Origin of the sequence: Streptomyces tuirus, from assembly GCF_014701095.1 — a bacterium.
Classification (GTDB): domain Bacteria; phylum Actinomycetota; class Actinomycetes; order Streptomycetales; family Streptomycetaceae; genus Streptomyces; species Streptomyces tuirus.
The window spans coordinates 4677684-4903956 of record NZ_AP023439.1; the positions used below are offsets into that span (position 1 = coordinate 4677684).

Here is a 226273-nt window from a genome sequence, read left to right on the forward strand (position 1 = left end):
GACGCCAAGAGATCGATCAAACGTCCGGGGCAGGGACCCCGCCCCACCGCCAGCTGTCATACGGAGAACGCCATGACCCGCACTCCCGTGAACGTCACCGTCACCGGCGCGGCCGGCCAGATCGGTTACGCCCTGCTCTTCCGCATCGCCTCCGGTCAGCTGCTCGGCGCGGACGTGCCGGTGAAGCTGCGCCTGCTGGAGATCACGCCGGCCCTGAAGGCGGCCGAGGGCACGGCCATGGAGCTGGACGACTGCGCGTTCCCCCTCCTTCAGGGCATCGACATCACCGACGACCCGAACGTCGCCTTCGACGGCACCAACGTCGGTCTGCTCGTCGGCGCCCGCCCCCGCACCAAGGGCATGGAGCGCGGCGACCTGCTGGAGGCCAACGGCGGCATCTTCAAGCCGCAGGGCAAGGCCATCAACGACCACGCCGCGGACGACGTCAAGATCCTGGTCGTCGGCAACCCGGCCAACACCAACGCCCTCATCGCCCAGGCCGCCGCCCCGGACGTCCCGGCCGAGCGCTTCACCGCGATGACCCGCCTGGACCACAACCGCGCGCTGACCCAGCTCGCGAAGAAGACGGGCTCGACGGTCGCCGACATCAAGCGCCTGACCATCTGGGGCAACCACTCCGCCACCCAGTACCCCGACATCTTCCACGCCACCATCGCCGGCAAGAACGCCGCCGAGGTCGTGAACGACGAGAAGTGGCTGGCCGACGACTTCATCCCGACCGTCGCCAAGCGCGGCGCCGCCATCATCGAGGCCCGTGGCGCCTCGTCGGCCGCGTCCGCCGCCAACGCCGCCATCGACCACGTCTACAGCTGGGTCAACGGCACCACCGACGGCGACTGGGTCTCCATGGGCATCCCGTCCGACGGTTCGTACGGCGTGCCGGAGGGGCTCATCTCCTCCTTCCCTGTCACCACCAAGGACGGCTCGTACGAGATCGTCCAGGGCCTGGAGATCAACGACTTCTCCCGCGCCCGGATCGACGCCTCCGTCAAGGAGCTCGAGGAGGAGCGCGAGGCGGTCCGCGCCCTCGGCCTCATCTGATCGGAACCCCTCGGGGTTCCGCGAAGGCCCCGCACCGGTTCTCCGGTGCGGGGCCTTCGCGCGTTCCGTGCGCGGCCACCTTCCGCACCGCCGCCCCTTTCATTCCCTTTTGTCCGCATCTCCCGTGACACAGCGCACTTTCGGCCACGGGTGCGCATGCAATTCCGGGAGTCGGGCAGGCGACCTCGGTCTCTTAGTGACACGTATGTGACACAGGGGCGCTGATCAGGAACGGAAGGCGAAGAGCGATCATGGCGGAAAGTACCGAACTTCAGGCGCGTGAAACCATCCATGCGGGAGGAGAATGGCGAGCGGCCATCTCCGGGGCCACCCGCGAGATCCTCGACCCGGCGGACGCCCTGCCCTTCGCCGTGGTCGCGGAAGGCGAGGAGAAGGACACCGATCTGGCGATCGCCGCCGCCCGGCGTGCCTTCGACGAGGGGCCGTGGCCGCACACACCCGTCGCCGAGCGGGCCGCGCTGCTGCGCCGCGTCGCCGACCTCCTCGTGCGGGACCGCGAGAAGCTCGGCCGGCTGGAGGCCCAGGACGCGGGCAAGACCGTCGAGGAGGGCCGCGTCGACATCGACTGTGTCGCCGACGCCTTCCGCTACTTCGCCGACCTGGTCGCCGCCGAGGCCCCCGGCCGGGTCGTGGACGCGGGCTCGCCGGACATCCACAGCGTCGTCGTGCACGAGCCCATCGGCGTCTGCGCGATGATCACGCCCTGGAACTACCCGCTGCTCCAGGCCAGCTGGAAGATCGCCCCCGCCCTCGCCGCCGGCAACACCTTCGTCATCAAGCCGAGCGAGATCACGCCGATGACGACGATCGCGGTCATCGAGCTGCTCGTCGAGGCCGGACTCCCCGCGGGTGTCGCCAACATCGTCACGGGCCCCGGGCATTCGGTCGGCGCGCGCCTGTCCGAGCACCCCGATGTCGACCTGGTCTCCTTCACCGGCGGCCTGATCAGCGGCACCAAGGTCGCCGAGGCCGCCGCCCCGACCGTGAAGAAGGTCGCCCTCGAACTCGGCGGCAAGAACCCCAACGTCGTCTTCGCCGACGCCTGCGCCACCGAGGAGGGCTTCGACACCGCCGTCGACCAGGCCCTCAACGCCGCCTTCATCCACAGCGGCCAGGTCTGCTCGGCCGGCGCCCGCCTCATCGTCGAGGAGTCGGTCCGGGACCGCTTCGTCACCGAACTCGCCCGCCGCGCCGAGAAGATCCGCCTGGGCCGCGGCACCGAGGACGGCGTCGAGTGCGGCCCGCTCGTCTCCGAGCAGCAGCGCGCCAAGGTCGAGATGTACGTCGAGTCCGCCCTCAAGGAGGGCGCGGTACTGCGCTCCGGCGGCAAGCGCCCCGAGCCGTCCGCGCAGCGTCCGGAGAACGGCTACTTCTACGAGCCGACCGTCCTCGACCACTGCCACCGCGAGATGCGCGTCGTACGGGAGGAGGTCTTCGGGCCGGTCGTCACCGTGGAGACCTTCCGGACCGAGGACGAGGCCGTCGCGCTCGCCAACGACACCGAGTACGGACTCGCGGGCGGTGTCTGGACCGCCGACGCGGGCCGCGCCCGCCGCGTGGCCGGCCGGCTGCGCCACGGCACGATCTGGATCAACGACTTCCACCCCTACCTGCCGCAGGCGGAGTGGGGCGGTTTCGGCAAGAGCGGAGTGGGGCGCGAACTCGGCCCCGCCGGCCTCGCCGAATACCGGGAGACCAAGCACGTCTACCAGAACCTCGCCCCGAAGCCGGTGCGCTGGTTCGCGGGCTGACCCCCGCCCCCCCGCCAGGCTCCCGCCCCGGACGGCCCACGGTTCCCCGGGGGGCCCGCCCGCGCCGGGCCCCCGGTTCCCCGCCGGGTCCCGTCTCCCGCCGGGCCCACGGTTCGCCGCCGGGCCCCGCGGGGCAGCCGCCCCCCGACCCGGGCTGACCGCCGACCCCCGACCCGGGCTGACCCCCACATCCCGGGCTGACGTCCCCGTCCCTCGAGCCCGTTCACTTCATCCCCACTGGAGCAAGTACGCCATGTCCCAGACCAGCCACGAGTACGACTACGTCGTGATAGGCGGCGGAACCGCAGGTTCCGTGATCGCCTCCCGCCTGACCGAGAACCCGGACGTCACCGTCGCCGTCATCGAGGGCGGCCCCAGTGACGTCGGCCGTGACGACGTGCTGACCCTGCGCCGCTGGATGGGCCTGCTCGGCGGCGAGCTCGACTACGACTACCCCACCACCGAACAGCCACGAGGAAACTCGCACATCCGGCACAGCCGGGCGCGCGTCCTGGGCGGCTGTTCCTCGCACAACACCCTGATCGCCTTCAAGCCGCTGCCGGCGGACTGGGACGAGTGGGAGGCCGCGGGCGCCAAGGGCTGGGGCGCGGTGCAGATGGAGGCGTACTTCGCGCGGCTCAACAACAACATCGTCCCGGTCGACGAGAAGGACCGGAACGCCATCGCCCGCGACTTCGTCGACGCGGCCCAGGAGGCCCTGGGCGTGCCGCGCGTGGAGGGCTTCAACAAGAAGCCGTTCACCGAGGGCGTCGGCTTCTTCGACCTCGCCTACCACCCCGAGAACAACAAGCGCTCCTCGGCGTCGGTGGCGTATCTGCACCCGGTGATGGACGAGCGGCCCAACCTGACGATCCTGCTGGAGACCTGGGCGTACAAGCTCCAGCTGGACGGTAACCGCGCCGAGGGCGTGCACGTGCGCACCAAGGACGGCGAGGAGATCCTCGTCAAGGCACGCAACGAGGTGCTGCTCTGCGCCGGTGCCGTCGACTCGCCGCGGCTGCTGATGCACTCCGGCATCGGCCCCAGGGCCGACCTGGAGAAGCTCGGCATCCCCGTCACGCACGACCTGCCGGGCGTCGGCGAGAACCTGCTCGACCACCCCGAGTCGGTCATCGTCTGGGAGACCAACGGCCCCATCCCGGAGAACTCCGCGATGGACTCCGACGCGGGCCTGTTCGTGCGCCGCGACCCCGAACGGCCGCACCCCGACCTGATGTTCCACTTCTACCAGATCCCGTTCACGGACAACCCGGAGCGACTGGGCTACCGGCGGCCGGAGTTCGGCGTCTCGATGACCCCGAACATCCCCAAGCCGAAGAGCCGCGGCCGGCTCTACCTGACCAGCGCCGACCCCGAGGTCAAGCCCGCCCTGGACTTCCGCTACTTCACCGACGAGGACGACTACGACGGCAAGACCCTCGTCGACGGCATCAAGATCGCCCGCGAGATAGCCAAAACCGAGCCGCTGGCCGGCTGGCTCAAGCGCGAGGTGGCCCCCGGCCCGGACGTCACCGGTGACGAGGAGCTCGGCGAGTACGCCCGCAAGGTCGCGCACACCGTCTACCACCCCGCCGGCACCTGCAGGATGGGCGCCGCCGACGACCAGCAGGCCGTCGTCGACCCCGAGCTGCGCATCCGCGGCCTGGAGGGCATCCGCATCGCGGACGCCTCCGTGTTCCCCACCATGACCACCGTCAACCCGATGATCGGAGTCCTCATGGTCGGGGAGAAGGCCGCCGAGCTGATCGGTGGTGGTGCGAAGTGACCGCGACCCTCGAACCCCCCACGGAGCAGACCATGGACACCACGCCCGTCTTCTCGGTGGAGGGCCTGTGGAAGGTGTTCGGCCCCAAGGCCGACCGCGTTCCCGGCGACCCCGAGCTCACCGCCCTCGACCCCGCCGAGCTGCGCTCCCGCACCGGCTGCACGGCCGCCGTCCGCGACGTCACCTTCGACGTGCGCAAGGGCGAGGTCTTCGTCGTCATGGGCCTGTCCGGCTCCGGCAAGTCCACGCTGGTGCGCTGTCTGACCCGGCTCATCGAGCCCACGGCCGGCACCATCGCCATCGACGGCGAGGACGTCCGCGCCATGGACCGCTCCCGGCTGCGCGAACTGCGCCGCCACCGCGCCGCGATGGTCTTCCAGCACTTCGGCCTGCTGCCGCACCGCACCGTCCTCGACAACGTCGCCTACGGCCTGGAGATCCAGGGCATGGGCAAGGCCGAGCGGCGCGAGCGGGCCGCCGAGGTCGTCGCCAAGGTCGGCCTCGAAGGCATGGAGCACCGCCGCCCGAGCCAGCTCTCCGGCGGCCAGCGGCAGCGCGTCGGCCTCGCCCGCGCACTCGCCGTCGACCCCGAAGTCCTCCTCTTCGACGAGCCGTTCAGCGCGCTCGACCCCCTCATCCGGCGCGAGATGCAGGAGGAGGTGGTCCGGCTCCACCACGAGGAGGGCCGCACGATGGTCTTCATCACCCACGACCTCCAGGAAGCCCTCAAGCTGGGCGACCGCATCGCCCTGATGCGCGACGGCCGGGTCGTCCAGCTCGGCACGCCCGAGGAGATCGTGGGCGCGCCCGCCGACGACTACGTCCGCGAGTTCGTCCGCGACGTCCCGCGAGAGCAGGTCATGACCGTCCGTACGGCCATGCGCCGCCCGTCGGCCGGCCAGGACGGCAGCGGACCGGCCGTGCGGCCCGACGCGACGGTGTCCGAGGCGATCGAGGCGGTCGCCCGCGCCGGCGCTCCGGCCCGGGTCGTGGACAAGGGCCGGTGCGTGGGCGTGGTCGACTCGGACACGCTCCTCGGCGTCGTCGCCGGCACGGAGCAGCCCGCTCCGCCCGGGACGGAGCAGCCCAAGGAGGCGGTCTGATGGCGAGCATCACCGCGAACCCGCCCCGCGTCGGCCTGCCCGGTCTCCTCAGGCACCGGGTGGTTCACAAGCTGCTGCTGCTCGCCCTGGCCGCCGCGATCCTCGTGCCGCTGGCCAACGCTCGCTGGGCGAGCGGCACCTGGCCGAGCGCGCTGACGCTCGACTTCTCCGAGCCGCTCGCCAAGGCCAGCGACTGGATCATCGACAACCGCGACAGCCACCCGCTGTTCCTGTACTTCTTCGGCCACGTCAGCAATGTCGTCGTCATCGCCGTACGGGCCGTCTACCTCGGCCTCCTGGCCGTCGGCTGGGCCGGCGTCACGGCCCTGGGCACTCTGGTCGCCTGGCGCGTCGCGGGCATCCGGCTCGCGCTCGGCACCGGCGTCGCGTTCCTGGCCTGCGGGCTGCTCGGCATGTGGGTGCCGACCATGCAGACGCTCGCCCTGATGGTCGTCGCGGTCCTCGCGTCGGCCGTGGTGGGCGTGCTGCTCGGGCTCGCCGCCGGGCTGTCCGACCGGATGGACCGCGTGCTGCGGCCGGTCCTGGACACCATGCAGGTGCTGCCCGCCTTCGCCTACCTCCTGCCGGTCGTGCTGGTCTTCGGCATCGGCGTCCCGGCGGCCGTCCTGGCCACCGTCGTCTACGCCGCCCCGCCCATGGCCCGCCTCACCTCGCTCGGGCTCCGCGGCGCCGACAAGGAGGTGCTGGAGGCCGTCGAGTCGCTCGGCTCCACGGCACGCCAGCGCCTGCTGACGGCCCGGATCCCGCTGGCCCGCAAGGAACTCCTCCTCGGGCTCAACCAGACGATCATGATGGCGCTGTCCATGGCCGTCATCGCCGCCGTCATCGGCGCGGGCGGTCTCGGTGACCGCGTCTACCAGGCCCTGGCCTCCGTGGATGTCGGTGCCGCCCTCGCCGCCGGTATCCCGATCGTGCTGCTGGCCGTCGTCCTCGACCGCGTCACCGGCGCGGCGGGGGAGAAGCTCGGCGCCGAACCCGAGCCGCACAGCGGCCGCGGCTGGCTCTTCGCCCTCGCCGGTGTCGTCGCCGTGGCGGTCGCCGGGCGGCTCGCGGGCCGCCTCGACTGGCCGGACGCCTGGGTCGTCGGCATCGCCGAGCCCGTCAACCGCGCCGTCGACTGGATGACCGCGCACCTGTACTCGGGCGTCCCCGTCGTCGGCGGCACCGCCGACTGGGCCGGCCACTTCACCACCTGGGTCCTCGACCCGATGCGCGACGGCCTCCAGGCGCTGCCCTGGTGGGCGGTCCTGCTGATCGTCGCCGCACTGGCCTGGGTCATCGGCACCTGGCGCACCGCGCTCACCGCCGTCCTTGCCATGGCCGCGATCGGCGTCCTCGGCGTCTGGAAGCCGTCTCTGGACACCCTCTCCCAGGTCCTGGCGGCCGTCGCCGTCACCCTGGTCGTCGGCTTCGCCGTGGGGATCGCCGCGGCCCGCAGCGACCGCCTGGAGCGGGCGCTGCGCCCGGTCCTCGACGTGTTCCAGACGATGCCGCAGTTCGTGTACCTGATCCCGGTCGTCGCCCTGTTCGGGGTCGGCCGCGCCCCGGCCGTCGCCGCCGCGATCGTCTACGCGCTGCCGGCCGTCGTCCGCATCACCACCCAGGGCCTGCGCCAGGTCGACCCGGCCGCGCTGGAGGCCTCCGGCTCGCTCGGCGCGACCAGCTGGCAGCAGCTGAAGCAGGTGCAGCTCCCGCTGGCCCGCCCGGCGCTGCTGCTCGCCGTCAACCAGGGCCTCGTCCTGGTCCTCGCCGTCGTCGTCATCGGCGGCCTGGTCGGCGGTGGCGCCCTCGGCTACGACGTCGTCTTCGGCCTCGCCCAGGGCGACCTGGCGACCGGTCTGGTGGCCGGCGGCGCGATCGTCTGCCTCGGCCTGATGCTCGACCGGGTGACCCAGCCCACCGAACGCCGCGCGAAGAAGGGAGCCTGACATGCGCGTCCGTACCACTGCCGCGGTCGCCGCGGTGAGCTCCCTGGCGCTGCTCACCGGCTGCGGCGCCGCCGACATGACCAAGCAGGCCTCGCCGTTCGCCAACGCCCAGGGCGCCAAGACGGTGACCCTGTCCGTGCAGTCCTGGGTGGGCGCCCAGTCCAACGTGGCCGTCGCCCAGTACCTCCTGGAGCACGAACTGGGCTACCGCGTCGACACCGTCCAGGTCGACGAGGTACCCGCCTGGGACGCCCTCAGCCAGGGCCGCGTCGACGCGCTCCTGGAGGACTGGGGCCACCCCGAGCAGGAACAGCGCTACGTCAAGGACAAGAAGACGATCGCGCCCGGCGGCGAACTCGGCGTCACCGGCCACATCGGCTGGTTCGTCCCGACGTACTTCGCCAAGAAGCACCCGGACATCACGAACTGGAAGAACCTCGACAAGTACGCCGACCGGTTCCGCACCCCGGAGAGCGGCAGCAAGGGCCAGCTGATGGACGGTTCGCCGTCCTACGTCACCAACGACAAGGCGCTGGTGAAGAACCTGAAGCTGGACTACCAGGTGGTGTTCGCCGGGTCCGAGGCGGCGCAGATCACGCAGATGAGGCAGTTCGCCAAGGAGAAGAAGCCCTTCCTCACCTACTGGTACTCCCCGCAATGGCTCTTCAAGAAGGTCCCGATGACCGAGGTGAAGCTGCCGCCGTACAAGGAGGGCTGCGACGCCGACCCGGAGAAGGTCGCCTGCGCCTATCCGCACACCCCGCTGCAGAAGTACCTCAACGCGGACTTCGCGAAGAAGGGCGGCAAGGCGGCGGCCTTCCTGAAGAAGTTCAAGTGGACGACCGAGGACCAGAACGAGGTCTCCCTGATGATCGCCGACAAGAAGATGACGCCGGAGGACGCGGCGAAGAAGTGGGTGGACAGCCACGAGTCCACGTGGAAGAAGTGGCTGTCCTGACGTCCGCTACGCCAGCCGGTCGGCGATCTCCCGCAGGGCCCGGGCGGCCCGTCGCTGGAGACCCGGCCCGAAGGTGATCCGGGTGGCCCCGAGCGCGCCGAGTTCGGCGGGCGAGGGGCCACCGTCGGCCGGGGCCCCCACGTTGACCGGCCCCTGGATCCCGGCCCGCAGCAGCGGCAGGATCCGCGGCGGGGCCCCGATCGGGTAGACGCAGTCGGCCCCGGCGGCGACGTACAGCGCGGCCCGCTCGATCGCCGGGCCGGGGTCGTCGGTCCCGCAGGCGAAGGTGTCGATGCGGGCGTTGACGAACAGCCGGTCACCGGCCGCCTCGCGTACCTCGGCCAGCCAGGCGGCGTGCGCGCGGGGGTCCTTCAGCACCCCGTCCGCGGAGTCCTCCAGGTTGCAGCCGACCGCACCCACCTCCAGCAGCCGCTCCACGAGGTCCTTGGGCGCGAGCCCGTAGCCGCCCTCCACGTCCGCCGACACGGGCACATCGACCGCCCGGACGATCCGGGCGACCGCCGCGAACATCTCGTCGGCCGGGACCTGACCGTCCTCGTAGCCGAGCGAGGCGGCGACCCCGGCGCTGGGCGTGGCGAGCGCCGGGAACCCGGCCTCGGCGAACACCCGCGCACTGGCCGCGTCCCACGGCCCGGGCAGCACGAGCGGATCACCGGGCACCCGGCCCCGGTGCAGCGCCCGGAACACATCGGCCTTGGTCATGGCGTGTAACCCCCTGGCGGAATCCGGTGACTCACCATCACCCGGTTCCAGTTGTTGATGGCGACGGCCAGCCCGATCAGATGGGCCAGCCGCGTCTCGTCGAAGTGCCGGGCGGCGCGCTCGTACACCGCGTCCGGCACGAACCCGGCCGTGAGGACCGTGACCGCCTCCGTCAGCGCCAGCGCGGCCCGCTCCCGCTCGTCGAAGACGCCCTCCGCCTCCTCCCACGCGGCCAGCAGATCGAGCTGCCGCTCACTCACCCCGTACGCGCGGGCGAGCGCGAGATGCATGTCCAGGCAGAACGCGCAGTGGTTGAGCTGCGAGGCGCGGACGACGACGAGTTCGGCGAGGGCCGGGTCGCCGAGCCCCTTCTTCGCGGCGGCGCTGACGGCCGACATGGCCCGCGCGACCGCCGGGTCCAGCAGCCGGGTCCGGGCCGTCACTTGTACTGGCCGGGCGCGTAGTGCCCCGGCGCCATCCGGCAGGTCACCCCGAACCGGTTCCAGGCGTTGATCACCGTGATCGCGGCGATGACCTGCGCCAGTTCGGCCTCCTCGAAGTGCTTCGCGGCGTTGTCGTAGACCTCGTCCGGCACGAACCCTCCACCAGAGCCGAAAGCCTGGGAGGTGCCCCCAGTCAGGACCGTCACCGCCTCCGTCAGCTCCAGCGCGGCGATCTCCTTCGCGGTGTAGAAGTGCCGTGACTCGTCCCAGGCGCCGAGCTGCACGATCCGCTCGACGCTCTCACCCGCCGCGAGAGCGTCCTTGGTGTGCATGTCGAGGCAGAACGCGCAGTGGTTGATCTGGGAGGCGCGGATCTTCACCAGCTCGTACAGCGTGGGGTCGAGGCCCTTACGGGCGGCGGTCTCCAGCCGGACCATCGCCTTGTAGACCTCGGGCGCGTGCTCGGCCCACTCCAGGCGGGCGGGCCGCTCGGGGGCGTACTCCACGGTGGTCGCGGTCTCGGTGTGCGTCGTCATGCCCTCGACCCTAGGAAGGAAGCAGCCCAGGGGTATGGTCCATTTCCATGGCGGAACCGTGGGCCACTTTGGGCATCGACCTGCTGGTGGAGCCGACCGGGCCGGGACTGCGCCGGGGCCTGACCGACGCCCTGCGCGAAACCGTGCGCTCCGGCCGGCTGGCCCCCGGCACCCGGCTGCCCTCCTCCCGCGCGCTCGCCGCCGACCTGGGCATCGCCCGCAACACCGTCGCCGACGCCTACGCCGACCTCGTCGCCGAGGGCTGGCTCACGGCCCGGCAGGGCTCGGGCACCCGGGTCACAGAGCGGCGGGTCGTCCCGCCGTCCGGCACGGCACCCCACCCCCGCGCCCTCACCCGCCCGGCCTACGATCTGCGCCCGGGCAGCCCCGACCTCGCGTCCTTCCCGCGCGCGGAGTGGCTCAAGGCGGCCCGTCGCGCCCTCACGGCCGCCCCGGATCAGGCCCTGGACTACGGCGACCCCCGTGGCCGCCCCGAGCTGCGGGCCGCGCTCGCCGGGTACCTCTCCCGGGCCCGGGGCGTACGCGCCGACCCCGAACGGATCGTGGTGTGCGCCGGGTTCGCGCACGGCCTGAAGCTGCTCGGCACGGTCCTGCGGGCGCGCGGCGCACAGACGGTCGCCGTCGAGTCGTACGGTCTCGACGCGCACGGGAGGATCCTGGCCGGGTCCGGACTGCGCACCACCGTGCTGCCCTTCGACCGACTCGGCACCGACCCGGGCGGGTTGGCGGCCGCCGAGGCCGTTCTCCTCACCCCCGCCCACCAGTTCCCCATGGGCGTGCCCCTGCACCGGGACCGCCGTACGGCCGTCGTGGACTGGGCCCGGCGCACCGGCGGACTGGTGCTGGAGGACGACTACGACGGTGAGTTCCGCTACGACCGGCAGCCCGTCGGCGCGCTCCAGGGCCTGGACCCCGACCGGGTGGTCTACCTGGGCACCGCCAGCAAGTCCCTCGCGCCCGGACTGCGGCTGGCCTGGATGGTGCTGCCGCCGGGCCTCGCCGAGGAGACCGCGGCCGCCAAGGGCGGCGTCGACACGTGCGGGGTGCTGGACCAGCTGACCCTGGCCGAGTTCCTCACCTCCGGCGCCTACGACCGGCACGTCCGGGCCACCCGGCTGCGCTACCGGCGCCGCCGGGACGCCCTGGTCGCCGCCGTGGCGGCCCGCGCCCCGCAAGCCCGTGTCACCGGCATCGCGGCCGGCCTGCACGTCCTGCTGCGCCTGCCGCCCGGCACCGAGCAGTCGGTCGTCCAGGCGGCGCACTGGCGGGGCCTCGCACTCCACGGACTCGCCCGCTACACCCACCCCGCCGCGCCGGCCGAGCCCGTCGACGCCCTGGTCGTCGGCTACGGCACACCCCCGGACCACGCCTGGTCCGGAGCGCTGGACGCGCTGTGCGCGGTCCTGCCCGGATAATCGCGCGGTTACCGGAAATGCGCCGGGTCGAATACCGGAGATGCGCCGGGTGGAATCCGACCCGGCGTTGCCTTGACCCCGCTCTCCCCCGCCTTTCCCGCCATGCTGCCGCTCACCGCGGCGCGACGGCGTCCTCCTCCGCCGCCACCGGCGCCTCCCCGAACCGCGACAGCGCCAGCGCCCCCGCCACCGCCACCGCGAACCCGACGATCGCCAGCCACCCCAGCCCCGGCCGCGTGCGGTCCCCGAGCCAGACCACCCCGATCAGCGCGGGCGCGACCGTCTCCCCGAGCACCAGCCCGGCCGTGGCCGTGGTCACCGACCCGCGCTGCAGGGCCGACGTCAGCAGCAGGAACGCCGCCCCGCCGCCGAGCAGCAGCGCGTACGTCGCCGGATTGGGGAACAGCTCACCGGGCGAGAACCCGTCGATGAGCCGCACCGACACCTCCACCACCCCGAACCCCAGCCCCGCCCCGAGTCCCAGCGCCAGCGCCCGCCCCCGCTCCGGCAGCCGCCCGCCGAACGCCCCGAGCAACAGCACCCCGGCCGCCGCCCCGAGCATCGCCCACGGCAGCCAGCCCGGCCCGGACTCGTCACCCTCCGCCCCCGACGCCAGCCCCAGCAGCGCGAGCCCGGCACACACCACCGCCACCGCGCCCCACTCGACGCGGCTCAGCCGCACCTCGAGCAGCCGCGCCGCCACCACGGCCGTCACCGCCAGGCTCGCGGCCAGCGCGGCCCCCACGGCGTAGATCGGCACCGACCGCAGCGCGAGGATCTGCAGCACGAAACCGAGCCCGTCCAGCGCGAGGCCGGCCAGATACCGCCACTGCCGCAGCGCCCGCCACAGCAGCGCCACGTCCCCGCCCGGCCCGGTCGCCGCCGCCGAGCGCGCGGCGATCGCCTGCAACACCGTCGCCGTACCGAAACAGACCGCTGCACCAAGGGCGCACACCATTCCAAAGATCACAAATCGACAGTAGGGGAGCGGCCGTGGACGGGGGGCCATGCACGCCCGTCCACACCGATCTCTAGGCTGACCGTCTGGCAGTGCACGACGGGGCGACATGGGGGAGACACGCACATGGCCGAAACACGGCGAAAACTGCGCTCGAGCACGGTGGTGCTGGGCGGCATGGGCGTCCTCGCGGCGGCCCTGTCCGCCTGCGGCTCCGACCCGGACCGCCGCTGCGTGGACCGGGACAGCTACGACTACATCAACGGCTACAAGATCGTCGCCGACAAGAACTGCTCGTCCGGCACGTCCTCCGCCGGCAAGGGCCGCAAGAAGACCGGTAAGACCAGGGTCGCGGACGCCGACTGGTACTACGATGCCGACGTCAGCGGCGGCTACGCCGAGGACGGCACCTTCAGCCGCAGCGAGGCCGTCGACCGGGGCGGCTTCGGCTGCTCCGGCTCCGGCGGCGGCTGAGAGCGGACCCAGCCATGGAACGCCGGACCGCCGAGCCCCGCCCCGGATGGCAGCAGACCGTCGAGGAACAGGGCCTGATCTACCCCCTGACCCGCTACCCCGACGACTCCCTGCGCCCCTACTGGGACGAGAGCGCGCACTACGTCTTCTCCCTGGAGGAGATCGAGGCCCTCGAAGAGGTGGTCGAGGACCTCCACCGCATGTGCCTGGCGGCGGCCGGCCACATCGTCGCCGAGGACCGCTTCGCCGACCTGGGCATCACCGACCCCCGCGTCGCCCACGCGGTCGCCGAGGCCTGGCACCGCCGCGCCGAACTGCCCTCCGTCTACGGCCGCTTCGACCTCCGCTACGACGGCACCGGCCCGGCCAAGCTCCTGGAGTACAACGCCGACACCCCCACCTCCCTGGTCGAGGCCGCGTCCCCCCAGTGGTTCTGGATGGAGGACCGCTTCCCCGGCGCCGACCAGTGGAACTCTCTCCACGAACGCCTCATCGACGCCTGGAAGAAGCAGGCAGCCCTCCTTCCGCCGGGCAGCCCCCTCTACTTCGCGTACTCCTCGGCGGACGAACTCGGCGAGGACATGATGACGGTGGCCTACCTCAAGGAGACCGCCGAACAGGCCGGCCTGGCCACCGACTGGATCGCCATGGAGGAGATCGGCTGGGACCGCCTCTCCGGCCGCTTCGTCGACAACCGCCTCCGCTTCATCCGCAGCATCTTCAAGCTCTACCCCTGGGAATGGCTCACCACCGACCGCTTCGCCGACCACGTCCTGGCCACCCTCGACAACGGCGGCGGCACGGGCTCCACCCTGTGGATAGAACCGGCCTGGAAGATGCTCCTCAGCAACAAGGCGCTGCTCGCCATCCTCTGGGAGCTGTATCCGGACCACCCGAACCTCCTCCCCGCGTATCTGGACGGCCCTCGCGACCTGTCCACCACGGGCTGGGTGGCCAAGCCCCTCCTCGGCCGCGAGGGCGCGGGCGTCACGATCCACGAGCCGGGATCCGCCCCCGTCCTCCGCGACGAGCCGTGCTGCTACCAGCAGCTCGCCCCCCTCCCTGACTTCGACGGCAACCGGGTGGTCCTGGGCGCCTGGGTGGTGGAGAACGAGTCGGCGGGCCTGGGCATCCGCGAGTCGTCGGGCCTGATAACGGACGAGTACGCGAGATTCCTGCCCCACGTGATCCTTTGAGCGGGGTGGAGGGCTGACGCCTTCAGGGGCGCGGGGAACTGCGCGATCAACCACAACGCACCCGCACCCGGCAACGAAGAGCAACCCGGTAGGCTGACCGAGGGCCGTGACTGGCGCGCTGGGATGGGATGAACCATCGGGGAGCGGCCCGAGCAGACAGAGCCGTGCGCCTGGGCCGTACCGTGAACGCTGAACGCAACGTCCGGAGGTCCACACATGTCAGCCGAGCCCCTGTCCCCCGAATCCACCGCCTACCGCGCCGCCCTCGACGTGATCCGCGCCGTCGAACCCCGCGTGGCGGACGCCATCGGCCAGGAGGTCGCCGACCAGCGCGAGATGCTCAAGCTGATCGCCTCCGAGAACTACGCCTCCCCGGCCACGCTCCTGACCATGGGCAACTGGTTCAGCGACAAGTACGCCGAGGGCACCATCGGCCGCCGCTTCTACGCCGGCTGCCGCAACGTCGACACCGTCGAGTCCCTCGCCGCCGAGCACGCCAAGGAGCTGTTCGGGGCCCGCCACGCCTACGTCCAGCCGCACTCCGGCATCGACGCCAACCTCGTCGCCTTCTGGTCGGTCCTCGCCCAGCGCGTCGAGGTCCCCGCCCTGGAGAAGGCCGGCGCCCGCCAGGTCAACGACCTCTCCGAGGCCGACTGGGCCGAACTGCGCCGCGCCTTCGGCAACCAGCGCATGCTCGGCATGTCCCTGGACGCCGGCGGCCACCTCACCCACGGCTTCCGCCCGAACATCTCCGGCAAGATGTTCGACCAGCGCTCCTACGGCACGGACCCGGCCACGGGCCTCATCGACTACGAGGCGCTGCGCACCTCCGCCCGCGACTTCAAGCCGCTGATCATCGTCGCGGGCTACTCCGCCTACCCCCGTCTGGTGAACTTCCGGATCATGCGCGAGATCGCCGACGAGGTCGGCGCGACGCTCATGGTCGACATGGCGCACTTCGCCGGCCTGGTCGCGGGCAAGGTCCTCACCGGCGACTTCGACCCGGTCCCGCACGCCCAGATCGTCACGACCACCACCCACAAGTCGCTGCGCGGCCCCCGCGGCGGCATGGTCCTGTGCGACGACTCCCTCAAGGACCAGGTCGACCGCGGCTGCCCGATGGTCCTCGGCGGCCCGCTCCCGCACGTCATGGCCGCCAAGGCCGTGGCCCTCGCCGAGGCCCGCCAGGAGTCCTTCCGCGACTACGCCCAGCGCATCGTCGACAACTCCCGCGCGCTGGCCGAGGGCCTGATGCGCCGGGGCGCGACCCTGGTCACGGGCGGCACGGACAACCACCTCAACCTGATCGACGTCGCCTCCTCCTACGGCCTCACCGGCCGCCAGGCCGAGGCCGCCCTGCTCGACTCGGGCATCGTCACCAACCGCAACGCCATCCCCGCCGACCCTAACGGCGCCTGGTACACCTCCGGCATCCGCATCGGCACCCCCGCCCTGACCACCCGTGGCCTGGGCACCGCCGAGATGGACGAGGTCGCCGGCCTCATCGACCGCGTCCTCACCACCACGGAGCCGGGCACGACCAAGTCGGGCGCCCCCTCCAAGGCGTCCCACGTCCTCGACGCGAAGGTGGCGGACGAGATCTCCCAGCGCGCCACCGACCTCGTGGCCGGCTTCCCGCTCTACCCGGAGATCGACCTGGGCTGACGCCCGCGTCTGTCACTCGTCCAGGTCGACCAGCACCTGACGCGGCTCCTCCCGCGGCGGTCCGGCTTCCCGCCGGGCCGCCGCGCGGCGTACCAGCACCGTGCCGCCCGCCCCGGCGGCGAGCCCCCAGCGCCCCGCCGTCACCGCCCACCGGACGTCACCCGCCCCCGACGCCGCCCCGCCCCTGTTACACCCCCGGGGCCGAACGGGGCCCGTCTGTTTCCGGCCGGTTCCGGATCGGCCCCCGGGACCTGAGAGAATGGTGAGCATGGCCTCTGACCGACCTCGCGTGCTCTCCGGGATCCAGCCCACCGCCGGCTCGTTCCACCTCGGCAACTACCTCGGCGCCGTCCGCCAGTGGGTGGCCCTGCAGGAGACTCACGACGCGTTCTACATGGTCGTCGACCTGCACGCGATCACCGTCCCGCAAGACCCGGCGGACCTGCGCGCGAACACGCGCCTGGCCGCGGCCCAGCTCCTCGCGGCGGGTCTCGACCCGGACCGCTGCACGCTCTTCGTGCAGAGCCACGTCCCCGAGCACACCCAGCTCGCCTGGATCATGAACTGCCTCACCGGCTTCGGCGAGGCCGGCCGGATGACCCAGTTCAAGGACAAGTCCGCCAAGCAGGGCGCCGAGCGCGCCTCGGTCGGCCTGTTCACGTACCCGATCCTCCAGGTCGCGGACATCCTGCTCTACCAGGCCAACGAGGTACCGGTCGGCGAGGACCAGCGCCAGCACATCGAGCTCACCCGTGACCTCGCCGCGCGCTTCAACGGCCGCTTCGGCGAGACCTTCACCCTCCCCAAGCCGTACATCCTCAAGGAGACGGCGAAGATCTACGACCTCCAGGACCCGTCGATCAAGATGAGCAAGTCGGCCTCCACGCCGAAGGGCCTGATCAACCTCCTCGACGAGCCCAAGGCCACGGCCAAGAAGGTCAAGAGCGCCGTCACCGACACCGACACGGTGATCCGCTACGACGCCGAGAACAAGCCGGGCGTCAGCAACCTCCTGACGATCTACTCGACCCTCACCGGCGAGAGCATCGGCGAGCTGGAGGAGAAGTACACCGGCAAGATGTACGGCGCGCTCAAGACGGACCTCGCCGAGGTCATGGTCGACTTCGTGACGCCGTTCCGGGAGCGCACCCAGCAGTACCTGGACGACCCCGAGACGCTCGACTCGGTCCTCGCCAAGGGCGCCGAGAAGGCCCGCGCGGTCGCCGCGGAGACCCTCGCGCAGGCCTACGACAAGGTCGGCTTCCTGCCCGCCAAGCACTGAACGCCACCCCCGCGCACAGCCGTACCACCGAACAGCGCTGTACATCACTCCGGTTGCGCCTGCCCGTAACCCGGTCGTGGCCGTACAGTCGATAACCGGGTGGTCGTATCAGCGGCCACACTGACATGACAGGAGACGACGTGGGGACCGTAACGATCGGTGTCTCGATCGCGGTCCCGGAGCCTCACGGCAGCGAGCTCCAGCAGCTGCGCGCGGGCTTCGGCGACGCCGCTGCTCACGGCATCCCCACGCACGTCACCCTGCTGCCGCCGACCGAGGTCGACGAGGCTTCCGTGCCGGCCGTCGAGGCGCATCTGGCCGAGGTCGCCGCGGCCGGCCGCGCGTTCCCCATGCGGCTGTCCGGCACCGGCACCTTCCGGCCCGTGTCGCCGGTGGTGTTCGTCCGGGTCGTCGAGGGCGCGGAGGCCTGCACGCTGCTCCAGCAGCAGGTCCGAGACCCCGCCGGACCGGCCCCCCGCGAACTGCAGTTCCCCTACCACCCGCACGTCACGGTGGCGCACGGCATCGACGAGGCGGCCATGGACCGCGCCTTCGAGGAACTCGCCGGCTACGAGGCCGAGTGGCCCTGCACCGGCTTCGCCCTCTACGAGCAGGGCGCCGACGGCGTCTGGCGCAAGCTCCGCGAGTTCCCCTTCGGCGGCTCGGTGGTGCCCCCGCAGGCCGGGCGGATGGAGCGCGGCTCCGTCCCCATCCGCTGACCCGCTCGCCGGGTCAGACCGGCAGCCGCCGGAACACCGCGCGCGGCAGGTGCCGCAGCGCCGCCATCACCACGCGCAGCGTCCCCGGCACCCACACCGTCTCCGTGCGGCGCCGCAGCCCCAGCTCCACGGCCGTCGCGACCGCTTCGGGCGTGGTCGCGAGCGGCGCCTCGGGCAGACCGGCGGTCATCCGCGTCCGGACGAAGCCGGGGCGGACGATCATGACGTGCACGCCCGTGCCGTGCAGCGCGTCGCCCAGGCCCTGCGCGAAGGCGTCGAGACCGGCCTTGCTGGAGCCGTAGATGAAGTTCGCGCGGCGGGCCCGCTCGCCCGCGACGGAGGACATCACGACCAGCGAGCCGTGCCCCTGGGACTGGAGCGAGCGGGCGCACACCAGCCCTGCCGAAACCGCGCCGGTGTAGTTGGTCTGTGCGACCCGCACCGCCGCCTCCGGCTCCCGCTCGTCGCGGGCCTGGTCGCCGAGCAGCCCGAAGGCGAGCAGCACCATGTCGACGTCGCCCTCGGCGAAGACCTTGCCGAGCACGGCCTCGTGGGAGGCCGGGTCGAGTGCGTCGAAGGCGACGGTGTGCACGTCGGCCCCGAGCCCGCGCAGCTGCCCGGCGGCCTCCTCCAGCGCGGGGGAGGGGCGGCCCGCCAGCCAGACGGTGCGGGTGCGGCGGGCGATCAGCCGGCGGGCGGTCGCCAGCGCGATCTCGGACGTACCGCCGAGGACGAGCAGGGACTGGGGGAGGCCGAAGGCGTCCTTCATGACAGCAGCTCCTAGGGGTTGCTCAGAGACTGAGGCGGCGGGCCAGGTCGGACACGAACACCCCGCGCGGGTCCAGTCGGGCGCGCAGTTCGCGGAAGTCGTCGAGGCGCGGGTACATGGCCGCGAGCAGCTCCGGGCGCAGCCGGGCGTCCTTGGCGAGGTAGACGCGTCCGCCCGCGGCGGCGATCTCCTCGTCGAGTTCGTCGAGGAACGCGCCGAGGCCGGGCAGGCCCGCCGGGATGTCCAGCGCCAGCGTCCAGCCCGGCACGGGGAAGGACAGCCACCCCGGGTCGGACTCCCCGAAGCGCTTGAGGACGGCCAGGAAGGACGGGCAGCGGCGTTCGGAGATGCGGCGCACGATGCGGCGCAGGGCGTCCTCGCGGCCGTAGCCGACGACGAACTGGTACTGCACGAAGCCGCCGCGGCCGTAGACGCGGTTCCAGTGCGGCACGCCGTCCAGGGGGTGGAAGAACGGGGAGATCCGCTGGAGCCGGCCCGTCCGGGCACGGGGGGCCTTGCGGTACCAGAGCTCGTTGAACAGGCCCACGGTCGTCCGGCTGAGCAGGCCCTCGGGGAGGATCTCGGGGGTGGCCGGCAGGCGCGGGGTGCGGAAGGCCAGCGGGTCCCGGCGCAGGCGTGCGGGGAGCGCGTCCAGCGGGGCGTGGTCGCCGCGGGTGAGGACGGCGCGGCCGGTGGCGGCCCCGCGGGCCAGCAGGTCGATCCAGGCGACCGAGTAGCGGTAGCGGTGGTCGGTGGCGGCGAGCCGGGCCATCAGGTCGTCGAGGTCCGTCGCCCGCTCGGTGTCGACCGACATCAGCGAGGTCTCGACCGGCTGGAGCCGGATCGTGGCGGTGAGGATCACACCGGTGAGGCCCATGCCGCCGGCGGTCGCGTCGAAGAGCGGCGTGCCGGGGATCACCGTGCGGATCTCCCCGTCGGCGGTAAGGAGTTCGAGGGCGAGGACGTGCCGCGCGAAGGAGCCCGAGACGTGGTGGTTCTTGCCGTGGATGTCGGCGCCGATCGCCCCGCCGACGGTCACGTAGCGCGTGCCCGGCGTGACCGGCACGAACCAGCCGAGCGGCAGCAGCACCTCCATCAGCCGGTGCAGGGAGACGCCCGCGTCGCACAGCACGGTCCCGCCGTCGGCGTCGATCGCGTGCACCCGGTCCAGGGCCGTCATGTCGAGCACGGACCCGCCCGCGTTCTGCGCCGCGTCCCCGTACGCCCGCCCCAGGCCCCGGGGGATCCCGCCGCGGGCTCCGCAGTCCCGGACGGCTGCCGCGGCCTCCTCGTACGACCGGGGGCGGATCAGCCGGGCGGCGGTGGGGGCGGTGCGGCCCCAGCCCGTGACAGTGGTGTGGTCCAGGCCCATGACGTCCGGGTCGGAATCGGTGTCGGCAGACATGTCCGTGACCGTATCGCCCTGGTCTGGCCGATCAGTTCGGGAACATGGCATCCCTCCCCGAAATGGGTGATTAATGGGATGTCGCTCAATATTGCCGGAGTTCAGGCCTGATGGGCGTGAACAGTGAGTCCACATGGACGACCTCGACGACCTGCACGACATGGACCACCGGATCGTTTCGGCGCTCAGGGAGTGCGGCACCGACCCGCGCGTGGCCGGCGCCGCGCGTGCCCTGTCCTGGGCGGGGGAGCACGCGGCCCTGTGGCTGGCGGCGGGGCTCGCCGGAGCCGCCGTCGACGGCGGACGGCGCGGCGCCTGGCTGCGCGGCACCGCGCTGACCGCGGGGGCGCACCTGGTCAGCATGGGGGTGAAGCGGGTCGTGCGCCGGCCACGCCCGGCGCACGTCGTACCCCTGGTGCGCACCGCCGGCCGGCACTCCTTCCCCAGCTCCCACGCCACCTCCGCCGCGGCCGCCGCCGTCGCCTTCGGCGCCCTGGGCGCCCACGCGGTCCCGCCGCTCGCCGGCCTGGTGTGCGTCTCACGCCTGGTCGCCGGCGTCCACTTCCCCACGGACATCGCCGCCGGCGCGGCCCTCGGCGCCCTCACGGCCCGGCTCGGCGCCCGCTGGATGCGGGGAGGCGTCCACCATGACTGAGACGGCCGTCCTGCGGCAGCGCACCCACGAGGAGCGGCCCGCCCCACCCCGCAAGGGGGGTCTCCCGGCCGGTCTCCTCAGGACCGCGCGCCCCAAGCAGTGGGTCAAGAACGTCCTCGTCGTCGCCGCCCCGGCCGCCGCCGGCGAGCTGTTCTCCCGGCACGCCCTCGTCCAACTCGCCCTGGTCTTCGTCCTCTTCACCGCCTGCGCCGCCGCCGTCTACCTCGTCAACGACGCCCGCGACGCCGACGCCGACCGCGCCCACCCCGTCAAACGGCACCGCCCCGTCGCCGCCGGACAGGTCCCCGTACCCGTCGCCTACGCCGCCGGCGGCTGCCTCGGCGTCCTCGCGCCCGCCGCCGCGGCCTGGCTGTGCGGGCCCGCCGTCGCCGCCCTGCTGACCGCCTACCTCGCCATGCAACTGGCCTACTGCATCAGCCTCAAGCACGTCCTCGTCGTCGACCTCGCGGTCGTCACCACCGGCTTCCTGATGCGGGCCATGATCGGCGGACTCGCCCTCGGCATCCCGCTGTCCCGCTGGTTCCTGATCACCACCGGCTTCGGCGCGCTGTTCATGGTGTCGGCCAAGCGCTACTCGGAAGCCGTCCAGATGGCCGGAAAGGCGGGCGCCACACGGGCGTTGCTCACCGAGTACACCACCGGCTACCTTCGCTTCGTCTGGCAGCTCGCGGCCGGTGTCGCCGTCCTCGGCTACTGCCTGTGGGCCATGGAGGAGGGCGGCGTCCCGCACACCAGCGTGCTGCCCTGGCGCCAACTGTCCATGGTGGCCTTCATCCTGGCGATCCTCCGATACGCCGTCTTCGCCGACCGCGGCACGGCCGGCGAACCCGAGGACGTCGTCCTGCGCGACCGCGCCCTCGCGCTCATCGGCGTGGCCTGGATGACGATGTACGGCCTGGCCGTGGCGAATTGGTGACCACGCGCGCCTGGCGCGGCCTGCGGCCGGTCCCGCGGGCGGCGCCGGCCCGTTCGCGCCCCGGCGTCCCGTGCCGCCGGGAACTGATCGGCTTCGCCACCGCCGGGCTGCTCGCCTACGCCGTCGACCTGGCCCTGTTCACCGTCCTGCGCGGCCCCGCCGGACTCGACCCGCTCACCGCCAAGTCCCTGTCGTTCCTGGCCGCCTGCACGGTCGCCTACGCGGGCAACGCCCTCGGCCCCTACCGGACCACGCGCGCACGGGGCCTGCGCCCCTACGCCGCGTTCTTCGCGGTGAACCTCGCCGGGGCCGCCGTACAACTGCTCTGCCTGGCGTTCAGCCACTACGGCCTCGGCCTCACCTCGCAGCGCGCGGACACCGTCTCCGGGGCGGTCATCGGTATGGCGCTGGCCACAGTCCTTCGGTTCTGGGGTACCCGTACATGGGTGTTCCGGGCGGAGGGCAGAGTCGGATCATGGACTGGCTGAAAAAGCTCCCGGTGATCGGGCCGTGGTCGGAGCGGCTGATGATCACCCACGCGTGGCGGTCGTACGAGCGGCTCGACCGCGTGAAGTGGCCCCGGCTGGCCGCCGCGATGACCTTCCGGAGCTTCGTCGCGCTGTTCCCGCTGCTGACGGTGTCCGCCACCATCGCCGCCGCCACGCTCAGCACGGAGCAGGAGCACAAGCTGCAGGACAAGCTCGCCGAGCAGGTCCCCGGCATCTCCGACCAGCTGGACATCGCCGGCCTGGTGGACAACGCCGGCACGATCGGCCTCATCGCGGGCGGGCTGCTGCTCTTCACCGGCATCAGCTGGGCCGGCTCGATGCGCGAGTGCCTGCGCGCCGTGTGGGAGCTGCCCGACGAGGAGGAGAACCCGCTCCTGCGCTACGCCAAGGACGCCGGCGTCCTGGTCGGCCTCGGCGGCGCGCTCCTCGTCACCATCGCCGCCTCCGCCGTCGCCTCCGCGATGATCGGCTGGGTCACCCGGCAGCTCGGCATCGACGAGGGCGGCTGGGGCGGGGTCCTGCTGCACATGGCCGCGTTCCTGATCGCCGTCCTCGCGAACTTCCTGCTCCTGCTCTACGTCCTCACCCTGCTGCCCGGCGTCGAGCCGACGCGCCACCGCCTGTTCGTCGCGGCGCTGACCGGCGCGATCGGCTTCGAACTGCTGAAGCTGCTGCTCAGCGGCTATCTGCAGGGCGTGGCCGCGAAGAGCATGTACGGCGCGTTCGGGGTGCCCGTCGCGCTGCTGCTGTGGATCAACTTCACCTCGAAGCTGGTGCTGTTCTGCGCCGCCTGGACGGCGACGCAGAGCAAGGAGGACGAGGTTCCGGAGATCAGGGACGAGTGCGGCGGCGCACGAGATCCGGCAGCGGCCAACGGCGGTTGACCAGGAACGCCCCGCCCGCCAGCAGCACCAGCACCCCGCCCGTGATGCCGAGTGCGGTCCCGATGCCGCTGGAGCTGCCCGTGGCCGGGGCGCCGGCCACCGGCTTCGAACCGGTCCCGGCCGTGCCGCCGCCGCCGTCCCCGGAGCCGCCCGCCTCACCGGAGGGGTTCGCACCGGGCTTCGCCTGGGCCGCGCCCTTGGGCGGCACCAGCTCGCCCACCGGCCGCACCTTCCCGGCCGCCTTGAAGCCCCAGTCGAACAGCCGGGCCGTCTCCTTGTAGACCTCGTTGTGCTCGGACTTCCCCGGGTTCATCACCGTCACCAGCAGCACCTTGCCGCCGCGCTCGGCGACGCCGGTGAAGGTGGCGCCCGCGTTGGTGGTGTTGCCGTTCTTGACGCCCGCGATGCCCTCGTAGACGGGCACGTCCGCGTCACCGGCCAGCAGCCGGTTGGTGTTCTGGATCTCGAAGGACTCGCGGACCTTCTTGCCCTTCTTGCCCTTCCTGGTCTGCCCGGGGAACTTGGCGCGGACCGTCGAGGCGTACTCGCGGAAGTCCTTCTTCTGCATTCCGGAGCGGGCGAACAGCGTCAGGTCGTACGCGGAGGAGACCTGCCCCTCGGCGTCGTAGCCGTCCGGGCTGACGACGTGCGTGTCGAGGGCCTGGAGCTCCTCGGCGTGCTCGTTCATCTCCTTGACGGTGCTCTCGACGCCCCCGTTCATGGCGGACAGCACGTGCACGGCGTCGTTCCCGGAGCGCAGGAAGACGCCCAGCCACAGGTCGTGGACCGTGTACGTCTCCTCCTCCTTTATTCCGACCATGCTGGAGCCCGTGCCGATGCCGGCCAGGTCCGCGGGCACGACCTTGTGCTCGGTGTCGCTCGGGAACTTCGGCAGCAGCGTGTCCGCGAACAGCATCTTCAGCGTGCTCGCGGGGGCGAGGCGCCAGTGCGCGTTGTGCGCGGCCAGCACGTCGCCGGACTCGGCGTCGGCGACGATCCAGGAGCGGGCGCTCACGTCCTTCGGCAGCACCGGTACGCCGCTCGCCAGGTTCACCTGCGTCCCCGGCCTGCCGAGCCGGGCACCGCCCACGCTCGACATCGACGCCGGGGGAGTGGCCGAGGGGCTCGCGCTCGCCGAGGGGCTGCCCGAGGGCTTCGGGGCGGCCAGGGCGGCGGGCGCGGCCAGGGCGAGGGACGACAGGACGGCGGAGGTGACCAGCAGGGATCGCCTGGCGGTCTTCTTCGGAGCGGGCACGGTCGGAAACGTACATGCCGTACGGGGCGAAGTCCCGCCTCCGGCCCCACCCCGTGAACGGAACCGGACACGCTCTGGCGATACTGGACTCATGCCGTGCTCGTCCGGGGGACAACCTCCGGACCCCCGGCCGCCCCCGGGAGCCCGGCGTTGTGATGAAAGGTCTGATTTTGTGAAGCTCAGCCGCCCCGTCTCCTGGTTCCTGCTCGCCTTCGGGGTGTGGAGCTGGGTCATCTGGATCACTTTCGTCAAAAACCTCGTCAAGGACAGCAGCGGGCTCGCCTTCGACGACGGTGATCCCACGGCCTACTTCTGGGTGCACCTGCTGCTCGCGGTCGTTTCCTTCGTATTGGGGACGGTCGTAGGGGCCATCGGGTTGCGTGGTCTGCGCGCACTGCGCCGGACGTCATAGCGGCGATCGGGAGAAACGGCACCGTGGTCATCGTCTTCGTACTCGTCGCCGTACTGGTTCTGGCCGTCGTCGTGACGGCCAACTGGTACGTGTGGCGCCGCCTGTTCCGCGACACGACCCGCGGCCCGGGCCTCGTCCGCCGCGCGGGCGCGGTCCTGATCGCCGGCGGCTGGGTCCTGGCGGTCGCGGCCCTGGTCGCCGAGCGCTCCGGCGCGCCCTTCTGGCTCCAGCAGGTCCTCGCCTGGCCGGGCTTCCTGTGGCTGGCCCTGTCGATATACCTGCTGCTGGCGGTGGTGGCCGGCGAGATCGTCCGGCCCCTCCTGCGCCGCTTCCTGGAACACCGCGCGAGACGAACGGACGAGGCCACGCGCCCCGCCCCGGCGGATTCCGCGGGCACGCCGCCCACGACACCCGGCTCCCCTGAGCCGGCCCCCCAGGGCAACGGCCCCGGTGCGACCACCCCCGCGTCCGCCTCGCGTGCGGCCGGCGGCGGAACGACCACTGCCATAGCGACGCCGCCAGCCGCGTCGCAGCCCGACTGTGCGGCGGGGGCGTCGGCAGTCGCGTCGCAGCCCGGCCGGGCTGCGGGGGCACCCACGGCCGAGACCGCGGCGCCGCAGGCCAACGGCAACGGCGTGGCCCCCGCGCCCGCCCCCGACACCGCCCCCGCGCCCGAGACCGCGACCGTCCCCGCGACCGGCGATGCCGATGGAGCCCCCGCCCCCGTCGCCCCCGCCGGTCCCACCCGTCGTCTCTTCGTCTCCCGGGTCGTCGCGGGGGCCGCCGCGGCGGCCGCTGTGGGGACCGTGGGGTACGGGACGTACGGCGTGCTGCGTGGGCCGAAGGTCAAGCGGGTCACCGTGCCGCTGGCCAAGCTGCCGCGCGCCGCGCACGGGTACCGGATCGCCGTGGTCAGCGACGTGCACCTCGGCCCGGTCCTGGGACGCGGCTTCGCGCAGAAGGTCGTCGACACGATCAACGCGACCCAGCCCGACCTGATCGCGGTCGTCGGCGACCTGGTCGACGGCAGCGTGAAGGACCTCGGCCCCGCGGCCGCCCCGCTCGCCCGGCTGAGGGCCCGTCACGGCTCCTACTTCGTCACCGGCAACCACGAGTACTTCTCCGGCGCCGAGCAGTGGGTCGAGGAGGTCCGCCGCCTGGGCATCACCCCCCTGGAGAACGCCCGCAGGGAGATGCCGTACTTCGACCTGGCCGGGGTCAACGACGTCGCGGGCGAGAACGAGGGCCAGGGCCCCGACTTCGCGAAGGCGCTCGGCGACCGCGACACCGCACGCGCGTGCGTCCTGCTCGCCCACCAGCCGGTCCAGATCCACGACGCCGTCGAGCACGGCGTCGACCTCCAGCTCTCCGGCCACACCCACGGCGGCCAGCTCTGGCCGGGCAACCTCATCGCCTCCGGCGCCAACCCCACCCTCGCGGGCCTGGACCGCTACGGCGACACCCAGCTCTACGTCTCGCGCGGCGCCGGCGCCTGGGGCCCGCCCACCCGCGTGGGCGCACCCTCGGACATCACCGTCATCGAGCTGGCGTCGAGGCAGGCCTGACGGGCGGGCGGCCTCCGAGGACGTCGGCGGCCGGCAGTACCCAGTCGGAGGGCACGAGTGTGTTCCGTCTGTGGAGCCTCACCCACCTCCGACGACTCAGGAGTCGGAGCGCCGCCGGGCCGCCGGGTCGGGGATGGCGTTGGTCATCCCCGGCAGGAACTCCGTGAACAGCTCGTGCACCTCGCGCACGAGCGGCCGCAGCACCCGGAAGCGGGCCAGGGCGACGCCCCGCGCGGTGAGCCGGGCGCCGCGCTCGGCCAGCCGGTAGCTGCGCTCGCGCCCTTCGGTACGGTCGAAGATCCAGTACAGGACCAGCCCCATCTGGGACAGCCACATCAACTCGGGAAGGATGTCCCGCAGTTCCTCGGGCACCTTGGTCTTCGTGGCCCCGGCGAGCACCTCCCGGTGGACGCTGATGGCCTCCTCGCGCGCGTGCTCCGACTCCGGCGAGAAGGGGCTGAGCGGGCTGTCCGGGTCGGCGGCGTTCTTGAAGAACTGCACCGCGAACTCGTGGTAGGGCGCGGCGATGTCCAGCCAGGCCCGCAGCACGCCCGCGAGCCGGGTCTCCAGGTCGTGCTCCCGGTCCAGGATCTCCCGGACCGCCACCTGGTGCTCGGCGGCGATCCGGTCGTAGAAGCCCTGGATCAGGTGCTCCTTGCCCGCGAAGTAGTAGTACGCGTTGCCGACGGAGACCCCTGCCTCCTTGGCGATGGCCCGCATCGTCGTCTTGTCGTAGCCGCGCTCCTGGAACAGCCGCATGGCCGTCTCCAGGATCAGGGCGCGGGTCTGCTCGGACTTGGTGGGGGTGGCGCCGTCGTCGGGGCCGTCGTTCTTCGCGGGCACGGAAAGAGAGCCTAACGTCAGCACGGGTGCGGCTACCGAGGGGCGCAGGTGCCGTCGGCGCAGCCGGGCGCGGTGTGGCTCCAGCCGGTGACGGGGTCGTACGACCAGCCGTCCGCGCGCCGGTACACCTGGCCGCCCCATTGCGCGCCGCCGTGCTGCCCCCGGTGCGCCCGCGCCCCGCGCCACTGGGCGGCGGCGAGCACCGCGCCCTTGGCCAGCAGGGCGCCGGAGGGGGTGCTCAGCCGGTGGGCGAGCGCCCGGTGTCGGCGCAGTGCCCACAGGGTGACCACCCAGGCGGCCGGGCCCCGGTAGACCTGCCCGGCGTCGCCGACGACGGTGATCTCGTCGAGGGTGGCGCCGTGGTCGAGTCCGGGAAAGCGCCGCCGGGCCTCCTCGGAGGCGGCCGGGACCGGCTCCAGCGGCACCAGCTGGGGCTGCCGCAGGAGCCAGTCGCGCAGGAACGCGCACAGGGAGCACTCGGCGTCGTACAGGACGGTGAGCCGGCGGACCGGTGCGGGTGCGTTCATACCGGCCGCGTTCGTGCCGTTGGCGTTCGTACCGGCCGCGTTCATACCGGTCGGGCTCGTGCCGATGGCGTTCATACCAGTCGCGTTCGTGCCGGTGGCGTTCACGTCGGCCTCCTCCGCTCAGGCCTGCGCCTGCGGGGCCACCCAGCCCTGCGGCGGCACCGGGGGCACCTGCTCCCGTTCCATGGCGCCCCGGCGCCGGATCCGGTTGAGCACGTAGACGTTGGCCAGGTGCATCACGCCGAGCACCAGCAGCACCACGCCGAGCTTGGTCGACAGGCCCTCGAAGATGCCGCGGGCGTCGGTGATGGTCTCGTCGTCGCTCAGGTACAGCGCGACGAACCCGAGGTTGACGAGGTAGAAGCCGACCACCAGGAGGTGGTTGACGGCGTCGGCGAGCTTCTCGTTGCCGTGCAGCACGTCGGCGAGGAAGACCCTGCCGTTCCGGCTGAGCGTGCGGGCCACCCAGATGGTCAGACCGATGCTGACCAGCAGGTAGATGACGTAGGCGATGACCGTGCGGTCCATGGCTCCAGCCCTTCTTGAACACGTTCAAAACGCTGTCGGGGATGACTGTAGACCTACTTTTGAACATGTTCAACACAAGGCGCCGAGGGGATTGTCAGTGGTGCCTCGTACTGTCGTCGGCATGGGAATCGTGACGTTCGTCGACGAGACGACGGCGGGGGAGCGGCGCACGGCCTGGGGGCTGGAGATCGCCGAAGAGCGGCTGACCGTAAGGGAACTGATCCGGCGCCGGGTGTTCCAGGAGGTCGCCGAGTACAACGCCCGCACGCCGGAGGTCTTCCAGGGCCTCGTGCGGCCGGAGGACGCCGAGCGCGTGCTGAACGGCTACCAGGTGCGCACACCCCGCCGGATCGACCCCGAGGCGCAGACGGTCCTCGCGGAGAAGGCCTTCGCGGGGAACGGCTTCCTGGTGCTGGTGGGGGACCGTCAGGTCACCGACCCGGACGAGGAGATCGAGCTGACGCTCGGCACCGAGGTCACCTTCCTGAAGCTCGTCCCCCTGGTCGGTGGCTGATGAACTCCTTCCGCACACCCCGGTCGCACACGGACCGGCTGCGCAACCGCATCGCCGACGGCGACATCGACCGGGTCGCCGACGAGGCGCTGCGCGTCATGGACTCCAGCCGCGGGGCCTGGGGCGCAGGCTGGGAGCGGGCGCTGGACCAGCTGAGGGCCCTGTCGGCCGAGCACCGCCGCCAGCTGCTGCACGCCCTGGCCGACCGCTTCCACCAGGCCGGTGACGACACGGAGGCCCGCTGCCGCCATCTCGCCCTGTGCACCCTGGTCGCCGAGGGCCTCGACGGCGCGGAGCGCCTCACCGACGACCCGCTGGCCGCCGAGCGCCGCAAGGCCCTGGATGACCTCGCCCGCCGGCAGTCCTTCTGGTACGCGGCCCGCTTCGAGGTCCTGGGCCGCGCCGAACTGGCCGCGGGCCGCCCCCTTCCGGCGCCCGTCGTGGCCGTGGTCCGCCGTGCCGCCCTCGACGCCCACCGCTCGGACGAACTCGTCGCGCTGACCCGGCAGCTCACCGATCCCGTCCTCAACGTCGGCGAGGCATGGGCCGAACAGGCCCTGAGCGACGCCACGACCCCCGACTGGCAGGCCCTGCTGGCCCACGCCCTCACCGCCACCGCCTCGAAGCCCACGGCCAAGTGGGACAAGCAGGCCCGCGCCCTGCTGGACACCCTCGGCACCGACCGCGTCCGCGACACGGTCCTGTCCTGGCTCGCCCTCGTCGGCCGCCCCCGCACCCTCCCCCTGGAGCGCCGGGCGTGGGAGCCGGACATCAACAACGCCTACGACCCGTACAACGCGACGGCCCTGCGCGGCCTGGCCTGGCTCCTCTCCCTCCTGCCGCCCCACGCCGGCACGGCCCGGGCCCTGGGCGCCCTGGTCGAGACGTCACTGAAGAAGGTCGCGGGCACCGGCCCTCGCAACCCGAAGGTCGCCAACGCCGCTGTGATCGCGCTGGCCCGCGTCGACTCCGAGGCGGCCCTGGCCGAACTCGCCCGGCTGGCCACCCGCGTGACGTACAAGAACACGGCCAAGCTCCTCGACACGGCCCTGGAGGCCCGGGCCACCGCCCTCGGCCTCAGCCGCGAGGAGATCGAGGAACTGGCCGTCCCGGCCTACGGCCTGACGGACATCGGCCACGCCGAACACCGCCTGGGCGAGGCGACTGCACTCCTCGAAGTCCGCGGCTCGCGAACCGTGCTGAGCTGGCGCAACGCCGCCGGCAAGCCGGTCAAGGCCGTGCCGGTGGCCGTGAAGCGCGACCACCCGGACGAACTGAAGGACCTCAAGACGGCGGTCAAGGACATCGACAAGATGCTCTCGGCGCAGAGCGAGCGCCTGGACCGGCAGTTCCTGGCCCGCCGCACCTGGCCCTACGCCACCTGGCGCGAGCGCTACCTCGACCACCCGCTCGTCGGCACCCTGGCCCGACGCCTGCTGTGGACGATCGACGGCAGGACGGCCGGCTACGCCGACGGCGCACTGCGCACCCTCGCCGACGAACCGCTGTCGGAGGGCACTCAGGTCGAACTCTGGCACCCGGCCGGCCGCGAACCCGCCGAGATCGTCGCCTGGCGCGACTGGCTGGAACGGCACGGCATCACCCAGCCGTTCAAACAGGCCCACCGCGAGATCTACCTGCTCACGGACGCCGAGCGCGCCACCGGCACCTACTCCAACCGCTTCGCGGCCCACATCCTGCGCCAGCACCAGTTCCACTCCCTGGCCGCGATCCGCGGCTGGCACAACAAGCTGCGCCTGCGCGTCGACGACTCCGTCCCGCCCGCCACCCGCGAGCTGCCGCAGTGGGGCCTGCGCGCGGAGTACTGGATCGAGGGCGACGGCGAGGAGTACGGCGTCGACACCACCGAGTCCGGCAGCTATCTGCGCCTGCGCACCGACCAGGTCCGCTTCTACCCGATCGACGCCCCGCAGAACTCGGCGCACTGCTCCGGCGGCGCATACGCCATGTGGCTCGGCCCCGGCCAGGCCCCCGTCGCCCCGGTCCCCCTCGCGGACATCCCGCCCCTGGTCCTCTCCGAAGTCCTGCGCGACGTCGACCTGTTCGTCGGGGTGGCCAGCGTCGGCAACGACCCGACCTGGCAGGACGGCGGCCCCGACGGCCGCTTCCGCGAGTACTGGACGTCGTACGGCTTCGGTGAACTGAACGCGAGCGCCGAGACCCGCCGCACCCTGCTCGCCCGCCTGATACCCCGCCTGGCCATCGCCGACCGCTGCACCCTGGAGGGCCGCTTCCTCCACGTCCGCGGCGACCGCCACACCTACAAGATCCACCTGGGCTCGGGCAACATCCTCATGACCCCGAACGACCAGTACCTCTGCATCGTCCCCAAGTCCACCCCGGCGACCCCCGGGACGGGCTACCTCCCCTACGAGGGCGACCGCCTGCTCGCGGTCATCCTGAGCAAGGCGATGATGCTGGCAGCGGACACGAAGATCACGGACCCTTCGATCCTGAGCCAGTTGTGAGACTCACTCGCTCGTCCTCGCCTGGCCGGCCTTGAGGATCTCGGCCACGTCGAGGGTCACCTTCGCGCCGATGGAGTCGGGGAGGGTGACGAGCTCGCCGGGGGCGTGGGGGCGGTGCTTCTCGTAGCCGCTTCCCACCGGGTCGGTCAGGACGTGGAGGCGTTGGTGCTTGCGGTCCACGATGACGTAGACAGGGACCTTCGCCTCGGCGTAGGCGGCGACCTTGGTCTTGAGGTCGTTCTTCCAGTTTGTGGAGGTGACCTCCAGCACCAGGCGGAAGCAGACCGGTTCGTAGGCGTTGTTCTCGACGTGGTGGTCCTCGAAATCGGCGTCCACGACCGCAAGGTCGGGGATGGCGTAGTCCTCCGGCTCCATGGGCAGCCAAAGACCGACGCCCTGAAGGAGTTCGGTTTCTCCTCCATCCAGGTCGGCTGCCATGAAGGGACGCATGAGCTTGGTCAGCGCGCGAGCATGGGCGCCGTCAGGGGACGGGGTCACGAGGAGATGGCCTCCGATGATCTCGACGCGGTAGCCCGGATGGCGCTCCATGATCTCGTCGGCGATGGTCGTCAGGGTGACCGGCTCTTCGTCGTGGAAGGGCTGCTCGACGGAAGCTGCGGACATCAGGTGCCTCCTGGGAACTGGTGTCGAGAGCATCATCGTAGGTCGGACACCCCCCGCGCGTCCGGTCCCGGACTCGTTCACCCGATGGTGAGGCATATGCCAGAGGACCCCGTCTCCAGCGGAAACAGGGCCCTCAGGCGCAAGCGGTCGAGCTCAGAAGCGGCGCGTGATCAGCGCACGCTTCACCTCTGCGATCGCCTTCGTGACCTCGATGCCGCGCGGGCACGCGTCCGTGCAGTTGAAGGTCGTGCGGCAGCGCCACACGCCGTCGCGGTCGTTGAGGATCTCCAGGCGCTGCTCACCGGCCTCGTCACGCGAGTCGAAGATGAAGCGGTGCGCGTTGACGATGGCCGCCGGGCCGAAGTACTGGCCGTCGTTCCAGAAGACCGGGCACGACGTGGTGCAGGCCGCGCAGAGGATGCACTTCGTCGTGTCGTCGAAGCGCTCGCGGTCCTCGGCGGACTGCAGCCGCTCACGCGTGGGCTCGTTCGTGTCCTTCGTGATGAGGAAGGGCATGACGTCCCGGTACGCCTGGAAGAACGGCTCCATGTCGACCACGAGGTCCTTCAGGACCGTGAGGCCCTTTATGGCCTCGACCGTGATCGGCTTCTCGGGGCTGATGTCCTTGATCAGCGTCTTGCAGGCGAGACGGTTCTTGCCGTTGATCCGCATGGCGTCGGAGCCGCAGATGCCGTGCGCGCAGGAGCGGCGGAACGTCAGCGTGCCGTCGAGCTCCCACTTGATCTTGTGGAGGGCGTCGAGGACACGCTCCTTGGGGTCGATCTCCACCTGGAAGTCTTCCCACACCGCATCGGCCGCGACCTCGGGGTTGAAACGGCGGATGCGGAAGGTGACCGTGATGTAGGGGGAGTCGGCGAAACCGGGCTCGGGCTTGCCGGCCGCGTCTTCCTTGTCCAGAACAGGGGTAGCCATCAGTACTTACGCTCCATCGGCTGGTAGCGGGTCTGGACGACCGGCTTGTAGTCGAGACGGACGGTTTCGGAGCCGTCGGCGCCGACCTCGCGGTACGCCATGGTGTGCCGCATGAAGTTGACGTCGTCGCGGTTCGGGTAGTCCTCGCGGTAGTGACCGCCGCGGGACTCCTTGCGGGCGAGCGCGGAGACCGCCATGACCTCGGCGAGGTCGAGCAGGTTGCCCAGCTCGACGGCCTCCAGCAGGTCCGTGTTGAACCGCTTGCCCTTGTCCTGGATCGAGACGTTCTTGTAGCGCTCGCGCAGCTCCGCGATCTTCTCGACCGCCGTCTTGATCGTCTGCTCGGTGCGGAACACCATGACGTTGGCGTCCATGGTCTCCTGCAGCTCGCGCCGCAGCTCCGCCACCCGCTCGGTGCCGGTGGCGTCACGCAGCCGCTCCACCTGCTCGACCACGAGCTCCGCCGGGTTCTCCGGCAGCTCGACGAAGTCCGCCTTCTGCGCGTACTCGGCGGCGGCGATGCCCGCGCGCTTGCCGAAGACGTTGATGTCCAGCAGCGAGTTCGTGCCGAGGCGGTTGGCGCCGTGCACGGAGACGCAGGCGACCTCGCCGGCCGCGTACAGGCCCGGGACGACGGTGGTGTTGTCCGCCAGGACCTCACCCTCGACGTTGGTCGGGATGCCGCCCATGGCGTAGTGCGCGGTGGGCTGGATCGGGATCGGGTCCGTGTAGGGCTCGATACCGAGGTAGGTGCGCGCGAACTCCGTGATGTCCGGGAGCTTGGCGTCCAGCTGCTCCGGCGGGAGGTGCGTGAGGTCGAGGTAGACGTGGTCGCCCTCGGGACCGCAGCCGCGGCCCTCACGGATCTCCGTGTAGATGGAGCGGGAGACGACGTCACGGGACGCGAGGTCCTTCATGACCGGCGCGTACTTCTCCATGAAGCGCTCGCCGTCCTTGTTGCGGAGGATGCCGCCCTCACCGCGGGCGCCCTCCGTCAGCAGGATGCCCATGCGCCAGATGCCGGTCGGGTGGAACTGGAAGAACTCCATGTCCTCCAGCGGCAGCCCGCGGCGGTAGACGGCCGCCTGGCCGTCACCGGTCAGCGTGTGCGCGTTCGACGTCACCTTGAAGAACTTGCCGCAGCCGCCGGACGCGTAGACCACGGACTTCGCCTGGAAGACGTGGATCTCGCCGGTGGCGAGCTCGTACGCCACCACACCGGCCGACTTCTTGACGCCGTCGACCTCGGTGATCAGCTGGTCCAGGACGTAGAACTCGTTGTAGAACTCCACGCCCTCCTTGACGCAGTTCTGGTACAGCGTCTGGAGGATCATGTGGCCGGTGCGGTCGGCCGCGTAGCAGGAGCGGCGGACCGGGGCCTCGCCGTGGTTGCGGCTGTGTCCGCCGAAGCGGCGCTGGTCGATCGTGCCGTTCGGCGTGCGGTTGAACGGCAGGCCCATCTTCTCCAGGTCGAGGACCGAGTCGATGGCCTCCTTCGCCAGGATCTCGGCGGCGTCCTGGTCGACCAGGTAGTCACCGCCCTTGACCGTGTCGAAGGTGTGCCACTCCCAGTTGTCCTCCTCCACGTTGGCGAGCGCGGCGGCCATGCCGCCCTGCGCGGCGCCCGTGTGGGAGCGGGTGGGGTACAGCTTGGTCAGCACGGCGGTGCGGCTGCGCTTCGTGGACTCGATGGCCGCGCGCATGCCCGCGCCACCGGCGCCGACGATGACGGTGTCGTACTTGTGGATCTTCATGATTCTCGCAACCCCGTGCCTAGCGGATGTTCGGGTCGAAGGTGAAGATCACCAGCGTGCCCAGCAGGATGGTGAACACCGTGGCGGTGTAGAGCAGGCCCTTCAGCCACAGCCGGGTGTTCGCGCGCTCCGCGTAGTCGTTGATGACCGTGCGCAGGCCGTTGGCGCCGTGCAGCATGGCGAGCCACAGCATCAGCAGGTCCCAGACCTGCCAGAACGGGGACGCCCAGCGGCCCGCCACGAAGGCGAAGCCGATCTTGGAGACGCCGCCGTCCAGCACGAGCTGGATCAGCAGGTGGCCGAGGACCAGGACGACCAGCACGACGCCGGACAGGCGCATGAAGAGCCAGGCGGCGAGCTCGAAGTTGCCCCGGGTGGTCTTCGGGGTCTTCTTGGTGCGCCGGCGCGGGGCCTCGATGAAGGGCGCCGGGTTGTCGACGGTGTAGACGGCGCCGCCCTCGACGGGGCCGACGCCGGCGGTCTTGTCAGTCGTGGACATGTGCGTCAGCTCCCGAAGAGTTCACGAGCGGCGTGACCGAGGACGGGGTAGATGGCCCCGAGCATCAGCACGACCCACAGGGCGACGACGGTCCAGAGCATCTGCTTCTGGTAGCGGGGGCCCTTGGTCCAGAAGTCGACAGCGATGACGCGCAGGCCGTTGAGCGCGTGGAAGAGGATGGCGGCGACGAGGCCGTACTCCAGCAGCGCGACGATCGGCGTCTTGTACGTGGCCACGACCTTGTCGTAGGCCTCAGGGGACACACGGACGAGGGCGGTGTCCAGCACGTGAACGAACAGGAAGAAGAAGATGAGGACGCCGGTGACTCGATGAGCCACCCAGGACCACATTCCTTCCCGGCCGCGGTACAGCGTTCCAGCCGGCACGGAAGTTTCCTCCGGGAGCGGGGATTGGGGCCGCGCCGGCTTGGTGTGTCGGTCGGGCCCGGCCGGGTACGGTCCACCGGCCCCCAGCATCGTAGCGATGCGTCGCGGCCGGGCTGCGCCGGGGTCTGGCTGTGTGATCAAACTGGCATGCGTACGGGCTACCCGAGCGGCTTCTGAGGGGCCCTGTCCTGTTATCGGCCGGGTGCGGGCTCGCTGTGGTCGAGCGCGCAGTTCCCCGCGCCCCTCAGGGCGCCCACCAGCCGTTCCTTTGCGAGGCGCCGCAGCTCATCGGCCACTACCGCCCGCTCCTCCTCCGGATCGTTCGTCAATCGTGACCGGATGGCCTCCAGGAGGCGGTCCAGCGTCTCGGAGGGGGACACCCCGTTCAGGCAGATGACGAACACGTGTCCGAAGCGGGCCTCGTAGGCGGCGTGGGCCGCGCTGAGGGCGGTGTGGGCCGCGGCGTAGGTGTCGGGCGGGAGGGCGGGCAGCGGCTCGGCCGCCAGTGCTTCGGTGAGGTCGGACCAGCCGAGGTCGTAGGCCGCCTCGTCCGCCGCGGCCAGCAGGGCGTCCAGGTCCGGATAGGGGCGGTGGGCCGCGACACGCCCGGCCCAGCGGTGGCTGCGGAGGCAGGAGAGGAGGGCCTGCTCCAGGTCCTCCTCGGAGGCTGTGTTGAAGTGCTCCACCGGTATGGCCAGCCGGCCGGGGAGGTCTGGGAGACGGTGCGCAGGCAGCGTGTGTCCTCGTGGGCGTCACGTGTGTCGGCAGGGCGTGGTGTGAGAGATGTGACGTCACGCTATCGAGTGCGACCACGGCGTGTCCGAAGGATGCCTGAATTTCACCCGGGAGGGAGAGTTTCCGAACGCGTGGTGGACGCGCGCCGGGCGCCTGCGGGTTTTAGGTTGGCCGTGTGAGTCAGCACAGGCGCCGGACTCCGGCGAAGCAGGACAAACAGCGGCAGGTGCTGGTCGTGGCCATGGCTGTGGCCCTGGTCGTGGTCGCGGCCGGGGTGAGTCTCGGGCTCTGGGCGACCTCGGGCGGCGACGGCGGGTCCACCGGCTCTCAGGCCGGATCCTCGCAGGGGGCCAGCGCGGCGGCGCCGCCGGACGGGGCGCCGGAGGCGGCTCCCACCCCCAGCCCGACCCGCTCCTACCCCCTGTCCGAGACGCCCCGCACCATCCCCGCCGTGCGGGACCACGAGCCGGCGCGCGGGCCGGGCTGGAAGCCCGAGAAGGGCAACCGGGTGGTCGTGGACGACCCGGCGCTGGCCGACGAGGGACGGCTGGTCGCCGGCGAGCTGGGGATGGCGTACGCGGGCGAGAAGGGCGACAAGAAGGCCGGGGACCTGCGGCTGGCGCTGAACGACGACAAGGGCGCGAACCCGGAGTCGTACACGATGACCGTGCGCGACGGGCGGGTGGAGATCGACGGGCCCACCGACGCGGGGGTCTTCTACGGCACCCGCACGCTCAAGCAGGAGACCCACGACGGCGGCACCGCGCCCGAGGGCGTCGTGAAGGACGCACCGGCCAAGCCGCAGCGCGGGCTCATGCTGGACATCGCCCGCAAGTACTTCACGGCCGACTGGATCGAGGACCGGGTCCGGGAGCTCGGCGACCTGAAGTACAACCAGCTGGGGCTGCACTTCTCCGACGACCAGGGGTTCCGGATCGAGTCCGACACGCAGCCGGCGATCGTGTCCGAGCCGCATCTGACCAAGGCGCAGGTGCGGAAGATCATCGACCTCGCGGAGAGCCGGCACATCACCGTCGTGCCCGAGATCGACTCGCCCGGGCACCTGGGCGCGGTCCTGCGCGCCCACCCCGACCTCCAGCTGCGCACCGCGCAGGGGTCGGCGGTGCAGGGCGCCATCGACATCTCCAAGCCCGAGAGCGCCGAGATCGTCGACGGGCTGCTGAACGAGTACGCGGACCTCTTCCCCGGCAAGCCCTGGCACCTCGGGGCCGACGAGTACCAGGCGCTGGTCCGCTCCGACCCGGAGGCGTCCTTCCCGCAGCTGGCCGCGGCCGCGCAGGAGAAGTACGGCTCCGGCGCCACGGTCGCCGACCTCACCACCGGCTGGCTCAACGACCGGGCCGCCACCGTCCGCAAGCACGAGCGCGTCCCGCGCGCGTGGAACGACGGCTTCTTCCGCGGCGGATCCGTCCAGGCCGACAAGGACATCCAGGTCGCCTACTGGACCGGCAAGGAGATCGGCGCCAGGCCGCCCCTGGAGTACCTCCAGGCCGGCCGCAAGGTGATCAACTACAACGACGAGTTCCTGTACTACGTGCTCGGCGAGCCGCAGACCTTCGTCTACCCGACGGGCCAGCGGATCTACGAGCAGTGGACGCCGCGGGTGCTGCGCGGCACGGCGGCGGTGCCGGCGAGCTTCGACGACCAGATCCTCGGCGGGAACTTCGCCGTCTGGTGCGACCTGGCGAACTCCCAGACGCAAGGCCAGGTCGCGGCCGGGATCCGGATGCCGCTGCGGGCGACGGTCCAGAAGCTGTGGGACCCGGGCGAGCCCGAGCTGACCTGGTCGCAGTTCCGGGCGCTGGCGGACAGGCTCGGCTGACCGACACGAATTGGCGCATACGGCTGCGAACTCCCGCACGGCTGTGGTGGTCTTCTGGCGAAGGGCACCGAATATGCCGGGGGGAACCGGGACATGGGCTACTGGGGTTACTTCGTCGTGGGCCGGGGGGAACGGCCGCTGTCGGAGCTGGAGGCGCTGGCGGGGGCCGGGGACGGCCTGACGCGGCGCGCCTCGGCGCCGGGCGGGTGGCAGGTGTGGGAGTACCCGAGCAGTGACGGCGACATCGGGAACATGAACGCCCTCGCCCGGGAGACCGGGGCGCCCGCGCTCTTCGGGTACGTCATGAACAGCGAGTGCGTGGTGCTGGAGGCCGCGGCCCCGGAGAGCGGGGCGTGGACGACCTGCCTCGCGCGCTCGGCCATGGCCGGGTACGTGGGGGCTGGCCGGGAGGGCCTCACGCTGGAGGACTACTTCCTGGAACCCGGCGACGCCGCCGAGCGTGCCGTGCGCTGGGCCGCCGAGGCCGGGTGCGAGGTGAACGCCGACGCCCTCGTGGACGTACTGACGTCAGACCCTGATCCCCTGGCCGAAAACCTCTTGTTCCGTTTCCTCGACAGACTGGGTGTGGTGCCCCTGTGACACTCCGGGGCCGTTGCACGCAGTAAGGGGAAGTGCGGGTTCCGTAAGGGGTGAAGGCCGTCAGCGGCCTGATAGGGCCCCGGAGAGGCCCGCGGAGGGAGGCGTGGATGAGCCTGGTGGAGTTGATCGCACAGGCCGACGAACGCGGGCTGGCCGCGAGCGGGCTGGCTTGTTTGGATCGGTGCGTGCCCCTGCTGGGCGGTGAGGACGAGATCCTGCGGCCGGTGTGGGCCAGCCTCAGCGACGGTGCGGAGGCCGGTGAGTGGGGTGAGCGGCTGGAGCAGGCGCGCGGCAAGCTGGACGCGGCCGGCGCCGGGGACGAGGCGGCCGCGCTCGCCCACCGGATGCTCGAGGCCGCTCCCGCCGAGCGGTCCGCCGCGGACGTGCGGGTCTGGGCCGACGCCTGCTCCGTCGCCTCCCTCCAGATCCACCGGCTCCTGGACACCGCCGAGGACGAGGCCTCCTGCGTCGACTCCCGCCGCGAGGGAAGCACCGACGGCATGTCCCCCCTCGTCGCCGCCGAACTGCGCCGCCAGATCACCGTCCTGGAGGTCCTCGCCGGACACGGCCCGGCCGGGCTGCGCCGGGCGCTGGAGGTGTCGGTCGAGGGGCGCCGGGTGCTGCGCGCCGTGGTGTCCCGCCGGAGTCGGCATCAGAGCTGAGGGAACGCGCTCCAGATGCCCCGACAGGTCTAAACCCCCTTCCTGGAAGAGTCCTGTGACTGTCCCTTGGGCGCGGTGGGGCGGTCCTGCGCTGCTTCGGGGAAGCCGCCGATTCCGGGTGACGAAACGCTTCGCCGCAGCGCTTTCCGGGATGTGACGACTCAAGCGGAGACCAGGCCATCGGCGGCTGCGAAGCCGCTGCGATGGGCGGCGGACACAGTGGCGACGATGCGCGAGGGAGCCCGGCTGCACCTCGACTACTCGCCGCAGAGCCTGTGGAGCGTCGACCGGATGATCGAGGGGATACGGCGGGAGGGAGCGCCCGACGCCGCCGTCCGGGAGACCCTGCGGGGCTTCGGCGCCTACGCGGGCGAGGTGATGGCGCGTCAGTCCGGCGCCGAGTGGTGGGCGACCGGCGGCGACCACTGGATCCGCACCCCCGACGGGCGCCTGTGGGACCCCCTCGAGGAGGCCCGCCGCTGCTACGCCGGCCACGGATCGCTGCGGCTGCTGTGCCGGGACGCGGTGGGCACCGGGCCCCGGCCGTAGCGTCAGCGCCCGAGCACGCCCTCGGCGACGTCCTCGGTCTCGTCCTCCTCCGGGAGCCCTGGCGGCTCGGCGGCCGGCTCGGTCTGCTTGCCGGCGTTCGCGGCCAGGGTGCGGATCTCGGGCAGATCGTCGTAGAGGTGCTGCCCGGGGCACTCGGTCGGGTAGCCGTCGCGGTGGCCGGAGATGCGGTGGAACGTCACCTTCTGGCCCAGCTTGTACTTGCCGTTGTCGGCCCCGGAGGTCAGCACGCTCGTCCCGGTCGGGTCGAGGCCGTAGAGGCCGAGCTTCCACGCGGCGACCTTCGCGACCGACGCGCGCACCGCGGCGTTCGTGGCCGCCGCGGAGTAGTCGCCGAGCACCGAGACGCTGCTGGTGGCGGTGTTGAACCCGTAGGTGTGCGCGCCGAGGACGGGCTTGTCGACGCCGCCCGCACGGCCCTCGAAGACGGTGCCGCACTTGTCGACGAGGAAGTGGTAGCCGATGTCGTTCCAGCCGTTGCTCTGCACGTGGTAGAGGAACACGCCGCGCACGATCGACGCCGACTGGGAGCAGGTGTAGTCGTTGGTGCCCGCCGTGTGGTGGACGAACACCGCCTTGGTGTCGCCGGTGTAGGTGGGCGGGTCCTTCACCAGGGACTCGTCCGCGCCCCAGGCGGAGCGCGAGGTCATGGCGGGACGCTCGGCCGCCTGCGGACCGGCGGCCGGCGGGACGACGCCCGGGTCGACGACCGCGGTGTGCGGGGAGTCCGGCCCGGCCTCGGGGTCGACCAGTTCGACGCGCAGCCCCTCCGGCAGGTGCGAGCCCGCGACGCGCACCTGGACGCCGTCCGAGGGCCCGGTCCACAACGGCTGGGTGCTGCCGCGCACCCCGGACCGGTCGCGGTCGGGGCCGGTCTCGGGCGTACGGCTGTCGCCGTCCAGGAGGCGCCATGTGCTCCACGCGCCGCTCTCCCGGGAGCGGGTGCGCACCTGGACGGTGCCGTCCAGGGCCGCGTCCGGGTCGTCCCAGGTGACGCCGATCAGGCTGAACGGCTCGGTGGTGCGCGGTGCGAGAGACCGGTCGTGGGGGTCTCCGTCCGGCACCCGGAGGGTGTGCACACCGTCCGAGGAGGTGGCACGGGCGGGCTGGGCCAGTCCGAGTGCGCCGAGGGCCAGGGCGGTGGCGACGGCGGTGCGCAGGAGGCGGGGTGTCATACGGCGCTCGCCTTTCGTGGGCGGTGGCATCGCGAGCAGAGGTCCCCGGTACGGCACTTGGCCGAAACCTCCGCGGGGCCGGGCTCCCGAGGACGGCGGGCGGGGTTGACCCGAACGGTCGCGGACGCCCGGTGCCTGACGTGCTGTGACACTTCCGCGCGGACCGGCGCTGATGAGCGTGGGAGGGCGCGCACTCGGCACGGACGAGGACGGTACTTGGGTCAGGGAACGGAACCCCGGCGCGGGCAGGCGTACGACGGGGAACTGGGCGCGGCCGTCGCGCGGGCCCAGCAGGGTGACGAGGCGGCCTTCGCGGACGCCTACCGTCTCGTGCAGCCCGGGCTGCTCGGCTACCTGCGCGGTCTGGTCGGCGATGACGCGGAGGACGTGGCGTCCGACGCCTGGCTGGAGATCGCCCGGGACCTCGGGCGGTTCCGGGGCGACGGGGCCGGCTTCCGCGGCTGGACGGCGACCATCGCCCGGCACCGGGCGCTGGACCACCTGCGCCGGCAGCGGGTACGGCCCCGGTCGTCCGCGCTGGAGCAGGACGTCCTGGAACTGCCGGGACCGCAGAGCACGCACGACCAGGCGCTGGAGGCCATCTCCACCGAGCACGCCCTGGAGCTGGTCCGGGGGCTGCCGCGCGACCAGGCCGAGGCCGTGCTGCTGCGTGTCGTGGTCGGCCTCGACGGCCCGGCCGCGGCGCGGGTTCTGGGCAAACGGCCGGGCGCGGTGCGCACGGCCGCCTACCGGGGCCTGAAACGCCTCGCCGCGCAGCTGGGCGCGGAGAGTGTGACGGATGAGGGTCCCCGGACGCTGGGTGAGTCGACATAGCGGAACCGGCGGTTTCGCGTGCGGCCCGGTCGGGCCCTGCGGAGCCGGTGCCGTGAACAGGGCGGACCGGCGGGACGTACTGGGGCCCGGTGGGGCCGGCCGGCGCCGCCGGGCGGACGGATCGATCGGATCGAGCAGAGACGGAAACGGACATGGGTGAACGGCAGAGCGACGGCGGGCTGTCCGGCCGTGGTTCCCGGCACGCCCTCCTCGACGCCGACGTCGAAGCTCTGATCGTCGCCTGCCTCATCCGGGACGGCGTCGACGCCGAGGCCGAACAGCGGGCCGTGGCCGCCTTCCGGGCCGCCCGGGACGCCGGAGCCCTGCGCACCCGCGGGCTGCGCGCTCGCCGGCTGCGCGCCGGCACCCGCCGCCGGGACGACTGGCGGGCCCGGCAACGGCGGCACCTGGGCCGGTCATTGAAGGCGACGCTCTCCGTGCTGCTCGCCAGTCTCACGCTGGGCGGTGTCGCCGTGGCCGCGATCGGCGTGGCGGGATCGCCGGAGCACGGCACCAAGGACGCCCCCGAGCGGGGACCCGCCCCTAGCAGCGCCCCGCGTGACCCCTCGGAGCAGCCGTCCCGCGACGGCCACAGCCCCATCCCCGGCACCGGCCCCTCCCCGGACCGGCCGGCCACCGCCCAGGACACCGAGGCCCACTGCCGCGCCTACGAGCGGGTCGGCCGCCGCGGCAAGGCCATGGAGGCGACGTCCTGGCAGCGCCTGGTGGCCGCCGCGGGCGGTGAGAGGAAGGTCACGGCGTACTGCGCCGAACAGCTGGACGCGCCGAAGAGCGGGAGCGGTGGCTCCGGGAACGGCGGTGGCTCCGGGAACAGCGGTTCCGCCAGGAACGACGGTGCACCGGCCGCGAAGAACCCGGCGGGCAACGGCTCCGGCAACCGCGGGGACGACAGCTCCGACAAGAGCGGGAGCAAGCGCTCCCAGCCCAACGGCCGTCACCGGTAAGGAAATCCGCGAGCACCGGCCGTCACGGCCTGCCCGTCGCGCGGGCCCGAACGGCCCCGCCTTGGCAACGGCCGAGGCCGCCACCCCCCACAGGAGAGGCCCCGGCCGTCGCGCGGCACGGGCCGCGCGGCGGCCCGTACTACCTACAGCGTCCAGGGTGCGTTTTCTGTCACACCCCGCTGCGTCACGGCTTGGTTGCATCCCGGACGGACATGGACGGGGCATGGTTTCAGGTCGTAACGTGCCATTCGCGCCAACGCGAAGGCGGTACGACCACCGCGACCACCTGCGGTCTTGATACCGCGACCACCTGCGGTCCTGATACCGCGACAATCAATTGAGGAACCACGACGGCGAGAACCCGGTCCGCGAGAGCGGCGCCGGTTCAGGCGCAGAAGGGCGCGCGGTGCTGGGGGACGACGCGGAGCTGACCGCCGCGGTGCGCGCGGCACAGGACGGAGACGACAACGCGTTCCGGACTGTGTACCGCACCGTGCATCCGCGGCTGCTCGGGTACGTACGGACGCTGGTCGGCGACCCCGACGCCGAGGATGTGACGTCGGAGGCGTGGCTTCAGATAGCCCGCGATCTGGAGCGGTTCACCGGCGACGCCGACCGGTTCCGCGGCTGGGCCGCCCGGATCGCCCGCAACCGCGCGCTGGACCACATACGCATGCGCGGTCGCCGGCCGGCGATCGGCGGTGACGAGACCGAGCTGACCGGTCGTGCCGCCGAGTCGGACACCGCCGGCGAGGCCATCGAGGCGCTCGCCACCGACGGCGCGTTCTCCCTGATCTCCCGGCTGCCGCAGGACCAGGCCGAAGCGGTCGTGCTGCGCGTGGTGGTGGGGCTCGACGCGAAGTCCGCCGCCGAGACACTCGGCAAGCGCCCGGGCGCGGTCCGCACGGCTGCGCACCGGGGTCTGAAGCGGCTCGCCGAACTGCTCGGCGACGACCCGCAGGCCGATCCGGAATCGGCCGGGGTGCTCGACGCCCTGCCGCCCCAGCGAGAACGGCGTGGCGGTGCCGTGACGTCCGCAGGTGTGACGCATAGCGTTGCGCGGACGCAGAAGGATGTGTGATGGCCGACGAGCAGTACAGGTGGCTGGACCGCGAAACAGCGGAGCGTTTGCTGAGCGGAGAGCCACCCGGAGCTGTCGAAGGCGCCGGCCGGGACCAGGCCGAACAGCTCGCCAGGACCCTCGGCGCACTGTCCGCCACACCCCCGCTGACCAGCGATGAACTCCACGGCGAGGCCGCCGCGATGGCCGCCTTCCGCAAGGCCCGCGCGGAACGCGCCGACACGGCCGGGGCGTTCGCGGCCACCGGCGGCAGCGACGCGGCAGGCGTCCCCGACGCGGGGCTGGTCCGGATCGGAACGCCCCGCGACAGCGGCACCCGCACCGCCCGGCCGCCCCGCTGGGCCCGTCCCGCGCGCCTCGCCCTGGCCGCCGTGCTGGCCGTCGGCATGGTCGGCGGGGCGGCTCTCGCGGCCGGAACCGGAGCCCTGAGGGCACCGTTCGGCGGTGACGAGCCCCACCCCGGCGCCTCCGTCTCGGCCTCCGTCACCCATCCCGAACGCCCGCTGGTGTCGCCGTCGCCGAGCGACGCCGCGCAGGGCGGCTCCACCCCGGACGACACCCCGGGAGGCTCGTCGAAGGGCGGGGCCGGCGCCCGGGACGACGAGCGGGACGACGCGGCCCCCAAGCCGGACGGCCGGAAGGACGGCTCCGGCGAGGGCCGCGGGGAGGTCACCGCCGCCTGCCGCGACCTCCGCGACGGCAAGCGGCTGGATCCCGACCGCAGGCGCGCCCTGCGGGACGCGGCGAACGGCCACCGGGTGTGGAAGTACTGCAAGGGCGTGCTGACCTCGGCCGCCCCCGGCTCCGGTGGGCGCGGGAGCGACGACCACGCGGACAAGGGCCGGAAGCAGGGCAAGGACACCGGCCGGGACCGCAAACAGGACCGCAAGCAGGACCGCAAGCAGGACGAGGCCGGGCGGAAGGCAGACCGCAAGGCCGACCGCAAGGCCGACAAGCGCGCCGAGAAGAAGGGCGACGACGATGACGACGCGGACCGCGGCGGCGTCCGGACCTCTCTCGCACCGCTGCGACCTGCGGTTTCGCACTCCCTGAAAATCTTCTGGCCGACGGTGTGACGTTTTCGGCCGCCCCGGCGCAGTAATGAGTGAGCCGACTGGTCATCGGCCGTCGCACAGAGCCGGGGTTCCCCCCGTACCTACGGCTCGTGCACCTGAGCGCGGGCGGGACACGTTCCCCCGGTCCCGCCCGCGCCCCAACTTCCTCTCCTCGCCGTCACCAGGACACGACGACCTTGTCGCCGTTGCGGACCTGCGCGTAGAGCTCCGCGATCGCCGGCTCGTCCCGGACGTTGACGCAGCCGTGCGAGCCGCCCGCGTAGCCCCGGGCGGCGAAGTCCGCCGAGAAGTGCACGGCCTGGCCGCCGCTGAAGAACATCGCGTAGGGCATGGGCGAGTCGTAGAGCGTCGAGACGTGGTCGCGGGACTTCCAGTAGACGGAGAAGACGCCCTCCCGGGTCGGCGTGCCCCGCGAGCCGAAGCGGACCGCCATCGTCGACAGGGTCCGGCCGTCGATCATCCAGCGCAGCGTCCTGCTGGTCTTGTCGATGCACAGCACCCGGCCGGTCCGGCAGCGCGCGTCCGGCGGGTCGGCCTGCTGGCCGCCCATCAGATAGAGGTCCCACCGGCCCGGCTCGCGCGTCATACGCACCAGCCGCTGCCAGGTGACGGCGTCGGTCTTCCCGGTGCGCGGCAGCCCGCGCTTGCCCTGGAAGCCGCTGACCGCGCGCTCCGTCTGTTCGCCGTACGTCCCGGTCGGCCCCTCGAAGAGCCAGGCGACCTGCCGCAGCCGGGCCTGGAGCTCCCGGACGTCCCGGCCGGTGTCACCGCGGGACCACAGCACACGGGGCGGGGCGGGTGCGGCACCCGGCTTGTCGTCGTCCGGTGCGGGCGCGGCGCTCGGCGCGCCGCCGCCGGCGGGCGTGCGGTCCGGGGCCGGGGTGTCGCCGGGCAGCTCGATGTGCACCGGCGAGCGGCGTTTCCCCTCGCGGTCGGGGGTCTGCACCGTGCAGCCGGTCAGCGCGGCCAGCACGGCGAGTCCCGCTACGAACGCTCTTCCCATGCCCGTGGTACGCACACGGCCCCCCGCTCGTCTCACCGGTGTGCCCGGATGTCACCTGAGATGTTCCCCGGACGTGACCGCTCGCGAACCAGGGGGCATGGTGGTGAGCGAGGTCACTGCTCTGCGGGAGGCACACCACCATGGCGCGTGAGTCGGAGTCCGGACTGCCCATCGAGCCGGTCTACGGGCCGCAGGCCCTCGAGGGCTGGGATCCGGCGGAGAAGCTGGGGGAGCCGGGGGCGTACCCGTACACCCGTGGCGTGTACCCGTCGATGTACACGGGCCGCCCCTGGACGATGCGCCAGTACGCGGGTTTCGGCACGGCGACGGAGTCCAACGCCCGCTACCGGCAGCTGATCGCCCATGGCACGACGGGCCTGTCGGTCGCCTTCGACCTGCCCACCCAGATGGGCCACGACTCGGATGCGCCGATCGCGCACGGCGAGGTCGGCAAGGTGGGCGTGGCGATCGACTCGATCGACGACATGCGGGTGCTGTTCGACGGGATCCCGCTGGAGAAGGTCTCGACGTCGATGACGATCAACGCCCCGGCCGCCCTGTTGCTGCTGCTGTACCAGCTGGTCGCCGAGGAGCAGGGGGTCGCTGCGGACCGGCTGACCGGCACGATCCAGAACGACGTGCTGAAGGAGTACATCGCCCGGGGCACCTACATCTTCCCGCCCAAGCCGTCGCTGCGGCTGATCGCGGACATCTTCCAGTACTGCCGGGCGGAGATGCCGAGGTGGAACACCATCTCCATCTCCGGCTACCACATGGCCGAGGCGGGGGCCTCGCCCGCGCAGGAGATCGCCTTCACCCTGGCCGACGGCATCGAGTACGTGCGCACCGCCGTCGCCGCGGGCATGGACGTCGACGATTTCGCGCCCCGTCTGTCGTTCTTCTTCGTGGCCCGCACCACCCTGCTGGAAGAGGTCGCCAAGTTCCGTGCCGCGCGGCGGATCTGGGCGCGGGTGATGCGCGAGGAGTTCGGCGCGCGCGACCCCAGGTCGCTGATGCTGCGCTTCCACACCCAGACCGCCGGGGTGCAGCTGACCGCCCAGCAGCCCGAGGTGAACCTGGTCCGGGTCGCCGTCCAGGGCCTGGCCGCGGTGCTGGGCGGCACACAGTCGCTGCACACCAACTCCTTCGACGAGGCCATCGCGCTGCCCACCGACAAGTCCGCCCGTCTCGCCCTGCGCACCCAGCAGGTCCTCGCCCACGAGACCGACGTGACCGCCACCGTCGACCCGTTCGCCGGGTCCTACGCCATCGAGAAGCTGACCGACGACGTCGAAGCGGCGGCCGTGGAGCTGATGGACAGGGTCGAGGAGATGGGCGGCGCGGTCGAGGCCATCGAACGCGGCTTCCAGAAGGACGAGATCGAGCGCAACGCCTACCGCATCGCCCAGGAGACCGACTCCGGCGAGCGGGTCGTGGTCGGGGTCAACCGCTTCCGGCTCGACGAGGAAGAGCCCTACGAGCCCCTGCGTGTGGACCCCGCCATCGAAGCCCGCCAGGCCGAACGCCTGGCCACCCTCCGGGCCGAACGCGACCAGCCGGCCGTCGACACGGCCCTCGCCGCGCTGGGGAAGGCCGCCCAGGGTGACGACAACGTCCTCTCCCCCATGAAGGAAGCGCTCCGGGCCAGGGCCACCGTCGGTGAGGTCTGCAACGCGCTGCGCGAGGTGTGGGGGCCGCACGTCCCGTCCGACGCCTTCTGAGCGACGGCCGGGGTGGGGATGTCGGACCTGCGTGCGACACTCAGTCCCATGTTCGGTGTCATCGATCTGCCCACCTATCTGGCGGGCCTCGTCCTGATCATTCTGCTGCCCGGCCCCAACTCGCTGTACGTGCTGTCCGTGGCGGCCCGCCGCGGTGTGCGCGCCGGGTACACCGCGTCCGCCGGAGTCTGGTGCGGGGACGCGGTGTTGATGACGCTGTCCGCGGCCGGGGTCGCCTCGCTGCTCCAGGCGAACGCCGTGCTGTTCGCCGTCGTCAAGTACGCGGGGGCCGGATATCTGACCTGGCTGGCCATCGGCATGCTGCGGGCCGCGTGGGGCATGTGGCGCACCCGCGGGGAGCGGACCGCCGGGGGTGAGGCGCCCGCGCCCGCCGAGGAGCGGCCCTTCCGCCGTGCCTTCGTCGTCAGCCTGTTCAACCCCAAGGCGATCCTCTTCTTCGTCGCCTTCTTCGTGCAGTTCGTGGATCCGCACTACGCATATCCGGCCCTGTCCTTCGTCGTGCTCGGCGCCCTCGCCCAGTTCGCCAGCGTGCTCTACCTCAGCGCGCTGATATTCGGCGGCACCAGGCTGGCCGCGGCCTTCCGCCGCCGCCGGCGGCTGTCGGCCGGGGCGACCTCGGCGGCGGGCGCGCTGTTCCTGGGGTTCGCGGTGAAGCTGTCGCTGGCGAGTTCTTAGCCGGCGGCGCCGGTCCCGGCCGAAGCGGGCCAGGTCGTGCCGGCCGCGGAAGGCTCAGGGCCGTTTCGCGCGGGCCCGTCGTACGGCCCGGGTGACCACGGGCGGCAGCAGGTCTTTGGCGAGCCGCCGGGCCCGGGACGGGGCGGGACGGGCCGGGCGCGCCGCCCGCGTCTCGGTGACCGTGGGGGCGGCCGCCGGTGCGGGCGCCGGCTCCTCGTAGTGCCGTGAGGGCGGGAAGGCCGGCGGCTTCATGCCCCGGGAGCGGGTCCGGATCAGCCGGTGTCCGGCCGCCTCCTGCACGCTCAGCCCGACGTCCGAGCGCTGCCCCAGCATCTCCAGCAGTTCCTCCTGGAGCGGCTCGGGGTCGCCCCAGGTGGCGTACATCTTCTGCGTGCTGAGGCAGACCGGGCGCAGACCGCGGTTGAGGACGGCCTCCCAGGCGGCGACCGAGACACCCGGGGTGTGCTCGGAGCGGAAGTCGTCGAGGACCACGACCCCCTCGGGCAGCAGGATGTCGTGGGCCGCGCCGATGTCGCCGTACACGTGCTCGTACAGGTGCGAGGCGTCGATGTGGATGAAGCGGCAGCTGTCCGGGGCCACCTTCTCGTCCACCAGGGAGCTGGGGCCGGTGATCACCGTCGGCAGGGTGTCGTGGAAGGAGAGGTAGTTCCGCTCGAAGGCCTGCTGGGTGAGCGAGGCGTACGACTTCGACGACTCCGCCTTGTTGGCCTCGTCCGGGGCGTCGCCCTCGAAGAGGTCGCAGACGGTGAACCGTTCGCCGTCCTGGAGGTGGTGACCGAGGAGGATCGCGCTCTTGCCCATGTAGACGCCGAGTTCGAGCAGGTCACCCCTTATGCCGGCCTTCTGCTGCTGCTCGAGGAACCAGGTGAACAGCATCTGGTCCAGCGGCGGGAACCAGCCGGGGACGTCGGCGAGTTCGCCGGGGTGCTTGTCGGTTGCCTGTGCGTTGGTCATGAGACGAGCCTTCTCTCTGAGCCTTGCCCGAACCGACGGCCGGTTGAACGTCCCGTGAACAGGGTCAGCGGGTCTTCGCCAGCGCCGTCCGCAGCCGGGGCGTCAGCGACTTCTCCACATATTTGTGCAGCAACCACGCCAGCAGGAGCATTGACGCCACCGTGAGCGCGAACGTCACCCCCGAGGGCAGCCCCACAGAGCGGTGCAGGGCATGGATCACCACCCAGCCGAGATGCTCGTGGACCAGGTAGAACGGGTACGTCAGCGCGCCCGCGACGGTCAGCCACCGCCAGTTCACCCGGCCCAGCAGACCCAGCGCGATCGCGGCGACCGCCACGAAACCGAACGTGACGACGGCGATGATCCCGAACGAGGAGCGGTAGGAGAAGGCCTCCGGGTCCGGGGCGTGCCACAGCCCCCGCACCGCGTAGTGCTGGCCGATCAGCCAGCTGACGGCCACGATGCCCCACCCGTGGACGTCCCGCCGGTCGCGGTGCACGAGGTAGAGGCCGACACCGCCGATGAAGAAGGGCGCGTACTCGGGCATCAGGACGATGTCGAGCAGCGGCATGTTCGCGTTCTCCGCGATCACCGCGGCCAGCATCCAGCCCGCGCAGAACATGATCACCCGGCGGCGGTTCGCCCCGGGCAGCACGACGCACAGGGCGAACAGGGCGTAGAAGCGGACCTCCGCCCACAGGGTCCAGCACACCCCGAGCACCCGGTCGACGCCCAGGGGCATCTGGAGCATCGTCAGGTTCACCAGGGCGTCGCTCGGCGACACGGCCTGGTAGGCGACCACCGGCAGCGCGAAGACGGCGGTCACCAGCAGGACGGCCGCCCAGTAGGCGGGCAGCAGCCGGGACGCGCGGGAGGCGAAGAACGACGTCAGAGGACGGCCCCAGCCGCTCATGCAGATCACGAAACCGCTGATCACGAAGAAGACCTGGACGCCGAGGCAGCCGTAGGCGAACAGCGGGTGCAGGGTGGGGAACTGCTCCTGAGGTGAGGTGCCCCAGGCCTGGGAGACCTCACCGCCGCGTCCGCCGTAGTGGTACAGCGCCACCATCAGCGCGGCCACCAGCCGCAGTCCGTCGAGGGCGCGCAGCCGCCCGCCGGAGTCCTTCGCGCGCCGTGGGACGGTCGTGGCCCCCGGTGGTTCGACCAGCACGGCGACGCCGGGCCGGGGCTTGCGGGTGCTGACGACCGTCTCGGTCACGCTGGAAACCTCTGTGTGGCTCGTATGTCCCTTGCCTGACCCGCCTGTGGGCGGGCGCCTGTCACCCTAGGACGGCAGTTGACGGAAATGCGTTCGACGGCGACAGGCTTCGCCTGGCTGTCCCCATGGGTTCATCTGGATGTCGCCGGGGGCGGCGGACGGGCCGGACCGGCTCAGCGGCGGACCGCCTTGCGCAGGGCCCGGGCCCGCCTGACCACCCGGCGTGCCGTGGAGTTGCGCGGCAGGAACGCCAGCCGCTGCGGAATGCCCCCGGGCAGTCCGAGCGCGGTGAGGCGGCGCTTCTTGAAGTAGCGCCGGGTGCGCTGGCCGAGGTGCCGGGCGAGGAACCGCTCGGCCTGCGGGCGCAGCTCCGGGTAGATCTGCGGCTGCATGGTGAACCCGAGGGCCGTGAGGAGGCCGGACAGCAGCTCGGCCGGCAGGACGTCGCCGTCCGTTGCGCTCTCCAGGCCGGGCAGCAGCGCGTCCGCCAGCGTGGCCGGGACCCGGTTGCTGTTCTGGTACGGCGTCAGCCGCTCCAGCAGCAGCTCGGTGCCGATGCGGGCGACCGGCAGGTCGTAGAACGCCGACGCGGTGAACAGGGCGGTCGAGAAGCAGCCGACGACCAGGGCGGGCCGGGCGCGGTCGAACAGCACCTCGGCGAGCACGGGCGTGTCCAGCACGGTGAGGTCCACGCCGAGCTTGTCGGCCTCGGTCTCCAGGGCGCGGCTGTAGCGGGCCGGTGCGGTCGGGTGGGGCTTGAAGACGACCGTGCGGTGGCCGCGGGCGACGGCGCCCCGCATCATCCGCACGTGCAGGTCCTCCTCCTCCTCGGGGGAGAGGATGTTCAGCGCGGAGAGGTACTGGCCGAGCAGCAGCGCCGAGTCGCCGGGCACGTCCGGCAGGTCGGGCACGGTCTCGGTGACCTCGCCGAGCACCTTCAGAAACGCGGGCGTCGGCACCAGGTGCGCCGGCACGCCGAACTCGGTGAGCAGCATCGGCGTGAGCCCCGGCACCAGATCGAGGTGCAGCAGCCGCCGCACGCGCGTGCCGACCAGCGGGTCGAGCTTGTTGCGGGTGGGGCCGTAGCTCATCAGCCCGTCGGCGTACACGTCGACGGGGGCGTCGGTGAACAGCTGGGCCACCGTCAGCGCGGGCGCCACCTGGATGGACTCCAGCACCAGGCTCACCCGGTCGTCGCCGAGGTTCCACAGCATCCGCAGATAGCGCTCGAAGAGCGGGACGTCGTCGGCGCGCGGCGTCCACGCCCCGGGGTGGAAGGGGCGGATCGCCTCGTTCCAGGACAGCACCTCGTCGAAGTGCTCGCGCAGCGGCGCGAAACCCGGCATCTCGTCGAGGGCCGGGGTGGTCTCCGGCGTCGCGGAGTTGTTGAACACCAGCAGGATCCGGCGGTCCGGCTCGTCGAAGAGGCCGGAGTCGATCGCGGCGGCCAGGGTGGCGACGCCGTAGAGCGTCGAGGCGCAGAAGATCTGAGTGGTCCCGGGCATCAGGCGGCCGCTCCCGTCGTGGTGACCCGGCGCCGCAGCCGCCGCAGCTTGGACGATCGGTCCATGTCCATGGCCTCCAGTGCGTCACCGAGCGCGTCCTGCGGCATGCGCTTGATGGCCGCCGCGCTCATCGACCGCAGCTGCCTGGCCACGGCCGGTTCGAACCTGTCTTCGTTGGAGAGGTGGTGGGCGATGATCGCGCAGTAGGTCCGCACCGCCTTCGGCAGCAGCCGGTCGGCGTCGCGGTCCGCGGCCGTCTCCTCGATCACCTGGTCGAAGGCCCGGATGAAGTCGAGCTGGCGGACGTCGCCGATCTGCGTCAGGGACGAGGCCACCCCGCGCCGGTAGAACACGCCCAGCAGGCTCACCACGGCGAACGACTCCGCCTCGCGGTGCAGCTTCCAGATCCACGGCCGGTCCTCGGCCGTGCGCAGCCCGTCGGTGAAGTGCAGCAGGCCCCGGTCGACCAGGCGGCGGTGGTAGGCGCCGGCCCAGGCGTAGGCGTAGTCCACCGAGGTCGAGCGGTGGGCGGGCAGGATCGCCTCGCGCGGGCTGAACACCTCCCAGCGCCGGCCGATCGGCACCCTGCTCACGGAACGGGCCCGGGCGGTGGCCTGCACATGGTCGGTGCGTACGAAGTCGCACCCCAGGTCGTCCATCGCGGACACCAGTTCGGCGAAGTAGCCGGGGGCCAGCCAGTCGTCGCCGTCCAGGAACGTCAGGTACTCGCCCTGCGCCGCGTCCAGGCCGGTGTTGCGGGCGGTGGCGAGCCCACCGTTCTTCTCGTGGCGGATGTACCGCACCTGGGCGACATCCGAAAGGTCCTCGGCCGCTCGTTCGAGAATGGCCGGGGTTTCGTCCTTCGAATGGTCGTCGACCAGGATGAACTCGAAATCGCGGTCGGTGTTCAAGCGAAGGCTTCTGAGGGTGTCCGGGGCATATTGCTGCACGTTGTAGAACGGCACGATCACGGAAAGCTTAGGCACCCGCAAAACGTTAGGAGGCCGCCCGGCAGCGGAACTTTCCGATGGAGGTACACCGGGTGAACTCAATGTGTCAGAACGGTGCACCACGTGTACTTCCGGCCCTCCAGCAGGCCAGTTCGGCTCTCGGTGGGCTGTTGTTAACTTTTCGTTGAGTCGCGGTTCCGCCATACCTCGGATTTGCTTCCTAGCGTCTTCGACGTGCCAGCAAGTACACCGAAGCGCCCGCGAATCGCGGTCCTCGCGGACAGCGACACCCGATGGAAATGGGGTGCGCTGACAGCGGACCGGATCGCCCCGGGACCGTCCATGGAAGCCGCACCGCGCGAGGGCGCGCAAATCGGCCCCCTCCTCGACGGATTCCTGCTGCGCGGCCGGGCCACGCCCACCCCGCGCCAGCTTCAGGAAGTGGGCGTGCGCGCCGACTCGCTGCGGGAGGTCACCGCCGCCGAGTTCCTGCGCGCCATGGCCGAGGAGACCTACGACGTCCTCGTCCTGTCCCTCGTCGGCGGCGCCGTGCAGGCGATGCTGCACGGTCTGGCACGCGTCTGGGAGCACCGCACCTCGCGGCCCGTCGTCGTCACCGGCTACGTCGGTGTCGTCTACGAGAAGCTCGCCGACGGCCTGCTGCTGCGGCACGGCGCGGACCTGGTCCTCGCCAACTCCCGCCAGGACGCGGACCGCTTCCGGGCCGTCTACGAAGGGGTCGGCGCCGACGCCTCCGCGGTGACCGAGGTGGCCCTGCCGTTCCTCGGCGGAGCGCCGTACGAAGGTGAACACGACCCGTCTGCGAAGCAAGGGCGCAGGCCCTACACGGTGGTGTTCGCCGCCCAGCCCTCCGTCCCGGACAGCCGCAAGGACCGTACGTACCTGCTGAACCGGCTCGTGCGGCACGCCCGCCGGCACCCCGAGCGCGAGGTGCTGCTGAAGCTGCGCTCCAAGCCCGGCGAACACACCACCCACATCGAGGAGCTGCCCTACCAGAAGCTGGTGCAGCGCCTCGATCCGCCCGCCAACTTCCGCCTGGTCTACGGCAACATGGGCGAGGTCCTGGACCGGACCGACCTGCTCGTCACGGTCAGCTCCACGGCCGCCCTGGAGTCGCTGCACCGCCGGATCCCGACCGTCGTGCTGAGCGACCTCGGCATCCGCGAGTCCCTCGGCAACCACCACTTCGTGGGCTCCGGCTGCCTCGCCTCCTGGGACCAGCTCGACGCCGGGCACCGGCCCACACCCGACGAGGAGTGGGTCTCCCGGCAGGGCGTCGCGGCGGACGGCAGCTACGACTCCGCCTTCGACGCGGCGCGTAAGCGCATCGCCGAGCTGCTCGGCCGGCCCGGCGGCCTGCCCCCGCTGACCCCGTACTACACCCCCGTCACCGCGCCCGGCTATCTGCCCGGGATCCTCGCCCGCCACCACCTCGGCCCGGACGGCACCCCGCTGCCCGGCGCCCCCGCTGCCGACAAGGAGCCCGGACCGGTCCGGCAGATCGTGCGCCGGGCGGCGCGCGGCGCCTACCGGCACGGCGTCCAGCGCGTGGCGCCCGTCATCCGGCGGATGGGCGAGCTGTGAGCCGCCCCGAGCCCCCTGCCCAAGGAGTAGACATCATGTCCCGACCGGAAGCGGGCCAAGGCGCCTCGATGCGCCGCGTGCTCGCGGTGATCCCCGCCCGCGGCGGCTCCAAGGGCGTCCCCGCGAAGAACCTCCTCCCCGTCGGCGGCGTCCCGCTGGTGGCACGCGCGGTCCGTGAGTGCCGGGCCGCCCGGCTGGTGACCGACGTCGTGGTCTCCACCGACGACCAGGCCATAGCGGCCGCCGCCCGTGAGGCCGGCGCCGAGGTCGTCCTGCGGCCCGCCGCCATCGCCGGCGACACCGCCACCTCCGAGGCCGCCGTCCTGCACGCCGTCGACGCGCACGAGGCCCTGCACGGCGCGGTCGTGGACGTGGTCCTGCTCGTGCAGTGCACCAGCCCGTTCATCGTCCGCGAGGACATCGACGGGGTCGCCGGCGCGATCGTCGAGAACGGCGCCGACACGGCGGTGACGGTGGCCCCCTTCCACGGGTTCATCTGGCGCGACGCCGAGTCCGCCGAGGACGTCGTCGCGGCAGGCTCCGTCGCGGAGCACGCCGCGTCCGGCGGCGGCCACGGCGTCAACCACGACAAGTCCTTCCGGCCCCGCCGCCAGGACCGCCCGCAGGACCTGCTGGAGACCGGCGCGGCCTACGCCATGGAGGCCTCCGGCTTCCGCAAGCACCAGCACCGCTTCTTCGGCCGCACCGAGCTGGTCCGCACCGACCCCGCGCGCGTGCTGGAGATCGACGACCCGCACGACCTCGCCCGCGCCCGGGCCCTCGCGCCGCTGTTCGACGCGGCCCGGCCCGGCGCGCTCCCGACCGCCGACGACATCGACGCGGTCGTCCTCGACTTCGACGGCACCCAGACCGACGACCGGGTGCTCGTCGACTCCGACGGACGGGAGTTCGTCTCCGTGCACCGCGGGGACGGACTCGGCATCGCGGCCCTCCGCAGGAGCGGCCTGAAGATGCTGATCCTGTCCACGGAACAGAACCCTGTGGTCGCCGCCCGGGCCCGGAAGCTCAAGCTCCCGGTGCTGCACGGCATCGACCGCAAGGACCTCGCGCTGAAGCAGTGGTGCGAGGAGCAGGGCATCGCGCCGGAGCGCGTGCTCTACGTCGGCAACGACGTCAATGACCTCCCGTGCTTCGCCCTCGTCGGCTGGCCCGTGGCGGTCGCGAGCGCCCACGACGTCGTGCGCGGCGCCGCACGCGCGGTCACCACCGTCCCCGGCGGCGACGGCGCGATCCGAGAGATCGCCAGCTGGATCCTCGGCCCCTCTCTCGATTCCCTCACCAAGTAAGGACATCTCTGCCATGAGCACCAACTCCCGTATCCGCCGCTTCGGTTCGCGCGAGGTCGGCCCGGGCCGTCCGGTCTACGTCTGCGGTGAGATCGGCATCAACCACAACGGCGAGCTCGAGAACGCCTTCAAGCTGATCGACGCCGCCGCCGAGGCCGGCTGCGACGCCGTCAAGTTCCAGAAGCGCACCCCGGAGATCTGCACCCCGCGCGACCAGTGGGACATCGAGCGCGACACCCCCTGGGGCCGGATGACCTACATCGACTACCGCCACCGCGTGGAGTTCGGCGAGGACGAGTACCGCGCCATCGACGACTACTGCACGTCGAAGAACATCGACTGGTTCGCCTCCCCGTGGGACACCGAGGCCGTCGCCTTCCTGGAGAAGTTCGACGTCCCCGCCCACAAGGTGGCCTCCGCCTCCCTCACGGACGACGAGCTGCTGCGCGCCCTGCGCTCCACCGGCCGCGCCGTGATCCTCTCCACCGGCATGTCGACGCCGAAGCAGATCCGCCACGCGGTCGAGGTCCTCGGCTCCGACAACATCCTGATGTGCCACGCCACGTCGACCTACCCGGCCAAGGCCGAGGAGCTCAACCTGCGCGTCATCCACACCCTCCAGCAGGAGTTCCCGAACGTCCCGATCGGCTACTCCGGCCACGAGACCGGCCTGCAGACCACCCTCGCCGCGGTCGCGCTCGGCGCCACCTTCGTCGAGCGCCACATCACCCTCGACCGCGCCATGTGGGGCTCGGACCAGGCCGCGTCCGTGGAGCCGCAGGGCCTGACGCGCCTCGTCCGCGACATCCGCACCATCGAGGCCTCCCTCGGTGACGGCGTCAAGAAGGTCTACGAGTCCGAGCTCGGCCCGATGAAGAAGCTGCGCCGCGTCAGCGGTGTGGTCGCCGAGGCGGAGATCGCCGACGCGGCGGGCGAGCCGGTAGGCGTCTGATCCCCCACCCCCACAACCCCCCTCACCTCGGGACGGTCGTACGTCGATGAGCCCCCGCGCCGGGAACGCCGGCCCCCACACTCTCGCCTTCGTCGAGAGCCCGGTACAGCTGCTGAACGTGCTGGAGTGGGCGCACGCGCACGCGCCCGGCGTGGGGCTCACCCTCGTGGTGCTGTCACCCCGCGACCCGATGACGCGCGGCCAGCTGCGGCGGATGTCCGACCTGGCCCGCGACGAGGGGCACCAGGTGCGCTGGGAGGAAGCGCGCGGCGGGCCGCTGGCGCCCTTCCGGACCATCGGCGGCCTGTCCGGCCTGCTCCACAAGGCACGCCGGGTCGTGCTGGGGGACCCCTTCTCCCGCTACGTCCAGCTGCTGCTGACCATCACCCACGCCCGTGACCTGGTCGTCGTCGACGACGGCACGGCGACGATGGAGTTCGTCGGGCAGCTGGCCCGGGGCGAACGCCTGGTGCGCTGGCACCGCAAGGGCGGCCGCCCCGGCCCGCGGGACGTGATCTTCGCGCCGGTGTCGGCGTCGGCGCGCCGCCGGCTGACCCCCGGCGAGCGCCGCCAGATCGAGATCTTCTCCTCCATGCCGATGGAGGAGACCCCGGCGGGCGTGACCGTGCGCGCCCACACCTTCGCCTGGACCCGGACGCGCTTCGGCCCGCCCCGCATCACCAAGGGCGCGGACATGGTGGGCACGTCCCTGGTGGAGACCGGGGTCGTGGACGACGGCCGCTATCTGGAGGCCGTCCACGCCCTGGCCGCGGCCCACGGCGCCACCCGCTACTTCGCCCACCGCCGCGAGAGCACGGACAAGCTCCGCCGCCTCGCGGCCGCGACGGGCCTGGAGATCGTCCGCCCCGAACTCCCCCTCGAACTGATCGCCCGCCGCGGCCCCATCGGCCGCACGGTCCTCAGCTTCCCGTCCACGGTCGTCCACACCCTCCCGCTCGCCCTGTCCGGCACGGAGGTCCGCGTCGCCGTCTGCGACATCGACCCCGCCTGGCTCACCGAGGACGCCTCCCCGCGGGCCCAGGGCTTCCTGGCCGGGGTCACGGGCACGGCCCGGGACGTCCAGAGGCTCTCCCCGACGGCTCCGGCGACCGCCCCGGACCCGGTGAACCCGAGGAGCCCGACCGACCCGGCGCCCTTCACCGCCACGCCGCCTTCCGCGGGCCTGGTCGGCCCGGCGGCGTCGTGACGCGCCCCGCTCACACCTCCCGCGGCACCGGCCCGGGCCTGCGTGCCAGCAGGAACGCGCGCGGCAGTCTCTCCCCGGGGCCGGGCTCGCGCAGGACGCGGGCGTGGAGCTCCAGGCCGGCCTCCGCGAGATGCGCGGCGACCGTGTCCGGGGTGCGCCAGTAGTAGTCGAGCGCGATCTCCCGCCCGTAGCGCTCGGTCAGGCGCTGGTGCCCGTCCTCGTCCCCGGACTGGAAGCCGAGCAGCACGGGCGCCCCCGGCAGCAGGGCACGGCGGAACTCGGCGAAGGCGGCCGGCAGATGATCGTCCGGCACATGGATGATCGAGTAGAGCGCGACGATGCCGCCGAGCGTCTCGTCCGGCAGGTCCAGCTCGGTCATGGAACCGACGTGGAAGCGCAGGCCCGGGTGCGCCCGGCGGGCCAGGGCCACCATGCGGGGCGACGCGTCGACCCCGAACACCGGCAGCCCGGCCTCGTGCAGCCGGGCCGTCACGTACCCGGGCCCGCTGCCGACGTCCGCGACTGGCGGATTTCCCGGCAGCCCGGGCTCCCGGACCAGCTCCACGAAGGCCGTCAGCAGCGCCCGCTCCAGCGGTCTGCCGGCCAGGCTGTCGGGGTGCTCGGCGGTGTAGGCCTCGGCGATGGCGTCGTACGAGGCCTGCGTGGACTGGAGGAACTCGGGAGCGCGCACGGGGCGCAGACTAGCGGGGCGCCCGTCCGGCAGATGAACACGCCCGTGTTCGCCGCGCAGGGCGTGGTATCCGTGGAGAGGATGGATGGATACCGAAGTCGTGACGCGCATGTGGGTGACGTCACACTCCGGGGGGTGGGTGGGCCTGCCCGGCCCAAAAGGCTGGCCAGTTTACCCATCTCACTTGATAGCTATGCGTCCGGCGGTCATATTTTCTTCCCCTTTCGGGTTGAAGTTTTGTTGATCCAGGGTCGGTCGACCGCCTCGGCGCCCTACCCTTCAGAGGGTGAAGCCACTGATGTCACTGGAGTCCGAGGTCGACCTTCCCGGAGGAGCCGTACTTCCCGGTGCGCTGCCCGACGCTCTGCGGGCGGAGCTCATCGCGTTCCGGCGCGACATGCACATGCACCCGGAGCTCGGCAACCAGGAGTTCCGCACCACCGCCGCGATCAAGGAGCGGCTGAAGCGGGCCGGCCTCAAGCCGCGCGTCCTCGCCGTGGGGACCGGACTCGTCTGTGACATCGGCGTCGAGGGCGACCAGTGGGACGGAGGCCCCAGCATGCTCGCCCTGCGGGCCGACATCGACGGCCTGCCCATCCCGGACACCAAGACGGACTGCCCCTACCGCTCCACCGTGCCCGACCGCGCGCACGCCTGCGGTCACGACGTGCACACCACCGTCGTCCTCGGCGCCGGGCTGGTCCTCGCCGAGCTGCACCGGCGGGGCGCGCTGCCCCGCCCGGTCCGGCTGATCTTCCAGCCCGCCGAGGAGGTGCTGCCCGGCGGCGCCGCCGACGTCATCAAGTGCGGGGCGCTGGAAGGCGTGGGCGCGATCATCGCCGTGCACTGCGACCCCCGGGTGGACGCGGGCAAGATCGGTCTGCGCGAGGGCCCCATCACCTCCGCCTGCGACCGGCTGGAGATCGGCCTCGATGGCCCCGGCGGCCACACCGCCCGCCCCCACCTCACGACCGACCTGGTCACCGCCGCCGCCCGCGTCGTCACCGACGTCCCCGCGCTGGTCGGCCGGCGCTTCGACAGCCGCAGCGGACTGGCCATCACCTGGGGCCGCGTCGAGTCGGGCCACGCCCCGAACGTGATCCCCCAGCACGCCGAGCTCTCCGGCACCGTGCGCTGCCTCGACCTGGAGGCGTGGCGGCAGGCTCCCGACGTCGTCGTCGCGGCCATCGACGAGATCGCCAACCTCTACCGCGCCAAGTCGGAGATCAACTACGTGCGCGGCGTCCCGCCCGTGGTCAACGAGCCCGGCGTCACCGAACTGCTCCGCGAGGCCATGATCGCCCGCCGCGGCGTCGACTCCGTCGAGGGCACCGAGCAGAGCCTCGGCGGCGAGGACTTCTCCTGGTACCTCGAACACGTCCCCGGCGCCATGGCCCGCCTCGGCGTCCGCACCCCCGGCGAACGCCAGATCCGCGACCTCCACCAGGGCGACTTCGACGTCGACGAATCGGCCATCACGGTAGGAGTGGAACTCTTCACAGCAGCAGCCCTGGTAAACGGCCTCCGCTAGCCACCAGAGCCCCTCCTCGGGGGGCGGGTCACGCCCTTCAGGGGCGCGGGGAACTGCGCGACAAGCCACGACGGCGCCGCACGTGCACTTGGGGGCGCGGGGAACTGCGCGAACAGCCACGACGGCGCCGCACGTGCACTTCGGGGGGCGCGGGGAACTGCGCGAACGACCACGACGGCGCCGCACGGATCTCAGGGGCGCGGGGAACGGCGCGATCAGCCACGACGGCGCCGCACGTGCACTTGGGGGCGCGGGGAACTGCGCGAACGACCACGACGGCGCCGCACCAGGCAGACAACCCACGCCCCGCCCCACCCCACGTACCCCACCCGGCCCAACACCCACCCCCCACCAACGCCTCCGGTTGCGCGCACCGCACCCCCACGGCAGCCTGGTGCGCGTCACGAGGTAGGCACACGCCGTGTCCCCGACTACACCTTTCGACCCCGTTCGATCCCGTGGTTCACAAGGGCGTAACCGGCCATCGGCACGAATGGATAACGGCCCCGCGGCGAACCGTTCCCAGGAGTGTCTACGCGCGTTAATGTGCGCCGAACCGAGCACCCATCGCGGGGCTTTGGAGAATGGGGAACTTCAGATGCGTCGGATTTCAAAACTGACCCGTGTCGCGGTGGGGGTCGCGTCGCTCGGGCTCATCGCCACGGCCTGCGGCGGCACCAGCAGTGACAGCGGCGACAGCGGCAGCAACGACAAGGGCCTCGCCATCGCGTACGACGTCGGCGGCAAGGGCGACCAGTCCTTCAACGACGCCGCCTACGCCGGCCTGACGAAGGCCAGGGACGAGTTCGGCTACAAGACGGCCGACATCGAGCCCACCGAGGGCGAGACGGACGCCGACAAGGAGCAGCGCCTGGCGTCGCTGGCCAAGCAGGGCTACAACCCGGTCATCGGTGTCGGCTTCGCCTACGGTCCGGCGATGAAGGCCGTTGCCGCCAAGTACCCGAAGACCACCTTCGGCATCGTGGACTCGGTCGTCGAGGGCAAGAACGTCGCCTCCCTCGTCTTCGCCGAGGAGCAGGCGTCGTACCTCGCCGGTGTCGCCGCCGCCAAGGCCACCAAGACCGACGTCGTCGGCTTCGTCGGCGGTGTCGACGTCCCGCTGATCCACAAGTTCGAGGCCGGCTACAAGCAGGGCGTGCAGGACACCGACTCCAAGGTGAAGGTCCTGTCGCAGTACCTGACGCAGACGGCCGAGGAGGGCGGCTTCTCCAGCCCCGACAAGGGCAAGGCCGCCGCCGAGGGCCAGATCGAGAAGAAGGCCGACGTGCTCTACGCGGCCGCCGGTCTGTCCGGCCAGGGTGTCATCGAGGCCGCGGCCAAGGCGAAGGTCTGGGCCATCGGCGTCGACTCCGACCAGTACAAGCAGGCCGCCCTGGCCCCGTACAAGAACTACATCCTGACCTCCGCGCTCAAGGACGTCGGCGGAGCGGTCTACGCACTGGCCAAGTCGGTCAACGACGACAAGCCGCTGACCGGCGTCCAGACGTTCGACCTGAAGGTCAACGGCGTGGGCCTGTCGGAGTCCAACCCGGAGTTCGCGAAGATCGCGGGTCTCCAGGACGCCGTGAACAAGGCCAAGCAGGAGATCATCGACGGCAAGATCAAGGTCAACACCGAGTGATCCGACCGGTCTGACCAGCCGAAGCGGGCGGGCACCCCCTGGGTGCCCGCCCGCTTCGCGCGTTCGGACGGATCCCCCCACCCCCTCCGGAACGGATCCCCCAACCTCCTCCGGACCGGATCACCCAGCGCCACCCCCCGTTTGCGGTCGGCAACCCCCCGGCCAAGACCCGGTGATGGCTTGGCCACGGGCGCATAACAAGGTGGACAGAAGGGGTTTTCAGGCAGGTCTACGCGCGTTAATCTGCGGCGAAGCCAGCGCTGAAGCTGAACCGTCCCGGCGCTGTGCACCTCGGTTGTACGACAGGAGCACCCACACATGCGCCGGATTTCCCGGATCACGGTCGCAGGCGCAGCGACCGCCTCTCTGGCCCTCGCGCTCTCCGCCTGCGGCGGCACCTCCACCTCCGCCGGGTCCTCGGACTCGAAGGGCGACAAGGGCCTCGCCATCGCCTACGACGTCGGCGGCAAGGGCGACCAGTCCTTCAACGACGCCGCGTACGCGGGCCTGGAGCAGGCGAAGAAGGAGTTCGGGTACCAGACGGCCGACGTGGAGCCCACCGAGGGCGAGACGGACGCCGACAAGGAGCAGCGCCTGGTCTCCCTGGCCAAGCAGGGGCACAACCCGGTCATCGGTGTCGGTTACGCGTACGCCGCGGCCGTCAAGGGTGCCGCGGAGAAGTTCCCGGACACCACCTTCGGCATCGTCGACGACGCCACGATCAACACCAAGAACGTGGCCGACCTGGTCTTCAACGAGGAGCAGGCCTCCTACCTGGCCGGTGTCGCCGCCGCCAAGACCTCCAAGTCGAAGGTCGTCGGCTTCGTCGGCGGTGTGGACATCCCGCTGATCCACAAGTTCCAGGCGGGCTTCGCGCAGGGTGTCAAGGACACCGACCCGAAGGTCAAGGTGCTCTCGCAGTACCTCACCCAGACGGCCGAGGAGGGCGGCTTCGCCAGCCCCGACAAGGGCAAGACGGCCGCCGAGGGTCAGATCGAGAAGAAGGCCGACGTGGTCTACGCGGCCGCCGGCCTGTCCGGTCAGGGTGTCATCGAGGCCGCGGCCACCCAGAAGGTGTGGGCCATCGGTGTCGACTCCGACCAGTACCAGCAGGAAGCCCTCGCCAAGTACAAGGACTCCATCCTGACCTCGGCGATGAAGGACGTCGCCAAGGCGGTGTACAACCTGGCGAAGTCGGTCGAGGACGGCAAGCCCGAGACCGGTATCGTTCGTGGCGATCTGAAGACCGGCGAGGTGAGCCTGTCGAACTCCAACCCGAAGTTCGCGGACGACGCCGAGCTCCAGGCAGCCATCAAGACGGCCAAGGAGAAGATCATCAGCGGCGAGATCAAGGTCAAGAGCAGCTGACGAGCGACTGCCTCGAAGCAGGCGGTAACCCCCGGGGTTGCCTCCGCTCGACGGGGTACGGGGAGCCGCTCCTCGTGCCCCGTTGCCGCGGGGCGTCGGCCCCTTTGTATGCCGTAGGGGCGCTACGCGCGTAGACGGCCCCCGTCCCCAGGAGAGTGCGCCATCAACGCGTCCAGCAGCCCTCCGGCCGGAGCGGCGGTCAACGAATCGGTGACCGCCGTCGAGCTCGCCGGGATCACCAAGCGTTTCCCCGGTGTCGTGGCCAACCATGACATCCACCTCAGCGTCCGCAAGGGCACCGTGCACGCCCTCGTCGGCGAGAACGGCGCCGGCAAGTCCACGCTGATGAAGATCCTCTACGGCATGCAGAAGCCGGACGAGGGCACCATCGCCGTGGGCGGCGAGCAGGTCGCCTTCTCGTCGCCGGCCGACGCCATCGTCCGCGGCATCGGCATGGTCCACCAGCACTTCATGCTCGCCGACAACCTCACGGTCCTCGAGAACGTGGTCCTCGGCAGCGAGAAGCTCTACGGCATCGGCGCCAGGGCCCGCCGCAAGATCAAGGAGCTCTCCGAGCGCTACGGCCTCGGCGTCAAGCCCGACCTCCTCGTCGAGGAGCTCGGCGTCGCCGCCCGCCAGCGCGTGGAGATCCTCAAGGTCCTCTACCGCGGCGCCACCACCCTCATCCTCGACGAGCCGACCGCCGTGCTCGTGCCGCAGGAGGTGGACGCGCTCTTCGCCAACCTGCGCGAACTGCGCGCCGAGGGCCTGTCGGTCATCTTCATCTCGCACAAGCTCGGCGAGGTGCTCTCCGTCGCCGACGAGATCACCGTCATCCGCCGCGGCACCACCGTCGGCACGGCCGTCCCCGCCGAGACGACGCCCCGTCAGCTCGCCGAGATGATGGTCGGCAGCGAGCTGCCCACGCCCGAGACGGCCGAGTCCACGGTCACCGACCGCCCGGTCATCACCGTCGACCGGGTGCGCCTGGCGGCCCCCGGCGGCAAGGCACTCCTCGACGACATCAGCTTCACCATCCACGCCGGCGAGGTCCTCGGCATCGCCGGCGTCGAGGGCAACGGCCAGACCGAACTGGTCGACGCGCTCATCGGCCTGCGGTCCGCCGACAGCGGCACCATCCGGCTCGCCGACGAGGAGATCACCGCCTGGCCCACCCGCCGGCGCCGCGAGCAGGGCATCGGCTACATCCCCGAGGACCGGCACCGCCACGGCCTCCTCCTGGAGGCACCCCTCTGGGAGAACCGCATCCTCGGCCACGTCACCGAGAAGCCCTTCGCCAAGGGCGTCTGGCTGGACCCGAAGGCGGCCCAGGAGGACACCCGCCGGATCGTCACGGAGTACGACGTCCGGACCCCCGGCATCGACGTCACCGCCGCGTCCCTGTCCGGCGGCAACCAGCAGAAGCTGATCGTCGGCCGCGAGATGAGCCACAAGCCCCGCTTCCTCATCGCCGCGCACCCGACCCGGGGTGTGGACGTCGGCGCCCAGGCCGCCATCTGGGACCACATCCGCGAGGCGCGCCGCGAAGGCCTCGCCGTGCTGCTGATCTCCGCCGACCTGGACGAGCTGATCGGCCTGTCCGACACGCTGCGCGTGATCTACAACGGCAAGCTGGTCGCGGACGCCGACCCGGCCACCATCACCCCCGAGGAGCTCGGCTCGGCCATGACCGGTGCCGCCACCGGGCACCTCGCGCACGACGACACCCCCGAGATCTCGAAGGCCGACGCCCCCGAGTCTCCGGAAGACGAGGCCCGCTGATGAAGAAGTTCGACAAGGAGCGCGTGCTCCTCGCGGTGGCCGGACCGGTCATCGCGCTGGCCGTGGCCTTCGTCCTGAGCGCGATCGTGCTGCTCGCCTCGGGCAAGAGCCCCATCGAGCCGTTCGTCCTGATGTTCGAGCAGCTGGGCTTCTCCGACATCCAGGTCCTGATCATCAACCAGGCCTCGATGTACTACATCGCGGCCCTCGCGGTGGCCATCGGCTTCCGGATGAACCTGTTCAACATCGGTGTCGACGGCCAGTACCAGCTCGGCGCCATGATGGCCGCCGTCGTCGGCGCCCACGTGAACCTGCCGGCCGCCCTCCAGGTCCCGCTGCTGCTCCTGACCGCCGTCCTCACCGGCGCCTTCTGGGCCGGCATCGCCGGTGTCCTCAAGGTCACCCGCGGCGTCAGCGAGGTCGTCGCCACGATCATGCTCAACGCGATCGCGACCTCCGTGATCGCCTACCTGTGGCTGCCGGACGTCTTCGGCGTGAAGGTCGGCAACAACAACACCACCGGCGAGATGTACGAGTCCGGCTGGATCCCCGGGATCAGCCTGGGCGACGCCGGTGAGATCTACGGCCTGGTGCTGCTCGCCGTCCTGCTCGGCATCGGCTACTGGATCGTCCTCAACCGCACCCGCTTCGGCTTCGACCTGCGCGCCTCCGGCGCCTCGCAGAGCGCCGCCGCGGCCAGCGGCGTCGACCCCAAGCGCATGGTGCTCAGCGCCATGCTGATCTCCGGCGGCATCGCGGGCCTCGCCGGCCTGCCGATCCTGCTCGGCGACACCCACACCTACAGCCTGAACTTCCCCACCGGCATCGGCTTCCTCGGCATCGGCATCGCCCTGCTCGGCCGCAACAGCCCCGTCGGCATCGCCTTCGCCGCCCTGCTGTGGGCCTGGCTCGACAAGGCCTCGCCCGAGCTGGACTTCCACGGCTACGACAAGGAGATCGCGGTCATCATGCAGGGCCTGATCGTCCTCTCGGTCGTCGTCTCCTACGAGGCCGTCCGCGAATGGGGTCTGCGCCGCCAGCAGCGTCGCGTCGGCGCCGAACTCGCCGCCGGACACGTCCTCGGCGCTCAGAACACGAAGGAGGTGGCTGGCCGATGACCACCGCGACCGACGTCAACCAGCCCACGCTGCAGCCCGCGGCGCCGACCGGCCGCCGCCTGTCGTGGCCCGTCCTGCTGCTCGTCATCGCCGGAGGCCTGGCGCTCACCTCGATCGTCCGCCTCATCACCGGCGCCGACGGCATCACCAACGTCAGCCAGATGTCCACCGCGCTCCAGCTCGCCGTGCCGATCGGCCTCGCCGGTCTCGGCGGCCTGTGGGCCGAGCGCGCGGGCGTGGTCAACATCGGCCTCGAGGGCATGATGATCCTCGGCACCTGGTTCGGCGCCTGGGCCGGCTTCCAGTGGGGCCCCTGGACCGGTGTCCTGGTCGGCATCCTCGGCGGTGCGATCGGCGGTCTGCTGCACGCCTTCGTGACCGTCACCTTCAACGTCAACCACATCGTCTCCGGTGTGGCCATCAACATCCTCGCCCTCGGCGCCACCCGCTACCTCGCGCCCCTCGCCTTCGAGGGCCACACCGGCGGCTCCGCCAAGCAGTCCCCGGCGGTCGACTCCCTCGGCCACTTCACCGTGCCGGGACTGTCCGACGCCCTGCGCGACCTGAACAACCAGGGCTGGTTCTTCGTCTCCGACATCGCGGGCCTGCTCGGCGGCCTCGTCACCAATGTGTCCTGGCTGACCCTGATCGCCATCGCGCTGGTCCCCGGAACCTGGTGGATCCTGTGGCGCACCGCGTTCGGCCTGCGCCTGCGCTCCTGCGGCGAGAACCCGGTCGCCGCCGAGTCCCTCGGCGTCAACGTCTACAAGTACAAGTACATCGCCGTCGTCATCTCCGGCGGACTGGCCGGCCTCGGCGGTGTCTTCCTGTCCATCGTGGCCAACCCCTTCTATCTGGAGGGCCAGGTCAGCGGCCGTGGCTTCATCGGCCTCGCGGCGATGATCTTCGGCAACTGGATGCCGGGCGGCCTCGCCCTCGGCGCGGGCCTGTTCGGCTACACCGACAGCCTCAACCTGCGCGGCGGCTCCGCCAACGTGCACGCCCTGCTGCTGCTCGGCGCCCTGCTGCTGATCATCGGCGCCATCTGGCTGGTCGTCCGCAAGAGGTACACCCCGGCGATCATCACCGCGGTCGTCGCCGCCCTGGTGTTCGCCTGGTACGCCTCCACCGACGAGGTCCCGAACCAGGTCGTCTCCGCCACGCCGTACGTCATCACCCTGGTGGTCCTCGCCATGTCGGCCCAGCGGCTGCGCATGCCCAAGGCGGACGGCCTGCCGTACCGGAAGGGGCAGGGCAAGTGACCGGCACCGGCCCGGCCGTCGACTGGGAGAAGCTGCGCGCGGTGGCCCGGGACGCCATGTCCCGGGCGTACGCCCCCTACTCCGGCTACCCGGTCGGAGTGGCGGCCCTCGTCGACGACGGCCGGATCATCTCCGGCTGCAACGTCGAGAACGCCTCGTACGGCCTCGGCCTGTGCGCCGAGTGCGGCCTGGTGTCCGAGCTGCACAACACCGGCGGCGGCCGGCTGACGCACTTCACCTGCGTCGACCGCGACGGCGACACGCTCGTCCCGTGCGGGCGCTGCCGCCAGCTGCTCCACGAGTTCGGCGGCCCGGAGCTCCTGCTGGAGACCCCCGCGGGGATCCTGCCGCTCTCGGAGATGCTGCCCCAGGCCTTCGGCCCGGAATACCTCAGCAAGTAACCACCGTGCGGCCCCTCTGAGTTGCTCACGCGACCGGCTCAGGGGGGCCGTACGGCTTCTGGAACCCTCGGAAGGAAGCCAAGCCATGGCCATGGACGCCATCTCCGTCATCCGCACCAAGCGGGACCGCGGTGAGCTCAGCGACGCGCAGATCGACTGGGTCATCGACGCGTACACCCGCGGGGAGGTCGCCGACGAGCAGATGTCCGCCCTCGCCATGGCGATCCTGCTGAACGGCATGAACCGCCGCGAGATCGCCCGCTGGACGGCCGCGATGATCGCCTCCGGCGAGCGCATGGACTTCTCGTCCCTGTCCCGCCCGACCGCCGACAAGCACTCCACGGGCGGCGTCGGCGACAAGATCACACTGCCGCTGGCCCCCCTGGTCGCCGCCTGCGGCGCGGCCGTCCCGCAGCTGTCCGGCCGCGGCCTCGGCCACACCGGTGGCACCCTCGACAAGCTGGAGTCCATCCCCGGCTGGCGCGCGCTGCTGTCCAACGAGGAGATGCTGAACGTCCTCGACACCACCGGCGCGGTCATCTGCGCGGCGGGCGACGGCCTGGCCCCCGCCGACAAGAAGCTCTACGCCCTGCGGGACGTCACCGGCACCGTCGAGGCGATCCCGCTGATCGCCTCCTCGATCATGTCCAAGAAGATCGCCGAGGGCACCGGCTCGCTGGTCCTGGACGTGAAGGTCGGCACCGGCGCCTTCATGAAGACCATCGAGGACGCCCGAGAGCTGGCCTCCACGATGGTCGGCCTCGGCACGGACCACGGCGTGAAGACGGTCGCGCTGCTGACGGACATGTCCACCCCGCTGGGTCTGACGGCCGGCAACGCCCTGGAGGTCCGCGAGTCGGTCGAGGTCCTGGCGGGCGGCGGCCCGGCGGACGTGGTCGAGCTGACGGTGGCCCTGGCCCGCGAAATGCTGGACGCCGCGGGCATCAAGGACGCCGACCCGGCGAAGGCCCTGGCCGACGGCTCGGCGATGGACGTCTGGCGGCGCATGATCGCGGCCCAGGGCGGCGACCCGGACGCGACGCTTCCGGTGGCCCGTGAGCAGCACGTGATCAAGGCCCCGGCCTCGGGTGTGCTGACCCGTCTCGACGCCTACGACATCGGCGTCGCGGCCTGGCGCCTCGGCGCGGGCCGTGCCCGCAAGGAGGACCCGGTGCAGGCGGGCGCCGGCGTCGAGATGCACGCCAAGCCGGGCGACACGGTGACGGAGGGCCAGCCCCTCCTGACCCTCCACACCGACACCCCCGAGCGCTTCGAGTACGCCCTCCAGTCGATCGAGGGCTCCTACGACGTCGCGGCGCCCGGGACGGACTTCGCGGCGTCCCCGGTCGTGCTGGAACGTATCGCCTGACCAGGCGGTTTCCCTTTCGGGTGAACGGGACCGGTGGACCCCCGCCGGTCCCGTTCGGCATGCTGGGATCGGTGACGCACCGAAGGAGACCGCCATGAGCGCACTCACCGTGAGCCAGGACCCCGACCAGAACTGGGACGACCTCGTCCGGTTCTGGGAAGAGATGGAATGGCCCGAGGGCAGCAAGGTGGAGATCATCGAGGGGATCATCACCGTGTCACCTGCTCCCGCTTACCGCCACAACGTGATCGCGGCCCGCATCCAGCGTCGCCTCTACTCCGTGATCCCCGAGGACTGGGAAATCTTCCAGACACTGGCGCTCGCCGTGCCGTCACGTCTCGGCATGCTCATCCCGGATCTCGTGGTGGCCCCCGTATGGGAGGACGCTGACACGGACACCCACATCCCGGCCGCTCTCGCCGAACTCGTCGTCGAGGTCACGTCCAAGTCCAACGCTCGCCACGACCGCGTCAGCAAGCCTGCTGCCTACGCCACTGCCGGTATTCCGCTCTACCTCCTCGTAGACCGCTGGGCCGCCGACGGCCCCACCGTGACGCTCTACGGCGAGCCCAAGGGCGATGTTTACCGCCCTCTGAGCACCGCGAAGTTCGGCGAGCCGATCAAGCTGCCGGCTCCTTTCGACCTTGTCATCGACACCGGCGAGTTCCCGGAGAACTGAGTCACCCCAGCACCGCAGCCACGACCACCAGCACCGGCACCGCCAGCACCGTCGACAGCAGGATCGCCTCCCTCGCCAGTACCTCGCCCACCCGGTAGCTGCTCGCGTACGTGAAGAGGTTCTGCGCCGCCGGCAGCGCGGACGTCACCACCACGTCGAGCAGCAAGGCGCCGCGCAGGCCGAAGACGCCCGCCGCCAGGGCCCAGGCGACCAGCGGCTGGAACACTGACTTCAGGGCCACGGCGAGGAGCACCGGGGCCCGTTCCGCACCGCGCAGCGGGAGCGTGCTGCCGCGCAGGGAGATGCCGAAGGCCAGCAGGACCGCCGGGACCGACATGTTCCCGATCAGGGTCAGGGGGTCCAGCAGAGGGCCCGGCACCGTGAGGCCCGACGCCGAGACCGCCACCCCGGCCAGCGAGCCCAGGGCTATCGGATTGCGCAACGGCGTCAGCAGCCGCTGCCACAGGGGCCGCTTCTCCCCGCCGCTCGCCAGGTCCAGGACCGTCAGCGCCACCGGTGTGACACCGACCAGCTGGAACAGCAGCACCGGCGCGACCAGGGACGCGTCGCCCAGCACGTACACGGCGATCGGAATGCCCAGGTTCCCGGAGTTGACGTAGCTGGAGCACAGCGCGCCGATCGTCGTCCGGCCCACTCCCCACCCTCGCGCCGCACCCACCGCCACGAAGACACCCGCCGCCGCTGCCGTGCTCATCGCCGTGACCAGCAGCCGGTCGGAGAAGATCACCGACAGGTCGGCCTGCGCGAGGGTCGTGAACAGCAGCGCCGGGGACGCCACATGGAAGGCGAGCCTGGTGAGGACCTCGCGGCCGCCGTCGCCCAGATACCCCCGGCGGCCGATCAGATAGCCGACCCCGATGACGACCGCGATGACCGCGAACCCGCTCAGCACCCCCTGCACGGCGCCTCCTCACCGGCGAAGCGGGCATCGGGCAGCGCGGCAGGGGGAGATGGTTGGGGCATACAGTCAACCCTCCGGGGAAGGCACTGCCCAGGTCAATGTGATCCTCGCGGCGGCACCCGGCCGGCACCGCGCGCGCCGGGACCGACGGCCGCGATGAGTTACGGCCGCCCGCCCGGTCTACCGGTCGTGGACGCCATGACACCGCCCGTGCTCGTACTGCCCGGCCCCGTCACCCGGGACGAGGTGAGAGGGCTCAGCGACGAGGTGCGGGCACTGCTGCACGGCAGCGGTGCCCGGGTCGTGGTGTGCGACGTCGGGGGTCTGGGGCCCCCGGGCCTGGCCGCCGTCGACCTCCTGGCGAGGCTCCAGCTGGCCGCCCGCCGGGCCGGGGGACGGATACGGCTGCGCGACCCCGACCCGGCCCTACGCGCCCTGCTCGACCTGGTCGGTCTCCGCTTCGAGGTGGAGGGGGAGGCCGAAGAGCGGGAACCACCGCTGTGTGTCGAGGAAGCAGTGGAACCCGGTGATGCGGCCGTCTGAGATCTCCAGCACCTGGACCGCCCACGGTGTGAAGCCGCCCTTGTCCGGGTCCGGCTTGTACTGGGCGAACCCCGGCAGGCCGTTGACCTGGACGGGCACCAGCTTCGAGCCCGCGCAGGGCGCGCCGAGGGTGGTCATGAAGCCGGTGATGTCCCGCGTGCCGGTCAGCCAGAGGTCGAACGGCGGCATCGTCATGACCGCGTCCTCGTGCAGCAGGGCCGTCAGGGCCGTCATGTCGTAGCCCTCGAAGGCCGCCACGTAGCGGTCCAGCAGCTTCTGCTGGTCCTCGTCCAGCGGGTCGGAGACGGCCGCTTCGGCGCCCGGCTCCTGCCGCTCGGCCAGGGTGGCGCGGGCCCGCTGGAGGGCGCTGTTCACCGACGCCACCGAGGTGTCCAGCAGCTCGGCGACCTCGCTGGCCTTCCAGGCCAGGACCTCGCGCAGGATCAGCACCGCCCGCTGCTTGGCCGGGAGCTGCTGGAGGGCGGCCATGAAGGCCAGCCGCACGGACTCCTTGGCGACCGCCGCCTCCGCCGGGTCGTGGGTCGTGGGCAGCACACGGGCGTCCGGCATGGGCTCCAGCCAGGTGTTGTCCGGTCGGGGGGAGAGGGCTGCCTGGGCGAGCGGGGTGGACTCGGTCAGGTCCATGGGACGGGCGCGCTTGTTGCCCGCGGTCAGCATGTCCAGGCACACGTTGGTCGCGATCCGGTAGAGCCAGGAGCGCAGGCTGGAGCGGCCCTCGAACTTGTCGTAGCTGCGCCAGGCACGGACCATCGTGTCCTGCACCGCGTCCTCCGCCTCGAAGGAGGAGCCGAGCATCCGGTAGCAGTACCCCGTCAGCTCGGTTCGGTATGCCTCCAGCCTGGTGTCCAGGTCCGTCGGTGTCGCCATGCCGTTCGCCATCTCCACCCACCCCTGTGGAAGTTCTGTTCACGCGCCATTGCGCTCAGCACTTCGGAAGCTACCGCAGCCCACTGACAACGGCCCCCCGAGCGAACAAAAGCGCAGGTAGAAGGGCATGATCCAGAACGGGGAATCCCCCTGCCGGGGCCGGTGGCCGGTGGGTGCGGACGGTATCCGCACCCACAGACCACCGACCCCGGACAGGGGGAGTGGCGCCGAGTCTCAGGCGGCCGTGGCCAGGTGCCGGCGCTGCAGCCGGGCCGCCCGGGTCCCGAAGACGGTGATCGTCACGACCCCCAGGACCGCGAGGAGTCCGACCCCGACCGTCCCGGCCCAGCCGCCCGCGTGGAACGCGATCGCGCCGACCGTGCTGCCCGCGCTGGAGCCGATGTAGTACGCCGACTGGTACAGCGCCGAGGCCTGGGCCCTGCCGTGCGTGGCCGTCTTGCTGACCGCCGAGGAGGCGACCGCGTGGCCCGCGAAGAAGCCCGCCGTGATGAGCACCAGACCCAGCAGCACCAGCGGGAGGGAGCCGGCCAGGGACAGCAGCAGGCCCGCCGCCGTCGTACCGCCGCCCGTGTACAGCGCGCCCCGGCGGCCCAGCCGGCCGACCAGCCGGCCCGCCGTGGACGCCGACACCGTACCGACCAGGTACACCAGGAAGATCGAGCCGATGACGCCCTGCGGCAGCGAGAACGGGGCCTCGGTCAGGCGGTAGCCGATCACCGTGTACACCCCGCCGAACACCGTCATGAACAGCGCGCCGATCGCGTACAGCCGGCACAGCAGCGGGTTGGACAGGTGGTCGCGGACCGTCCGGGCCAGCACCCGCGGCCGCAGCGAACCGGCCCTGAAGTGCTTCGGGGCGGGAAGCAACAGCCGGAAGGCCACCGCACACGCCACCGCGATCACCCCGATGACGCCGACGGCCACGCGCCAGCCCCACTCCTGGGCGACCCAGCCGGTGATGATCCGGCCGCTCATCCCGCCCACGCTGTTGCCCGCGACGAACAGGCCGATCGCGGTGACCAGCGCCTTGGGACTGACCTCCTCCGCGAGGTACGCGGTCGCCGACGCGGGCAGCCCCGCCAGGGCGGCGCCCTGAAGAGCCCGCAGGGCGATCAGCACACCGAGGGACGGGGCGAGGGGCGCCAGCAGCCCGAGCGTGACGGCCACGGCCAGTGACGCGGTCATGACCGCCCGGCGTCCGAAGCGCTCCGACAGGGCGCTCATCGGCAGCACGAACAGCGCCAGCCCGCCCGTCGCGGCGGCCACCGTCCAGCTCGCGTCGCTCGCCGCCACCCCGAACTCGCCGGAGATCAGCGGGAGCAGGGCCTGGGTGGAGTACAGCAGCGCGAAGGTCGCGACGCCCGCGAGGAAGAGGGCGAAGCTCATCCGGCGATAGCCGGGTCCGCCCGGGGAGACGCGGGAGTCGGCAGCGGGGACAGGGACATCGGCGCCCACGACGGTGGACGCCCCGGTACTGGCGGGAGACATGCCTCGAACGTACGAACAGCGCACTCATCCGTCCAATGCATGGAACAGCCATAATCGTTCCCATGGTGCATCAACCGAGTTCACGGGCCCGCCTGTCACCAAGCAGTGACACAGAAGACATGGCGGAGATGTCGAAGGTGCTGGCGCCGCGCCTCGCGTACTTCGCGGGCGTCGCCCGCACCGAGCACGTCACCCGGGCCGCCCAGGAGATGAACGTCCCCCAGTCGACCCTGTCCCGTTCCATGGCCCGCCTGGAGCAGGACCTGGGCGTCGATCTGTTCGCCCGGCACGGCCGCACGGTCTCCCTCACCCCGGCAGGACGCACCTTCCTCGCCTCCGTGGAGCGCGCCCTGGCCGAGATCGAGCGCGCCGCCGAGGAGGTGCGCGCCGACACCGACCCGACCACCGGCAAGGTCGCCTTCGGCTTCCTGCACACCATGGGCGCCGAGACCGTCCCGGGCCTGCTGCACGCCTTCCGCGCCGACCACCCGCGCGTCCGCTTCAGCCTCGTCCAGAACTACGGCGAGGCCATGCTGGAAGGCCTTCGCGCGGGCGAACTCGACCTGTGCCTGACGTCGCCGGTGCCGGACGCCCCCGACCTCGTCGCCCGCCGCCTGGACGAGCAGAAGCTGCGCCTGGTCGTCCCCGCCGACCACTCCCTGGCCGGCCGCCGCCGCATCCGCCTCGCCGAGGCGGCCGACGAAACCTTCGTCACCCTGGAGCCCGGCTACGGCCTGCGCCGCATCACCGACGACCTGTGCAAGGAGGCCGGCTTCAAGCCCCGCATCGCCTTCGAGGGAGAGGAGGCGGAAACGCTGAGGGGTCTGGTGGCCGCGGGCCTCGGCGTGGCCCTCCTGCCCCCACCGGCCGTCCCCCGCCCGGGCGTTGTGGAACTGACGGTCACGGCACCGAGAGCCGTCCGCGAGATCGGCGTGGCCTGGCTGGAAGGCCACCCGGACACACCCCCGGTAGCAGCCTTCAAGAGGTTCCTGCTCTCAAGAAGAGGCAGTCTCTTGCCCACCTGAAAGGGGCGCGGGGAACGGCGCGAGCAACCCACCACGAACCCGCACCCCGAAAACTACGGGCACCTCACATGGCGCTACCGCCTCGAAGGACTGAACCCCGCGGCGAGCGGCATCCGCAACCCCAACGGCGGCGGCGCCGCGAACGCGTCCCGCACAGGCCGCGACACCGCCCGCCCGAACAACGCACCCATCACGAAGTCCTCGGAAAGAGCCAGCACTTCGTCCCGGTACTGATGCAACCCGTGCCCGTCCGCGTGCACTTCGAACCGGCACACGTCCCGGTTCGCCTTCTTCGCCCGCGCCGCCAGCCGGAACGACAGCTCCGGATCCGTCCGCCCGTCGTTCGTGCCGTGCACGATCAGCACCTGGCGCCCGACCAGCTGTTTCACCGGTTCGGGTGGCGCCGCGACGTCCTCCTCCGGCAGCCAAGGGGCGAGCGCCAGGACGGAGTTGACGGCCTCGTGGCCACCCGCCCGCAAGCCCGCCCGGCCGCCCATCCCGACCCCGACGAGGCAGACCGGGACGTCGCCGTAGCGCCGTACGATCTCGTCGGCCGCCCAGGTCGCGTCCTGCGCGAGACTGGCCTCGCTGCCGTTCCATCCCCGGCAGCGGTAGTGCACGACGTGCGCGGCGAGACCCTCGTCCCGGCCCGCGCGGGCCAGCCTGCGCCCGACGCCGCGCATGGAGGCGGTCGCCAGCAGGGGCGAGGGCCTGCGGCCGGATACCTCGTCGCCGCCGGGGAGCAGCAGCACCGCGCCGCTCACCGCCGTCGGCTCCGGACCGAGTGCCCGGCCCAGCCGGGGCCTGCGAACCGGCGTCGCTTGGTGTGCCATGACAGAACAGTGTCAGAAGCGCGGGTGTACACGACCCGTCCTCGGGATCACCGTTACGTATCGACGAAAACGCGAGGCATCCGGGAACGCGCCATCTACGCGCGTAGGAGTTAGAGTGCGGAAATGACGAGCCAGACCATCGCGAACACCCCGACACCGGACCAGATCCGCCGGGCGCCCAAGGTTCTGCTGCACGACCACCTCGACGGCGGTCTGCGCCCCGGCACGATCGTCGAACTCGCCCGCGAGAACGGCTACACCCACCTCCCCGAGACCGACCCCGAGAAGCTCGGCGTCTGGTTCCGCGAGGCCGCCGACTCCGGTTCCCTGGAACGGTACTTGGAGACGTTCTCCCACACCGTCGGCGTCATGCAGACCCGTGACGCCCTGGTCCGGGTCGCCGCCGAGTGCGCCGAGGACCTGGCCGCGGACGGCGTCGTCTACGCCGAGGTGCGCTACGCACCCGAACAGCACCTGGAGGGCGGCCTCGGCCTCGAAGAGGTCGTCGAGGCCGTCAACGAGGGCTTCCGGGAAGGGGAGCGGCGCGCGCGGGAGAACGGGCAGCGCATCCGCGTCGGCGCGCTGCTCACCGCCATGCGGCACGCGGCCCGCGCCCTGGAGATCGCCGAACTCGCCAACCGTTACCGGGATCTGGGCGTCGTCGGCTTCGACATCGCGGGCGCCGAGGCCGGCTACCCGCCCACCCGGCACCTCGACGCCTTCGAGTACCTCAAGCGCGAGAACAACCACTTCACCATCCACGCCGGCGAGGCCTTCGGGCTGCCCTCCATCTGGCAGGCCCTCCAGTGGTGCGGCGCCGACCGGCTCGGGCACGGTGTGCGGATCATCGACGACATCCAGGTCCACGAGGACGGCCGGGTCGAACTCGGGCGGCTCGCGTCCTACGTACGGGACAAGCGCATCCCGCTGGAGCTGTGCCCGAGCTCCAACCTCCAGACCGGAGCGGCCGCCTCGTACGCCGAGCACCCGATCGGGCTGCTGCGCCGTCTGCATTTCCGCGCCACGGTCAATACGGATAATCGTCTTATGTCGCACACCAGCATGAGCCGGGAATTCGAGCACCTCGTCGAGGCATTCGGATACACGCTCGACGACATGCAGTGGTTCTCTGTCAATGCGATGAAATCAGCGTTCATTCCTTTCGATGAACGACTGGCCATGATCAATGACGTCGTCAAGCCCGGATATGCCGAGCTGAAATCCGAATGGCTGTTCCGTCAGACCGCCTCCACCAGCGGTTCTGTCGACTCGGAGGGCTGAATAGGAGATATTCGGCGCACAGTGGCTGCGAGCGGTGTTCACAATCCGTCCGCATTTCGATGTTTGCGGCGGGTGGCACGGGGTGTTTACGGTCGTTGCACCGCTCACCCACCCAGTCATCTTACGAGGACGCATTCCATGAAGCAGTCTGCTGCCAAGTCCCTCGGTGTCGCCGCTCTCGGTGCCGCCTTCGCCGCCGCCGGCGCCGGCGCCGCCAACGCCGCCCCGGCCCTCCCGGACACCGCCCAGACGCTGGAGACCGTCACCGCGGCGCTCCCGGCGGAGCAGCTCTCCCAGACGCTCCCGGGCTCGGGCGAGGCGCTGGGCCAGGGACAGACGGCGGCCGGCGCCGGTCTGGCCGCCGCCCAGCCGGTCGCCGAGCAGATCCTCGCCAACGGCCCCACGGGCCCGGCCGCCAAGCTGCTGGGCGGGCTCCCGGTCCAGGGCCTGCCCACGCACGGCCTGCCGGTGAACGGCGTGCCGGTCGGCTGACCCCGCCGCCGAGGTGAACACATGCCGATGGGGCGCACCCGCACGGGGTGCGCCCCATCGGCGATTCCGCAGAACGCGTCACCAGGCCGTCTGGGTCTTGCCGTCGACCTTGTCCTCCGAGGGGAGCACGATCCACAGTGCGATGTACAGCAGGAACTGCGGGCCGGGCAGCAGGCACGAGATCAGGAAGATCACCCGCATCGTCGTCGCGGAGGTGCCGAAGCGCCGTGCCAGCGCGGCGCACACTCCGCCGATCATGCGGCCGTGGGTGGGGCGGGCGAGGCGGGACATGTGCGACTCCTTCGTGAGCGTGTGTGAGGCCTCCCGTCCGAGTACCCCATCTGCACTCCACGCTACGGAGACGAAGGGGGCAAAGCGTCGCTCCACGGGGCGATCCCGACCCTGGGAATCGTCGGGGTCCGACCCTGAGCCGGCTCCTGAGGGGCCAGGGGCGTGCGGAGCGGGCGGGCGGTGATACGACGGCGCAGCCAGGAGCGGCCCGCCGGCACCAGCGCGAGATGCGCGAGGGCCACGCCCAGGGTGTTCAGGAACAGTGAGTCGACGTCGGCGACCTGACCGGGCACGCCCGTCTGCAACAGCTCGATGCCCCAGGAGAGCAGGGCGCCGGCCGCGACGGTGCGCAGCAGGGACGCCAGCGGCGAGACGACCAGCCTGCCGCCGGCCAACGGCAGCAGCACACCCAGCGGGGCGAGCAGGGCCAGCCCCTCACCGATCCGCCGGGCCGCCTCCGGCCAGCCCAGGGCGACATCGGCCCGGATACCGGCGAACGGCCGCAGATTGGCGGGCATCACCCAGGGCACGTCCAGCGGCCGCAGCGTGAACCAGGCGACGAACGCGAGGTGGGCGACGAGGAGGACACCCCCTGTCACACGGATGCGGAACGCGGCGCTGCCGCCGATGGAGCCTTGACGCTGCACGACCCCCAAGACGCCGCCTCCGGCAGGATCGGTTCCGGGATGGGCCCCGGCAGACCTGTGAGGCATGCGCCACAGCCCGGGCGGATCACTCCCCGGCCGCGTCCCTCGACGGCGGCTCCGTGCTGCCCGGCCGGGCCCGCACCTCGTCGGTGCACTCGTAGCGGCGCGGTGCCTCGGCGCCCGGACCGCCCAGGACCACCGAGCCGTCCCCCTCGGCCGCCGCCGAGTCGGAGAACGTACAGACGACCTGCGCCAGGGCGTACGAGGTGAGGCCGGCCGGTGCCGTGCTCAGTCGCAGCGTGTCGTCCGGGTCGCCGGGGCGCGGACCGCCGACGGTGATGCCGCCGCGCACGTCCGTGCTGTAGCCGGCTTCCTTCTCCGCGGCCGACGTCGGCGTGGCGAGCTGGTCCAGCAGGCCCTGTGCGACCAGGATGCGCCGCTCGGAGTCGGCCGCGCCGTCCGGGACCCGCACGGTCCGGTCGACGGTCACCAGCGACGACCCGCACAGCAGGAACACCTGCACCGGCAGCCCGCGGGCGGCCTGCGTGGAGATGTCCGGCTCGGCGAGCGAGCACTGCACCCGCGAGGGCGCCGGCCCGAAGTTCGTCGGCACCTCCGTGGCCCGGATCCCGCAGCCGGCCAGCAGCACGGCGAGCGCCGGAACGGCCAGCAGCCGGGACACGGCCGCGCGATGTGCGGTCCTCATGCGTCCCCCTTCGTGTCCTCGCTCTGGGGCCGGTCGGTGTCGCTCCCGGGCGTCAGCCCGTCCTCGGCGGGCTGCTCCTCCGCGGGGGACGTGCCACGCGGCAGCCGCAGCGTGAACACCGCACCCGAATCCGGCGAGTTGGCCGCGGTGATCTCACCGCCGTGGATATGGGCGTTCTCCAGCGCGATGGACAGTCCCAGGCCGCTGCCCTCGGAACGCGGCCGGGAGGCGCTGGCCTTGTAGAAGCGGTCGAAGACATGCGGCAGGACGTCCTCCGGGATGCCGGGACCGTGGTCCTGCACCTCGATGACGATCGAATCGTCCGCCTCCCGTACGGACACCCGCACCGGGGAGCCGCCGTGCTTGAGCGCGTTGCCGATGAGGTTGGCCAGGATGACGTCCAGGCGCCGCGGATCCAGCCGGGCGTGCAGGCCGCGCTCGGCGTCCAGCTCGACCGCGTCCAGCCAGGCACGGGCGTCGATGCAGGCGGTGATCTGGTCGGCGAGGTCGACGTCGTCCAGGACGAGCCGGGCGGTACCCGCGTCAAAACGCGTGACCTCCATCAGGTTCTCGACCAGGTCGTTCAGCCGCCGCGTCTCGCTGACCACCAGCCGGACGGCGGGCTCGATCATCGGGTCCATGCTGCCCGTCTCCGCCTCCAGCTCCTCCTCGAGCACCTCCGTCACGGCGGTGATCGCGGTGAGCGGCGTCCGCAGCTCGTGGCTCATGTCCGCCACGAACCGCCGGGACGCCTCGTCGCGGGCGGCCATGTCGGCGACCCGCTTCTCCAGCGCCTCGGCCGCGTTGTTGAACGTCCGCGACAGATCGGCGAGTTCATCGGTCCCGGACACCCGAAGCCGGGTGTCCAGCTTGCCCTCGCCGAGCCGCCGCGCGGCCGCCCCGAGCCGCTGCACCGGCTTCAGCACGGTCGTCGCCGCGGCCTGCGCGAGCAGCGCCGAGCCGATCAGAGCGAGCCCCGTGGCGATGCCCAGCGACCAGGCCAGCGAGTTGAGGTCCTTGGCCTCCGGCTCCAGCGACTTGAGCATGTAGCCGGTCGGGCCGCCGCCGATCACCCGCGTACCGGCCACCAGGTACGGGGTGTCGTGGTCGACTATTCGCTGCCAGTACAGGTGGTACGGGTGCTTGTTGGCCTCGTCGACCTTCTGCGTCCGGTTCACCGCCGTGCGCAGCGACTTCGGCACGTCCTGCAGCGAGAAGCCGCTCAGCCCGCCGGAGCTGCCGTAGACGGTCCGGCCCTCGGCGTCGCGGCCGACCAGCAGCACGCTGAAGCGCTGGTCGCTGCCCGCCATCTGGCCCGCGGTGTGCTGCAGTTCGTCCTGCGTCGGACGCTCCGGCAGCGCGCCCGCCCGGTTCTGCATCTCCTGCTCGAAGTCACGCAGCACGGCGTCCTGGGTGCGGGTGAGCACGGCCTCGCGGTTGAGCCAGTACGCGATTCCCGACGCGGACACGGCGGCCGTCAGGGCCACCAGGCCGAAGACGACCACCAGCCGCAGCCGCAGACTGGTGAAGCGCAGCCGCGACAGAGCTCCCTTGCGCGCCCCGGTCCAGCCGTGGGCCCCCCCTTGGTGCGCCTGGGTCACTGAGGCGCGTCCAGCCGGTAGCCGACACCCCGCACGGTACGGATCAGCGTCGGGGACGACGGCACGTCCTCGACCTTGGCGCGCAGCCGCTGGACACACGCGTCCACGAGCCGCGAGTCGCCCAGGTAGTCGTGCTCCCACACCAGCCGCAGCAACTGCTGCCGGGACAGCGCCTGGCCCGGCCGCCGGCTCAGCTCCAGCAGCAGCCGCAGCTCGGTCGGCGTGAGCTGGAGGTCCTCGCCGTTCTTCGTCACGGTCATCGCCGAGCGGTCGATGACGAGGCTGCCGAAGCTCGCCGCGTCGTTCGACTCCCGCTCGCCGCGCCGCAGCACGGCCCGGATCCGGGCGTCGAGCACCCGGCCCTGGACCGGTTTGACGACGTAGTCGTCGGCGCCGGACTCCAGCCCGACCACCACGTCGATGTCATCGCTGCGCGCGGTCAGCAGGATGATCGGCAACTGGTCCGTGCGCCGGATGCGCCGGCACACCTCGAACCCGTCGATGCCGGGCAGCATCACGTCCAGCACGATCAGATCCGGCCGCTGCTCGCGAAGGAGCTTCAGACCGTCCTCACCGCTGGCAGCGGTCGCCACGCGGTGGCCCTGGCGCGTCAGTGAGAGCTCCAGGGCCGTCCGGATGGCGTCGTCGTCCTCGATCAGCAACAGGGAAGGCACGCGCTCATTCTGGCCCATGGAGGGGTCGGGGTTCGACCGGTGGGGCCCACTCGGTGCGGCCGGTACCGCCGACGCGTGTGCGGGAGCTGTGGCGGACCTGTGGCCGGCCCCTGTGACAGGTCTGTGACAGTCGGCGGACACGGCCATGAAAGTGCCGCGGCAAGCTTTTCGGCACAGGCAGGAAAGCCCGCCCCAACCGGCGGGCCGCACAACGGAAGTCCACGACGGGGGGCGCGAGATGAACACGCTGCACGGCATCAGCACCAGCGCGGTTGTCACGCGTCTGCACGACGTGCACAGGGTTTCCGAGAAGTCCGGTGCGGATGGGGGTACGTCCCTGCTCGAGCGCAGCCGAGAGCTCGGGGGAGGGCGGGGGTGCGCTCGCGGCACTGGGCGTCAGCACACCGCGTTCATGACGGTGGTTGACGCACCCACGGGGGAGATCAACAAGGGGTCCGCGGCGGCAGCCGCCACGGGCACCGTCGGGGGAGCAGCGTACCGGGAGGGCTCGGGGGAGCGCCGTTCGCTGACGGAGACCGTAGACGCCGAAGCGGCGTTTACCGCCTACGTCCAGGAGCGCCGCGCCTCCCTGTACGCGACCGCCTACCACCTCACCGGTGACCGCTTCGAGGCCGAGGACCTGCTGCAGAGCGCGCTGTTCTCGACCTACCGGGCGTGGGACCGGATCAGTGACAAGGCCGCAGTCGGCGGGTACCTCCGCCGCACCATGACCAACCTGCACATCAGCGCCTGGCGGCGCCGCAAGCTCAACGAGTACCCGACCGAGGAACTGCCGGAGACGCCCGGCGACACGGACGCGATGCGCGGCACCGAGCTGCGCGCGGTCCTGTGGCAGGCGCTGGCCCGGCTGCCCGAACTCCAGCGCACCATGCTGGTCCTGCGCTACTACGAGGGCCGCACGGACCCGGAGATCGCGGAGATCCTCGACATCAGTGTCGGCACGGTGAAGTCCAGCATCTGGCGGTCGCTCCGCCGGCTGCGCGAGGACGAGGTCCTCAGCTTCGGCCGTGACGAGGAGGACGCCTTCGGCGAGCTTGTGGCCTGAAGGTCGGGGGGAAGCACCACAAAGGGGGCCCCACGGGGGAACTGCGGGACGCTGGGGGGCGTCCTGGCAGGAGAGTGGGGGACTGCGGGGACGCTGGGGGGTGTCTCCGCAGGAAGAGCGGGGGACTCGGGGGAGGACCACGGGGGAGCACAGGAGCGGGACTGGAGGGCCGGGGGGTCCGTCCAGTCCCGCTTTCCTCTGTGCCCCGGCCGTGCCCCGGCCGGCTAGGCCGCCGTACGCAGGCTCGCGCACCGGCCGGCCGCAGCTGCCGCCAGGCGGCCCATCGCCTCGTCGCGGTCGCAGGCGTACGCGCCCAGCGCCGTCTGGCGGGCGACGATCGTGCGCTCCTGCCGCATCAGGCGCCAGCCGCGGCGCAGCAGGAACGGCACCGACTTGCGGCCCTCCCTCAGATCCCGCAGGAACCGTCGGCGGAAGGTCCTCACCGGGCCGCGACTCAGGCACAGCGCGTCGGCGAGGACACCGAGTTCGCGGCAGCGCGTGACGATCTCCGCGGCGAAGACGCCTTCCGCGATGAACAGCGGGGACCGCCCGATGTCGACCGTCTCCACGCCGGTGCGGGCGCTGAGGGAGATGTCGTAGAGGGGAACGTCCGTACGGCCCGTGCGGCACAGCCTGGCGATCGCGGCGACGGCGGTGTCCGCGTCCCACGAGTCGGGGTGGTCCCAGTCGATGTCGGAGCTCTCCGCCACGAGCGGCAGCGTCGGGTCGCCGGCCTCCTTGTAGAAGTCGTCGAGCCGGAGCACCGGGAGACCGGAGCGGGCCGCGAGGAGGGACTTGCCGGAGCCGGAAGGGCCGCAGAGCAGCACGACTCGCGTCGATATGGGCAGAGGAGAACTCACGGGACACCAGTGTGAGGCATCCACCGGGGGCCGTACGACCCCGCGGGTCGTCTTTGATGCGCGCGTCACACCTCAACTACCCTCGGTCCCGACACGATTACCCAGTGCAGCAGAAGGTGGCAGTCAATGGCCCGACACGACTCTCCCAAGAAGCCGGCCGCCCAGCGTGCCCTGGCCGTCCTCGCGACCGCGGGCGTGGCGCTGGGGGCGGGCACCGCGTCGGCCGCGGCGGACACCGAGTCGCTGCTGGGCGTGGTGAACTCCCGCCCCACCTCCCTCGGCAAGATCGACCCCCAGTCCGGCCTCCAGGCCGCGACCGGCACCCTCGGCTACGTCACCGGCCCGGTCGCCGGCCTCAAGCCCAACCCGCTCGCCGGCACCGGAGTCGACCCGCTCGACAACGGCGTCGGCACCGGCCTCGCCGACTTCAAGCCGATGACGTCCCAAGCACTGACGGGTCCGGTGGCGCAGGCGCAGTCGATCGGGAGCATCCCGGTGGTGGGGCAGGCGGCCGGGCTGCTGTCGCAGCAGTAGGCGCACGCGGAGAAGCCCCGGTCCTCCCGGACGGAGGAGGGCCGGGGCTTCGGCTGTGGGGGGCTAGCTAGTACGAGGAACCCGACGCGCCCAGTGACCCCGTGGGGTGCCAGACCGTCTTCGTCTCCAGGAACGCCGTCATGCGGTCGATGCCGGGGGTCTCCGCGTAATCCACAGGCTGTGGACGGAGAACCCGCTTGAGGTTGTCGGCCGCGGCGATCTCCAGTTCCTTCGCGAGAACCTCGTCGGCCCCCGCCAGGTCGATCGCGTTGACGTCCTGGTGGGCGGCCAGCGGGGCCGCGATCTCGGCCGTACGGCCCGACAGGACGTTGACGACGCCGCCGGGCAGGTCCGAGGTGGCCAGGACCTCGGCCAGGGACAGGGCGGGCAGCGGGGCGTTCTCGCTCGCCACCACGATCGCCGTGTTGCCCGTCGCGATCACCGGGGCGAGCACCGAGACCAGGCCCAGGAACGACGACTCCTGCGGCGCCAGGACGGCGACCACGCCGGTCGGTTCGGGGGAGGACAGGTTGAAGAACGGGCCCGCGACCGGGTTGCCGCCGCCGACCACCTGGGCGATCTTGTCCGTCCACCCCGCGTACCAGACCCAGCGGTCGATCGTGGCGTCCACGACCGCGGCCGCCTTGGACTTCGACAGGCCCTCGGCGTCGGCCACCTCACGGGTGAACTGGTCGCGGCGGCCCTCCAGCATCTCGGCGACACGGTAGAGGACCTGACCGCGGTTGTACGCCGTGGCGCCCGACCAGCCGCCGAACGCCTTGCGCGCCGCCACGACCGCGTCACGGGCGTCCTTGCGGGACGACAGGGGCGCGTTCGCCAGCCACTTGCCCTTCGAGTCGCTCACCTCGTACACCCGGCCGCTCTCGGAACGCGGGAACTTCCCGCCGACGTACAGCTTGTAGGTCTTGAAGACAGACAGACGCTGCTGCTCGGACTTCTCAGACATCGAGGTACGCCTCCAGGCCGTGACGGCCGCCCTCGCGGCCGAAGCCCGACTCCTTGTAACCGCCGAACGGCGACGTCGGGTCGAACTTGTTGAACGTGTTGGACCAGACGACACCCGCGCGGAGCTTGTTCGCGACCGCCAGGATGCGGGAGCCCTTCTCCGTCCAGATACCGGCGGACAGGCCGTACGGCGTGTTGTTGGCCTTCGCGACCGCCTCGTCCGGAGTGCGGAAGGTCAGCACCGACAGCACCGGGCCGAAGATCTCGTCGCGGGCGATCCGGTGCGCCTGGGTGACGTTCGTGAACAGCGTCGGGGCGAACCAGTAGCCGCTCTCCGGCAGCTCGCACGCCGGCGACCAGCGCTCGGCGCCCTCCGCCTCACCCTGCTCGACGAGCGAGGTGATGCGGGTGAGCTGCTCCTCGGAGTTGATCGCGCCGATGTCCGTGTTCTTGTCCAGCGGGTCGCCGAGGCGCAGCGTGGACAGACGGCGCTTCAGGGACTCCAGGAGCTCCTCCTGGATCGACTCCTGCACCAGCAGGCGGCTGCCCGCGCAGCAGACCTGGCCCTGGTTGAAGAAGATGCCGTTGACGATGCCCTCGACGGCCTGGTCGATCGGGGCGTCGTCGAAGACGATGTTCGCGCCCTTGCCGCCCAGTTCCAGCGTGACCTTCTTCTTGGTTCCGGCGACCGTGCGGGCGATCTCCTTGCCGACGGCCGTGGAGCCGGTGAAGGCGACCTTGTTCACGTCGGGGTGGGCGATCAGCGCCGCGCCGGCGTCGCCGTAGCCCGGGAGGATGTTGACGACGCCCTTGGGCAGGCCCGCCTGGCGGCAGATGTCCGCGAAGAACAGCGCCGAGAGGGGGGTGGTCTCGGCCGGCTTCAGGACGACCGTGTTGCCGGTCGCGAGGGCCGGGGCGATCTTCCACGCCAGCATCAGCAGGGGGAAGTTCCAGGGGATGACCTGGCCCGCCACGCCCAGCGGCCTCGGGTTCGCCCCGTAGCCCGCGTGGTCGAGCTTGTCGGCCCAGCCCGCGTAGTAGAAGAAGTGCGCGGCGACCAGGGGCAGGTCGGCGTCGCGCGTCTCCTTGATCGGCTTGCCGTTGTCGAGGGTCTCCAGGACGGCGAGCTCGCGGGAGCGCTCCTGGATGATGCGGGCGATGCGGAAGAGGTACTTCGCGCGCTCCGCGCCCGGGAGCGCCGACCACTTCTCGAAGGCCCGGCGCGCGGCCTTCACCGCGCGGTCGACGTCCTCGGAACCGGCCTGCGCGATCTCGGAGAGGACCTCCTCGGTGGACGGGGAGACGGTCTTGAAGACCTTGCCGTCCGCCGCCTCGACGAACTCGCCGTCGATGAACAGGCCGTACGAGGGCGCGATGTCGGCGATCGCGCGCGACTCGGGGGCCGGGGCGTATTCGAATACCGAAGACACGTTTTCCATGGTCATGGGGTCTCAGTCCACCGTCACGTAGTCGGGGCCGGAGTAGCGGCCGGTGGCCAGCTTCTGGCGCTGCATCAGCAGGTCGTTCAGCAGCGACGAGGCGCCGAAGCGGAACCAGTGGTTGTCCAGCCAGTCCTCGCCCGCGGTCTCGTTGACCAGCACGAGGAACTTGATGGCGTCCTTGGAGGTGCGGATTCCGCCGGCCGGCTTCACACCGACCTGGATGCCGGTCTGGGCGCGGAAGTCGCGGACGGCCTCCAGCATGAGGAGGGTGTTCGCCGGGGTGGCGTTCACCGCGACCTTGCCGGTGGAGGTCTTGATGAAGTCCGCGCCCGCCAGCATCCCGAGCCAGCTCGCGCGGCGGATGTTGTCGTACGTCGAGAGCTCGCCCGTCTCGAAGATGACCTTCAGGCGCGCGGAGGTCCCGCAGGCCTCCTTCACGGCGGTGATCTCGTCGTACACCTTCAAGTATCGACCCGAGAGGAACGCCCCGCGGTCGATGACCATGTCGATCTCGTCGGCACCGGCGGCGACGGCGTCTCGCACGTCGGCCAGCTTGACGTCGAGCGCGGCGCGGCCGGCCGGGAACGCCGTGGCCACCGAGGCGACCTTCACGCCGGAGCCGGCGACGGCCTCCTTGGCCACGGCCACCATGTCGGGGTAGACGCAGACCGCCGCGGTGGCGGGCGTCGTACGGTCCGTCGGGTCGGGCTTGACCGCCTTCGCGCCGAGCGCCCGGACCTTGCCCGGGGTGTCCGCGCCTTCCAGCGTCGTCAGGTCGACCATCGAGATCGCGAGATCGATGGCGTACGCCTTCGCGGTCGTCTTGATCGAACGGGTGCCGAGGGAGGCCGCACGGCCCTCGAGCCCGACCGCGTCGACGCCGGGGAGCCCGTGGAGGAAGCGGCGCAGCGCGCTGTCGGACGAGGCGACGTCCTTGAGGGGGTGAGCTGCGGTGAGTGCAGAACTGGGCATGGTCACCAGACGAGCATATCTACGCGCGTAGCGGCTGTACAGCCCCCGGTTCTCTTCAACGGGGTTCCGAGCGGCTCGAGGGGGTGCCTGGGGGCGGGGGTGGTCTTCGGGGTGGGGCGGAGGGTCGGGGTGGCCTTGGGGAGGGGGCGGAGGGCTGGGTCGGAGGGCTGGGGTGGCCTTGGGGAGAGGGCAGGGGGCTGGGTCGGAGGGGGCGGAGGTACGGGGCGGGGCGGGTCCGGCAGAATCGAGACATGACGAGCCCCGAACCCCAGTCCCCGGCGCCGCAGCCTTCGGAGCCCGAGTCCAAGGACCGGGTCCACCGGTCGGCCCCGGCCATCGCCGGTGGCGTGCTGCTGCTCGCCATCACCGGGTGGCTCGGAATCGACGCGATCGTCTCGGGGGAGGGGCGCACACCGTGGCTGGCGCTCGCCGTACTGCTCCTCGTCGTACCGCTCGTCATCGCCTTCACGCTCCGGCCCGCCGTGTACGCCGGCGACGACCGGTTGCGGATCCGCAACCCCTTCCGCATCGTCGTCGTGCCCTGGGGGCAGGTCGCGTCGCTGCGCTCCGCCTACTCGAACGAGGTCCTCACCGAGTCCGGTGCGAAGTACCAGCTGTGGGCCGTACCCGTGTCGCTGCGCGCCCGCAAGAAGGCCGCGCGGCGGGAGATGCGGGCGACGGCGCAGGCGCGGCGGGAGATGGGGCGGGACGAGGGCCGTGGCAGCGCACTCGGGATGCGGGCCGGTCTGGACGGGGGCCTCGGCGGTGGCCTCGGCAGGGGCTCCGTCTCCGAGGGGCCCGCGCGGGCCGAGACCGACCGGATCATGGACGATCTGCGCGGGCTGCACGAGGCGCGGCACGACGTGGAGTCGGCGCGGGGTGAGGTCACCGTGCGGTGGGCCTACGAGGTGCTGGCGCCGGCGCTGGCGGGGGCGGTGCTGTTGCTGATCCTCGTGGTGATGGGCTGACGGTTCGGCGGCCGGTCGTGCCGGTGTGGGGTGTGGGCTGGGTGCCCTTTCCGGCGTCGGGGCGTCGCCGAAAACCGGTGGAGTGCGTTCGCCGCCCGCGCCTAGGTTCGGGGCATGAGTACCCGTACCTTCCGTGTCACCGTCCGGGGCGTCTTCGACGGGCTGAGCGCCGAGCAGCGGGCCGGGCTGCTGGAGCGGGCCGCCGAGCACGACGTGCTGCGCGCCGCGTTCACGCCCGAGGGGAGCCTGACGTACGACGTGGCCGTGCGGCCCGCCTTCACGTTCCGCTTCCTCGACTCCGGGGAGGCCGAGGAGGACATCCTGTGGGCGACCGAGCGGGCCGAGGAGGCGGCGCGGGCATGGCTGGAGCAGCGCGGGTACGGCTACAAGAACCTCCGCTCCACCGCCGAGGACCTCTCCCAGGCGCCTCTCGGCAAGCGGCAGCGGCGGGAGGCCGCCCGGAAGGGTTTCTGAGTCCTCGGCGGGGTGGCCGGGATCGGCGGGGGAGAGAAGCGAGCGGCGGTGGTGCGGGGGCTCGGCCCTCAGATGCCCGCCGCTGACGACAGGTCGCGCTTGATCGACTCCAGCAGCGCCGTCGCCTTCGCGCGGGCCGCCGGGAGATCCTTGTGCTCCCCGACCGGGATCACGACCTCCAGGTAGCACTTCAGCTTCGGCTCCGTGCCGCTCGGGCGGACGATCACCCGGGCGCCGTCGAGGGTGTAGCGCAGACCGTCCGTGGGCGGGAGGTCGGCCGTGCCCTTGGTGAGATCGTCCGTGCGGGTGATCGGCAGGCCGGCCAGCTCCGTCGGGGGCTGTTCACGCAGGCGCCGCATCGCGGCGGCGATGAGGGAGAGCTCCTCGACCCGGACCGACAGCTGGTCCGTCGCGTGCAGGCCGTGCTCGACCGCCAGGTCGTCCAGCAGGTCGAGGAGGGTGCGGCCCTCCTCCTTGAGCTGGGAGGCCAGTTCCGTGATAAGCAGCGCGGCCGTGATGCCGTCCTTGTCGCGCACGCCCTCGGGGTCCACGCAGTAGCCGAGGGCCTCCTCGTAGCCGTAGCGCAGGCCCTCGACGCGGGCGATCCACTTGAAGCCGGTGAGGGTCTCGACGTGCGGGAGGCCCGCCTTCTCGGCGATGCGGCCGAGGAGGGACGACGAGACGATCGACTCCGCGAAGGTGCCGGTCGCTCCGCGGCGGACCAGGTGGGCGGCGAGCAGGGCGCCGACCTCGTCGCCGCGCAGCATGCGCCAGTCGGTGCCGTCGGTGCCCTCGGGTGCGTCCTGTACGGCGACCGCGCAGCGGTCCGCGTCCGGGTCGTTGGCGATGATCAGGTCCGGGGCGGCTTCGCCGGAGAGCGCGCGTGCCGTAGCGAAGGCCAGGTCCATCGCGCCGGGCTCCTCCGGGTTGGGGAACGCGACGGTCGGGAACTCCGGGTCGGGGTCGGCCTGCTCCGCGACGAGGACGGGTGCCGGGAAGCCGGCGCGGGCGAAGGCGGCGAGGAGTACGTCCTTGCCGACGCCGTGCATCGCCGTGTAGACCGTGCGGGCCGTGCGGGGGGAGCCCTCGGAGAGGACGGCGTCCGTGCGGGCCAGGTAGGCGTCCAGGACGCTGTCGTCGAGGGTGTCCCAGCCCTCGGTGGGGCGCGGGACGGTGGTGAGGGACGGGACGGCGGCGATCTCCGCCGCGATGTCGGCGTCCGCCGGGGGGACGATCTGGGAGCCGTCGCCGAGGTAGACCTTGTAGCCGTTGTCGCGGGGCGGGTTGTGGCTGGCCGTGACCTCCACGCCGGCGACCGCGCCGAGGTGCCTTATCGCGAAGGCGAGCACGGGGGTCGGTAGGGGGCGGGGGAGGACGGCCGCGCGCAGGCCGGCGCCGGTCATGACGGCGGCGGTGTCCTGGGCGAAGTCGTGGGACTTGTGGCGGGCGTCGTAGCCGATGACGACGAGGCCGTCGTCGTGGCCCTGTTTCTTCAGGTACGCGGCGACGCCGGCCGCCGCGCGGATGACGACCGAGCGGTTCATGCGCATGGGGCCGGCGCCGAGTTCGCCGCGGAGGCCGGCGGTGCCGAACTGGAGGGTGCCGCTGAAGCGGGCGGCCAGTTCGGTGTGGTCCCCGGCCTCGATGAGACGGGCGAGTTCGGTGCGGGTGTCCGGGTCGGGGTCCTCGGTGAGCCACGCCTGGGCCTGTGCGATGAGTTCGTCGTGCACGGTGTGGGGTCAGCCTCTCCGGTGTGGTGACGTGCGGTGTGCCTGAGGTGCGGTTTGCCTGCGGCGGGGTGTGCCTGCCGTGCGGTTCGCCTGCGGCGGGGTGGGGTGCGCGTTCTTCGCCTGGCGCCGGGGGTGGGTCGGGGCCGCGCCGGGGGGTGTCCGTCCTCGGAACGGCGCGATGGGGTCGGATACCGACTAACCCCCTGTCGACGCGCCAACCGCTGCGGGCGGACACCCCCCGACACGGCCCCTTGCGTACGACGGCGGGTGCGGGCGCGTCCCCATGGCTGTGCGCCCCTGGGGGCGCGGGGAACTGCGCGACCGGCCACCACGGGCCCGCAGCCGCGAATCGCTCAGAGACGACCCAGGACCTGCGCGAGCAGGGAGCCCATGCGGGTCGCGGAGTCGCGGCCGGCCTGGAGGACCTCCTCGTGGTTCAGGGGCTCGCCCGTCATGCCCGCGGCGAGGTTGGTGACGAGGGAGATGCCCAGGACCTCGGCGCCCGCCTCGCGCGCGGCGATCGCCTCGAGGACCGTCGACATGCCCACCAGGTCCGCACCGATGACCCGGGCCATACGGATCTCGGCCGGGGTCTCGTAGTGCGGGCCGGGGAACTGGGCGTAGACGCCCTCCTCCAGCGTGGCGTCGACCTCCTTGCACAGGGCCCGCAGGCGCGGGGAGTACAGGTCGGTGAGGTCGACGAAGTTCGCGCCGATGATGGGGGAGGTGGCGGTGAGGTTGATGTGGTCGCTGATGAGGACCGGCTGGCCGGGGCGCATGCCCTCGCGCAGGCCGCCGCAGCCGTTGGTGAGGACGACCGTCTTGCAGCCGGCCGAGACGGCGGTGCGGACGCCGTGGGCTACCGCGGCCACCCCCCGGCCCTCGTAGTAGTGCGTACGGCCCAGGAAGACCAGGGCGCGCTTGTTGCCGATCCGGTACGAGCGGATCTTGCCGCCGTGGCCCTCCACCGCCGGGGGCGGGAACCCGGGGAGCTCGGTGACCTGGAACTCGGCCTCGGGGGCGCCCAGCGCGTCCACGGCCGGGGCCCAGCCGGAGCCCATCACGAGGGCGACGTCGTGGGTCTCGGCGCCGGTCAGTTCGCGCAGGCGGGCCGCGGCGGCGTCGGCGGCGGCGTGGGGGTCGCCCTGGATGTCGTCCGGAAGAAGAGATGCGTTCACGCCGATGAGGGTAGCCGCTGTTTGCCTACGCGCGTAGATGGCGGAGCTCACGGGGTGGCGATCGTTGTGTTGTCGTTTCCGACGAGGGAGTGTCGCGCGGGCCGCCCTCAGCAGGGGCGCTTGCGGAGCTCCATCACGTAGTCGTGCGGAGCGCCGGCCGACTCGGCCGCGTCGGCGATCTCGCCCAGGTAGCGGGCGGAGGGCAGGCCGCCCTCGTAGGCGTTCAGGGCGAAGGCCCAGGCGGATTCCTCACCGTCCAGGGTGTGGACCCGTACGCGGGTACGACGGTAGATGTCGAGGCCCACGCCCTCCCAGCGGTCGAGGGACTCCTCGTCCATCGGGGCGATGTCGTAGAGGGAGACGAAGACCTGGGAGAGCGGGTCCTCCACGATGGTCGGCAGAGCGCCCTCCCAGCCCATGTGCTCGCCGCCGAAGGTCAGTCGCCATCCGTTCAGCCAGCCGGTGGCGCGCAGCGGCGAGTGCGGGGCGCGGCGGGACATCAGCCGCGCGTCGAGGTTGCCGGCGTACGCGGCGTAGAGCGACATGGGGGAAGGGTACGGCAGCGGCCCCGGCGTCACTGTCGTAACAACAGGCGCACCGGCGGGGCCCCGGGGCGGTGGCACGCCGGGCGGTGCGGGACAATGGAGTACGTGACTCGGATCGTGATCATCGGTGGCGGACCCGGCGGATACGAAGCGGCCCTGGTGGCCGCTCAACTCGGCGCGGAGGTGACCGTCGTCGACTGCGACGGTCTGGGCGGGGCGTCGGTGCTCACCGACTGCGTGCCGTCGAAGACCCTGATCGCTACGGCCGAGGTGATGACCACCTTCGACTCCTCCTACGAGGAGCTGGGGATCATCGTCGCCGACGACACCCCTCCCATGGAGCAGACCGCCCGGGTCGTGGGTGTCGACCTGGGCAAGGTCAACCGGCGTGTGAAGCGGCTCGCGCTCGCCCAGTCGCACGACATCACCGCCGCCGTGACGCGTGCCGGGGCGCGTGTCATGCGCGGGCGCGGGCGGCTTGAGGGCATGCAGGCGCTCGACGGGTCGCGCAAGGTCGTGGTGCGCACCGCCGACGGGAGCGAGGAGACGCTCACGGCTGACGCCGTGCTCATCGCCACCGGCGGGCACCCCCGTGAGCTGCCCGACGCCCTGCCCGACGGTGAGCGGATCCTGAACTGGACGCAGGTGTACGACCTCGACGAGCTGCCCGAGGAGCTCATCGTGGTCGGATCCGGTGTGACCGGTGCCGAGTTCGCCGGTGCCTACCAGGCGCTCGGGTCGCGGGTGACGCTCGTGTCGTCGCGCGACCGGGTGCTGCCGGGTGAGGACCCGGACGCGGCCGCCGTGCTGGAGGACGTCTTCCGGCGGCGCGGCATGAACGTCATGGGGCGTTCCCGGGCCCAGTCCGCCAAGCGGGTCGGGGACCGGGTCGAGGTCACCCTCGCCGACGGGCGGGTCATCACCGGCTCGCACTGCCTCATGGCCGTCGGTGCCGTGCCCAACAGCGCGGGCATGGGCCTGGAGGACGCCGGCGTCCGGCTGCGCGAGTCCGGCCACATCTGGACCGACAGGGTCTCGCGCACGACCGCTCCGGGCGTGTACGCCGCCGGTGACGTGACCGGCGTGTTCGCCCTGGCCTCCGTGGCCGCCATGCAGGGCCGCATCGCCATGTACCACTTCCTGGGCGACGCCGTGGCCCCGCTGAACCTCAAGACGGTCTCGTCGAACGTCTTCACCGACCCGGAGATCGCCACCGTCGGCTACACCCAGGCCGACGTCGACGGCGGGAAGATCGACGCCCGGGTCGTGAAGCTGCCTCTGCTGCGCAACCCGCGCGCGAAGATGCAGGGCATCCGCGACGGCTTCGTCAAGATCTTCAGCCGGCCGGGCACGGGCATCGTGGTGGGCGGTGTCGTCGTCTCACCGCGCGCCTCGGAACTGATCCACCCCATCTCGATCGCGGTCGACAACAATCTGACAGTCGAACAGATCGCGAACGCGTTCACCGTCTACCCCTCGCTTTCGGGCTCGATCGCCGAGGTGGCACGCCAGTTGCACACCCGCAAGGAGAACGGCGACGGCTGAGGCCGGAACCGACTCCTCCCTGGTCACGGGGAGTGTTCGACCATTCGTACGGCATAGGCGGCGGGACTAAGCCCTATACCACTTCCCGCTGCCCGGTGCGAACATCTTCTGCTATTCAGCGCAAACTGCTGAAAGCAGACGGTCGCTGGCGTTACTGTCAGTTTCGTGTTCGCTGCAGAACGTCGCCAATTGATCCTCGAAATGGTGCGAGCGAACGGGGCCGTGTCGCTCCGTGAGCTCGCCCGCGTCGTCCAGACCTCCGAAGTGACCGTACGGCGGGACGTGCGCGCGCTGGAGGCAGAAGGACTCCTCGACCGCCGGCACGGCGGTGCGGTACTGCCGGGCGGTTTCACGCGGGAGTCCGGCTTTCCGCAGAAGTCTCATCTCGCGACCGCCGAGAAGACCGCCATCGCCGACCTCGCCGCGAACTTCGTGGAAGAGGGGGAGGCGATCGTGGTCGGGGCGGGTACGACGACCCAGGAGCTGGCCCGCCGGCTCGCCCGGGTGCCCGGCCTGACCGTCGTCACCAACTCGCTGCTGGTGGCGCAGGCCCTGGCCCACGCCAACCGGGTCGAGGTCGTGATGACCGGCGGTACGCTGCGCGGTTCCAACTACGCCCTGGTGGGCAGCGGGGCCGAGCAGTCCCTGCACGGGCTGCGGGTGTCCCGGGCGTTCCTGTCCGGGAGCGGGCTGACCGCCGAGCGCGGGCTGTCCACGTCCAACATGCTGTCGGCGTCCGTCGACCGGGCGTTGGTGCAGGCGGCCGCGGAGGTCGTGGTCCTCGCCGACCACACGAAACTCGGCACCGACACCATGTTCCAGACCGTGCCGACGGATCTCATCACGCGCCTCGTCACGGACGAGCCGCCGGCGCATGACGACCGTGCCGCCACGGAGCTCCAGGCGCTTGCCGACCAGGGTGTGCAGATCGCTGTCGCCGGGGGGCAGGGGAGTTCTGCCGGAGCGGGGGCGGGGGGCCCGGGGGGTGATGCCGTCCCGGCACGCCAGCAGCGCCGGGACGTGCCGTTGCCCGGGCCTCGGCGGCAGGTGCCGGGGGCTGGTGGGCAGTTGAGGTCCGCCTCCGCCTCGATGCTGGGAGAGCAGGGGCCCGGGTCCGAGCGGGCGCGGGTGGCTGATCTACGGCGGCGATGACGTCGGTGCTGGCTGAGCCCGTCCGCTTGCTGGCACCCGGCGCTGGTGCTGAGGCCGGGTGGGTCCGCAACCCGGCATAGCGAGGTCCTGCTGCATCTGTGCCGAGGCCAGGTGGGTCCGCAGCCCGGCGTAGCGGGGTGCCGCTCTCCTTGGGACGGGTGCCGCCCCTAGCGGCACGCATGCCCGCAGCGGCGGCGGAACGGGCGTCGACCTCGCCTCCCCGCGGCGCGCGAAGCGAGACGTGCCCCCAGCCCTGGACCTGCGCGGCGCCTGGCGTGCCACGACGCTCCCGCAGCCGCCGGACGACGTAAGGGGTCGTGTCGGGGGGTGTCCGCCCGCAGCGGTTGGCGCGTCAACGGACAGTCAGTCGGTGTGGCACCCCATCGCGCCGTTCCGAGGACGGATACCCCCCGGCGCGGCCCCGACCCAGGACCGAGCCGTGGACGTCCCTCACCCAGTCGGCGCCGCGCCGTACGCGTTCCTCCACGCAGTCGGCGCGGCCCCCAAGCCCGGGGCCGCGCCGAAAGGGTCCGTCCGCCCAGGGGCGGTCAGTCCTTGATCTCGCAGATCGCCGCGCCCGACGTCACCGACGCCCCGATCTCCGCGCTCAGCCCCTTGATCGTGCCCGACCGGTGCGCGTTGAGGGGCTGCTCCATCTTCATGGCCTCCAGGACGACGATCAGATCGCCCTCCTTGACCTCCTGGCCCTCCTCGACGGCCACCTTGACGATGGTGCCCTGCATCGGGGACGCGAGGGTGTCGCCGGAGGCGACGGGCCCCGACTTCTTCGCCGCGCGGCGCTTCGGCTTGGCGCCCGCCGCGAGGCCCGTACGAGCCAGCGACATGCCCAGCGACGACGGCAGGGAGACCTCGAGACGCTTGCCGCCGACCTCGACGACGACCGTCTCGCGGCCCGGCTCCTCGTCCGCGTCCGCGCCGTCCGCCGGCGCGGCGAACGGCTTGATCTCGTTGACGAACTCCGTCTCGATCCAGCGGGTGTGCACTGTGAACGGGTCCGACGAGTCTGTCAGCTCGGGCGCGAACGCCGGGTCCTTCACCACCGCACGGTGGAACGGGATCGCCGTGGCCATGCCCTCGACCTGGAACTCCTCCAGCGCACGGGCGGCCCGCTGCAGGGCCTCCTTGCGCGTGCGGCCGGTGACGATCAGCTTCGCCAGCAGGGAGTCCCACGCCGGGCCGATGACCGAGCCGGACTCGACGCCCGCGTCCAGGCGGACGCCCGGGCCGGACGGCGGGGCGAAGGTGGTGACGGTGCCCGGCGCGGGCAGGAAGTTGCGGCCCGGGTCCTCGCCGTTGATGCGGAACTCGAAGGAGTGGCCGCGCAGCTCCGGGTCGCCGTAGCCGAGCTCCTCGCCGTCGGCGATGCGGAACATCTCCCGCACGAGGTCGATGCCGGCGACCTCCTCGGTGACCGGGTGCTCCACCTGGAGGCGGGTGTTGACCTCCAGGAAGGAGATCGTGCCGTCGAGGCCCACGAGGAACTCGACCGTGCCGGCGCCGACGTAGCCGGCCTCCTTCAGGATCGCCTTGGAGGCGGAGTACAGCTCCGCCACCTGCGCGTCGGACAGGAAGGGGGCCGGGGCCTCCTCCACCAGCTTCTGGTGGCGGCGCTGCAGCGAGCAGTCACGGGTGGAGACGACGACCACGTTGCCGTGCTGGTCGGCCAGGCACTGGGTCTCCACGTGCCGCGGCTTGTCCAGGTAGCGCTCGACGAAGCACTCGCCCCGGCCGAACGCGGCGACGGCCTCACGGACCGCCGAGTCGTACAGCTCCGGCACCTCTTCGAGGGTGCGGGCGACCTTCAGACCGCGACCGCCACCACCGAAGGCGGCCTTGATCGCGATCGGCAGGCCGTGCTCCTCGGCGAAGGCCACGACCTCGTCGGCACCGGACACCGGGTCGGGCGTACCGGCCACCAGCGGGGCACCCGCGCGCTGCGCGATGTGCCGGGCGGCGACCTTGTCACCGAGGTCGCGGATCGCCTGCGGCGGCGGGCCGATCCAGATCAGGCCCGCGTCCAGGACCGCCTGCGCGAACTCGGCGTTCTCGGAGAGGAAGCCGTAGCCCGGGTGGATGGCGTCCGCGCCCGACTCGCGGGCGGCGCCCAGCACCTTCTCGATGTCGAGGTAGCTGGTGCCCGGCGTGTCACCGCCCAGGGCGAACGCCTCATCCGCGGCGCGGACATGCAGAGCGTCCCGATCCGGGTCGGCGTAGACGGCCACGCTCGCGATACCGGCATCCCGGCAGGCCCGGGCCACGCGGACAGCGATTTCGCCACGGTTGGCGATGAGCACCTTGCGCACGATTGAGGCTCCCTCCTTGAAACAAGCCGAGTTTAGGGACAGCCGACACGACACTTCGACCCGTCCCCAGTGGTGAGCTTGCCCACACGGAGCGTGATGCGAGGCCCGCTCGACCGGCGAAATCCCTTGTCGCACCGCGGTACGCAGTACTCCTGCGGGAAACCCTAGCCCTCTCCTGTGGTCAAGGTCTCTGTCATCACGTGCTGCGGGCCACTCGGTTTCTTTGTCGAGTCCCTACGAATGGCCCAATGATTCTTTGCCCGCCGCCGGACCCTTGTCCCCCGGTTTACCGGTTAGTAGCGTTCGCGATGTCTTCAAGGGAAGAGGGTGGGCCCGGTGATACGCAGGCCGGTGGCGTGGGTCGTGGCGGTGGTGCTGTTCGCGGAGGCGTTCGGCATCGCGGCGCTGAACTGGTTCCTGGGGATGGTCGTCGACCGGCAGGACATGTCACTGGCCGGGCTGGACCCGCACATGATGTCGGTGTCCTCGAAGATCGGCGGGATCGTCTTCGGTCTCTACTTCGCCCTGTGCGGCCTGGTCGCCCTGCTGGTGGCGCTGCGGGACCGGCCCGCGGCGGGCTTCGGACGGGTGCTGCTGATCAGCGCGGCCGTCGTGCACGGGCTGCTGGGCGCGTTCACCTGGGGCCTCGTCGGCTGGACCGCGTTCCTGTTCATGGTGCTGGTCCTCGCGCTGATCGTGCTGCTGCTGATGACGTACGACCGTCCGGCCGAGCCCGCCGACGCCGCGCCCGAGGGCGGCAAGGGCGGCGACGGGTCCCCGGTCACTTCTCCACCGGCGCCCACAACTCCGTGATGCCCACGCCCAGTTTGGCGAGGAGCCGGCGCAGGAGCGGCAGGCTGATGCCGATCACGTTGCCGTGGTCGCCGTCGATGCCGTCGATGAACGGGGCCGAGCGGCCGTCCAGGGTGAACGCCCCGGCGACGTAGAGGGGTTCGCCGGAGGCGACGTAGGCGGCGATCTCCTCGTCGGTGGGCTCGCCGAAGTGGACGACCGTCGAGGCGGTGGCGGAGACGTAGCGGCTGGCGAGCGTGTCGTAGACGCAGTGGCCGGTCTGCAGGGTGCCGGCCCGGCCGCGCATCGACTTCCAGCGGGCGGTGGCCTCCTCGGCGTCCGCGGGCTTGCCGAGAGCCCGGCCGTCCAGGTCCAGCACCGAGTCGCAGCCGATCACGAGCGCGCCCTTGGCCTCCGGGCGGGCCGCCACGACGGAGGCCTTCGCCTCGGCCAGGGCGAGCGCCAGCTCGGCGGGTGTGGGGGCGGTGACGGCGTCCTCGTCGACGCCGCTCACGATCACCTCGGGGGTGAGACCGGCCTGACGGAGCAGTCCGAGCCGGGCGGGGGACTGGGAGGCGAGGACGAGTCGCCTGCGGCGCTGAGCAGTCATGCGGTCAGGTTAGTCACCCCGGCGGGGCCGGTTCACCTGACGCCGATCACGATCATCACGAGCACCATGGCCAGGGCCAGGAGAACGCTCAGCCGCCGCAGCATGTCCTGCATGTCACGCAGTTCTTCGGGCGGCTCGTTCTCGGGGTCGGACCACAGCATGCCTTCCATGGTCGGACGGGGGGTGGGCCGGCGCCTGAGTACGCGTACTCAACTTGCCGGGCCCACCCCCACGCATCACCCCGGCCAGTAGGTCCGGCCCCACGCCGCCGGCCCCGGCTGGGGCAGGCGGTGGGCCGCGATGCGGGACGGGTCGGACCAGGAATCGCGGGACGTCGGCGCGCCGGGCGGGGCGGCTGCCGCCGCCACGGCGCGGGCCCTGACCACCGCCAGGGCGGCGGCCAGCTCCTCCGGGGTCGGGTTGCCCCGTACGACCTTGATCGTCATGTGGGCCTCCTGGGCTCGCTGCGGGCTAGAGGGGGATGTTGCCGTGCTTCTTCGGAGGCAGGGATTCCCGCTTCGTACGCAGTTGACGCAGACCCCGTACGACGTGCCGGCGGGTCTGCGACGGCCGGATCACGGCGTCGACGTAACCGCGCTCGGCCGCGACGTAGGGGTTGAGGAGGGCGTCCTCGTACTCCTGGATCAGCCGCGCCCGGACCGCCTCCAGATCCTCGCCGTTGGCCTCGGCCTCCGCGATGGTGCGGCGGTGCAGGATGTTGACCGCGCCCTGGGCGCCCATGACGGCGATCTGGGCGGTGGGCCAGGCCAGGTTGAGGTCGGCGCCCAGGTGCTTGGAGCCCATGACGTCGTAGGCGCCGCCGAAGGCCTTGCGGGTGATGATCGTGATGAGCGGGACGGTCGCCTCGGCGTAGGCGTAGATCAGCTTGGCGCCGCGGCGGATGATGCCGTCGTGCTCCTGGTCGACGCCGGGCAGGAAGCCGGGCACGTCGACGAACGTGATGACGGGGACGTTGAAGGCGTCGCAGGTCCGCACGAAACGGGCGGCCTTCTCGCTGGCCTTGATGTCCAGGCACCCGGCGAACTGCATCGGCTGGTTGGCGACGATGCCGACCGGGTGGCCCTCGACCCGGCCGAAGCCGGTGACGATGTTCGGCGCGTACAGCGGCTGCGTCTCGAAGAACTCGGCGTCGTCCAGGACGTGCTCGATCACCGCGTGCATGTCGTACGGCTGGTTCGCGCTGTCCGGCACGATCACGTCCAGCTCGCGGTCCTCGTCGCTGACCTCGAGGTCGGCCTCCTCCGGGAAGGCCGGCGCCTCGGAGAGGTTGTTGGACGGCAGGTACGACAGCAACTGCTTGATGTACTCGATGGCGTCCTTCTCGTCGCCCGCCATGTGGTGGGCGACTCCGGAGGTCGCGTTGTGGGTCCGGGCGCCGCCCAGCTCCTCGAAGCCGACGTCCTCGCCGGTGACGGTCTTGATGACGTCGGGCCCGGTGATGAACATGTGCGAGGTCTGGTCGACCATGACCGTGAAGTCGGTGATGGCCGGGGAGTAGACCGCGCCGCCCGCGCACGGCCCGACGACCAGGCTGATCTGCGGGATGACACCGGAGGCGTGGGTGTTGCGGCGGAAGATCTCGCCGTAGGCCCCGAGCGACGCCACACCCTCCTGGATGCGGGCGCCACCGGAGTCGTTGATCCCGATGACCGGGCAGCCGGTCTTCAGGGCGAAGTCCATGACCTTGACGATCTTCTGGCCGTAGACCTCTCCGAGGGCCCCGCCGAAGACGGTGAAGTCCTGCGAGAACACGGCGACCGGGCGGCCGTCGACGGTGCCGTACCCGGTGACGACCCCGTCGCCGTACGGGCGGTTCTTGTCGAGGCCGAAGTTGGTGGAGCGGTGCCGGGCGAACTCGTCGAGCTCGACGAAGGAACCCTCGTCGAGCAGGAGCTCGATCCGCTCACGGGCCGTCAGTTTGCCCTTGGCGTGCTGCTTCTCGACAGCACGAGCGGAGCCGGCATGTGTCGCTTCCTCGATGCGTCGCTCCAGATCCGCGAGCTTGCCCGCGGTCGTGTGAATGTCGGGCTGCTGCTGCTCTTCCGGCTCGGACATCGGGATGCGGCTCCCTGCCTGCTCAAAAGGGGGACGGTTACTCATCCGTAGAGTAGTGGGGTGCCTCCACATCGGCAGTGCGGCGTTTGCCACACCTAGGGTGGCTTGCATGACGCCGCGAGATGCATCAGAGCCGAACGGGAGCCGGTGGTCGGATCTGGACCGCCCGCCCCTCAACGTCACCGCCCTGCGCCGGGGTCTGGTACGGCCGGGAGGGCTGTGGTCGGAGGTGGACGTGGTGCAGCGCACCGGCTCCACGAACTCCGATCTGGTGGCCCGGGCGGCCAAGGGCGAGGTGACCGAGGGCGCGGTGCTGGTCGCCGAGGCACAGACGGCGGGCCGCGGCCGGCTCGACCGCCAGTGGACGGCGCCGCCGCGCTCCGGCCTGTTCTTCTCCGTCCTGCTCACGCCGAGCGAGGTGCCGGTGGCGCGGTGGGGCTGGCTGCCGCTGCTCACGGGGGTCGCGGTGGCGACGGGCCTGTCGCGGGCGGCGGGCGTGGACACGGCCCTGAAGTGGCCGAACGATCTGCTGGTCACGGTCGGGGGAGCGGAACGCAAGGCCGGCGGGATCCTGGCCGAGCGGGCCGGCGGCGACGGGGTCGTCATCGGGGTCGGCATCAACGTCTCCCTGAAGGACGACGAGCTGCCCGTGCCGACGGCGGGGTCGCTGGGGCTGGCCGGGGCGGTGAGCACGGACCGGGATCCGCTGCTGCGGGGGGTGCTGCGCTCGCTGGAGGAGTGGTACGGCAAGTGGCGCGAGGCCGGGGGAGACCCGGGGCCGAGCGGGTTGCAGGAGGCGTATGCGGCCGGGTGCGCGACGCTCGGGCGGGTGGTGCGGGCGGAGCTGCCGGGAGACCGGGCGCTCGTGGGGGAAGCGGTGGCTGTGGACGGAGACGGGCGGCTGGTGCTGGCGACGGAGGAGGGGATGCAGGAGCCGGTCGGTGCCGGGGACATCGTGCACCTGAGGCCGGCGTGAGCTGAGCCTTGGGCGTGGGCCAGGTGTTTGCAGCCCGTCCGGCGATTGAGGACGAGGCCGTTCAGGCCGGAGCGGGGGTCTGGGGGCGGCAGCCCCCGGAGGGCCCCGGCACCAACGCCGAGCACCGGGCAAACGCCGGGCACCTCACCCCTCGGCTGAACCTGACGGAGTGAGCTGGCGCACACTGCCGTAGAGTTGAGGCCGGTCGATACATGACCGTGACAGATCGGAAGGGCAACACGCGTGACCGTCGACGACTCGGGTTCCGGCGAGGACGCGCAGGGCGCCGACTCCGGCGAGGATCCGCTCGCCCTGCGCCTCGAAGGGCTCATCCTGGGCGCCGAGCGCCGCTACACCCCGTTTCAGGCGGCCCGCAGCGCCGGTGTCTCCATGGAACTGGCCTCCCGCTTCTGGCGGGCCATGGGCTTCGCCGACATCGGCCAGGCCAAGGCCCTCACGGAGGCCGACGTCCTCGCGCTGCGGCGGCTCGCCGGTCTCGTCGAGGCGGGGCTGCTGAGCGAGGCGATGGCCGTCCAGGTGGCCCGGTCCACGGGGCAGACCACCGCGCGGCTCGCCGAGTGGCAGATCGACTCCTTCCTGGAGGGGCTGACCGAGCCGCCCGAGCCGGGCATGACCCGCACCGAGGTCACGTACCCGATCGTCGAGCTGCTCCTGCCCGAGCTGGAGGAGTTCCTCGTCTACGTCTGGCGCCGGCAGCTCGCCGCCTCGGCCGGGCGGGTCGTGCAGGCGGCCGACGACGAGGAGATGGTCGACCGGCGCCTCGCCGTGGGCTTCGCCGACCTGGTCGGCTTCACGCGCCTGACCCGCCGCATGGAGGAGGAGGAGCTCGGCGAGCTCGTCGAGGCCTTCGAGACGACGGCCGCCGACCTGGTGGCGGCGAACGGCGGGCGGCTGATCAAGACCCTCGGCGACGAGGTGCTCTACGCCGCCGACGACGCGGGCACGGCCGCCGAGATCGCCCTGCGGCTGATCGAGACCATGGCGCACGACGAGACGATGCCGGAGCTGCGCGTCGGCATGGCGTTCGGCACGGTGACCACCCGAATGGGTGATGTGTTCGGTACGACCGTCAACCTGGCCTCCCGGTTGACCTCGATAGCTCCGAAGGACGCGGTCCTCGTCGACACCGCCTTCGCCGAGGAGCTGATCCGCACGCAGGACGCCCCGGCCTCGGAGGCGGAGGCGGCCGAGGAGGCCGCCGCGGCGGAGAAGGAGGGCGAGGAGCCCCCGGCGTACCGCTTCGGGCTGCAGCCGATGTGGCAGCGGCCGGTGCGTGGCCTGGGCGTCGTGGAGCCGTGGCTGCTCACGCGCCGGGACGGGGCGCCGTAGCCGCTCGCCGGTTGCCGGCCGGCTGGTCGGCGACGTTCAGCGGCGGCCGACCGGCGTGTCCACGCACAGGCCTATGACCGGCACGCACAGGCCCGGGTCGTGTGGCTTCTTCGGCTCCTCGGGGCGGGGCGGCGGCGCCGGTGTGGTGCGGCTCGGCGGTGCGGGCGGGGTCGGGGCGGGGCGCGGGGCGTCGCCGCCCCTCGAGGCCGTCGGCGCCGGGGCGGGGGCGTTCGGCGTGTCGGGGATGGTCGTGGACGTCGGACCGGCGGCCGTGGCGGTGGCCGGGGCTGCGGCGGTGGCGGACGGGGACGGCCGCGCGCCCTTGGAGACCGGGGAGGCGGGCAGCGTGCCCAGGGCCGTGGGTGACGAGGGACTCGCGTCGGGAACCGCCGGGAAGGTCGCGGCGGTCTGGGTGGCGTCGTCCGTGGCGGTGGTGACCGGGTCCGGGCGGGGCCCGGCCTCGACGGTGCCGGCGTCGGCGCCCGGGCCGGAGGTCAGGCGCACCAGGCTCAGGGCCCCCGCGGCGAGGACGAGGCCGCCGGCGGCAAGCAGGACCTTGCGGGGGCGGGGCTTGCGGTGGCGGCCCCGGACGCGGGGAGGGAAGGGAGCGGCCTCGGCGGGGGCCGGCCGGTGGGCTGCGGGCGGCTCACACCGGAGGGGTGCCGTGGCGGCCCTGCTGTCCTCTGGCGGCTTCGCCGTCGTGTTCGTCGTCATCACGGTCCTTCCCCGGATCGGTCCCTCCCCGTTGCACTTGCGCCCCCTGTGCGCCGTGGGGGACGCACGCTATGCGCTCCCATGGGCGGTTGGGTCGGAGTTGGGGTGATGTCACTCGAACGGGTGGGCGGGGGGTGGCAAAGGGAACCGGACCCGACGGCCCTTTCGCGGGTGGGGTGCGGCTGCGATGATCGATGCGTCGACCTTGTTAACCCGCGTTAACCGGAGGGTGTCATGAGTGAGGAACGGTTCGGGGAGTTCGTGCTGGTGCGGCGGCATGAGCAGGGGCATGTCGCGGAGCTCGTCCTCGACCGGCCCAAGGCCATGAACGCCGTGTCGACGCAGATGGCGCGGTCCATCGCCGGGGCGTGTACGGCGCTGGGGGAGGACCGGGAGGTGCGGGCGGTCGTGCTGACCTCGACGCATGAGCGGGCGTTCTGTGTCGGGGCCGATCTGAAGGAGCGGAACTCCTTCAGTGACACCGATCTGCTGCGGCAGCGGCCGGTGACGCGGGGGGCGTACACCGGGGTGCTGGAGCTGCCGGTGCCGACGGTGGCGGCGGTGCACGGTTTCGCGCTCGGGGGCGGGTTCGAGCTGGCGCTGGCCTGCGACGTGATCGTGGCGGACCGGACGGCGGTCGTGGGGCTGCCGGAGGTGTCGGTCGGGGTGATCCCCGGGGGCGGGGGCACACAGCTGCTGCCGCGGCGGGTCGGGGCGGCCCGGGCGGCCGAGCTGATCTTCTCCGCGCGGCGGGTGGAGGCCGCGGAGGCGGGCGAGTTGGGGCTGGTCGATCAGCTGGTGGAGGAGGGGCGGGACCGGGAGGAGGCCCTGGCCCTGGCGGGGCGGATCGCCGGGAACTCCCCGGTGGGGCTGCGGGCGGCGAAGCGGGCGCTGCGGCTCGGGCAGGGGCTGGATCTGCGGGCCGGGCTGGAGGTCGAGGACGCGGCGTGGCGGACCACGGCGTTCTCGGGGGACCGGGCGGAGGGCGTCGCGGCCTTCAACGAGCGGCGCAAGCCGCAGTGGCCGGGGGAGTAGAAAGCCGGAGTGGACCCGCTGACAACACCGGAGGGAGCTCGGTGACCTCACCGGAGGGGCTCCACTGAGGTCAACGGAGCGGACCCCCGTGACAACAGTCGTCCCCGTTCGCGTCGTAAACAGGTCAGTCTGGCTGGAAACTCCCTAGCCTGGAGTGATGGGTGAGGACAGACGGCTGGCGGCCGTCGTCGCGTTGGCTCAGGGGATGGCGGCCGCGCACGGGTCGCGTGAGGCGTGGCGTGCCGCGGCCGCCGGGGCGTGCCGGGCGCTGGGTGGGAGTTTCGCCGCGCTGTCGGTCTGGGAGCGGGAGCTCGGGCGGCTGAGGGTCCTGGTGAACGTGGGCGAGCTGGCCGAGGGCGAGGAGGAGTTCCCCGAGGACGAGGCCTACCCGGTGCACCAGTTCGCGGAGATCACCGAGTTCCTGCACGAGCAGTGGGCCGGAGGCGGGGAGCCCGACGCGTGGGTGGAGACCGCCGAGGGGCCCGCCGCCGGCCGGGAGCCCGGGTACTGCCATCAGCGGGTCGCCGCCCTGCGCCGCCGGGGCCGCGGCTGCTGCGTCGTCGCGCCCATCGTGCTGCACGGGCGGGCCTGGGGCGAGCTGTATGTCGCGCGTCCGGCCGGAGAGGCCGTCTTCGGGCGGGGCGACGCCGACTTCGCCACGGTCCTCGCCTCCGTCGTGGCCGCCGGCATCGCCCAGACCGAGCGGCTGGAGGAGGCCCGGCGGCTCGCCTTCACCGACTCCCTCACCGGGCTGGCCAACCGCCGAGCCGTGGACGTGCGCCTGGAGCGGGCGATCGAGCGGCACCGCCGGGACGGCGCCGTGGTGAGTCTCGTCGTCTGCGATCTGAACGGGCTCAAGCGGGTCAACGACACCCATGGGCACGCCGCCGGGGACCGGCTCCTGGAGCGGTTCGGATCGGTGCTGTCGCTGTGCGGGGCCATGCTGCCGGGGGCGCTGGCCGCGCGGCTCGGCGGGGACGAGTTCTGTCTGCTCGCGGTCGGGCCGCCCGCCGACCAGGTCGTGAAGGCGGCAGGCGAACTGTGCCGCAGAGCCGCCGAGTTGGAGCTCGGGGACGGGGTGGCCTGCGGGGTCGCGTCCACCGAGGACCCGATCGGGCCGGTGCGCTCCGCCCGGCGGCTGTTCCGGCTCGCCGACGCCGCCCAGTACCGGGCCAAGGCCGAGCGGGCGGACAGGCCGGTGGTGGCGGGCCGGGCCGGGCCCGACGATCCCGTCGTACGGCTCGCGGACGAGCCGTCCCAGGAGGAGGGCGGGGAGCGCCGGCGGTTCCGCGGCCGGCACGCGCCCTGACCTGGTCCGGGGGCGTGACCGGTGCCCGGCGGTGTGACCGGTGGCCGGTGGTGTGTCACGTATTCGGTAAGGGGTGAACGCCGCCCCCAGTGGTGACATCATCGAATTCACTGCGTACGCTCCTGAATATGGATATGCACACTGTGGTGGTGGGGACGTCCGGGGTGACCGCGTCCGACGTGCTCGCCGTGGCGCGCGGCGGCGCCCGCGTCGAGCTCTCCGAGGAGGCCGTGGCCGCCCTCGCCGCGGCCCGCGAGATCGTGGACGCGCTGGCGGCCAAGCCGGACCCCGTGTACGGCGTGAGCACCGGCTTCGGTGCCCTGGCGACCCGGCACATCAGCCCGGAGCTGCGCGCGCAGCTCCAGCGCAACATCGTCCGCTCGCACGCCGCCGGGATGGGCCCGGCCGTGGAGCGGGAGGTCGTCCGCGCGCTGATGTTCCTGCGGCTGAAGACCGTCTGCTCCGGGCACACCGGCGTCCGGCCCGAGGTCGCGCAGACCATGGCCGACCTCCTCAACGCCGGGATCACCCCCGTCGTGCACGAGTACGGCTCCCTCGGCTGCTCCGGCGACCTCGCGCCGCTGTCCCACTGCGCGCTGGCGCTCATGGGCGAGGGCGACGCCGAGGGCCCCGACGGCGTCGTACGCCCGGCCGCCGAACTCCTCGCCGCGCACGGCATCCAGCCGGTCGAACTGCGCGAGAAGGAGGGCCTCGCCCTCCTCAACGGCACCGACGGCATGCTCGGCATGCTGGTGATGGCCCTGGCCGACCTGGAGACGCTCTACCGGTCCGCCGACGTCACCGCCGCCCTGTCCCTGGAGGGCCTGCTCGGCACCGACAAGGTCCTCGCCCCCGAACTGCACGCCATCCGGCCCCACCCGGGGCAGGCCGCCAGCGCCGCCAACATGCTGGCCGTGCTGAAGGGGTCCGGCCTGACCGGGCACCACCAGGACGACGCCCCGCGCGTCCAGGACGCCTACTCGGTGCGCTGCGCCCCGCAGGTCGCCGGCGCCGGGCGGGACACCATGGCCCACGCCCGGCTGGTCGCCGACCGCGAGCTGGCGGCCGCCGTGGACAACCCCGTCGTGCTGCCCGACGGGCGCGTGGAGTCCAACGGCAACTTCCACGGGGCGCCCGTCGCCTACGTCCTGGACTTCCTCGCCATCGCCGCCGCCGACCTCGGCTCCATCGCGGAGCGGCGCACCGACCGGCTGCTCGACAAGAACCGCAGCCACGGCCTGCCGCCGTTCCTCGCCGACGACGCCGGTGTGGACTCGGGCCTGATGATCGCTCAGTACACGCAGGCCGCTCTGGTGAGCGAGCTGAAGCGGCTCGCCGTACCGGCGTCCGCCGACTCGATCCCGTCCTCCGCGATGCAGGAGGACCACGTCTCGATGGGCTGGTCGGCGGCGCGCAAGCTGCGCACGGCCGTCGACAACCTCACCCGGGTGCTCGCCATCGAGCTCTACGCCGCCACGCGCGCGGTGGAGTTGCGCGAGGGCCTGACCCCGGCGCCCGCGTCGCAGGCGGTCATCGACGCCGCGCGGGAGGCGGGAGTCCAGGGCGCCGGGCCGGACCGGTTCCTCGCGCCCGACCTCGCCGCGGCGGACGCGTTCGTGCGTGACGGGCGGCTGCTGGCCGCGGTCGAGAAGGTCACCGGGCCGCTCCAGTAGGGCCGCAGGGGTCCCGTCGTCCGGCGGGGCCCCGCGTCAACGGCCGTCAGAAACCGAGCCGTTCCCGGCGCACCGAGTACACGACGAACCCGGCGCCCAGCGTGAGGCAGAAGGTCCCGCCGATCACGTACGGCGTGCTGTCGAAGCTGCCGGTGTCGGCGAGGCGGGTGCCGGTGACGGAGGTGTCCGCGGTCGTCGCCGCGATCCGGGCCTGCTCCGTGACCTGCGGCGACGGGCTCGTCGAGACCGCGTCTCTCACCGGGGAGTCCGACGTCGCGTTGGCGGACGGGACGAACCACAGGGCGCCCAGCAGGGACGCCGCGGCGGTGGCGGTCAGCAACGGGCGGCGAGCGGATGACACGGAATATCGATCCCCTTGTGGCGTCGGCGAATTGGCCGTGTGGGGCGATGTTAGTGAAAGTCGCGGGTCACGGGAAAGTCACGGGAGGGCCTGCACGTACGCTCCCGCCATGAGCACTCCAGAGACATCACGGTTTGTACGGCTTCGGGTGGAACTCGTTCTCGAGGTCGACGACGCGGACGCGGTCACCAAGTCCGCGCTGCGCCGGATCGCCGACGAGGCGGAGATGCCGGCGGCGGAGCGAGCCCACGCCGAGGGCGCTGTGACGGAAGACACTGCGGAGGCCCTCGCGTACCTCGTGGATCCGTTCGACCTGGTCAGCCAGGTGCCGGGGGTCGAGCTCCAGCAGGCCTCCTGGAGCAGTGAACGGATTGACTACGACCCCGATTCGCCGGACTGGGACCTCGACGAGGATGATGGCGACGACAGCGACGGCTGAGCTGTCCGGAACTCGTGACCCCGGGCGGCAACCGCCGCCCGGGGTCTTCGCGTCTCAAGCGGCGCACCGACCGCACCCGTAACGACCGGCCCCGTCCGTCACGGACGTGGTGATCCCCACACCTGCGCGACCTGGGGAACCGGATGACCCGGTCGTAGCGTTGAAAGTTCCGGATGAGGACTCACGAGTCCCGGCGAGGGCGCGCGAGTCCCGGTGAGGACTCACGGGTCGCGACGGGGGCACTCACGTTCTCGACGGGGACACTCGGGGTTTTGGGGAAATCGGCAACGATGGAGAAGCGTGTGATGACGGTCAGTAAGCGGCGCAAAGGCCTGACGGTCGCGTCCGCACTGCTCGGCGGAGTGCTGATGCTCTCGGCGTGTTCCGGAGGCGACGACAGCGCCTCCGGCGGCGACGGAGGCGACAGCTCCCAGTCGAAGGTCGACGAGGCCGCGGCGAAGAAGACCTCCGAGGCCCAGATCAAGATCACGCCCGAGGACGGCTCGGACAACGCCTCCATCAACAACTCCGCCGCCGTCACCGTGAGCAAGGGCACGCTCACCGCCGTGAAGATGACGTCGTCGGAGGGCGCGGAGGTCAGCGGCCAGATATCCGCCGACAAGACCAGCTGGAAGCCGACCGCCCAGCTGGAGCGGTCCACCACCTACAGGCTCGCGGCCGAGGCGAAGGACTCCGACGGTCGCGTCGCCCACGAGAACGCCTCGTTCACCACGGTCTCCCCGGCCAACAGCTTCATCGGCAACTTCACGCCGGACGACGGCACCACCGTCGGCGTTGGCATGCCGGTCTCGATCAACTTCGACAAGGCGATCACCAACAAGGCCGCGGTCCAGAAGGGCGTCGAGGTCAGCACGACCAGCGGCCAGGAAGTCGCCTGCCACTGGTTCAACGCCAACCGCATGGACTGCCGGCCCGAGGACTACTGGCAGGAAGGCTCCACCGTCACGCTGAAGCTCGCGCTCGACGGTGTCGAGGGTGCCAAGGGCGTCTTCGGCGTCCAGCAGAAGACGGTCACCTTCAAGATCGGCCGCAACCAGGTCTCCTACGTCGACGCGAAGACCAAGCAGATGAAGATCACGCAGGACGGCAAGACCGTCCGCACGATCCCGATCTCCGCCGGCTCGCCCGAGAACAAGACCTACGAGGGCATCATGGTCATGTCCGAGAAGTTCAAGGAGACGCGCATGAACGGCGCGACCGTGGGCTTCACGGACGACGACGGCAAGGGCGAGTACGACATCAAGGACGTGCCGCACGCCATCCGCCTCTCCAGCTCGGGCACGTTCATCCACGGCAACTACTGGGGCGCGAAGTCCATCTTCGGCAGCGTGAACACCAGCCACGGCTGTGTCGGTCTGCAGGACGCCAAGGGCGCGAACGACCCGAACACCCCGGGCGCGTGGTTCTTCAAGAACTCGATGCTCGGTGACGTGGTGGTCGTCGAGAACACCGGCGACAAGACGGTCGCGCCGGACAACGGCCTCAACGGCTGGAACATGGGCTGGGCCGACTGGAAGGCCGGTTCCGCGGTCTGACGGTCCGCCGGCTCCCTCGACGCAAGGCCGCCGCCCACCCCGGACACACGGGGTGGGCGGCGGCCTTTCGTCCGTTCCCCGCTCTTCTCATCCAGCTCTTATGCGCACCTCAAGTCCTCATCACGGACCGTCCTTAGCTTGCCGCCATGTTCTTCACCTACCTGAGGCGCGAGTTGCGCCGCCGCAGAAGGGCGGCTCTCGTCGTCGCCTCCGGACTCGCGCTCGGTATCGCGCTGGTCATCGTCGTCACGTCCGTGTCCGCCGGCATGGGCAGGGCGCAGGACAAGGTCCTCCAGTCGCTGTACGGGCTGGGCACGGACCTGACCGTCACCAAGGCCGCGGCCCCGGCCGGGAGCAGCTCCGAACGGCCGCGCTTCCGCTTCGACGCCCAGGACGACGACTCGGGCGGTGAGCAGAGCAGCGACCGTGTCATGGTGCAGGGCTTCCAGACCCTGGCGGCATCGACGGTGGGCAAGGTCGGCGCGCAGAGCGGCGTCGCGGACGCGGTGGGCGGGCTGAGCCTCCAGGTCGTCAAGGTCAGCGGGGCGTTCACCCGCGGCCGGTTCGAGCAGGGGGAGAGCGGCGGCGGGCAGGGCGGCGGCCCGGGCGGGGCCCAGCCCTCGCCGCAGGGCCGGGTGGAGGGCGGCGGCGCCGACTTCGACGTCAACTCCTGCTCCGTCTACGGCACCGACGTCACCAAGCCGGCCCTCGGCCCGCTGACCTCCTCGAAGATCACCAGCGGCCGGACGTTCACGACGAGCGAGACGAACGCGAAGGTCGCCGTGGCGGACGCGGCGTACGCCAAGGAGAAGAAGCTCAAGGCGGGCTCCACCGTCACCGTCAAGAGCACCGAGTTCACGGTGGTCGGCATCGCCACGGCCGACAGCGGGGACGCGGCCGCCGACCTCTACGTCCCGCTGAAGCGGGCGCAGACGCTCGCCGGCGCCGAGGACAAGGTCACCACGATCTACGTCAAGCCACCGACTCGCAGCGGATCGACAGCGTCAAGTCGGAGATCGGGAAGAACGTCCCGGGCACGACGGTCACCACCTCCGCCGACCTCGCCGACACCGTCTCCGGCTCGCTGTCCACGGCCTCCTCCCTCGCCGCGAGCGTCGGTAAGTGGCTGTCGATCGTGGTCCTCGTGGCCGCGTTCCTCGTCGCGGGCCTGCTGACGTCCTCGGCGGTCTCCCGCCGGGTGCGCGAGTTCGGCACGCTCAAGGCGCTGGGCTGGAAGTCCGGCCGGGTGACGCGGCAGGTCGTCGGCGAGGCGGTGGTGAACGGCCTGGTGGGCGGTGCGCTGGGGATCGCGCTGGGGCTGGCGGGGGCGTACGCCGTGACGGCCGTGAGTCCCACGCTGCAGGCCCAGTTGGGCGGGGGCGGCGGGGGCGAGGGCTTCCGGGGCGGCATCGGCGGCCCGGGCCGTGCGGCGGCCACGAAGACCCTCGATGTCGCCCTCACCGCACCGGTGAGCCTGACGACGATCGCCCTGGCGGTGGCCCTGGCCGTGACGGGCGGCCTGATCGCGGGAGCCTTCGGCGGCTGGCGGGCTTCCCGGCTGCGCCCGGCGGACGCGCTGCGGCGGGTGGAGTAGGCGCCTCCCTCAGTCCGATGGCACGAGCACGGACCTCAGGGGCGCGGGGCTGTATCGCTACGCGGCTCCGCCGCGTGAGCGCGAACGCCCCCTAGGCACCCGCACTCTCCGGCGGCATCCACCGACCCAGGGGCGCGGGGCTGTATCGATATGCGGCTCCGCCGCGTGAGCGCGAACGCCCCCTAGGCACCCGCACTCTCCGGCGGCATCCACCGGCCCAGGGGCGCGGGGCTGTATCGATATGCGGCTCCGCCGCGAGAGCGCGAACGGCCCCCACGCACCCGCACTCTCCGGCGGCATCCACCGACCCAGGGGCGCGGGGAACTGCGCGAACACCCCCACGCACCCGCACTCGACGAATTACCCCAGGAGCCCACACATGTACGAACTCAGAGCTCTCACCAAGCACTACACCCGTTCCAAAGACACCGTCCAAGCCCTCGACGGCATCGACCTCACCATCCCCGACGGCGACCGCCTGGTCATCCAGGGCCCCACCGGCGGTGGAAAGTCCACGCTGCTCCAGATGCTCGGCGGCCTGGACCGGCCCACTTCCGGCGAGATCGTCCTGGACGGCACCGACCTCGCCGCACTGCCGGAGGCCAGACTGACCCGGGTGAGAAGCGAAAGCATCGGCTTCGTCTTCCAGTCCTTCAACCTCATCCCGACGCTCACCGCGCAGGAAAACGTGGAGACCGCCCTCGTCCCCCTCGGCGTCAAGCCGAAGCAGCGGCGCGAACAGGCCGCCGAAGCACTGAAGTCGGTCGGTCTCGGCGAGCGCCTCGCGCATCTGCCCGGCGAGATGTCCGGCGGTCAGCAGCAACGCGTGGCCATCGCCCGGGCCTTGGTGAAACAACCGAAGGTACTCCTCGCCGACGAACCCACCGGAAATCTGGACGAGTCGATGCGCGACGAGATCATGGACGTACTCGAACGCATGTGGGAGGAGCTCGGCCTCACCTTTGTGATGGTCACCCACGACTCGGCGATAGCGAAGAAGGCGCCGCGTGTGGCGACGATCCGCAAGGGCCGTATCTCTGTCAAGGAGAACGCGCGTGCGTAACCACGCGGCCCTGTAACGGAGTTCCGTCGGCCGTGTAACAGTCGGCCGACGGAATTCTTGCCGTCCTCTCATCTATTGAGCGGCTGATCACCCGTCGGCATACTGCGTATACCGGGGGGTGTACGGGCACGCGTACGAGACCACCCCCGGCCGGGTGAACGGGGAATTCACCCGGTTCTTCTGCAAGGGGGAAACTTGCGCAGACAAGTGAAAAGGGCGTATGCGGCCACAGTCGCCACAGCGGCGGCCGTAGCGCTGGCGGCGGGTATGACCAGCCCGGCGTCGGCCAACGGCGAGCAGGCGGCGGCGTCCGCCAAGCCGGCGTCCCTCACCGCCAAGCACCGCATCACACTCATCACCGGCGACCGCGTCGTGCTGGACGCCAAGGGCCGTGTCATCGGCCTGGAACACGCCAAGGGCCGCGAGAAGGTACCCGTCCAGATCCGCAAGGTCGACGGCCACACCCTCGTCATCCCGGCCGACGCGGCCCGCCTGGTCGCCACCGGCAAGCTCGACCAGCGGCTCTTCGACGTCACCGAGCTCAACAAGTCCGCGACCCGCAAGGCCCAGAAGAAGGGCCTGAAGGTCATCGTCGGCTACCGGGGCAGCGCCGCCGCCACCAAGGCCGACGTCCGCGAGGCCGGCACCCTGAGCCACGCGCTGAAGTCCGTGAACGCGGACGCCGTGCAGACGCCGCAGCAGGACACGCCCGAACTCTGGGACGCGGTCACCAACGGCGAGAAGACCGCCTCCGGTATCGCGCACGTCTGGCTCGACGGCGTCCGCAAGGCCAGCCTCGACAAGTCCGTCCCGCAGATCGGCGCCCCCAAGGCCTGGTCGGCCGGCTTCGACGGCAAGGGCACCAAGATCGCCGTCCTGGACACCGGTGTCGACGCCACCCACGACGACCTCAAGGGTCAGGTGGTCGGCGCCAAGAACTTCACCACCTCGCCCGACGCCTCCGACAAGGTCGGCCACGGCACGCACGTCGCGTCCATCGCGGCCGGCACGGGCAAGAAGTCCGGCGGCACGTACAAGGGCATCGCGCCCGGCGCGAAGATCCTCAACGGCAAGGTCCTCGACGACGGCGGCTTCGGCAGCGACTCCGAGATCCTCGCCGGCATGGAGTGGGCCGCCGCCGAGGGCGCCGACGTCATCAACATGAGCCTGGGCGGCGGCGACACGCCCGCGATCGACCCGCTGGAAGCGGCGGTGAACAAGCTGTCCGACGACAAGGGCGTCCTGTTCGCCATCGCGGCCGGCAACGAGGGCGACTTCGGCGAGCAGACCGTCGGCTCCCCGGGCAGCGCCGCCGCGGCCCTGACCGTCGGCGCGGTCGACGACAAGGACGTGCTGGCGGACTTCTCCAGCCGCGGCCCCGGCATGGACGGCGCCCTCAAGCCCGACGTGACCGCGCCCGGCGTGGACATCACCGCGGCCTCCGCCCCGGGCAACCTGATAGCCCAGGAGGTCGGCGAGAAGCCGGCCGGCTACATGACGATCTCCGGTACGTCGATGGCGACCCCGCACGTCGCGGGCGCGGCGGCGATCCTCAAGCAGCAGCACCCGGACTGGAAGTACGCCGAGCTGAAGGGCGCCCTCACCGGCTCCACCAAGGGCGGCAAGTACACCCCGTTCGAGCAGGGTTCGGGCCGGATCCAGGTCGACAAGGCCATCAAGCAGTCCGTGATCGCCGAGCCGGTCTCCGTGAGCTTCGGGGTGCAGCAGTGGCCGCACACCGACGACAAGCCGGTCACCAAGGAGCTGACGTACCGCAACCTCGGTACGAAGGACGTCACGCTGAAGCTGACGTCGACGGCCACCAACCCCAAGGGCCAGGCCGTCCCGTCCGGCTTCTTCAAGCTCGGCGCCACCTCGGTGACGGTCCCGGCCGGCGGCAAGGCCTCCGTGCCGTTCACCGTCAACACCAAGCTCGGCGGCACGGTCGACGGCGCGTACTCGGCGTACGTGACGGCGACGGGCGGCGGCCAGACCGTCCGCACGGCGGCCGCGGTGCAGCGCGAGGTCGAGTCGTACGACCTGACGCTGAAGTTCCTCGACCGCGACGGCAAGGCGGCGAAGAACTACAGCGCCGACCTGACCGGCATAACCGGCCTGGGCAAGGGCAAGGGGGCCGCGCCGTACGACGAGGACGGCACCGTCACCACCCGTGTCCCCAAGGGCACCTACGTCCTCAACACCAACATCTACGTGGGCGACGACCCCGAGAAGTTCGAGGGCGTCGACTGGCTCGCCCAGCCCAAGCTGAACCTCACCAAGAACACGACGATCACGCTGGACGCCCGCAAGGCCAAGCCGGTGGACATCACCGTCCCGGCCACCGGCGTCACATCGGAGTTCGCCTCGGCCGACTACACGGTGGAGAGCGGTGACAGCAGCTACGGCTTCGGCTGGTGGCTGGACTCCTACGACGGCTTCCGCAGCGCCCACGTCGGCCCGCAGATCACCGACGGTTCGGTGACCCAGCAGTGGGACGGCCACTGGTCCAAGGGCAGCAAGGAGGAGTACAACACCGTCGCCGGCGGCAAGGTCAAGCAGCTCGCCACCGGCTTCACCAAGCACTACAAGGCGAGCGAGCTCGCCACGGTGAAGGCGGGTCTCGGCGCCGCGGCGAGCGGCAAGAAGGGCTCGGTCAACGCGGTGGGCTGGATGCCGTGGAGCTCCAGCGCCTCCTCGATCGGCATGCAGCAGACCCTGCCCGGCACCCGGACGCTCCACCTGTCCGCGCAGGGCGGCGTGAAGTGGCAGCTGGAGTTCGCCCAGTCCGGCGGTGTGGACGCGGACGGCTTCCCGGTCGACGAGGCCGCCTACGCGATGGGCACGCACACATTCGCCGCCGGCAAGAGCTACTCCAAGACCGTCAACACGGCCGTCTTCGGGCCGCGTCTGACCGGCGACTTCGGCGTCATCCGCGAGGGCAACCAGATCTACGGTTCCCTGCCGCTGTTCGCCGACGGCAAGGGCAACGTGGGCTACTCGACGTTCTCCGCGGTCGACACGACCCTGTACCGCAACGGCACCAAGGTCGGCAGCAACAACGACCCGCTGTTCGGTGACAAGCAGTTCAAGGTCCCGTCCGCCGACGCCGAGTACAAGCTGACGACGTCGGTCAAGCGCAGCGTCAAGGTCGCGGCGGCCTCCACCCGTGTCGACGCCAGCTGGACGTTCCGCTCGAAGAAGACCAACAGCATCACGAAGCTGCCCGTCTCCACGGCCCGCTTCGGCGCGACCACCGGCCTGGACAGCAAGGTCCCGGCCGGCAAGACCGTCAAGGTCCCGGTCACCGTCGAGGGCGCGGCCAAGGGCGGCAACCTCAAGTCCCTGTCGGTGTACGTGTCGTACGACTACGGCAAGACCTGGAAGAAGCTCACCGTCAAGGGCGGCAAGGTGAGCGTCAAGAACCCGGCGAAGGGGAAGGCCATCTCCTTCCACGCCAAGATCGCCGACAAGAAGGGCAACAAGTCGACGATCTCGATCTACAACGCGTACTACGGCAAGTAAGCGGTAGCGCGCACGCGTTGACGGCCCGTCGGAAGCCCCCGCTTCCGGCGGGCCCGTCGCATCAGTAGGGTCCTCGCATGACCGCCGCAGTGACCGCCATGATCACCGCCGTCGTGGGTGTCCTCGGCACACTCCTCGCGCCGGTGCTCGGCCGGCGGCTCTCCGCACGGCAGCGCGAGGAGGAGACCCGGGCCGAGGATCAGCGACGCCGGTTCGAGGAGCGCAGGGACGCGTACACGGCCATGAACAGGGCCTCACGCCAGTTCCACACCCTCCTGAAGGACGCCCTGCACCGCCTGCGCGACGGGGTCTACGGCGATGCCGAGCGCGACCAGCTCGAGGAGACCCGGCGCGACTACCGGGACCGGTACGCCGAGGCCCAGATGATCGTTCCCGAGCGGATCCTGGAGGCCTCGCGGTCCGTCAACGAGGTCCTCGCGGGCATCGACGCGGCGGTCAAGCGCCTCGACCGGGGTGTGGCCCGGGAGGGCGATAGCGCGCAGGGCGCCCTGCACGACCTGAAGGAGGCCGAGCCGCGGCTGTCCGCGATGCGGAGGCTGATGCGGGAGGACCTGGGCGTCGCAGACTGAGGCGCGGGTGCCGTTCGCGGGTGCCTCTCACTCCGACGATGCCGGCGCCCTGGTGCCCGAGCGGGTCGCGTCCGCCCCCCAGCTCGCCAGCAGGCGCAGCGCCTCCGCCGACGGGGTGTCCGGCTCCGCGTGGTACGTGATCAGGGACTGCTCGCCGTCGTCCACCAGGCGGAACGTCTCGAAGGACAGGGTCAGATCGCCGGCCAGGGGGTGGCGCAGGCGCTTGACGCCGTAGCTCTTCTCCTTGACGTCGTGGGCGGCCCACAGGCGGCGGAAGTCCTCGCTCTTCACCGACAGCTCGCCCACCAGGGCCGACAGCCGCGGATCGTCCGGGTGGCAGCCCGCGTCCATGCGCAGATAGCCGACGATGTCGGACGCCTTCTGCTCCCACTCCACGAACAGCTCGCGGTACTCGGGCCGCAGGAACACCATCCGTGCCCAGTTCCGCTCCTGGGCCGGCATCTCCGCCCAGTCGCCGAAGAGGGCCGACGCCATCCGGTTCCAGGCCAGGATGTCCGAGCGGCGCCCGACGATGTACGCCGGGACGGACTCGATCGAGTCCAGCAGATGCCGCAGCGCCGGCCGCACCTGCTGGCTGCGCGCCACCGGCTTCTTCTTGTGCTGCTTCGGCTTCGCCAGATGCGACAGATGCGCATGCTCGGCGTCGCTCAGCCGCAGGGCGCGCGCGATCGCGTCCAGCACCTCCGCGGAGACATTGCGGCCGTTGCCCTGCTCAAGGCGCGTGTAGTACGCCACGGACACCCCCGCCAACTGCGACAGCTCCTCGCGGCGCAGCCCGGGCACCCGCCGCCGCCCGAAGTCGGGCAGTCCCACGTCCTCGGGCTTCAGCCGGGCCCGCCGGGTGCGCAGGAACTCACTGAGCTCGGCGCGCCGGTCCAGGCCGCCACCGGCCGTCTGTGCGGGTTCGGGCTGTTCGTCCATGCCGTCCAGTATTCCTGGTCGTACGCACACGAGCCTGACCCCGCCAGTGGTACGCACCGTGTGCGTACGCAAAAGCGTGGTCTGGGTGAGCACGAAGGAATCCGGCACGCTGGTGATCGTGCCCGGTCCGAAGGTCCAGAAGGCAGCCGGGCACGGAACCCCGCTAGGAGAACCCCCGGCATGACCACTGTTGCTGCGTACGCCGCTCCCGCTCCCAAGGCTCCGCTGGAGCGCACCACCATCGAGCGCCGCGAGGTCCGCGAGTTCGACGTCCTGATCGACATCAAGTTCGCCGGCATCTGCCACTCCGACATCCACCAGGCCCAGGAGGGCTGGGGCGAGGCGATCTTCCCGATGGTCCCCGGCCACGAGATAGCCGGTGTCGTCTCCGCCGTCGGCCCCGGCGTCACGAAGTTCGCCGTCGGCGACCGCGTCGGCGTCGGCTGCATGGTCGACTCCTGCCGTGAGTGCGAGAACTGCAAGGCCGGCCGCGAGCAGTACTGCGTGCGGGGCAACGTCCCCACGTACAACGGCATCGGCCACGACGGCGAGCCCACCTACGGCGGCTACTCGCAGAACGTCGTCGTCGACGAGAACTTCGTCGTCCGCATCCCCGACGGCCTCTCCCTCGACGTCGCCGCGCCCCTGCTGTGCGCCGGCATCACCCTCTACTCCCCGCTCCGCCGCTTCGGCGCCGGCCCCGGCAAGAAGGTCGCGATCGTCGGCCTGGGCGGCCTCGGTCACATGGGCGTCAAGATCGCCGACGCCCTCGGCGCCGAGGTGACCGTGCTGTCGCAGTCCCTGCGCAAGCAGGAGGACGGCCTGCGGCTGGGCGCGGACCACTACTACGCCACCAGCGACCCGAAGACCTTCGAGGAGCTCGCCGGCACGTTCGACCTGATCGTGTCCACGGTGTCCGCCCCGCTGGACTTCAACGCCTACCTGTCCCTGCTGAAGACCGAGGGCACCCTGGCCAATGTCGGCGCCCCCGAGGAGCCGATCTCCCTCAACCTCTTCTCGGTGATCGGCGGCGGCAAGACCCTCGCCGGTTCCATGATCGGCGGCATCGCCGAGACCCAGGAGATGCTGGACTTCTGCGCCGAGCACGGCCTCGGCGCCGAGATCGAGCTGATCCGCGGCGACCAGATCAACGAGGCCTACGAGCGGGTCCAGGCCAGCGACGTGCGCTACCGCTTCGTGATCGACACGGCGACGATCTGACCCCGCCCTCCGTGACGCGGCGACCTGACCCCGTACCGTCCGTGACGGCGACGATCTGACCCCGCACCCTCCGTGACACAGCCCTGAGGGCCCCGGCCGCGCGCCGGGGCCCTCAGGGCGTTCGTGATGCACGACGGGGCGCGCGCGGGGTACACCTGGGGGAGTGCACCGGAGGGTCCGCCGCCACGTACGTCAGGGGAGGCCACCATGACCGTGCAGCTCAACCACACCATCGTCGTCACCCACGACAAACGCGCCTCGGCCCGGTTCCTCGCCGACCTCCTGGGGCTCGAGGTGAGCCCGCCCTACGGCCCGTTCCTGCCGGTCGAGATCTCCAACGGCGTGACACTCGACTTCATGGACAGCCCCGGCGCCATCACACCGCAGCACTACGCCTTCCTCGTCTCGGAGGACGAGTTCGACGAGATCTTCGGCCGCATCCAGCAGGCCGGCCTGACCTACTGGGCGGACCCGTTCCACAGCCGCCCCGGCGAGATCAACCACAACGACGGCGGCCGCGGGGCCTACTTCGACGACCCCGACGGACACCGCCTGGAGATCATCACCAGGCCCTACGGCAGCGGCGGCTGAACCCCGCGCACCCCGGCCCGTCACAGCTCACTTGGTCAGCGGGGAGGCCGTCGGCGAGGCCGGGGGCGACGCCGGCGGCGGCTCCTGCCCGCCCTGGTCGAGCCGGAACGGCGGGTACCGGTCCGTCAGCAGCGCGGCGTACGCCGTCACCCGGGCCGACCAGCGGGCGAGGCCGATCAGGAAGTCGAAGAGGTGTCGCGGGTAGCGGGCCGTGAAGAGCAGGATGACGACGGCCACCAGGGAGAGGAACGGCATCAGCCCGCCGCCCCGCCAGTCGTCCCCGCTGCCCCAGCCGCCCACGAACATCGCGACGACGATGTACTGCGGGATCGCCAGCAGCCACCACTTCACCAGGACCAGCCCGCGGGACAGCCGCTCGGGGTAGACGACGTCGAAGTGCGCCGGGTAGTCGGGCACGTCGGCGAGGGTGAACGGCGGATACCTGTCGGTGCCGAGGGCGGTGTGCGCGTAATAGCTGACCCGCCAGTTCCAGCGCAGCACGCCGACGTTGTAGTCGAAGAGGGGTCGCGGGTAGCGGGCGGTGAACAGGATCGCGAAGAAGGCGATCACGGTCACGACGACGAACCCGATCCACAGGAACGCCAGCACGATGTAGTGCGGGATCGCGAGCAGCCACTTCACCAGCCACATCCACCGGGACAGGCGGGGATCGACGGACGCCTCCAGGCGCACGGGCGACGCGGTGACAGGGATCATCTGGCGGCCCTCCTCTCCGCCTGCAGACTCGCAAGCGAGGAGGGGCCCCGCGACCCGGGCGGGGCCGTTCGCGCGGCGGACGCCGCCCGCGCGGCCCCACGGGGGTGCCGCTACGACGGGACGGCGGCTCCGGCGTCCGGCTCGTCGGTCCCCGGTCCGCCGGGCCCCTGCTCACCGGTGCCCGCCTCGCCCGCCGGATCGACGAGCTGCTCACGCACGTAGTTCCAGACCACCGCGATCAGCGCCGCGACGGGCACGGCCAGCAGACTGCCCACGATGCCGGCCAGGCTGCCGCCCAGGGTCACCGCGAGCAGCACCACGGCCGCGTGCAGGCCGAGCCCGCGGCTCTGGATCATGGGCTGGAAGACGTTGCCCTCGAGCTGCTGCACCACGACGATGATGGCCAGCACCATCAGCGCGTCCGTCAGACCGTTGGACACGAGCGCGATGAGCACCGCGACGAAACCGGCGAACAGGGCGCCGATGATCGGCACGAACGCCGAGACGAAGGTCAGCACCGCCAGCGGCAGCACCAGCGGGACACCCAGGACCCACAGGCCCAGGCCGATCAGGACGGCGTCGAGCAGACCGACCGCCGCCTGGGACCGTACGAAGGCACCCAGGGTGGCCCAGCCGCGGTCGAACACGGCCGGCACATCGGTGGCGAGCCGGCCGGGCAGCTGACGGGACAGCCACGGCAGGAACCGCGGGCCGTCCTTGAGGAAGAAGAACATCAGGAAGAGCGCGAGGACGGCCGTGACGACGCCGTTCACCACGGTGCTCACGCCCGTGACCACAGCCCCCACCATGCTGCCGACGCCTTCCTGGGCGCGGGAGACCGCGCTGTCGAAGGCCTTGTTGATCTGCGCGTCCCCGATGTTCAGCGGTGGCCCGGCGGCCCACTCCCGCAGCCGCTGGATGCCTTCCACGACACCGTCCGTCAGCTCCCCGGACTGGGATGCCACGGGGACGGCGATCAGCGCCACCACACCGACGGCGACCAGCAGGAACAGCACGGTCACGACCGACGCGGCCAGCGCCGGCGGCCACCCGCGCCGGCGCAGGAACCGGGCCGCGGGCCAGGTCAGCGTGGTCAGCAGCAGCCCGACCATCAGCGGCCACACCACGGACCACATCCGGCCCAGCAACCACAACGCCACGGCGGACAGGGCGAACACCAGCAGCAACTCGGCGGAAACCCGCGCGGATATCCGCAGCGCGGCACGGGATCTGTCGGAACTCAGGGGCGCAGTCACGCAGGAACCCTACGGGCTGACGGGGCGCCCGCAGCAGCCCCCCGTACCCGGGAACGGACCGTCAGCGGACGGTGTACACACTGAAGATGCGCAGGACCGCTTCGATCTGTGCCCGCGTGCGGTCATCGGGGTTCCCTGTGAGCCGGACGAAGACGACGGACGAGCCCGGGTCTTCCGCGACCAGCAGCGTCAACGGCACCCGGCCGGCCAGCGGGTAGTCGTACCAGCCGCCGGGCTTCTCCGCGTCCGTGCCGGGGAGGGCGGTCTCGATCGCCTGCCAGTCCGAGTCGTCGAAGCCGTAGCCCGAGAACTCCGCGACCGACTCGCACAGCGGCCGCAGGTTCTCCGCGAAGATCCAGCCTCCGCCCAGGACCGCCCCCGAGGGCTCACCCACCGGCCCTGGCCACGCCGATCGGGCAGGACACTCCCGTGCCGCCGATGCCGCAGTAGCCCGCGGGGTTCTTGTCCAGGTACTGCTGGTGGTAGCCCTCCGCCGGGTAGAAGGGACGGCCCTCGGCCGGGACGATCTCCGTGGTGACGGTGCCGTAGCCGGAGGACGTCAGGACCTTCTGGTACGCCTCCCGGGAGGACTTGGCGGTGGCCTCCTGCGCGGGGGTGTGGGTGTAGATCGCCGAGCGGTACTGCGTGCCCACGTCGTTGCCCTGGCGGAAGCCCTGCGTCGGGTCGTGGGACTCCCAGAACGTCTTCAGGAGGCGCTCGTAGGAGATCCGCTCCGGGTCGAAGACCACCCGTACGACCTCGGTGTGGCCGGTCAGGCCTGAGCAGACCTCCTCGTACGTGGGGTTCTCGGTGCGGCCGCCCTGGTAGCCGACGAGGGTCGTCCACACACCGGCCGGGAGCTGCCAGAACTTGCGCTCGGCGCCCCAGAAGCAGCCCAGGCCGAAGTCGGCGGTTTCCAGGCCCTCGGGGTACGGGCCGAGCAGCGGCGTGCCGAGGACGGTGTGGCGGTCGGGGACCGTGAACGCCGGCTCCGGGCGCCCGGGCAGCGCCTGCCCGGCGGTCGGCAGCTGGGGCGTACGGCTGTGCAGGAACATGCGGTCTCCAATCGGGGCGACGCCCTCCTCAACGCGCCGCGACCTCCCGGAATTCCGGCGGGCCCGGGCGGGCCGGGGCGGGGTCCAGGCCCCCGCCCGGGCTCAGTGCGGCAGGCTCGCCGGGCTGCCGCCGTTCGCCTCGTAGCCCGCCACCGCCAGCGCCCGGTACACCGCGAACTCCGCCGCCGGGTCGGCCGACAGGGTCCAGGGCAGGGCGCCCACATGGCCGTCGATGTGTATCAGCTGGTTCATGGCCTCCGACCAGCGCTCACTGCGGACCAGGAAGAAGACCAGCAGGTGCCGCACATGCGCCAGCATCGGGTCGTCGGCGCGGGCCGAGTGCACCGCGTGCAGCGCGCCGTGCATCGCCTTCGTGACGACCTCGCTCTGCCAGAAGCTCGCCACGAGGGTCACCTCGGGGAGGTGCTCGAACACCGCGAAGAGGGGCATCGCCGAGAGGAGGGAGCCCCGGGGCGCACGGGCCGCGGCGGCCTCCGCGAACGCGTACGCCTCCGCCCGGGAGCCGTGCCACTTCTCGCACCAGTAGTGCAGCGCGGCCAGATGCGCCCCCATATGGGCCGGAGCGCGGTCCAGGATCTTCAGCCAGACCTGCTCGAAGTCCTTCTGGGAGTAGCCGAGCCCGCGGGCCACCGACAACTCGACGATGTACGGAATCGGGTCACCGGGGGCGAGCAGCGCCGCCTCGCCGCACGCCGTCCTCGCCTCCTCCATGATGATCCGGAACTCGTCCGTCCCCGGCGTCGCCGTCCGCCACGCCTGCTGCACCAGGAACTCGGCATGCACCGCCGCACCGCCCGCGTCCTTCGGCGCCTCGGCCCGCCACACGCGCAGCCACTGCCCGCCCGGCGCCTCGCTCACCCCGCCGGGCCGCCGCGACAGCTCCAGCGAGGCCGCGCCCGCGAAGGCCTGCACGCGCTGCCAGCGCCGCTCGCCCTCCGTCTCCGTGCCCGCCAGGAGCTGCTGCGCGGCGCGGTGGTCCTGCGTGCGCTGCACCACGTCCAGAACGTCCAGCAGGTCCTGGTCGGGGCCCGGCATGCGGATGTCGAGCTCCTCCTCGCGGACGAAGCCGTAGTTCGCCGGGTCCGCCGCGTCCGGGTGGTCGGGCGAGACCAGCCCTATCGCACCACCGCGCCTGCGCCGCAGGAAGGGGAGCAGCACGAAGCCCAGCATGACCAGCGCGATCAGGACCCACAGAATCTCCATGCAACAAGCGAACCAGACCGCGCCGACAATTGGCCAACCTGCTCCCCGAACCTGTGGAAAACGCTGCCCCGCGCTCTCCCGCGACCTGTGGAAAACCCCGGCCCGCCCCGCCCCCCGGCACGAGCCGCGTCGGCGCACTACCCTCGGTGCTCATGAGCGACAGGCACATCAGTCAGCACTTCGAGACGCTCGCGATCCACGCGGGCAACACCGCCGACCCCCTGACGGGCGCGGTCGTCCCGCCGATCTACCAGGTCTCGACCTACAAGCAGGACGGCGTCGGCGGCCTGCGCGGCGGCTACGAGTACAGCCGCAGCGCCAATCCCACCAGGACCGCGCTGGAGGAGAACCTCGCCGCCCTGGAAGGCGGCCGCCGCGGGCTCGCGTTCGCGTCCGGGCTGGCGGCCGAGGACTGCCTGCTGCGCACGCTGCTCGGCCCCGGGGACCACGTGGTCATCCCGAACGACGCGTACGGCGGCACCTTCCGTCTGTTCGCCAAGGTCGTCGCCCGCTGGGGCGTGGAGTGGTCGGTCGCCGACACGAGCGACCCGGCCTCCGTGCGGGCCGCCCTCACCCCGAAGACCAAGGTCGTCTGGGTGGAGACCCCCTCCAACCCGCTGCTCGGCATCACCGACATCGCCGCGGTCGCCCAGGTCGCCCGGGACGCGGGCGCCCGCCTCGTCGTCGACAACACCTTCGCCACGCCCTACCTGCAGCAGCCGCTGTCGCTGGGCGCGGACGTCGTCGTGCACTCGCTGACCAAGTACATGGGCGGTCACTCCGACGTCGTCGGCGGCGCCCTGGTCACCGCCGACGCCGGCCTCGGCGAGGAACTGGCCTTCCACCAGAACGCGATGGGCGCGGTCGCCGGGCCCTTCGACTCCTGGCTGGTGCTGCGCGGCACCAAGACCCTCTCCGTGCGCATGGACCGGCACAGCGAGAACGCCGTCAAGGTCGCCGACATGCTCACACGGCACGCGCGCGTGACGAGCGTGCTGTACCCGGGCCTGCCGGAGCACCCCGGTCACGAGGTCGCCGCCAAGCAGATGAAGTCGTTCGGCGGCATGATCTCCTTCCGCGTCGCGGGCGGCGAGGAGGCGGCCGTCGAGGTGTGCAACCGGGCGAAGATCTTCACGCTGGGCGAGTCCCTGGGCGGCGTCGAGTCGCTGATCGAGCACCCCGGCCGCATGACGCACGCCTCCGTGGCCGGCTCGGCCCTGGAGGTCCCCGCCGACCTGGTGCGGCTGTCCGTCGGCATCGAGAACGCCGAGGACCTGCTGGAGGACCTGCAGCAGGCGCTCGGCTAGACAGGCTCCCCTCGCGGAGTCACCAGCCGGTGAGGGGTGGAGTCGTGTCGGACGGCGGCTCCACCCAGGGGCGGGCGGTCAGCGCCCACACGGTGAACGCCACGGCCGCCGCGAGCAGCAGCAGCCACATCACGCGGCGGGCCAGCGCCCGGCGCCGCAGCATCCGCCCGCCGCGGCGCACCGCCTCGGTGTGGATCTCGGGCGGCACGGGCCGCGGCGTCTGCTCCAGGAGCCGCCGTACGGCCGCCTCGCGGTCGTTCCCGCTCATGCCGCTCTCCGATCGCCGGACGGGCTCATGAGCGCACTGCCTTCGCGGTCGCCGGATGGGCTCATGAGCGCACTGCCTTCGCGGTCGCCGGACGGGCTCATGAACGCTCGCCTTCGCGGTCGCCGGATGGGCTCATGAGCGCACTGCCTTCGCGGTTGCCGGATGGGCTTATGACCGCACTGCCTTCGCGGTTGCCGGACGGGCTCATGAGCGCACCGCCTTCGCGGTCGCCGGACGGGCTCATGAGCGCACTGCCTTCGCGGCCGTCACCGCAGGCGCCGGGCCCCGCGGCCGGTGCAGCAGGACCGACATCGCCCGGTGGCGGATCGCCCGTACCCGTTCGGGGGACAGGCCCAGCAGGGCCGCCGTCTGCTCCTCGGCGACACCCTCGTAGAGCCTGAGGACCAGGATCAGCCGTTCCTGAGGCGTGAGCGGCGCCAGGGGACTCGCGGGATGCGGCCGGGAGCGGCCGAGCGCGCCGTAGTGGTGCCACGTGCCGCGCGCGAAGCGGGTGACCAGGTACTGGCGGGTGCGGTCGTACGGATCCTCGCCGTGCAGCCGGTCCCAGCTCGCGTAGGTGTGCGCCAGCGACAGCGTCAGCAGGCGCCGCGCGCGCGGGTTGTCGTCGGGGGCCTCGGCGGTCAGCAGCGTGGCGGCGTGCAGCAGCCGCCCGGCCGCGCCCGCGACGAACGCCTCGAACTCCCGGGTGCGACGGGTTGCCCGGGATACATGCCGCTCCAGCACCGCGCCTCCCGCCTGACGGCGACCCTGAGGATGCGGGCACCCGGCCGCGCGCGACGGGGACCCGGTCTCATATCAGGCCAGGTACGGCCCCGAGGTCAAGAGCCGCGCACGGCTCGGGCGGCGCCACGCGCGCGTGGAGTCCGGGCCGTGGCACCGGACGGTGTGCGGTACGGCGTGTCAGGACTCCGGCTGTGCCTCGGGCCCGGGCACGCCCTGCGCCGCCATCCGCGAGGACAGCGCGCTGTTGAAGCGCGTGAGGAGGTCGCAGAACGCCTCGCGCTCGTCCGGCTCCCAGTCGTGGGTCAGCTCGGCCATCAACTGGCGCCGGGAGGAGCGCACTTCCTCCAGCCGGGCCTGCCCGCGCGGGGACAGCTGGAGCACCACCGCGCGCCCGTCCTCGGGGTGGGAGGTGCGCTTGACCAGGCCGGTGTCGACGAGCGGCGCCACCTGCCGGGTGACCGTCGAGGAGTCGATCCCCATGCTCGCGGCGAGCGCCTTGACGCCCATCGGGCCTTCTTTGTCGAGGCGGTTGAGCAGCAGGTACGCGGCGCGGTCCATGGAGTTGCGCACCTGCCCGACTCCACCGAGCCGGGTCTGTTCGGCACGGCGGGCGAACAGCGCCACCTCGTGCTGCAGCGTGTCGAGAAGACCGGTGTCACCGACGGTCGTCATGTCCATCGACATTTCAGGTGTTGTGGGCATGGCCGGGGGCTCACTTCGTGGAGGGCTGGCAGATTGGGGGACAGGGTACGCGGCCGGAAGGCGGGCCGTACCGACGCTGCGCAAAGCGGGTCTCGGAGGTTGGTCACAACGGTTGTTCCCGCCTGTGAACTGCGATGCTGGAGTCATGAGCTACAGCACGGCTGACTCCTTTCGGCCCGTCACCCTCGACGACGTGCGCGGCGCACAGAAGATGCTCTCGGGTGTGGCGCGGGTGACCGCGATGGAGGGCAGCAGGCACCTGTCCCAGACGGCCGGTGCGCCGGTGCACCTCAAATGCGAGAACCTCCAGCGGACGGGCTCGTTCAAGCTGCGCGGCGCCTACGTCCGGATCGCCGGTCTGCTGCCTGAGGAGCGCGCTGCCGGTGTCGTCGCCGCCAGCGCCGGCAATCACGCGCAGGGTGTCGCCCTCGCGTCCGCCCTGCTCGGCGTGCGCTCCACGGTGTTCATGCCCAAGGGTGCCCCGCTGCCGAAGGTGAGCGCCACCCGGGACTACGGGGCCGAGGTGCGGCTGCACGGCCAGGTGGTCGACGAGACGCTGGCCGCCGCACAGGAGTACGCGGCCGAGACGGGCGCGGTGTTCATCCACCCCTTCGACCACCCGGACATCATCGCGGGCCAGGGGACGGTGGGCCTGGAGATCCTGGAGCAGTGCCCTGAGGTGCGCACGATCCTCGTCGGCATCGGCGGGGGAGGCCTGGCCGCCGGGATCGCCGTGGCGGTGAAGTCGCTGCGGCCGGACGTGCGGGTGGTGGGGGTGCAGGCGGCGGGCGCGGCGGCCTACCCGCCCTCGCTGGCGGCGGGCCGGCCGGTGTCGGTCGAGAACCCGGCGACGATGGCCGACGGCATCAAGGTCGGGCGGCCCGGTGACGTGCCGTTCGGGATCATCGGCGAGCTGGTCGACGAGGTGCGCACGGTCAGCGAGGACGAGCTGTCCGCCGCGCTGCTGCTGTGTCTGGAGCGGGCCAAGCTGGTCGTCGAGCCGGCCGGGGCGAGCCCGGTCGCGGCGCTGATGAGTGCGCCCGGCGCCTTCGAGGGGCCGGTCGTGGCGGTGCTGTCCGGCGGCAATGTCGACCCGGTGCTGATGGAGCGGGTGCTGCGGCACGGCATGGCCGCGCAGGGCCGCTACCTCGCGGTCCGGCTGCGGCTGACGGACCGGCCCGGTGCTCTCGCCACTCTTCTGGGTGTGTTGTCAGTGGTCGACGCTAACGTCCTCGATGTGAGCCACGTCCGAACCGACCCGCGGCTCGGGCTCACGGAGGCGGAGGTCGAGCTGCACCTGGAGACGAAGGGCCCGGCGCACTGCGCCGAGGTGGGTCAGGCGCTGCGCGAGGCGGGCTACACGGTCATCGGCTGAGCGCACGGTCCTCGGCCGGCCCGGCACCGAAGCTGTTCAAGATCCTTTCGTCTCACGGAGAGTGACGAGGAAAAACTCGTTGTGAGACGCGATACATCGCGCTATGGTGTGTCGGTGAGAAGCCTTGCCGGACGTCTGTCCGGTCATCCCCGAAGACGTGGAGACTCATATGCCAGGCGCCATCTACGCCGAAGGTCTGGTCAAGACCTTCGGTGACGTAAAGGCCTTGGACGGCGTCGACCTCGACGTGCCCGAGGGCACGGTCCTCGGCCTGCTCGGGCCGAACGGCGCGGGCAAGACCACCACCGTCCGCTGTCTGACCACCCTGCTGCGCCCCGACAGCGGGCGGGCGGTCGTCGCGGGCATCGACGTGATCAAGCAGCCCGACGCGGTCCGCCGCTCCATCGGGCTGTCCGGCCAGTTCGCGGCCGTCGACGAATACCTGACCGGCCGGGAGAACCTCCAGATGGTCGGCCAGCTCTACCAGATGCGGGCCAAGGCGGCGAAGGAGCGCGCGGCCGAGCTGCTGGAGCAGTTCCACCTCGCGGACGCCGCCGACCGCCCCACCAAGACCTACTCGGGCGGCATGCGCCGGCGCCTCGACCTCGCCGCGGCCCTGGTCGTCTCACCGCCCGTGATGTTCATGGACGAGCCGACGACCGGCCTCGACCCCCGCAATCGCCAGCAGCTGTGGGAGGTCATCAAGCAGCTCGTCTCCGGCGGCACCACACTGCTGCTCACCACGCAGTACCTGGAGGAGGCCGACCACCTGGCGCACGACATCGCGGTGGTCGACCACGGCAAGGTCATCGCCCAGGGCACCTCCGACCAGCTCAAGGCCCGCACCGGCGGCGAGCGCGTCGAGGTCGTGGTGCACCAGCGCGAGCACATCCAGCCCGCCGCCGAGGTCCTCGCCGGCTTCGGCAAGGGCGAGACCACGGTCGAGGAGCACATGCGCAAGCTCACCGCTCCCGTCACCGGCGGCGCCAAACTCCTGGCCGAAGTCATCCGTGAACTGGACGCCCGGGGCATCGAGATCGACGACATCGGCCTGCGCAGGCCCACCCTCGACGACGTCTTCCTGTCCCTGACGGGACACGTGGCCGAGATCAAGGACCAGGAGAACGACAAGGAGGCCGCCCAGTGAGCGCCGTCACCGACACCGGTCAGCACTTGAGTGCAGGGAAGGGGTGTCCCGCATGAGCATGGTCGCCGACTCGCTGGTCATCGCCCGCAGGAACCTGATTCGTATGACCAGGATTCCTGAGATGGTCCTTTTTGGTGTCATTCAGCCAGTAATGTTCGTGGTCCTGTTCACGTACGTCTTCGGCGGCTCGATGAGCGTCGGAGGGTCCACCGATCCGGACGTCTACAAGAACTTCCTGATGGCCGGCATCTTCGCCCAGACGGTGACCTTCGCGACCGCGGGATCGGCCGCCGGCATCGCGGACGACATGCAGAAAGGGCTCGTCGACCGCTTCCGCTCCCTACCGATGGCCCGCGGTGCGGTGCTGACGGGTCGGACCGTTGCGGATCTCGTGCAGACCTGCATCACGCTGACTGTCCTGGCGATCGTCGCGCTGATCGTCGGATGGCGCACTGGCTCGGCCGAGCCGACCAATGTAGGCCGAGTCCTGGGAGCCTTCGGGCTGCTCCTCCTCCTCGGCTACGCCTTCACGTGGATCGGGGCGCTGATCGGGCTCGCGGTCCGGACCCCGGAGGCAGCCACTTCAGGTGGGATCATCTGGCTGTTCCCGGTGACGTTCATCTCGAACGCCTTCGTCGACTCCAGCCAGATGACGCCCTGGCTGCGACACATCGCTGAGTGGAACCCGTTCAGCGCGACGGTGCAGGCGTGCCGCGAGCTGTTCGGCAATCCGGGGGTGGTCCAGTCCGACGCCTGGCCCATGCAGCATCCGGTCTGGGCGTCCCTGATCTGGTCCGCTTTGATTGTTGCGATCTTCCGGACTCTTGCCGTGCGGAAGTACCGGGCGGCGGAAGGCTGACCGGTTCCGCCCGCGCGAACGGAGAAGCCCTCACCGAACAGGTGGGGGCCTTCTTCGTGGGGTGCTGACGTCACGCTGGCGGGCCGGTTGTAGTACGCCCATCTCACATCGACGCCGGCCGATAGGGTTTCGGGGCTTCGAGCGTGTACTCCCGCTCAGTGCCGAGGCTCGCGTCCGCCCCACCGCCCGTCCTCCGGCCACCATTTGCGGGTTGTCGAGGAAGTGCTTCGTCAGCAAGTCGAGGGCCGCGGCGTCGGTGAGAGGGCGCGAGGTGAGCAGCGCTCCCGCGTGGGGCGACGACGCGTTCGTGGACACCAGCCACATGACCCCATGGCTGCGCCACATCGCCGAGTGGAACCCCTTGTCTTCCGGACCCTGGCGGTGCGCAAGTATCGCTCGGCGACGGCATGAGAATGCCCCCGGGGCCGCTGCGGCACCGGGGGCAGAGCAGGGATCGGAAAGGGGCGGTCAGCCCTCGTACGGCTCGGCCTTGAGGATCTTCACCAGGGCCTTCTTGCCGTTCGGCAGCTCGTACTCCGCGTCCTCGCCGACCTTGTGGCCGATCACGCCGGTGCCCAGCGGGGACTGCGGCGAGTAGGTCTCGATGTCGGAGCTCGCGTATTCGCGGGACGCGAGCAGGAACGTCAGCGTGTCGTCCTCGTCACCGTCGAAGGCGATCGTGACGACCATGCCGGGCGCCACCGCGCCGTCCGCCGCGGGAGCCTCGCCGACCTTGGCGTTCTCGAGGAGCTGGGTGAGCTGGCGCACACGGAGCTCCTGCTTGCCCTGCTCCTCCTTGGCCGCGTGGTACCCGCCGTTCTCACGCAGGTCGCCCTCTTCGCGCGCCGCGGCGATCTTCGCGGAGATCTCCGCCCGCGCGGGACCAGTAAGGTGCTCAAGCTCAGCCTTGAGCTTGTTGTACGCCTCCTGGGTCAGCCAGGTGACGTTCTCGCTGGTCTGGGTCACAGGTGCTCCTCGTAGGTACTGGGAATACAAAGCATCGCCCTACCCAGAAGAATGTTCCTTCACGGAAGGGCGAAACCACGAGCCTAACAATTCAGGGGCCCAAGGGGGAGGACATAAGCCATCAGATTTACGTCAAGGCAGGTCAGGCGCTACGTATTCCAGGTGATGCCCGGTTGTGGTCAGCCGGTGTGGCAGCCCAGCAGCTCGGCCGTCGTCCCCGGGGAGGTCGTGCGGAGCGTGACGACCTTGTCGATGCGGGTCCCGTCCCCGTCGAAACGGAAGTCGGCCCGGCCCACCTCGGCCCCGTTCTCGGCCTGCGAGCGCACGGTGCAGTAGCCGTCGGTGCCGGCGTCCTTGCGGACCTCCAGATGCACCTGCACGGACTCCTTGCCCGGCTCGAAGCTGATCACCTCGGCGCTGATCTCGTTCTTGGCGACGTAGTGGTAGCCGAACCAGCCGACGAGCCCCAGCAGCGCCACCGCGAGAACGGTGCCCACGACCTTGAGCGTGCGGTCGGCGCGCTCGTCCGAGGAGCGGCCGTATCGGCCCTCGGGCGGTCGCGTGCTCGCGGTGGTCATGATCGTCCTCCTGGCAGGGCCGGGACGAAGGTCCCGGAAGGGGCTCCGGGACCGGGCCCCGGAATTATTCGCCCCCCGATTCGGTCACTATAGAAGCCGCTGATTGCGCCGACGCACACAGGGCGCCGACCTACTGAGGATTGAGTCTTGACTGACCAGTTGCGACTGATGGCCGTTCACGCACACCCCGACGACGAGTCGAGCAAGGGCGCGGCGACCATGGCGAAGTACGTGTCCGAGGGGGTGGACGTGCTGGTCGTGACCTGCACGGGCGGGGAACGCGGCTCCATCCTCAATCCGAAGCTTCAGGGTGACGCGTACATCGAGGAGCACATCCACGAGGTACGCAAGAAGGAGATGGACGAGGCCCGGGAGATCCTGGGCGTCAAGCAGGAGTGGCTCGGCTTCGTCGACTCGGGCCTGCCCGAGGGCGACCCGCTGCCGCCGCTGCCGGAGGGCTGCTTCGCCCTGGAGGACGTGGAGCACGCGGCCGGTGAGCTGGTGCGCAAGATCCGGGCCTTCCGTCCGCAGGTGATCACCACCTACGACGAGAACGGCGGCTACCCGCACCCCGACCACATCATGACCCACAAGATCTCCATGGTGGCGTTCGAGTCGGCCGCGGACACCGAGAAGTACCCGGAGGCGGAGTACGGCCCCGCCTACCAGCCGCAGAAGCTCTACTACAACCAGGGCTTCAACCGCCCGCGCACCGAGGCCCTGCACCAGGCGATGCTCGACCGAGGCCTGGAGTCCCCCTACGGGGACTGGCTCAAGCGCTGGGAGGAGTTCGGCATGAAGCAGCGGACGCTGACCACGCACATCCCCTGCGCCGAGTTCTACGAGATCCGTGACAAGGCGCTGATCGCCCACGCCACGCAGATCGACCCGGACGGCGGCTGGTTCAAGGTGCCCATGGAGATCCAGAAGGAGGTCTGGCCGACGGAGGAGTACGAGCTGGCGAAGGCCCTCGTCGATACCTCCCTCCCCGAGGACGACCTCTTCGCGGGCATCCGCGACAATGCCTGACATGAGCGCAAGCGCAAGCCTGGCAATGACGCACCTCGTCTCCTTCGCCAAGGAGGTCGACGAGGACAAGGTGACCCCCGGCGTCCTCGGCTTCATCGTCTTCGCGGCGATGGCCCTGGCGGTCTGGGCCCTGATGAAGTCCATGAGCCGGCACATGAACCGGGTCGACTTCACCCAGGTCCCGGACCCGAAGGCGGAGCAGCCGGAGGAGTCCCCGGCGGAGCCGGCCCAGACGGACGCGGACGCGGAGCCCTCCGGCCAGGGCACCACCAAGAAGCAGGGCTGACGCCCCCCGGGGGGGTGCCCCTATGACTTTGGTCAAGGGGTGGTCGGGGTTGGTGGTTGGTAGAAGGTGCCGTCGCGGAGCATCGCGAAGAGCACGTCGGCTCGGCGTCGGGCGAGGCAGAGGATGGCCTGGGTGTGGTGCTTTCCCTGGGCGATCTTCTTGTCGTAGTAGGTGCGGGAGGCCGGGTCGGCCAGTGCGGCGAACGCGGAGAGGAAGAAGGCGCGTTTGAGCTGCTTGTTTCCTCTCCGTGAGGGCTGTTCCCCGCGGATGGAGGACCCGGAGGTCCGGGTCGCCGGAGCGAGGCCGGCGTAGGCGGCGAGGTGGGCGGCGGACGGGAACGCGGTGCCGTCACCGACGTCGATGAGGATGCGGGCTCCGGTCCTGATGCCGATGCCGGGCATGGACATCAGGACCTTGGAAAGAGGGTGGGCCTCCAGGAGTTCCTCGATCCGGTGGGCCAGCAGTTTGCGCTGGTCGAGCACGGCCTGGAGCGAGGAGGCGAGGCTGGGGACGATCAGCGCGGCCGCATCCGTGCCCGGGACGACGACGGTCTGTTCGTCCAGCGCGGAGAACACGTCGTCGATCAGCCGTTCGGCCATCCTGGGCGCCTTCGGCCGGATCAGGGTGACGAGCCGTCGGCGTCCGGCCTTGCGGATCTGGGCCGGCGAGCCGAACTGGTCCAGCAGCCTGAGCACGGCCGGGTGCTGCATGCGCGGGCCCAGGACCCGTTCCAGATGCGGGTGGATCTGCGTGAACAGGCCCCGCAGCCGGTTGGACAGGCGAGTCGCTTCGGCGGCGAGGTCGTCGTCGAAGCCGACGAGCATCTGCAGCTCGGCGATCGTCTCGTCGTCGAGGTCGACCGACCGCAGCGTGTGAGGCATTGCCCGGGCGGCGTCGGCGATGATGAACGCGTCCTTCGCGTCGGTCTTTGCCTCGCCGGGGTAGAGGTCGGCGATCCGCCGCATGGTCAGGCCGGGCAGATAGGCGACATGGCAGCCGAGCTCGCGGGCGACGGTCAGCGGCAGGGCGCCGATGGAGGCGACCTGGTCGACGATGACGAGAACGGTGCCGTGCTTGGCCTGCAGTTTGGCGAAGACCTCGCGGAGTTTGGGTTCGCTGTTGGGCAGTCTACGGTCGAAGGTCTTCTTCCCGGCCGGGGTGAGCGCGGTGGCGTGGTGTTCGCCCTTGCCGACGTCCAGGCCGAGGTAGACGTCGATGTCGCCGGTGTCGATCACGTGCGGTGTCCTCCGGTCGTACTCGTCCGGCCCTGCCACGGCACTGATCGCCACATCCACATTACGAAGAGCCTCCCGACCTGCGAAGAAGTCGGTGGTCATGCCCCTAATCAGCGGTCTGTCAGTGCCTCCGGAGCTGGTGACACCACCCCCCAGGCCATGCACTCGACAAGGGGAGGTAGTCATGCCAACTCCGAAGGCCGGTAACCCCGTTGCGGGGCTACGAAGACGGTAATGGGGGGGGCACCACCCGTCGGTGGCCGGCGCCGAGCGCCGCCGGCGGGTGCGTCTGACACTCGTCGGGGTCCGCGCCGGGCCGGCCCCCGGGTCTACGCCGCCGAGCCCTCCGGCCAGGGCACCAAGAAGCAGGGCTGACGCCCCCCAGGGGGGTACCACCCGTCGGTGGCCGGCACCGAGCGCCGCCGGCGGGCGGTCCCCCACCGGCCGGCACCGAGTGCCGCCGGCGGGTGCGTCTCGCACCCGACGGGGTCCCGCGCCGGGCCGGCCCCCGGGTCCATGCGGATACGACCTAGGCCTTCGACTCCACCGCCACCCCCATCACCTCGCGTGCGTGGCGGTTCGGCACCATGCCGAGGCGCCAGGCCTGCCAGCCCGCCTCCAGGGTGACGCCGCGTTCCAGGAGCAGCCGGTACGCGTCGAGGTAGTCGTCCAGTTTCCGGTCGCGCAGGTCGTGGCTCGTGCGGGACAGCTGGGTCAGTTCCTCCTGGGCCACCGCCGTACCCACCTCCATGCCGCCCGGGGCCGCGTAGGGCAGGAGCGTGCAGCGCAGGAAGCGGGCCCAGTCCTCGCCCCGGCGGTCGCCGTAGGAGGCGAACAGCTCGATCGCCGCGTCGCACAGGGTCAGCGCCTGCTGGGTGCGGGCGTTGCCCGCGTCCACGACCGCCAGTTCCAGGCACGTCCAGGCCTCGCCGTGGGCGACGCCGATGCGCTGGAAGTCGGCCCGGGCGTCGACCAGCAGCTGCCGGGCGAAGCCCGAGTTGCGCAGGGAGCCGGTCTGGGCCGCCCGCTGGTCGCGGGTGACGCGGGCCGAGTGGTGGCGGGCGCAGGCCAGGCCGTAGACGTCCCGCATCCGGGAGAACATCGTGCGGGCGCGCTCCAGCTCGCGGACGGCCTGATCGAGATCGCCCGTCTCCTCCAGGGCCTGGCCCAGGTAGTACAGCGTCCACGCCTCACCGCGCGCGTCCTCGTTGTCGCGGTGCCGGGCGGCCGCTCCGCGCAGCTCCTCCACCGCCGGGGAAGCGTCCCCCGCGACCAGCAGCGCCCGGGCCAGCTGTGTCAGGGCCCAGGCCTCGCCCCGGGCGTCACGGGTGCGCCCGTACAGCTCCAGGGCCGCCCGCAGCTCCGCCTCGGCGCGCGGGACATCGCCCATGCGCAGGCCCAGCTGGCCGAGCTGGAAGTGCGCCCACGCCTGGCCGTGCACCGACTCGCCCGCCCGGTGCAGCACCAGCGACTCGGTCAGCAGGTCCAGCGCCTCCGTGACCCGGGCCCGGTCCCGTTCCACCGCCGCCAGGGCGTGCATGGTCCACGCCCGGTCCGTCGCCAGCTCGGGCGAGGACTGCAGGGCGAGGGCCTCGCGGAGCTTCGCCGATGCCTCCGTGAGATTGCCCTGGTGGTGCAGGGTGATGCCGAGGGAGCACAGCGCGCGGGCGGCACCCGCGTCGTGGTGGGCCTCGCGGTAGAGGTCGACGACCGAGGCGAGGGTCGTGCGGGCCTTGTCCAGCTCGCCCAGCTGCCGTGCCGCGATGCCGGTGCGCCACTGCACCGAGCGGACCAGCAGCCCCTCGTCCACCGCCTGCGCCAGCTCGCTGATCTCGCCCAGGCGGTAGAGGTCGCCGCGCAGCAGGCAGTAGTCGCACAGCGCGCCCAGCAGATTCAGCACCGCCGCCTGGTCCACGCCCTCGGCATGCCGCAGCGCCGCCGTGATGAAGCTCGACTCGTCGTCCAGCCAGCGCAGCGCCTCGTCCAGGGAGGTGAAGCCGTACGGGCTGAAGCGGTTGGTGCGGGTCGACATGTTGCCGTCGACCATCCGCAGCACCGAGTCGGCCAGCTCGGCGTAGTTCACGATCAGCCGCTCCTGCGCCGCCGTTCGCTCGGCCGGATCCTCCTCGTCGAGGAGGCGGGCCTGGGCGAAGGAACGGACCAGGTCGTGCAGCCGGTAGCGGTCGCCCCGGACGTGGTCGATCAGACCGGCCCGGGTCAGGACCTCCAGATGGCGCTTGGCCTCCGCCTCGTCCGTGGCCAGCAGCGCGGCGGCCGCCGCGGCCCCGAGCGAGGCCCGTCCGGCCAGGGCCAGCCGGCGCAGCAGCCGCCGTACGGTCTCCGGCTGGTCGGTGTAGCGCAGCCACAGGGCGCGCTCCACCGGCTCGACCGGGCCGTAGGCCTCGAGGTCGGTGGCCAGGGCGCGGGGCGAGCGGGGGCCGAGGCACGAGCCGGCGATGCGCAGTGCCAGCGGCAGCCCGCCGCACAGCTCCCGGACCCGGTCCGCGGACTCCGCGTCGTACGGCCCGGAACGATCCTGCGCCGCCGCGCCCAGCAGCTCCTCCGCGCCCGCGGCGTCCAGGGGTGCGACCGCCAGCTGGTGCACCCGCGCGGGCAGGCCCTCCAGCTCCAGCGGGCCCCGCGCGGTCACCAGCACCAGGCTGTCGGACCGCTCCGGGACCAGGGCGCGGATCTGCTCGGGGTCCGAGGCGTCGTCGAGGACGACCGTGACCGGCAGGCCCGTCAGATGCTGGTGGTACAACTCGCTCAGCCGCTTGACCTGCTGGTCGGGGGAGGAGCGCTCACGGAACAGCAGCTGCTCGCGGGGTGCGCCGAGCCGGTTCAGCAGATGCAGCAGGGCGTCGCGGGTCGGCAGCGGGGACTCGCCCGGTCCGTCGGCGCGCAGGTCGACGACGCAGGCACCGCGGAAGTAGTCCTTCAGATCGTGCGTGGCGTGCACCGCGAGCGTCGTACGGCCGCTGCCGGGCGTGCCGTGCAGCACGACCACGGTCGGCTGCGTGTCCGTGCTCGCCCGGGCCGACTGCACCCACTGCCGGATCTGCGCCAGCTCGTGCCGCCGACCGGCGAACGGCTCCGCCGGCCCGGGGAGCTGTGCGAAGGACTGCTCCAGCACGTTGCGCCCGCGCGCCGCCGCGCTCTTGTCCGCGCCCCGCAGCCGTGGTGCCGTCTTCTTCGGCCCGGTCGAGGCGGCGAGCACTCGCTGCTGGTCCAGGAACGGCCGGATGCCCCGCACCTCCAGCGCCGTCAGCCACTGGAGCCGCAACTGTTCGGGCCCGCCGGGCTGGCTGACGGCCCCGGCGCGACGGCTCGCGGCCGGCACATGCGACCCGACCACCTTCACCACCGTCGCCGCCGCCCCTACGACACCGACCGTCACACCCGCCCCGAGGGCGGTCCCGGTCCCCGTGCCCAGCGCCATGTCGGCGACCACGGCCGCGACCGCCGCCACGCCGGCCACCAGCAGCGGTGTCCCGGCACCCTCCCGGGCGTAACGCTGCCCGAAGGTCAGCTGCCCGGCCGCCGCCTCGTCCAGGGCGCGCGTGTAGGCCTCGTACTCCTCGCGCGCGCTCTGCGCCATCGTGTCGAGCCCTCCGCGCGCCCGCGCGAGCAGCACGTTCCCGTCGCTGCGCCCGCCCGAGCGGCGCACCTCCTCCTCGACGGCCCGCGCCAACAGCCGCTCGGCCTCCACCCGATGACTGTCCCGCATGTCAGGTCCCCCTCCGGCGGCAACTCCTGTGTCTACGAGTGTCCTTGGTGGGAGGCATGAGCGCGAGGGGGCGACGATCAACGGATGCCGTCCGGTGGCCTACGAGCGGCCCGCGCGAGCGAGGGGCGCGTTCCGCGGCGCGGTGGCCGCTGTGAGGCAGGGCAGCTGTCTCTGGTGCCAGTGGACTCGTACAAGGCGCCCTGAGTGTCGTTCACGTGCCTGTCGGGGCCTGGTGCTACCGCTCCGTACGACGCAGGAACTGCCAGCCCAGTACGGCCAGGGCGAGCGTCTGCCCGAGAGAGGCGAGCACGAGGAGCGGCTGAACGACGGGAGAGCACCAGAAGGCGGCCGTGCAGACCATGGGCAGCACCAGGTACGTGAACAGGTCCACCGCAGTCTGCAGCCGCTTGCGCACGGTGCGGCCCGAAACGCTGCGGTGGTAGACCTCCCAGCCGAACACTGCGCCGTCGGCGGAGGTGAGTTGCGCCAGGCGCGGTCCTAGCTGGTCGCGGACGTAGCAGCCGATCGCCGAGATCTTCTCGTCGTTGACCAGGTAGGTCCAGCCCAGGATCAGGCAGATCGCAGGGACGGAGAGCAACAGCCGGGACTGTCCGGTCTGGGCGGTGATCGCCACGACCGCAGTGGCTGCGGCGAGCGTGAAGTAGAGCAGATTGTCGCGAAACCCTATACGGGTCTTCTGTTCTTCCTTGAGCCGGTCGTACTCGGCCAGAAGGATCTTGCCCTCGGTGACATCATCCGTGCGGGTCACAGGCACTCCTGTGGTCGAGTCAAGGATCAGACGGCGATCTGGAAGGGCGCCAGACTGTCGGGGCCGTGCCGTTCGAGCCAGCTCTTTCCGTCCGCCGCTATCCCTTCCAGGAGGCGGAAGGTGTGGGTGGAGCCGGCCGCGCTGAGGTTGATCTCGGCGATTTCCTGGGAATCCTCGGTGGGTGCCAGTTGATGGGCGTCGGCGTCCTTGACGCGGATCTTCCTTGCCGGTCCGTTGGTGAGGACCAGCTCCAGGTCGTAGCCGATGTCGGCGGTCTCCGTCACCTGCACGGAGGTCAGTGAGTCGAACCGGTAGTTGCTCCGCTGCTCGTTCCTGCGCGTCGCGTCGGAAAAGTTGAACTCGGCGCTGATCTCGCGGATACCGTCCTGAGTGAACAGGAACAGGCGGAATACGTAGTGCGAGTACCGCCATGGGCCGCCTCGGACCCGGCCCCGCTTGTACGAAGGAGCCGGGGCTACCAGGATGGTGTGGGTGATCAGGTCGCGCCAGGTGAGCCGGTGGTGCCGGAGTGCCTCATCGATGAACGTCGACTTATCGCAAGCGAGCCAGGTCTCCATCTCCAGTTCGCTGGGGCGCGTGGCGTCCAGAAACGACTGCCAGCGCTGGTAGGCGATCTGTCGTGCGGTCAGATTCTCCGTGTACTGCTGAGCCTCCCGGTCCAGCCGGTGCTCTTCACGCCGTACCTCCAGCCATCGGTAGGCGGTCGCGTGCCCGGACCAGGCCGCACCGAGCACGGCCAAAAACGCCCACAGAGCTTGTGGTTGGGCGCCCCCGGAGGCCGCCGTGCCGAACACGGACAGAGCCGCCGCACCGAGAACCGCGAGGGCCGCAATGGTCAGAGCCTTCGTCCTGCCCGGGGTCCGGTCCTGGCTGTGCTGATCGGACAAGGTGCCGTTGTTGTAGCGATCTCGGGTGTTCTCGGCGAGGTACCGGATCAGCCAGTCGACCCGCTCCACACCAATCCGGCTCTCCCGATAGAGGTCCGCGATCTCGGCGGCGAGACCGCTGCGGATCTGCGCAGTGTGAGCGAGCCAGGCGTCCCAAGTGAACCCGTGCGGCCTGCGAACACTGAAGTAGTGATCGAATGAATGGCGGACGCGCTTGGTGAACCCGTCCTCGGCGGAGGCGGGGTCGCGCGGGTGCGGGACGCGGGCCCCGGCCGCGAGACCCGGCTTGGGCCTCCGGCCCCACCACCGGACGCCGAAGCGGGCCGCAGCCAGGCCCGCACCGAGTGCCACCGGTAACTCGACGATCGCCCGGGCCGGATCCGCGATCAGTGCCAGGACCCAGAGGAGCGCACTGCTGACGACGAACAGGGCCGCCCGGGCAGGGAGGGCCGCCTTGGCTGCGGCAGCAGTGCTCGGGCGCGGCGGAAGGGCCCGCGGCCCGATCGGGATGGGTGCGAAGTAGGCCCAGACCCGTCGGCCCCGGTCATTGCCGAAGCGTTCCGCATGGGCCCGTTCGAGGGTCTCCGCCCACAGGTCATCCTTCAGCCCTCCGGTGAGCATGAGGTCGAGGTGGCGGAGGATCGCGTCGTGCTGGCGGCGCGGCAGGTCCTGAAGCTGTTTCAGCACGGGGCCGGTCTCGCTGCCGGTGGTGCTGAGTACCGCCAGAAGGTCGAAAGCGACGCGCAGGGCTTCCTTCCACACGTCCTTGGGGTAGGTCCGTACGAGCCTGGAGGTGTAGCGCAGCTGTTGGACCTCTTCGGTGCTCAGGTCGTGGTGCGTGCGTGAGCTGAGCATGGCGAGCACCCAATGGAACCGAACCTCCGCGCTGTCGTGGCCGCGGGCGATCGCATCAGTGATCATTTCTCGGGCGCGGCTGGGGACGCCGTCCTTCAGGAGCTGTAGGCCGACCCGGTACCTCTCCTGTGGTGAGGCGTCCGGGTGGACGATGTAGATGTTGGAGTCGTGTACGGTCTCGGCCTGGATCCCAATGGTGGAGTTGTACGCGGCCGAGCTGTATGTGGCACCGTCGTTGTGGTTCATGCCAGGTCACCCGCCGCAGCAACCATGGGGGCCAACGTTGCCACCAGCGCGGGGCACTCCGCGACCAGTCCACGTAGCCTCTTGAGCGTCATGACCGTCCGTTTCGACGATTCAGGGGTGTGCTCCCCGGCCGACCGGAGGGCGGAGTCGAGATCGGTCAGGGCCTCCCGGTAGCTGTCCTCGTCGAGGACGCCTTCGGTGCGGTGCCACCCCAGCTGATTGCGGAAGCTGTTCAGTTCCGTGATCAGGTCCGTCGGGCCGGATGCCTTCGGGGCCGCGTTCATGCGGACACTGCTGCCCGTGACTGAGCCGGCCATGATGCCGACGGTGCTGTTGTGGACGGTGTTGCTGACGCCCCGATCGAACCGATCGGCCGAAGGGGCCATGTCATCCTGGGGCATTGCGGTCTCCTCCTGCTCGCGCATCAGTTCCACTGCCAATCGGATGGCGAACGCCGCAGCGTTCGCCGCGGCCCGCGGCTGCCAGTGGCGGTCCTCCGAGCTCTTCTTTGTGCCGTCCGCCCGGTCGCTGATCCCCCGGACGATGGCCACCGGCGCTCCGCTGAGATGGCCGGCTTGGGCCACACCGGCCGCCTCCATCTCGATGGCGAGTGCGTCGTTGTAGTGCTGTCTGATCCATTTCGCCTCGGCCGAGAGCCGCGAGTTCTGGACGATCTCGCCGGCGGCGATCGCTCCGAAACGCACCTGCGGTCCATCCTCGTGACCGGGGGTCGGGTCGGCCCAGTCGTCAAGACGGGCCAGGTGTGACGCGACCTGACTGATGCCGTGCGGCGCTTCCCACGCTCGGGGGCGGGCTTTGAGCCCGTCGTCCTCGCTGGTCCCGCCGTGGTAGGCGTACACGTGTGACGCCATCACCACGTCACCCAGCCTGGTGGCGTCCCACAGGGCGCCGGCGACGCCGACGAACACCACGGCCACTGGCGAGAATTCCTGGATCGCGCGTTCTGCGATCACCGCCGCGGAATGGTTCCCCTTGTTGGTCAGGCCGAGTGCTACGCGGCACGATGTGCCGCGTACGGTGCCCACTTCGAACCGGGTACCGCGCTCATGGTGATGCACCTGAAGACCTGCCAGCCTCTGGCTCACGGCCTGATATTCAAGATTGAGGGCGGTGAGAATCACCACCGGGCCTTTCGGCATCTACTCCTCTTCCCCTCTCGTGTTCTCTTCCGTCTCAGATGGCGTGGGTCGGATCAGCGGTGGGAACAGCACGGTGTTCGGGCCGGCCCGGTACAGCCGTGCGGGCCGTCCTTTCGTGGTCCTGCGGTCCGTGCCGGCGGGGACGATGAATCCCTTCGCGGCTTGGACCTTTCGATAGAAATTGCGGGTGTCGAGTGGGGTGCCCCAGACGGCCTCGTACACCTGCTGAAGCTCTGCGATGGTGAAGCTTTCCCCGCAGAACGCAGTCGCCAGCGCTGAGAATTCGATCTTGGTGCGCGCGCGTTCGATCGCGTCCGCGGCGATTCGACGGTGGTCGAAGGCGAGGGCAACCTCGCCGGACAGGACGGCTTCTGCGGGAATCCACGCGGCGTCGGTGGCGTCCGTCCCCGCGACAGGGTCGGGCAGCCCTGGTGCGATCGCCAGGTGAGCTACCGAGACGACTCGGCCCCGCGGGTCGCGACCCGAGCTTCCGTACACGTTCAACTGTTCAAGGTGCACCGAGTCGGAGGTCAGCGCCGTTTCCTCACGCAGTTCGCGGTGGGCGGCGTCCAGGATCTCCTCGCCATCGTGGCTGAGGAATCCTCCGGGCAGCGCGAGCATGCCCCGGAAGGGGTCCTCGCCCCGCTCCACCAAGAGGACATGCAGACGACTCTCGCGCAGCGTCAGGATCACGAGATCGACCGTCAGTAGGACAGCAGGCGGTGACCATGCCTCATCTTGCATGCGCAGCAAGGTACTTCAGTTACTGTCACTTACACAAGAAGGGGGTTGCGGAGTGACCCTCCGCTAGCGGAAATGGCAGAGCGGGGCAGCCGTAGCCCGTTCGCGGCGCTGAACCGCGACCAGATGCTGAACTCGGGCTGGCTGCGTAAGGAGCCGCTCCTTTGAGATCTTCCGTCGGTGCGACCTCGACCGGTTCCTGATCGGGCGCGGCTAAACGATGGCTCACGGACCGGCATGGCATCGGCAGGGTGGTCCAGTCGCCCCGAAGGCCGGGGGGCTCCGATCTCCAGCGAACGACGACTGATTCGAGCGCCATCGGTCAGATGTAACACAGGGGCCCTCTCCGTCCTTACGTGTTTCCAAGATCGACCGTGACCGAGAAGGGTGCGGTGGCCCTCACCGTGCCGGCGCCAGGAGCCGCGCCAGTCGGTTGTGCCGCTACATGGAGGCGTGCAGGCGGCGACCGGGCAGGGCGGCTGGCCCATTACCGTGTTCCTCACTCCGGACGCCGAGCCGTTCTACTTCGGTACCTACTTCCCGCCCGCTACCCGCCAGGGCATACCGTCGTTCCGGCAGGTGCACCAGGCGTGGGACGAGCGGCGGGACGAGGTGACCGAGCGCCGAGAAGATCGTCCGGCATCTCGCCGAGCGGGAGATCTCCTACGGTGACGCGCAGGCCCCCGGTGCGGAGGAGCTCGCGCAGGCGCTGCTCGGACTGACGCGGGAGTACGACCCGCAAGCGCTGCGGTTTCGGAGGGGTGCCGAAGTTCCCGTTGTCCATGGTGCTGGAGTTCCCGCTGCGCCATTACGCCCGCACCGGTGCCGAGGGCGCCCTGCAGATGGCGCGGGACGCCTGTGAGCGGATGGCCCGGGGCGGGATGTATGGCCAGCTCGGGGGCGGCTTCGCCCGCTACTCGTCGACCGCTACTGGATCGTGCCGCACTTCAAGAAAGTAGCTGTCCAAGGTCCAACACTTCCGTACCATTTCACCTGAGAGCAGAGGGGGTTGTGGTGCGCGAGGATCACGCGACGCTGGTCGGGTTGGGGCTCAGCCCTGAGGAACTGGAAGCCCTGGGACTGGACAAGCCCGCGACGGCGGAGCCGTCCGGACTCATGGATGCCTACCTGCGACGAAGCAACAAGAAGGAAGACCTGGCCACGTTGCGGGGGCACGTGCGAGACGTGGTGCGATGGGCTCAGACCAACAGCCTTCAGATCCGGCACGTCTGGTTCGAGCAGCTCTCAGCCTCCAAGTCCTACGTGCGACGTCGCGAGTTCGAGAAGGCCACACAAGCGATCATGGACGGTAAGTCCAAGACGCTCGGCGTGTGGAAGACAGACCGCTTCGACCGGCGTGGCATGGGGGCGGTGGGCCGGATGCTCGATGAGTTCGACCGTCGGCAATCGCGGCTCGTTTCCGTTTCCGAGGGGCTGGACTCATCACAGGGTGGCCGCATGGTCTTCGCGATCCTGAGCGAACGCGCCAGGGAGGAAGCGAAGGACATAGCGAAGCGCGTGAAGATCGGCCATGACTCGCACAAGGCGGAAGGCCGAAGAGGAACGGGTAGGCCCCCGTTCGGTCTCTACAGTGCCCCTGGAAGCGGCAAGGTCGAACCCCATCCCGACGAGTACGGCACGGCTCGCAGACTGGCGGATCTGCTGCTCGACAGGAGGACGACGAAGGACACGGCCCACCAACTCAATGAGGAGGGGTACCGGACCCGGAGCGGTGCCACCTGGTCGCCCACGGCGGTGAGCAAGCTGGCTCAGTCCCCGCTCTTCGCGGGCATGGTTCCGGTCCGGCGGCGCAAGACGGACGAGCACGGCAACCACTTGGACAGTTGGGAGGGGTACGGCGAGCCTCTGCGCGACGAGAGGGGCGAAGTCGTCTTCTGTGGCAAGGGGGTTGTGACGCCGGGCGAGTGGTTCAAGATCAAGGCCCTCATCGCAGAACGGACCGATGACCGGTGGGCGAAGGGGAAGCCGGAAGCGAAGTACCTGGGGACGGGGAGCTATCGATGCGGGCGGCTGCGGGACAAGGAGGGCACGGGCGAGCTTGAACCGTGTGGCGGCTCGATGAGCCATCGTGGCGGACGCTACCGGTGCGAGGTCCGGCAAACGCGGGGCAAAGCGATTTGCGAGGGAGTGGTGACCCTCGCCGACCGCATCGACCATGCGGTCGGACAGGCTTGGATCCACCACATCACCGCCCTTGAGCCCGGTGACCCGGTGGTCATCGAAATAGCCCGCCGGTGGCTTGCATTCGCGGACCCCGAAACGCAGGCGAAGAAGGACGAGGCTCAGAAGGCCCTTGAGGCGGCCCAGCGTCGTGTGAAGAAGCTCGAAGACGACTTCTACGTGTACGGGAAGATGGACGAAGAGCGCTTCGAGGAACTGAGCGAAGGGCAGCGCGCCGTCATCGAGAGCACCACCGAGACCCTTGACGCGTTGGACGCGGAGGTAGACCTATCGCCGCTCACCCAGGTTGCCACCCTGCGTGGGGCATGGGAAGCGGCGGACATGGCGGACAGGCGGATGCTCCTGAAGTGCGCCCTTGGAAAGAAGGGCGTCCTGGTCAAGCCCGCCGCACGTCAGGGGGATCACACCCCGATCCTGGAACGGCTTGAGTTCGACTGGCTGTCGAAGAAGGACACAACCATCAAGAAGTGAGTTCCGAAAAACAAGGCTGAGCCTTCGGGATCGACCTTGTTCCCTTGTTCGGTAGGCAATCTGCTCCCCAGTCTCCGAGTGCACGATCCAGCACGCGTCTGAGGGCGGCATTACGGCGGAACTGTTCTGCACGTACATCGGGTGCGGCGAGTCGTCCGCGCCGCAGGGTGATCCCGGGGCCACCCAAGATTGGGCGCTGATGCATACGGCTGCACCCCGGCCACAACCTCTTCCGGCATGAGTACACCGACCACGCGCGCGTGACGCGCGCTGACCGACCCCGGCCCGCTGAGTGACGGCGAGCAAGACTGTCAGCGGGCCGGCCTGGCCCCGTTCGTGCGCTGCCCCGTGGCGCATGGGCGGGGCGGAGACGCGTGCGCAAGGATGGGGGTATGCCCAACCGACTCGCGCAGGCCACATCCCCGTACCTCCTCCAGCACGCGGACAACCCCGTCGACTGGTGGCCATGGGGGTCCGACGCGTTCGAAGAAGCCCGCCGGCGCGACGTCCCCGTGTTCCTGAGCGTCGGCTACAGCGCCTGCCACTGGTGTCACGTCATGGCGCACGAATCCTTTGAGGATGACGACACCGCTGCGTACATGAACGAGCACTTTGTGTCCGTGAAGGTGGACCGCGAGGAGCGGCCCGACGTGGACGCGGTCTACATGGAGGCTGTGCAGGCGGCCACCGGCCAGGGCGGCTGGCCGATGTCCGTGTGGATGACCTCCGACGGTGAGCCCTTCTACTTCGGCACGTACTTCCCGCCCGACACTCGCCACGGCATGCCGTCCTTCCGACAGGTACTCGAAGGCGTGCACAACGCCTGGACGAGCCGGCGGGACGAGGTGGGAGAAGTCGCCGGGAAGATCACTCGGGACCTTGCCGCGCGGGAGCTGAGCACCGGGGATACCGGGACGCCCACCGAGGAGACTCAGGCTCTGGCCCTCCTGCAGCTGACCCGGGACATCGACCCCGCGAGCGGTTGGTTCAAGGGAAACACCAAGTTTCCGCCGTCGATGGTGATCGAGTTCCTGCTGCGTCACCACGCGCGGGCCGGCTCCGTGGCGGCGCTGGAGATGGCGGAAGGGCTGTGCGGTGCGATGGCCCGGTCGAGCCTGTACGACCAGGTGGGAGGCGGGTTCCACCGGTACGTGCTCACGCCGAGTACAGGTGGGCCTTTGGTGCCGCACTTCGAGAAGATGCTGTACGACAACGCCCTGCTGTGCCGGGTCTACGCCCACCTCTGGCGCTCCACGGGCTCGGAGCTCGCGCGCCGGGTCGCCCTGGAGACCGCCGACTTCATGGTGCGCGAACTGCGCACCAACGAGGGCGGGTTCGCCTCCGCGCTGGACGCCGACAGCGACGACGGGACGGGCAGGCACGTCGAGGGCGCGTACTACGTGTGGACGCCCGCGCAGTTGCGGGAGGTGCTCGGTGACGAGGACGCCGAGCTCGCGGCCCGGCACTTCGGGGTGACCGAGGAGGGGACCTTCGAGGAGGGCGCGTCCGTTCTCCAACTCCCCGTGCGCGACGGCGTGTCCGACGCGGAGAAGATCGCCTCGATCTCGGAGCGGCTGCTCGCGGCGCGGGCCGGGCGGCCCGCGCCCGGCCGGGACGACAAGGTCGTCGCCGCCTGGAACGGCCTCGCGATCGCCGCGCTCGCCGAGACCGGCGCCTACTTCGACCGGCCCGACCTGGTCGAGGCCGCCGTCGCCGCGGCCGACCTCCTGGTCCGGCTGCATCTGGACGAGCACGCCCGGCTCACCCGCACCAGCAGGGACGGCCACGCCGGCGCCAACGCCGGTGTCCTGGAGGACTACGCGGATGTGGCGGAGGGCTTCCTCGCGCTCGCGTCCGTCACCGGGGAGGGCGTCTGGCTGGAGTTCGCCGGGTTCCTCCTCGATCAGGTCCTGGTGCGCTTCACCGACCCCGAGTCGGGTTCGCTGTACGACACCGCGGCCGACGCGGAGCGGCTGATCCGCCGCCCGCAGGACCCGACCGACAACGCGGCCCCGTCAGGCTGGACGGCGGCCGCGAACGCCCTGCTGAGCTACGCCGCGCACACCGGCTCCGAGCCTCACCGCACCGCTGCCGAGCGGGCGTTGGGTGTCGTGAAGGCGCTGGGACCGCGGGTGCCCCGCTTCATCGGCTGGGGGCTGGCCGCGGCCGAGGCTCTGCTGGACGGTCCGCGTGAGGTCGCGGTCGTGGGTCCGGCCCTGGACGACGAGGGCACAAGGAGCCTGCACCGCACGGCACTTCTGGGCACCGCGCCCGGCGCGGTGGTCGCCGCGGGCGTTCCGGGGAGCGAGGAGTTCCCGCTGCTCGCGGACCGTCCGCTGGTCGGCGGTGAACCGGCCGCGTACGTCTGCCGTAACTTCACATGCGACGCCCCGACGACCGAGCCTGACCGGCTGCGTACGGTCTTGAGTGGCTGAAGTCACGTATGAACGGAAACATGGTCTTTATCTGAACAGCCCCCAGGCTTCACAGTTCCCCCCTAATCTCTCCACAGTGACGTGGCGGACGAGGCCGCATCGGCCCACCGTCGCGCATGGGGGTTCTGGGATCTGGGGGGATCTGCTTGCTGACGTCTGTCTTCATCGCTGCCGTTTCACTTGCGCTGTTCTGGATGGCTGCGTTCACCCTGTGGTGGCAGATGCACGCCTGGCGTACGCCGGAAGTGCTCGCCTCCACGCGGTTCACCAGTCCGGACGGGGACGAGCACGTCTCCTTCTCGTTGTTACTGCCCGCGCGGCACGAACAGGCGGTGCTGGACCACACGATCCAGCGGCTGCTGGAGTCGAGCCACACCGACTTCGAGATCGTCGTGATCGTCGGGCACGATGACCCGGAGACCACCGCGGTGGCCGAGACGGCCGCCGCGCGTGACCCACGGGTCCGGGTCGTCGTCGACACGCACGACAAGAAGAACAAGCCGAAGGCGATGAACACGGCGCTGCCGTACTGCCGCGGTGACGTCGTCGGGGTCTTCGACGCGGAGGACCAGGTCCACCCCGAGCTCCTCGCCCACGTCGACCACGCCTTCCGCACCACCGGCGCGGACGTCGTCCAGGGCGGGGTGCAGCTGATCAACTTCCACTCCAGCTGGTACAGCCTGCGCAACTGCCTGGAGTACTTCTTCTGGTTCCGCTCGCGGCTCCACCTGCACGCGCAGAAAGGTTTCATTCCGCTTGGCGGCAACACCGTCTTCGTCCGCACGGACGTCCTGCGGGAAGCCGACGGCTGGGACCCGAACTGCCTCGCCGAGGACTGCGACCTGGGCGTGCGCCTGTCCAGCGTCGGCAAGAAGGTCGTCGTCGCCTACGACTCGGACATGGTCACCCGCGAGGAGACCCCGGGCTCGCTGATGTCCCTGCTGAAGCAGCGCACCCGCTGGAACCAGGGATTCCTCCAGGTGTACCGGAAGAAGGACTGGAAGCAACTGCCCACCCTCGGGCAGCGGCTGCTCGCCCGCTACACCTTGATGACGCCGTTCATGCAGGCCTTCACCGGCCTGATCATCCCGCTCAACGTGGCGATCGCCCTCTTCCTGGACGTGCCCGTCGCCATCGCCTTCATCACCTTCCTGCCGGCCGTCACAGCCTTGGTCACCTTCGTCTTCGAGATCGTCGGACTGCACGACTTCGGCCGGCAGTACGGGCTGCGCGTCCGCTTCGCGCACTACCTGAAGCTGATCGTGGGCGGCCCCTTCTACCAGGTCCTGCTGGCCGGTGCGGCCGTGCGGGCCGTGTGGCGTGAGCAGCGCGGCCGCAACGACTGGGAGCTGACGACCCATGTCGGCGCGCACCTCGACGAGACGGCAGTGACCCGAGAGGACGTTCCCGCGTGACCTCCACTCTTCCCGCGGTGACCCCTGCGAAGGTCCCCGCGCAGCGCGGGCCTGCGCCCGGCACCGGTACGCACCGGCGAGTCGAGCCGCCGAGCCGGCTGCGCTCCTCCCGGCCCGACCTGCTCCTGTGCGGGGTCCTCCTCGCGGCGATCCTCGTCGTGCAGGGCTGGAACATCGCCGACTACCCGGCCCTCAGCGACGACGAGGGCACCTATCTCGCCCAGGCCTGGTCGGTCCAGCAGGGCAACGGCCTCGCCCACTACACCTACTGGTACGACCATCCGCCGCTCGGCTGGATCCAGATCGCCGTGCTGACCTGGATCCCCGCGCTGATCAGCCCCGAGTCGATGACGGTGGGCACCATGCGCGCCGCGATGCTCGTGATCAGCGGCATCAGCGCGGTCCTGGTGTTCGTGCTGGGCCGGCGCCTCGCGCTGCCCCGCTGGGCCGCCGCGCTCGGCATGGTGTTCTTCGGGCTGTCGCCGCTGTCGATCGTGCTCCAGCGGGAGATCTTCCTCGACAACCTCGCGGTGATGTGGACGCTGCTGGCCTTCACGCTGGCCGCCTCCCCGAGCCGTCACCTGTGGCACCACTTCGGGGCGGGCATCGCCGCCGCCACGGCCGTGCTGACCAAGGAGACGATGCTCGTCGTCCTGCCCGCCCTGTTCCTCACCATGTGGCGCCACAGCCACCGGGACACCCGCAAGTTCGCCCTCACCGGAGCCGTTACGGCCTGTGCCCTGATCGGCTTCTCGTATCCGCTGTTCGCGCTGCTCAAGGGCGAGTTGATGCCGGGCGCCGGGCACGTGTCCCTCTGGGACGGCGTCAAGTACCAGATGACCAGACCCGGTTCGGGCTTCATCCTCGACCAGGGCTCCGGCTCCTGGGGCGTGCTCCAGTCGTGGCTGTACTACGACCGGATCCTGCCCCTCGGCGGTCTCGCGGGCGCCCTGCTGCTGCTCGTCACCTGGCGCTGGTCGGTCACCGCCCGAGCCCTGGCCGGACCCGCCCTGGCCGTGGCGATCTTCGCCGCGCTGGCCCTGCGCCCGAACGGCTACCTGCCCGCGATGTACGTCATCCAGGCGCTGCCGTTCCTCGCGCTGGTCCTCGCCGGGGGCACCGCCTCGGTCGCCCACGCGGTGCTGAGCCGCTGGCGCTCCGAGGCGGAGAAACGGTACGTCAGCGTGGGCCGGTACACGCTCGCCACCGTCCTGGCCCTGGCCGCCGGCGCCTACGTCGTCCCGCACTGGTACGACGGTGCCCGCACGGCCGTCACCACCGACGCCAACGCTCCGTACAAGGCCGCGTCCAAGTGGCTGGCCACCGAGGTCGAGGACCCGGAGCGCACCCGGGTGCTGGTCGACGACGCGCTCTGGCTGGACCTGGTGCACCAGGGCTACCGGCCCGGCCTCGGCGTCATCTGGTTCTACAAGGCCGACCTCGACCCGGCCGTGACGAAGACGATGCCGCGCGGCTGGAAGGACCTCGACTACGTCGTCGCCTCGCCGACCGTGCGGCGGGACGCGGCCGACCTGCCCAACGTCAAGGCCGCCATGGAGCACTCGGACCCGGTCGCCACCTTCGGCACCGGCGAGGACCGCATCGAGATCCGCCAGATCAAGACGCCCGCCGGAGGCACGCGATGAGCCAGGAGTACACCGTCCCCGGCGAGGTCGTCGAGACCGGGACAACCGAAGTCCCCGAGCCGGGCGCGGTCACCATCGTCGTACCGACGTTCAACGAGTCGGCGAACGTCCGGCAGCTGCTGCGCCAGATCACCGAGGCCGTCCCGGCGCGGCTGCCGTGCGAGGTCCTCTTCGTGGACGACTCCACGGACGACACGCCCGAGGTCATCGAGAAGGCCGCCCGGGACTGCCCGTTCCCGGTGACCGTGCTGCACCGGGAGGAGCCGGTGGGCGGGCTCGGCGGCGCGGTCGTCGAGGGGCTGAAGGCCGCCACGTCCGACTGGATCGTCGTCATGGACGGCGACTGCCAGCACCCGCCGTCCCTGGTGCCCGACCTGGTCGCCACCGGTGAGCGGGCGAACGCCGGGCTGGTCGTCGCCTCCCGGTACATCAAGGGCGGCAGCCGGGCCGGACTCGCGGGCAGCTACCGCGTGTTCGTCTCGCGCGGGGCGACCTGGCTGACCAAGGCGCTGTTCCCGCGCCGGCTGCACGGCATCAGCGACCCGATGAGCGGCTTCTTCGCGATCCGCCGCAGCGCGGTCACCGCGGAGGTCCTCCAGCCGCTCGGCTACAAGATCCTCCTCGAGCTCGCCGTCCGCAGCCGCCCGCGCCGGGTCACCGAGGTGCCGTTCGTCTTCCAGGACCGGTTCGCCGGGGAGTCCAAGTCGACCGCGCAGGAGGGCTTCCGCTTCCTGCGCCATCTGGCCGGGCTGCGCACCGCCTCCCCGGTCGCGCGCATGGTCGGGTTCGGCCTGATCGGGCTGACCGGCTTCCTGCCGAACCTGGTCGGCCTGTGGGCACTGACCGCCGCCGGCATGCACTACGTACCGGCGGAGATCCTCGCCAACCAACTCGGCGTCGCCTGGAACTTCCTGCTCATCGAGCACCTGCTGTTCCGTGAGCGGCGCCGGCACCGGCGCTGGTGGGACCGCGCCGGGCGGTTCGCGCTGCTGGCCAACGCCGATCTGGTGCTGCGCATCCCGCTGATCGCCGTGTTCGTCCACCAGTTCCACCTGGGCGTGCTGTCGGCCACCGCGCTCGCGCTGGTGACGACGTTCGTCCTGCGCTTCGCCGGGACCGAAGCGCTGGTCTACCTGCCGCGCCGGAGCCGGGAGAAGCCCGCGCGCGACGGCCGTACAGCAAGGAGAGCCGTGTGAAACCTCGTCGCAGAACGACCGCACTCCTGTCCGTGGCAGCCCTCACCTCGGGGCTGCTCCTGACCGCACCGCAGCCCGCCTCCGCCGCCAACCTCATCAAGAACCCCGGCTTCGAGACTGCCGGCGCCGACGACATGCCCCACTGCTGGGAGAAGTCCGGCTGGGGCGACAACGACTTCACCTTCACCACCACGGCCGACGCGCACACCGGCTCCAAGGCGATGAAGGTCGAGCTCACCCGCCGCGTCGACGGCGACCGCAAGGCGCTGATCACCGAGTCCGCCGCCTGCGCGCCGGTGGTGACGCCGGGCAAACAGTACGACCTCGGCCTCTGGTACAAGACGACGACCCCGGACGCGGCGATCACCCTGTTCCGGCACGACGCGACGGCCGGCTGGCAGTACTGGACCGACCTCAAGACGCTGGACCTGGCCGGGAACTGGACCGAGGCCACCGTCCGCACGCCCGAGGTCCCGGCCGGCACCGACCGCATCTCCTGGGGCGTCTCCGTCTACGGCACGGGCTCCGCCACCACCGACGACTACACCATGGACCAGGTCCCCGACCCGGTCCTGCCGCCCGCGTGCACCGGCACCGCCGAGCAGTGCGCCAACGGCAAGTGGGACGTGCTCCCCACGCAGAACCCGGTCCGCTCCATGCACTCGGTCGTCCTGCCGGGCGGCAAGGTGCTGCTGATCGCGGGCTCCGGCAACGACGAGTCGATGTTCGAGGCCGGCACCTTCACCTCGGCGGTCTACGACCCGGCGAACGGCTCCTACAAGATCATCCCCACGCCGAAGGACATGTTCTGCGCCGGGCATGTGCAGCTCCAGGACGGGCGCGTGCTCGTGATGAGCGGCAACAAGGCGTATCCGGTGCCCGGCGGGCACGGTTACGAGGGCTTCAAGGACTCGTACGTCTTCGACCCGGAGACCGAGACCTACTCCAAGACCAACGACATGAACGACGGCCACTGGTACCCGTCGGCGACGATCCTCGGCAACGGTGACGTCATCTCCTTCGGCGGGCTGCGCGAGGACTCCACCGGCTCGGTCACCGCCGAGCTGTTCTCGGAGGCCGAGCAGCAGTGGCAGCCGCTGTGGAAGGTCAACCAGACCTGGTCGTACTGGGGCCTGTACCCGTCGATGATCCTGATGCAGGACGGCCGCCTCTTCTACTCGGGCAGCCATGTCTTCGGCAACAACATCCCGGGCACGGGATCGGCGATCTACGACTACGACGCCAACACCACCACCCAGGTGCCGGGCCTGCGCAACAAGGACGAGCGCGATCAGTCGGCGAGCGTGCTGCTGCCCCCGGCGCAGGACCAGAAGGTCCTCACCCTCGGCGGCGGCAACATCGACTCCAACCCGGAGGCGAACCGCCTGACCGACATCATCGACCTCAAGCAGCCGAACCCGTCGTACGTCGCCGGCCCGCCGATCCCGCAGGGCACGGTCGATCTCGGCAACGGGCCCGTCCCGCAGACCGGGAACCAGGGCAAGATGTACGTCTCCGCCGTGCTGATGCCCGACGGCAAGGTGCTGGAGACGGGCGGCGCGCTGCACAACCGCGCCGACCCGGTCTACGAGACGTCGATCTTCGACCCCGCGTCGGAGACCTTCGACCCGGTCGCCGTCGACCCCGAGGCGCGCGGCTACCACTCCTCGGCGTTCCTGCTCCCCGACGGCCGGGTGATGACGACCGGCGACAACCCGGGCAACGGCACCTGGAACCACGACGTGTCGGTCTACAGCCCCCCGTACCTCTTCAAGGGCCCCCGCCCGCAGATCACCTCGGTCATCGACACCGAGTGGAACTACGGCGACACCCAGCGGATCACCGTCGACCGGCCCATTGCCAAGGCCGAATTGATCCGCCCCGCCGCCGTCACGCACTCCTCGGACCCGAACCAGCGGTTCGTGGACCTGCCGCTGTCGGTCGACGGAAACAATGTCGACCTGAACGTCACGAGCAACCCCAATCTGGCCCCGCCCGGCTGGTACATGCTCTTCGCGGTCGACGCGAACGGCGTGCCCTCGGTGGCGAAGTGGGTGCACCTCCAGGGCCCGCAGGCGCTCAAGGCGACGGACGCCTCGGCGCATGTCCATGACTTCGCGGACGCGCCCGAGGGCAAGGTCGCGGGGCCCGGCAAGAAGCGGACGTCGCAGAAGGTCAGCCCGACGATCTCCGGCTGCGACCGCCACTACGGTTCGATCAACGTCTGCGTGCCGACGGACTTCCCGGCGGAGGTGAAGAAGACGACGGCCGCACGCTGTGAGTGGCTCAAGGCCAACGACTACGGCCGCCTGAAGATCAACGGCAAGGACGACCCACTGCGCCTGGACAGAAACAGGGACGGACTCGCCTGCGGCAAGGGAGACGTGGCAAGACGCTAGAAACGCCCTTCAGGGGCACGCCCTCAAGGGGCGCGGGGAACTGCGCGACCAGCCACAACGGCCGCGCGGTTCCCCACGACGCTCAACCCTCAACGGCGCTCAATTCTCAACCGCGCTCCTCGTGAAAGCGACCGCCTGCTCCACGATCGCCTCCAGCTGCTCATGATGCGCCCCCCGCCAGTACGCCCGCCCACACGCCGAGCACTGCGCGAACACGTCGTACGTCGCATGCGTCCCGTGCTTCAGCTGATCGGCGACCTCGTCCTTCGTCGCCTCGCGCAGCACCCCGTTGCAGGCCGTGCACCGCGACCACGGCAGCAACTCGGGCCGGAACCGCTCCAGCACGTCACGCAGCTGCTCCTCGGGCCGCGTGCTGTACACGAACGCCCCCGCCCACAGCTCCCGGCGCCGCAGCAGCCCCCGGTCGCGGCTCAGCATCACCCGCTGCTCGGCAGCAGAACGCGCCGCGAGGGCCGGATCGCCGATGTCGGTCGACTCGTACGCCGTGTCCACGCCGAGCAGGCGCAGCCGGCGCGCCAGCGTGCCGAGGTGGACGTCGAGGAGGAAGCGCAGGGGAGCGCCCGGGACCTGCTGGGGGCGCGCGACGGTCCGTACGGTCACCGACTCACCGGCCACCGGGACGTGCGCGAAGGGCACCTCGCGGCCGTCCACGAGCAGCGCGCCGACCTCGGTCAGCGGCACGCCCAGCGACTCGATGACGTGGCCGAGGCTGGAGACGCCGTCGGTGGCGGCCCGCACGGTGCCCGTGCCCTCCGCTCGGGCCCGGGGCACGAAGACATGCAGCTCGGGGGCGAACTCGACCTGGATCTCGGGACCGTTCACCCGGTCAGGATGCCATGGCGCGGGGCGCCTGCCTCAGGGTTTTCCGGCCGGCAGGCCGTGCTCCAGGACATCCAGGGCGCGGTCGACGAGGTCGCGGATGTCGTCGCGGTGGCCGGTCTCGGCCCAGTAGTGGGAGGCCTCCATCAGCCCGCCCATGACGGACATGGCGAAGACGCGCAGTTCCAGGCCGTCGGGGTCGAGTCCGGAGCGCTCCGCCAGGGCGTCGCGCAGCAGCCGGCCGGTGGTCGCGGCGTTCTCCAGCATGCGGGCCCGGACCGCGGGCACCTCGACCCCGAGCCGCGTCCGCAGCCGGGTGACGCCGGGCTCCTCGGCGAGGGCCAGGTCCAGGGCCGTGCGCATCACGTGCCGCAAGGTGTCGGCCCACGGCTCGTCCGCCGGCCGGGCCCGCAGTTCCGCCGTCATCACCGGGTCCCAGGCGTCGGTGACGACGATGTCCTCCTTGGCCGGGAAGTACCGCAGGACGGTCGACGGCGACACCTCGGCGCGGTCGGCGATCTGCTCGATCGTCGTGGCGTCGTAGCCCTGCTCCTCGATCAGTGCGTAGGCCGCGGTGCGGATCGCCCGGCGGGTCTTGATCTTCTTCCGCTCCCGGAGCCCCAGCGGGGGCTCGGCGGCGGGGGTGGTGCGAGGGGCCGTCATGGAAGTCATTGTCGGCCATCGGGGCGGCGCGGACATGCGAGAGGCCACGGCCTCCGGCCGTGGCCCAAGCTGGGGGAGGGGGCTACGCGTGCTGGTACGCCACCAGCGAGATCCCCACGTAGTGCGTGATGAAGGCCGCCAGGGTGAAGGAGTGGAACACCTCGTGGAAGCCGAACCAGCGCGGTGACGGGTTCGGCCGCTTGATCCCGTAGACCACGCCGCCGGCGCTGTAGAGCAGGCCGCCGACGATGACCAGGACGAGGACGGCGATGCCGCCGGTCCGCATGAAGTCGGGCAGGTAGAAGACGGCCGCCCAGCCCATCGCGATGTAGCAGGGTGTGTAGAGCCAGCGCGGGGCGCCGACCCAGAAGACGCGGAAGAGGATGCCGGCCACGGCCGCGGCCCAGATGCCCCACAGCAGCCACTGCCCCTTGGCTCCCGGCAGGAGCAGCATGGTCAGCGGCGTGTACGTGCCCGCGATGATCAGGAAGATGTTGGCGTGGTCCAGCCGCCGCAGGACGCCGTCCATGCGGGGGCTCCAGTTGCCCCGGTGGTACAGGGCGCTCACACCGAACAGCAGGCAGGCCGTCAGGGCGAAGATGCCGCAGGCGATCCGCCCTCTGGAGGAGTCGGCGAGGGCGGTCAGCACCAGGCCCGCGATCAGGGCGGCCGGGAACATGCCGAGGTGCAGCCAGCCGCGCAGTTTCGGCTTCACCGGGTGCGGCAGGGAGAGCGCCTTCGGACCGTGGCCGTCGGCCGCCGAGTCCGTGGGCGCGTCGGGGACGAACGCAGTCATGGCCGAATGGTAGCTACGGAACCGTAAGTCACGTATCAGTGCCGCCGATTGGCCGGTGAAGAGTGGCCATCCTCTCATCATGACCGGTGATGGTCACGCAAACGGACTCCCAGGTGAACGCAACGTGCACGTAAAGAAGCCCCGGGAAACCGTGGCGAGCCTCACGTTGCTCACCTGTGCGCTCCTCTGGACAGATGGGCGCGCACGTCGGATGATCAAATGAGTGCGGTCGGCACCGGATGAGCGCCAAGATCTTCCGTGAAGCATCCGGGTCGCAGCCCCCACGGGGCCTCCACATCACAAAAATCCCTCATTTAGGAGCAATCGTGGCGCGCGACATCGCGGCTCCCACCGTCCCCACCACTCATCAGGGACTGATCTCGTGGGTCAACGAGATCGCAGAACTGACGCAGCCGGACAACGTGGTCTGGTGTGACGGATCCGAGGCCGAGTACGAGCGACTGTGCGGGGAGCTCGTGGAGAAGGGCACCTTCCGAAAACTCGACCCGATCAAGCGCCCCCATTCCTACTACGCCGCCTCCGACCCCACCGACGTCGCCCGCGTGGAGGACCGGACCTTCATCTGCTCCGAGAAGGAGGCGGACGCCGGCCCGACCAACCACTGGAAGGCCCCCGCCGAGATGCGGGAGATCTTCCAGGGCGCCGGCGGCCAGGGCGGCCTGTTCCGCGGCTCGATGCGTGGCCGCACCATGTACGTCGTGCCCTTCTGCATGGGCCCGCTCGGCTCGCCGCTGTCCGCGCTCGGTGTGGAGATCACGGACTCCGCGTACGTCGCCGTCTCGATGCGCACCATGACGCGCATGGGCCAGGCCGTCCTGGACGAGCTCGGCTCCGACGGCTTCTTCGTCAAGGCCGTGCACACCCTGGGCGCCCCGCTGGAGCCCGGCCAGGAGGACGTCCCCTGGCCCTGCAACCAGACGAAGTACATCTCGCACTTCCCCGAGGACCGCGAGATCTGGTCCTACGGCTCCGGCTACGGCGGCAACGCCCTGCTCGGCAAGAAGTGCTACGCCCTGCGCATCGCCTCCGTCATGGCCCGTGACGAGGGCTGGCTCGCCGAGCACATGCTGGTCCTCAAGCTGACCCCGCCGCGCGGCGAGGCCAAGTACGTCGCCGCGGCCTTCCCGAGCGCCTGCGGCAAGACCAACCTCGCCATGCTGGAGCCGACCGTCCCCGGCTGGACGGTCGAGACCATCGGCGACGACATCGCCTGGATGCGCTTCGGCGAGGACGGCCGCCTGTACGCCATCAACCCCGAGGCCGGCTTCTTCGGTGTCGCCCCCGGCACCGGCGAGCACACCAACGCCAACGCGATGAAGACGCTGTGGGGCAACTCCGTCTTCACCAACGTCGCCCTCACCGACGACAACGACATCTGGTGGGAGGGCATGACGGAGGAGACTCCGGCCCACCTGACGGACTGGAAGGGCAACGACTGGACCCCGGAGTCCGGTGTCCCGGCCGCCCACCCCAACGCCCGCTTCACCGTCCCGGCCTCGCAGTGCCCGATCATCGCGCCGGAGTGGGAGGACCCCAAGGGCGTGCCGATCTCGGCGATCCTCTTCGGAGGCCGCCGCGCCACCGCCGTGCCGCTGGTGACGGAGTCCTTCGACTGGAACCACGGCGTGTTCCTCGGCGCCAACGTGGCCTCCGAGAAGACCGCCGCCGCCGAGGGCAAGGTCGGCGAGCTGCGCCGCGACCCGTTCGCGATGCTGCCGTTCTGCGGCTACAACATGGGCGACTACATGGCCCACTGGGTCGACGTGGCCAAGGACAAGGACCAGTCCAAGCTGCCGAAGATCTACTACGTCAACTGGTTCCGCAAGGACGACGAGGGCAAGTTCGTCTGGCCCGGCTTCGGTGAGAACAGCCGCGTCCTGAAGTGGATCGTGCAGCGCCTGGACGGCACGGCCGAGGGCGTCGAGACCCCGATCGGCATCCTGCCGACCAAGGAGGCCCTCGACACCGACGGCCTGGACCTGGCCGAGTCCGACCTGGAGTTCCTGCTCACGGTCGACAAGGAGGTCTGGCGCGAGGAGGCCGCCCTGGTCCCCGAGCACCTCAACACCTTCGGCGACCACACGCCGAAGGAGCTGTGGGACCAGTACCGCGCGCTGGTGCAGCGCCTGGGCTGAGCCCCACCCCCGACTCCGCGGCCGGCCCGAACCGACAGTGCCCTGACCAGCAACATCGTCAAGGCCGGCCGCGGGACACACCGGCGGGACCCGTACAACGGCGTGCGGGGTTCGGGGCCGGTCACCGCGCCCTCCGTCCGCCCCGACGGAAACCAGCGACGACCGGCCCCCTCCCGCCCGCTTCGGCGCGGCCCCCAGGCGGGCTCACGAACGTGCCGATGAATGACCGAGCGCTCCGGCCGACGGCCTACGTCGACCGGGGCGCTCGGGCGTTTTCGGGGTGCGGGTATCGATGCCGGCGTCGGTGTCGGCTTCGGTGAACAGCTCGCACCACACCGTCTTGCGACCCGGCTCCTGCTGCACGCCCCACCGCACGGCCAGCGCGTCGAGCAGGGCCAGTCCGCGGCCCGACTCGGCTTCGGTGCCGACGCCCGCGACCAGGACAGGCAACGCCCCGGGGTCGGGGTCGCTGACACCCAACCGGATCCGCCCGCCTTCCTCGCGCCACACCCGCACCGTGACGGGGACGGTCTCCCCGACGTGCCGGACCACGTTCGTGACGAGCTCGCTCGCGCACAGCTGCACGTCGGTCCCGTACGGGCGCAGCGCCCGCCGCACGCCGGACACCCCGGCCGGGGTCGCGAGCAACTCCAGCGTCGTCACCGGCGGCATCACGCGGCAGCCTGCCGGAGAGCCGCGGCCAGGGCCTGCGCGGTGAGGAGATTGCAGGCACCGAGCGTGATCAGCGGCCGCGCGGGCCGGGAGGCGAGAGCCGGTAGATCGAGTCCGAGGGACGGCAGGGTGATGCCGAGCGCGGCGAGCGCGGCTCGCAACTCCTGGACGCAGGCGTCGGCTTCGGCGGGGCTGTGCATGGGGTTCACACCTTCCAGTGCGCTGTGTGACGAACTGCTCACACTCTGATGCCGACGCCCGTAGCGTGACAGCCCTTCGCTTTCCCGCTCCTGAACTGCGGCTTCGTGGTGAAGGGGCAGGTAGCGGGCGGTAACGGCACACCAAGGACGGTGAACGATGGGTCAGCGCAAGGACATCGACGGTTCGACGGGCGTCCCGACCTTCTACGGCAGTGAGTTGCGCTTCAAGCGGGAGGAGGCGGGCCTCACCCTCCAGCAACTCGTCGAGGGCAGCTTCTACGGCCCGAGCCACCTCAGCGAGATCGAGCGGGGCACGCGCCGGATGCCGGCGGAACTCGCCGAGCACGTGGACAGGATGCTCGGCACGGACGGCTTCTTCAGGCGGCGCTGCGAGGACGTACGACGGGCAAAACGGCGGGGGCACGCGAGCTACTTCGAGCGGGTGCTGGAGGCGGAGCAGCACGCGGAGACCATCGAGGAGTGGTGCCCGACGCTGGTGCCGGGGTTGTTGCAGACGGAGGCGTACGCGCGGGCGGTGGTGCGGGCAACGCACCCACTTGCTCCGGACGATGAGGTAGAGGAGAAGGTCACCGCCCGACTGGCACGAGCTCGCCTCTTCGAGAAGAACCACACGACGCCGGTGTACTGGGCCATCCTCTCCGAGAGCCTGCTCCGCCAGCCGATCGTTCCGCGCGATCAGGCAGCCGAACAGTGGCAGCACATCGCCGGGTTGACCCGACGGCATCGGATGGTTCCCCAGATCCTTCCGTGGAACTGCGGAGCGCACCCTTTCATGCTGGGCACGGCCAAGATCATGACGTTCCCCGATGCACCGCCGCTGGTCTACACGGAGGCCCTGCACAGCGGGGACACCATCGACGATCCGGGCCTCGTTAAGGATTACCGAAGGTCGTACGATCTGCTCAGGGCCGCCGCGCTACCTCGGGAGGCGTCCCTCGCCCTGATCGAGCAAGCGGCTGAGGATGGCGGAGATGGCAAGCAACGCAATTGACTTGAGCACAGCCGTCTGGCGCAAGAGCACCTACAGCAACGGAAGTGGCGGCGACTGCGTGGAGGTAGCCGAAGCCTTCCCCGGCGCCGCCCGCTGGCGCAAAAGCACCTTCAGCAACGGGGACGGCGGCAACTGCCTCGAAGTGTGCGACGCCCACGCCTCCGTCGTCCCCGTCCGTGACTCCAAGGTCCCCCACGGCCCGGTCCTCACCATCACGGCCCCGGCCTGGACGTCCTTCGTCACGTCCCTCAAGTCGCCCGTCACCGGCGTGTGCGGAGGCCCTGCACCAGGCCGATGACGGCCATCAGGCCGCCCATGAGCACATGGTTCTCTTCCCGGGCGCCCAGGATGATGCAAAACAGACCGAATGCGGAGCCGATCACCACGAACAGCGTCAGCTTCATGGCATGACTGAGGTGCTTCATCGGTCCTTTCCCCTCATTAGCTTGATCTACCACCACGCCTCACTGCAGAGCACTTACCACACCCTCGCGAGAGGTGCCCGTCCCCATGCGCGAAGCAGAAGGACGGGCTGCTTTTTACGCTGGAAGTCAATCGATGTTGGTCAAAACGACTCCGATCACTCCCAGGACGATGCCGGCCCAGATGAGAATGGCGAGAATTGATTTCTTGGTCATTGGCATGCGTCCACGGTGCTGAGTCCGTTAGCGATGAGGCCTATCCCGCCTCCGATCGCTGCCACGGATGCAGGCGTGGACAAGCCTCCTGAACCGATGGCAGACGCGATTCCCGCGCCAAGTGCCACTGCACCGCCGAGGAGTTGCAGGCCTGAACCTACACACCCCAACGAGATCATGCCGCTGGGGTCGGTGCGGTTGATGCAATATCCGGCGGCGTACAGGTAGGGGTTGGCCGGCCTCTTGGCCGGAGGGGTCGGGTTGGCTTCGTGCGCTCGGAGTTTCGGGACCGTGGAGTGGAACGCCGGCAAAGCCCCGGCCTCACTTGCATGAGACCGGGGCCAGGGGGCTGTGACCCGAAGTCACCGTTAGATCAGAGACCGTCCGTTCCCCGCTCTGTTCGTGAGTGCTGCCAGCGCATGACGCGAAGAGTGAGGTAGTAGGCCAAAGCCGCCAGGAAGAGCACGCTGACGATGAGGCGCGCCGTTCTCCACGCTGCACCTTCGGTATGCCATGTGGCAGCCACAAGGTTCATGGCCACCGCGACGGTAAAAGCACAGCCCAGCAGTTTGGCCGCGCGTGCGACCTGGTATGAAGGGACGTTCCTCATCATCGTTTCCCGTGAGTCAGCTGGTGATGTCGTCGACCGGGTTGGCGCAGTGGCCTAGGTCCTTGAACTCATCGCTCCACGCGTTGTCGGTGTCCTGCCATGCTTCCTTGGCGTAGCAGCCGACGATGATCGCCCCACCGGCCCGCTGCAGGAGCATCCCGCTCTTGGACTTGACGAAGCGCATCTTCTGACTCGAGGTTCCTGATGCTTCCGGATAGCAAGCCAGGTGTGCGTCGAATGGTTGCGCTGCCGACCTCAGCCCAAGATGGTCAGCGCGATTCCGATCACTCCCAACGCGATGCCGGTCCAGATGAGTGTGACGAGGAGGGAGCGATGGTCCATCCGATCGGGAGGGAGTCTCTTCGGGTCCTTGCCTCTCATTGACTTGACCTGCCACCACGCTTCATGGCATACGTAAGCATTCCGATGCCGATGATCCCGAGCATGCCCAGCGTGATGAGGATTATCTTCCCGGATCCTTCAGTCAGAGATCCTTGGATCAGAGCGGCGACTGACACCACGCCGCTGACAGCGGCGAAGATCTTCAGCTTTCGCTTTTCATCCACTTCTAAACTCCACTCTTTCGACGTACTGTGCCCAGCGGTGGAGGGTGCTGCATTCTGCATTCCCCTCCACCGCAGATGACAAATCGGTGCGGCCGCTCCGGAGACCGTTAGCCGTAGCTGATTATCTCAGCGTTGTTGTAGCCGAGAATCCCTCCGACGGCACAGCTTGTCACCACAGCTCCCGCCGTTCCCCACGGCCCGAAGGTGCTGGCCGCCGTGATGATTCCCGTTTCTGCCGCAGCTCCAATTCCAGCAACGCAGCCCGTGGCAGCTCCCCATATATCGTTAGTGTCCTCGAGGAAGTTGGAAACACTGTCGAGGAACCCGAGTCCGGACGGGTCCACGTTGTTGACAGGATCGCCACCGGTGTACAGGTAGGGGTTGCTTTCCTGCCCCGACGGGTCCGGCTGGGTGAAGCGGCCGAGGGTGGGGTCGTAGTAGCGGTGGCCCATCTTGTAGAGGCCGGTCGGATCCAGGTACGTGCCCGCGTAGCGGTGCGGCTGGGGGACTGCCTCGGTGGTGGTGCCGCGGGGCAGGCCGGTGGGGCCGTAGGCGTAGGTGTGCGTGCGCTTGCCGGTGGCGTCGGTGAGGCCGAGGACGTTGCCCGTGGCGTCGGTGAGGTAGTAGTAGGACTTCCCCCCAGTCGTCATGGAGTTCAAGGTGCCCGCCGGTTCGCGGATGAATCCGGTGTCCACGCCGTTCGTCGTCGTGGAGGCCAGACCCAGTGCGGTGTGGTGGAACCAGGTCGAACCCAGCTTGGTGCGCTCGGAGTTGTCCGTGCCGGCGTGGACCAGGTCGTAGCTCTTGCCGCCCGCCGTGATGCCGGAAAGCTGGCTGTGGTCCGTCCACGTCTCGTTCGTGCGAGCCGTGGCGCTCGCGCCCGCCGTCTCGTTGCCGAGCTTGTCGTAGGACCAGCCGGTGGTGGAGCCGTTCTTGCCGGTCAGCTCGGAGGCGTCGTCGTAGGTGTAGGTCGTGCCGCCGGGGCAGGCGTTCTTGGTGCCGTCCTGGCTGGTGAGGTTGCCGGCCTTGTCCCAGCAGTAGAGCCACGACGCCTTGCGGGCACCCGCGGAGTCGGCTTCCAGTGCGTAGCGCAGGCGGTCCTGAGAGTCGTAGTCGTAGGTGGTCTTGTACTTGGTGAGGTTGTCGGTGCGGGTGCGGATCTTCGTCGTGTCCTTGCCCGCGGAGTTCTTGTAGCCGTAGGTCAGGTCGATCAGCGTGGTCGTGCCCGACGTGGTCCTGACGGCCTCGGGGCGGCCGTTGTCGTCGATCGTCACCGACTGCGTCGTGCCGCCGGGGTAGACGGTCTTGGTGCGCTTGTCGTTGTCGTCGTAGTCGAAGTCGGTCTTCTTGCCGTCCGGGGCGACCAAGTAGTCCAGGCGGCCGGCCTTGTCCCAGGTGTAGTCGGTCTTGCCGGTCGGGTCGATGTAGTGGTCGACCTCGCCGCCCGGGGTGTAGGCCAGCGCCGTCTGGGCGCCGTTCTGCAGGGTGCGGACGCTCTCGCGATTGAGCTTGTCGTAGGTCCAGCCCGTGGTGCCGGAGGCGTCCGTGCGGGTCCTGACATTGCCGTCGCCGTCGTAGGCGTAGGTGACCGTCGCATTGGTGGAGGACACCTTCGTCACGCGGTCACGGTTGTCGTAGACGTAGACGGTCTTGATGCCGCGTCCGTCGGTGACGGTCTCCACCCGGCCGAGCGCGTCGTAGGTGTAGGTCGTAGTGCCCAGCGGGGCGGGCGGTGTCACCTTCTTGAGGTTGCCCTTGGTGTCGTACTCGAAGGAGGTGACCTTGCCGCCCGCGTCCTTGGCGGTGCAGCGCTGGCCCTCGAAGCCGCCGCAGGTCGGGGTGTCCTTGTTGTAGGTGTACTCGCGGGTGCCGCCGGCGGTGCCGGACGTGGTGACCGACATCGTGTTGCCGTTGGTGTCGTACTTGAAGGTGTCCTTGCGGCCGTCCGCGGTGGTGAAGTCGTTGGGCAGATCGGTCCCGGCGATCGTCTGAAACGCCGTCACGGACGCCGTCGCCCCGAGCGGGAGCTTCTGGGAGACGGCGTTGTTGCGGCCGTCCCAGCCGTAGGTGGTGGTGTTGCCGCCGGTGCCGTCCGCTCCCGTGCCCATCGCGTCGATCGCGCTCTGGAGAAGGTGGTTGGTGTACTTGGCGTGGCGGGAGTGGTCCAGGGGGTCGGTGACCTTGGTGACCTCGCCGTCCGCGTTGTGGGCGTACTGCGTCTCGTCGCCCTCGGGGTCGGTGACCGTCGTCGTACCCGCTTCCGACGGGGTGGCGGCCGTGTAGTCGTAGCGCCAGGTCGGACCGATGTGGCCGCCGCTGGTCACCTCGGTGGCACGCTGCATGGAGGTGACGCGGCTGTGGTCGTCGTAGGTGAACAGGGTGACGGTGCCCTCGGGAGTGGTCACCTTGGTCAGACGGCGTGAGGAGTCGTAGGCGTAGGCGGTGGCCTTGCCGTCGGTGTCGGTGACCTTCGCCAGGTTGCCCGCCGGGTCCAGATCGAACACGGCCGTGCGGCCCGTGTGGTCCTTGGCCTGCCACTGACTGGCGTTCGTCTTCACCAGGTCGATCCAGCGGCCCGAGCGGGTCTCGGTCAGCTTGAAGCCCTTGTGCTCGCCGCCCTCGTCGTGCTGGCCGACGGTGATCGTGCCGTCGTTCCTGTCCGTGACCTTGGTCAGCGTGCCGTGCTCGTCGTAGGTGTCCTTGGTGCCGGACTTGCGGTCGGTGAGGGTGTAGGTGCCGTCCGCGTTCTTCTTCAGGTCCTTGGAGTACCCCGTCGGCGTGGTGTAGCCGCCGGTCGACATCTCCTTGAACCGCAGGGCGTCGCCGGTGGCGTCGTAGACGACCACCTCACCGTCGCCGGCCTGGAGGTAGCGCTCGTAGGCCTGCCACCAGCGCTGCGACACCTTCCCCCACGGCGCCTCGAGGGAGTTGTACGTCCGGGTCAGCTGGAGCTTCTGGCCCACACCGGCGATGTCGAAGTCCGTCGCGGCGAGCATCAGGTTGCCGTCGGAGACGTTCACCCGCGTCACGAGTGCGTCGTTCAAGCGTGTGTCGATGATCCGGTGCCAGGGCACCTCGCCCTGGCCCTCCGGAACGAACGGGATGGCCTCGGCAGCGGCTTCCGCACGTTCGGCGCCGGCCTTGCCACCGGTACGGGCCTGCTGCGCCGCCCGCCAAGCGGCGACCTCGGCCGACGGCTTGGCCTCCGCCTGCGATTCCGGTGCCCTGACCGACCCGGCCGGAGTCGCCGGAGCCTCCACCTTCGTCGGCCGGGTCCACGGACTCTCCGGCTCCGGTAACTCCGGCTTCGGCGTCGCCGCCAGTCCCGGTGCCGCCGAGAGCACCACGGCGGCGGTCGTGATCGCGGACAGAAGGACGGTTCTATGTGTTCTTCGGGCACGCCACAGCGACGTGCTTCCCGCACGTGAATGCATCAGCTTCCCCCACGGAAGTCAGACAGAACGCGTGACCCATACGGTCACCTCGGCCACACAAGCTGTCACAAGAAGCACACAAGTCGACGCGGCGTGCCCCCGAACGCCTGTTGTATTCGGGTCGGAATGAGCCCTGCCGGTTCATCACGTCAAATCAGGGTGATACTGCCTCAACTGCCCTGTGACGTGGGCGGAATACGCGGTTCTGTCCTCACTTGCGAGGGGCACGTTGACCGAAACCCGTGAGCCACCGCCGCGTCGTCACCGCCCTCGTAGGCGTGACCGATTCGGGCGCGGGTACTGGATGGCCCTCACGAAGGGGTTGATGGCGCCCGGTCCGCGCGTCGCTGCGGGTGCGCGCGGACCGGGGCCGTGTGGGGGAGCCTCGAAGGGCTCAGTGGGACGCCAGGGCGCGCGGCTCCAGCGCCGCGGTGTGGGCGTCCATCCGCTCGGCGGCCAGGATCGCCGCTGCCGTGTCGGCCCGGGAGGCGGCGACGACCAGCGCCCGGCCCGCCAGGGCGTGCGCCCGCCGGTGCAGGGCCGCGAGGCCGGCCTCGCGACGGCCGCTCATCGGTGCACGGACCGGGGTGCGTCCCCCGCGCAGCCGGCCCACCTGCTCCGCGAGCCGCTCCGCGGCCGTGTCCAGGTCGGCCGAGGCCTGCGTCGCACGCAGCTCGTCCGTGACGGCGAGCAGGGCGGCGAGATGGCCGGCGAGCTGGATGTCCAGCTCTTCCTCGCGGGAACGGTGGGGGAAGTCCGGGTTGGGGCCGTCCACCGTGCTGTGGACCGACTTGGTGCGGATCGGTTCGTACATGGGAAGGCCTCCTGAGTTCTTACAGGAAGCCATCCTAGCTTAGATTTCGTCTAAAGTTGAGTTGTTCACAAAACAGGACTGCCTGCACACAAAGCGTGAGCAGGCAGTCGGGGTGCGTCGGGGGTGCGCGGTCAGGGCTGGCTGTAGCCGTCCAGGAAGTGCCCGATCCGCCCCATCGCATCGGTCAGGTCGCCGACCGTCGGCAGGGTGACCACCCGGAAGTGATCCGGCTCCGGCCAGTTGAAGCCCGTGCCCTGGACGACCATGATCTTCTCGCGCCGGAGCAGGTCCAGGACCATCCGGCGGTCGTCCTTGATCTTGAAGACCTTGGGGTCGAGACGCGGGAAGAGGTACAGCGCGCCCTTGGGCTTCACGCAGGACACCCCGGGGATCTGGGTCAGCAGCTCGTACGCCGTGTCCCGCTGCTCCCGCAGCCGCCCGCCCGGCAGCACCAGGTCGTTGATCGTCTGCCGCCCGCTGAGCGCCGCGACGACTCCGTGCTGTCCGGGCATGTTCGCGCACAGGCGCATGTTCGCCAGGATCGTCAGGCCCTCGATGTAGGAGTCGGCGTGGGCGCGCGGCCCGGAGATCGACATCCAGCCGACCCGGTAGCCGGCCACCCGGTAGGCCTTCGACATGCCGTTGAAGGTGAGGGTGAGCAGGTCCGGGGCGACGGAGGCGGTCGGGGTGTGCGTGGCGTCGTCGTAGAGGATCTTGTCGTAGATCTCGTCGGAGCAGACGAGCAGGTTGTGGCGGCGGGCGATGTCGGTCAGCCCCTTGATCATCGCCTCGTCGTAGACGGCCCCGGTCGGGTTGTTCGGGTTGATGATCACGAGCGCCTTGGTGCGGTCGGTGACCTTGCGCTCGATGTCGGCGAGGTCCGGCATCCAGTCGGCCTGCTCGTCGCAGCGGTAGTGCACGGCGGTGCCGCCGGACAGGGAGACGGCTGCGGTCCACAGCGGGTAGTCGGGCGCGGGCACGAGGACCTCGTCGCCGTCGTCCAGCAGGCCCTGCATCGCCATCACGATCAGCTCGGAGACGCCGTTGCCGATGAAGACGTGCTCGACGTCCGTCTCGATGCCGAGCGTCTGGTTGTGCATCACGACGGCCCGGCGCGCGGCCAGCAGGCCCTTGGCGTCGCCGTAGCCGTGCGCCGACGACACGTTCCGGAGGACGTCCTCCAGGATCTCCGGCGGGCACTCGAAACCGAACGCGGCCGGATTGCCGGTGTTCAGCTTGAGGATGCGGTGCCCTGCTGCTTCCAGGCGCATCGCCTCCTCGAGAACCGGGCCCCGGATCTCGTAACAGACATTGGCGAGCTTGGTCGACTGGATCACCTGCATGCTGGGAGCTTACGGCCCGGTAATGCCTCTCGGGCCGTGTTTTCCGCCACGTGAGACGCGGGGATTTGGGGCGATATCGCCGACTGCTGTCCCACCAGCACCTTCGGTCCCTAGAATGCGCCGCCATGTCCAAGCCATTCGAATACGCCGACGGAGTGAGCGGTCCCGAGCCGCAGGACGCGCCGAAGGTGTACCTGCCGCAGGCCGCCGAGCCCCCCGCCTACGACGCGTACGCGGATCCGGCGGCGGCGCACGGCTGGCAGGACGTGTACGACACGGCGGGCAGCGGCGGTGCCGGGTATCCGGGCGGCGTGGACGGCACGGGCGGCACCCGCCCCGGTGTCAACGCCACGCGCGCGTACCCCGGCGGCGTGCAACCCGCCGGTGCGGGCGGCGCCGGTGACACCCGTGAGCTGCCCGCGGTGCCGGAGCGGGGCCGGGCCGGTGGGGGGCACCGAGCCCGGCGCAAGCCGGCTCCCCCGCTCGCGCGCCGCGTGGCGGTCGCCGCCGGTGCCGTCGGTGCGGTGTCGGTGATCGCCCTGATCGCCGGGTTCTCCCTCTCGGGTTCGCCTTCCGGTGGGACGCGGGGCGGCGAGGGCGGCCGTACGGGGCCGACGGCGGGGGAGTCGCCGACGGCGGAGAGTGTGACGTCGGGTCCGGCCAGGGCCTCCGACGCTCCACTCGTCGCCGGACCGGTCGAATCCGACCAGCCGTCCGCCGAGGCCTCCGCGTCGCCGTCCTCCGAGGCGAGCCGGACGCCGTCCGCGTCCGTCACGGACAGCGCGCCGCCCCCGGCCCCCGGCCCCACGAGCAGTGCCCCGGTGGACTCCGCTCCCACCGCCTCCACTTCGGCACCCGGCAGGTCCGGACAGAAGCCCGGACGCGGCCCCGGCGGCACCAAGGACCCCAAGTGACCGGACCGTAGCGGCGGTTGAGTAGGGTCGGGGCGGAACCCGGGATTCCGGATGTGGAACAGGTTCTTGTGCCGCCCCCCTTGTGACGATCACAATGCACATGACAAAAGTGCGGGCGGCCGGAAGATTTCCGGTCGCCTCCGTCGCAAGAGGGGACCCCCCATGAGAAAACCTCTCGCCGCCGCGTTCTGCGCCCTGGCGATAGCCGGGGCCGGCGCGGCTCCCGCGACCGCTGCCGATGCCGCCCCCACGGGCGTCGGCAAGGCCGCGGACACGGGCTCGGCCGCATCCGCCGTCTCGGGTGTGGTCACGTCCGTGGAGCAGGCGCTGTCCGGGCTCACCGGCCAGAAGGCGAAGGCCGTGAACTTCGCCGGGACCGTCGCGCTCAGCAACTGCTCCGGCTCCGTCGTCCGCATGCCGGACTCCGAGGCCGACGACCCGGCGCTCGTGATGACCAACGGCCACTGCCTGGAGTCCGGCTTCCCCGGCCCCGGCGAGGTCCTCGTCGACAAGGCGTCCAGCCGCACCTTCGGCCTGCTCAACGCCTCCGGCTCGCGCGTCGCGACCCTGCGCGCCGCCAAGCTCGCCTACGGCACGATGACCGACACGGACGTCGCGCTGTACCAGCTCACCACCACGTACGCGCAGATCAAGAGCTCGTACAACATCAACCCGCTGACGCTGAACGACAGTCACCCGGTCGCCGGGACCGCCATCAGTATCCCCTCCGGCTACTGGAAGCGGATCTACAGCTGCACCATCGACGGGTTCGTCCCCACCCTGAAGGAGGGCGACTGGACCTGGAAGGACTCGGTCCGCTACACCTCCGCCTGCAACACCATCGGCGGCACGTCCGGCTCCCCCGTCGTCGACCAGGCCACCAACAAGGTCGTCGCCATCAACAACACCGGTAACGAGGACGGTGAGCGCTGCACGGTGAACAACCCCTGCGAGGTCGACGCGAACGGCAACGTGACCGTCCGCCAGGGCATCAACTACGCCCAGCAGACCTATGGGATCCCGGCCTGCTTCGGGATCGGCAACAAGCTCGACCTGAGCGCGAGCGGCTGCACCCTGCCCAAGCCGTAAGACAGGCAGGGTGCAGGCCGGGCGGTCACGCGGGAGGAGTCCTGCGGACCGCCCGGCCCGCCAGCACGTCCGTGCGCCGGCCGTCCTCGATCACGAACCGGCCGTCGACCAGGACGTGCGGAATGCCCGTCGGGAGCGTGCGCGGCTCCGCGAAGGTGGAGCCCGCCGCGACCGTCGCCGGGTCGAAGAGCACCAGGTCGGCCCTGTAGCCCTCGCGGACCAGACCCCGGTCGGGCAGCCGGAGCCGCGCGGCCGGACGCGAGGTGAGGTGTGCGACGCACTCCTCCAGCGACAGCACCCCCAACTCCCTGACGTAGTGCCCGAGGTAGTGGGGAAACGTGCCATAGGCGCGCGGGTGGGGCTTGGCGCCCTGGAGGATGCCGTCCGAGCCGCCGGTGTGCACCCGGTGGCGCATGATCGCCCGGACGTTCTCCTCGTGCCCGACGTGCTGGAGGATCGTCGGGGCCAGCCGGTCGGCCAGCAGCAGCCCGCGCGCGGTCACCCAGGGCGCCTCACGCCGCCGGTCCGCCGACTCCCGGATCGTCCGGCCGACGAAATCGGCCAGGGCCGGATCGCCCACGCCCGAGATCTCGATCGTGTCCCATTCGACGGGCACGCCGTGGCAGCCGTCCGAGCCGCTGACCTCCAGGTGGTGGCGGATGCGCTCCGCCGTCTCCTCGTCCGCCAGCCGCCGGAGCGTCTCCTCCGGGCCGCCCTCGCTCGCCCAGCTCGGCAGCACGGCGGCCAGCGTCGTACAGCCCGGGGTGTACGGATAAGTGTCGAGACTGATGTCGGACCCGGCCGCCAGCGCCTCGTCCAGCAACGCCAGCAGCTCCGGTGCCCGGCCCTTGTTCACGCCGAAGTTCATGGTGGCGTGGGCGAGATGCAGAGAGCAGCCCGCCTCGCGGGTCAGCGCCACCATCTCCTCGTAGGCCTTCAGGGCGCCGGCGCCGTAGGAGCGGTGGTGCGGGCAGTAGTAGCCGCCGTACGACGCCACCACCCGGCACAGCTCGGTCAGTTCGGCGCCTCGCGCGTACATGCCCGGTGTGTACGTCAGCCCCGAGGACATGCCCACGGCGCCCTGCTCCAGGCCCTCGGCGACCAGCCGGCGCATCCGGTCCAGCTCGTCCGGGGTCGCCTCGCGGTCCTCCCAGCCGACGGCGAGCGCCCGGACCGTGCCCTGCGGGATCAGATAGGCCGCGTTCACGGCGATCCCGCGGTCCAGCCGGTCCAGATACTCGCCGACCGTGCGCCAGTCGAAGTCGATGTCGTCACCCGGGCCGTTCCACCCGGCGATCGCCCGCCGCACCTCGCCCAGCGTGCGGTCGTCGACCGGCGCGTACGACAGCCCGTCCTGGCCGATGACCTCCAGCGTGACGCCCTGCGCGGCCTTGGCGCCGTGGTCGGGGTCGCGCAGCAGCGCCAGGTCGCTGTGCGCGTGCATGTCGACGAAGCCGGGGGACAGCACCAGCCCCTCGGCGTCCAGCTCCCGGCGCGCCTCGGGCCGCTGACAGCCGGCCGCGGCCGCCTCCTTGACGATCGATACGATCCGGCCGCCGTCGACCACGACATCGGCCCGGTACGCGTCCGCGCCGGAGCCGTCGACGACGTCGGCGTCCCGGATGACCAGCTCTTCCATCGCGCCCGCCTCCTAGAAGAACGTGCGGACGTAGTCGACGACCGTGCCGTCCGCCTCCGCGACGGGGATCAGCTGCCACTTGTCGAACGAGGTGCACGGGTGGGACAGCCCGAGCCCGACCCAGTCGCCGACCTCCAGATCCGCCTCCGGCGTGGTGGCGAGCCAGGCGTGCTGGTCGGACAGGGCCGTCACCGACACGCCCGTGGCCGGGCGCTCGGCGCCGTCCCGGCGGATCACCTGGGCGAAGGGCAGGTCGAGGTCGTAGGCCGCGTCCCGCTTGCCGGCGTTGACGAAGGCCTGCTCGGCCGACGGCCGTGACACCACCTGTGTCCACAGGCGGAACGCCGGCTCCAGGGCGCCCTCCTCGGGGACCCGGTTGAACGGGGTCAGCTTGCGGTAGTGGCCGTCGTCGTGCGAGACGTAGGCGCCCGAGCGCAGCAACTTCAGCACGGGCAGGGACAGTTCGGGGATCTCCGCGAAGACCTCGGCGACCGCGTCGAACCAGGCGCTGCCGCCCGCGCTGACCACGATCCCGTCCAGCCCGGCGAACCGCCCGGCCTTGTCGAAGTCGGCGGCGAGCGCGACCAGCCGCCGCAGCCACGCCGTCACCCGCTCGCTGTCGGCCTTCGGCACCTCGCCCTCGTAGCCCGCGACGCCGACCAGCCGCAGCGTCCGCGTGCCCGCCACCGCGTCCGCGACCGCCGCGCACTCGGTCTCGGTGCGGACGCCGGTGCGGGCGCCCTCACCGGCGGCGAGCTCGACGACGACGTCCACGGGACGCCCTGCCCCGCTCAGCGCCGCGTCCATCAGTTCCACCCCGCGCACGGAGTCGACGTAACAGATCAGTTCGAAGTCCGGGTCGGCGTCCAGCTCGGCCGCGATCCAGCGCAGGGCCGCCGCGTCCACCAGCTCGTTCGCCAGGAACACGCGCCGGGTCCCGAACGCCCGTGCCACCCGCACCTGGTGGGGGACGGCCAGCGTGATGCCCCACGCCCCGTGCTCGATCTGCCGCTGGAACAGCTGCGGCGCCATGGAGGTCTTGCCGTGCGGCGCGAAGGCCAGGCCGTGCCGGGCCGCGTACGTCTCCATGAGCTTCAGGTTGTGCTCCAGGCGCTCGGCGGACAGCGCGAGCACGGGCGTGGCGAAGCCGCCGGTGAAGAGGTTGCGCCGCTGGCCGGCCAGCTCGGCGACGGTCAGCCCGTCGGCGTCCGGCGGGAGGCCCTTGAAGCGGTGATCGACGCGCTCGGCGGCGAGCCGGGCGAGGGACTGGGCGGTGTCGGCCGTCATGAAGCCTCCCTGATCTGCGGTGTTGCAATCTCTGCAACCTTCATTGCGCATGTCGCTGAACGCTGTCTAACATCTCGGCCACCCCCGGTCAATGAAACCGCCACCGGCCGCACCGATCCCCGACAGCCGCACCCGACGCCTCGACGAGGAGCTACGAGCATCGTGACCCCCACCGGACCCTGCAACGCCCCCGACGTCGTGGACGTCGTCGCGCTCGGCGAGTCCATGGTCACGTTCCTGCCCTCCCGCCCGGGGCGCCTCGCCGACGTGCCGTCCTTCGCACGGGGCATCGGCGGGGCGGAGTCGAACGTGGCGTGCGTGCTGGCGGCGGCCGGGCACTCCGTGCGCTGGGTCAGCAGGGTGGGGGACGACGCGTTCGGCGATCACCTGGTGGAGACGATCGGCGGGTACGGAGTCGACGTGGCCCACGTCCGGCGCGACCCCGGCCGCCCCACCGGCATCTACTTCCGCACCGCCGGGGACCGGGCCGGCGACGCCCACGAGGTGGCCTACTACCGGACGGGTTCCGCGGCCTCCGCGATGAGCGTGACGGACCCCGACCCCGCGGCGGTGCGCGCCGGGCGCGTGCTGCACCTGTCCGGGATCACCGCCGCGCTGTCGGGGACCTGCCTGGACCTGATGCGCGCCCTGACCGACCGCCGCCCCGGCCGCCCCCTGGTCTCCTTCGACGTCAACCACCGGCCGGGCCTGTGGCGCGACACGGACGCCGCGACGGTGCTGCGCGACCTCGCCCGGGGCGCGGACCTCGTCTTCGTCGGGCAGGACGAGGCATGGGGCCTGCACAGCGCGGAAGCCGTCCGCGCCGCCCTCCCCGAACCCGAGGTGCTGGTCGTCAAGCAGGGCGCGGCCGGAGCCACCGTCTTCCACGACAACGAGGTCACCTTCGTCCCCGCACCCCGGGTCGACGTCGTCGCCGAGGTCGGCGCGGGCGACGCCTTCGCCGCCGGGTTCCTCTCCGCCACCCTGCGCGGACTGCCCGTGCGGGAGCGGCTGCGGCACGGGCATCTGATGGCCGCCGCCGCACTCACCGTGCCCGGCGACCTCGCCAAGCCGCCCGCGCGGGACCACGCCGACCGGCTGGTCGCCCTGGGCGACGCGGCATGGGGGAGACTGCGACTCGGCCCGGGCTGGACCGAGGAGACACAGCGGGCCGACGAGGAGGTACGAACGCCATGAGCCAGACCGTCGACCGCGCGCTGAGCATCCTGCCGCTGCTCGCCGAGGGCCCCGCCGACCTGGGGCAGGTCGCCGACCGCCTCGGCGTGCACAAGTCCACCGCCCTGCGGCTGCTGCGCACCCTCCACGAGCACGGGCTGATCTACCGCCAGTCCGACCAGCGCTACCGCCTCGGCGCCCGCCTCTTCGCCCTCGCCCAGGAGGCGATGGAGAACCTAGACGTCCGCGAGATCGCCCACCCCCACCTGGTCCGCCTCAACGAGAGCTGCGGGCACACCGTGCACCTCGCCGTGTACGAGGAGAACGAGGTCCTCTACATCGACAAGGTCGAGAGCCGCTACCCGGTGCGGATGTACTCCCGCATCGGCAAGCCCGTCGCCATCACCGTCGCGGCGGTCGCGAAGCTGCTGCTCGCCGATCTGCCCGAGCACGAGCGGCGCGCGATCGCGGAGAAGCTCGACTACCCCACGTACACGTCCCGTTCGACCCCCAACGCCGGCGCCTTCCTGCGGGAGCTGGAGAAGGTGCGCGAACAGGGCTGGGCCACCGACCTCGGCGGCCACGAGGAGTCCATCAACTGCGTCGCGGCGCCCATCCGCGGCGCCGACGGCCGGGTCGTCGCCGCGATGTCGGTCTCCGCGCCGAACGTCGTCGTCACCGCCGACGAACTCCTCACCCTCCTGCCGCTGGTGCGCCGTACGGCGGACGCCATCAGCGGGGAGTACTCCGGCAGAACACCAGTGAAGGGCACCACATGACGGACAAGATCGCACTCACCCCCAAGACCCACACCACCCCGCCGGCGAAGTTCTCGCACGGTGTGAAGAAGGGCAACATCCTCCAGGTCGCCGGCCAGGTCGGCTTCCTGCCCGCCGAGGAGGGCAAGGCGCCCACGCCCGCCGGGCCGACCCTGCGCGAGCAGACCCTCCAGACCCTGGCCAACGTCAAGGCCATCCTGGAGGAGGGCGGCGCCTCCTGGGACGACGTGATGATGATCCGCGTCTACCTCACGGACGTCGACCACTTCGCCGAGATGAACGCCCTCTACAACGCGTACTTCGAGGAGCAGGGCCTCACCCAGCCGCCCGCCGCGCGCACGACCGTCTACGTCGGACTCCCCGCGGGTCTCCTCATCGAGATCGACGCCCTGGCCGTCCTCGGCTGACCCACCCCCCACCCCCCGCACGCCCGTGAGGCGCGGCGCCCCGATGCGCCGCGTCGCGCTCCCCCCTACCCAGAAGCTGCATGCACTTACGCAGAGGACCCCCGCATGTCCCATCCGCTCGCCGCGTCCGCCCCCGTCGAGACACCGCCCCACACGGGAGGACTGCTCCTCCTCGTCGACGGCACCGCCGGACTCCTGCTCACCGCCGCGCTCGGCATCGCGCTGCTGCTCTTCCTCATCATCAGGGTCAGACTCCAGCCGTTCGTCGCCCTGCTCGCGGTCTCCATAGCCGTCGGCCTCGCCGCCGGCCTGTCGGTCACCGAACTCTTCGGCACGGTCCAGAAGTCGGACGCCGTCTCCACCATCGAATCCGGCATGGGCGGCATCCTCGGCCATGTCGCGATCATCATCGGCCTGGGCACCATGCTCGGCGCGATCCTCGAAGTCAGCGGCGGCGCCGAGGTGTTGGCGAGGCGTCTGCTCGGTCTGTTCGGCGAGAAGCGCGCCCCGCTCGCCATGGGCCTCACGGGCCTGATCTTCGGCATCCCGGTCTTCTTCGACGTCGGCATCTTCGTCCTGGCCCCGATCGTCTACGCCGCCGCCAAGCGCTCCGGCAAGTCGATCCTGCTCTACTGCCTGCCGCTGCTCGCCGGCCTGTCCGTGACGCACGCTTTCCTGCCGCCGCACCCCGGCCCGGTCGCCGCCGCCGGTCTCCTCCACGTCGACCTCGGCTGGGTCATCCTCATGGGCGTCGTCTGCGGGCTGCCCGCCGTGGTGGCCGCCTGGGGCTACTCGGCGTGGATCGGCCGCCGCATCTTCGTCCCCGTGCCGCAGGACATGGTCGAGGCGGCCGAGGAGGCCAAGCAGGCCGTCGTCGACGAGCAGCGGGCCGCCGGCGTCGCGCCCAGCGAGCAGCCGGTCTCCCTCGGCACGGTCCTCGGCATCATCGGCACCCCGCTGGTCCTCATCCTGGCGGCGACCTTCTCCTCGATCGCCCTGGACCCCTCCACCCTGCGCTCGGTGATCGAGTTCTTCGGCAGCCCGTTCGTGGCGCTGACCATCGCCCTGTTCCTCGCGTACTACCTGCTCGGCATCCGCCGCGGCTGGTCCCGCAAGTCCCTGGAGACGGTGTCCACCGCGTCCCTCAAGCCGGTCGGCAACATCCTGCTGGTGGTCGGCGCGGGCGGCATCTTCGGTGCCGTCCTCAAGGCCAGCGGCGTCGCCCAGGCCCTCTCGGACACCTTCAACGACGTGGGCCTGCCGGTGCTCGTCCTGTCCTATCTGATCTCCGTGGTCCTGCGCGTGGCCCAGGGCTCGGCGACGGTCGCGATCGTGACGACGGCGGGCATCGTGGCCCCGCTCCTGTCCGAGGGAGACCACTCCCAGGCCTTCGTCGCCCTGGTCATCATGGCCATCTCGGCCGGCTCCATCTTCGCCTCGCACGTCAACGACGGAGGCTTCTGGATGGTCGCCAAGTACTTCGGCATCAGCGAGCGGGACACCCTCAAGACCTGGACGGTGCTGGAGAGTGTGCTGTCCGTGGCGGGGTTCGCGGTGGCGGCGGTACTGAGCCTGTTCGTGTAGGCGTCTGATAACGAAGTCGGGGTCGACTGTGTGCCGCACAGGTTTCTCGACCATACTCCTCCCCTGTGGAGCAGCGCATAGGTTCGAGCAGCCAGCCCCTGGAAGGCGCCGGATTCGACCCGGCCTTCATCCCCGGGCTCACGTCACCCGCGTCCCGACGGACGAAGGAGGACGGGCCGGAGAAGGAGCCTGAGGTCGCGGACGCCGAGGAGGCCGACGCGGCCGCCGCCGAGCCGGAAGAGGCGGCGGAGACGGCGGAGGTGTCCCCCTCCGAGCAGGAGGAGGACACCGACACCGACGGCCCCGTCTTCGAGGCGTCCGACCGCCGCGCCAGAATGGTCGCCGACCACAGAGGCGTACGCCTGTCCCTGGACGACCAGGACTGCGAGTTCCGCTGGGACGAGATCGGCGCGGTGGAGACGGAGACGGCCCGCTTCGGCAAGCGGTACACCGTCACCGTCCACACCCCCGACCGGCGCTGGTACCCGATCGAGATCGAGGCGCCGGCCAGGAGCCACTTCAAGGAGTGGGACGAGCAGCTGGACGCGGTCCTGGACGCCTACTTCGAGACAGAGACAGAGACCGAGGCCGAGGCAAAGGCTGAGGCAGAGGCAGAGGCGGACGCGGACTAACCGCAGTACTGGCTCTCCTTGCCGATCGACCGGTACATGCAGTCCGCGTTCTCCAGCAGTTGCAGCACCGCGTCGCGGTTACGGGAGGTCTCCCGCTCGATCACCTCGTCGGGCGGGTAGAACCCCCCGCCCCCGGAGCGCGGATACATCTCGAAGGTGTACGCGAAGATCTTGTGCGTGCCCCAGAGGTAGTCGTCGATGGACCCGTCGGTGATGTACAGGTCGCTGGACTGCTCCGCCGTGTAGCCGTTGCTCGCGGCCATCTTCCGGCCGACCGCCTTGAACGCCGCGTTGTCGTCCGCGGTCATCCCGGTCGTCGTGTCGGAGTACGTGTAGCCGAACGGCCACAGCACCAGCTCGCTGTATGTGTGGAAGTCGACCCCCGCCTTGATCTGCTGCGTGCCGCCGACGACCCGGCTGCGCACGAAGTCGGAGACGACCTTCACCTCGGGCGCGGACTCGGCGGAGGCCCCGCGGTACGTCTCGGAGGACGTGGAGCCGGAGGAGCCGCCGCAGCAGCCCCAGCGGTAGTTCCAGTTGCGGTTGAGGTCCGTACCGACGTACGAGGAACCGGAGTTGGGCTGCCGGTTCTTGCGCCAGGAGCGGTAGGAGCCGGTGGCGATGTCGTACTCGCCGCCGTCCGGGTTGATGTCCGGGACGATCCAGATCTCGCGGTTGTTCACCAGGCCGGTGACGCGTGAGTCCGAGCCGTAGTCGGAGGTCAGCTCGCGCAGCAGGTAGAGCGCCATCTCGACGGTCAGGTGCTCGCGGGCGTGCTGGTGGTGCGTGAACAGCACCTCCGGCTCGGACTCGTCGGTGCCCACGTTGTCGCTGATCTTGATGGCGACGATGTTCCGGCCCTGGTACGACCTGCCGATCACGCGCTGGCTCGCGATCGAGGAGTTGGCCGCGACGATCGAGTTGATCTCGCTCGTCATCTCCGCGTAGTTGTGGTACTTCGAGTCGCCCGAGGGGAAGTCGAAGAGCCGGACGTCGTCCTCGCCGGCGGAGCGGTCGGGGACCGCGCCGAGCCGGGTGACCTCGTAGCCGAGCGTGCGCAGCTTCTTGATCTGGTCCGCGCGGCCGGAGACGACGACACCGTGGCCGTGGACCTCGTCGACGGTCACGCCCGTGCGCTGAAGTGCTGTGCGGTCCTCGGCCGTCGAGTGCAGACGGACCTCGTACTGCCGGACGTCGTCGGCCGGGGCGGCCGCCTTGCGGGCACTGTCGGCGGTGGCGTCGCTCGTCGTCGCCGACAGGGGCGCCGCGAGGGCGAGGGCGAGGAGGCCGGCGAGGGCGGCGGTGCGTCTGCCGGTGCGGGCACCGGAGCCTCGTATGCGAAGTCGCATGAAATCTCCTTGTGGGAGGTGGGGTTGTTCCGTGCGACGTACGTGGTGCGGGTGGCGCAAATCGTCCTGCTAATGGCATGAGCAGGTCAAGACTGAAAGTGGCCGCGCAGTGTACGCGCGCGGCGCCGCGGTCGAGGGGTCCCGCCCGAAGTGCACCCACAGGGGTGGCCCTGGCGTGCATATATGTACGCAACGGGAGAGGGTGAGGGTCCGCGCAAGGGGAGCCGGAGTGTCCGGATCCCCGGACCCCCACCCCATCAGAGGACTGGCTGATCATGGGCGGATCAGCGCCACGACGGGACCACCACCTGCCGGCCGAGACGACCAGCTTCGTCGACCGGCGTGGCGAACTGACCCAGGGCCGCGAACTGCTGGCCCGCGCACGACTGGTGACGCTGACCGGACCGGGCGGTGTCGGCAAGACCCGGCTCGCGGCACGCATCGCGGCCCGTGTGCGGCGGGCCTTCCCGGACGGTGTGCGCTTCGTCCACCTGTCCGGACTGCACGACCCGGCCCTCGTCCCCCTTGCCGCCGCCGACGCTCTGGGCCTGCACGACCGCTCCGCCCAGCCGGCTCTGGACGCCCTCGTCGAACAGGTACGGGACCGGCGGCTGCTCCTCGTCGTCGACAACTGCGAGCACCTGGCGGGTGCGTGCGCCCGGCTCGCCGCGGCCCTGCTGCACGGCACCGAGGGCGTCCGGATCCTCGCCACCAGCCGGCACCGGCTCGGCCTCACCGAGGAGCACCTGCTGGAGGTACGGCCGCTGCCGGTACCCGACCCGGACGCCGACCTGTCCGCCGCCGAGGGCTACCCGGCCCTCACGCTCTTCGCCGACCGGGCCGCCGCCGTCGTCCCCGGCTTCCGCCTCACCCCCGCCAACCGCGCCTCCGTCGCCCGCCTGTGTCACCGCCTGGACGGTCTGCCCCTCGCCATCGAACTCGCCGCCGTCCGCATGCGCGTCCTCGGCGTCGACCAGCTCCTCGACCGCCTCGACGACCGCTACCGCTTCCTCACCACCGGCAGCCCCGCGGCCCTGCCCCGCCACCAGACCCTGCGGGCCGCGGTCGCCTGGAGCCACGACCTGTGCACACTGCCCGAACAGGCCGTATGGGCCCGGCTGTCGGTCCTGGCGGGCAGCTTCGACCTGGAGACGGCGGAGGCGGTGTGCGCGGACGCGACGCCGCAATCCGTCGCCCGGCCGCCGGAAGGCGCGGGGCACCTCGTTCCGCACCCACACCCGACCGCCCTGCCCGCGGTGCCGGCCCAGCCCACCGAGCTCCCCGGAACACGCCTCCACCCCGCGGCCGCACCCGCCGGGGCCACCCTCACCCTCCCACCCCCCGGCCTGCGCACCGACGACGTCCTGGAAGCCGTCGCCGGGCTCGTGGACAAGTCCGTGCTCTGCCGGGAGCCCGGGCCCGGCGGTGTGCGCTACCGGCTGCTCGACACCCTGCGGCAGTACGGTCTCGAACAGTTGAGGCGGGTCGCGGGGGAGGAGGAGGCCGCCCGGCGGCGCCAGCGCGACTGGATGCTGCGGCGGGCCGAGGAGTGCGAGCGCGGCTGGTTCGGGCCCGGGCAGCCGGAGACGGTCGCCCGGCTGCGCGCCGACCGGGACAATCTGCGCGCCGCCCTCGACTTCAGTCTCTCCGCCCCCGGCGAGACCCTCGCCGGACTGCGTCTCGCCGGCACGCTCTGGTTCTACTGGCACGCCTGCGGCGCCTCCCGGGAAGGCCTGTACTGGCTCGACCGGGCCCTGGCCGCCGCCCCAGAGCCGACCCGGGAACGGGCCCGCGGCCTGTGGGTCGCCGGGCTGCTGGCCGCCGCCACCCGGGACTTCCCCCGGGGCCGCCGCCACGCCACCGAGGCCCTCGCCCTCGCCCGCGCCCTGGGCGACGCCGCCGAGGCCGCCCACGCCGAGTACGTCATCGGCGTCATCCGGCTGTTCGGCGACGACCTGCCCGGAGCGCTGCGGCACTTCGAGACCACCGTCGCCCGCGGTCCCGTCCCCGGCCAGCACCTCAGCCTCGTCGGCCTCGACCAGGTCGAACTCGCCTGCGCGCTGGGCTTCCTGGGCGAGACCGAGCGGGCCGTCGAGGTCTGCGAACAGGCCCTCGGGCTGTGCGAGCGGCACGGCGAGCAATGGGTCAGGTCCTATGTGCTGCGCATACTCGCCCTCGCGCACTCCGTGCGCCGCGACTGGCCCCGGGCCGAACGCCACGGCCGCGAGGCCCTGCGGCTGAAACTCGCCGTCCACGACGTCATCGGCATCGCCCTCACCCTCGACCTGCTCGCGTCGATCGCCGCCGGACGCGGCGCCCACGAGCACGCCGCCGTGCTGCTGGGCGGCGCCGACCGCGTCTGGACCGACATCGACACCGGCCGCTGGGGCTCCCACACCCTCAACTCCGTACGCCGGGACAGCGAGGAGCGGGCGGCCCCGGCGCTCGGCCGCGACGCGTTCGAGCGGGCCCACCGGCGGGGTCACACGCTCGCTCTCGCGGAACTGGTCGGCCACGCCCTCCAGGAGCCGGGCCGCCCCCACCCCGCGGAGGCCGCCCCGCCGCCGCACGACGACACCACGGTCCGTCTGACCCGCCGCGAGACCGAGGTCGCCCGGCTCGTCGCCGAGGGGCTCGCCAACCAGCAGATCGCGGACCGCCTGGTGATCGCCCGCCGCACGGCCGAAGGCCATGTGGAACGCATCCTCAGCAAGCTCGGCTTCAGCAACCGCAGCCAGATCGCCGCCTGGATGACGGCACAGCGCTGACCCGCCCGCACTCCCGCCCCGCACCCACACCCACCCGAGGGGATCACGTGACCACCGCAGAACCCAGCCTGTTCGACCACCGCATGGCCGTCTTCGACTCCGACGACGGCTTCGTGAACGCCACCCTGCCCTTCCTCGGCGAAGGCCTCGGCGCCTCCGGCGAGCCGCCCCCGGTGGCCGTCGCCGCCCCGTACAACCTGGACCTCCTGCGCGACGCCCTCGGCCCCGACGCGAAGGACGTCACCTGCATCCCCCACACCGACTGGTACACCGGCTCCGCCGCCAACGCCATCGCCCAGGCCGCCTCCTACCTCACCGCGAACGCCGGCCCCGGCGGCCGGCTCCACCTCGTCATGGAGCCGATGTGGAGCGGACGCGCCGGCCGCTCGGCCCGCGAGACCACCGAATGGATCCGCTACGAGGCCCTCGCCAACCTCCTCTTCGCGCCCATGGCCACGACCGCCTTGTGCGCCTACGACACCCGCACCGCCGGGCCCGCCGTCGTCGCCGCGGCCCGCCGCGCGCACCCCGACACGGAGGTCTACGAGGACCCGCCGCGGCTCGCCGCCGAACTCGACGCCGTCCCCCTGCCGTCGCCCCCGGCCGGTGCGCTGTCCCTCGCGGAGCCGCGCACCGCGACCGTGCAGAGCTGGGCGGTCGGGCGCGGACTGCCCGCCGCGGACGCCGAGTTGTTCGCCGCGGCCGTGGCGGAGACCGCGGCGGCCCTCGCGCCCCTCGGCGGTGAACTCCTGCTGTGGGGCGAGGCACCCGCCTGCGTCGCCGAACTGCGCTCGGCACGCCGGCTCGACGATCCGCTCGCCGGTTTCGTCCCGCCGGCCGACGGCCCGGATCCGGGCCCGGGGCTGTGGTACGCGCGTCAGGTCTGCGCGTACGTGGACATCCGCGACGACGCCCGGGGAGCGACGGTCCGTCTCCAGTACGCATAGCCCCCTACCTGCACAAGCAGGTAGCGGATCGGGTAGTCCTCCCCCTGTGCCGGACCACCCCCGGGGATCACCCTGGACCCATGCTGCAACTCTCCGGGCGGCACCTGCCGGACCCCGACGCCCGCTACGGCCCGTTCCCGCAACCGCCCCTGGGAGCAGGCCACCTGAGTGTCGAGTACGCACCCCGGCCCTCCGCCGTCCGCGAGGCACGCGCGGAGGTCCGCAGGCAGTTGGAGGGCTGGGGGCTCGGCGAGGACGGCGAGGTCGCGGACGTGGCCGAACTGCTCGTCGGCGAACTGGCCACCAACGCCCTGGTACACGCCCGGAGCGGCTTCCGTCTCACCCTCTTCGCCGCGCACGGCGTGCTGCGCTGCGAGGTCGCCGACGCCGAACGCCGCGTGCCGCGGGTGGTGGACGCGGGCACCGGGGAGAACGGCCGCGGAATGTTCCTGGTGGACGCGCTCGCCCAGCGCTGGGGCTGCCAACGGGACGGGCCGGGCAAGACCGTGTGGTTCGAGCTCGGCACGTGCGGATCGAACGGCTGCGGTCGGCGACAGCCGTGACGCTCCGCTGGGCCTGACCGGGCGGGGTGTCCTACGGGCATCGCGTGAAGATCCGGTCAGGCCCTCTTGTCCTGCGGGCGCCTTTGGGCTTTCTTGACCTGCATGGCGGACACCACGGGAAACACCACCGAGAACGAGGCCATCCAACCCCCGCAGCCCCGGAAAGCGAGTTGGAGACACATCGGTCCGGGCATCGTCGTCGCGGCGACCGGTGTCGGCGCCGGTGACCTGGTCGCCACGCTGATCGCGGGCAGCAACTTCGGCTACACCCTTCTGTGGGCCGCGATCATCGGCTGCCTGGTGAAGATCTCCCTGGCCGAGGCGGCCGGCCGCTGGCATTTGTCCACGGGCCGCACCCTGTTCGACGGCTGGGCGAGTCTCGGCCGCTGGACGACCTGGTTCTTCGCGGTCTACGTCGTGGTGTGGGGCTTCGTCTACGGCGCCGCGGCGATGTCGTCGAGCGCGCTGCCGTTGCAGGCCCTGTTCCCGGACGTGATGGACCTCAAGTGGTGGGGCATCGCCTGCGGCCTGGTCGGTCTGGTCTTCGTCTGGTTCAACAAGTACGCGGTGTTCGAGAAGGTCATGACGGTCCTGGTGGGCGTCATGTTCGTGGTGACGGTGTACCTCGCGATCCGGGTCACGCCGAACATCGCCGACGCCTTCGCCGGGCTCCTGCCGGTGCTGCCGGACGAGAAGGACTCCATCCTCAACACGCTGGGCCTGATCGGCGGTGTGGGCGGCACGATCACGCTCGCGGCCTACGGCTACTGGGTCAACGCCAAGGGCTGGACCGACACGAGCTGGATGAAGGTCATGCGGCTGGACAACCGCGTCGCCTACGCCACGACCGGCATCTTCGTCATCGCCATGCTGTTCGTCGGCGCGGAGCTGCTCCACTCGGCGAACGTCGCCATCGCGAGCGGCGACAAGGGCCTGATCCAGCTGGGCGACATCCTGGAGGAGGAGTACGGCTCGGCCACCGCCAAGTTCTTCCTGATCGGCTTCTTCGCCACGTCCTTCACCTCGCTGATCGGCGTCTGGCACGGCGTGAGCCTGATGTTCGCCGACTTCGTGGCCCGCCTGTCGGGCACCGGCCAGGCCAAGGGCGAGGAAGTCGCCTCCGGGACCCGCGAACGCTCCTGGCCGTTCCGCGCCTACCTGCTCTGGCTGACTTTCCCGCCGATGATCCTGCTCTTCGAGGGCCAGCCCTTCCGGCTGATCATCATCTACGGAGTGCTCGGCGCGGCCTTCCTGCCCTTCCTGGCCGCCACCCTGATCTGGCTCCTCAACTCCTCCCGCACACCCCGGGAGTGGCGCAACGGCCTCCTGAGCAACGCCATGCTCGCCGTCGCCGGCCTGCTGTTCCTGGTCCTGTGCGTGAAGCAGATCTGGGACCAGCCGTGGGGCGAGTTCTTCTGAGGCGGGAGAATGGCCGGATGACCCAGCAGCCGCCACCCGGCCCGGGCTTCGGCCCGCCCCCGCCGCAGTACGCGCCGCTCCCGCCGCAGTACGCGCCGCCTCCGCCGCCGTACGCCCAGGCGCCGCCGCCGCAGCAACCGGCGGCGGCGGGCCCGGACTTCCTGGCCGTCGACAAGCGCAACGCGGTCGTCGTCGACGCGTCCGGCGTGGCCTTCGAGACCTCCGGCCTCACGGTCGAGTTCAGCTGGCCGGAGATCCGAAGCGTCCACTACCGGGCGAGCCCGGACGGCAAGGCGCTGATGGTCGCCGTGGTCCACGTGGACGGCAGGTTCTACGAGTGCGTGGTGGAGGCAAGGCCCAGGACGCGGCTCCAGGAGTGGTTCCCGCAGCTGGCCTGGGTCCTCGGCCACTACCGCCCGCTGGGATAGGGCCCGCTACGGCAGCCCGTGCACATGCGGCCCCACCGCGTTGGACCAGGCGTTGCCGGCCGTCGCGTCCCAGTTGGTGGACCAGGTCATCGCGCCGCGCAGACCGGGGTACGTCCGGGGCGGCTTGAAGGATCCGCACCCGGTGCCCTTGGCCAGACAGTCCAGGGCGTTGTTCACCACGGTCGGTGAGACGTAGCCGCTGCCCGCGCCCCGGGTGGAGGCGGGCAGGCCGAGCCCGACCTGGGACGGGGCCAGGCCGCCCTCCAGCTGGATGCAGGCCAGGGCCGTCAGGAAGTCGACCGAGCCCTGGCTGTAGACCTTGCCGTCGCAGCCCAGCATGGAACCGCTGTTGTAGTACTGCATGTTGACGACCGTGAGGATGTCCTTGATGTTCAGGGCCGTCTGGAAGTAGGAGTTCGACGTCGACTGCATGTCGATGGTCTGCGGCGCCATCGTGATGATCAGCGACGAGCCGGCCTTCGCCGAGAGCGAGCGCAGCGCCTGCGTCATGTAGGTCGCGTTGAGGCCGTTCTCCAGGTCGATGTCGACGCCGTCGAAGCCGTAGGTCTGCATCAGGGAGTACACGCTGTTCGCGAAGTTCGCCGCCGACGCGGCGTCGTTCACCGCCACCGTGCCGCGTTCGCCGCCGACCGAGACGATGACCTTCTTCCCGGCGGCCTGCTTGGCCCGGATATCGGCCTTGAACTGGTCGACGGTGTAGCCGCCGAGACCGGCCGAGTCGAGGTTGAAGGTGACCGCGCCCGGCGTCGAGGTCGCGTCCGCGAAGGCGACGGCGATGATGTCGTACTGCGCCTGGACGTCGGAGAGTTTCTGGACCGTCGCGCCGTTGTCGAAGTTCTGCCAGTAGCCGGTCACCGCGTGCTTGGGCAGCGCGGGGCCGGGGCCGTTCGGCTTGCTCGTGGTGCCCGTCACCGCCGCCGACTTCGGCGACTCACCGGCCCCGTTCGTCGCCGTGACCTGGAAGGAGTACGACGTCGAGGCCGCGAGCCCGGTCACGGTCGCCGAGGTGCCCGAGACCGCGGTCACCTTCGTGCCGTCGCGGTAGACGGTGTAACCCGTCGCCCCGGAGACGGCGTTCCAGGCCAGCGACACCGACGAGGACGTCGTGCCGGAGACGTTCAGGCCGGCCGGCGCGGACGGGATCGTCGGGCCCGGGTCCGTGCCCCCGCCGCCGTCGGGGCCGAACACCGACACGTCGTCCGCGTAGTACGCCGCCTGCCCGTACCAGCCGTGCGTGTACACCGTCACCGAGGTCGTGGAGGAGCCCGTGGTGAAGGTGGTCGACAGCTGCTTCCAGGACGAGGAGTCGGGCGTCCAGGTGGACACGTCCGTCGTGCCGGTGCCGGTCACGCCGAGGTAGGCGTACCCGCCCCGGACCCAGGCGCCCAGGCTGTACGTCGAGTTGGGCTTCACCCGCACCGTCTGGGCGCACCGGGCGTTGTCCTGCCCCGACGGGGTCGCCCGGAGCGCGGCAGCGCCGGTGCGCACCGGGGAGGAGACCGTCGTACCGCTGCCCGCCGAGCAGGTCCAGTCGCTCAGGCCCGATTCGAAGCCGGCGTTCCTGGCGTTGTTGACGTCGGCGGCGCTGGCCTGGCCGACGGTCGTGAGGGTGAGGGCCAGGGCAGCCGTGACGGCACCCGACCAGAACCGCAGGGATCGTCTGTGTGGGGACATGACAAGAAAATGGTCCAGACCAAAGCGGCTGTCAAGAGGTCCAGACCAACCTGTCGAGCAGCAGTCCCACCGCGCATCCGCCCAGCAGCACCACGGCCGACATCCAGAACGCCGCGCCCGCCGGGTCCAGCACGCTCGGCCGCAGCGCCAGCAGCAGCACCTGTGCCGCCGCCGGGACCGCGCAGGCTGCGAGCAGGTGCCGCACCGGCAGGTCCCGCCACGGCTGCGGATGCACCCGCGCCGCCGCCCAGGTGGCCAGCACGACACACACCAGGTTCGGCAGGTGCACCAGCGCCAGCGCGGCCCCGAACGAACCGACGCCCTCCGGGCCGACCAGCGGATCGTGAATCAGCGTCACCTGGACGTACTCGGTGAGGACGAGCACCACGATGCCGACGGCCCAGCAGCGCACGAGCGTCATGGGTTGCCCCCGGTGATCTCGAAGAAGAGCAGGAGCGCGAAACCGGCCGCGGCCATGCCGCAGCCCGCGGCCAGGGCCAGCGACTGGAGCACCGGGGACCAGCTGCCCCGGCCCGCGACCGTCGCCGTGCCTTCCGGGTCGCGCGGGTCGTAGGTGACGGTGACCGGGCTGCCCTCCGACGTCGACGGGCCCGCCAGCTCCTCGAACTCCACCCGCGCGCCGTCCGCCGTACGGAAGGCGAAGAAGTGCCGCCGGGCGTCGGAGCGCTGATAGGGCTCCGTCTCCACCCGGACGCAGCTGCCGTCCGCCCGGACACCGCGCCGCAGGACCCGCGTCACTGTCACCAGCCGCCGCGCGTACCTCCACGACAGCGCGCCGAACAGCGCGACGAGCAGGGCGAGTACGACGTATCCGGCGCCCGGCACCTCCACGGCTAGTGCACCTCGACCGAGTCGATGATCCGGTCCAGGTCCCCGTCCGGCAGGGACCCCTGCTCGGCGTCGATCCGGATCGCGAAGGCGGTGTCCTTCGAGTCCAGCCCGGCCAGGGTCACGCCTTCGACGGGGGTGCCCCTGGCCGGTCCGCCGTCCTCGCCGGTCGCCTTGAAGGAGAAGTCGATCCGCCTCGCCCCGTCCGCGCCGGCCAGCTCCACGTCCTTCTGGCCCTTGACGTCCGCACCCATCTGGATGCCCGCCTCGGCGGCTATCGCGGCCTGCTCGGGGGAGTCCGCCTCGGTGAAGGCGAGCTGCACGGTGATGACGGAGACCTTCTTCCCGCCCTGCGTGCGCACCGCCGCCGCGGCGTTGTGCTCGCCGCGCTCGGCGGCGCTCTGCTCGGTGTAGCCCTTCGGGTACGACACGTCGACGCCCTTCGTCTTCAGCGTCCCCCAGCCCTCGGGCACCGAGCCCGCGCCGGAGCCGGTGTCCCCGCAGCCGGTCAGGGCCAACGCGGTCGTCAGCAGGGCGGCGGCCAGGCAGGCACGGCGGGTCTTCATCGGCAGGTGCTCCCGTCTCGTCAGTTCGCACAGTAGCTGTAGGGAAGATAGGAGCGGCCGTCCCCGTGGGGCGCCCCCAGGAACTGGGCGTCGGTCAGGGTCTCCGCCTTCTTCTCCGTGCTGATCGTCATGCCCAGACTGAGCCCCAGATTCAACTCGAAGCCGTACTCGGCCGCGTTCACCTCACCCGTGTACGTCATCCGGCTCGACGTGCCCTCGTCGAACATCTGCTGCCCGAAGGGGTCGTCGGCGCCCGGCCGGGCCGTCGGGGCGTGGTCGGCGAACATGTACTGGAAAGGCGTGGCGGCCTGCTCGTTGGTGCTGTCCAGCCAGCGCTCGGCGACCGCCCGGTCCTGGTCGCCGGCCGGGCCGGGGTCGAAGGTGAGGGTGTTGCTCACGATCTCGATGCCGGTCTGCGAGTCGGTGCCCTTCACCCCGGCGCTGCCGCCCCGCTTGTCACCGTCCTTCCTGCCGTTGTCGCCACCGGCCTTGGCGCCGTCCTTCTGGCCGCCCTTCTCGACGGTGCGGGTCATGTCGACGCGGACCAGCTTGCCGGTCTTCTTGTCGTAGGTGACCGTGATGGTGCCCGTCTGCGTCGTGTTCGCCGTGTACTCGCCGCTCAGCGGCCCCGCCTCGTAGCCCACCTTGGAGCCGTACTCGATGGACGAGGAGTACGTGTACGACTTGGTGCCCTTGTAGGAGTTGTCGGTCCAGGTCACCTCGGGGGAGTACTTGAAGGTGCCGCCGAGCGCGGCGCTCAGCTTCTTCTCGTCGCCCGCTGAGATCTTCAGGCCCGCCGACGCCGAGGCCTCCAGACCCACCTTGCCGTAGGTGATCTTCCGGTTGTCGCCGAGGTTCTCCTTGATCCGGTTCTGGGTGTCCTCCTCGTCCTTGAGGGGGCCCTTGCCGAAGAGATAGAGGATGCTGTCGCCGACGCTCGCCTCCGCGCCGCCGGGCATCGTGCGCCGCGTCTCGTACATCTGGAGCTTCTCCACGTCGTCCCGGAAGCGCTGGGCCTCCTCGGGGCTCCGGAACACCCAGGTGTCGCCGTTGGTGACCTTGATGCCGAGCCCCAGCTCCACCTTGTCGCCGCCGAACCGGCCCACCTTCATACCGGGCTTGAAGTCCTTCTTCGCGGCGACCGAGGCGGCGTCCGTGAACGTCAGGTAGACCAGCTGGTCGCTGTCGTCGACCTTGCCGTCCCCGTTGACGTCCGTCCTCGCCTTCAGATGCTGCTCCTGGAAGCCGTACTCCTTGCCGATCTCCCAGAAGAAGATCTTCGCCTTGGAGCCCGCCTTGTCCGTGACGGAGGAGACCTGGCACAGCGCCGGCTCGAAGTCCGCGTCCGTGAGCGGCTTGTCCGGCCCGGGCCCGCCCGTCCCGCAGTCGCCCCCGGCGACCCGGCACACCTGCGCGGCGATCCTGTCGTAGACCAGCCGGCCGACGCCGGTGGCCGAGACGGCCAGCACGATCGCCGCGCTGACGACGACCATGCCCAGGTACTCGGTGCCGGTCGCCCCACGGTCGTCGAAGACCGGTCTGCGCCCGTACCCCCGTATGCCGCCCCCGCCCGCCATACGGCACCCCTCCCCGTCCGGTCCACGTGTGTTTTCGGACGGCGAGCGTAGGTTCGCGACACCGCGTCGGGCGTGGGCCTCAGGGCCCAAACCAAGGCCCACCGTCACCACTGGGCCCGCTGGGCCCACCGCCCGGGGTCGCCCGGGCCCGCCGAGCCGACCGGCAAGATGCTCAACCTGCCCCGTTTTGACGCATCTTGTGCAACGACAGTTGCTCGTCAGCTACACAAACGCTGTTCTCCGGTCACAGAGGCGTGGATACAGTGCTGAGGTAGTCACGCAGTGAAGTCGACACGGTGCGCCGGAGTGACACCCGGCGTTCCGACGGGCATGGGGAAACGGGGAGCTGCGCGTGCCAACTGCCATTGCCGTGACCAGTGCCGACATGGCGCTGCCACCACAGGACGAACGCACCCTGCCCGCCGTCGTGCTGCGGGACGTGGCCCGGCGCCCCCTGGAGCAGGCGCTGGCCGAGATGCAGGCCCTGGTCGAGCACCACGGGCATGTGATCGTGGTCTGCTCACAGGCCGCGCCCACCGCGGTGCAGCGACGGCTGCACACCCTGCGTTCCCTCATGGAGAGCGACCGCATCGCCCTGTTCCGACCGGACCTGCCGCCCCTCGGACTGGCCGTCCTGGCCCGGCAGTTGCGCCAGCTCGCCTCCTGCGACATCAGCCCCGGCGTGCTCGCCTCCGCCGGCCGGCTGCTCGTCCACTACATCCACGCCGGCGCGCTGCTGAGCTCCGTCACCCGCCTCGACCGCGTCCCCGTCGGCCTGAAGTCGCACGCCAAGTCCTGGGTGCCCGGCAGCCAGTTCGGCGTCCTCGCCCACCCCGAGCCGCAACTGGTCAGGATCACCCCCGAAGCCGCCCTCCCCGGCCCCGAGTTCGGCACGTGGATGCTGGTCGCCAAGGGGCAGCTCCAGTCCGACTGGGTCACCGGCACCCTCGCCCCCTCCTGGAAGGTGCAGGGGCTGCGCGAGACCCCGCTCCCGGCGGAGTCGCCCGGCTGGTGGGGCACCGGCAAGCTCATCGAGTTCTGCAGCTACCTGCCCGACCTGTCCGTCCTCTACCAGCTGGTCACCTCCGTCCGGCGCGGCCGGTGCCACTGGTGCGGCATCGACGTCATCGGCGACCGCTGCGTGTTCTGTTCGGCCACACCACCCGACCACGACAGCCCGCCCCGCAAGCAGCTCGAGAACCGAACGGCCGTCGGCTGAGGCCTGACACCGCTCGTCAGCACTGTTCCGATCCCGCTCGACCGATATCCCCAACGAGGTTGTACGGTTCATGAACTCCCGTCAGCGCCGCGGCGTGATCCTCCTGCTCCTGTCGATCGTCTGCGCCCTCGGCGCGTTCACCGGCGTGCTCTCCGTCATCAGCGACGTGAAGTCGAAGGTCGGGCCCGAGGTCACCGCCTACCGGCTGAAATCCGACGTGCCGCCCTACACCACGCTCAGCACGGGCCAGTTCGAGAAGATCGAGATGCCCGAACGGTGGCTGTCCGACAACGCGGTCACCGATCTGCGGGAGATACAGGGCAAGATCGCCGTGACCACGCTGGAAGCGGGCTCCCTGCTCCAGTCGGACATGATCGTCCGCCGGCCGGCCCTCCAGCCCGGCCAGCAGGAGGTCGCCATCATGATCGACGCGGCGACCGGCGTGGCCGGCAAGATCACGCCCGGCGCCTCGGTCAACGTCTACGCCACCTTCGAGGGCGCACGCGAGGGCGACCCCGACCAGTCGAAGATCATCGTCACCAACGCCAAGGTCCTCGACGTCGGCGACCTCACCCCCCTCGAGCCCGACGAGTCCAACCGCACCCGGCAGCCCACCGACGCCGTCCCGATCACGTTCGCACTGTCCGCCCTCGACGCGCAGCGCATCACCTACGCCGAGTCGTTCGCGAAGCGGGTCCGGCTCGCCCTCGTCGCGCCCGGCAGCGACACCACCGTCCCCGAGCGGGACCGGACGTACGAACTCGCGAAAGACAAGTGAGAGGCTGCCATGCCCACGAGGATCCTCCCGGCAGTCGGTGACACGGACGCGGTCCGGTCGATCACGACACTGCTCAGCCAGCTCCCGGACGCCGAGCCCGTCGCCCCGGTCGTCGACTCCACCCAGCTCATCGACACCCTCGCGCGCCTGGCCGCCGAGTCCGTCGACGAGCTGCCCGAGGTCGTGGTGGTGCACGAGCGGATCGGCCCGGTCCCCGCGCTGGAGCTGATCCGCGAAGTGGCCCTGCGCTTCCCGGCCGTCGGCGTCATCCTCGTCACCTCCGACGCGAGCCCCGGCCTCTTCCAGGCCGCCATGGACTACGGCGCCCGCGGCCTGGTCGCCCTGCCCCTCAGCTACGAGGAACTCGCCAGCCGCGTCCAGGCGGTCGCCCAGTGGTCCGTCGGCGTACGGCGCCACCTGGGCGCCGGCGGCGACGTGTTCACCGGCGTCGGCGGCACCGTCGTCACGGTCAGCGGCGCCAAGGGCGGCGCCGGGACCACCCTGACGGCCATCCAGCTGGCCCTGGCCGCCCAGGCCTCCGGTCGCAGCACCGCCCTGGTCGACATGGACCTCCAGACCGGCGACATCGCCTCCTACCTGGACGTCCAGTTCCGCCGCTCCGTCGTCGACCTCGCCGCCATCACCGACATCTCCCCGCGCGTCCTGGCCGACGCGGTCTTCCGCCACGACACCGGCCTCGCCCTGCTGCTCGCCCCCGCCGAAGGGGAACGCGGCGAGGACGTCACCGACCGCGCCGCCCGCCAGATCGTCAGCGCCCTGCGCTCCCGCTACGAGGTCGTCGTCATCGACTGCGGCGCCCAGCTCGGCGGAGCCGGGGCGGCGGCCGTGGAGATGGCCGACCGGGCCCTGCTGGTCACCACCCCCGACGTGGTGGCCGTACGGGGCGCCAAACGGGCCGTGCGGATGTGGGACCGGCTCCAGATCCGCAAGGCCGAGGAGACGACCGTCGTCGTCAACCGGCACTCGCGCGGCACGGAGATCCAGCCGCCCCTCATCCAGAAGATCACCGGCACGGCGGTCGCCGCCACCGTCGTCCCCGCCAACTTCAAGGAACTCCAGAGCGTCGTGGACGCGGGCCGGATCCACGAACTGGAGAACAGGAGCTCGGTGAAGCAGGCCCTGTGGGGCCTGGCAGGCGAACTGGGCCTGGTCAAGGCGCCCGACGGTGCGCAGAAGGCGGGCCGGGGGTTCCGGGGCGGCGACCGGGGATCGGTGAGCTTTCGGCGGAGGAGGGAGGGGTGAGGGTGCTCTTGAGGGAGCGGCTGGAGCGGCGGGGGCGGGACAAGGGTCAGGTGACCATCGAGTTCCTCGGGATGACGCCGACGATCATCGTGACGCTGATCGCACTGTGGCAGGTCGTCCTCGTCGGCTACACCTACATCCTCGCGGGCAACGCTGCGGACGAGGCGGTACGGCAGGCGACGGCGGCCGAGCCGGGGGCGCGGCAGGGCGTGTGCGAGGAGGCCGGACTGAAGCATCTGTCGGATGCGTGGCGGTCGGGGGCCGAGGTGACCTGCCAGGGCTCCGGCTACGTGACGGCCGACGCGCGCCTCCAGGTCCCGGTCCTCTTCCCCGGCACGCTGACCTTCGGGTTCACGGTCCACGGCCACGCCGGGGCCGTCGAGGAGGCGAAACCGAGATGACCGGTGTCCGCAAGGCCCGCGACCGAGGCCAGGTCGCCATCGAGTACATCGGCTTCCTGCCGATCCTGCTGATCGTCGCCCTCGGGGCCGTACAGCTCGGCCTGATCGCCTACACGGCCCAGCAGGCCGGCACGGCGGCCAGGACGGGAGCGCGCAGCGCGTCGCTGGAGGGGCCGTACGAGGCGGACTGCCGGGCGGCGGTGAGCAGTTGGCTGGCCGATGAGACCAGTTGCCTGCCGTCGTTCGGGGGGGACGAGGTCACGGTCACGGCCACCGTGCGGATCCCGTCCCTCGTGCCGGGCTGGAACCTCGACCCGGCCGTCAAGACCGCGACGATGCCGCTCGACCACTGAGCAACGAGCTAGGAGCACCGCACTCATGAGCCTGCGAGCACGGATCAACACCCCCGAGGAGAACGGCAACCGGGGCGAGGACGGCCACATGGTCGCCTCCTACCGGGCCAAGCTCCTGGAGGAGATCGACCTCGCGGAGATGAGTTCGCTGGCCGCGGCCGAGCGCCGGGCACGGCTGGAGCGGGTGCTCGGGCACATCATCAGCCGCGAGGGCCCGGTCCTGTCGACGGTGGAGCGCGCGCAGCTGATCCGCAGGGTGGTCGACGAGGCACTGGGCCTCGGCATCCTGGAGCCGCTGCTGGAGGACGCGTCCATCACCGAGATCATGGTCAACGGCCCGGACGCGATCTTCGTGGAGCGCGGGGGACGGGTCGAGCAGCTGCCGTTGCGCTTCGCCTCCAACGACCAGCTCATGCAGACGATCGAGCGGATCGTCTCGACGGTCAACCGCCGCGTCGACGAGTCCAACCCGATGGTGGACGCCCGCCTCCCCTCCGGCGAGCGCGTCAACGTCATCATCCCGCCGCTGTCCCTGACCGGCGCCACCCTCACCATCCGCCGCTTCCCGCGCTCCTTCACGCTCCAGGAGCTGATCGGACTCGGCTCGCTCGACGAGCACATGCTGTACCTGCTGGCGGGCCTGGTGCAGGCGAAGTTCAACCTCATCGTCTCCGGCGCGACGGGCACGGGAAAGACGACCCTGCTCAACGCGCTCTCCGGGCTCATCCCCGAACGCGAACGCATCATCACCATCGAGGACTCCGCCGAACTCCAGCTCCAGCAGGCCCACGTCATCCGCCTGGAGTCCCGCCCGCCGAACGTCGAGGGCAAGGGCCAGGTCAGCATCCGCGACCTCGTCCGCAACTCCCTGCGCATGCGCCCCGACCGGATCGTCGTCGGTGAGGTCCGCGGCGGCGAGTCCCTCGACATGCTCCAGGCGATGTCGACCGGCCACGACGGTTCCCTCGCCACCGTCCACGCCAACAGCGCCGAGGACGCGCTGATGCGGCTGCAGACGCTGGCCTCCATGTCGGACGTGGAGATCCCCTTCGTGGCGCTGCACGACCAGATCAACAGCGCGGTCGACGTCATCGTGCAGCTGACCCGGTTCGCGGACGGCGCCCGCCGCATCACCGAGATCGCGCTGATGGACAGCCACGGCAGTGACCCGTACCGGCTGGTCACGGTCGCCCGCTTCAACGCGCAGCCGATGAGCTCCGACGGCCGTATCCACGGCGCCTTCGAGTACTACCCCCTCCCACGCCGCACCGCCGACCGCCTCTACATGGCGAACCAGCCTCTCCCGCAGGCGTTCGGCATCGCCCGGTCCGCGGACGAGCTAGCCACCCGAGAAGCCAGGTAGGACCGACCGATGGAACTGCAAACGCTCATCACGCTCACCACCGGCGTCACGCTGCTGACCTGCGTCCTGGTGGTCGTCGGCCTGCACTCCTACGCCACGGGCAAGGCACAGCGGCAGGCCCTGGTCGACCGCCTGTCCGCCACCGGCCAGGTCCCCGTGGGCGGCCGGCGCCGCAACTTCCGCGGGATCGACCGCCGTCTGCGACGCACCAGGCTCGGCAAGAAGCTGGAGCTGCGGCTCGCGGCGACCGGCCTGGACGTCACCCCGGGTGAGTTCTTCGTCTACATGCTCGCCACGGTCGCGAGCCTGTGGCTGATCGGCCAGGCGGCCCTGGCCCCGTTCTTCGGCCCGCTGGCCGGCCTGCTCGGCATCGGCGTGGCGGTCCAGTTCCTCAACTGGCAACGCCAGAAGCGCATCGAGAAGTTCATCAACCAGCTGCCCGAGATGGCCCGGATCCTGGCCAACGCGACCCAGGCGGGGCTGGCCCTGCGCACGGCGATCGGGATGGCGGCGGAGGAGATGGAGGCCCCGGCGGGGGAGGAACTCGGCAAGGTCTCCGCCCAGCTGGCGGTGGGCGCCTCCCTGGACGACGCACTGGGAGAACTGGCGGACCGCCTCCCCTCCCGCGAACTGGTCGTCCTGGTCACCACGCTGGTGCTGTCGAACCGGGCGGGCGGCCAGGTCGTCAGCGCGCTGCGCAACCTGACGGAGACGCTGGAGGAACGCAAGGAGACCCGGCGCGAGGTCCGCACCCAGCTGTCCCAGGTCACCATGACGTCGTACGCCGTCCCGGTCCTCGGCGTCGGCTCCCTGTTCCTGATGAACGGGGTGAAGGACGGCGCCCTGGACCGCATGACCGGCTCCCCCTTCGGCCAGGCGGCGGTCATCATCGCCTTCGCTCTCTACGCCGTCGGCTTCGTCCTCATCCGCCGCCTGTCCCGCATCGACGTCTGAGAGCCAGGAGGCAACCATGGGACTGCTTCTCGCCCTGCTGATGGGCCTCGGCGTCTGGGGCGTCTTCGCCGGCCTCCGCATGTACCGCGCGGAGGCCAAACTGCCCGGCGACCTCGCACTGGCCCTGGAGGTCGGCTCCACGCGCACCGGCGCGGTCGACTCGCTCATCGACCGTATGGGCATGCGTTACGCGCCCGCCGTGCTGCGCCTGATGGGCCCGAAACAGGTGGCGAAGTACCGCCGCAAGATCGACCTCGCGGGCAACCCCGGCGGCCTGACCATCGACAGGTACGCCGCACGCCGGGCGGTCTACGGCTTCCTCGGAGCCGTGGGCTTCCTGGTCTTCCTCATGCGGGGCCAGCTGCTGGTCGCCCTGCTTCTGCTGGCCTTCGGCGCGTTCTGGACGGAGGTCGGCATCTGGTCGGCGATCCGCATCCGCAAGGACGTCATCGAACGGACCCTCCCGGACTTCCTCGACGTCCTCGCGGTCGTGGTGAGCGCGGGCCTCGGCTTCCGCCAGGCGCTGGACCGGGTCTCGTCCCGGTACGAGGGCCCCTGGGCCGACGAACTGCGCATCACGCTGCGCCAGATGGACCTCGGCATGAGCCGCCGCCAGGCCTTCGCGGAACTGCGCCGCCGCAACGACTCCGAGCAGGTGGCGATGTTCGTGACGGCACTGCAGCAGGGCGAGGAACTGGGCGCGCCGATCGTCGACACGCTGGTGTCCCTCGCGAAGGACATGCGCCGCACGGACGCGCAGAACGCCCGCCGCAAGGCGGCCCGGGCCGTCCCCAAGGCCACGATGATGATCACGACCTTCATGGTCCCGGCCACGATGCTCCTGCTCGGCGCGGGTCTGATCCTCGGCTCGGGCACGGACTTCGGCTCGGTGACGGGGAAGTAGGGGAGGGGCGACGCCATGTCGATGACAGGGGAACGGACGGGGCTGCTGGGACGACGCCGCCGCCGGGCCGAGCAGAACCCGGAGATCACCACGCCCCCGGCGGGGACGGTGCTGCCCCCGCACGTCCGCACGGGCGCGCCGGACGTACCGGTGACGTCCGTGACGCCCGCGCTGCCGCCGGGGTGGGAGGCGGCCGCGGGGTTCGTCGGCGGGGAGCCGACGCTGCGGATCAAGGGGGGCGGACGTCGGGAAGGGGCGTTGCCCCGGGTGGCGGCGGTGGACGCCCGTGCCCAGGGGGCGACGGGTAGGGCACACGGCCCCCGGCCGCATCCACAGGACCAGGCTCACGGTCGCTCCGCCTCCGGTGACGCCGCGCCCACACAGGAGCCGGGCGCGCCGGCCGCCGACGGCGGCGGGAGCGGCGGCCGGGCCGCAGGTCCAGCCGAAATGCCGGTCCCGGCGGCAGGTCCGGCCGTAGAGCCGGTCCCGGCGGCAGGTCCGGCCGTAGAGCCGATCGCGGCGGCAGGTCCGGCGGCCGCAGCGCCGAACCCGGCCGCAGGACCGGCCGGTGCCGCGAACCCCGCCGCAGGTCCGGCCGAAACCCCGGTCCCGGCGGGAGGCCCGGCCGCAGCGCCGGTCCCAGCGGCAGGTCCGGCGGCCGTATCGCCGAACCCGGCCGCAGGACCAGCTGAGGTGCCGGTCCCGGCAGCAAGTCCAGCCGCAGCGCCGGGCCCGGCGGCAGGCCCGGCCGAAGCCCCGACCCCTGCCACAGCCCCGACCCCTGCCGCAGGCCCGGCCGAAGCCCCGATCCCGGCCGCAGCCCCAACCCCTGCCACAGCCCCGACCCCTGCCGCAGGCCCGGCCGCAGCCCAGCCCCCCGCCGCTGGCCCGGCCGGTGCCGCGAACCCCGCGATCGGCATCCAGGTCAACGCCCTGCAAGCCATGTGCCGCCAGGTCTTCGGCTTCCGTCTGGCGATGATCGCCCTGGCCACCCCCACCGCCCTCGTGAACGCGAACGACGGCCTCCCCACTCGCCTCGTCGGCGCGGCCGTGGTCGTCACGTTCATGACCTCCTACGTCCTCTTCAGGGACTGGGAACGCTTCGGCCCCCTCCTCCTGCGCCACCCCTCCCTCCTCGCCGCGGACACCCTCTTCGGCGCCCTGCTCCTCATCGCGGCCGGACCCGACAGCACCCTCGCCTACGTCAGCGTCTGCACCCCCCTCCTGGCAGGCCTGGTCTACGGCTGGCGAGGCGCGGCGGTCTTCGCCTCCCTCCAGGCCCTCCTGCTGCTCCTCATCCACGCGGCACAGGAGGACCCGGCCCCCGGCATCACCGAGTCCGCCCTCCTGCCCGGCCTCTGCGTCATCGCAGGAGCGGTCGGCTCCAGCCTCCGCAATCTCATGCTCCGCTTCGGCGCGGCCACCCAGGCCCTCACCACCGTCCAGGCCCGACTCGCCGTGACGGAAGCGGTCAGTGCCGAGCGCGCCCGCCTGGCCCGCGAGATGCACGACTCCGTCGCCAAGACCCTGCACGGCGTGGCCCTGGCTGCCGACGGCCTCACCACCTCGACCGACGCCGACCGCATGGACCCGGTCCTGGTGAGACAGCAGGCAGCGCTCGTCGCCCGTTCGGCCCGCCGGGCGGCCGCCGAATCCCGCGAACTCCTGGCCGACCTGCGCCGCGAGTCGGACCCGGACCAGGCCACGGACGTCCTGGTCGAACTGGCCGCCCGCACTCGTGACTTCAGCACCCGCACCGGCCTCCCGGCGGTCTACCGCCCCACCGGCGCCCACGCCGTGCCGCCGGTCCCGCCGGCGGTGGCCCGCCAGCTCCTCACCATCGCCTCGGAAGCCATGGAGAACGCCCACCGGCACGCCCGCCCCACCCGCGTCGACGTCAGCGCGGGCGTCCACGGCGACCTGCTCCGCATCTGCGTCTACGACGACGGCCGCGGCCTCCCACCCGGCACCACCCTCGAACAACTGCGCCGCGCGGGCCACTTCGGCCTGGTCGGCATGGTCGAACGCGCCGCCTCGGTCGGCGCCCGCATCCGCATAGGCCGCGGCGGCCACCCCCAGGGCACGGAGGTCCGCCTGGAACTCCCCCTGGCCGCCCTGACCACCCCCGCCGCATGACCCCACGACCCGAGAGGAGGCCCCTGATGCCGGACCAGACGCCCCACTTCACCGGCGCCCCGCAGCCGCCACCGCACCACCCGTTCGCCGACCTCCCGCTCCCGCACCCGGCACCACCGGTCCGCCGCCTCCGGGTCGTCGTGGCGGACGACAACCCCGTGGTCCGCGCCGGCCTCACCGCGCTGCTCTCCGGCCGCCCGGACATCGAGGTCGTGGCGGAGGCCGCCGACGGCCGCCAGGCCTACGAGGCCGCCCACCAGCACCGCCCGGACGTCGTCCTCCTGGACGTCCGCATGCCCGGCGTGGACGGCATCTCGGCCCTCCCGTACCTGGTGCGGATCGCACCGGTGATGATGCTGACCTACAGCAGGGAGTCGGAGATCGTCCACGAGGCCCTGCGCCGGGGGGCGGGCGGCTACCTGGTCCACGGCGAGTTCACGGCGGACCAGTTGGTCGACGCGGTACGCGACATCAAGGAGGGCCGGGCCCACTTCACCCCGACGGCGGCGGGCGCCCTGGTGGCCCAACTCCGCCAGGACCCGGCCCCGGCTCCACCGCTGCCGGAGGGCCTTGGCCAGTCATCGAGTGCGACTGCATACGGACATTCCACGCCCGGACAGACGTATATGCAACGTCAACAACCCACTCCACCAGCACATTTCGAGGGGCCGCAGGCGCCACCCCCGCCCACTTCGCCAGAAATGCTTTCGCACATGCAACCACATGTGGGACAGTCTTCGTCTGAGTGGACGAGTGGCCGTCCGGCCGCTCCCGACAGGTCACGGTTCCAACTGAGCACGAGGGAGGCGGAGATCATGGACCTCATCGCGTCCGGCATGAACAACCAGCAGATCGCCGCCACGTGCTTCATCAGCGAGAAGACCGTCAAGAACCACATCAACCGCATCTTCGCCAAGCTCCACAGCACCAGCCGCTCCGAGGCCGCCGCGAAGTGGATCGGCACGGCCCCGGACGCACACCGGGGACGGGGGTGACCTCCGGTGACGCGACGGTGGCACAACCGACGGCTGGGCCCGGCCGATTGGGCCCGGAATTGGGCCCAGGGGCCCTCTGGCGGACAGGGCGTTCCGCCGTACGTTCCTCGTGTCGAAAGCGACACAGCCGAACCCGGAGGGGAACACCATGAGCGACCTGATGCTGAAGACCGCCGTCGCGACCAAGGTCCGCGTGAACGGCTGGAAGAACACGACGGCCGAAGCGATGCGCCGCCGCGCCGGCGACAAGGGTCAGACGGCGGTCGAGTACCTGGGCATCATCGCGGTGGTGGTGGCGATTGTGCTGGCGATCACGGGCACCAGCATCGGTACGACGATCCTCGACAAGATCACGAATCTGATCAACCGGGTCGGGAATTGACGCGACCTCGCACGTACGGCGACGCAGGGCAGGCCTTCCCCATCTACATCACGGTGGTGGGGGGCCTGCTCTTTCTCGCGCTCGCCTACTTCGCGGTCGGCCAGGCCACGGTGAATCGAGGCGGCGCTCAGACGGCGGCTGACGCCGCGGCGCTCGCGGCGGCCCAGGAAGCCCGGGATCAGCTTGCAGGCGAGTGGGTCGAGGCCGTTCTCGACCCCGACCAGTGGCAGGACATCTTCGACGGCGACGTACAACTGGTGGGCGACCCGTGCTTGCGTGCGTATCAGCTCGCCGGGCAGAACGACGCAGATGTCGAAGGGTGTTCGGGTACCGGAGTGCCGCTGGGCTACGAGGTCGTCGTGCAGACGCGGAAGACCATGGGAGAGTCCATAGTCCCCGCAACAGCACAGAAGAAGTCGAGCGCCACTGCGACGGCCGTCATCGAGCCCCTCTGCGAGTTCAAGCCGCTTCCCGAGGGTGCGGGGGACGACGTGCTCCCTGGCCTCACCTGCGACGGTAAGAACTGGGACCTTAAACCGGACGATCTCACCGAGCTTCCGGAACCCGAGGATCTTTTCGACGTCCACCTGGCTGACTGAGAAGCGAACGACGAGTGACGAAGGAAGCGGAGAGATGAGCATGCGGTTCACTGAGAGGGCCCGCAGGAGGGTGGTCGCGTTGACCATGGCGGGCGGACTGGCCCTGGGCGCGGTCGGCTGCGGCGGTGGTGGCGACGACAAGAAGCCGGAGACCTCGGCCTCTGCTTCGAAGGACCGCGGCTCCGCACCGAGCGCTCAGGAGGGCAAGTCCGAGGCGCCGCTGACCGAACTCAAGGGCAAGGACGGCCTGCTCCTTCAGATCACGTCCGCACAGCGGGATGCGGGCGGATTCCTCACCGTGAACGGCCAGTTCAAGAACGACGGATCCGGTTCACTGGTGATCCCCTCAGCACTTCGCGGTGACGAGACGGAGATCCTCAAGCACGGCACGTCACTCGGTGGCGCGACACTCGTGGACTCGAAGGGGAAGAAGCGCTACTACGTACTGCGCGACACCGAGGGACGACCGCTGACGACCACAGGGCTCACCACGATCGAGTCCGGGCAGACCATCCCCGTCTTCATCCAGTTCCCTGCACCGCCCGCGAGCGCAACAGACGTCACCCTGCAGGTCCCGACATTCTCCAGCGGCACCATCAAGATCTCCGGGTGAGGCCGGCCATGAAGACCCCCACGCGCAGCCGAACGGCGACTCCACGCCTCGCCCTCGTCCTCACCGCCGCCGGCCTGATGGTCGCCACGAACATCTACGGCGCCGTCTCGGCCCACGCCGACGAAACCCCCGGCGTGCCCCCCGGCACGGAGGCCTCCGCCTCAGCCCCTGTCGACGTCGACCCCAACGACCCCGACCTCAAGCTCCCCGAAGGCGCCACCCTCGCCGAACCCAAGGTCCTCGACATCAAGCAGGTCGTCGAAGACCAGAGCGGTGACGAACGCCGCGAAGACACCAACGCCGACGTCAAGTTCGCCCTCCAGGCCGAGGTCCTCTTCGGCAAGGACAGCGCGAAACTCAGCGGCGAGGCGAAGGCCCGGATCTCCGCGATCGCCGAGGAGATCAAGACGCAGAACGCGACGAAGATCCGCGTCTTCGGCTTCACGGACAACCTCGGCTCCTCCGCCCACGGCGACGTCCTGTCCCGGAAACGAGCCGACGCCGTACAGAACGTCCTCGACCAGGAACTGACCGACTCCAACGTCACCTACGAGGTCCGCGGCTACGGCGAGCAGTACCCGATCGCCGACAACTCCTCGGAAACCGGCCGCAAGAAGAACCGCCGGGTCGAGGTCTCCTTTCCGCGCACAGAGAGTTGAGTCACCGAAAGTGGGCCCAGGGTTGGGGCCACGGGCCCACGCGTGACTGATCGACGTTCCTTAGCCTCGGCTCAGTGCCCGTCTTGAACGGCCGTTTCCCGAGCTGAGCTGAGGTCGCGCATGTCCCCTGCCGGTGACCGGATACCCCCGTACGGAGTGGGGGGTACACAGAATCCCCCGTCCTGGGAACGGCACTCGCCGTTGCCGAGGGAGCTGGGCTGGGCGCAGGTACTGCTGTGGGTGCAGTTCGCGCTGACGGTGCTGTACGTGGTCACCGTGCTGTCGGTGGTGACGTACCACTCCGGGGAGATCTTCGGGATCCTGGCGTACGACTCGCTGCCCGGCGTGGCCGGGATCTGCCTGGCCCGGCGCCTGTGGCGGGGCGGGGTGTGGACGAGCCGCGCGCTGATCGCCGTACAGGCGTGGATCGTGTGGCTGTCGTTCGGCACGCTGGTGCACGGTGATCTGCGGGGCATCACGCAGGCGGCGATGCCGGTGGCGGTCATCGTGCTGTTGCGCCGGGCCCGGTCGCGCGAGTGGTTCGAGAGCCCTCCCCAGGACAGGGAGGAGCGGCGGGCGTTCAGCCTGGGGAGAATGATCCGCTGGCGACGCGACGAGGGCCAGACCGCGGTGGAGTACGCGGGGCTCATCGCGGTGGTCGCGGCGATCGTCGTCGCGCTGTCGGTGGGCGGCCTCGGCGGGCGTATCGCCGACGGCATCCAGTCGGCGGTCTGCTCGGTGACGGGCACGGCCTGCCCCGCTCCACAGGGCGATGTCACGGAGACGGGCGCGGCCGGGGACAACGACGGTGCGCACCAGGGCGATGCGGACGCCGGCGCCGACGGCGGCAACGGCGCGGGCCCGGACGGCGGCACGGCCGCGAACGACGATGCGGGCACCCAGGGCGACTCGGGAACCCATGGTGGGTCGGGCACCCCGGGCGGTGCGGGCGGCCAGGGAGACACCGAAGCCGGCGGCGGCACGGAAACCGACGGCGGCACGGAATCCCGCGACGGCACGGGCGTCGGTGACACGGGCGGCAGCGGCATCCCCGCGTCGGCCCAGATCATCACCTACGAGGGCGCGGGCCCGAACGACACGATCCCGCTCGCTCCGGGCCCGTTCGAGGACAGGTCCCTATGGGACGACGTTCACGACCAGGAGCGCCACGACAAGACGTTCATGGACCATGTCCGCGGCTTCTTCGTAGCGCCTACCAAGAGCTTCCTTGCCAGCACGATGGACGTCGTCAGCGACCCGGTCGGCTCGGTCAAGGACACCTGGAACGGTCTGAAGGGCTACACCACCGACTGGTGGGGCGACAAGGCCGACGAGTTGGGCAAGGAGTGGGACAAGGGGAACTACCTGTCCTCCGCGTGGGGCTGGGTCAGTTCGCCCGAGGACTTCGTGTCCGACCTGGCGGTCGACACACTGGTCGACAAGGAGAACTGGGAGAAGGGCAACTACGGCGCCTCCATCGGCAACACCGTGGTCAACGTCGTCGGCATCTTCAGCCCGAAGACCATCACGAAGTTCACCAAGTTCAAGAAGCTGGCCGAGGTCGGCGAAGCCCTCGACAAGGCGTCCGATGCGGCGGAGAAGGCGCGCAAGGCGGCCAAGACGGGCGACTTCGACGGCGCGAAGAAGGCCGCGGACGAGGCCCAGAAGCACGCCGACGAGGCCAAGAAGAAAGCCGAGACGAACGGCAGCTGCACCATCGCCTTCGGGCGCGTCCCGTACGGCGGTGGCGGCAGCCTGCGCGGAGTCCCGGGCACCGGCACAGGCGTCCTGGCGGGCCCGCAAGCCGGCCGGATCGTCGTCGCCGCAGGAGGCGGCGAGGAATGCACGGGCGACGACGTCGACGATGCACGCCAGGCCCAGCAGGAGGCACTCGACGCCAGGGCCGAAGCGGCGAAGGCCGCGCTGCGGGAGCGGGGCTCTTCGGTGCCTGACGACCAGATAGACGGGCTCGTCAACCGCGCCAAGGACCCCCCTGCACCCGGTGAGATCAGAACGAAGGACGCGGCCGACGCGCTCGACGAGATCACCGACCTCGCACGCCGCCGAAACGTCAACGGCGATGCCGCCGCGGCGCTGGAGGGCAAGGTCGCCAATGCCTCCGACGCCAACAAGCTTGCCGAGGCACGCGCGGAGGTGAACGCCGTACGCCGCGCTGCTGAAGACGCGGCCCCCGGAACCCACGTGGACGCCGGAGTCGGCGGCAAGATGAACCGCAAGGAAGCTGACTTGGGCAACGGGGAGAAGGTGAATCTCGACGAGATCCCGGACGCGGACGTGGTCTACAAGGACAGGAACGGCACCGTGAACGTCAAGGAGGTCAAGAACGCCGGCTCGGCCACACGCAAGGCGGACTTCGCCAATCAGGTCGAGAGGCTCGAGAAGTGGGCGAGCAAGGAGCCGGGCCGCAAGGCCACCGTGGAGATCGAGACGGTGGACCGCTGGACGTCGGTCTTCAGCGAGTTCAAGCCCGCCCGAAACGGCAAGCCGGCGAAGGACACCAGAACGGCGGCCGGTGAGATGGCCAAGAACCGTGTGGACGTGAAGGTGGCCGGCCAGGGTCTGTCCGCCGACCAGCTCGGCAGGATGCAGCGTGCCGTCGACGAGCGGACGGCGAACGGCACGATGGACTGGTCGAAGATGAAGGACCCGGACAGCGCAAAGGCGTATCTGGGCATCGAATGAGACGAACGAGTGGACGACAGCCACGAGACGTGGCGGGACGGCGGAGATGAGCGAGTCGGACGCGGAGCTGAGTGCCGAGGAGATGTGGGATCCGCAGGTCGCGCGATGGCGTGATCCGGAGGGTGACTACGTTCTGCCCCGCGCCCTTCGGTCCTTGCCACAGCCTTGGGACGGGGGCGACTGGGATCGGATCGGGGACCTGCCGCGCACCGATGAGCGGGTGGTGGAGGCTCGGCAGGTGGTGACCGAGCTGCTGGAGGACCCGGAGTTGGCGCCGGATGTGCCTCAGCCGCCGCCTCCGGGCCTGTTGTGGCACGTGTGGGAGGAGTTCCACCAGGCGGTGGGGGAGAGGATGCCCCGCACGAGCCAGGTGACGTGGGCCGGTGTGGACGAGCTGGTGCGCGAGTGGCGGGGACGGGAAAGGCTGTACCCGCTTCAGCGGCATGTCGTTGACCACGTCGAAGCGGCGATGCTCGCCATGATCCCGCGGCTGAGGGACGACATCGCCGACTCGGTGTTCCGCTGGCTGGCCCTGGACTCCGACCCCGGCCGTTTCGCCGACTGGGCGGTGGACACGGCCGAGCGCTGCGTGATCGAGGACATCGGCGCGGACTCTGCCATCGAGCTGCTGGGCGCGATGGGGAGTCCTGAGGCCAGGGCGGCTCTGGATCGCCTGTCGGTGAAGCCGGGCGGTCCGGCGAGTTGGGACAACGCGGAGGCGGCACAGGGGAGGCTCTTCGAATGGGGAGACGGAAAGGCGGAGCGTTAGTCGGCGCGGAGGCTGAAGGAAAGGGCGAGTAGTTCCACTGCTAGAGCTTCCCTGCGGGGCTTCGGCTTCCGGCGGCCACAGGAGTTGCCCGAGACCGGCGCAAACCGTGGGTCTTCGAAATGGAGCGGTGCACACGCACTGACCGCAGGGCGGCCCGGGACGGCGATAGGCAGATTCGTTCCGGGGCCGGAGTATGTGACCAGGTCTTTCCCGTGTCGGCAAGGGAACGGGCCTGCCAATCTCATGGCGCATCCTCCCGCACGGACATCTCGCGCAGGCGCTGACGCTGCTCGCGCGTCGTAGGACGCGCGCCGAACTGCATGCGTAGCGCCCGGACCGTTGAGCGTGCTCTTGGCCGACTATGAACCCCCGACTCCTGTGGCTTCGCCGGCTGGACGGTGGGGGCGGTCGAGCGCTCCGTGATCGAGGAGACCGGCGCCGGCCCTGCCTCAACCCTTGGCGGCCTTACCCCTCCTCCGCCGACACCACGACGTCCACCCGAGCCCCTTCCCGCACCCCCCACCCATCCATCGCCCCGGCCTCGGCCTCCACCACATGCCTGGCCCGCAGCCGAGGCAGCCCCAGCCGCCCGGGCCGCATGGTGCGCACGGCGACGACGCGAAGGTGCCGATCGAGATAGGCGACGTCGATCGCCATGCGCATCCGAAAGGTGTGCACGCTGTTGGCGGGGGAGAGGAAGATCGCCCCGTCGAGGGAGTCCCGCCCCAACAGCCCCCTGGTCCGGGCCCGATAGGAGGCTGCGATCTCCAGCGGCACCCGGACGGGCGCCTGCCCATCACCACCGTGCACGACCAGTTCCCCACGCCCGTCCCGCCAACGCCGCCCCATCCGGGCCCCCTCCGACCGCGCCGCATGCCAGCGGCTCTCCGCCCGAAGGTATCCGCAGACATCAGCTCCCACATGAGCCCACGGACCCAGGCCCTTTGCGGATTCCTGACTGAAACGCCGTACACCGCACCGCTGTTGGCGTTCACCCACGGCGCGTTACGCAACCGTTACGGCTCGAACCGGACGACGAAACGCCGATTCCTCTCCATACTGCCCGCCAGTTGACAAGCTTCACACTGGTGCGGCCGCACCCCGCTGTATAGCTTGGGTTCGCTCAAGAGAAGCCTCGCCACCTCCCGGGAGTCGACCGTGACCCGCCGCCCCACCCTCCTCGCAGCGCTCACGCTGACCGCCGCTGCGGCCCTGACGCTGTCCGCGTGCGGGAGCGACGACAGCTCCACGGGCAAGGACAACGACAAGATCGCGGGAGCCGACACGGGAAGCGAGGCTTCTGCATCCCCGACGGCCTCCGACCCGGCGCCTGCCGGACGGCCGAAGATCGACCTGCCGTCCGACCTCTCCTACGCCTTCGACTGGCCCAAGACAGGGAACAAGGAGAAGGACGCGATTCTGGCCGACAGCGAGCAGTCGATCAAGGCGGTGGACCTGGCAATCGTCAATCAAGACGCGCTCGACAAGCCCTACCTCTATTACTACGAGGGCGAGGCCGCGGCGGGAACGCAGACGTTCATCCAGGCTTACGTCAAGGCCAAAGCTCGCGTCACGGGCGCGTACCGCTTCTACGACCCTGTTGTCACCGTCAGGGGCAAGGGCAGTGGGTCGCTCGTGTACTGCGAGGACCAGAGCAAGGCCTATGACATGTACTTGAAGACCAAGAAGATCAACAAGACCCCGGCAACGAAGAACAGCTACGTGCTGTACAACACCCTGCTTCAGAAGAACGACAAGGGTGTCTGGGTCATCGAGAAGATCCTTTCCCAGAGGGGGAGCGACAGGTGCCAGCCTTGAGGTCGGCTTCCCGGGCTCTGATCGTGCCTGTTGCGATCGGTTCGATGATGCTGTGCGGAGCCCCCGCACAGGCGGACAACGTCATTGGTGGCGGAACCCAGATGCCACCGCCTAAAAAGAACGTCCAGGGTGACTCCAGCGGCGGCACCCTGTCGTCCACTGCAGGAGTTGTCGTCTTCGACCGTTCCAACAACGGCTCAGGCCAGTCCGCAGGCCCCGTGACGTCTTCGACGACCTGGACCCCGCCGGCTTGCTACTACGCTCCGAAGTACTCGCCGGAGCAGCTGCAGAAGTACTTGGAGCCCACATGGGAAGTCGGCTCGACCGGCTACGAGTGGGATGCCAAGCAACGTGACCGCTACGTCAACGGTCACCCCTACAAAGACTTCAACAAGGACAAGACCGGCAAGGGCTATTGGTGGGACTTCTACGTCACACCCGGCCGCGAGGGGGACCCGGGGGCGCTTGACTGCGACAAGCCCATCTTCTGGGTGGACGAGAACGACGATCCGCCGGCCGACATCCCGCAGGCCATCACTGCCGAGGTCCTCGCGCAGCTGGCCTACGCCGAAGTGCGGGTGCCCTCCACGAAGATGGATCTTGCCCCGCAGGCGAACACCAAGGTGAACCTGCCTACTTGGGCGTGGCTGGATGCGGCGGAATTCAAGCCCGTGTCGGTGACGGCCTCTGTTCCACTCCTGGGCATCCAGGCGACCACAACCGCCGAACCGGTATCGGTGAAGATCGAACCGGGCACCGCAGATGCCGAGACCTACCCTGCCTCAGGCGTGTGTCAGATTCAGAACGGCCGAATCGGCGAGCCGTACGCCAAGGGAAAGACCAATGACGCCCCGCCCTGCGGCGTTAAGTACCTGCGGTCGTCGGGCGATGGGTCGTACCAGCTCAGGGCGACGGTCACCTGGAAGATCCACTGGACCGGTACAGGCGTGGCCGGCGAACAGCGCCTGCCGGACGGCTCCTTCGGCGGGGCGCAGAACGTCGTCGTACAGGAGATCCAGGCCGTCAACCGCTGAACCGGCACCGTTTCCGGCCGGTGGGACAGGCACTCGCGAGGGGCCGCCCCCGGCCGGTGCGTCGCGTGTCCGTCGCGCCCCGGCCCGGGTAGGAAGAGCAGCATGACCCCACTCGGCGCAGTCTTCCGCCCCCAACTCGCCCCCGAACGACTCCGATCCGTGGCCCGGCTGGCCGATGACGCCGGGCTCGACGAGCTCTGGCTCTGGGAGGACTGTTTCAGGGAAGGCGGCATCTCCACCGCCGCCGCTGCCCTCGCGTGGACCGAGCGGGTGCGGGTCGGGGTGGGGTTGCTGCCCGTGCCCCTGCGGAACGTGGCCGTCACCGCCATGGAGGCCGCCTCGCTGCACCGGATGTTCCCCGGGCGGGCGATCCTCGGTGTGGGGCACGGCGTGCAGGACTGGATGGGGCAGGTCGGCGCCCGCGTCGAGTCGCCCGTCACCCTGCTGCGAGAGCATCTCCTCGCGCTGCGGGCCCTGCTGGCCGGCGAGCGCGTCACGGTCGACGGGCGGTACGTCAAGCTCGACGACGTCGCTCTCGACTGGCCGCCGGACGGCCGGCACGGCGGGGTACTGGCCGGGGCCACCGGTCCGCTGTCGCTACGCCTCACCGGCGAGGCCGCCGACGGCACCATCCTGACCGCTTCCACCAACGCCGAGGGCGTGCGCACGGCACGGCGGCTCATCGAGGAGGGGCGGGCGGCAGCCGGCCGTGGAGCCGAAGCCGGGCCACCGGGCTCCGGGCACCACCCCGTCGTCGTCTACCTGCTCACCGCCACCGGGCCCGACGCCGCCGCCCGGCTGCACGCGGAGCTCGTCGCCGAGGGGGTGGAGTCCGTACCGGACCTCGGGGTCGCGGGAGACGCCGGGGCTGTGGCCAAGGCCGCCGAGCGGCTGGTCGAGGCCGGGGCAGACAGCGTCGTCCTGCAACCGACGGCGGACGAACCCGACCCGGAGGGGTTCGTGCGGTTCGCGGCGGAAGAGGTGCGCCCGCTCGTTCCCTGAGGCCCGTTGTCAGTGGCCGCTGCCACACTCCGGGCATGAGCGATGACGACATGGACGTGCGTCTGCGTGACGTCGCGGAAGCCGACCTCGAGTTCTTCCTGGCGTACGAGCACGATCCGGAAGCCGTTCGGCGGTCGAGGTTCACCCCTCGGCCGCGCGAGGCGTTCCTGCGGCACTGGAAGACCAGCGTCCTCGGGGACGACACCGTCCACGTGCAGGCCGTGACCGTCGACGGCGAGGTCGCCGGCAACATCGTCGCCTGGTGGGACGCGGACCGCCGCTTCCTCGGGTACTGGCTCGGGCGCCCGTACTGGGGCCGCGGCATCGGCAGCCGTGCCCTCGCCTTCTTCCTGGAGCGGGAGCAGAACCGGCCCCTGCACGCGGACCCCGTCACCGGCAACACCGGCTCCGTGCGCCTCCTCGAGAAGCACGGCTTCCAGCGGCACGGCACCGTCCGGCACGGCGACGAGGAGCACGTCATGCTCGTCCTCGACTGAGAAGCACCGCGGCCGAGCGGCGGGACGTACCTCGTGCGTCACTCCTTTCACTCACTGCACTTGCGCATCTTCCGACGAGAGTTTTCACATCGTTATCGCTCACCGCTCGCCTCCGCGTCACCGCTCACGTAGGTTCGGACCAGGGTAATTCGCGTGAGCAAAGCTGCGCGGGCGGTACCGCGCAGTGGAGGGGGCTGCGCGGTGCCATGGCCTCCGCACCGAGCCGGCGCACCGGCGATGCCGAGTCGGCCCTCCGCCGATGTCGAGCCCGCGCTCCGCCGATGTCGAGTCGGCAAAGCGGCGAATCGGACTCCGCCCCCGGGTCGTGACGGTCAAGCGGGCGGGCGCGGCGGGGGTCACCCGTCGGGGGGATGCCGTGACAAGTCACCCGACTGGTCCCCAAGGTGCGGAAAATCGCCCGGATCCCGCCACGGAGCGCCCGATTCCCCTGCGTATGCGCAGTGTTCCGGCCGGAAGCGGGCCCTGAACGAGGGCTTCCGTGAGCATCGCCGCGTCGCCGGGCGGCTCCGGAGAGTAGTTGTGGCACGCCGATGCACGCAGCATCACTTACGAAGGGTTATGGTGGAAACCCCCCCTCGGGCCGGTCCGTCTCCCCCCCCACGGACCGGCCCGTTTTTCTTTGCCCGCCGGGCGGCTCGAACCACCGGCCGGAACCGATCGTTCCGCCCCCGTTGGCGGCCCAGGGCCGCGGCGGGGGTAGGCTTCGCCTCCGGGGACTGCCATACGGGCAGGGACCGCCCGCGGCCAAGACCGGGCCGCACGCCGCGGCCTGTCCGATCCGTACGGAGGGGCTGACAATCACGTGAACCTGCGCGACAAGCTGCGCGGCCTGCTGGTCAGGCTGTACGCACGCCGGGTGGAAGGCCACCTGGACCACGCTCAGGTGCCCAAGCACATCGGCGTCATCATGGACGGCAACCGGCGCTGGGCGAAGGCCGCCGGTTCCAGCACCGTCGACGGTCACCGGGCCGGGGCCGGGAAGATCGAGGAGTTCCTCGGCTGGTGCACCGAGACCGACGTCGAGGTCGTCACCCTCTGGCTGTTGTCCACGGACAACTTCGACCGGCCGCAGGAAGAGCTCGTCCCCCTCCTCGGCATCATCGAGGACGTCGTCCGCACCCTGGCCGCCGACGGCCGCTGGCGCGTGCACCACGTCGGCACGCCCGACCTGCTGCCCTCCGCGATGCAGACGGTCCTCAAGGAGGCCGAGGAGACCACAGCCCACGTCGACGGAATAGTGGTGAACGTCGCCATCGGCTACGGCGGACGGCAGGAGATCGCCGACGCCGTGCGGTCGATGCTGCTCGACGCCCAGGAGAAGGGCACCTCGATGGAGGCGCTCGCCGAGGCCGTCGACACCGACATGATCGGGCGTCACCTCTACACGAGCCACCAGCCCGACCCCGACCTGGTGATCCGTACCAGCGGCGAGCAGCGGCTGTCCGGATTCATGCTCTGGCAGACCGCGCACTCCGAGTACTACTTCTGTGACGTGTTCTGGCCGGCGTTCCGCAAGGTGGACTTCCTGCGCGCCATGCGCGACTACGCGGCCCGCCACCGGCGCTACGGCGGCTGACCCCCCGCACCGGACACCACGACCACAGGACGTCCCACGTCGCAACACCTCCCGGTACCCCCTTGAAGACGGGCGTAACGCGGAGTTCACCGGGTCGCCGTCATATGCCGTGGCATGGCGACGCTCGTTCGAGGGCATAACTCAGACAGGTCGACGCCCGAACCACGGGTGTCGGATCTCAGCGGACGGCACGGGGCCGTCCGCCCGGGAGGCCCTTTGCACCAGCCCGATCGTGCGGTCACAGCACGGACGAAGAGGCGGAGGGCCGGTTCTCGGCCCGCGCAGGGCGGCCGACGACCGGTCCAGCTCCATACCGTCGCTCCCCGACCTCATCCGAGGGGGTACGTCCTTCCGTGGTGACCAGCACAAAGCGCCACAAGCCCGACCGGCGCACCTATGTTCTCGACACCAGCGTCCTGCTGGCCGACCCGAACGCCCTGAACCGCTTCGACGAGCACGAGGTCGTGCTCCCCATCGTGGTGGTCACGGAACTGGAGGCCAAGCGGCACCACCCCGAACTCGGCTACTTCGCCCGGCAGGCCCTGCGCCTGCTCGACGAGTTCCGCGTCCGGCACGGTCGCCTCGACGCCCCCATCCCCATCGGGGATCTGGGCGGGACCGTCCGTGTCGAGCTCAACCACTCGGACCCCAGCGTGCTGCCCAGCGGCTACCGCCTGGGGGACAACGACTCCCGCATCCTCGCGGTCGCCCGCAATCTGCAGGCCGAGGGGTTCGACGTCACCGTCGTGTCCAAGGACCTCCCGCTCAGGATCAAGGCGTCCTCCGTCGGACTCCTCGCCGAGGAGTACCGCGCGGAGCTCGCCATCACGGACGCCTCCGGCTGGACCGGAATGTCCGAACTGACCCTGCCTGGCGAGCAGGTGGACATCCTCTTCGAGGAAGGGCACGTCCACGTCCCCGAGGCCGCCGGCCTGCCGGTGCACACGGGCCTGATGATCCAGTCGGAGCGCGGCAAGGCACTCGGGCGGGTCACCCCCGACGGCAACATCCGTGTCGTGCGCGGGGATCGTGAGGCGTTCGGCATCAAGGGCCGCAGTGCCGAGCAGCGGATCGCGCTCGACCTGCTGCTCGACCCGGACGTCGGGATCGTGTCGATGGGCGGCCGGGCCGGCACCGGCAAATCGGCGCTGGCGCTGTGCGCGGGCCTGGAGGCGGTGCTGGAGCGCCGTCAGCACCAGAAGGTGATGGTCTTCCGTCCGCTGTACGCGGTGGGCGGGCAGGAGCTGGGCTATCTGCCGGGCTCCGAGGCCGAGAAGATGAGCCCCTGGGCGCAGGCCGTGTTCGACACGCTGTCGGCGGTCACCAGCCGCGAGGTCATCGAGGAGGTCACCGCGCGCGGGATGCTGGAGGTCCTGCCGCTCACCCACATCCGCGGCCGCTCGCTGCACGACGCGTTCGTCATCGTGGACGAGGCCCAGTCGCTGGAGAGGAACGTACTTCTTACCGTTCTGTCCCGGATCGGGGCCAATTCACGGGTGGTTCTCACCCATGACGTGGCCCAGCGGGACAACCTCAGGGTCGGCCGGTACGACGGTGTCGTCGCCGTCGTCGAGAAGCTGAAGGGGCATCCGCTCTTCGCGCACGTGACCCTGACGCGGTCCGAGAGGTCCCAGATCGCCGCCCTTGTGACCGAAATGCTCGAAGACGGGCAGATCTGACCGACTGCACCAAGTCATGGCGGTTATCCGATAGTTGGCGCCGTCCGGAAAAGGCGAAAAGCCTAGCCGGGCGGCGCCTTCGCGTGTGGGCGTTTCTGTGAATCTCCCGCGTCAAACGGGATGTGAGCTTTCACACGCAACTCAGAATTGCCTTGCCCCGTCCGGTTGCGGCAGAGTCTCACTCCTGTCAGGCCCCGCATACGACACACCTGTACCCCCAGCGGTACGGCACCACAAAAGCTTCAGCATCAACTGCATAGCGATGTCGTATGCCGCCCGAGCTACACACGGCGCTCCCCTTGGGGGAGTTGCCCACCGGGCCCGCGCCTCCCGTGACCCCGCAGTTGGGGAGGCCAGTGCCAGGGGCACGATTGCGTCCGCGAGGGTCACCGAAGCGGGCGATGCTGGAAGGAAAACCGTGTGAGCCGGATCTCGGTCCGGGGATTCGCAGTGGCTTCGGCCACGGCGGTCACCGCTGTCGGAAGCGTCGTCGGCGTTGCCTCGGGCAGCACCGCGCAGAACAACGACGCGGAAGCGACGGCAACCGGCGCCACGCTGCTCGCGGACATCCCCGCGGGCCAGCAGGCCCAGGTGCAGACCGCGTCGCTGACGCAGCAGGCCGACGCACAGGCCATCCAGGCGGACGCGAGCGCGAAGAAGGACGCCGAGGAGGCCGCCCGCAAGGCCGCCGCCGAGACGGCCGTCGCCAAGAAGGAAGCCGCCGAGAAGGCCGAGAAGGCTGCCGAGGCAGCGGCCAAGGAGCGCGCGGAGGCCAAGGCCGCCGCCAGCCGCTCCAAGGACATCTCCGACTTCCCCGTCGCGACCTCCTACAGCATCGCCCAGCTCCAGGCGATGGCACGGCAGATGGTGCCGGCCGGTCAGTTCCAGTGCTTCAGCAACATCGTGGACCACGAGTCCGACTGGAACTACAAGGCGGTCAACCCCTCCTCCGGGGCCTACGGCATGTTCCAGGCGCTGCCCGGTTCCAAGATGTCGTCCGCCGGCGCCGACTGGCAGACCAACCCGGCCACCCAGATCAAATGGGGCCTGAACTACATGAACGACCGCTACGGCAGCCCCTGTGAGGCCTGGTCGTTCTGGCAGGCCAACAACTGGTACTGAGCCGGCCGGCCCACGGCCGATCCCGCCCTTCGCACGAGCCCCGCACCGCAGTCCGGTGCGGGGCTCGCGCCATGTACGGTCGGACGGACGGCTCCCCGGGGGAGTGGTGCGCCAAGACGGGGGAAGAGGACGGATCATGTCGCGAGTGCCAGGGTGGCTCGGCCGGCTCGGTGCCGGGCTGACCGAGATGAGCGAGCGCTACAACGAGCGCCGCGCCGAGGCCGAACGGGAGCGGGACGAACCGGACTCCCCGGTGCTCACCGACGAACACGTGCCGCCGCCCCCGGACTACGCACCCGACGTCCCCGCCCGCCCCGATCCCGCCCTGGCCGTGCCGTGGGGGGTGCGGGTCGCGGCCGAGGCCGGCTGGCGGCTCCTCGTCCTCGCGGGCACCGTGTGGGTGCTGATGCGCGTCATCAGCGCCGTCCAGCTCGTGGTGCTCTCCTTCGTCATCGCCCTGCTCATCACGGCGATGCTGCAGCCGACGGTGGCGCGGCTGCGGCGCCACGGCGTGCCGCGCGGGCCGGCGACCGCCCTGACGGCCATCCTCGGCTTCGTCGTCATCGGCCTCATCGGCTGGTTCGTGACCTGGCAGGTCATGGAGAACATCGACGACCTCTCGGGCCAGATCCAGGACGGCATCGACGAGTTGCGGAACTGGCTGCTGAACAGCCCCTTCCACGTCACCGACAAGCAGATCAACGAGATCGCCAAGAACCTGCGGGAAGCGGTCGGGGCGAACACCGACCAGATCACCTCGGCGGGCCTGGAAGGCGTGACCGTCGTCGTCGAGGCGCTCACCGGGATCCTGCTGTCGGTCTTCTGCACCCTGTTCCTGCTCTACGACGGCAAGCGGATCTGGGAGTGGACGCTGAAGCTGGTGCCGGCGGCGGCACGGCCGGGAGTGGCCGGGGCCGGTCCGGCGGCATGGCGGACGCTGACCGGGTACGTGCGGGGCACGGTGATCGTCGCACTGATCGACGCCATCTTCATCGGTCTTGGCATCTACTTCCTCGATGTGCCGATGGCCGTGCCGCTGGCGGTGTTCGTCTTCCTGTTCGCGTTCATCCCGCTGGTGGGTGCGGTGGTGTCCGGGGCGCTGGCGGTGGTCGTCGCGCTGGTCACCCAGGGGGTGTTCACGGCCGTCATGACGCTGGTGGTGGTGCTGGCGGTGCAGCAGATCGAGGGGCACATCCTGCAGCCGTTCATCCTGGGGCGCGCCGTCCGGGTCCATCCGCTGGCGGTGGTGCTGTCGGTGGCGGCGGGCGCGATGGTGGCCGGGATCGGTGGTGCGGTGGTCGCCGTGCCGCTGGTGGCGGTGACGAACACGGTCGCCGGCTATCTGCGGTCGTACTCGCAGAAATCGGCACTCCGGCATTCGGTGCGGCCGCGCGGGGCCACGGCGGTGAGCGCGGAGCCCGGCCCGGGGACGCCGCCCCGGTAGCGGGACTTCGAGAACGGCGGCAGGGCCCCGTCCACCGGTCAGGTGGGCGGGGCCCTGCGATGCGAGGCGGGCGGCCGGGGTTACTCGGCCAGGACCGCCTCGGCGTCCAGCGTGACGCCGACCGCCTGGATCACGGAGGCGATCTTGAAGGCCTCCTGGACGACCTCGCGGTCGAGGCCCGCCTTGCGCAGGACCTGCTCGTGGGAGTCCAGGCACATGCCGCAGCCGTTGATGGCCGAGACGGCGAAGGACCACAGCTCGAAGTCGACCTTGTCGACACCCGGGTTGCCGATGACGTTCATCCGCAGACCCGCGCGCAGGGTGCCGTACTCGTGGTCCGACAGCAGGTGACGGGTGCGGTAGAAGACGTTGTTCATCGCCATCACCGCGGCGGCGGCCTTGGCGGCCGTGTACGCCTCCGGCGACAGGTTCGCCTTCGCCTCCGGCTCCAGCTCGCGCAGCACGATCGGGGAGCGCGAGGCGATGGCCGTCGAGAGCACCGTGCCCCACAGCTGCTGGGCCGGCAGGTCGGAGTTGCCGATGACCGAGCCCAGGTTGAGCTTCAGGTCCTTGGCGTAGTCCGGTATGGCGGACTTCAGGGCGTCCAGCGACATGTCAGATCACTCCCCGGAGAGCAGCGCGACGGGGTCGAGGGTCTCGTCGCCCTTCGACCAGTTGCAGGGGCAGAGCTCGTCCGTCTGGAGCGCGTCCAGGACCCGGAGGACCTCCTTCGGGTTACGGCCGACCGAGCCCGCGGTCACCATGGAGAACTGGATCTCGTTGTTCTGGTCCACGATGAACACCGCGCGCTTGGCGAAGCCGTCCTCGCCCTCGATGCCGAGGTCGCGCATCAGCTCGTGCTTGGAGTCGGCCATCATCGGGAACGGCAGGTCGCGCAGGTCGTCGTGGTCCTTGCGCCAGGCGTGGTGGACGAACTCGGAGTCACCGGAGAAGCCGAGGACCTGCGCGTCGCGGTCGGCGAACTCGTCGTTCAGCTTGCCGAAGGCGGCGATCTCGGTCGGGCACACGAAGGTGAAGTCCTTGGGCCAGGCGAAGACGATCTTCCACTGACCCTCGTAGGTCTTGTGGTTGATCTGCTCGAACTCCTTGCCCTTCTCCAGCGAGACGCAGGCGGTCAGGTCGAACTCGGGGAACTTGTCACCGACGGTGAGCACACACACTCCTTGCAGCGAAGAAACTCCCGGATCGCGGGGGTTTCCCATGGGTTGGACTGGGTTGATGTTGGCACAGGCTCGATTGATTACGGAAATAGCTACACTCGGTCGAGTTGATCGGAGGTAGTTATCAGTGACTGTCGGTAATAAGCGCAGGCAGCCCAGCCTGGCCCAGCTCCGGGCGTTCGCCGCGGTGGCCGAACACCTCCATTTCCGGGAAGCGGCAGCCGCGATCGGCATGAGCCAGCCCGCCCTCTCGGGCGCGGTGTCGGCCCTGGAGGAGACACTCGGAGTGACGCTCCTCGAGCGTACGACGCGCAAGGTCCTGCTCTCCCCGGAGGGCGAGCGGATCGCCGTACGGGCCAAGGCGGTTCTGGGGGAGGTGGAGACGCTCATGGACGAGGCCGAGGCGGTCCGGGCGCCCTTCACCGGGGCGCTGCGGCTCGGCGTGATCCCGACGGTCGCGCCCTATCTGCTGCCGACGGTCCTGCGGCTCGTCCACGAGCGGTATCCGCACCTCGACCTCCAGGTGCACGAGGAGCAGACGGCCAGCCTGCTCGACGGCCTCGCCGGCGGCCGGCTCGACCTCCTGCTGCTCGCCGTACCCCTGGGCGTCCCGGGTGTCAGCGAACTGCCTCTGTTCGACGAGGACTTCGTGCTGGTCACGCCGCTCGACCACGGGCTCGGCGGGCGGGAGGGCATTCCGCGCCGGGCGCTGCGCGAGCTGAACCTGCTGCTGCTGGACGAGGGGCACTGCCTGCGCGACCAGGCCCTCGACATCTGCCGCGAGGCCGGCCGCGACGACGTGCCGGTCACCACGACCGCCGCGGGCCTGTCCACGCTGGTGCAGCTCGTCGCGGGCGGGCTCGGCGTCACCCTGCTGCCGCGCACCGCCCTGAAGGTCGAGACCTCCCGCAGCAACCAGCTCCTCACCGGCTGCTTCGCCGACCCGGCCCCCACGCGCCGGATCGCACTGGCGATGCGGGTGGGGGCCGCGCGCGGCGCGGAGTACGAGGAACTGGCGGCCGCCCTGCGACAGGCGCTGCGCCCGCTGCCCGTACGGGTCCTGGAGCAGGACACCTGACGACCCGTACGGGCGGTGCGTACCGCCGCTACTCGGTGCGCAGCCCGTCCGGCCGCATCAGCCTCAGCAGCGGAGGCAGACTCAGCAGGGTCACCACGAGGACGACACCGGCGCCGACGCCCGTCATCGACAGCACGCTCGGCCAGTCCACCCGGACCGAGGTGTTGGTCATCCGCAGCAGGACCGCGCCCAGGGCGATGCCCACCGTCGCGGCGAGCAGCAGGCCCAGACCGATGGGGATCGCCGTCTGCCACAGCACCGACAGGCTGAGGGTGCGGCGCCTGGTGCCGAAGGCGACCAGGGACGACAGCAGCTTGCGGCGTTCGCGCAGCTGCTCCAGCTGTGAGACGAGCAGGCTCGCCCCGATCAGCGCCAGCACGCAGGCGGAGCCGACGGACAGGCCCGTGCGGATGGCGGCGTAGCGGTCGTTGCTCTCGACGCTGTGCCAGGTCATGGGCTGGACCGCCCGGTCGAGCCGCGCGGCCGTGTTACGCACATGGTCGTAGGCGTCCGGCACCGAGAGGTCCAGGCTCAGGAAGAGCCGCGCGGACGTGACCGCCGCCAGCTTCTCGGGCAGCGCCCCGGGCGTGACCAGGATGCCGCCGCGCTCGTATCCGGTGGGGTCCTCGCGGGACTGGGCCGGGCGGATGTTGTGCGGCACGGTCCAGGAGACAGGGCGGTCGCCCGAGCGGGCGGCGTCGTCATCCGGTTCGGTCCACAGGACCGTGCCGGGCTCGGCCAGGTGGTCGCTCCCGCTCTCGTACTGCGAGCCCTTCGCCGCGAAGACGTCCCCGTCGCGGCAGGAGGGGAGCGTGGCCACCTCGCGCAGCGACGCGCAGTCGGCCACGGTGATCTGGGCGTAGGAGTCCTCGCCGCGCCGGTCGCGCAGATAGACGTCGGACAGGGCGATGATCCTGCGCACGCCCTCGGTGCCGCGGTACTTCCCGGTGATGGCCGAGGCGTCGGCGCCGTCCGGCACGTCCACGCTCATCTGGGCCCGGGAGACGTCGTACCGCGACGCGCTGGTGTAGTTGCCCTCCACCCCGGCGAACAGCATCTGCAGGGCGATCGCCCCGGCCACCGCCACCGCGATGCCGTTGACCATCCGGGCCGCCGAGCCACTGCTCAACTGCAGGCGCCGGACAGCCAGTTGCCAGGCGACCCCGCCCGAGCCGAGCCGGGCCACGACCGTCTCCACCACCCAGGGGAGCAGTGCCGTGACGCCGACCAGCAGCAGCATCACGCCGCCGATGACGAGGTACTGGTTGAAGTTCCCGCCGTCGTCGCCCTGCCCGATCATCGGGTAGAGCAGCGCGATGCCGCCCAGCGGCAGCAGCAGCCGCCACCACAGCCGGCGCCGCGAGGGCCTGGCCGTGCGCACCACGCCGAGCGGCTCGATGACCACCCCGCGCAGGGCGAGGATCGTCACCAGGACCGCCGCCGCCGGCACCGCCACCGCGACCAGGACGGCCAGCACCGGAGAGGGGTTCAGATAGCTCGGGAACACACTGACGTGGAACACCTCGGCGGAGGCCGCCAGTTCGCGTCCGAGCAGGAAGAACCCGGTGCCGAGGACGAGCCCCAGCACCGAGCCGGCGAGCGCCTCGCCGGCGGCGATCCGCCGGGTCATCCTGCTGTCGGAGCCGACCAGCCGCAGGGCCGCCAGCCTGCGGTCACGGCGCTCGCCGCCGAACCGCACGGCCGCTGCGATGAACACGGCGACCGGCATCAGCAGCACCACGAAGACGACCAGGACCAGCAGGAGCAACACCGGGTCCCAGGGGTCGGACGACCCCAGGTCGTCGTTGCCGAAGCTGTCGATCCGGGCGCCGCTCGCCGGGCCCTCCAGCAGCTTCGCCAGCCCCTCGCCGCCCGCGAAGTAGGCGAGTTCCTGCGAGCCGACCAGCCCCTGCTCGCCGATGGTGCCGGAGATGCGGTAGTCCAGCCGCTCCCGCAGCAGCTTGCCGTCGTCGGAGGCGAGCAGCTCCTTCAGCGCGGGGGAGACGGCCATCTCGCCCGCGGCCGGGAACTCCGCGACCCCCGGCGGCAGCGGAGCCCGCGGCCCCTCCGGCTCCAGCAGCCGGCCGCGCACGTCCTGGTCCCGGAACGTGGTGTCCGCGTCCACGACCACCAGCGTGTCGTCGGCCTTCGGAATCTTCTGCTGGCTGAACGTGTGGTCGCTGCGCGCCTCCTCGCGCCGGTCCCGTTCCGCCAGCGCGCTGGGGATGGCGGTGGTGAGCAGCAGCAGCGCCACCCCGAGCCCCACACCGACGGCCGTGAGCAGCGACCGCGTCCACCCCTCGCGCCCGCCGGCGAGGGCGAACCGGGCCCCCATGGCGAGGTCCCGGCTCCACTGCCCGATGCTCATACGACGCGCTCCATGTCACGGGACTTGCCGTCCCGGACGACGATCTCGCGGTCGGAGTAGGCGGCCACCCGCGCCTCGTGCGTGACGAGCACCACGGCCGCGTTGGCGGACCGGGCGGCGTCCGTCAGCAGCTCCATCACCCGCTCGCCGTTGAAGGAGTCGAGCGCCCCGGTCGGCTCGTCGGCGAAGACGACCCTCGGGTTCGTCACCAGCGACCGCGCGACCGCGACCCGCTGCCCCTGACCGCCGGACACCTCGCCGGGCCGCTTCTTGCGGAGGTCGTCGACCTCGAGCCGTTCCATCCACGCGAGCGCGGCCCGCTCGGCCTCCTTGCGGGACGACCCGTTCAGCCGCAGCGGCAGCGCGACGTTCTCCACACAGGTCAGTTCCGGTACGAGCTGCCCGAACTGGAACACGAACCCGAACTCCGAGCGCCGCAGCGCACTGCGCTCGGCGTCGCTCATCGCGGTCACCTCGCGCCCGTTGTACGTGATCGAGCCCGAGTCCGGCATGACGATCCCGGCGAGGCAGTGCAGCAGCGTCGACTTGCCGGAGCCGGACGGGCCCATCACGGCGACGACCTCGCCGGGGTGGATGGAGAACTCGGCGCCGTCGAGCGCGGTCGTCGGCCCGTACGCCTTGCGCAGATCCTGGGCGGTGAGGAGCGAACCAGCGGGAATCGTCACCGGGCCACCGCCTCACGGAGCTTGTCCAGACGTGCCGCGGTCAGCTCCAGCCAGCGCAGGTCCGCCTCCAGGTGGAACAGCGCGTGGTCGCAGATGAGCTGGTCGGCCAGATCGCCCTTGCGCTTGCGGTCGGTGAGGATCCGCATGCTGCGCAGATGCTCCGAGCGCTGGGTGTCGAGGAGGTCAGCGGCGTCGCGATGGGTGAGCAGCGCGAGGACGATCTTGGTGTAGAGGGTCGACTGGAGGTACGGCTCCGGCTTCTCGGGCGTGGCGAGCCAGCGCGCGACGTCGGTGATGCCGGCCTCGGTGATCGCGTAGCGCTTGCGCTCGGGACCGCCGCCCGCCTCGATGCCGTCGACTTCGACCAGCCCGTGCTTCAGCAGCCGCGACATCGTCGAGTAGACCTGGCCGTAGTGGAGGGGCCGGTCATGACCGAACTTCTCGTCGAAGGCCCGTTTCAGGTCGTAACCGTGGCGCGGGCCGGACTCCAGGAGCCCCAGGAGAGTGTGACCGATGGACATGACCAGGACTGTACATGCGGTGTATATGCCATGTGTATACGCCGGGTGTGCAGTTGCTGGCGGGCGGTACGGCTGTGCAGGTCGGGGCCGGTTGTCACGGTTCCGCAACAGCCGTGGAGCCCGTGCGGTCAGGCCGGGGGCGGACCCGGGGCGGAACCTCCGGCGGGCCCGGCGGATCCGGGAGGCCCGGCGGATCCGGCAGGCCCGGCAGGTCCGGCAGACCCGGGAGGCCGTCCGCGCCGGGGCAGTGGTCCCGTGTCCCGCGGCAGGCGCCCCGCCTCCGCCAGCGCCTTGCGCAGCAGGAACTCGATCTGCGCGTTGGCCGACCGCAGTTCGTCCCCGGCCCACCGCGCGAGCGCCTCGTACACCGCCGGGTCCAGCCGCAGCAGCACCTGCTTGCGCTGCTGCTGCGGCCGGCGCTGCGGGCCCGGACCTTCGCCGGGGACCGTCACTGGTAGAGGGACCCGGTGTTGAGGACCGGCTGCGCGGCCCGGTCGCCGCACAGCACCACCATCAGATTGGAGACCATGGCCGCCTTCCGCTCGGAGTCCAGCTCCACGATGTCCCGCTCGGTGATCCGGGCGATCGCGGCCTCCACCATGCCCACCGCGCCGTCCACGATCTGCCGACGCGCCGCGACCACCGCTCCGGCCTGCTGCCGCTGGAGCATCGCCGAGGCGATCTCGGGGGCGTAGGCGAGGTGGGTGAAGCGGGACTCGATGATCTGCACCCCGGCCGCCTCCACGCGCGCGTGCAGTTCGACGGCGAGCTTCTCGGTGATCTCCTCGGCGTTGCCGCGCAGCGACAGGCCGTCCTCCTCGTGGGCGTCGTAGGGGTACTCGATGGCGATGTGCCGCACGGCCGCCTCGGTCTGGGTGGAGACGAACTCGATGTAGTCGTCGACCTCGAAGGTGGCCTGGGCGGTGTCCTCGACGCGCCACACCACGACCGAGGCGAGCTCGATCGGGTTGCCGTAGGCGTCGTTGACCTTGAGGACGGCGGTCTCGTGGTTGCGCACGCGGGTCGAGATCTTCGTGCGGGAGGTGAAGGGGTTCACCCAGCGCAGGCCGTCCTGCCGGATCGTGCCGCGGTAGCGGCCGAAGAGCTGGACGACGCGGGCCTCGCCCGGCGCCACCATGTTCAGCCCGCACATGGCGAGGAACGCCGCGAGGGCGACCAGGATGCCGCCGACGATCAGCCCGGCCTTCGCGCCGGACGCGTCCACCGAGGTGGCGGCCGCGATCAGCCCGGCGCCGGCCAGCAGCCCGAGCAGTCCGAGCAGCAGCGCGAGCCCGCCGCCGATGCTGTGCGCGGTGAACTCCCGCACCCGTGGCGCCGGCATCTCGGGCACGTCGGCCGTGACCTGCGTGTCGTGTGTGGACATGGGTGGTCCCCCGTTCTTCCGTCGAAGCCACTCCTGCATAGCTTCCGTCTAGCTAAGTGATATCACTTTCCCGCGTTATGGCAACCCTCCGGGTGTCTCGTACGTCGGTTCCGTTGGGATGGGTGCTGATTGTCACGTCCGCAAAGGACCGGATCGGCAGCCCTATCTCTTATCTCCCGGTGTTAGCTTTCTGAGCTGACCTGAGCGGCGAACCTGTGTGACATGTGAGCACACATGAACGAAGCGGAGCAGATCGGACTCATGGGACGAGCGGAAGAGAGACGCGCCCGACAGCGCGGTGGGCGCCGGGCGGCACCCAAGAGCCACCGTTCGTCGGCCGCGGCCGGGAGGAGCGGCATACGCAGGCTCTTCACCTGGAAGAAGATCCTCGGCACCTTCCTCGGCCTGTGCCTGCTGGGCATGGGCGCCTTCATCGTGCTGTACATGATGATCGGCATCCCCGAGGGGAACGCCGACGCCAAGCGGCAGAGCAACATCTACAAGTACAGCGACGGCTCGATCATGGCCCGCGACGGCAAGGTCAACCGTGAGAACGTCGATCTGTCCCGGGTCCCCAAGGGCGTGCGGATGACCTTCGTCGCCGCCGAGAACAAGACCTTCTTCAAGGACGCCGGCGTCGACTTCAAGGGCACCGCCCGGGGTCTGTTCAACACGGTCTCCGGCCGGGGCGCACAGGGCGGTTCGACGATCACCCAGCAGTACGTCAAGAACTACTACCTGACCCAGGAACAGACCGTCTCGCGCAAGCTGAAGGAACTGGTCATCTCGCTGAAGCTGGACCGGGAGAAGTCCAAGGACTACATCCTCGCCGGCTACATCAACACCAGCTACTACGGCCGCAACGCCTACGGCATCCAGGCCGCCGCCCAGGCCTACTACGGCAAGGACGCCGAGAAGCTCACCGTCGCGCAGGGCGCCTACCTCGCCGCGCTCCTCCAGGCCCCCAGCCAGTACGACTGGGCCGTCGCCTCGAAGGACGGCAAGAAGCTGGTGAAGGCGCGCTGGAACTACGTCCTGGACAACATGGTCGAAGAGGGCTGGCTGAGCGCCTCCGAGCGGGCCGGGATGAAGTTCCCGGTGCCCGAGGAGCCCAAGCCCGCCCCCGGCATGGAGGGCCAGAAGGGCTACCTGGTCAACGCGGCCAACTCGGCGCTGGAGAAGCAGCTCGTCGCCGACGGCACCGCCGACAGCGCCAAGGAGGCCGAGGCGATGGTCAACGCCGGCGGCTGGACCCTGACGCTCAACATCGACAAGAAGAAGCAGGCGGCGCTGGAGAAGTCCGTCAAGCGGCAGCTGACCAGCAAGCTCGACCCCGACAAGCGCAAGGTCGACGCGGCCGTCCAGGCCGGTGCCGCGTCCGTGAACCCGAAGACCGGCGCGGTGGTCGCGATGTACGGCGGCGAGGACTACTTCAAGCACTACATGAACAACGCCACCCGCGCCGACTACCAGCCCGCCTCCACCTTCAAGCCGGTCATCCTGGCCGCGGCCCTGGAGGCGCGGGCGACGACACAGAGCGGCAAGCCGATCACCGCCAGCACGGTCTACGACGGCACCAGCAAGCGCCCGGTCGTGGAGGACGGCACCAAGGTCGGCTTCGCCCCCGAGAACGAGGACGACCGGAACTACGGGCCGATCTCCGTCCAGACGGCGATGAACAAGTCCGTCAACTCCGTCTTCGCGCAGATGGGCGTCGACGTCGGCATGTCCGAGGTGGTCAAGGTCGCCGGCAAGCTCGGCATGGACACCGAGAACATGGCGGCCGTGCCCGCGCAGACCCTGGGCAGCATGGGCGCGAGCCCCCTGCAGATGGCCGGCGTCTACGCGACCCTCGACAACCACGGCAAGAAGGTCACCCCGGCCCTCGTGAAGTCGGCGGAGCACCTGAACCAGAACGTCACCATGCCCGACCCGGTCGGCGACCAGGTCATCAGCCGCGAGGCCGCCGACTCGGTCACCTCCGTGCTGACCGGCGTGGTCGACGACGGCACCGCCCAGACCTCGGTGGCCAATAACCCCGGCCGCAAGGGCCAGCAGGTCGCGGGCAAGACGGGTACGTCCGACAACAACAAGTCGGCCTGGTTCACCGGCTACACACCCGGCCTGGTCACCTCGGTCGGCCTGTTCGGCGAGGACGCCAAGACCCACGCCCAGGTCCCGATGTACAAGGCGGGCGGCGAGCCCCGCGTCAACGGCGGCGGGTTCCCGGCGCAGATCTGGGCGGCGTACACCTTCGGTGTGATGGGCGACGTCGACGCGTTCGACCTGGACACCCAGCAGGGCGCGGCCGTCGAGCCGACCTGGACGCCGACGCCCTCGCAGTCGCCGACCGAGGAGCCGTCGCAGGAGCCGACGACCGAGGAGCCGTCGTCGTCCCCGCCGCCCACGACGGAGAAGCCCTCCTCGTCCCCGCCGCCGTCCCCGTCGACGGCACCGCCCACCATCACCCCGCCGACGTCCCCGCAGACGACGCCGCCGGGTGACAGAGGCGACCCGTTCGACCCGGTCAAGCCGGGCGACGACGAGTAGACGGGCATGAGACGCCGAGGGGCGCCCGGTGCACACCGGGCGCCCCTCGGCGTCGTCGTCACGGGTTTCGTCAGCCGCGGTTCAGCTCGAACCAGACCACCTTGCCCGTACTGAGCCGCGTCGCGCCCCAGCGCCGGGCCATCCGGTTCACCAGGTACAGTCCGCGACCGCCCTCGTCGGTGGCGCGGGCCTGGCGCAGCCGCGGCAGCTGCGGCACGTCGTCGCCGACCTCGCAGCG

At 70.9% G+C, this 226273-nt stretch carries 212 protein-coding genes, 2 pseudogenes and 1 riboswitch (1 of these 215 running past the window's edge); of the genes and pseudogenes, 122 read left to right on the forward strand and 92 right to left on the reverse strand.

Annotated elements, in window-relative coordinates; all coding sequences use genetic code 11:
• The first annotated feature begins 72 nt into the window (after positions 1-72).
• The 6 genes from IGS69_RS21635 to IGS69_RS21660 all read left to right on the forward strand — a co-directional run bounded on the left by IGS69_RS21635 (position 73) and on the right by IGS69_RS21660 (position 8630).
• Positions 73-1062, forward strand: a complete 990-nt coding sequence (locus IGS69_RS21635) for a malate dehydrogenase (protein WP_190902189.1) — start codon at positions 73-75, stop codon at positions 1060-1062.
• 251 nt (positions 1063-1313) lie between these two features.
• On the forward strand, positions 1314-2834 hold the full coding sequence (locus IGS69_RS21640; RefSeq protein ID WP_190902190.1) for an aldehyde dehydrogenase family protein: 1521 nt from the start codon (positions 1314-1316) through the stop codon (positions 2832-2834).
• Between the two features lie 253 nt (positions 2835-3087).
• Entirely contained in the window at positions 3088-4620 is a 1533-nt protein-coding gene (locus tag IGS69_RS21645; protein ID WP_190902191.1) for a GMC family oxidoreductase, read from the forward strand.
• A gap of 32 nt (positions 4621-4652) precedes the next feature.
• The gene (locus IGS69_RS21650) at positions 4653-5723 is read left to right on the forward strand and encodes a quaternary amine ABC transporter ATP-binding protein (RefSeq protein WP_190902192.1); all 1071 of its coding nucleotides are present in this window, start codon (positions 4653-4655) and stop codon (positions 5721-5723) included.
• Positions 5723-7672, forward strand: a complete 1950-nt coding sequence (locus tag IGS69_RS21655) for an ABC transporter permease (RefSeq protein WP_190902193.1) — start codon at positions 5723-5725, stop codon at positions 7670-7672. The genes IGS69_RS21650 and IGS69_RS21655 overlap by 1 nt, the downstream gene beginning before the upstream one ends.
• Position 7673: 1 nt before the next feature.
• A complete protein-coding gene (locus tag IGS69_RS21660) occupies positions 7674-8630 on the forward strand; it encodes an ABC transporter substrate-binding protein (RefSeq protein WP_190902194.1) in 957 nt (318 codons plus the stop codon).
• A gap of 6 nt (positions 8631-8636) precedes the next feature.
• Here the strand turns inward: IGS69_RS21660 and IGS69_RS21665 are convergent, their stop codons facing one another.
• The 3 genes from IGS69_RS21665 to IGS69_RS21675 are packed head-to-tail and all read right to left on the reverse strand — an operon-like array spanning position 8637 to position 10332.
• Positions 8637-9353 (reverse strand): isocitrate lyase/PEP mutase family protein, encoded by a 717-nt coding sequence (locus IGS69_RS21665; RefSeq protein WP_190902195.1) that lies wholly within the window; start codon positions 9351-9353, stop codon positions 8637-8639.
• Positions 9350-9796 (reverse strand): carboxymuconolactone decarboxylase family protein, encoded by a 447-nt coding sequence (locus tag IGS69_RS21670; RefSeq protein WP_190902196.1) that lies wholly within the window; start codon positions 9794-9796, stop codon positions 9350-9352. Before IGS69_RS21670 ends, IGS69_RS21665 begins: the two co-directional genes overlap by 4 nt.
• Complete coding sequence (locus tag IGS69_RS21675; RefSeq protein ID WP_190902197.1) at positions 9793-10332, reverse strand: carboxymuconolactone decarboxylase family protein; 540 nt, start codon at positions 10330-10332, stop codon at positions 9793-9795. The genes IGS69_RS21670 and IGS69_RS21675 overlap by 4 nt, the downstream gene beginning before the upstream one ends.
• Before the next feature lie 47 nt (positions 10333-10379).
• Here IGS69_RS21675 and pdxR point away from each other — a divergent pair, with 47 nt between their 5' ends.
• Positions 10380-11768 carry a MocR-like pyridoxine biosynthesis transcription factor PdxR gene (pdxR, locus tag IGS69_RS21680; protein ID WP_190902198.1) on the forward strand — a complete coding sequence of 463 codons (1389 nt, stop codon included), beginning with the start codon at positions 10380-10382 and terminating at the stop codon, positions 11766-11768.
• Positions 11769-11880: 112 nt separating this feature from the next.
• On the opposite strand, the gene IGS69_RS21685 is transcribed toward pdxR, so the two are convergent.
• Positions 11881-12726, reverse strand: coding sequence for a DMT family protein (locus tag IGS69_RS21685; protein WP_190904589.1), 846 nt, complete (start codon positions 12724-12726; stop codon positions 11881-11883).
• A gap of 126 nt (positions 12727-12852) precedes the next feature.
• Between IGS69_RS21685 and IGS69_RS21690 the strand changes: the two genes are divergently transcribed.
• The 3 genes from IGS69_RS21690 to IGS69_RS21700 all read left to right on the forward strand — a co-directional run bounded on the left by IGS69_RS21690 (position 12853) and on the right by IGS69_RS21700 (position 16061).
• Positions 12853-13200, forward strand: a complete 348-nt coding sequence (locus tag IGS69_RS21690) for a hypothetical protein (RefSeq protein ID WP_190902199.1) — start codon at positions 12853-12855, stop codon at positions 13198-13200.
• A 14-nt stretch (positions 13201-13214) separates the two neighbouring features.
• The gene (locus tag IGS69_RS21695) at positions 13215-14396 is read left to right on the forward strand and encodes a glutathionylspermidine synthase family protein (protein WP_190902200.1); all 1182 of its coding nucleotides are present in this window, start codon (positions 13215-13217) and stop codon (positions 14394-14396) included.
• 96 nt (positions 14397-14492) lie between these two features.
• A riboswitch (ZMP/ZTP riboswitch) is annotated at positions 14493-14579 on the forward strand.
• A 33-nt stretch (positions 14580-14612) separates the two neighbouring features.
• Positions 14613-16061, forward strand: a complete 1449-nt coding sequence (locus IGS69_RS21700; RefSeq protein ID WP_190902201.1) for a glycine hydroxymethyltransferase — start codon at positions 14613-14615, stop codon at positions 16059-16061.
• A gap of 12 nt (positions 16062-16073) precedes the next feature.
• On the opposite strand, the gene IGS69_RS34975 is transcribed toward IGS69_RS21700, so the two are convergent.
• Positions 16074-16205, reverse strand: coding sequence for a hypothetical protein (locus tag IGS69_RS34975; protein ID WP_269783210.1), 132 nt, complete (start codon positions 16203-16205; stop codon positions 16074-16076).
• A gap of 124 nt (positions 16206-16329) precedes the next feature.
• Between IGS69_RS34975 and trpS the strand changes: the two genes are divergently transcribed.
• Both trpS and IGS69_RS21710 read left to right on the forward strand, forming a co-directional pair.
• Complete coding sequence (gene trpS / locus IGS69_RS21705; protein ID WP_190902202.1) at positions 16330-17343, forward strand: tryptophan--tRNA ligase; 1014 nt, start codon at positions 16330-16332, stop codon at positions 17341-17343.
• Between the two features lie 140 nt (positions 17344-17483).
• Positions 17484-18062 carry a 2'-5' RNA ligase family protein gene (locus IGS69_RS21710; RefSeq protein ID WP_190902203.1) on the forward strand — a complete coding sequence of 193 codons (579 nt, stop codon included), beginning with the start codon at positions 17484-17486 and terminating at the stop codon, positions 18060-18062.
• 13 nt (positions 18063-18075) lie between these two features.
• Here IGS69_RS21710 and IGS69_RS21715 read toward each other — a convergent pair whose 3' ends face one another.
• Positions 18076-18831 carry a decaprenylphospho-beta-D-erythro-pentofuranosid-2-ulose 2-reductase gene (locus tag IGS69_RS21715; RefSeq protein ID WP_190902204.1) on the reverse strand — a complete coding sequence of 252 codons (756 nt, stop codon included), beginning with the start codon at positions 18829-18831 and terminating at the stop codon, positions 18076-18078.
• A 22-nt stretch (positions 18832-18853) separates the two neighbouring features.
• Positions 18854-20236 carry an FAD-binding oxidoreductase gene (locus tag IGS69_RS21720; RefSeq protein ID WP_190902205.1) on the reverse strand — a complete coding sequence of 461 codons (1383 nt, stop codon included), beginning with the start codon at positions 20234-20236 and terminating at the stop codon, positions 18854-18856.
• 133 nt (positions 20237-20369) lie between these two features.
• Between IGS69_RS21720 and IGS69_RS21725 the strand changes: the two genes are divergently transcribed.
• Genes IGS69_RS21725 through IGS69_RS21740 form a run of 4 tightly spaced genes read left to right on the forward strand, consistent with a single transcriptional unit; the run spans position 20370 to position 23221 of the window.
• Positions 20370-20891: a phosphatase PAP2 family protein gene (locus tag IGS69_RS21725; RefSeq protein WP_190902206.1), complete on the forward strand. Its 522-nt coding sequence runs from the start codon at positions 20370-20372 to the stop codon at positions 20889-20891.
• Complete coding sequence (locus IGS69_RS21730; protein ID WP_190902207.1) at positions 20884-21828, forward strand: decaprenyl-phosphate phosphoribosyltransferase; 945 nt, start codon at positions 20884-20886, stop codon at positions 21826-21828. The genes IGS69_RS21725 and IGS69_RS21730 overlap by 8 nt, the downstream gene beginning before the upstream one ends.
• 20 nt (positions 21829-21848) lie before the next feature.
• The gene (locus tag IGS69_RS21735; protein WP_190904590.1) at positions 21849-22316 is read left to right on the forward strand and encodes a GtrA family protein; all 468 of its coding nucleotides are present in this window, start codon (positions 21849-21851) and stop codon (positions 22314-22316) included.
• A complete protein-coding gene (locus tag IGS69_RS21740; protein WP_190902208.1) occupies positions 22304-23221 on the forward strand; it encodes a YihY/virulence factor BrkB family protein in 918 nt (305 codons plus the stop codon). Before IGS69_RS21735 ends, IGS69_RS21740 begins: the two co-directional genes overlap by 13 nt.
• Here the strand turns inward: IGS69_RS21740 and IGS69_RS21745 are convergent.
• The gene (locus tag IGS69_RS21745) at positions 23169-24476 is read right to left on the reverse strand and encodes a D-alanyl-D-alanine carboxypeptidase family protein (RefSeq protein WP_232543607.1); all 1308 of its coding nucleotides are present in this window, start codon (positions 24474-24476) and stop codon (positions 23169-23171) included. The two genes, IGS69_RS21740 and IGS69_RS21745, sit on opposite strands and share 53 nt — an antisense overlap.
• A gap of 172 nt (positions 24477-24648) precedes the next feature.
• Here IGS69_RS21745 and IGS69_RS21750 point away from each other — a divergent pair, with 172 nt between their 5' ends.
• Entirely contained in the window at positions 24649-24888 is a 240-nt protein-coding gene (locus tag IGS69_RS21750; protein WP_190902210.1) for an SCO4848 family membrane protein, read from the forward strand.
• A 23-nt stretch (positions 24889-24911) separates the two neighbouring features.
• Positions 24912-26453 carry a metallophosphoesterase gene (locus IGS69_RS21755; RefSeq protein ID WP_190902211.1) on the forward strand — a complete coding sequence of 514 codons (1542 nt, stop codon included), beginning with the start codon at positions 24912-24914 and terminating at the stop codon, positions 26451-26453.
• A 96-nt stretch (positions 26454-26549) separates the two neighbouring features.
• On the opposite strand, the gene IGS69_RS21760 is transcribed toward IGS69_RS21755, so the two are convergent.
• The 3 genes from IGS69_RS21760 to IGS69_RS21770 all read right to left on the reverse strand — a co-directional run bounded on the left by IGS69_RS21760 (position 26550) and on the right by IGS69_RS21770 (position 28351).
• Positions 26550-27296 (reverse strand): TetR/AcrR family transcriptional regulator, encoded by a 747-nt coding sequence (locus IGS69_RS21760; RefSeq protein WP_190902212.1) that lies wholly within the window; start codon positions 27294-27296, stop codon positions 26550-26552.
• Positions 27297-27328: 32 nt separating this feature from the next.
• Positions 27329-27823 carry a thiol-disulfide oxidoreductase DCC family protein gene (locus tag IGS69_RS21765; protein WP_190904591.1) on the reverse strand — a complete coding sequence of 165 codons (495 nt, stop codon included), beginning with the start codon at positions 27821-27823 and terminating at the stop codon, positions 27329-27331.
• Between the two features lie 120 nt (positions 27824-27943).
• Complete coding sequence (locus IGS69_RS21770) at positions 27944-28351, reverse strand: hypothetical protein (RefSeq protein WP_190902213.1); 408 nt, start codon at positions 28349-28351, stop codon at positions 27944-27946.
• 121 nt (positions 28352-28472) lie between these two features.
• On the opposite strand from IGS69_RS21770, the gene IGS69_RS21775 reads away from it, so the two are divergent.
• Together IGS69_RS21775 and IGS69_RS21780 are read left to right on the forward strand one after the other, a co-directional pair.
• Positions 28473-28865 (forward strand): hypothetical protein, encoded by a 393-nt coding sequence (locus tag IGS69_RS21775; protein ID WP_190902214.1) that lies wholly within the window; start codon positions 28473-28475, stop codon positions 28863-28865.
• Positions 28865-31354 (forward strand): DUF4132 domain-containing protein, encoded by a 2490-nt coding sequence (locus IGS69_RS21780; RefSeq protein ID WP_190902215.1) that lies wholly within the window; start codon positions 28865-28867, stop codon positions 31352-31354. The genes IGS69_RS21775 and IGS69_RS21780 overlap by 1 nt, the downstream gene beginning before the upstream one ends.
• 3 nt (positions 31355-31357) lie before the next feature.
• Here the strand turns inward: IGS69_RS21780 and IGS69_RS21785 are convergent, their stop codons facing one another.
• The 6 genes from IGS69_RS21785 to IGS69_RS21810 all read right to left on the reverse strand — a co-directional run bounded on the left by IGS69_RS21785 (position 31358) and on the right by IGS69_RS21810 (position 36236).
• The gene (locus tag IGS69_RS21785) at positions 31358-31978 is read right to left on the reverse strand and encodes a Uma2 family endonuclease (protein WP_190902216.1); all 621 of its coding nucleotides are present in this window, start codon (positions 31976-31978) and stop codon (positions 31358-31360) included.
• Between the two features lie 153 nt (positions 31979-32131).
• Positions 32132-32911: a succinate dehydrogenase iron-sulfur subunit gene (locus IGS69_RS21790; RefSeq protein ID WP_190902217.1), complete on the reverse strand. Its 780-nt coding sequence runs from the start codon at positions 32909-32911 to the stop codon at positions 32132-32134.
• On the reverse strand, positions 32911-34665 hold the full coding sequence (gene sdhA / locus IGS69_RS21795) for a succinate dehydrogenase flavoprotein subunit (RefSeq protein WP_190902218.1): 1755 nt from the start codon (positions 34663-34665) through the stop codon (positions 32911-32913). Before sdhA ends, IGS69_RS21790 begins: the two co-directional genes overlap by 1 nt.
• 19 nt (positions 34666-34684) lie before the next feature.
• Positions 34685-35164 (reverse strand): succinate dehydrogenase hydrophobic membrane anchor subunit, encoded by a 480-nt coding sequence (locus IGS69_RS21800; protein ID WP_190902219.1) that lies wholly within the window; start codon positions 35162-35164, stop codon positions 34685-34687.
• 5 nt (positions 35165-35169) lie between these two features.
• Entirely contained in the window at positions 35170-35550 is a 381-nt protein-coding gene (gene sdhC, locus IGS69_RS21805; RefSeq protein WP_190902220.1) for a succinate dehydrogenase, cytochrome b556 subunit, read from the reverse strand.
• 191 nt (positions 35551-35741) lie between these two features.
• A complete protein-coding gene (locus IGS69_RS21810) occupies positions 35742-36236 on the reverse strand; it encodes a 2-oxo-4-hydroxy-4-carboxy-5-ureidoimidazoline decarboxylase (RefSeq protein ID WP_190902221.1) in 495 nt (164 codons plus the stop codon).
• A gap of 290 nt (positions 36237-36526) precedes the next feature.
• On the opposite strand from IGS69_RS21810, the gene IGS69_RS21815 reads away from it, so the two are divergent.
• From IGS69_RS21815 to IGS69_RS21830, 4 genes are all read left to right on the forward strand, one after another.
• A complete protein-coding gene (locus tag IGS69_RS21815; protein ID WP_190904592.1) occupies positions 36527-38128 on the forward strand; it encodes a beta-N-acetylhexosaminidase in 1602 nt (533 codons plus the stop codon).
• A gap of 93 nt (positions 38129-38221) precedes the next feature.
• Complete coding sequence (locus IGS69_RS21820) at positions 38222-38728, forward strand: hypothetical protein (protein WP_190902222.1); 507 nt, start codon at positions 38222-38224, stop codon at positions 38726-38728.
• A 107-nt stretch (positions 38729-38835) separates the two neighbouring features.
• Positions 38836-39390 (forward strand): hypothetical protein, encoded by a 555-nt coding sequence (locus IGS69_RS21825; RefSeq protein ID WP_190902223.1) that lies wholly within the window; start codon positions 38836-38838, stop codon positions 39388-39390.
• A gap of 153 nt (positions 39391-39543) precedes the next feature.
• Entirely contained in the window at positions 39544-39939 is a 396-nt protein-coding gene (locus IGS69_RS21830) for a hypothetical protein (protein WP_190902224.1), read from the forward strand.
• Positions 39940-39941: 2 nt separating this feature from the next.
• On the opposite strand, the gene IGS69_RS21835 is transcribed toward IGS69_RS21830, so the two are convergent.
• Positions 39942-41132 (reverse strand): N-acetylmuramoyl-L-alanine amidase, encoded by a 1191-nt coding sequence (locus IGS69_RS21835; protein ID WP_190902225.1) that lies wholly within the window; start codon positions 41130-41132, stop codon positions 39942-39944.
• Between the two features lie 216 nt (positions 41133-41348).
• Between IGS69_RS21835 and IGS69_RS21840 the strand changes: the two genes are divergently transcribed.
• From IGS69_RS21840 to IGS69_RS21855, 4 genes are all read left to right on the forward strand, one after another.
• The gene (locus tag IGS69_RS21840) at positions 41349-41966 is read left to right on the forward strand and encodes an RNA polymerase sigma factor (RefSeq protein ID WP_190902226.1); all 618 of its coding nucleotides are present in this window, start codon (positions 41349-41351) and stop codon (positions 41964-41966) included.
• Positions 41967-42118: 152 nt separating this feature from the next.
• Positions 42119-42931, forward strand: coding sequence for a hypothetical protein (locus tag IGS69_RS21845; RefSeq protein ID WP_190902227.1), 813 nt, complete (start codon positions 42119-42121; stop codon positions 42929-42931).
• A gap of 406 nt (positions 42932-43337) precedes the next feature.
• Positions 43338-44012 (forward strand): RNA polymerase sigma factor, encoded by a 675-nt coding sequence (locus IGS69_RS21850; protein ID WP_190904593.1) that lies wholly within the window; start codon positions 43338-43340, stop codon positions 44010-44012.
• Positions 44012-45088, forward strand: coding sequence for a hypothetical protein (locus IGS69_RS21855; protein ID WP_190902228.1), 1077 nt, complete (start codon positions 44012-44014; stop codon positions 45086-45088). The genes IGS69_RS21850 and IGS69_RS21855 overlap by 1 nt, the downstream gene beginning before the upstream one ends.
• A 157-nt stretch (positions 45089-45245) precedes the next feature.
• Here IGS69_RS21855 and IGS69_RS21860 read toward each other — a convergent pair whose 3' ends face one another.
• Entirely contained in the window at positions 45246-46091 is an 846-nt protein-coding gene (locus tag IGS69_RS21860) for a L,D-transpeptidase family protein (protein ID WP_190902229.1), read from the reverse strand.
• Positions 46092-46231: 140 nt separating this feature from the next.
• On the opposite strand from IGS69_RS21860, the gene IGS69_RS21865 reads away from it, so the two are divergent.
• Together IGS69_RS21865 and leuE are read left to right on the forward strand one after the other, a co-directional pair.
• Positions 46232-47812, forward strand: coding sequence for an acyl-CoA mutase large subunit family protein (locus tag IGS69_RS21865; protein ID WP_190902230.1), 1581 nt, complete (start codon positions 46232-46234; stop codon positions 47810-47812).
• Between the two features lie 48 nt (positions 47813-47860).
• Positions 47861-48508 (forward strand): leucine efflux protein LeuE, encoded by a 648-nt coding sequence (leuE, locus tag IGS69_RS21870; protein WP_190902231.1) that lies wholly within the window; start codon positions 47861-47863, stop codon positions 48506-48508.
• A 54-nt stretch (positions 48509-48562) separates the two neighbouring features.
• Here leuE and IGS69_RS21875 read toward each other — a convergent pair whose 3' ends face one another.
• The 4 genes from IGS69_RS21875 to IGS69_RS21890 form a co-directional block, all read right to left on the reverse strand.
• Positions 48563-49483: a class I SAM-dependent methyltransferase gene (locus tag IGS69_RS21875; RefSeq protein ID WP_190902232.1), complete on the reverse strand. Its 921-nt coding sequence runs from the start codon at positions 49481-49483 to the stop codon at positions 48563-48565.
• Between the two features lie 64 nt (positions 49484-49547).
• Positions 49548-50702 carry an acyltransferase family protein gene (locus tag IGS69_RS21880; protein ID WP_190902233.1) on the reverse strand — a complete coding sequence of 385 codons (1155 nt, stop codon included), beginning with the start codon at positions 50700-50702 and terminating at the stop codon, positions 49548-49550.
• 173 nt (positions 50703-50875) lie between these two features.
• Entirely contained in the window at positions 50876-52207 is a 1332-nt protein-coding gene (locus IGS69_RS21885) for an alpha-2,8-polysialyltransferase family protein (RefSeq protein ID WP_190902234.1), read from the reverse strand.
• A complete protein-coding gene (locus tag IGS69_RS21890; protein ID WP_190902235.1) occupies positions 52207-53193 on the reverse strand; it encodes a glycosyltransferase family 2 protein in 987 nt (328 codons plus the stop codon). The genes IGS69_RS21885 and IGS69_RS21890 overlap by 1 nt, the downstream gene beginning before the upstream one ends.
• 198 nt (positions 53194-53391) lie before the next feature.
• Here IGS69_RS21890 and IGS69_RS21895 point away from each other — a divergent pair, with 198 nt between their 5' ends.
• From IGS69_RS21895 to IGS69_RS21910, 4 genes are read left to right on the forward strand one after another with little or no spacing between them, the layout of a single operon-like run.
• Positions 53392-54762, forward strand: coding sequence for a DUF6716 putative glycosyltransferase (locus tag IGS69_RS21895; protein WP_190902236.1), 1371 nt, complete (start codon positions 53392-53394; stop codon positions 54760-54762).
• A 35-nt stretch (positions 54763-54797) separates the two neighbouring features.
• Positions 54798-56069, forward strand: coding sequence for an N-acylneuraminate cytidylyltransferase (locus IGS69_RS21900; protein ID WP_190902237.1), 1272 nt, complete (start codon positions 54798-54800; stop codon positions 56067-56069).
• A gap of 13 nt (positions 56070-56082) precedes the next feature.
• Entirely contained in the window at positions 56083-57021 is a 939-nt protein-coding gene (locus tag IGS69_RS21905; protein ID WP_190902238.1) for an N-acetylneuraminate synthase family protein, read from the forward strand.
• Positions 57022-57067: 46 nt separating this feature from the next.
• Entirely contained in the window at positions 57068-58228 is a 1161-nt protein-coding gene (locus tag IGS69_RS21910; protein ID WP_232543608.1) for a hypothetical protein, read from the forward strand.
• Between the two features lie 10 nt (positions 58229-58238).
• On the opposite strand, the gene IGS69_RS21915 is transcribed toward IGS69_RS21910, so the two are convergent.
• A complete protein-coding gene (locus tag IGS69_RS21915) occupies positions 58239-58928 on the reverse strand; it encodes a class I SAM-dependent DNA methyltransferase (protein WP_385863348.1) in 690 nt (229 codons plus the stop codon).
• Positions 58929-59217: 289 nt separating this feature from the next.
• On the opposite strand from IGS69_RS21915, the gene IGS69_RS21920 reads away from it, so the two are divergent.
• From IGS69_RS21920 to IGS69_RS21960, 9 genes are all read left to right on the forward strand, one after another.
• Positions 59218-60450, forward strand: coding sequence for a M20 family metallopeptidase (locus IGS69_RS21920; RefSeq protein WP_190904594.1), 1233 nt, complete (start codon positions 59218-59220; stop codon positions 60448-60450).
• A 598-nt stretch (positions 60451-61048) separates the two neighbouring features.
• On the forward strand, positions 61049-62092 hold the full coding sequence (locus tag IGS69_RS21925; protein ID WP_190902240.1) for a BMP family lipoprotein: 1044 nt from the start codon (positions 61049-61051) through the stop codon (positions 62090-62092).
• 318 nt (positions 62093-62410) lie between these two features.
• Complete coding sequence (locus tag IGS69_RS21930; protein WP_190902241.1) at positions 62411-63460, forward strand: BMP family lipoprotein; 1050 nt, start codon at positions 62411-62413, stop codon at positions 63458-63460.
• 210 nt (positions 63461-63670) lie between these two features.
• Complete coding sequence (locus IGS69_RS21935) at positions 63671-65242, forward strand: ABC transporter ATP-binding protein (protein WP_190902242.1); 1572 nt, start codon at positions 63671-63673, stop codon at positions 65240-65242.
• Positions 65242-66360, forward strand: coding sequence for an ABC transporter permease (locus tag IGS69_RS21940; protein ID WP_190902243.1), 1119 nt, complete (start codon positions 65242-65244; stop codon positions 66358-66360). The genes IGS69_RS21935 and IGS69_RS21940 overlap by 1 nt, the downstream gene beginning before the upstream one ends.
• Complete coding sequence (locus IGS69_RS21945; protein ID WP_190902244.1) at positions 66357-67622, forward strand: ABC transporter permease; 1266 nt, start codon at positions 66357-66359, stop codon at positions 67620-67622. Before IGS69_RS21940 ends, IGS69_RS21945 begins: the two co-directional genes overlap by 4 nt.
• The gene (locus IGS69_RS21950; RefSeq protein ID WP_190902245.1) at positions 67619-68023 is read left to right on the forward strand and encodes a cytidine deaminase; all 405 of its coding nucleotides are present in this window, start codon (positions 67619-67621) and stop codon (positions 68021-68023) included. Before IGS69_RS21945 ends, IGS69_RS21950 begins: the two co-directional genes overlap by 4 nt.
• A 91-nt stretch (positions 68024-68114) precedes the next feature.
• Positions 68115-69392: a thymidine phosphorylase gene (locus IGS69_RS21955; RefSeq protein WP_190904595.1), complete on the forward strand. Its 1278-nt coding sequence runs from the start codon at positions 68115-68117 to the stop codon at positions 69390-69392.
• A gap of 94 nt (positions 69393-69486) precedes the next feature.
• Positions 69487-70071, forward strand: coding sequence for a Uma2 family endonuclease (locus IGS69_RS21960; RefSeq protein ID WP_190902246.1), 585 nt, complete (start codon positions 69487-69489; stop codon positions 70069-70071).
• A 1-nt stretch (position 70072) separates the two neighbouring features.
• On the opposite strand, the gene IGS69_RS21965 is transcribed toward IGS69_RS21960, so the two are convergent.
• Complete coding sequence (locus tag IGS69_RS21965; protein WP_190902247.1) at positions 70073-70993, reverse strand: AEC family transporter; 921 nt, start codon at positions 70991-70993, stop codon at positions 70073-70075.
• A gap of 156 nt (positions 70994-71149) precedes the next feature.
• Here IGS69_RS21965 and IGS69_RS21970 point away from each other — a divergent pair, with 156 nt between their 5' ends.
• Entirely contained in the window at positions 71150-71536 is a 387-nt protein-coding gene (locus IGS69_RS21970; RefSeq protein WP_190902248.1) for an STAS domain-containing protein, read from the forward strand.
• Here IGS69_RS21970 and IGS69_RS21975 read toward each other — a convergent pair.
• Positions 71420-72436 carry a sigma-70 family RNA polymerase sigma factor gene (locus IGS69_RS21975; protein ID WP_190902249.1) on the reverse strand — a complete coding sequence of 339 codons (1017 nt, stop codon included), beginning with the start codon at positions 72434-72436 and terminating at the stop codon, positions 71420-71422. The two genes, IGS69_RS21970 and IGS69_RS21975, sit on opposite strands and share 117 nt — an antisense overlap.
• Positions 72437-72658: 222 nt before the next feature.
• Positions 72659-73933: an MFS transporter gene (locus tag IGS69_RS21980; protein ID WP_190902250.1), complete on the reverse strand. Its 1275-nt coding sequence runs from the start codon at positions 73931-73933 to the stop codon at positions 72659-72661.
• A 62-nt stretch (positions 73934-73995) separates the two neighbouring features.
• Here IGS69_RS21980 and IGS69_RS21985 point away from each other — a divergent pair, with 62 nt between their 5' ends.
• Positions 73996-74958 carry a LysR family transcriptional regulator gene (locus IGS69_RS21985; RefSeq protein ID WP_190902251.1) on the forward strand — a complete coding sequence of 321 codons (963 nt, stop codon included), beginning with the start codon at positions 73996-73998 and terminating at the stop codon, positions 74956-74958.
• Between the two features lie 74 nt (positions 74959-75032).
• On the opposite strand, the gene IGS69_RS21990 is transcribed toward IGS69_RS21985, so the two are convergent.
• The gene (locus IGS69_RS21990; RefSeq protein WP_190902252.1) at positions 75033-75791 is read right to left on the reverse strand and encodes an alpha/beta hydrolase family protein; all 759 of its coding nucleotides are present in this window, start codon (positions 75789-75791) and stop codon (positions 75033-75035) included.
• A 123-nt stretch (positions 75792-75914) separates the two neighbouring features.
• Between IGS69_RS21990 and IGS69_RS21995 the strand changes: the two genes are divergently transcribed.
• Together IGS69_RS21995 and IGS69_RS22000 are read left to right on the forward strand one after the other, a co-directional pair.
• Positions 75915-77072 (forward strand): adenosine deaminase, encoded by a 1158-nt coding sequence (locus tag IGS69_RS21995; protein WP_190902253.1) that lies wholly within the window; start codon positions 75915-75917, stop codon positions 77070-77072.
• A 138-nt stretch (positions 77073-77210) separates the two neighbouring features.
• The gene (locus tag IGS69_RS22000) at positions 77211-77564 is read left to right on the forward strand and encodes an ATP-binding protein (protein ID WP_190902254.1); all 354 of its coding nucleotides are present in this window, start codon (positions 77211-77213) and stop codon (positions 77562-77564) included.
• 78 nt (positions 77565-77642) lie between these two features.
• On the opposite strand, the gene IGS69_RS22005 is transcribed toward IGS69_RS22000, so the two are convergent.
• The 5 genes from IGS69_RS22005 to afsQ1 form a co-directional block, all read right to left on the reverse strand.
• Positions 77643-77855 carry a PspC domain-containing protein gene (locus IGS69_RS22005; protein ID WP_190902255.1) on the reverse strand — a complete coding sequence of 71 codons (213 nt, stop codon included), beginning with the start codon at positions 77853-77855 and terminating at the stop codon, positions 77643-77645.
• A 62-nt stretch (positions 77856-77917) separates the two neighbouring features.
• Positions 77918-78502 (reverse strand): VanZ family protein, encoded by a 585-nt coding sequence (locus IGS69_RS22010; protein WP_190902256.1) that lies wholly within the window; start codon positions 78500-78502, stop codon positions 77918-77920.
• 85 nt (positions 78503-78587) lie between these two features.
• Positions 78588-79208 (reverse strand): hypothetical protein, encoded by a 621-nt coding sequence (locus IGS69_RS22015; protein ID WP_190902257.1) that lies wholly within the window; start codon positions 79206-79208, stop codon positions 78588-78590.
• Positions 79205-80809 carry a sensor histidine kinase gene (locus IGS69_RS22020; RefSeq protein WP_190902258.1) on the reverse strand — a complete coding sequence of 535 codons (1605 nt, stop codon included), beginning with the start codon at positions 80807-80809 and terminating at the stop codon, positions 79205-79207. The genes IGS69_RS22015 and IGS69_RS22020 overlap by 4 nt, the downstream gene beginning before the upstream one ends.
• On the reverse strand, positions 80806-81483 hold the full coding sequence (gene afsQ1 / locus IGS69_RS22025; protein ID WP_053675520.1) for a two-component system response regulator AfsQ1: 678 nt from the start codon (positions 81481-81483) through the stop codon (positions 80806-80808). Before afsQ1 ends, IGS69_RS22020 begins: the two co-directional genes overlap by 4 nt.
• Positions 81484-81721: 238 nt before the next feature.
• On the opposite strand from afsQ1, the gene IGS69_RS22030 reads away from it, so the two are divergent.
• The gene (locus tag IGS69_RS22030) at positions 81722-82549 is read left to right on the forward strand and encodes a SigE family RNA polymerase sigma factor (protein ID WP_190902259.1); all 828 of its coding nucleotides are present in this window, start codon (positions 81722-81724) and stop codon (positions 82547-82549) included.
• Positions 82550-82773: 224 nt separating this feature from the next.
• On the opposite strand, the gene IGS69_RS22035 is transcribed toward IGS69_RS22030, so the two are convergent.
• The gene (locus IGS69_RS22035) at positions 82774-83478 is read right to left on the reverse strand and encodes a uridine kinase family protein (RefSeq protein WP_190902260.1); all 705 of its coding nucleotides are present in this window, start codon (positions 83476-83478) and stop codon (positions 82774-82776) included.
• A 57-nt stretch (positions 83479-83535) separates the two neighbouring features.
• On the opposite strand from IGS69_RS22035, the gene IGS69_RS22040 reads away from it, so the two are divergent.
• Positions 83536-83943 carry a hypothetical protein gene (locus IGS69_RS22040; RefSeq protein WP_190902261.1) on the forward strand — a complete coding sequence of 136 codons (408 nt, stop codon included), beginning with the start codon at positions 83536-83538 and terminating at the stop codon, positions 83941-83943.
• A 67-nt stretch (positions 83944-84010) separates the two neighbouring features.
• Here the strand turns inward: IGS69_RS22040 and IGS69_RS22045 are convergent, their stop codons facing one another.
• The 3 genes from IGS69_RS22045 to deoC are packed head-to-tail and all read right to left on the reverse strand — an operon-like array spanning position 84011 to position 87323.
• Positions 84011-84910, reverse strand: a complete 900-nt coding sequence (locus tag IGS69_RS22045; RefSeq protein WP_190902262.1) for an aldehyde dehydrogenase family protein — start codon at positions 84908-84910, stop codon at positions 84011-84013.
• Positions 84903-86339, reverse strand: coding sequence for an aldehyde dehydrogenase family protein (locus tag IGS69_RS22050; protein ID WP_190902263.1), 1437 nt, complete (start codon positions 86337-86339; stop codon positions 84903-84905). The genes IGS69_RS22045 and IGS69_RS22050 overlap by 8 nt, the downstream gene beginning before the upstream one ends.
• Before the next feature lie 21 nt (positions 86340-86360).
• A complete protein-coding gene (gene deoC, locus IGS69_RS22055; protein WP_190902264.1) occupies positions 86361-87323 on the reverse strand; it encodes a deoxyribose-phosphate aldolase in 963 nt (320 codons plus the stop codon).
• Positions 87324-87574: 251 nt separating this feature from the next.
• On the opposite strand from deoC, the gene IGS69_RS22060 reads away from it, so the two are divergent.
• Both IGS69_RS22060 and IGS69_RS22065 read left to right on the forward strand, forming a co-directional pair.
• A complete protein-coding gene (locus IGS69_RS22060) occupies positions 87575-88291 on the forward strand; it encodes a PH domain-containing protein (RefSeq protein ID WP_190902265.1) in 717 nt (238 codons plus the stop codon).
• A gap of 114 nt (positions 88292-88405) precedes the next feature.
• Positions 88406-88765: a DUF6204 family protein gene (locus IGS69_RS22065; RefSeq protein WP_190902266.1), complete on the forward strand. Its 360-nt coding sequence runs from the start codon at positions 88406-88408 to the stop codon at positions 88763-88765.
• A 68-nt stretch (positions 88766-88833) separates the two neighbouring features.
• Here IGS69_RS22065 and IGS69_RS22070 read toward each other — a convergent pair whose 3' ends face one another.
• The 3 genes from IGS69_RS22070 to IGS69_RS22080 all read right to left on the reverse strand — a co-directional run bounded on the left by IGS69_RS22070 (position 88834) and on the right by IGS69_RS22080 (position 92218).
• Positions 88834-90495: a phospho-sugar mutase gene (locus tag IGS69_RS22070; RefSeq protein WP_190902267.1), complete on the reverse strand. Its 1662-nt coding sequence runs from the start codon at positions 90493-90495 to the stop codon at positions 88834-88836.
• A 353-nt stretch (positions 90496-90848) separates the two neighbouring features.
• Positions 90849-91673, reverse strand: coding sequence for a purine-nucleoside phosphorylase (locus tag IGS69_RS22075; protein ID WP_031110318.1), 825 nt, complete (start codon positions 91671-91673; stop codon positions 90849-90851).
• Positions 91674-91780: 107 nt separating this feature from the next.
• Entirely contained in the window at positions 91781-92218 is a 438-nt protein-coding gene (locus IGS69_RS22080; RefSeq protein ID WP_031110319.1) for a gamma-glutamylcyclotransferase, read from the reverse strand.
• Between the two features lie 96 nt (positions 92219-92314).
• Between IGS69_RS22080 and IGS69_RS22085 the strand changes: the two genes are divergently transcribed.
• Positions 92315-93763, forward strand: a complete 1449-nt coding sequence (locus IGS69_RS22085) for an NAD(P)H-quinone dehydrogenase (RefSeq protein ID WP_190902268.1) — start codon at positions 92315-92317, stop codon at positions 93761-93763.
• Between the two features lie 165 nt (positions 93764-93928).
• Entirely contained in the window at positions 93929-94915 is a 987-nt protein-coding gene (locus IGS69_RS22090; protein WP_190902269.1) for a DeoR/GlpR family DNA-binding transcription regulator, read from the forward strand.
• A 548-nt stretch (positions 94916-95463) separates the two neighbouring features.
• Here the strand turns inward: IGS69_RS22090 and IGS69_RS22095 are convergent.
• A complete protein-coding gene (locus tag IGS69_RS22095; protein WP_190902270.1) occupies positions 95464-97239 on the reverse strand; it encodes an acetyl/propionyl/methylcrotonyl-CoA carboxylase subunit alpha in 1776 nt (591 codons plus the stop codon).
• 336 nt (positions 97240-97575) lie between these two features.
• Here IGS69_RS22095 and IGS69_RS22100 point away from each other — a divergent pair, with 336 nt between their 5' ends.
• Positions 97576-98052 carry a hypothetical protein gene (locus IGS69_RS22100; protein ID WP_190902271.1) on the forward strand — a complete coding sequence of 159 codons (477 nt, stop codon included), beginning with the start codon at positions 97576-97578 and terminating at the stop codon, positions 98050-98052.
• Here IGS69_RS22100 and IGS69_RS22105 read toward each other — a convergent pair.
• The 4 genes from IGS69_RS22105 to IGS69_RS22115 form a co-directional block, all read right to left on the reverse strand.
• Positions 98021-98641 carry a Maf family protein gene (locus IGS69_RS22105; protein ID WP_190902272.1) on the reverse strand — a complete coding sequence of 207 codons (621 nt, stop codon included), beginning with the start codon at positions 98639-98641 and terminating at the stop codon, positions 98021-98023. The genes IGS69_RS22100 and IGS69_RS22105 overlap by 32 nt on opposite strands.
• 32 nt (positions 98642-98673) lie before the next feature.
• The gene (mmpB, locus tag IGS69_RS34980) at positions 98674-98802 is read right to left on the reverse strand and encodes a morphogenic membrane protein MmpB (protein WP_086025112.1); all 129 of its coding nucleotides are present in this window, start codon (positions 98800-98802) and stop codon (positions 98674-98676) included.
• 75 nt (positions 98803-98877) lie between these two features.
• A complete protein-coding gene (locus IGS69_RS22110) occupies positions 98878-99087 on the reverse strand; it encodes an acyl-CoA carboxylase epsilon subunit (protein WP_190902273.1) in 210 nt (69 codons plus the stop codon).
• A 25-nt stretch (positions 99088-99112) separates the two neighbouring features.
• Positions 99113-100717 carry an acyl-CoA carboxylase subunit beta gene (locus IGS69_RS22115; RefSeq protein ID WP_190902274.1) on the reverse strand — a complete coding sequence of 535 codons (1605 nt, stop codon included), beginning with the start codon at positions 100715-100717 and terminating at the stop codon, positions 99113-99115.
• A 109-nt stretch (positions 100718-100826) separates the two neighbouring features.
• Here IGS69_RS22115 and IGS69_RS22120 point away from each other — a divergent pair, with 109 nt between their 5' ends.
• Both IGS69_RS22120 and IGS69_RS22125 read left to right on the forward strand, forming a co-directional pair.
• On the forward strand, positions 100827-101693 hold the full coding sequence (locus tag IGS69_RS22120) for a biotin--[acetyl-CoA-carboxylase] ligase (RefSeq protein WP_190902275.1): 867 nt from the start codon (positions 100827-100829) through the stop codon (positions 101691-101693).
• Between the two features lie 243 nt (positions 101694-101936).
• Positions 101937-103043 (forward strand): adenylate/guanylate cyclase domain-containing protein, encoded by a 1107-nt coding sequence (locus IGS69_RS22125; protein WP_190902276.1) that lies wholly within the window; start codon positions 101937-101939, stop codon positions 103041-103043.
• A 36-nt stretch (positions 103044-103079) separates the two neighbouring features.
• On the opposite strand, the gene IGS69_RS22130 is transcribed toward IGS69_RS22125, so the two are convergent.
• Complete coding sequence (locus IGS69_RS22130) at positions 103080-103757, reverse strand: hypothetical protein (protein ID WP_232543611.1); 678 nt, start codon at positions 103755-103757, stop codon at positions 103080-103082.
• Positions 103758-103991: 234 nt separating this feature from the next.
• Between IGS69_RS22130 and IGS69_RS22135 the strand changes: the two genes are divergently transcribed.
• The 3 genes from IGS69_RS22135 to hutH all read left to right on the forward strand — a co-directional run bounded on the left by IGS69_RS22135 (position 103992) and on the right by hutH (position 107774).
• Complete coding sequence (locus IGS69_RS22135; RefSeq protein WP_190902277.1) at positions 103992-104792, forward strand: enoyl-CoA hydratase/isomerase family protein; 801 nt, start codon at positions 103992-103994, stop codon at positions 104790-104792.
• A gap of 157 nt (positions 104793-104949) precedes the next feature.
• On the forward strand, positions 104950-106101 hold the full coding sequence (locus IGS69_RS22140) for a GGDEF domain-containing protein (protein WP_190902278.1): 1152 nt from the start codon (positions 104950-104952) through the stop codon (positions 106099-106101).
• Between the two features lie 134 nt (positions 106102-106235).
• Positions 106236-107774 (forward strand): histidine ammonia-lyase, encoded by a 1539-nt coding sequence (hutH, locus tag IGS69_RS22145; protein WP_190904597.1) that lies wholly within the window; start codon positions 106236-106238, stop codon positions 107772-107774.
• A 46-nt stretch (positions 107775-107820) separates the two neighbouring features.
• Here hutH and IGS69_RS22150 read toward each other — a convergent pair whose 3' ends face one another.
• The gene (locus tag IGS69_RS22150) at positions 107821-108135 is read right to left on the reverse strand and encodes a hypothetical protein (RefSeq protein ID WP_184908972.1); all 315 of its coding nucleotides are present in this window, start codon (positions 108133-108135) and stop codon (positions 107821-107823) included.
• A 109-nt stretch (positions 108136-108244) separates the two neighbouring features.
• Here IGS69_RS22150 and IGS69_RS22155 point away from each other — a divergent pair, with 109 nt between their 5' ends.
• The 6 genes and pseudogenes from IGS69_RS22155 (at position 108245) to IGS69_RS22180 (ending at position 116899) form a co-directional block, all read left to right on the forward strand.
• Entirely contained in the window at positions 108245-108574 is a 330-nt protein-coding gene (locus tag IGS69_RS22155) for a hypothetical protein (RefSeq protein WP_190902279.1), read from the forward strand.
• A gap of 305 nt (positions 108575-108879) precedes the next feature.
• Positions 108880-110130 (forward strand): L,D-transpeptidase, encoded by a 1251-nt coding sequence (locus tag IGS69_RS22160; protein WP_190902280.1) that lies wholly within the window; start codon positions 108880-108882, stop codon positions 110128-110130.
• Positions 110131-110276: 146 nt separating this feature from the next.
• A pseudogene (locus tag IGS69_RS22165) lies at positions 110277-111724 on the forward strand (ABC transporter permease).
• Positions 111725-112103: 379 nt separating this feature from the next.
• A complete protein-coding gene (locus tag IGS69_RS22170; protein WP_190902281.1) occupies positions 112104-112787 on the forward strand; it encodes an ABC transporter ATP-binding protein in 684 nt (227 codons plus the stop codon).
• Between the two features lie 267 nt (positions 112788-113054).
• Complete coding sequence (locus tag IGS69_RS22175) at positions 113055-116309, forward strand: S8 family peptidase (protein ID WP_232543612.1); 3255 nt, start codon at positions 113055-113057, stop codon at positions 116307-116309.
• 77 nt (positions 116310-116386) lie between these two features.
• The gene (locus IGS69_RS22180; protein ID WP_190902282.1) at positions 116387-116899 is read left to right on the forward strand and encodes a hypothetical protein; all 513 of its coding nucleotides are present in this window, start codon (positions 116387-116389) and stop codon (positions 116897-116899) included.
• Between the two features lie 27 nt (positions 116900-116926).
• Here IGS69_RS22180 and IGS69_RS22185 read toward each other — a convergent pair whose 3' ends face one another.
• Positions 116927-117841: a helix-turn-helix domain-containing protein gene (locus IGS69_RS22185; protein WP_190902283.1), complete on the reverse strand. Its 915-nt coding sequence runs from the start codon at positions 117839-117841 to the stop codon at positions 116927-116929.
• A 180-nt stretch (positions 117842-118021) separates the two neighbouring features.
• Between IGS69_RS22185 and IGS69_RS22190 the strand changes: the two genes are divergently transcribed.
• Positions 118022-119062, forward strand: coding sequence for an NAD(P)-dependent alcohol dehydrogenase (locus tag IGS69_RS22190; RefSeq protein ID WP_190902284.1), 1041 nt, complete (start codon positions 118022-118024; stop codon positions 119060-119062).
• Positions 119063-119269: 207 nt separating this feature from the next.
• A complete protein-coding gene (locus IGS69_RS22195) occupies positions 119270-119653 on the forward strand; it encodes a VOC family protein (RefSeq protein WP_190902285.1) in 384 nt (127 codons plus the stop codon).
• Positions 119654-119680: 27 nt separating this feature from the next.
• Here IGS69_RS22195 and IGS69_RS22200 read toward each other — a convergent pair whose 3' ends face one another.
• The 5 genes from IGS69_RS22200 to IGS69_RS22220 form a co-directional block, all read right to left on the reverse strand.
• Positions 119681-120370, reverse strand: coding sequence for a DUF4389 domain-containing protein (locus IGS69_RS22200; RefSeq protein WP_190902286.1), 690 nt, complete (start codon positions 120368-120370; stop codon positions 119681-119683).
• Positions 120371-120480: 110 nt separating this feature from the next.
• A complete protein-coding gene (locus IGS69_RS22205; protein ID WP_232543613.1) occupies positions 120481-121626 on the reverse strand; it encodes an AI-2E family transporter in 1146 nt (381 codons plus the stop codon).
• Between the two features lie 61 nt (positions 121627-121687).
• Positions 121688-122020, reverse strand: coding sequence for a hypothetical protein (locus IGS69_RS22210; RefSeq protein WP_190902287.1), 333 nt, complete (start codon positions 122018-122020; stop codon positions 121688-121690).
• Complete coding sequence (gene msrA, locus IGS69_RS22215) at positions 122013-122681, reverse strand: peptide-methionine (S)-S-oxide reductase MsrA (RefSeq protein WP_190902288.1); 669 nt, start codon at positions 122679-122681, stop codon at positions 122013-122015. The genes IGS69_RS22210 and msrA overlap by 8 nt, the downstream gene beginning before the upstream one ends.
• Positions 122682-122783: 102 nt before the next feature.
• Complete coding sequence (locus IGS69_RS22220; protein ID WP_190902289.1) at positions 122784-123905, reverse strand: hypothetical protein; 1122 nt, start codon at positions 123903-123905, stop codon at positions 122784-122786.
• A gap of 152 nt (positions 123906-124057) precedes the next feature.
• Between IGS69_RS22220 and IGS69_RS22225 the strand changes: the two genes are divergently transcribed.
• A complete protein-coding gene (locus IGS69_RS22225) occupies positions 124058-125212 on the forward strand; it encodes a cystathionine gamma-synthase (protein ID WP_190902290.1) in 1155 nt (384 codons plus the stop codon).
• Positions 125213-125231: 19 nt separating this feature from the next.
• Here the strand turns inward: IGS69_RS22225 and IGS69_RS22230 are convergent, their stop codons facing one another.
• The 3 genes from IGS69_RS22230 to IGS69_RS22240 form a co-directional block, all read right to left on the reverse strand.
• Positions 125232-125480, reverse strand: a complete 249-nt coding sequence (locus IGS69_RS22230) for a hypothetical protein (protein ID WP_190902291.1) — start codon at positions 125478-125480, stop codon at positions 125232-125234.
• A 240-nt stretch (positions 125481-125720) separates the two neighbouring features.
• A complete protein-coding gene (locus tag IGS69_RS22235; RefSeq protein WP_190902292.1) occupies positions 125721-126224 on the reverse strand; it encodes a sigma factor-like helix-turn-helix DNA-binding protein in 504 nt (167 codons plus the stop codon).
• Between the two features lie 177 nt (positions 126225-126401).
• Complete coding sequence (locus IGS69_RS22240; protein ID WP_190902293.1) at positions 126402-126908, reverse strand: MarR family winged helix-turn-helix transcriptional regulator; 507 nt, start codon at positions 126906-126908, stop codon at positions 126402-126404.
• Positions 126909-127071: 163 nt separating this feature from the next.
• Between IGS69_RS22240 and ilvA the strand changes: the two genes are divergently transcribed.
• The 3 genes from ilvA to IGS69_RS22255 all read left to right on the forward strand — a co-directional run bounded on the left by ilvA (position 127072) and on the right by IGS69_RS22255 (position 130307).
• Positions 127072-128301, forward strand: a complete 1230-nt coding sequence (ilvA, locus tag IGS69_RS22245) for a threonine ammonia-lyase (protein WP_190902294.1) — start codon at positions 127072-127074, stop codon at positions 128299-128301.
• Between the two features lie 169 nt (positions 128302-128470).
• Positions 128471-129448, forward strand: coding sequence for an ATP-binding cassette domain-containing protein (locus IGS69_RS22250; RefSeq protein WP_190902295.1), 978 nt, complete (start codon positions 128471-128473; stop codon positions 129446-129448).
• A 52-nt stretch (positions 129449-129500) separates the two neighbouring features.
• A complete protein-coding gene (locus IGS69_RS22255) occupies positions 129501-130307 on the forward strand; it encodes an ABC transporter permease (protein ID WP_190902296.1) in 807 nt (268 codons plus the stop codon).
• 468 nt (positions 130308-130775) lie between these two features.
• Here IGS69_RS22255 and greA read toward each other — a convergent pair whose 3' ends face one another.
• Positions 130776-131273, reverse strand: coding sequence for a transcription elongation factor GreA (greA, locus tag IGS69_RS22260; RefSeq protein WP_031104770.1), 498 nt, complete (start codon positions 131271-131273; stop codon positions 130776-130778).
• Positions 131274-131452: 179 nt separating this feature from the next.
• On the reverse strand, positions 131453-131851 hold the full coding sequence (locus IGS69_RS22265; protein ID WP_190902297.1) for a DUF4307 domain-containing protein: 399 nt from the start codon (positions 131849-131851) through the stop codon (positions 131453-131455).
• 147 nt (positions 131852-131998) lie between these two features.
• On the opposite strand from IGS69_RS22265, the gene mca reads away from it, so the two are divergent.
• On the forward strand, positions 131999-132880 hold the full coding sequence (gene mca, locus IGS69_RS22270) for a mycothiol conjugate amidase Mca (protein WP_190902298.1): 882 nt from the start codon (positions 131999-132001) through the stop codon (positions 132878-132880).
• A complete protein-coding gene (locus IGS69_RS22275) occupies positions 132873-133166 on the forward strand; it encodes a hypothetical protein (RefSeq protein ID WP_190902299.1) in 294 nt (97 codons plus the stop codon). The genes mca and IGS69_RS22275 overlap by 8 nt, the downstream gene beginning before the upstream one ends.
• 32 nt (positions 133167-133198) lie before the next feature.
• Here the strand turns inward: IGS69_RS22275 and IGS69_RS22280 are convergent, their stop codons facing one another.
• From IGS69_RS22280 to IGS69_RS22305, 6 genes are all read right to left on the reverse strand, one after another.
• Positions 133199-134401 (reverse strand): IS110 family RNA-guided transposase, encoded by a 1203-nt coding sequence (locus IGS69_RS22280; protein ID WP_385865423.1) that lies wholly within the window; start codon positions 134399-134401, stop codon positions 133199-133201.
• Between the two features lie 529 nt (positions 134402-134930).
• Complete coding sequence (locus IGS69_RS22285; protein ID WP_190902300.1) at positions 134931-138128, reverse strand: tetratricopeptide repeat protein; 3198 nt, start codon at positions 138126-138128, stop codon at positions 134931-134933.
• 235 nt (positions 138129-138363) lie between these two features.
• On the reverse strand, positions 138364-138897 hold the full coding sequence (locus tag IGS69_RS22290; protein WP_190902301.1) for a hypothetical protein: 534 nt from the start codon (positions 138895-138897) through the stop codon (positions 138364-138366).
• A 26-nt stretch (positions 138898-138923) separates the two neighbouring features.
• Positions 138924-140906, reverse strand: a complete 1983-nt coding sequence (locus IGS69_RS22295) for a hypothetical protein (RefSeq protein ID WP_190902302.1) — start codon at positions 140904-140906, stop codon at positions 138924-138926.
• A complete protein-coding gene (locus tag IGS69_RS22300; protein WP_190902303.1) occupies positions 140903-142066 on the reverse strand; it encodes a 5'-methylthioadenosine/S-adenosylhomocysteine nucleosidase family protein in 1164 nt (387 codons plus the stop codon). Before IGS69_RS22300 ends, IGS69_RS22295 begins: the two co-directional genes overlap by 4 nt.
• Complete coding sequence (locus IGS69_RS22305) at positions 142067-142810, reverse strand: NUDIX hydrolase (protein WP_190902304.1); 744 nt, start codon at positions 142808-142810, stop codon at positions 142067-142069.
• A gap of 447 nt (positions 142811-143257) precedes the next feature.
• Between IGS69_RS22305 and IGS69_RS22310 the strand changes: the two are divergent.
• The 8 genes and pseudogenes from IGS69_RS22310 to IGS69_RS22340 all read left to right on the forward strand — a co-directional run.
• Positions 143258-143765, forward strand: a pseudogene (locus IGS69_RS22310) (DUF255 domain-containing protein); the annotation flags it as partial.
• Positions 143766-143821: 56 nt separating this feature from the next.
• Complete coding sequence (locus IGS69_RS22315) at positions 143822-145480, forward strand: recombinase family protein (RefSeq protein WP_190902305.1); 1659 nt, start codon at positions 143822-143824, stop codon at positions 145478-145480.
• A 136-nt stretch (positions 145481-145616) separates the two neighbouring features.
• Positions 145617-145721, forward strand: a complete 105-nt coding sequence (locus tag IGS69_RS35305; RefSeq protein ID WP_456300664.1) for a DUF7848 domain-containing protein — start codon at positions 145617-145619, stop codon at positions 145719-145721.
• A gap of 151 nt (positions 145722-145872) precedes the next feature.
• Complete coding sequence (locus IGS69_RS22320) at positions 145873-147915, forward strand: thioredoxin domain-containing protein (protein ID WP_190902306.1); 2043 nt, start codon at positions 145873-145875, stop codon at positions 147913-147915.
• 146 nt (positions 147916-148061) lie between these two features.
• A complete protein-coding gene (locus IGS69_RS22325; RefSeq protein WP_190902307.1) occupies positions 148062-149330 on the forward strand; it encodes a glycosyltransferase in 1269 nt (422 codons plus the stop codon).
• Entirely contained in the window at positions 149327-150976 is a 1650-nt protein-coding gene (locus IGS69_RS22330; protein ID WP_190902308.1) for an ArnT family glycosyltransferase, read from the forward strand. Before IGS69_RS22325 ends, IGS69_RS22330 begins: the two co-directional genes overlap by 4 nt.
• The gene (locus IGS69_RS22335) at positions 150973-152172 is read left to right on the forward strand and encodes a glycosyltransferase (protein ID WP_190902309.1); all 1200 of its coding nucleotides are present in this window, start codon (positions 150973-150975) and stop codon (positions 152170-152172) included. The genes IGS69_RS22330 and IGS69_RS22335 overlap by 4 nt, the downstream gene beginning before the upstream one ends.
• Complete coding sequence (locus tag IGS69_RS22340) at positions 152169-154571, forward strand: galactose oxidase-like domain-containing protein (RefSeq protein ID WP_190902310.1); 2403 nt, start codon at positions 152169-152171, stop codon at positions 154569-154571. The genes IGS69_RS22335 and IGS69_RS22340 overlap by 4 nt, the downstream gene beginning before the upstream one ends.
• Before the next feature lie 99 nt (positions 154572-154670).
• Here the strand turns inward: IGS69_RS22340 and IGS69_RS22345 are convergent, their stop codons facing one another.
• The 3 genes from IGS69_RS22345 to trhA all read right to left on the reverse strand — a co-directional run bounded on the left by IGS69_RS22345 (position 154671) and on the right by trhA (position 156870).
• Positions 154671-155414 carry a Mut7-C RNAse domain-containing protein gene (locus IGS69_RS22345; RefSeq protein WP_190902311.1) on the reverse strand — a complete coding sequence of 248 codons (744 nt, stop codon included), beginning with the start codon at positions 155412-155414 and terminating at the stop codon, positions 154671-154673.
• A 33-nt stretch (positions 155415-155447) separates the two neighbouring features.
• Positions 155448-156074, reverse strand: a complete 627-nt coding sequence (locus IGS69_RS22350) for a TetR/AcrR family transcriptional regulator (protein ID WP_385863553.1) — start codon at positions 156072-156074, stop codon at positions 155448-155450.
• An 82-nt stretch (positions 156075-156156) separates the two neighbouring features.
• Positions 156157-156870 carry a PAQR family membrane homeostasis protein TrhA gene (gene trhA / locus IGS69_RS22355; protein WP_190902313.1) on the reverse strand — a complete coding sequence of 238 codons (714 nt, stop codon included), beginning with the start codon at positions 156868-156870 and terminating at the stop codon, positions 156157-156159.
• A gap of 326 nt (positions 156871-157196) precedes the next feature.
• On the opposite strand from trhA, the gene IGS69_RS22360 reads away from it, so the two are divergent.
• On the forward strand, positions 157197-159026 hold the full coding sequence (locus tag IGS69_RS22360; protein ID WP_190902314.1) for a phosphoenolpyruvate carboxykinase (GTP): 1830 nt from the start codon (positions 157197-157199) through the stop codon (positions 159024-159026).
• A 204-nt stretch (positions 159027-159230) separates the two neighbouring features.
• Here the strand turns inward: IGS69_RS22360 and IGS69_RS22365 are convergent, their stop codons facing one another.
• Positions 159231-159698 carry an ATP-binding protein gene (locus IGS69_RS22365; RefSeq protein WP_190902315.1) on the reverse strand — a complete coding sequence of 156 codons (468 nt, stop codon included), beginning with the start codon at positions 159696-159698 and terminating at the stop codon, positions 159231-159233.
• On the reverse strand, positions 159698-159898 hold the full coding sequence (locus tag IGS69_RS22370) for a hypothetical protein (RefSeq protein ID WP_190902316.1): 201 nt from the start codon (positions 159896-159898) through the stop codon (positions 159698-159700). Before IGS69_RS22370 ends, IGS69_RS22365 begins: the two co-directional genes overlap by 1 nt.
• 157 nt (positions 159899-160055) lie before the next feature.
• On the opposite strand from IGS69_RS22370, the gene IGS69_RS22375 reads away from it, so the two are divergent.
• Together IGS69_RS22375 and IGS69_RS22380 are read left to right on the forward strand one after the other, a co-directional pair.
• Positions 160056-160910 (forward strand): helix-turn-helix domain-containing protein, encoded by an 855-nt coding sequence (locus tag IGS69_RS22375; protein WP_190902317.1) that lies wholly within the window; start codon positions 160056-160058, stop codon positions 160908-160910.
• The gene (locus tag IGS69_RS22380; protein WP_190902318.1) at positions 160891-161208 is read left to right on the forward strand and encodes a DUF397 domain-containing protein; all 318 of its coding nucleotides are present in this window, start codon (positions 160891-160893) and stop codon (positions 161206-161208) included. Before IGS69_RS22375 ends, IGS69_RS22380 begins: the two co-directional genes overlap by 20 nt.
• On the opposite strand, the gene IGS69_RS22385 is transcribed toward IGS69_RS22380, so the two are convergent.
• The 6 genes from IGS69_RS22385 to IGS69_RS22410 form a co-directional block, all read right to left on the reverse strand.
• Positions 161171-161314, reverse strand: a complete 144-nt coding sequence (locus tag IGS69_RS22385) for a hypothetical protein (RefSeq protein WP_190902319.1) — start codon at positions 161312-161314, stop codon at positions 161171-161173. The genes IGS69_RS22380 and IGS69_RS22385 overlap by 38 nt on opposite strands.
• 860 nt (positions 161315-162174) lie before the next feature.
• Positions 162175-162342: a hypothetical protein gene (locus IGS69_RS22390; protein ID WP_190902320.1), complete on the reverse strand. Its 168-nt coding sequence runs from the start codon at positions 162340-162342 to the stop codon at positions 162175-162177.
• Between the two features lie 193 nt (positions 162343-162535).
• Positions 162536-162724, reverse strand: coding sequence for a hypothetical protein (locus IGS69_RS22395; RefSeq protein WP_190902321.1), 189 nt, complete (start codon positions 162722-162724; stop codon positions 162536-162538).
• A 107-nt stretch (positions 162725-162831) separates the two neighbouring features.
• Positions 162832-166071, reverse strand: a complete 3240-nt coding sequence (locus tag IGS69_RS22400) for an RHS repeat-associated core domain-containing protein (protein WP_232543614.1) — start codon at positions 166069-166071, stop codon at positions 162832-162834.
• Positions 166072-166552: 481 nt separating this feature from the next.
• The gene (locus tag IGS69_RS22405) at positions 166553-166972 is read right to left on the reverse strand and encodes an SCO4983 family protein (RefSeq protein WP_190902322.1); all 420 of its coding nucleotides are present in this window, start codon (positions 166970-166972) and stop codon (positions 166553-166555) included.
• Positions 166973-167103: 131 nt separating this feature from the next.
• Positions 167104-168315 carry a pyridoxal phosphate-dependent aminotransferase gene (locus IGS69_RS22410; protein WP_190902323.1) on the reverse strand — a complete coding sequence of 404 codons (1212 nt, stop codon included), beginning with the start codon at positions 168313-168315 and terminating at the stop codon, positions 167104-167106.
• A 125-nt stretch (positions 168316-168440) separates the two neighbouring features.
• Between IGS69_RS22410 and IGS69_RS22415 the strand changes: the two genes are divergently transcribed.
• The gene (locus tag IGS69_RS22415) at positions 168441-169229 is read left to right on the forward strand and encodes a hypothetical protein (protein ID WP_190902324.1); all 789 of its coding nucleotides are present in this window, start codon (positions 168441-168443) and stop codon (positions 169227-169229) included.
• Between the two features lie 162 nt (positions 169230-169391).
• The gene (locus IGS69_RS22420) at positions 169392-170318 is read left to right on the forward strand and encodes a S1 family peptidase (RefSeq protein WP_190902325.1); all 927 of its coding nucleotides are present in this window, start codon (positions 169392-169394) and stop codon (positions 170316-170318) included.
• Positions 170319-170343: 25 nt separating this feature from the next.
• Here IGS69_RS22420 and IGS69_RS22425 read toward each other — a convergent pair whose 3' ends face one another.
• Both IGS69_RS22425 and IGS69_RS22430 read right to left on the reverse strand, forming a co-directional pair.
• Entirely contained in the window at positions 170344-171957 is a 1614-nt protein-coding gene (locus IGS69_RS22425) for an N-acyl-D-amino-acid deacylase family protein (RefSeq protein WP_190902326.1), read from the reverse strand.
• Between the two features lie 12 nt (positions 171958-171969).
• Positions 171970-173244 carry an amino acid deaminase gene (locus IGS69_RS22430; RefSeq protein ID WP_190902327.1) on the reverse strand — a complete coding sequence of 425 codons (1275 nt, stop codon included), beginning with the start codon at positions 173242-173244 and terminating at the stop codon, positions 171970-171972.
• A 162-nt stretch (positions 173245-173406) separates the two neighbouring features.
• On the opposite strand from IGS69_RS22430, the gene IGS69_RS22435 reads away from it, so the two are divergent.
• From IGS69_RS22435 to IGS69_RS22455, 5 genes are all read left to right on the forward strand, one after another.
• Complete coding sequence (locus IGS69_RS22435) at positions 173407-174441, forward strand: sugar kinase (RefSeq protein ID WP_190902328.1); 1035 nt, start codon at positions 173407-173409, stop codon at positions 174439-174441.
• The gene (locus tag IGS69_RS22440) at positions 174438-175199 is read left to right on the forward strand and encodes an IclR family transcriptional regulator (protein ID WP_190902329.1); all 762 of its coding nucleotides are present in this window, start codon (positions 174438-174440) and stop codon (positions 175197-175199) included. The genes IGS69_RS22435 and IGS69_RS22440 overlap by 4 nt, the downstream gene beginning before the upstream one ends.
• Positions 175196-175606, forward strand: a complete 411-nt coding sequence (locus IGS69_RS22445; protein WP_190902330.1) for a RidA family protein — start codon at positions 175196-175198, stop codon at positions 175604-175606. The genes IGS69_RS22440 and IGS69_RS22445 overlap by 4 nt, the downstream gene beginning before the upstream one ends.
• A gap of 105 nt (positions 175607-175711) precedes the next feature.
• A complete protein-coding gene (locus IGS69_RS22450) occupies positions 175712-177190 on the forward strand; it encodes a GntP family permease (RefSeq protein ID WP_190902331.1) in 1479 nt (492 codons plus the stop codon).
• A gap of 65 nt (positions 177191-177255) precedes the next feature.
• Positions 177256-177822 carry a hypothetical protein gene (locus IGS69_RS22455; protein WP_190902332.1) on the forward strand — a complete coding sequence of 189 codons (567 nt, stop codon included), beginning with the start codon at positions 177256-177258 and terminating at the stop codon, positions 177820-177822.
• On the opposite strand, the gene IGS69_RS22460 is transcribed toward IGS69_RS22455, so the two are convergent.
• Positions 177819-179171, reverse strand: coding sequence for a M14 family metallopeptidase (locus IGS69_RS22460; protein WP_190902333.1), 1353 nt, complete (start codon positions 179169-179171; stop codon positions 177819-177821). The genes IGS69_RS22455 and IGS69_RS22460 overlap by 4 nt on opposite strands.
• A gap of 275 nt (positions 179172-179446) precedes the next feature.
• On the opposite strand from IGS69_RS22460, the gene IGS69_RS22465 reads away from it, so the two are divergent.
• The 5 genes from IGS69_RS22465 (at position 179447) to IGS69_RS22485 (ending at position 185296) form a co-directional block, all read left to right on the forward strand.
• Positions 179447-181939: an ATP-binding protein gene (locus tag IGS69_RS22465; RefSeq protein ID WP_190902334.1), complete on the forward strand. Its 2493-nt coding sequence runs from the start codon at positions 179447-179449 to the stop codon at positions 181937-181939.
• Between the two features lie 47 nt (positions 181940-181986).
• Positions 181987-182886 (forward strand): MEDS domain-containing protein, encoded by a 900-nt coding sequence (locus IGS69_RS22470; protein ID WP_190902335.1) that lies wholly within the window; start codon positions 181987-181989, stop codon positions 182884-182886.
• 80 nt (positions 182887-182966) lie between these two features.
• The gene (locus IGS69_RS22475; RefSeq protein WP_232543615.1) at positions 182967-183449 is read left to right on the forward strand and encodes an ATP-binding protein; all 483 of its coding nucleotides are present in this window, start codon (positions 182967-182969) and stop codon (positions 183447-183449) included.
• Positions 183450-183551: 102 nt separating this feature from the next.
• Positions 183552-184868 (forward strand): Nramp family divalent metal transporter, encoded by a 1317-nt coding sequence (locus tag IGS69_RS22480; protein WP_190902336.1) that lies wholly within the window; start codon positions 183552-183554, stop codon positions 184866-184868.
• 17 nt (positions 184869-184885) lie between these two features.
• The gene (locus IGS69_RS22485) at positions 184886-185296 is read left to right on the forward strand and encodes a hypothetical protein (RefSeq protein WP_190902337.1); all 411 of its coding nucleotides are present in this window, start codon (positions 184886-184888) and stop codon (positions 185294-185296) included.
• Positions 185297-185302: 6 nt separating this feature from the next.
• On the opposite strand, the gene IGS69_RS22490 is transcribed toward IGS69_RS22485, so the two are convergent.
• The 5 genes from IGS69_RS22490 to IGS69_RS22510 are packed head-to-tail and all read right to left on the reverse strand — an operon-like array spanning position 185303 to position 189983.
• Positions 185303-186991, reverse strand: coding sequence for a chitinase (locus IGS69_RS22490; protein WP_190902338.1), 1689 nt, complete (start codon positions 186989-186991; stop codon positions 185303-185305).
• 31 nt (positions 186992-187022) lie between these two features.
• Entirely contained in the window at positions 187023-187412 is a 390-nt protein-coding gene (locus IGS69_RS22495) for a hypothetical protein (RefSeq protein WP_190902339.1), read from the reverse strand.
• A complete protein-coding gene (locus IGS69_RS22500) occupies positions 187409-187843 on the reverse strand; it encodes a DUF3592 domain-containing protein (RefSeq protein ID WP_190902340.1) in 435 nt (144 codons plus the stop codon). Before IGS69_RS22500 ends, IGS69_RS22495 begins: the two co-directional genes overlap by 4 nt.
• A 2-nt stretch (positions 187844-187845) precedes the next feature.
• The gene (locus tag IGS69_RS22505; protein ID WP_190902341.1) at positions 187846-188406 is read right to left on the reverse strand and encodes a hypothetical protein; all 561 of its coding nucleotides are present in this window, start codon (positions 188404-188406) and stop codon (positions 187846-187848) included.
• A 20-nt stretch (positions 188407-188426) separates the two neighbouring features.
• Positions 188427-189983 carry a hypothetical protein gene (locus IGS69_RS22510; protein ID WP_190902342.1) on the reverse strand — a complete coding sequence of 519 codons (1557 nt, stop codon included), beginning with the start codon at positions 189981-189983 and terminating at the stop codon, positions 188427-188429.
• Between the two features lie 385 nt (positions 189984-190368).
• Between IGS69_RS22510 and IGS69_RS22515 the strand changes: the two genes are divergently transcribed.
• The 16 genes from IGS69_RS22515 (at position 190369) to IGS69_RS22590 (ending at position 206074) form a co-directional block, all read left to right on the forward strand.
• Positions 190369-191202 (forward strand): hypothetical protein, encoded by an 834-nt coding sequence (locus IGS69_RS22515; protein ID WP_190904602.1) that lies wholly within the window; start codon positions 190369-190371, stop codon positions 191200-191202.
• A 70-nt stretch (positions 191203-191272) separates the two neighbouring features.
• Entirely contained in the window at positions 191273-191980 is a 708-nt protein-coding gene (gene cpaB, locus IGS69_RS22520; protein ID WP_190902343.1) for a Flp pilus assembly protein CpaB, read from the forward strand.
• A gap of 9 nt (positions 191981-191989) precedes the next feature.
• The gene (locus IGS69_RS22525) at positions 191990-193243 is read left to right on the forward strand and encodes an AAA family ATPase (RefSeq protein WP_190902344.1); all 1254 of its coding nucleotides are present in this window, start codon (positions 191990-191992) and stop codon (positions 193241-193243) included.
• Positions 193244-193314: 71 nt separating this feature from the next.
• A complete protein-coding gene (locus tag IGS69_RS22530) occupies positions 193315-193644 on the forward strand; it encodes a pilus assembly protein (protein WP_232543790.1) in 330 nt (109 codons plus the stop codon).
• On the forward strand, positions 193641-193997 hold the full coding sequence (locus IGS69_RS22535) for a TadE/TadG family type IV pilus assembly protein (protein WP_190902346.1): 357 nt from the start codon (positions 193641-193643) through the stop codon (positions 193995-193997). The genes IGS69_RS22530 and IGS69_RS22535 overlap by 4 nt, the downstream gene beginning before the upstream one ends.
• Before the next feature lie 25 nt (positions 193998-194022).
• The gene (locus IGS69_RS22540; protein ID WP_190902347.1) at positions 194023-195360 is read left to right on the forward strand and encodes a CpaF family protein; all 1338 of its coding nucleotides are present in this window, start codon (positions 194023-194025) and stop codon (positions 195358-195360) included.
• 9 nt (positions 195361-195369) lie between these two features.
• The gene (locus tag IGS69_RS22545) at positions 195370-196314 is read left to right on the forward strand and encodes a type II secretion system F family protein (RefSeq protein ID WP_190902348.1); all 945 of its coding nucleotides are present in this window, start codon (positions 195370-195372) and stop codon (positions 196312-196314) included.
• Between the two features lie 16 nt (positions 196315-196330).
• A complete protein-coding gene (locus IGS69_RS22550; RefSeq protein WP_190902349.1) occupies positions 196331-197218 on the forward strand; it encodes a DUF5936 domain-containing protein in 888 nt (295 codons plus the stop codon).
• 942 nt (positions 197219-198160) lie between these two features.
• Positions 198161-199354: a sensor histidine kinase gene (locus IGS69_RS22555; protein ID WP_190902350.1), complete on the forward strand. Its 1194-nt coding sequence runs from the start codon at positions 198161-198163 to the stop codon at positions 199352-199354.
• 26 nt (positions 199355-199380) lie between these two features.
• Entirely contained in the window at positions 199381-200349 is a 969-nt protein-coding gene (locus tag IGS69_RS22560) for a response regulator transcription factor (protein WP_190902351.1), read from the forward strand.
• Positions 200350-200497: 148 nt separating this feature from the next.
• Complete coding sequence (locus IGS69_RS22565) at positions 200498-200731, forward strand: Flp family type IVb pilin (protein WP_190902352.1); 234 nt, start codon at positions 200498-200500, stop codon at positions 200729-200731.
• Positions 200728-201330 carry a pilus assembly protein TadG-related protein gene (locus IGS69_RS22570; protein ID WP_190902353.1) on the forward strand — a complete coding sequence of 201 codons (603 nt, stop codon included), beginning with the start codon at positions 200728-200730 and terminating at the stop codon, positions 201328-201330. Before IGS69_RS22565 ends, IGS69_RS22570 begins: the two co-directional genes overlap by 4 nt.
• A 34-nt stretch (positions 201331-201364) precedes the next feature.
• On the forward strand, positions 201365-201943 hold the full coding sequence (locus IGS69_RS22575; protein ID WP_190902354.1) for a hypothetical protein: 579 nt from the start codon (positions 201365-201367) through the stop codon (positions 201941-201943).
• A gap of 8 nt (positions 201944-201951) precedes the next feature.
• Positions 201952-202602, forward strand: coding sequence for an OmpA family protein (locus IGS69_RS22580; protein WP_190902355.1), 651 nt, complete (start codon positions 201952-201954; stop codon positions 202600-202602).
• A 201-nt stretch (positions 202603-202803) separates the two neighbouring features.
• Entirely contained in the window at positions 202804-205305 is a 2502-nt protein-coding gene (locus tag IGS69_RS22585) for a hypothetical protein (protein WP_190902356.1), read from the forward strand.
• A 46-nt stretch (positions 205306-205351) separates the two neighbouring features.
• Positions 205352-206074, forward strand: coding sequence for a hypothetical protein (locus IGS69_RS22590; protein ID WP_190902357.1), 723 nt, complete (start codon positions 205352-205354; stop codon positions 206072-206074).
• Positions 206075-206539: 465 nt separating this feature from the next.
• On the opposite strand, the gene IGS69_RS22595 is transcribed toward IGS69_RS22590, so the two are convergent.
• Entirely contained in the window at positions 206540-206923 is a 384-nt protein-coding gene (locus IGS69_RS22595; RefSeq protein ID WP_190902358.1) for a DUF192 domain-containing protein, read from the reverse strand.
• Positions 206924-207232: 309 nt separating this feature from the next.
• On the opposite strand from IGS69_RS22595, the gene IGS69_RS22600 reads away from it, so the two are divergent.
• From IGS69_RS22600 to IGS69_RS22635, 8 genes are all read left to right on the forward strand, one after another.
• Positions 207233-207892 carry a hypothetical protein gene (locus IGS69_RS22600; RefSeq protein WP_190902359.1) on the forward strand — a complete coding sequence of 220 codons (660 nt, stop codon included), beginning with the start codon at positions 207233-207235 and terminating at the stop codon, positions 207890-207892.
• 44 nt (positions 207893-207936) lie between these two features.
• Positions 207937-208926 carry a hypothetical protein gene (locus IGS69_RS22605; protein ID WP_385863573.1) on the forward strand — a complete coding sequence of 330 codons (990 nt, stop codon included), beginning with the start codon at positions 207937-207939 and terminating at the stop codon, positions 208924-208926.
• 102 nt (positions 208927-209028) lie between these two features.
• Positions 209029-209928 (forward strand): LLM class flavin-dependent oxidoreductase, encoded by a 900-nt coding sequence (locus tag IGS69_RS22610; protein ID WP_190902361.1) that lies wholly within the window; start codon positions 209029-209031, stop codon positions 209926-209928.
• 35 nt (positions 209929-209963) lie between these two features.
• Positions 209964-210425 (forward strand): GNAT family N-acetyltransferase, encoded by a 462-nt coding sequence (locus tag IGS69_RS22615; RefSeq protein ID WP_190902362.1) that lies wholly within the window; start codon positions 209964-209966, stop codon positions 210423-210425.
• Positions 210426-211248: 823 nt separating this feature from the next.
• Positions 211249-212022, forward strand: a complete 774-nt coding sequence (locus IGS69_RS22620) for an isoprenyl transferase (RefSeq protein ID WP_031103025.1) — start codon at positions 211249-211251, stop codon at positions 212020-212022.
• A 353-nt stretch (positions 212023-212375) separates the two neighbouring features.
• Positions 212376-213701: a PhoH family protein gene (locus IGS69_RS22625; RefSeq protein ID WP_190902363.1), complete on the forward strand. Its 1326-nt coding sequence runs from the start codon at positions 212376-212378 to the stop codon at positions 213699-213701.
• A 420-nt stretch (positions 213702-214121) separates the two neighbouring features.
• Positions 214122-214823 (forward strand): aggregation-promoting factor C-terminal-like domain-containing protein, encoded by a 702-nt coding sequence (locus IGS69_RS22630; RefSeq protein WP_190902364.1) that lies wholly within the window; start codon positions 214122-214124, stop codon positions 214821-214823.
• 136 nt (positions 214824-214959) lie between these two features.
• The gene (locus IGS69_RS22635) at positions 214960-216267 is read left to right on the forward strand and encodes an AI-2E family transporter (protein ID WP_190902365.1); all 1308 of its coding nucleotides are present in this window, start codon (positions 214960-214962) and stop codon (positions 216265-216267) included.
• 80 nt (positions 216268-216347) lie between these two features.
• Here the strand turns inward: IGS69_RS22635 and IGS69_RS22640 are convergent, their stop codons facing one another.
• Positions 216348-216881: an alkyl hydroperoxide reductase gene (locus IGS69_RS22640; RefSeq protein WP_031103031.1), complete on the reverse strand. Its 534-nt coding sequence runs from the start codon at positions 216879-216881 to the stop codon at positions 216348-216350.
• Between the two features lie 6 nt (positions 216882-216887).
• Positions 216888-217442 carry a peroxiredoxin gene (locus IGS69_RS22645; protein ID WP_190902366.1) on the reverse strand — a complete coding sequence of 185 codons (555 nt, stop codon included), beginning with the start codon at positions 217440-217442 and terminating at the stop codon, positions 216888-216890.
• A 133-nt stretch (positions 217443-217575) separates the two neighbouring features.
• Here IGS69_RS22645 and IGS69_RS22650 point away from each other — a divergent pair, with 133 nt between their 5' ends.
• Positions 217576-218526 (forward strand): LysR substrate-binding domain-containing protein, encoded by a 951-nt coding sequence (locus IGS69_RS22650; RefSeq protein WP_190902367.1) that lies wholly within the window; start codon positions 217576-217578, stop codon positions 218524-218526.
• Positions 218527-218554: 28 nt separating this feature from the next.
• Here IGS69_RS22650 and IGS69_RS22655 read toward each other — a convergent pair whose 3' ends face one another.
• From IGS69_RS22655 to IGS69_RS22675, 5 genes are all read right to left on the reverse strand, one after another.
• Positions 218555-220894, reverse strand: a complete 2340-nt coding sequence (locus IGS69_RS22655; protein WP_190902368.1) for an ABC transporter permease — start codon at positions 220892-220894, stop codon at positions 218555-218557.
• Positions 220891-221580, reverse strand: coding sequence for an ABC transporter ATP-binding protein (locus IGS69_RS22660; RefSeq protein ID WP_190902369.1), 690 nt, complete (start codon positions 221578-221580; stop codon positions 220891-220893). Before IGS69_RS22660 ends, IGS69_RS22655 begins: the two co-directional genes overlap by 4 nt.
• Entirely contained in the window at positions 221577-222101 is a 525-nt protein-coding gene (locus tag IGS69_RS22665) for a PadR family transcriptional regulator (protein WP_190902370.1), read from the reverse strand. Before IGS69_RS22665 ends, IGS69_RS22660 begins: the two co-directional genes overlap by 4 nt.
• 128 nt (positions 222102-222229) lie before the next feature.
• Positions 222230-222553, reverse strand: coding sequence for a hypothetical protein (locus IGS69_RS22670; protein ID WP_190902371.1), 324 nt, complete (start codon positions 222551-222553; stop codon positions 222230-222232).
• Positions 222550-223485, reverse strand: a complete 936-nt coding sequence (locus IGS69_RS22675; RefSeq protein ID WP_190902372.1) for an SPFH domain-containing protein — start codon at positions 223483-223485, stop codon at positions 222550-222552. Before IGS69_RS22675 ends, IGS69_RS22670 begins: the two co-directional genes overlap by 4 nt.
• A 261-nt stretch (positions 223486-223746) precedes the next feature.
• Between IGS69_RS22675 and IGS69_RS22680 the strand changes: the two genes are divergently transcribed.
• Complete coding sequence (locus IGS69_RS22680; RefSeq protein WP_190904603.1) at positions 223747-226035, forward strand: transglycosylase domain-containing protein; 2289 nt, start codon at positions 223747-223749, stop codon at positions 226033-226035.
• Positions 226036-226105: 70 nt separating this feature from the next.
• On the opposite strand, the gene IGS69_RS22685 is transcribed toward IGS69_RS22680, so the two are convergent.
• Positions 226106-226273, reverse strand: partial view of a SpoIIE family protein phosphatase gene (locus IGS69_RS22685; RefSeq protein WP_190902373.1) — the 3' portion only. 1968 nt of this gene lie beyond the right edge of the window; the window shows 168 of its 2136 coding nt (coding positions 1969-2136); its start codon lies off the right edge, out of view; its stop codon occupies positions 226106-226108.

What these genes read in the sequence shown, in the direction of transcription:
- IGS69_RS21635 (WP_190902189.1), top strand. Translation starts at nt 73, where the DNA reads ATGACCCGCACTCCCGTGAACGTCACCGTCACCGGCGCGGCCGGCCAG.
- IGS69_RS21640 (WP_190902190.1), top strand. Translation starts at nt 1,314, where the DNA reads ATGGCGGAAAGTACCGAACTTCAGGCGCGTGAAACCATCCATGCGGGA.
- IGS69_RS21645 (WP_190902191.1), top strand. Translation starts at nt 3,088, where the DNA reads ATGTCCCAGACCAGCCACGAGTACGACTACGTCGTGATAGGCGGCGGA.
- IGS69_RS21650 (WP_190902192.1), top strand. Translation starts at nt 4,653, where the DNA reads ATGGACACCACGCCCGTCTTCTCGGTGGAGGGCCTGTGGAAGGTGTTC.
- IGS69_RS21655 (WP_190902193.1), top strand. Translation starts at nt 5,723, where the DNA reads ATGGCGAGCATCACCGCGAACCCGCCCCGCGTCGGCCTGCCCGGTCTC.
- IGS69_RS21660 (WP_190902194.1), top strand. Translation starts at nt 7,674, where the DNA reads ATGCGCGTCCGTACCACTGCCGCGGTCGCCGCGGTGAGCTCCCTGGCG.
- IGS69_RS21665 (WP_190902195.1), bottom strand. Translation starts at nt 9,353, where the DNA reads ATGACCAAGGCCGATGTGTTCCGGGCGCTGCACCGGGGCCGGGTGCCC.
- IGS69_RS21675 (WP_190902197.1), bottom strand. Translation starts at nt 10,332, where the DNA reads ATGACGACGCACACCGAGACCGCGACCACCGTGGAGTACGCCCCCGAG.
- pdxR (WP_190902198.1), top strand. Translation starts at nt 10,380, where the DNA reads ATGGCGGAACCGTGGGCCACTTTGGGCATCGACCTGCTGGTGGAGCCG.
- IGS69_RS21685 (WP_190904589.1), bottom strand. Translation starts at nt 12,726, where the DNA reads ATGGTGTGCGCCCTTGGTGCAGCGGTCTGTTTCGGTACGGCGACGGTG.
- IGS69_RS21690 (WP_190902199.1), top strand. Translation starts at nt 12,853, where the DNA reads ATGGCCGAAACACGGCGAAAACTGCGCTCGAGCACGGTGGTGCTGGGC.
- IGS69_RS21695 (WP_190902200.1), top strand. Translation starts at nt 13,215, where the DNA reads ATGGAACGCCGGACCGCCGAGCCCCGCCCCGGATGGCAGCAGACCGTC.
- IGS69_RS21700 (WP_190902201.1), top strand. Translation starts at nt 14,613, where the DNA reads ATGTCAGCCGAGCCCCTGTCCCCCGAATCCACCGCCTACCGCGCCGCC.
- trpS (WP_190902202.1), top strand. Translation starts at nt 16,330, where the DNA reads ATGGCCTCTGACCGACCTCGCGTGCTCTCCGGGATCCAGCCCACCGCC.
- IGS69_RS21715 (WP_190902204.1), bottom strand. Translation starts at nt 18,831, where the DNA reads ATGAAGGACGCCTTCGGCCTCCCCCAGTCCCTGCTCGTCCTCGGCGGT.
- IGS69_RS21720 (WP_190902205.1), bottom strand. Translation starts at nt 20,236, where the DNA reads ATGTCTGCCGACACCGATTCCGACCCGGACGTCATGGGCCTGGACCAC.
- IGS69_RS21725 (WP_190902206.1), top strand. Translation starts at nt 20,370, where the DNA reads ATGGACGACCTCGACGACCTGCACGACATGGACCACCGGATCGTTTCG.
- IGS69_RS21730 (WP_190902207.1), top strand. Translation starts at nt 20,884, where the DNA reads ATGACTGAGACGGCCGTCCTGCGGCAGCGCACCCACGAGGAGCGGCCC.
- IGS69_RS21740 (WP_190902208.1), top strand. Translation starts at nt 22,304, where the DNA reads ATGGACTGGCTGAAAAAGCTCCCGGTGATCGGGCCGTGGTCGGAGCGG.
- IGS69_RS21765 (WP_190904591.1), bottom strand. Translation starts at nt 27,823, where the DNA reads ATGAACGCACCCGCACCGGTCCGCCGGCTCACCGTCCTGTACGACGCC.
- IGS69_RS21770 (WP_190902213.1), bottom strand. Translation starts at nt 28,351, where the DNA reads ATGGACCGCACGGTCATCGCCTACGTCATCTACCTGCTGGTCAGCATC.
- IGS69_RS21775 (WP_190902214.1), top strand. Translation starts at nt 28,473, where the DNA reads ATGGGAATCGTGACGTTCGTCGACGAGACGACGGCGGGGGAGCGGCGC.
- IGS69_RS21780 (WP_190902215.1), top strand. Translation starts at nt 28,865, where the DNA reads ATGAACTCCTTCCGCACACCCCGGTCGCACACGGACCGGCTGCGCAAC.
- IGS69_RS21785 (WP_190902216.1), bottom strand. Translation starts at nt 31,978, where the DNA reads ATGTCCGCAGCTTCCGTCGAGCAGCCCTTCCACGACGAAGAGCCGGTC.
- IGS69_RS21790 (WP_190902217.1), bottom strand. Translation starts at nt 32,911, where the DNA reads ATGGCTACCCCTGTTCTGGACAAGGAAGACGCGGCCGGCAAGCCCGAG.
- sdhA (WP_190902218.1), bottom strand. Translation starts at nt 34,665, where the DNA reads ATGAAGATCCACAAGTACGACACCGTCATCGTCGGCGCCGGTGGCGCG.
- IGS69_RS21800 (WP_190902219.1), bottom strand. Translation starts at nt 35,164, where the DNA reads ATGTCCACGACTGACAAGACCGCCGGCGTCGGCCCCGTCGAGGGCGGC.
- IGS69_RS21815 (WP_190904592.1), top strand. Translation starts at nt 36,527, where the DNA reads ATGGCTGTGGCCCTGGTCGTGGTCGCGGCCGGGGTGAGTCTCGGGCTC.
- IGS69_RS21820 (WP_190902222.1), top strand. Translation starts at nt 38,222, where the DNA reads ATGGGCTACTGGGGTTACTTCGTCGTGGGCCGGGGGGAACGGCCGCTG.
- IGS69_RS21825 (WP_190902223.1), top strand. Translation starts at nt 38,836, where the DNA reads ATGAGCCTGGTGGAGTTGATCGCACAGGCCGACGAACGCGGGCTGGCC.
- IGS69_RS21835 (WP_190902225.1), bottom strand. Translation starts at nt 41,132, where the DNA reads ATGACACCCCGCCTCCTGCGCACCGCCGTCGCCACCGCCCTGGCCCTC.
- IGS69_RS21845 (WP_190902227.1), top strand. Translation starts at nt 42,119, where the DNA reads ATGGGTGAACGGCAGAGCGACGGCGGGCTGTCCGGCCGTGGTTCCCGG.
- IGS69_RS21855 (WP_190902228.1), top strand. Translation starts at nt 44,012, where the DNA reads ATGGCCGACGAGCAGTACAGGTGGCTGGACCGCGAAACAGCGGAGCGT.
- IGS69_RS21860 (WP_190902229.1), bottom strand. Translation starts at nt 46,091, where the DNA reads ATGGGAAGAGCGTTCGTAGCGGGACTCGCCGTGCTGGCCGCGCTGACC.
- IGS69_RS21865 (WP_190902230.1), top strand. Translation starts at nt 46,232, where the DNA reads ATGGCGCGTGAGTCGGAGTCCGGACTGCCCATCGAGCCGGTCTACGGG.
- leuE (WP_190902231.1), top strand. Translation starts at nt 47,861, where the DNA reads ATGTTCGGTGTCATCGATCTGCCCACCTATCTGGCGGGCCTCGTCCTG.
- IGS69_RS21875 (WP_190902232.1), bottom strand. Translation starts at nt 49,483, where the DNA reads ATGACCAACGCACAGGCAACCGACAAGCACCCCGGCGAACTCGCCGAC.
- IGS69_RS21885 (WP_190902234.1), bottom strand. Translation starts at nt 52,207, where the DNA reads ATGCCCGGGACCACTCAGATCTTCTGCGCCTCGACGCTCTACGGCGTC.
- IGS69_RS21900 (WP_190902237.1), top strand. Translation starts at nt 54,798, where the DNA reads ATGTCCCGACCGGAAGCGGGCCAAGGCGCCTCGATGCGCCGCGTGCTC.
- IGS69_RS21905 (WP_190902238.1), top strand. Translation starts at nt 56,083, where the DNA reads ATGAGCACCAACTCCCGTATCCGCCGCTTCGGTTCGCGCGAGGTCGGC.
- IGS69_RS21910 (WP_232543608.1), top strand. Translation starts at nt 57,068, where the DNA reads ATGAGCCCCCGCGCCGGGAACGCCGGCCCCCACACTCTCGCCTTCGTC.
- IGS69_RS21920 (WP_190904594.1), top strand. Translation starts at nt 59,218, where the DNA reads ATGTCACTGGAGTCCGAGGTCGACCTTCCCGGAGGAGCCGTACTTCCC.
- IGS69_RS21925 (WP_190902240.1), top strand. Translation starts at nt 61,049, where the DNA reads ATGCGTCGGATTTCAAAACTGACCCGTGTCGCGGTGGGGGTCGCGTCG.
- IGS69_RS21930 (WP_190902241.1), top strand. Translation starts at nt 62,411, where the DNA reads ATGCGCCGGATTTCCCGGATCACGGTCGCAGGCGCAGCGACCGCCTCT.
- IGS69_RS21940 (WP_190902243.1), top strand. Translation starts at nt 65,242, where the DNA reads ATGAAGAAGTTCGACAAGGAGCGCGTGCTCCTCGCGGTGGCCGGACCG.
- IGS69_RS21945 (WP_190902244.1), top strand. Translation starts at nt 66,357, where the DNA reads ATGACCACCGCGACCGACGTCAACCAGCCCACGCTGCAGCCCGCGGCG.
- IGS69_RS21955 (WP_190904595.1), top strand. Translation starts at nt 68,115, where the DNA reads ATGGACGCCATCTCCGTCATCCGCACCAAGCGGGACCGCGGTGAGCTC.
- IGS69_RS21960 (WP_190902246.1), top strand. Translation starts at nt 69,487, where the DNA reads ATGAGCGCACTCACCGTGAGCCAGGACCCCGACCAGAACTGGGACGAC.
- IGS69_RS21970 (WP_190902248.1), top strand. Translation starts at nt 71,150, where the DNA reads ATGAGTTACGGCCGCCCGCCCGGTCTACCGGTCGTGGACGCCATGACA.
- IGS69_RS21975 (WP_190902249.1), bottom strand. Translation starts at nt 72,436, where the DNA reads ATGGCGAACGGCATGGCGACACCGACGGACCTGGACACCAGGCTGGAG.
- IGS69_RS21980 (WP_190902250.1), bottom strand. Translation starts at nt 73,933, where the DNA reads ATGTCTCCCGCCAGTACCGGGGCGTCCACCGTCGTGGGCGCCGATGTC.
- IGS69_RS21985 (WP_190902251.1), top strand. Translation starts at nt 73,996, where the DNA reads ATGGTGCATCAACCGAGTTCACGGGCCCGCCTGTCACCAAGCAGTGAC.
- IGS69_RS21990 (WP_190902252.1), bottom strand. Translation starts at nt 75,791, where the DNA reads ATGGCACACCAAGCGACGCCGGTTCGCAGGCCCCGGCTGGGCCGGGCA.
- IGS69_RS21995 (WP_190902253.1), top strand. Translation starts at nt 75,915, where the DNA reads ATGACGAGCCAGACCATCGCGAACACCCCGACACCGGACCAGATCCGC.
- IGS69_RS22000 (WP_190902254.1), top strand. Translation starts at nt 77,211, where the DNA reads ATGAAGCAGTCTGCTGCCAAGTCCCTCGGTGTCGCCGCTCTCGGTGCC.
- IGS69_RS22005 (WP_190902255.1), bottom strand. Translation starts at nt 77,855, where the DNA reads ATGTCCCGCCTCGCCCGCCCCACCCACGGCCGCATGATCGGCGGAGTG.
- IGS69_RS22015 (WP_190902257.1), bottom strand. Translation starts at nt 79,208, where the DNA reads ATGAGGACCGCACATCGCGCGGCCGTGTCCCGGCTGCTGGCCGTTCCG.
- IGS69_RS22030 (WP_190902259.1), top strand. Translation starts at nt 81,722, where the DNA reads ATGAACACGCTGCACGGCATCAGCACCAGCGCGGTTGTCACGCGTCTG.
- IGS69_RS22040 (WP_190902261.1), top strand. Translation starts at nt 83,536, where the DNA reads ATGGCCCGACACGACTCTCCCAAGAAGCCGGCCGCCCAGCGTGCCCTG.
- IGS69_RS22045 (WP_190902262.1), bottom strand. Translation starts at nt 84,910, where the DNA reads ATGTCTGAGAAGTCCGAGCAGCAGCGTCTGTCTGTCTTCAAGACCTAC.
- deoC (WP_190902264.1), bottom strand. Translation starts at nt 87,323, where the DNA reads ATGCCCAGTTCTGCACTCACCGCAGCTCACCCCCTCAAGGACGTCGCC.
- IGS69_RS22060 (WP_190902265.1), top strand. Translation starts at nt 87,575, where the DNA reads ATGACGAGCCCCGAACCCCAGTCCCCGGCGCCGCAGCCTTCGGAGCCC.
- IGS69_RS22065 (WP_190902266.1), top strand. Translation starts at nt 88,406, where the DNA reads ATGAGTACCCGTACCTTCCGTGTCACCGTCCGGGGCGTCTTCGACGGG.
- IGS69_RS22080 (WP_031110319.1), bottom strand. Translation starts at nt 92,218, where the DNA reads ATGTCGCTCTACGCCGCGTACGCCGGCAACCTCGACGCGCGGCTGATG.
- IGS69_RS22085 (WP_190902268.1), top strand. Translation starts at nt 92,315, where the DNA reads ATGGAGTACGTGACTCGGATCGTGATCATCGGTGGCGGACCCGGCGGA.
- IGS69_RS22105 (WP_190902272.1), bottom strand. Translation starts at nt 98,641, where the DNA reads ATGACTGCTCAGCGCCGCAGGCGACTCGTCCTCGCCTCCCAGTCCCCC.
- mmpB (WP_086025112.1), bottom strand. Translation starts at nt 98,802, where the DNA reads ATGCTGTGGTCCGACCCCGAGAACGAGCCGCCCGAAGAACTGCGTGAC.
- IGS69_RS22110 (WP_190902273.1), bottom strand. Translation starts at nt 99,087, where the DNA reads ATGACGATCAAGGTCGTACGGGGCAACCCGACCCCGGAGGAGCTGGCC.
- IGS69_RS22115 (WP_190902274.1), bottom strand. Translation starts at nt 100,717, where the DNA reads ATGTCCGAGCCGGAAGAGCAGCAGCAGCCCGACATTCACACGACCGCG.
- IGS69_RS22120 (WP_190902275.1), top strand. Translation starts at nt 100,827, where the DNA reads ATGACGCCGCGAGATGCATCAGAGCCGAACGGGAGCCGGTGGTCGGAT.
- IGS69_RS22130 (WP_232543611.1), bottom strand. Translation starts at nt 103,757, where the DNA reads ATGACGACGAACACGACGGCGAAGCCGCCAGAGGACAGCAGGGCCGCC.
- IGS69_RS22135 (WP_190902277.1), top strand. Translation starts at nt 103,992, where the DNA reads ATGAGTGAGGAACGGTTCGGGGAGTTCGTGCTGGTGCGGCGGCATGAG.
- IGS69_RS22140 (WP_190902278.1), top strand. Translation starts at nt 104,950, where the DNA reads ATGGGTGAGGACAGACGGCTGGCGGCCGTCGTCGCGTTGGCTCAGGGG.
- hutH (WP_190904597.1), top strand. Translation starts at nt 106,236, where the DNA reads ATGCACACTGTGGTGGTGGGGACGTCCGGGGTGACCGCGTCCGACGTG.
- IGS69_RS22155 (WP_190902279.1), top strand. Translation starts at nt 108,245, where the DNA reads ATGAGCACTCCAGAGACATCACGGTTTGTACGGCTTCGGGTGGAACTC.
- IGS69_RS22160 (WP_190902280.1), top strand. Translation starts at nt 108,880, where the DNA reads ATGACGGTCAGTAAGCGGCGCAAAGGCCTGACGGTCGCGTCCGCACTG.
- IGS69_RS22170 (WP_190902281.1), top strand. Translation starts at nt 112,104, where the DNA reads ATGTACGAACTCAGAGCTCTCACCAAGCACTACACCCGTTCCAAAGAC.
- IGS69_RS22175 (WP_232543612.1), top strand. Translation starts at nt 113,055, where the DNA reads ATGACCAGCCCGGCGTCGGCCAACGGCGAGCAGGCGGCGGCGTCCGCC.
- IGS69_RS22180 (WP_190902282.1), top strand. Translation starts at nt 116,387, where the DNA reads ATGACCGCCGCAGTGACCGCCATGATCACCGCCGTCGTGGGTGTCCTC.
- IGS69_RS22185 (WP_190902283.1), bottom strand. Translation starts at nt 117,841, where the DNA reads ATGGACGAACAGCCCGAACCCGCACAGACGGCCGGTGGCGGCCTGGAC.
- IGS69_RS22190 (WP_190902284.1), top strand. Translation starts at nt 118,022, where the DNA reads ATGACCACTGTTGCTGCGTACGCCGCTCCCGCTCCCAAGGCTCCGCTG.
- IGS69_RS22195 (WP_190902285.1), top strand. Translation starts at nt 119,270, where the DNA reads ATGACCGTGCAGCTCAACCACACCATCGTCGTCACCCACGACAAACGC.
- IGS69_RS22200 (WP_190902286.1), bottom strand. Translation starts at nt 120,370, where the DNA reads ATGATCCCTGTCACCGCGTCGCCCGTGCGCCTGGAGGCGTCCGTCGAT.
- msrA (WP_190902288.1), bottom strand. Translation starts at nt 122,681, where the DNA reads ATGTTCCTGCACAGCCGTACGCCCCAGCTGCCGACCGCCGGGCAGGCG.
- IGS69_RS22220 (WP_190902289.1), bottom strand. Translation starts at nt 123,905, where the DNA reads ATGGAGATTCTGTGGGTCCTGATCGCGCTGGTCATGCTGGGCTTCGTG.
- IGS69_RS22225 (WP_190902290.1), top strand. Translation starts at nt 124,058, where the DNA reads ATGAGCGACAGGCACATCAGTCAGCACTTCGAGACGCTCGCGATCCAC.
- IGS69_RS22230 (WP_190902291.1), bottom strand. Translation starts at nt 125,480, where the DNA reads ATGAGCGGGAACGACCGCGAGGCGGCCGTACGGCGGCTCCTGGAGCAG.
- IGS69_RS22240 (WP_190902293.1), bottom strand. Translation starts at nt 126,908, where the DNA reads ATGTCGATGGACATGACGACCGTCGGTGACACCGGTCTTCTCGACACG.
- ilvA (WP_190902294.1), top strand. Translation starts at nt 127,072, where the DNA reads ATGAGCTACAGCACGGCTGACTCCTTTCGGCCCGTCACCCTCGACGAC.
- IGS69_RS22250 (WP_190902295.1), top strand. Translation starts at nt 128,471, where the DNA reads ATGCCAGGCGCCATCTACGCCGAAGGTCTGGTCAAGACCTTCGGTGAC.
- IGS69_RS22255 (WP_190902296.1), top strand. Translation starts at nt 129,501, where the DNA reads ATGAGCATGGTCGCCGACTCGCTGGTCATCGCCCGCAGGAACCTGATT.
- IGS69_RS22265 (WP_190902297.1), bottom strand. Translation starts at nt 131,851, where the DNA reads ATGACCACCGCGAGCACGCGACCGCCCGAGGGCCGATACGGCCGCTCC.
- IGS69_RS22275 (WP_190902299.1), top strand. Translation starts at nt 132,873, where the DNA reads ATGCCTGACATGAGCGCAAGCGCAAGCCTGGCAATGACGCACCTCGTC.
- IGS69_RS22285 (WP_190902300.1), bottom strand. Translation starts at nt 138,128, where the DNA reads ATGCGGGACAGTCATCGGGTGGAGGCCGAGCGGCTGTTGGCGCGGGCC.
- IGS69_RS22295 (WP_190902302.1), bottom strand. Translation starts at nt 140,906, where the DNA reads ATGAACCACAACGACGGTGCCACATACAGCTCGGCCGCGTACAACTCC.
- IGS69_RS22300 (WP_190902303.1), bottom strand. Translation starts at nt 142,066, where the DNA reads ATGCCGAAAGGCCCGGTGGTGATTCTCACCGCCCTCAATCTTGAATAT.
- IGS69_RS22305 (WP_190902304.1), bottom strand. Translation starts at nt 142,810, where the DNA reads ATGCAAGATGAGGCATGGTCACCGCCTGCTGTCCTACTGACGGTCGAT.
- IGS69_RS22320 (WP_190902306.1), top strand. Translation starts at nt 145,873, where the DNA reads ATGCCCAACCGACTCGCGCAGGCCACATCCCCGTACCTCCTCCAGCAC.
- IGS69_RS22335 (WP_190902309.1), top strand. Translation starts at nt 150,973, where the DNA reads ATGAGCCAGGAGTACACCGTCCCCGGCGAGGTCGTCGAGACCGGGACA.
- IGS69_RS22350 (WP_385863553.1), bottom strand. Translation starts at nt 156,074, where the DNA reads ATGACGGCCCCTCGCACCACCCCCGCCGCCGAGCCCCCGCTGGGGCTC.
- trhA (WP_190902313.1), bottom strand. Translation starts at nt 156,870, where the DNA reads ATGACTGCGTTCGTCCCCGACGCGCCCACGGACTCGGCGGCCGACGGC.
- IGS69_RS22365 (WP_190902315.1), bottom strand. Translation starts at nt 159,698, where the DNA reads ATGCCGCCGGTGACGACGCTGGAGTTGCTCGCGACCCCGGCCGGGGTG.
- IGS69_RS22370 (WP_190902316.1), bottom strand. Translation starts at nt 159,898, where the DNA reads ATGCACAGCCCCGCCGAAGCCGACGCCTGCGTCCAGGAGTTGCGAGCC.
- IGS69_RS22375 (WP_190902317.1), top strand. Translation starts at nt 160,056, where the DNA reads ATGGGTCAGCGCAAGGACATCGACGGTTCGACGGGCGTCCCGACCTTC.
- IGS69_RS22380 (WP_190902318.1), top strand. Translation starts at nt 160,891, where the DNA reads ATGGCAAGCAACGCAATTGACTTGAGCACAGCCGTCTGGCGCAAGAGC.
- IGS69_RS22385 (WP_190902319.1), bottom strand. Translation starts at nt 161,314, where the DNA reads ATGAAGCTGACGCTGTTCGTGGTGATCGGCTCCGCATTCGGTCTGTTT.
- IGS69_RS22390 (WP_190902320.1), bottom strand. Translation starts at nt 162,342, where the DNA reads ATGCGCTTCGTCAAGTCCAAGAGCGGGATGCTCCTGCAGCGGGCCGGT.
- IGS69_RS22405 (WP_190902322.1), bottom strand. Translation starts at nt 166,972, where the DNA reads ATGTACGAACCGATCCGCACCAAGTCGGTCCACAGCACGGTGGACGGC.
- IGS69_RS22410 (WP_190902323.1), bottom strand. Translation starts at nt 168,315, where the DNA reads ATGCAGGTGATCCAGTCGACCAAGCTCGCCAATGTCTGTTACGAGATC.
- IGS69_RS22415 (WP_190902324.1), top strand. Translation starts at nt 168,441, where the DNA reads ATGTCCAAGCCATTCGAATACGCCGACGGAGTGAGCGGTCCCGAGCCG.
- IGS69_RS22420 (WP_190902325.1), top strand. Translation starts at nt 169,392, where the DNA reads ATGAGAAAACCTCTCGCCGCCGCGTTCTGCGCCCTGGCGATAGCCGGG.
- IGS69_RS22425 (WP_190902326.1), bottom strand. Translation starts at nt 171,957, where the DNA reads ATGGAAGAGCTGGTCATCCGGGACGCCGACGTCGTCGACGGCTCCGGC.
- IGS69_RS22430 (WP_190902327.1), bottom strand. Translation starts at nt 173,244, where the DNA reads ATGACGGCCGACACCGCCCAGTCCCTCGCCCGGCTCGCCGCCGAGCGC.
- IGS69_RS22440 (WP_190902329.1), top strand. Translation starts at nt 174,438, where the DNA reads ATGAGCCAGACCGTCGACCGCGCGCTGAGCATCCTGCCGCTGCTCGCC.
- IGS69_RS22445 (WP_190902330.1), top strand. Translation starts at nt 175,196, where the DNA reads ATGACGGACAAGATCGCACTCACCCCCAAGACCCACACCACCCCGCCG.
- IGS69_RS22450 (WP_190902331.1), top strand. Translation starts at nt 175,712, where the DNA reads ATGTCCCATCCGCTCGCCGCGTCCGCCCCCGTCGAGACACCGCCCCAC.
- IGS69_RS22460 (WP_190902333.1), bottom strand. Translation starts at nt 179,171, where the DNA reads ATGCGACTTCGCATACGAGGCTCCGGTGCCCGCACCGGCAGACGCACC.
- IGS69_RS22465 (WP_190902334.1), top strand. Translation starts at nt 179,447, where the DNA reads ATGGGCGGATCAGCGCCACGACGGGACCACCACCTGCCGGCCGAGACG.
- IGS69_RS22475 (WP_232543615.1), top strand. Translation starts at nt 182,967, where the DNA reads ATGCTGCAACTCTCCGGGCGGCACCTGCCGGACCCCGACGCCCGCTAC.
- IGS69_RS22480 (WP_190902336.1), top strand. Translation starts at nt 183,552, where the DNA reads ATGGCGGACACCACGGGAAACACCACCGAGAACGAGGCCATCCAACCC.
- IGS69_RS22485 (WP_190902337.1), top strand. Translation starts at nt 184,886, where the DNA reads ATGACCCAGCAGCCGCCACCCGGCCCGGGCTTCGGCCCGCCCCCGCCG.
- IGS69_RS22490 (WP_190902338.1), bottom strand. Translation starts at nt 186,991, where the DNA reads ATGTCCCCACACAGACGATCCCTGCGGTTCTGGTCGGGTGCCGTCACG.
- IGS69_RS22495 (WP_190902339.1), bottom strand. Translation starts at nt 187,412, where the DNA reads ATGACGCTCGTGCGCTGCTGGGCCGTCGGCATCGTGGTGCTCGTCCTC.
- IGS69_RS22505 (WP_190902341.1), bottom strand. Translation starts at nt 188,406, where the DNA reads ATGAAGACCCGCCGTGCCTGCCTGGCCGCCGCCCTGCTGACGACCGCG.
- IGS69_RS22510 (WP_190902342.1), bottom strand. Translation starts at nt 189,983, where the DNA reads ATGGCGGGCGGGGGCGGCATACGGGGGTACGGGCGCAGACCGGTCTTC.
- IGS69_RS22515 (WP_190904602.1), top strand. Translation starts at nt 190,369, where the DNA reads ATGGCGCTGCCACCACAGGACGAACGCACCCTGCCCGCCGTCGTGCTG.
- cpaB (WP_190902343.1), top strand. Translation starts at nt 191,273, where the DNA reads ATGAACTCCCGTCAGCGCCGCGGCGTGATCCTCCTGCTCCTGTCGATC.
- IGS69_RS22525 (WP_190902344.1), top strand. Translation starts at nt 191,990, where the DNA reads ATGCCCACGAGGATCCTCCCGGCAGTCGGTGACACGGACGCGGTCCGG.
- IGS69_RS22530 (WP_232543790.1), top strand. Translation starts at nt 193,315, where the DNA reads ATGACGCCGACGATCATCGTGACGCTGATCGCACTGTGGCAGGTCGTC.
- IGS69_RS22535 (WP_190902346.1), top strand. Translation starts at nt 193,641, where the DNA reads ATGACCGGTGTCCGCAAGGCCCGCGACCGAGGCCAGGTCGCCATCGAG.
- IGS69_RS22540 (WP_190902347.1), top strand. Translation starts at nt 194,023, where the DNA reads ATGAGCCTGCGAGCACGGATCAACACCCCCGAGGAGAACGGCAACCGG.
- IGS69_RS22545 (WP_190902348.1), top strand. Translation starts at nt 195,370, where the DNA reads ATGGAACTGCAAACGCTCATCACGCTCACCACCGGCGTCACGCTGCTG.
- IGS69_RS22550 (WP_190902349.1), top strand. Translation starts at nt 196,331, where the DNA reads ATGGGACTGCTTCTCGCCCTGCTGATGGGCCTCGGCGTCTGGGGCGTC.
- IGS69_RS22555 (WP_190902350.1), top strand. Translation starts at nt 198,161, where the DNA reads ATGTGCCGCCAGGTCTTCGGCTTCCGTCTGGCGATGATCGCCCTGGCC.
- IGS69_RS22560 (WP_190902351.1), top strand. Translation starts at nt 199,381, where the DNA reads ATGCCGGACCAGACGCCCCACTTCACCGGCGCCCCGCAGCCGCCACCG.
- IGS69_RS22565 (WP_190902352.1), top strand. Translation starts at nt 200,498, where the DNA reads ATGAGCGACCTGATGCTGAAGACCGCCGTCGCGACCAAGGTCCGCGTG.
- IGS69_RS22575 (WP_190902354.1), top strand. Translation starts at nt 201,365, where the DNA reads ATGAGCATGCGGTTCACTGAGAGGGCCCGCAGGAGGGTGGTCGCGTTG.
- IGS69_RS22580 (WP_190902355.1), top strand. Translation starts at nt 201,952, where the DNA reads ATGAAGACCCCCACGCGCAGCCGAACGGCGACTCCACGCCTCGCCCTC.
- IGS69_RS22590 (WP_190902357.1), top strand. Translation starts at nt 205,352, where the DNA reads ATGAGCGAGTCGGACGCGGAGCTGAGTGCCGAGGAGATGTGGGATCCG.
- IGS69_RS22595 (WP_190902358.1), bottom strand. Translation starts at nt 206,923, where the DNA reads ATGGGGCGGCGTTGGCGGGACGGGCGTGGGGAACTGGTCGTGCACGGT.
- IGS69_RS22605 (WP_385863573.1), top strand. Translation starts at nt 207,937, where the DNA reads ATGATGCTGTGCGGAGCCCCCGCACAGGCGGACAACGTCATTGGTGGC.
- IGS69_RS22610 (WP_190902361.1), top strand. Translation starts at nt 209,029, where the DNA reads ATGACCCCACTCGGCGCAGTCTTCCGCCCCCAACTCGCCCCCGAACGA.
- IGS69_RS22615 (WP_190902362.1), top strand. Translation starts at nt 209,964, where the DNA reads ATGAGCGATGACGACATGGACGTGCGTCTGCGTGACGTCGCGGAAGCC.
- IGS69_RS22635 (WP_190902365.1), top strand. Translation starts at nt 214,960, where the DNA reads ATGTCGCGAGTGCCAGGGTGGCTCGGCCGGCTCGGTGCCGGGCTGACC.
- IGS69_RS22640 (WP_031103031.1), bottom strand. Translation starts at nt 216,881, where the DNA reads ATGTCGCTGGACGCCCTGAAGTCCGCCATACCGGACTACGCCAAGGAC.
- IGS69_RS22655 (WP_190902368.1), bottom strand. Translation starts at nt 220,894, where the DNA reads ATGAGCATCGGGCAGTGGAGCCGGGACCTCGCCATGGGGGCCCGGTTC.
- IGS69_RS22665 (WP_190902370.1), bottom strand. Translation starts at nt 222,101, where the DNA reads ATGTCCATCGGTCACACTCTCCTGGGGCTCCTGGAGTCCGGCCCGCGC.
- IGS69_RS22675 (WP_190902372.1), bottom strand. Translation starts at nt 223,485, where the DNA reads ATGTCCACACACGACACGCAGGTCACGGCCGACGTGCCCGAGATGCCG.
- IGS69_RS22680 (WP_190904603.1), top strand. Translation starts at nt 223,747, where the DNA reads ATGGGACGAGCGGAAGAGAGACGCGCCCGACAGCGCGGTGGGCGCCGG.